General features: G+C 58.8%; 230 protein-coding genes, 4 tRNA genes, 1 other RNA gene and 1 riboswitch (2 of these 236 only partly in view). Of the genes, 105 read left to right on the top strand and 130 right to left on the bottom strand.

Going from position 1 to position 222,500, the window contains the following annotated elements:
• Together leuA and F8B91_RS03505 are read right to left on the bottom strand one after the other, a co-directional pair.
• Positions 1 to 774 carry the 5' end (the start) of a 2-isopropylmalate synthase gene (gene leuA / locus F8B91_RS03510; protein ID WP_196502324.1) on the bottom strand. It extends 894 nt beyond the left edge of the window, so the window shows 774 of its 1,668 coding nt (coding positions 1-774); the start codon lies at positions 772 to 774; its stop codon lies beyond the left edge, outside the window.
• A 215-nt stretch (positions 775 to 989) separates the two neighbouring features.
• Positions 990 to 1,433: an Rrf2 family transcriptional regulator gene (locus tag F8B91_RS03505; RefSeq protein WP_196502323.1), complete on the bottom strand. Its 444-nt coding sequence runs from the start codon at positions 1,431 to 1,433 to the stop codon at positions 990 to 992.
• Positions 1,434 to 1,588: 155 nt separating this feature from the next.
• Here F8B91_RS03505 and F8B91_RS03500 point away from each other — a divergent pair, with 155 nt between their 5' ends.
• The 6 genes from F8B91_RS03500 to mdoH all read left to right on the top strand — a co-directional run bounded on the left by F8B91_RS03500 (position 1,589) and on the right by mdoH (position 8,217).
• Positions 1,589 to 2,074 carry a sulfocyanin-like copper-binding protein gene (locus tag F8B91_RS03500; RefSeq protein ID WP_196502322.1) on the top strand — a complete coding sequence of 162 codons (486 nt, stop codon included), beginning with the start codon at positions 1,589 to 1,591 and terminating at the stop codon, positions 2,072 to 2,074.
• Between the two features lie 36 nt (positions 2,075 to 2,110).
• Positions 2,111 to 3,238: a copper-containing nitrite reductase gene (gene nirK, locus F8B91_RS03495; RefSeq protein ID WP_246714953.1), complete on the top strand. Its 1,128-nt coding sequence runs from the start codon at positions 2,111 to 2,113 to the stop codon at positions 3,236 to 3,238.
• 6 nt (positions 3,239 to 3,244) lie between these two features.
• The gene (locus F8B91_RS03490; RefSeq protein ID WP_196502321.1) at positions 3,245 to 3,925 is read left to right on the top strand and encodes a formylglycine-generating enzyme family protein; all 681 of its coding nucleotides are present in this window, start codon (positions 3,245 to 3,247) and stop codon (positions 3,923 to 3,925) included.
• A 107-nt stretch (positions 3,926 to 4,032) separates the two neighbouring features.
• Complete coding sequence (locus F8B91_RS03485; protein WP_196502320.1) at positions 4,033 to 4,407, top strand: c-type cytochrome; 375 nt, start codon at positions 4,033 to 4,035, stop codon at positions 4,405 to 4,407.
• A 346-nt stretch (positions 4,408 to 4,753) separates the two neighbouring features.
• Positions 4,754 to 6,325: a glucan biosynthesis protein G gene (locus F8B91_RS03480; protein WP_196502319.1), complete on the top strand. Its 1,572-nt coding sequence runs from the start codon at positions 4,754 to 4,756 to the stop codon at positions 6,323 to 6,325.
• The gene (mdoH, locus tag F8B91_RS03475; protein WP_196502318.1) at positions 6,322 to 8,217 is read left to right on the top strand and encodes a glucans biosynthesis glucosyltransferase MdoH; all 1,896 of its coding nucleotides are present in this window, start codon (positions 6,322 to 6,324) and stop codon (positions 8,215 to 8,217) included. The genes F8B91_RS03480 and mdoH overlap by 4 nt, the downstream gene beginning before the upstream one ends.
• On the opposite strand, the gene F8B91_RS03470 is transcribed toward mdoH, so the two are convergent.
• The gene (locus tag F8B91_RS03470) at positions 8,214 to 9,125 is read right to left on the bottom strand and encodes a PhzF family phenazine biosynthesis protein (RefSeq protein ID WP_196502317.1); all 912 of its coding nucleotides are present in this window, start codon (positions 9,123 to 9,125) and stop codon (positions 8,214 to 8,216) included. The genes mdoH and F8B91_RS03470 overlap by 4 nt on opposite strands.
• Before the next feature lie 152 nt (positions 9,126 to 9,277).
• Between F8B91_RS03470 and F8B91_RS03465 the strand changes: the two genes are divergently transcribed.
• The 3 genes from F8B91_RS03465 to F8B91_RS03455 are packed head-to-tail and all read left to right on the top strand — an operon-like array spanning position 9,278 to position 12,427.
• A complete protein-coding gene (locus F8B91_RS03465; RefSeq protein ID WP_196502316.1) occupies positions 9,278 to 9,718 on the top strand; it encodes a MarR family winged helix-turn-helix transcriptional regulator in 441 nt (146 codons plus the stop codon).
• Positions 9,719 to 9,735: 17 nt separating this feature from the next.
• Positions 9,736 to 10,830 carry an HlyD family secretion protein gene (locus F8B91_RS03460; protein ID WP_196502315.1) on the top strand — a complete coding sequence of 365 codons (1,095 nt, stop codon included), beginning with the start codon at positions 9,736 to 9,738 and terminating at the stop codon, positions 10,828 to 10,830.
• A 10-nt stretch (positions 10,831 to 10,840) separates the two neighbouring features.
• Positions 10,841 to 12,427 (top strand): DHA2 family efflux MFS transporter permease subunit, encoded by a 1,587-nt coding sequence (locus F8B91_RS03455; protein WP_196502314.1) that lies wholly within the window; start codon positions 10,841 to 10,843, stop codon positions 12,425 to 12,427.
• A 99-nt stretch (positions 12,428 to 12,526) separates the two neighbouring features.
• Here F8B91_RS03455 and F8B91_RS03450 read toward each other — a convergent pair whose 3' ends face one another.
• Entirely contained in the window at positions 12,527 to 13,282 is a 756-nt protein-coding gene (locus F8B91_RS03450; RefSeq protein ID WP_246714952.1) for a sulfite exporter TauE/SafE family protein, read from the bottom strand.
• A gap of 11 nt (positions 13,283 to 13,293) precedes the next feature.
• Entirely contained in the window at positions 13,294 to 13,800 is a 507-nt protein-coding gene (locus F8B91_RS03445) for a heme-degrading domain-containing protein (protein WP_196502312.1), read from the bottom strand.
• Positions 13,801 to 13,953: 153 nt separating this feature from the next.
• Between F8B91_RS03445 and F8B91_RS03440 the strand changes: the two genes are divergently transcribed.
• Entirely contained in the window at positions 13,954 to 14,787 is an 834-nt protein-coding gene (locus F8B91_RS03440) for a hypothetical protein (RefSeq protein WP_196502311.1), read from the top strand.
• 60 nt (positions 14,788 to 14,847) lie between these two features.
• On the opposite strand, the gene F8B91_RS03435 is transcribed toward F8B91_RS03440, so the two are convergent.
• Positions 14,848 to 15,252, bottom strand: a complete 405-nt coding sequence (locus F8B91_RS03435) for a winged helix-turn-helix transcriptional regulator (protein WP_196502310.1) — start codon at positions 15,250 to 15,252, stop codon at positions 14,848 to 14,850.
• Positions 15,253 to 15,369: 117 nt separating this feature from the next.
• Between F8B91_RS03435 and F8B91_RS03430 the strand changes: the two genes are divergently transcribed.
• Positions 15,370 to 16,254: an NmrA family NAD(P)-binding protein gene (locus F8B91_RS03430; protein ID WP_196502309.1), complete on the top strand. Its 885-nt coding sequence runs from the start codon at positions 15,370 to 15,372 to the stop codon at positions 16,252 to 16,254.
• Positions 16,255 to 16,301: 47 nt separating this feature from the next.
• On the opposite strand, the gene soxR is transcribed toward F8B91_RS03430, so the two are convergent.
• Positions 16,302 to 16,745, bottom strand: coding sequence for a redox-sensitive transcriptional activator SoxR (gene soxR / locus F8B91_RS03425; RefSeq protein ID WP_210324321.1), 444 nt, complete (start codon positions 16,743 to 16,745; stop codon positions 16,302 to 16,304).
• 72 nt (positions 16,746 to 16,817) lie between these two features.
• On the opposite strand from soxR, the gene F8B91_RS03420 reads away from it, so the two are divergent.
• Positions 16,818 to 17,219: a hypothetical protein gene (locus tag F8B91_RS03420; protein ID WP_196502308.1), complete on the top strand. Its 402-nt coding sequence runs from the start codon at positions 16,818 to 16,820 to the stop codon at positions 17,217 to 17,219.
• 50 nt (positions 17,220 to 17,269) lie between these two features.
• Here F8B91_RS03420 and ilvC read toward each other — a convergent pair whose 3' ends face one another.
• From ilvC to F8B91_RS03370, 10 genes are all read right to left on the bottom strand, one after another.
• Positions 17,270 to 18,289 (bottom strand): ketol-acid reductoisomerase, encoded by a 1,020-nt coding sequence (gene ilvC, locus F8B91_RS03415; protein ID WP_196502307.1) that lies wholly within the window; start codon positions 18,287 to 18,289, stop codon positions 17,270 to 17,272.
• Between the two features lie 79 nt (positions 18,290 to 18,368).
• Positions 18,369 to 19,232, bottom strand: coding sequence for a shikimate dehydrogenase (gene aroE, locus F8B91_RS03410; protein ID WP_196502306.1), 864 nt, complete (start codon positions 19,230 to 19,232; stop codon positions 18,369 to 18,371).
• 47 nt (positions 19,233 to 19,279) lie between these two features.
• Positions 19,280 to 20,464, bottom strand: a complete 1,185-nt coding sequence (locus F8B91_RS03405) for an FAD-dependent oxidoreductase (protein ID WP_196502305.1) — start codon at positions 20,462 to 20,464, stop codon at positions 19,280 to 19,282.
• Positions 20,464 to 21,087: a LysE family translocator gene (locus tag F8B91_RS03400; protein ID WP_246714951.1), complete on the bottom strand. Its 624-nt coding sequence runs from the start codon at positions 21,085 to 21,087 to the stop codon at positions 20,464 to 20,466. The genes F8B91_RS03405 and F8B91_RS03400 overlap by 1 nt, the downstream gene beginning before the upstream one ends.
• A complete protein-coding gene (locus F8B91_RS03395) occupies positions 21,077 to 21,814 on the bottom strand; it encodes a pyridoxine 5'-phosphate synthase (RefSeq protein ID WP_196502303.1) in 738 nt (245 codons plus the stop codon). The genes F8B91_RS03400 and F8B91_RS03395 overlap by 11 nt, the downstream gene beginning before the upstream one ends.
• Positions 21,815 to 21,892: 78 nt before the next feature.
• Positions 21,893 to 22,681, bottom strand: a complete 789-nt coding sequence (tatC, locus tag F8B91_RS03390; RefSeq protein ID WP_196502302.1) for a twin-arginine translocase subunit TatC — start codon at positions 22,679 to 22,681, stop codon at positions 21,893 to 21,895.
• Entirely contained in the window at positions 22,678 to 23,118 is a 441-nt protein-coding gene (locus F8B91_RS03385; RefSeq protein WP_196502301.1) for a Sec-independent protein translocase subunit TatA/TatB, read from the bottom strand. Before F8B91_RS03385 ends, tatC begins: the two co-directional genes overlap by 4 nt.
• A 38-nt stretch (positions 23,119 to 23,156) precedes the next feature.
• The gene (locus F8B91_RS03380) at positions 23,157 to 23,384 is read right to left on the bottom strand and encodes a twin-arginine translocase TatA/TatE family subunit (protein ID WP_196502300.1); all 228 of its coding nucleotides are present in this window, start codon (positions 23,382 to 23,384) and stop codon (positions 23,157 to 23,159) included.
• Between the two features lie 123 nt (positions 23,385 to 23,507).
• On the bottom strand, positions 23,508 to 24,878 hold the full coding sequence (locus F8B91_RS03375; RefSeq protein WP_196502299.1) for a PleD family two-component system response regulator: 1,371 nt from the start codon (positions 24,876 to 24,878) through the stop codon (positions 23,508 to 23,510).
• Positions 24,875 to 25,249, bottom strand: a complete 375-nt coding sequence (locus F8B91_RS03370) for a response regulator (RefSeq protein WP_196503874.1) — start codon at positions 25,247 to 25,249, stop codon at positions 24,875 to 24,877. The genes F8B91_RS03375 and F8B91_RS03370 overlap by 4 nt, the downstream gene beginning before the upstream one ends.
• 195 nt (positions 25,250 to 25,444) lie before the next feature.
• Here F8B91_RS03370 and F8B91_RS03365 point away from each other — a divergent pair, with 195 nt between their 5' ends.
• A complete protein-coding gene (locus F8B91_RS03365) occupies positions 25,445 to 25,732 on the top strand; it encodes a DUF3572 domain-containing protein (protein ID WP_196502298.1) in 288 nt (95 codons plus the stop codon).
• Entirely contained in the window at positions 25,729 to 27,003 is a 1,275-nt protein-coding gene (locus F8B91_RS03360) for a DNA polymerase IV (RefSeq protein WP_210324320.1), read from the top strand. The genes F8B91_RS03365 and F8B91_RS03360 overlap by 4 nt, the downstream gene beginning before the upstream one ends.
• A 7-nt stretch (positions 27,004 to 27,010) precedes the next feature.
• Here the strand turns inward: F8B91_RS03360 and F8B91_RS03355 are convergent, their stop codons facing one another.
• Positions 27,011 to 27,679, bottom strand: a complete 669-nt coding sequence (locus F8B91_RS03355; protein ID WP_210324319.1) for a hypothetical protein — start codon at positions 27,677 to 27,679, stop codon at positions 27,011 to 27,013.
• 203 nt (positions 27,680 to 27,882) lie between these two features.
• Positions 27,883 to 28,398, bottom strand: a complete 516-nt coding sequence (locus F8B91_RS03350; RefSeq protein WP_196502296.1) for an autoinducer binding domain-containing protein — start codon at positions 28,396 to 28,398, stop codon at positions 27,883 to 27,885.
• 102 nt (positions 28,399 to 28,500) lie between these two features.
• Here F8B91_RS03350 and panC point away from each other — a divergent pair, with 102 nt between their 5' ends.
• Positions 28,501 to 29,343 (top strand): pantoate--beta-alanine ligase, encoded by an 843-nt coding sequence (panC, locus tag F8B91_RS03345; protein WP_196502295.1) that lies wholly within the window; start codon positions 28,501 to 28,503, stop codon positions 29,341 to 29,343.
• Between the two features lie 10 nt (positions 29,344 to 29,353).
• Here the strand turns inward: panC and F8B91_RS03340 are convergent, their stop codons facing one another.
• Positions 29,354 to 29,773 carry a DUF1489 family protein gene (locus F8B91_RS03340; RefSeq protein WP_196502294.1) on the bottom strand — a complete coding sequence of 140 codons (420 nt, stop codon included), beginning with the start codon at positions 29,771 to 29,773 and terminating at the stop codon, positions 29,354 to 29,356.
• Positions 29,774 to 29,851: 78 nt separating this feature from the next.
• Between F8B91_RS03340 and F8B91_RS03335 the strand changes: the two genes are divergently transcribed.
• Positions 29,852 to 30,055, top strand: a complete 204-nt coding sequence (locus tag F8B91_RS03335; protein WP_196502293.1) for a dodecin family protein — start codon at positions 29,852 to 29,854, stop codon at positions 30,053 to 30,055.
• A 61-nt stretch (positions 30,056 to 30,116) separates the two neighbouring features.
• On the opposite strand, the gene F8B91_RS03330 is transcribed toward F8B91_RS03335, so the two are convergent.
• Positions 30,117 to 31,505, bottom strand: a complete 1,389-nt coding sequence (locus F8B91_RS03330) for an SPOR domain-containing protein (RefSeq protein ID WP_196502292.1) — start codon at positions 31,503 to 31,505, stop codon at positions 30,117 to 30,119.
• Between the two features lie 119 nt (positions 31,506 to 31,624).
• Positions 31,625 to 31,838: riboswitch (cobalamin riboswitch) on the top strand.
• 41 nt (positions 31,839 to 31,879) lie between these two features.
• Between F8B91_RS03330 and cobW the strand changes: the two genes are divergently transcribed.
• The 3 genes from cobW to cobO are packed head-to-tail and all read left to right on the top strand — an operon-like array spanning position 31,880 to position 37,204.
• Complete coding sequence (cobW, locus tag F8B91_RS03325; protein ID WP_196502291.1) at positions 31,880 to 32,926, top strand: cobalamin biosynthesis protein CobW; 1,047 nt, start codon at positions 31,880 to 31,882, stop codon at positions 32,924 to 32,926.
• A 10-nt stretch (positions 32,927 to 32,936) separates the two neighbouring features.
• The gene (cobN, locus tag F8B91_RS03320; protein ID WP_196502290.1) at positions 32,937 to 36,581 is read left to right on the top strand and encodes a cobaltochelatase subunit CobN; all 3,645 of its coding nucleotides are present in this window, start codon (positions 32,937 to 32,939) and stop codon (positions 36,579 to 36,581) included.
• The gene (cobO, locus tag F8B91_RS03315) at positions 36,578 to 37,204 is read left to right on the top strand and encodes a cob(I)yrinic acid a,c-diamide adenosyltransferase (protein WP_196502289.1); all 627 of its coding nucleotides are present in this window, start codon (positions 36,578 to 36,580) and stop codon (positions 37,202 to 37,204) included. Before cobN ends, cobO begins: the two co-directional genes overlap by 4 nt.
• Before the next feature lie 12 nt (positions 37,205 to 37,216).
• On the opposite strand, the gene F8B91_RS03310 is transcribed toward cobO, so the two are convergent.
• From F8B91_RS03310 to F8B91_RS03300, 3 genes are all read right to left on the bottom strand, one after another.
• The gene (locus F8B91_RS03310; protein ID WP_196502288.1) at positions 37,217 to 37,798 is read right to left on the bottom strand and encodes a hypothetical protein; all 582 of its coding nucleotides are present in this window, start codon (positions 37,796 to 37,798) and stop codon (positions 37,217 to 37,219) included.
• Positions 37,799 to 38,109: 311 nt separating this feature from the next.
• Entirely contained in the window at positions 38,110 to 38,592 is a 483-nt protein-coding gene (locus tag F8B91_RS03305) for a hypothetical protein (RefSeq protein WP_196502287.1), read from the bottom strand.
• A gap of 14 nt (positions 38,593 to 38,606) precedes the next feature.
• Positions 38,607 to 39,101, bottom strand: a complete 495-nt coding sequence (locus F8B91_RS03300; RefSeq protein WP_196502286.1) for a hypothetical protein — start codon at positions 39,099 to 39,101, stop codon at positions 38,607 to 38,609.
• A gap of 207 nt (positions 39,102 to 39,308) precedes the next feature.
• Here F8B91_RS03300 and F8B91_RS03295 point away from each other — a divergent pair, with 207 nt between their 5' ends.
• From F8B91_RS03295 to cobM, 6 genes are read left to right on the top strand one after another with little or no spacing between them, the layout of a single operon-like run.
• Complete coding sequence (locus F8B91_RS03295; protein ID WP_196502285.1) at positions 39,309 to 40,340, top strand: sirohydrochlorin chelatase; 1,032 nt, start codon at positions 39,309 to 39,311, stop codon at positions 40,338 to 40,340.
• Positions 40,337 to 40,963: a precorrin-8X methylmutase gene (locus F8B91_RS03290; RefSeq protein ID WP_196502284.1), complete on the top strand. Its 627-nt coding sequence runs from the start codon at positions 40,337 to 40,339 to the stop codon at positions 40,961 to 40,963. The genes F8B91_RS03295 and F8B91_RS03290 overlap by 4 nt, the downstream gene beginning before the upstream one ends.
• Positions 40,960 to 42,165, top strand: a complete 1,206-nt coding sequence (cbiE, locus tag F8B91_RS03285) for a precorrin-6y C5,15-methyltransferase (decarboxylating) subunit CbiE (RefSeq protein WP_196502283.1) — start codon at positions 40,960 to 40,962, stop codon at positions 42,163 to 42,165. The genes F8B91_RS03290 and cbiE overlap by 4 nt, the downstream gene beginning before the upstream one ends.
• Positions 42,162 to 42,851 carry a precorrin-2 C(20)-methyltransferase gene (gene cobI / locus F8B91_RS03280; protein WP_196502282.1) on the top strand — a complete coding sequence of 230 codons (690 nt, stop codon included), beginning with the start codon at positions 42,162 to 42,164 and terminating at the stop codon, positions 42,849 to 42,851. Before cbiE ends, cobI begins: the two co-directional genes overlap by 4 nt.
• Positions 42,848 to 44,545, top strand: a complete 1,698-nt coding sequence (gene cobJ, locus F8B91_RS03275) for a precorrin-3B C(17)-methyltransferase (protein WP_196502281.1) — start codon at positions 42,848 to 42,850, stop codon at positions 44,543 to 44,545. The genes cobI and cobJ overlap by 4 nt, the downstream gene beginning before the upstream one ends.
• A complete protein-coding gene (gene cobM, locus F8B91_RS03270) occupies positions 44,542 to 45,336 on the top strand; it encodes a precorrin-4 C(11)-methyltransferase (RefSeq protein WP_196502280.1) in 795 nt (264 codons plus the stop codon). Before cobJ ends, cobM begins: the two co-directional genes overlap by 4 nt.
• On the opposite strand, the gene F8B91_RS03265 is transcribed toward cobM, so the two are convergent.
• From F8B91_RS03265 to F8B91_RS03235, 7 genes are all read right to left on the bottom strand, one after another.
• The gene (locus F8B91_RS03265) at positions 45,296 to 46,186 is read right to left on the bottom strand and encodes a DMT family transporter (protein WP_196502279.1); all 891 of its coding nucleotides are present in this window, start codon (positions 46,184 to 46,186) and stop codon (positions 45,296 to 45,298) included. The genes cobM and F8B91_RS03265 overlap by 41 nt on opposite strands.
• Before the next feature lie 57 nt (positions 46,187 to 46,243).
• Positions 46,244 to 46,750, bottom strand: coding sequence for a methylated-DNA--[protein]-cysteine S-methyltransferase (locus F8B91_RS03260; RefSeq protein ID WP_196502278.1), 507 nt, complete (start codon positions 46,748 to 46,750; stop codon positions 46,244 to 46,246).
• Between the two features lie 16 nt (positions 46,751 to 46,766).
• The gene (locus F8B91_RS03255) at positions 46,767 to 47,246 is read right to left on the bottom strand and encodes a DUF1203 domain-containing protein (RefSeq protein ID WP_196502277.1); all 480 of its coding nucleotides are present in this window, start codon (positions 47,244 to 47,246) and stop codon (positions 46,767 to 46,769) included.
• A 66-nt stretch (positions 47,247 to 47,312) separates the two neighbouring features.
• Positions 47,313 to 47,795 (bottom strand): GNAT family N-acetyltransferase, encoded by a 483-nt coding sequence (locus tag F8B91_RS03250; protein WP_196502276.1) that lies wholly within the window; start codon positions 47,793 to 47,795, stop codon positions 47,313 to 47,315.
• Positions 47,792 to 50,443 carry a valine--tRNA ligase gene (locus F8B91_RS03245; protein ID WP_196502275.1) on the bottom strand — a complete coding sequence of 884 codons (2,652 nt, stop codon included), beginning with the start codon at positions 50,441 to 50,443 and terminating at the stop codon, positions 47,792 to 47,794. Before F8B91_RS03245 ends, F8B91_RS03250 begins: the two co-directional genes overlap by 4 nt.
• Positions 50,444 to 50,518: 75 nt before the next feature.
• Positions 50,519 to 51,229 carry a DUF2497 domain-containing protein gene (locus tag F8B91_RS03240; RefSeq protein ID WP_196502274.1) on the bottom strand — a complete coding sequence of 237 codons (711 nt, stop codon included), beginning with the start codon at positions 51,227 to 51,229 and terminating at the stop codon, positions 50,519 to 50,521.
• Positions 51,230 to 51,476: 247 nt separating this feature from the next.
• Positions 51,477 to 52,817 (bottom strand): TolC family outer membrane protein, encoded by a 1,341-nt coding sequence (locus F8B91_RS03235; RefSeq protein ID WP_196502273.1) that lies wholly within the window; start codon positions 52,815 to 52,817, stop codon positions 51,477 to 51,479.
• 324 nt (positions 52,818 to 53,141) lie between these two features.
• Here F8B91_RS03235 and F8B91_RS03230 point away from each other — a divergent pair.
• From F8B91_RS03230 to sseA, 6 genes are all read left to right on the top strand, one after another.
• Positions 53,142 to 53,215: transfer RNA gene (locus tag F8B91_RS03230), tRNA-Cys, on the top strand.
• A gap of 26 nt (positions 53,216 to 53,241) precedes the next feature.
• Complete coding sequence (locus F8B91_RS03225; RefSeq protein ID WP_196502272.1) at positions 53,242 to 54,147, top strand: DUF6492 family protein; 906 nt, start codon at positions 53,242 to 53,244, stop codon at positions 54,145 to 54,147.
• Between the two features lie 42 nt (positions 54,148 to 54,189).
• Positions 54,190 to 54,264, top strand: a tRNA-Asn gene (locus F8B91_RS03220).
• Between the two features lie 90 nt (positions 54,265 to 54,354).
• A complete protein-coding gene (locus tag F8B91_RS03215; protein ID WP_196502271.1) occupies positions 54,355 to 55,380 on the top strand; it encodes a cysteine synthase A in 1,026 nt (341 codons plus the stop codon).
• The gene (locus F8B91_RS03210) at positions 55,377 to 56,093 is read left to right on the top strand and encodes an alanine--tRNA ligase-related protein (protein ID WP_196502270.1); all 717 of its coding nucleotides are present in this window, start codon (positions 55,377 to 55,379) and stop codon (positions 56,091 to 56,093) included. Before F8B91_RS03215 ends, F8B91_RS03210 begins: the two co-directional genes overlap by 4 nt.
• Positions 56,090 to 56,917: a 3-mercaptopyruvate sulfurtransferase gene (gene sseA, locus F8B91_RS03205; protein WP_196502269.1), complete on the top strand. Its 828-nt coding sequence runs from the start codon at positions 56,090 to 56,092 to the stop codon at positions 56,915 to 56,917. The genes F8B91_RS03210 and sseA overlap by 4 nt, the downstream gene beginning before the upstream one ends.
• On the opposite strand, the gene F8B91_RS03200 is transcribed toward sseA, so the two are convergent.
• Together F8B91_RS03200 and F8B91_RS03195 are read right to left on the bottom strand one after the other, a co-directional pair.
• Complete coding sequence (locus F8B91_RS03200; RefSeq protein WP_196502268.1) at positions 56,904 to 57,620, bottom strand: cobalt-precorrin-6A reductase; 717 nt, start codon at positions 57,618 to 57,620, stop codon at positions 56,904 to 56,906. The two genes, sseA and F8B91_RS03200, sit on opposite strands and share 14 nt — an antisense overlap.
• On the bottom strand, positions 57,610 to 58,650 hold the full coding sequence (locus tag F8B91_RS03195; protein ID WP_196502267.1) for a cobalt-precorrin-5B (C(1))-methyltransferase: 1,041 nt from the start codon (positions 58,648 to 58,650) through the stop codon (positions 57,610 to 57,612). Before F8B91_RS03195 ends, F8B91_RS03200 begins: the two co-directional genes overlap by 11 nt.
• Before the next feature lie 22 nt (positions 58,651 to 58,672).
• Here F8B91_RS03195 and cobA point away from each other — a divergent pair, with 22 nt between their 5' ends.
• The 4 genes from cobA to cbiB are packed head-to-tail and all read left to right on the top strand — an operon-like array spanning position 58,673 to position 63,224.
• Positions 58,673 to 59,536: a uroporphyrinogen-III C-methyltransferase gene (cobA, locus tag F8B91_RS03190; protein WP_196502266.1), complete on the top strand. Its 864-nt coding sequence runs from the start codon at positions 58,673 to 58,675 to the stop codon at positions 59,534 to 59,536.
• On the top strand, positions 59,529 to 60,815 hold the full coding sequence (locus tag F8B91_RS03185) for a cobyrinate a,c-diamide synthase (RefSeq protein WP_196502265.1): 1,287 nt from the start codon (positions 59,529 to 59,531) through the stop codon (positions 60,813 to 60,815). The genes cobA and F8B91_RS03185 overlap by 8 nt, the downstream gene beginning before the upstream one ends.
• The gene (locus F8B91_RS03180; protein ID WP_246714950.1) at positions 60,808 to 62,271 is read left to right on the top strand and encodes a cobyric acid synthase; all 1,464 of its coding nucleotides are present in this window, start codon (positions 60,808 to 60,810) and stop codon (positions 62,269 to 62,271) included. The genes F8B91_RS03185 and F8B91_RS03180 overlap by 8 nt, the downstream gene beginning before the upstream one ends.
• Before the next feature lie 11 nt (positions 62,272 to 62,282).
• Positions 62,283 to 63,224: an adenosylcobinamide-phosphate synthase CbiB gene (gene cbiB, locus F8B91_RS03175; RefSeq protein ID WP_246714949.1), complete on the top strand. Its 942-nt coding sequence runs from the start codon at positions 62,283 to 62,285 to the stop codon at positions 63,222 to 63,224.
• Here cbiB and cobU read toward each other — a convergent pair.
• Together cobU and F8B91_RS03165 are read right to left on the bottom strand one after the other, a co-directional pair.
• Positions 63,187 to 63,714: a bifunctional adenosylcobinamide kinase/adenosylcobinamide-phosphate guanylyltransferase gene (cobU, locus tag F8B91_RS03170; RefSeq protein WP_196502263.1), complete on the bottom strand. Its 528-nt coding sequence runs from the start codon at positions 63,712 to 63,714 to the stop codon at positions 63,187 to 63,189. The two genes, cbiB and cobU, sit on opposite strands and share 38 nt — an antisense overlap.
• Positions 63,711 to 64,112, bottom strand: coding sequence for a DUF1636 family protein (locus F8B91_RS03165; RefSeq protein WP_196502262.1), 402 nt, complete (start codon positions 64,110 to 64,112; stop codon positions 63,711 to 63,713). Before F8B91_RS03165 ends, cobU begins: the two co-directional genes overlap by 4 nt.
• Positions 64,113 to 64,167: 55 nt before the next feature.
• Between F8B91_RS03165 and F8B91_RS03160 the strand changes: the two genes are divergently transcribed.
• Complete coding sequence (locus F8B91_RS03160; protein WP_196502261.1) at positions 64,168 to 64,935, top strand: NAD kinase; 768 nt, start codon at positions 64,168 to 64,170, stop codon at positions 64,933 to 64,935.
• A 20-nt stretch (positions 64,936 to 64,955) separates the two neighbouring features.
• On the opposite strand, the gene F8B91_RS03155 is transcribed toward F8B91_RS03160, so the two are convergent.
• From F8B91_RS03155 to thrS, 13 genes are all read right to left on the bottom strand, one after another.
• The gene (locus F8B91_RS03155) at positions 64,956 to 66,131 is read right to left on the bottom strand and encodes a DUF2336 domain-containing protein (protein WP_196502260.1); all 1,176 of its coding nucleotides are present in this window, start codon (positions 66,129 to 66,131) and stop codon (positions 64,956 to 64,958) included.
• A gap of 108 nt (positions 66,132 to 66,239) precedes the next feature.
• On the bottom strand, positions 66,240 to 66,617 hold the full coding sequence (locus F8B91_RS03150) for a response regulator (protein WP_196502259.1): 378 nt from the start codon (positions 66,615 to 66,617) through the stop codon (positions 66,240 to 66,242).
• Positions 66,618 to 66,870: 253 nt separating this feature from the next.
• On the bottom strand, positions 66,871 to 67,458 hold the full coding sequence (locus F8B91_RS03145; RefSeq protein ID WP_196502258.1) for a flavin reductase family protein: 588 nt from the start codon (positions 67,456 to 67,458) through the stop codon (positions 66,871 to 66,873).
• Positions 67,458 to 68,165: an HAD family hydrolase gene (locus tag F8B91_RS03140; RefSeq protein ID WP_196502257.1), complete on the bottom strand. Its 708-nt coding sequence runs from the start codon at positions 68,163 to 68,165 to the stop codon at positions 67,458 to 67,460. The genes F8B91_RS03145 and F8B91_RS03140 overlap by 1 nt, the downstream gene beginning before the upstream one ends.
• 2 nt (positions 68,166 to 68,167) lie before the next feature.
• Complete coding sequence (locus F8B91_RS03135; RefSeq protein ID WP_196502256.1) at positions 68,168 to 68,752, bottom strand: nitroreductase family protein; 585 nt, start codon at positions 68,750 to 68,752, stop codon at positions 68,168 to 68,170.
• Positions 68,753 to 68,991: 239 nt separating this feature from the next.
• Positions 68,992 to 69,909, bottom strand: coding sequence for a pirin family protein (locus F8B91_RS03130; protein WP_196502255.1), 918 nt, complete (start codon positions 69,907 to 69,909; stop codon positions 68,992 to 68,994).
• A 71-nt stretch (positions 69,910 to 69,980) separates the two neighbouring features.
• The gene (locus F8B91_RS03125) at positions 69,981 to 70,262 is read right to left on the bottom strand and encodes a hypothetical protein (protein WP_196502254.1); all 282 of its coding nucleotides are present in this window, start codon (positions 70,260 to 70,262) and stop codon (positions 69,981 to 69,983) included.
• A 119-nt stretch (positions 70,263 to 70,381) separates the two neighbouring features.
• Positions 70,382 to 71,155 carry a molybdopterin-dependent oxidoreductase gene (locus F8B91_RS03120; protein WP_196502253.1) on the bottom strand — a complete coding sequence of 258 codons (774 nt, stop codon included), beginning with the start codon at positions 71,153 to 71,155 and terminating at the stop codon, positions 70,382 to 70,384.
• A complete protein-coding gene (locus tag F8B91_RS03115) occupies positions 71,130 to 71,762 on the bottom strand; it encodes a cytochrome b/b6 domain-containing protein (RefSeq protein WP_196502252.1) in 633 nt (210 codons plus the stop codon). Before F8B91_RS03115 ends, F8B91_RS03120 begins: the two co-directional genes overlap by 26 nt.
• A 91-nt stretch (positions 71,763 to 71,853) precedes the next feature.
• Positions 71,854 to 72,873: an LLM class flavin-dependent oxidoreductase gene (locus F8B91_RS03110; protein WP_196502251.1), complete on the bottom strand. Its 1,020-nt coding sequence runs from the start codon at positions 72,871 to 72,873 to the stop codon at positions 71,854 to 71,856.
• 8 nt (positions 72,874 to 72,881) lie between these two features.
• Entirely contained in the window at positions 72,882 to 73,040 is a 159-nt protein-coding gene (locus tag F8B91_RS03105) for a DUF2256 domain-containing protein (protein ID WP_196502250.1), read from the bottom strand.
• Complete coding sequence (locus F8B91_RS03100; protein ID WP_196502249.1) at positions 73,040 to 73,765, bottom strand: SDR family NAD(P)-dependent oxidoreductase; 726 nt, start codon at positions 73,763 to 73,765, stop codon at positions 73,040 to 73,042. The genes F8B91_RS03105 and F8B91_RS03100 overlap by 1 nt, the downstream gene beginning before the upstream one ends.
• Positions 73,766 to 73,796: 31 nt before the next feature.
• The gene (gene thrS / locus F8B91_RS03095; RefSeq protein WP_196502248.1) at positions 73,797 to 75,752 is read right to left on the bottom strand and encodes a threonine--tRNA ligase; all 1,956 of its coding nucleotides are present in this window, start codon (positions 75,750 to 75,752) and stop codon (positions 73,797 to 73,799) included.
• A 202-nt stretch (positions 75,753 to 75,954) separates the two neighbouring features.
• Here thrS and F8B91_RS03090 point away from each other — a divergent pair, with 202 nt between their 5' ends.
• Positions 75,955 to 76,644 (top strand): outer membrane protein, encoded by a 690-nt coding sequence (locus tag F8B91_RS03090; protein ID WP_196502247.1) that lies wholly within the window; start codon positions 75,955 to 75,957, stop codon positions 76,642 to 76,644.
• 34 nt (positions 76,645 to 76,678) lie between these two features.
• Here F8B91_RS03090 and yidD read toward each other — a convergent pair whose 3' ends face one another.
• Entirely contained in the window at positions 76,679 to 76,924 is a 246-nt protein-coding gene (yidD, locus tag F8B91_RS03085; protein WP_196502246.1) for a membrane protein insertion efficiency factor YidD, read from the bottom strand.
• Between the two features lie 12 nt (positions 76,925 to 76,936).
• Between yidD and betC the strand changes: the two genes are divergently transcribed.
• On the top strand, positions 76,937 to 78,478 hold the full coding sequence (gene betC / locus F8B91_RS03080; protein ID WP_348641715.1) for a choline-sulfatase: 1,542 nt from the start codon (positions 76,937 to 76,939) through the stop codon (positions 78,476 to 78,478).
• A gap of 53 nt (positions 78,479 to 78,531) precedes the next feature.
• Here the strand turns inward: betC and F8B91_RS03075 are convergent, their stop codons facing one another.
• From F8B91_RS03075 to F8B91_RS03020, 12 genes are all read right to left on the bottom strand, one after another.
• Positions 78,532 to 78,768, bottom strand: a complete 237-nt coding sequence (locus F8B91_RS03075) for a DUF1467 family protein (RefSeq protein ID WP_196502245.1) — start codon at positions 78,766 to 78,768, stop codon at positions 78,532 to 78,534.
• Positions 78,765 to 79,169, bottom strand: coding sequence for a methylmalonyl-CoA epimerase (mce, locus tag F8B91_RS03070; RefSeq protein WP_196502244.1), 405 nt, complete (start codon positions 79,167 to 79,169; stop codon positions 78,765 to 78,767). Before mce ends, F8B91_RS03075 begins: the two co-directional genes overlap by 4 nt.
• Positions 79,166 to 79,891 carry a DNA repair protein RecO gene (gene recO, locus F8B91_RS03065; protein ID WP_196502243.1) on the bottom strand — a complete coding sequence of 242 codons (726 nt, stop codon included), beginning with the start codon at positions 79,889 to 79,891 and terminating at the stop codon, positions 79,166 to 79,168. The genes mce and recO overlap by 4 nt, the downstream gene beginning before the upstream one ends.
• 12 nt (positions 79,892 to 79,903) lie before the next feature.
• Complete coding sequence (era, locus tag F8B91_RS03060; protein WP_196502242.1) at positions 79,904 to 80,806, bottom strand: GTPase Era; 903 nt, start codon at positions 80,804 to 80,806, stop codon at positions 79,904 to 79,906.
• On the bottom strand, positions 80,803 to 81,474 hold the full coding sequence (gene rnc, locus F8B91_RS03055; protein WP_196502241.1) for a ribonuclease III: 672 nt from the start codon (positions 81,472 to 81,474) through the stop codon (positions 80,803 to 80,805). Before rnc ends, era begins: the two co-directional genes overlap by 4 nt.
• Before the next feature lie 16 nt (positions 81,475 to 81,490).
• Entirely contained in the window at positions 81,491 to 82,303 is an 813-nt protein-coding gene (gene lepB, locus F8B91_RS03050) for a signal peptidase I (protein ID WP_196502240.1), read from the bottom strand.
• 142 nt (positions 82,304 to 82,445) lie between these two features.
• Positions 82,446 to 82,838: a holo-ACP synthase gene (acpS, locus tag F8B91_RS03045; protein WP_196502239.1), complete on the bottom strand. Its 393-nt coding sequence runs from the start codon at positions 82,836 to 82,838 to the stop codon at positions 82,446 to 82,448.
• Positions 82,835 to 83,422, bottom strand: coding sequence for an orotate phosphoribosyltransferase (gene pyrE / locus F8B91_RS03040; RefSeq protein WP_196503870.1), 588 nt, complete (start codon positions 83,420 to 83,422; stop codon positions 82,835 to 82,837). The genes acpS and pyrE overlap by 4 nt, the downstream gene beginning before the upstream one ends.
• Positions 83,423 to 83,427: 5 nt before the next feature.
• On the bottom strand, positions 83,428 to 85,593 hold the full coding sequence (locus F8B91_RS03035) for a RelA/SpoT family protein (protein WP_196502238.1): 2,166 nt from the start codon (positions 85,591 to 85,593) through the stop codon (positions 83,428 to 83,430).
• 96 nt (positions 85,594 to 85,689) lie between these two features.
• Positions 85,690 to 86,094 carry a DNA-directed RNA polymerase subunit omega gene (gene rpoZ / locus F8B91_RS03030; protein ID WP_196502237.1) on the bottom strand — a complete coding sequence of 135 codons (405 nt, stop codon included), beginning with the start codon at positions 86,092 to 86,094 and terminating at the stop codon, positions 85,690 to 85,692.
• Between the two features lie 72 nt (positions 86,095 to 86,166).
• Positions 86,167 to 87,564 (bottom strand): magnesium transporter, encoded by a 1,398-nt coding sequence (gene mgtE / locus F8B91_RS03025; protein ID WP_196502236.1) that lies wholly within the window; start codon positions 87,562 to 87,564, stop codon positions 86,167 to 86,169.
• 62 nt (positions 87,565 to 87,626) lie between these two features.
• Positions 87,627 to 87,711 (bottom strand) — tRNA-Leu (locus F8B91_RS03020).
• A gap of 214 nt (positions 87,712 to 87,925) precedes the next feature.
• Here F8B91_RS03020 and F8B91_RS03015 point away from each other — a divergent pair.
• Positions 87,926 to 88,576 (top strand): transglutaminase-like cysteine peptidase, encoded by a 651-nt coding sequence (locus tag F8B91_RS03015; RefSeq protein ID WP_196502235.1) that lies wholly within the window; start codon positions 87,926 to 87,928, stop codon positions 88,574 to 88,576.
• Between the two features lie 116 nt (positions 88,577 to 88,692).
• Here the strand turns inward: F8B91_RS03015 and F8B91_RS03010 are convergent, their stop codons facing one another.
• The 7 genes from F8B91_RS03010 to F8B91_RS02980 all read right to left on the bottom strand — a co-directional run bounded on the left by F8B91_RS03010 (position 88,693) and on the right by F8B91_RS02980 (position 92,823).
• On the bottom strand, positions 88,693 to 89,214 hold the full coding sequence (locus F8B91_RS03010) for a gamma carbonic anhydrase family protein (protein ID WP_196502234.1): 522 nt from the start codon (positions 89,212 to 89,214) through the stop codon (positions 88,693 to 88,695).
• A 9-nt stretch (positions 89,215 to 89,223) separates the two neighbouring features.
• Positions 89,224 to 89,532 (bottom strand): DUF6949 family protein, encoded by a 309-nt coding sequence (locus F8B91_RS03005; RefSeq protein WP_196502233.1) that lies wholly within the window; start codon positions 89,530 to 89,532, stop codon positions 89,224 to 89,226.
• Positions 89,533 to 89,649: 117 nt separating this feature from the next.
• Positions 89,650 to 89,859: a DUF3126 family protein gene (locus F8B91_RS03000; protein WP_196502232.1), complete on the bottom strand. Its 210-nt coding sequence runs from the start codon at positions 89,857 to 89,859 to the stop codon at positions 89,650 to 89,652.
• Between the two features lie 129 nt (positions 89,860 to 89,988).
• The gene (locus tag F8B91_RS02995; protein WP_196502231.1) at positions 89,989 to 90,501 is read right to left on the bottom strand and encodes a hypothetical protein; all 513 of its coding nucleotides are present in this window, start codon (positions 90,499 to 90,501) and stop codon (positions 89,989 to 89,991) included.
• Between the two features lie 171 nt (positions 90,502 to 90,672).
• Complete coding sequence (locus F8B91_RS02990) at positions 90,673 to 91,104, bottom strand: hypothetical protein (protein WP_196502230.1); 432 nt, start codon at positions 91,102 to 91,104, stop codon at positions 90,673 to 90,675.
• An 85-nt stretch (positions 91,105 to 91,189) separates the two neighbouring features.
• The gene (gene cysE / locus F8B91_RS02985) at positions 91,190 to 92,032 is read right to left on the bottom strand and encodes a serine O-acetyltransferase (RefSeq protein WP_196502229.1); all 843 of its coding nucleotides are present in this window, start codon (positions 92,030 to 92,032) and stop codon (positions 91,190 to 91,192) included.
• 23 nt (positions 92,033 to 92,055) lie between these two features.
• Entirely contained in the window at positions 92,056 to 92,823 is a 768-nt protein-coding gene (locus tag F8B91_RS02980) for an alpha/beta fold hydrolase (protein ID WP_196502228.1), read from the bottom strand.
• Between the two features lie 76 nt (positions 92,824 to 92,899).
• Between F8B91_RS02980 and F8B91_RS02975 the strand changes: the two genes are divergently transcribed.
• Together F8B91_RS02975 and F8B91_RS02970 are read left to right on the top strand one after the other, a co-directional pair.
• Positions 92,900 to 93,145 carry a zinc-finger domain-containing protein gene (locus F8B91_RS02975; RefSeq protein ID WP_196502227.1) on the top strand — a complete coding sequence of 82 codons (246 nt, stop codon included), beginning with the start codon at positions 92,900 to 92,902 and terminating at the stop codon, positions 93,143 to 93,145.
• Positions 93,146 to 93,149: 4 nt separating this feature from the next.
• Positions 93,150 to 94,340: a winged helix-turn-helix domain-containing protein gene (locus tag F8B91_RS02970; RefSeq protein ID WP_196502226.1), complete on the top strand. Its 1,191-nt coding sequence runs from the start codon at positions 93,150 to 93,152 to the stop codon at positions 94,338 to 94,340.
• Here F8B91_RS02970 and F8B91_RS02965 read toward each other — a convergent pair.
• The 3 genes from F8B91_RS02965 to F8B91_RS02955 form a co-directional block, all read right to left on the bottom strand.
• The gene (locus tag F8B91_RS02965; protein ID WP_196502225.1) at positions 94,337 to 95,623 is read right to left on the bottom strand and encodes an aspartate aminotransferase family protein; all 1,287 of its coding nucleotides are present in this window, start codon (positions 95,621 to 95,623) and stop codon (positions 94,337 to 94,339) included. The genes F8B91_RS02970 and F8B91_RS02965 overlap by 4 nt on opposite strands.
• A 19-nt stretch (positions 95,624 to 95,642) precedes the next feature.
• Positions 95,643 to 96,116: a VOC family protein gene (locus F8B91_RS02960; protein ID WP_196502224.1), complete on the bottom strand. Its 474-nt coding sequence runs from the start codon at positions 96,114 to 96,116 to the stop codon at positions 95,643 to 95,645.
• Between the two features lie 26 nt (positions 96,117 to 96,142).
• Positions 96,143 to 96,228 (bottom strand) — tRNA-Leu (locus F8B91_RS02955).
• Between the two features lie 72 nt (positions 96,229 to 96,300).
• Between F8B91_RS02955 and F8B91_RS02950 the strand changes: the two genes are divergently transcribed.
• On the top strand, positions 96,301 to 96,990 hold the full coding sequence (locus F8B91_RS02950; protein WP_196502223.1) for a Crp/Fnr family transcriptional regulator: 690 nt from the start codon (positions 96,301 to 96,303) through the stop codon (positions 96,988 to 96,990).
• Here the strand turns inward: F8B91_RS02950 and F8B91_RS02945 are convergent.
• Positions 96,987 to 97,367 carry a DUF3307 domain-containing protein gene (locus F8B91_RS02945; RefSeq protein WP_196502222.1) on the bottom strand — a complete coding sequence of 127 codons (381 nt, stop codon included), beginning with the start codon at positions 97,365 to 97,367 and terminating at the stop codon, positions 96,987 to 96,989. The genes F8B91_RS02950 and F8B91_RS02945 overlap by 4 nt on opposite strands.
• Before the next feature lie 119 nt (positions 97,368 to 97,486).
• Between F8B91_RS02945 and F8B91_RS02940 the strand changes: the two genes are divergently transcribed.
• Complete coding sequence (locus F8B91_RS02940; protein WP_196502221.1) at positions 97,487 to 98,197, top strand: FecR family protein; 711 nt, start codon at positions 97,487 to 97,489, stop codon at positions 98,195 to 98,197.
• A gap of 46 nt (positions 98,198 to 98,243) precedes the next feature.
• Positions 98,244 to 100,334, top strand: coding sequence for a CHASE2 domain-containing protein (locus F8B91_RS02935; protein WP_196502220.1), 2,091 nt, complete (start codon positions 98,244 to 98,246; stop codon positions 100,332 to 100,334).
• Here the strand turns inward: F8B91_RS02935 and gpt are convergent.
• Positions 100,331 to 100,828 (bottom strand): xanthine phosphoribosyltransferase, encoded by a 498-nt coding sequence (gene gpt / locus F8B91_RS02930; protein ID WP_196502219.1) that lies wholly within the window; start codon positions 100,826 to 100,828, stop codon positions 100,331 to 100,333. The genes F8B91_RS02935 and gpt overlap by 4 nt on opposite strands.
• A gap of 116 nt (positions 100,829 to 100,944) precedes the next feature.
• On the opposite strand from gpt, the gene F8B91_RS02925 reads away from it, so the two are divergent.
• The 3 genes from F8B91_RS02925 to radC are packed head-to-tail and all read left to right on the top strand — an operon-like array spanning position 100,945 to position 104,859.
• The gene (locus tag F8B91_RS02925) at positions 100,945 to 103,263 is read left to right on the top strand and encodes a hybrid sensor histidine kinase/response regulator (RefSeq protein ID WP_196502218.1); all 2,319 of its coding nucleotides are present in this window, start codon (positions 100,945 to 100,947) and stop codon (positions 103,261 to 103,263) included.
• A 54-nt stretch (positions 103,264 to 103,317) separates the two neighbouring features.
• Complete coding sequence (gene map, locus F8B91_RS02920) at positions 103,318 to 104,121, top strand: type I methionyl aminopeptidase (RefSeq protein WP_196502217.1); 804 nt, start codon at positions 103,318 to 103,320, stop codon at positions 104,119 to 104,121.
• A gap of 3 nt (positions 104,122 to 104,124) precedes the next feature.
• On the top strand, positions 104,125 to 104,859 hold the full coding sequence (gene radC, locus F8B91_RS02915; RefSeq protein ID WP_196502216.1) for a RadC family protein: 735 nt from the start codon (positions 104,125 to 104,127) through the stop codon (positions 104,857 to 104,859).
• A gap of 20 nt (positions 104,860 to 104,879) precedes the next feature.
• Here the strand turns inward: radC and F8B91_RS02910 are convergent, their stop codons facing one another.
• From F8B91_RS02910 to F8B91_RS02895, 4 genes are all read right to left on the bottom strand, one after another.
• A complete protein-coding gene (locus F8B91_RS02910; RefSeq protein ID WP_196502215.1) occupies positions 104,880 to 106,121 on the bottom strand; it encodes an MFS transporter in 1,242 nt (413 codons plus the stop codon).
• 93 nt (positions 106,122 to 106,214) lie between these two features.
• A complete protein-coding gene (locus F8B91_RS02905; protein ID WP_196502214.1) occupies positions 106,215 to 106,814 on the bottom strand; it encodes a nucleotidyltransferase family protein in 600 nt (199 codons plus the stop codon).
• Between the two features lie 10 nt (positions 106,815 to 106,824).
• Entirely contained in the window at positions 106,825 to 107,487 is a 663-nt protein-coding gene (locus tag F8B91_RS02900) for an XdhC family protein (RefSeq protein WP_196502213.1), read from the bottom strand.
• Positions 107,484 to 107,792, bottom strand: a complete 309-nt coding sequence (locus F8B91_RS02895; RefSeq protein WP_196502212.1) for an XdhC family protein — start codon at positions 107,790 to 107,792, stop codon at positions 107,484 to 107,486. The genes F8B91_RS02900 and F8B91_RS02895 overlap by 4 nt, the downstream gene beginning before the upstream one ends.
• Before the next feature lie 103 nt (positions 107,793 to 107,895).
• On the opposite strand from F8B91_RS02895, the gene F8B91_RS02890 reads away from it, so the two are divergent.
• The 11 genes from F8B91_RS02890 (at position 107,896) to F8B91_RS02840 (ending at position 117,600) form a co-directional block, all read left to right on the top strand.
• Positions 107,896 to 108,306: a DUF4864 domain-containing protein gene (locus F8B91_RS02890; RefSeq protein WP_196502211.1), complete on the top strand. Its 411-nt coding sequence runs from the start codon at positions 107,896 to 107,898 to the stop codon at positions 108,304 to 108,306.
• Between the two features lie 43 nt (positions 108,307 to 108,349).
• Entirely contained in the window at positions 108,350 to 108,931 is a 582-nt protein-coding gene (locus F8B91_RS02885) for a DUF2585 domain-containing protein (protein ID WP_196502210.1), read from the top strand.
• A gap of 134 nt (positions 108,932 to 109,065) precedes the next feature.
• Positions 109,066 to 109,953 carry a 3-keto-5-aminohexanoate cleavage protein gene (locus F8B91_RS02880; protein ID WP_196502209.1) on the top strand — a complete coding sequence of 296 codons (888 nt, stop codon included), beginning with the start codon at positions 109,066 to 109,068 and terminating at the stop codon, positions 109,951 to 109,953.
• A gap of 5 nt (positions 109,954 to 109,958) precedes the next feature.
• On the top strand, positions 109,959 to 110,240 hold the full coding sequence (locus F8B91_RS02875) for a hypothetical protein (RefSeq protein WP_196502208.1): 282 nt from the start codon (positions 109,959 to 109,961) through the stop codon (positions 110,238 to 110,240).
• The gene (locus F8B91_RS02870) at positions 110,237 to 111,265 is read left to right on the top strand and encodes a 3-hydroxyacyl-CoA dehydrogenase NAD-binding domain-containing protein (protein ID WP_196502207.1); all 1,029 of its coding nucleotides are present in this window, start codon (positions 110,237 to 110,239) and stop codon (positions 111,263 to 111,265) included. The genes F8B91_RS02875 and F8B91_RS02870 overlap by 4 nt, the downstream gene beginning before the upstream one ends.
• A 5-nt stretch (positions 111,266 to 111,270) precedes the next feature.
• Complete coding sequence (locus F8B91_RS02865; protein WP_196502206.1) at positions 111,271 to 112,104, top strand: PhzF family phenazine biosynthesis isomerase; 834 nt, start codon at positions 111,271 to 111,273, stop codon at positions 112,102 to 112,104.
• A complete protein-coding gene (locus F8B91_RS02860; protein WP_246714948.1) occupies positions 112,105 to 112,872 on the top strand; it encodes an SDR family oxidoreductase in 768 nt (255 codons plus the stop codon). It abuts the gene before it with no gap.
• A 6-nt stretch (positions 112,873 to 112,878) separates the two neighbouring features.
• Positions 112,879 to 114,042 carry an acyl-CoA dehydrogenase family protein gene (locus F8B91_RS02855; RefSeq protein WP_196502205.1) on the top strand — a complete coding sequence of 388 codons (1,164 nt, stop codon included), beginning with the start codon at positions 112,879 to 112,881 and terminating at the stop codon, positions 114,040 to 114,042.
• Positions 114,042 to 116,075 carry an acetate--CoA ligase family protein gene (locus tag F8B91_RS02850; protein ID WP_196502204.1) on the top strand — a complete coding sequence of 678 codons (2,034 nt, stop codon included), beginning with the start codon at positions 114,042 to 114,044 and terminating at the stop codon, positions 116,073 to 116,075. Before F8B91_RS02855 ends, F8B91_RS02850 begins: the two co-directional genes overlap by 1 nt.
• Positions 116,076 to 116,077: 2 nt before the next feature.
• Complete coding sequence (locus F8B91_RS02845; RefSeq protein ID WP_196502203.1) at positions 116,078 to 116,860, top strand: carnitinyl-CoA dehydratase; 783 nt, start codon at positions 116,078 to 116,080, stop codon at positions 116,858 to 116,860.
• Entirely contained in the window at positions 116,860 to 117,600 is a 741-nt protein-coding gene (locus F8B91_RS02840; RefSeq protein ID WP_196502202.1) for a creatininase family protein, read from the top strand. The genes F8B91_RS02845 and F8B91_RS02840 overlap by 1 nt, the downstream gene beginning before the upstream one ends.
• 81 nt (positions 117,601 to 117,681) lie before the next feature.
• Here F8B91_RS02840 and F8B91_RS02835 read toward each other — a convergent pair whose 3' ends face one another.
• A complete protein-coding gene (locus F8B91_RS02835; RefSeq protein WP_196502201.1) occupies positions 117,682 to 117,834 on the bottom strand; it encodes a hypothetical protein in 153 nt (50 codons plus the stop codon).
• A gap of 103 nt (positions 117,835 to 117,937) precedes the next feature.
• Between F8B91_RS02835 and gcvA the strand changes: the two genes are divergently transcribed.
• Positions 117,938 to 118,897 carry a transcriptional regulator GcvA gene (gene gcvA / locus F8B91_RS02830; RefSeq protein WP_196502200.1) on the top strand — a complete coding sequence of 320 codons (960 nt, stop codon included), beginning with the start codon at positions 117,938 to 117,940 and terminating at the stop codon, positions 118,895 to 118,897.
• A 21-nt stretch (positions 118,898 to 118,918) separates the two neighbouring features.
• The gene (locus tag F8B91_RS02825; protein ID WP_196502199.1) at positions 118,919 to 119,806 is read left to right on the top strand and encodes a metallophosphoesterase; all 888 of its coding nucleotides are present in this window, start codon (positions 118,919 to 118,921) and stop codon (positions 119,804 to 119,806) included.
• On the opposite strand, the gene F8B91_RS02820 is transcribed toward F8B91_RS02825, so the two are convergent.
• The 7 genes from F8B91_RS02820 to F8B91_RS02790 form a co-directional block, all read right to left on the bottom strand.
• Positions 119,798 to 120,583 (bottom strand): oxidoreductase, encoded by a 786-nt coding sequence (locus tag F8B91_RS02820; RefSeq protein ID WP_196502198.1) that lies wholly within the window; start codon positions 120,581 to 120,583, stop codon positions 119,798 to 119,800. The genes F8B91_RS02825 and F8B91_RS02820 overlap by 9 nt on opposite strands.
• Complete coding sequence (locus tag F8B91_RS02815) at positions 120,583 to 121,056, bottom strand: L,D-transpeptidase (protein ID WP_246714946.1); 474 nt, start codon at positions 121,054 to 121,056, stop codon at positions 120,583 to 120,585. The genes F8B91_RS02820 and F8B91_RS02815 overlap by 1 nt, the downstream gene beginning before the upstream one ends.
• A gap of 133 nt (positions 121,057 to 121,189) precedes the next feature.
• Entirely contained in the window at positions 121,190 to 121,564 is a 375-nt protein-coding gene (locus F8B91_RS02810) for a L,D-transpeptidase (protein WP_196503867.1), read from the bottom strand.
• Between the two features lie 190 nt (positions 121,565 to 121,754).
• Positions 121,755 to 122,978: a hypothetical protein gene (locus F8B91_RS02805; RefSeq protein WP_196502197.1), complete on the bottom strand. Its 1,224-nt coding sequence runs from the start codon at positions 122,976 to 122,978 to the stop codon at positions 121,755 to 121,757.
• Between the two features lie 31 nt (positions 122,979 to 123,009).
• Entirely contained in the window at positions 123,010 to 123,210 is a 201-nt protein-coding gene (locus F8B91_RS02800) for a hypothetical protein (RefSeq protein WP_196502196.1), read from the bottom strand.
• A 176-nt stretch (positions 123,211 to 123,386) separates the two neighbouring features.
• A complete protein-coding gene (locus F8B91_RS02795; RefSeq protein WP_196502195.1) occupies positions 123,387 to 124,142 on the bottom strand; it encodes an HpcH/HpaI aldolase family protein in 756 nt (251 codons plus the stop codon).
• Entirely contained in the window at positions 124,142 to 124,465 is a 324-nt protein-coding gene (locus F8B91_RS02790) for a DUF1476 domain-containing protein (protein WP_196502194.1), read from the bottom strand. Before F8B91_RS02790 ends, F8B91_RS02795 begins: the two co-directional genes overlap by 1 nt.
• A gap of 234 nt (positions 124,466 to 124,699) precedes the next feature.
• On the opposite strand from F8B91_RS02790, the gene purC reads away from it, so the two are divergent.
• Genes purC through purL form a run of 6 tightly spaced genes read left to right on the top strand, consistent with a single transcriptional unit; the run spans position 124,700 to position 129,758 of the window.
• Complete coding sequence (gene purC / locus F8B91_RS02785) at positions 124,700 to 125,476, top strand: phosphoribosylaminoimidazolesuccinocarboxamide synthase (protein ID WP_196502193.1); 777 nt, start codon at positions 124,700 to 124,702, stop codon at positions 125,474 to 125,476.
• Positions 125,473 to 125,712, top strand: a complete 240-nt coding sequence (purS, locus tag F8B91_RS02780; RefSeq protein WP_196502192.1) for a phosphoribosylformylglycinamidine synthase subunit PurS — start codon at positions 125,473 to 125,475, stop codon at positions 125,710 to 125,712. Before purC ends, purS begins: the two co-directional genes overlap by 4 nt.
• A gap of 2 nt (positions 125,713 to 125,714) precedes the next feature.
• Complete coding sequence (locus tag F8B91_RS02775; protein ID WP_196502191.1) at positions 125,715 to 126,221, top strand: GIY-YIG nuclease family protein; 507 nt, start codon at positions 125,715 to 125,717, stop codon at positions 126,219 to 126,221.
• Positions 126,221 to 126,883 carry a phosphoribosylformylglycinamidine synthase subunit PurQ gene (gene purQ / locus F8B91_RS02770; RefSeq protein ID WP_196502190.1) on the top strand — a complete coding sequence of 221 codons (663 nt, stop codon included), beginning with the start codon at positions 126,221 to 126,223 and terminating at the stop codon, positions 126,881 to 126,883. The genes F8B91_RS02775 and purQ overlap by 1 nt, the downstream gene beginning before the upstream one ends.
• The gene (locus F8B91_RS02765) at positions 126,880 to 127,536 is read left to right on the top strand and encodes a Pr6Pr family membrane protein (RefSeq protein ID WP_196502189.1); all 657 of its coding nucleotides are present in this window, start codon (positions 126,880 to 126,882) and stop codon (positions 127,534 to 127,536) included. Before purQ ends, F8B91_RS02765 begins: the two co-directional genes overlap by 4 nt.
• A gap of 29 nt (positions 127,537 to 127,565) precedes the next feature.
• Positions 127,566 to 129,758, top strand: a complete 2,193-nt coding sequence (gene purL, locus F8B91_RS02760) for a phosphoribosylformylglycinamidine synthase subunit PurL (protein ID WP_196502188.1) — start codon at positions 127,566 to 127,568, stop codon at positions 129,756 to 129,758.
• Here the strand turns inward: purL and F8B91_RS02755 are convergent.
• Positions 129,755 to 130,471, bottom strand: a complete 717-nt coding sequence (locus F8B91_RS02755; RefSeq protein ID WP_196502187.1) for a L,D-transpeptidase — start codon at positions 130,469 to 130,471, stop codon at positions 129,755 to 129,757. The two genes, purL and F8B91_RS02755, sit on opposite strands and share 4 nt — an antisense overlap.
• 164 nt (positions 130,472 to 130,635) lie before the next feature.
• On the opposite strand from F8B91_RS02755, the gene F8B91_RS02750 reads away from it, so the two are divergent.
• From F8B91_RS02750 to F8B91_RS02705, 10 genes are all read left to right on the top strand, one after another.
• Entirely contained in the window at positions 130,636 to 130,872 is a 237-nt protein-coding gene (locus F8B91_RS02750) for a BolA family protein (protein WP_196502186.1), read from the top strand.
• Positions 130,873 to 130,876: 4 nt separating this feature from the next.
• Positions 130,877 to 131,197, top strand: coding sequence for a Grx4 family monothiol glutaredoxin (gene grxD, locus F8B91_RS02745; RefSeq protein WP_196502185.1), 321 nt, complete (start codon positions 130,877 to 130,879; stop codon positions 131,195 to 131,197).
• Entirely contained in the window at positions 131,194 to 131,817 is a 624-nt protein-coding gene (locus F8B91_RS02740) for a glutathione S-transferase family protein (RefSeq protein ID WP_246714945.1), read from the top strand. Before grxD ends, F8B91_RS02740 begins: the two co-directional genes overlap by 4 nt.
• Complete coding sequence (locus tag F8B91_RS02735; protein WP_196502184.1) at positions 131,814 to 132,920, top strand: branched-chain amino acid ABC transporter substrate-binding protein; 1,107 nt, start codon at positions 131,814 to 131,816, stop codon at positions 132,918 to 132,920. The genes F8B91_RS02740 and F8B91_RS02735 overlap by 4 nt, the downstream gene beginning before the upstream one ends.
• The gene (locus F8B91_RS02730; protein ID WP_196502183.1) at positions 132,921 to 133,157 is read left to right on the top strand and encodes an Lrp/AsnC ligand binding domain-containing protein; all 237 of its coding nucleotides are present in this window, start codon (positions 132,921 to 132,923) and stop codon (positions 133,155 to 133,157) included.
• Between the two features lie 72 nt (positions 133,158 to 133,229).
• Positions 133,230 to 134,537, top strand: a complete 1,308-nt coding sequence (gene purB, locus F8B91_RS02725) for an adenylosuccinate lyase (RefSeq protein ID WP_196502182.1) — start codon at positions 133,230 to 133,232, stop codon at positions 134,535 to 134,537.
• A 5-nt stretch (positions 134,538 to 134,542) separates the two neighbouring features.
• On the top strand, positions 134,543 to 135,727 hold the full coding sequence (gene rnd / locus F8B91_RS02720; RefSeq protein WP_196502181.1) for a ribonuclease D: 1,185 nt from the start codon (positions 134,543 to 134,545) through the stop codon (positions 135,725 to 135,727).
• 15 nt (positions 135,728 to 135,742) lie between these two features.
• Entirely contained in the window at positions 135,743 to 136,780 is a 1,038-nt protein-coding gene (locus F8B91_RS02715; protein ID WP_196502180.1) for an ATP-grasp fold amidoligase family protein, read from the top strand.
• The gene (locus tag F8B91_RS02710; RefSeq protein ID WP_196502179.1) at positions 136,777 to 137,040 is read left to right on the top strand and encodes a hypothetical protein; all 264 of its coding nucleotides are present in this window, start codon (positions 136,777 to 136,779) and stop codon (positions 137,038 to 137,040) included. The genes F8B91_RS02715 and F8B91_RS02710 overlap by 4 nt, the downstream gene beginning before the upstream one ends.
• Positions 137,033 to 137,983, top strand: a complete 951-nt coding sequence (locus F8B91_RS02705; RefSeq protein ID WP_196502178.1) for an ATP-grasp fold amidoligase family protein — start codon at positions 137,033 to 137,035, stop codon at positions 137,981 to 137,983. The genes F8B91_RS02710 and F8B91_RS02705 overlap by 8 nt, the downstream gene beginning before the upstream one ends.
• A 36-nt stretch (positions 137,984 to 138,019) precedes the next feature.
• Here F8B91_RS02705 and F8B91_RS02700 read toward each other — a convergent pair whose 3' ends face one another.
• The 6 genes from F8B91_RS02700 to F8B91_RS02675 all read right to left on the bottom strand — a co-directional run bounded on the left by F8B91_RS02700 (position 138,020) and on the right by F8B91_RS02675 (position 146,223).
• Entirely contained in the window at positions 138,020 to 139,543 is a 1,524-nt protein-coding gene (locus tag F8B91_RS02700) for an alkaline phosphatase (RefSeq protein ID WP_196502177.1), read from the bottom strand.
• 69 nt (positions 139,544 to 139,612) lie between these two features.
• A complete protein-coding gene (ppx, locus tag F8B91_RS02695) occupies positions 139,613 to 141,118 on the bottom strand; it encodes an exopolyphosphatase (RefSeq protein ID WP_196502176.1) in 1,506 nt (501 codons plus the stop codon).
• Positions 141,115 to 143,262 (bottom strand): RNA degradosome polyphosphate kinase, encoded by a 2,148-nt coding sequence (locus tag F8B91_RS02690; RefSeq protein ID WP_196502175.1) that lies wholly within the window; start codon positions 143,260 to 143,262, stop codon positions 141,115 to 141,117. Before F8B91_RS02690 ends, ppx begins: the two co-directional genes overlap by 4 nt.
• A 42-nt stretch (positions 143,263 to 143,304) precedes the next feature.
• Complete coding sequence (locus F8B91_RS02685) at positions 143,305 to 144,006, bottom strand: hypothetical protein (protein ID WP_246714944.1); 702 nt, start codon at positions 144,004 to 144,006, stop codon at positions 143,305 to 143,307.
• Positions 143,990 to 145,066: an AI-2E family transporter gene (locus tag F8B91_RS02680; protein WP_196502174.1), complete on the bottom strand. Its 1,077-nt coding sequence runs from the start codon at positions 145,064 to 145,066 to the stop codon at positions 143,990 to 143,992. Before F8B91_RS02680 ends, F8B91_RS02685 begins: the two co-directional genes overlap by 17 nt.
• 23 nt (positions 145,067 to 145,089) lie before the next feature.
• Positions 145,090 to 146,223 (bottom strand): DUF2066 domain-containing protein, encoded by a 1,134-nt coding sequence (locus F8B91_RS02675; RefSeq protein WP_196502173.1) that lies wholly within the window; start codon positions 146,221 to 146,223, stop codon positions 145,090 to 145,092.
• Between the two features lie 27 nt (positions 146,224 to 146,250).
• Here F8B91_RS02675 and purM point away from each other — a divergent pair, with 27 nt between their 5' ends.
• From purM to F8B91_RS02660, 3 genes are read left to right on the top strand one after another with little or no spacing between them, the layout of a single operon-like run.
• Positions 146,251 to 147,330: a phosphoribosylformylglycinamidine cyclo-ligase gene (purM, locus tag F8B91_RS02670; protein ID WP_196502172.1), complete on the top strand. Its 1,080-nt coding sequence runs from the start codon at positions 146,251 to 146,253 to the stop codon at positions 147,328 to 147,330.
• 8 nt (positions 147,331 to 147,338) lie between these two features.
• Complete coding sequence (gene purN, locus F8B91_RS02665) at positions 147,339 to 147,896, top strand: phosphoribosylglycinamide formyltransferase (protein WP_210324318.1); 558 nt, start codon at positions 147,339 to 147,341, stop codon at positions 147,894 to 147,896.
• A 38-nt stretch (positions 147,897 to 147,934) separates the two neighbouring features.
• Complete coding sequence (locus tag F8B91_RS02660; protein WP_196502170.1) at positions 147,935 to 148,567, top strand: CDGSH iron-sulfur domain-containing protein; 633 nt, start codon at positions 147,935 to 147,937, stop codon at positions 148,565 to 148,567.
• Here F8B91_RS02660 and F8B91_RS02655 read toward each other — a convergent pair.
• On the bottom strand, positions 148,564 to 148,731 hold the full coding sequence (locus F8B91_RS02655) for a hypothetical protein (protein ID WP_196502169.1): 168 nt from the start codon (positions 148,729 to 148,731) through the stop codon (positions 148,564 to 148,566). The two genes, F8B91_RS02660 and F8B91_RS02655, sit on opposite strands and share 4 nt — an antisense overlap.
• Before the next feature lie 15 nt (positions 148,732 to 148,746).
• On the opposite strand from F8B91_RS02655, the gene F8B91_RS02650 reads away from it, so the two are divergent.
• On the top strand, positions 148,747 to 148,959 hold the full coding sequence (locus F8B91_RS02650) for a helix-turn-helix domain-containing protein (RefSeq protein WP_196502168.1): 213 nt from the start codon (positions 148,747 to 148,749) through the stop codon (positions 148,957 to 148,959).
• Here the strand turns inward: F8B91_RS02650 and F8B91_RS02645 are convergent.
• A complete protein-coding gene (locus F8B91_RS02645; protein ID WP_196502167.1) occupies positions 148,950 to 149,645 on the bottom strand; it encodes a helix-turn-helix transcriptional regulator in 696 nt (231 codons plus the stop codon). The genes F8B91_RS02650 and F8B91_RS02645 overlap by 10 nt on opposite strands.
• A gap of 77 nt (positions 149,646 to 149,722) precedes the next feature.
• On the opposite strand from F8B91_RS02645, the gene F8B91_RS02640 reads away from it, so the two are divergent.
• The 3 genes from F8B91_RS02640 to F8B91_RS02630 are packed head-to-tail and all read left to right on the top strand — an operon-like array spanning position 149,723 to position 151,798.
• Positions 149,723 to 150,436: a glutathione S-transferase family protein gene (locus tag F8B91_RS02640; RefSeq protein WP_196502166.1), complete on the top strand. Its 714-nt coding sequence runs from the start codon at positions 149,723 to 149,725 to the stop codon at positions 150,434 to 150,436.
• A complete protein-coding gene (locus F8B91_RS02635; protein ID WP_196502165.1) occupies positions 150,433 to 150,888 on the top strand; it encodes a DUF1801 domain-containing protein in 456 nt (151 codons plus the stop codon). The genes F8B91_RS02640 and F8B91_RS02635 overlap by 4 nt, the downstream gene beginning before the upstream one ends.
• Complete coding sequence (locus F8B91_RS02630; RefSeq protein ID WP_196502164.1) at positions 150,857 to 151,798, top strand: nucleoside hydrolase; 942 nt, start codon at positions 150,857 to 150,859, stop codon at positions 151,796 to 151,798. The genes F8B91_RS02635 and F8B91_RS02630 overlap by 32 nt, the downstream gene beginning before the upstream one ends.
• On the opposite strand, the gene F8B91_RS02625 is transcribed toward F8B91_RS02630, so the two are convergent.
• The 3 genes from F8B91_RS02625 to mtgA form a co-directional block, all read right to left on the bottom strand.
• Complete coding sequence (locus tag F8B91_RS02625) at positions 151,795 to 152,892, bottom strand: GNAT family N-acetyltransferase (protein WP_196502163.1); 1,098 nt, start codon at positions 152,890 to 152,892, stop codon at positions 151,795 to 151,797. The two genes, F8B91_RS02630 and F8B91_RS02625, sit on opposite strands and share 4 nt — an antisense overlap.
• A 96-nt stretch (positions 152,893 to 152,988) precedes the next feature.
• Positions 152,989 to 153,174: a 50S ribosomal protein L32 gene (gene rpmF / locus F8B91_RS02620; protein ID WP_196502162.1), complete on the bottom strand. Its 186-nt coding sequence runs from the start codon at positions 153,172 to 153,174 to the stop codon at positions 152,989 to 152,991.
• A 67-nt stretch (positions 153,175 to 153,241) separates the two neighbouring features.
• Positions 153,242 to 153,970, bottom strand: coding sequence for a monofunctional biosynthetic peptidoglycan transglycosylase (mtgA, locus tag F8B91_RS02615; RefSeq protein ID WP_246714943.1), 729 nt, complete (start codon positions 153,968 to 153,970; stop codon positions 153,242 to 153,244).
• Between the two features lie 44 nt (positions 153,971 to 154,014).
• Here mtgA and F8B91_RS02610 point away from each other — a divergent pair, with 44 nt between their 5' ends.
• The gene (locus F8B91_RS02610) at positions 154,015 to 154,887 is read left to right on the top strand and encodes a polyprenyl synthetase family protein (protein WP_196502161.1); all 873 of its coding nucleotides are present in this window, start codon (positions 154,015 to 154,017) and stop codon (positions 154,885 to 154,887) included.
• Here F8B91_RS02610 and F8B91_RS02605 read toward each other — a convergent pair.
• From F8B91_RS02605 to F8B91_RS02595, 3 genes are read right to left on the bottom strand one after another with little or no spacing between them, the layout of a single operon-like run.
• Positions 154,865 to 155,575 (bottom strand): YiiX/YebB-like N1pC/P60 family cysteine hydrolase, encoded by a 711-nt coding sequence (locus tag F8B91_RS02605; RefSeq protein WP_196502160.1) that lies wholly within the window; start codon positions 155,573 to 155,575, stop codon positions 154,865 to 154,867. The genes F8B91_RS02610 and F8B91_RS02605 overlap by 23 nt on opposite strands.
• A gap of 13 nt (positions 155,576 to 155,588) precedes the next feature.
• On the bottom strand, positions 155,589 to 156,812 hold the full coding sequence (gene ispG / locus F8B91_RS02600) for a flavodoxin-dependent (E)-4-hydroxy-3-methylbut-2-enyl-diphosphate synthase (protein WP_196502159.1): 1,224 nt from the start codon (positions 156,810 to 156,812) through the stop codon (positions 155,589 to 155,591).
• Positions 156,813 to 156,844: 32 nt separating this feature from the next.
• Entirely contained in the window at positions 156,845 to 157,747 is a 903-nt protein-coding gene (locus F8B91_RS02595; RefSeq protein WP_196502158.1) for a phosphate acyltransferase, read from the bottom strand.
• A gap of 18 nt (positions 157,748 to 157,765) precedes the next feature.
• Here F8B91_RS02595 and F8B91_RS02590 point away from each other — a divergent pair, with 18 nt between their 5' ends.
• The 4 genes from F8B91_RS02590 (at position 157,766) to F8B91_RS02575 (ending at position 162,615) form a co-directional block, all read left to right on the top strand.
• Positions 157,766 to 158,905, top strand: a complete 1,140-nt coding sequence (locus tag F8B91_RS02590) for a citrate/2-methylcitrate synthase (protein WP_196502157.1) — start codon at positions 157,766 to 157,768, stop codon at positions 158,903 to 158,905.
• A 119-nt stretch (positions 158,906 to 159,024) separates the two neighbouring features.
• Complete coding sequence (locus tag F8B91_RS02585) at positions 159,025 to 159,951, top strand: TAXI family TRAP transporter solute-binding subunit (RefSeq protein ID WP_196502156.1); 927 nt, start codon at positions 159,025 to 159,027, stop codon at positions 159,949 to 159,951.
• Positions 159,948 to 160,895 (top strand): hypothetical protein, encoded by a 948-nt coding sequence (locus F8B91_RS02580; protein ID WP_196502155.1) that lies wholly within the window; start codon positions 159,948 to 159,950, stop codon positions 160,893 to 160,895. The genes F8B91_RS02585 and F8B91_RS02580 overlap by 4 nt, the downstream gene beginning before the upstream one ends.
• An 85-nt stretch (positions 160,896 to 160,980) precedes the next feature.
• Positions 160,981 to 162,615 carry a thiamine pyrophosphate-binding protein gene (locus F8B91_RS02575; protein ID WP_196502154.1) on the top strand — a complete coding sequence of 545 codons (1,635 nt, stop codon included), beginning with the start codon at positions 160,981 to 160,983 and terminating at the stop codon, positions 162,613 to 162,615.
• Here F8B91_RS02575 and F8B91_RS02570 read toward each other — a convergent pair.
• Genes F8B91_RS02570 through recN form a run of 4 tightly spaced genes read right to left on the bottom strand, consistent with a single transcriptional unit; the run spans position 162,604 to position 167,377 of the window.
• A complete protein-coding gene (locus F8B91_RS02570) occupies positions 162,604 to 162,918 on the bottom strand; it encodes an AzlD family protein (RefSeq protein WP_246714942.1) in 315 nt (104 codons plus the stop codon). The genes F8B91_RS02575 and F8B91_RS02570 overlap by 12 nt on opposite strands.
• Positions 162,915 to 163,640 (bottom strand): AzlC family ABC transporter permease, encoded by a 726-nt coding sequence (locus F8B91_RS02565; protein ID WP_196502153.1) that lies wholly within the window; start codon positions 163,638 to 163,640, stop codon positions 162,915 to 162,917. The genes F8B91_RS02570 and F8B91_RS02565 overlap by 4 nt, the downstream gene beginning before the upstream one ends.
• On the bottom strand, positions 163,641 to 165,710 hold the full coding sequence (ligA, locus tag F8B91_RS02560; protein WP_196502152.1) for an NAD-dependent DNA ligase LigA: 2,070 nt from the start codon (positions 165,708 to 165,710) through the stop codon (positions 163,641 to 163,643).
• Positions 165,707 to 167,377 carry a DNA repair protein RecN gene (gene recN / locus F8B91_RS02555; RefSeq protein WP_196502151.1) on the bottom strand — a complete coding sequence of 557 codons (1,671 nt, stop codon included), beginning with the start codon at positions 167,375 to 167,377 and terminating at the stop codon, positions 165,707 to 165,709. Before recN ends, ligA begins: the two co-directional genes overlap by 4 nt.
• 90 nt (positions 167,378 to 167,467) lie before the next feature.
• Here recN and F8B91_RS02550 point away from each other — a divergent pair, with 90 nt between their 5' ends.
• Positions 167,468 to 168,409: an EamA family transporter gene (locus tag F8B91_RS02550; RefSeq protein ID WP_196502150.1), complete on the top strand. Its 942-nt coding sequence runs from the start codon at positions 167,468 to 167,470 to the stop codon at positions 168,407 to 168,409.
• A gap of 4 nt (positions 168,410 to 168,413) precedes the next feature.
• Here the strand turns inward: F8B91_RS02550 and F8B91_RS02545 are convergent, their stop codons facing one another.
• Complete coding sequence (locus F8B91_RS02545) at positions 168,414 to 168,614, bottom strand: SlyX family protein (RefSeq protein WP_196502149.1); 201 nt, start codon at positions 168,612 to 168,614, stop codon at positions 168,414 to 168,416.
• 142 nt (positions 168,615 to 168,756) lie between these two features.
• On the opposite strand from F8B91_RS02545, the gene F8B91_RS02540 reads away from it, so the two are divergent.
• A complete protein-coding gene (locus F8B91_RS02540) occupies positions 168,757 to 169,548 on the top strand; it encodes a helix-turn-helix domain-containing protein (protein WP_196502148.1) in 792 nt (263 codons plus the stop codon).
• Here F8B91_RS02540 and F8B91_RS02535 read toward each other — a convergent pair.
• The 9 genes from F8B91_RS02535 to F8B91_RS02495 form a co-directional block, all read right to left on the bottom strand.
• Entirely contained in the window at positions 169,523 to 169,855 is a 333-nt protein-coding gene (locus tag F8B91_RS02535; protein ID WP_196502147.1) for a hypothetical protein, read from the bottom strand. The genes F8B91_RS02540 and F8B91_RS02535 overlap by 26 nt on opposite strands.
• A gap of 281 nt (positions 169,856 to 170,136) precedes the next feature.
• Positions 170,137 to 170,751: a 30S ribosomal protein S4 gene (gene rpsD / locus F8B91_RS02530; protein ID WP_196502146.1), complete on the bottom strand. Its 615-nt coding sequence runs from the start codon at positions 170,749 to 170,751 to the stop codon at positions 170,137 to 170,139.
• Positions 170,752 to 171,116: 365 nt separating this feature from the next.
• The gene (locus tag F8B91_RS02525) at positions 171,117 to 172,079 is read right to left on the bottom strand and encodes an NAD(P)H-dependent flavin oxidoreductase (protein WP_196502145.1); all 963 of its coding nucleotides are present in this window, start codon (positions 172,077 to 172,079) and stop codon (positions 171,117 to 171,119) included.
• Positions 172,080 to 172,221: 142 nt separating this feature from the next.
• The gene (locus F8B91_RS02520; protein WP_196502144.1) at positions 172,222 to 173,616 is read right to left on the bottom strand and encodes a coniferyl aldehyde dehydrogenase; all 1,395 of its coding nucleotides are present in this window, start codon (positions 173,614 to 173,616) and stop codon (positions 172,222 to 172,224) included.
• On the bottom strand, positions 173,613 to 175,211 hold the full coding sequence (locus F8B91_RS02515; RefSeq protein WP_246714941.1) for a GMC family oxidoreductase: 1,599 nt from the start codon (positions 175,209 to 175,211) through the stop codon (positions 173,613 to 173,615). Before F8B91_RS02515 ends, F8B91_RS02520 begins: the two co-directional genes overlap by 4 nt.
• Before the next feature lie 38 nt (positions 175,212 to 175,249).
• On the bottom strand, positions 175,250 to 176,068 hold the full coding sequence (murI, locus tag F8B91_RS02510) for a glutamate racemase (protein ID WP_196502143.1): 819 nt from the start codon (positions 176,066 to 176,068) through the stop codon (positions 175,250 to 175,252).
• Positions 176,065 to 176,898 (bottom strand): RNA methyltransferase, encoded by an 834-nt coding sequence (locus F8B91_RS02505; protein ID WP_196502142.1) that lies wholly within the window; start codon positions 176,896 to 176,898, stop codon positions 176,065 to 176,067. The genes murI and F8B91_RS02505 overlap by 4 nt, the downstream gene beginning before the upstream one ends.
• Positions 176,898 to 178,145 carry an MFS transporter gene (locus tag F8B91_RS02500; protein WP_196502141.1) on the bottom strand — a complete coding sequence of 416 codons (1,248 nt, stop codon included), beginning with the start codon at positions 178,143 to 178,145 and terminating at the stop codon, positions 176,898 to 176,900. The genes F8B91_RS02505 and F8B91_RS02500 overlap by 1 nt, the downstream gene beginning before the upstream one ends.
• Before the next feature lie 65 nt (positions 178,146 to 178,210).
• Positions 178,211 to 179,494 (bottom strand): NRAMP family divalent metal transporter, encoded by a 1,284-nt coding sequence (locus F8B91_RS02495; protein ID WP_196502140.1) that lies wholly within the window; start codon positions 179,492 to 179,494, stop codon positions 178,211 to 178,213.
• 187 nt (positions 179,495 to 179,681) lie between these two features.
• On the opposite strand from F8B91_RS02495, the gene F8B91_RS02490 reads away from it, so the two are divergent.
• The gene (locus tag F8B91_RS02490; RefSeq protein ID WP_196502139.1) at positions 179,682 to 180,893 is read left to right on the top strand and encodes an NADP-dependent isocitrate dehydrogenase; all 1,212 of its coding nucleotides are present in this window, start codon (positions 179,682 to 179,684) and stop codon (positions 180,891 to 180,893) included.
• Positions 180,894 to 180,932: 39 nt separating this feature from the next.
• On the opposite strand, the gene F8B91_RS02485 is transcribed toward F8B91_RS02490, so the two are convergent.
• Positions 180,933 to 182,717, bottom strand: a complete 1,785-nt coding sequence (locus F8B91_RS02485; protein WP_196502138.1) for a sensor histidine kinase — start codon at positions 182,715 to 182,717, stop codon at positions 180,933 to 180,935.
• 88 nt (positions 182,718 to 182,805) lie between these two features.
• Here F8B91_RS02485 and F8B91_RS02480 point away from each other — a divergent pair, with 88 nt between their 5' ends.
• Complete coding sequence (locus tag F8B91_RS02480) at positions 182,806 to 183,264, top strand: GFA family protein (RefSeq protein ID WP_196502137.1); 459 nt, start codon at positions 182,806 to 182,808, stop codon at positions 183,262 to 183,264.
• Here the strand turns inward: F8B91_RS02480 and alaS are convergent.
• Positions 183,261 to 185,918, bottom strand: coding sequence for an alanine--tRNA ligase (gene alaS, locus F8B91_RS02475; RefSeq protein ID WP_196502136.1), 2,658 nt, complete (start codon positions 185,916 to 185,918; stop codon positions 183,261 to 183,263). The two genes, F8B91_RS02480 and alaS, sit on opposite strands and share 4 nt — an antisense overlap.
• A 219-nt stretch (positions 185,919 to 186,137) precedes the next feature.
• Positions 186,138 to 187,211, bottom strand: coding sequence for a recombinase RecA (recA, locus tag F8B91_RS02470; RefSeq protein ID WP_196502135.1), 1,074 nt, complete (start codon positions 187,209 to 187,211; stop codon positions 186,138 to 186,140).
• Positions 187,212 to 187,492: 281 nt separating this feature from the next.
• On the opposite strand from recA, the gene F8B91_RS02465 reads away from it, so the two are divergent.
• Positions 187,493 to 188,434, top strand: a complete 942-nt coding sequence (locus tag F8B91_RS02465; protein ID WP_196502134.1) for a glycosyltransferase family 2 protein — start codon at positions 187,493 to 187,495, stop codon at positions 188,432 to 188,434.
• On the opposite strand, the gene F8B91_RS02460 is transcribed toward F8B91_RS02465, so the two are convergent.
• From F8B91_RS02460 to F8B91_RS02450, 3 genes are all read right to left on the bottom strand, one after another.
• The gene (locus tag F8B91_RS02460; protein WP_196502133.1) at positions 188,435 to 189,727 is read right to left on the bottom strand and encodes a PQQ-dependent sugar dehydrogenase; all 1,293 of its coding nucleotides are present in this window, start codon (positions 189,725 to 189,727) and stop codon (positions 188,435 to 188,437) included.
• Positions 189,724 to 190,230, bottom strand: coding sequence for a DUF2231 domain-containing protein (locus F8B91_RS02455; RefSeq protein ID WP_196502132.1), 507 nt, complete (start codon positions 190,228 to 190,230; stop codon positions 189,724 to 189,726). The genes F8B91_RS02460 and F8B91_RS02455 overlap by 4 nt, the downstream gene beginning before the upstream one ends.
• A gap of 77 nt (positions 190,231 to 190,307) precedes the next feature.
• The gene (locus F8B91_RS02450) at positions 190,308 to 192,797 is read right to left on the bottom strand and encodes a hybrid sensor histidine kinase/response regulator (protein ID WP_196502131.1); all 2,490 of its coding nucleotides are present in this window, start codon (positions 192,795 to 192,797) and stop codon (positions 190,308 to 190,310) included.
• A 145-nt stretch (positions 192,798 to 192,942) separates the two neighbouring features.
• Between F8B91_RS02450 and F8B91_RS02445 the strand changes: the two genes are divergently transcribed.
• Positions 192,943 to 193,350 carry a flagellar biosynthetic protein FliO gene (locus tag F8B91_RS02445; protein WP_196502130.1) on the top strand — a complete coding sequence of 136 codons (408 nt, stop codon included), beginning with the start codon at positions 192,943 to 192,945 and terminating at the stop codon, positions 193,348 to 193,350.
• Positions 193,351 to 193,393: 43 nt separating this feature from the next.
• On the opposite strand, the gene F8B91_RS02440 is transcribed toward F8B91_RS02445, so the two are convergent.
• The 6 genes from F8B91_RS02440 to F8B91_RS02415 form a co-directional block, all read right to left on the bottom strand.
• On the bottom strand, positions 193,394 to 194,980 hold the full coding sequence (locus F8B91_RS02440; protein ID WP_246714940.1) for a Do family serine endopeptidase: 1,587 nt from the start codon (positions 194,978 to 194,980) through the stop codon (positions 193,394 to 193,396).
• 89 nt (positions 194,981 to 195,069) lie between these two features.
• Positions 195,070 to 195,567, bottom strand: coding sequence for a dihydrofolate reductase (locus tag F8B91_RS02435; RefSeq protein WP_196502128.1), 498 nt, complete (start codon positions 195,565 to 195,567; stop codon positions 195,070 to 195,072).
• Positions 195,564 to 196,028 (bottom strand): GNAT family N-acetyltransferase, encoded by a 465-nt coding sequence (locus F8B91_RS02430; protein WP_196502127.1) that lies wholly within the window; start codon positions 196,026 to 196,028, stop codon positions 195,564 to 195,566. The genes F8B91_RS02435 and F8B91_RS02430 overlap by 4 nt, the downstream gene beginning before the upstream one ends.
• 11 nt (positions 196,029 to 196,039) lie before the next feature.
• On the bottom strand, positions 196,040 to 196,906 hold the full coding sequence (locus F8B91_RS02425; RefSeq protein WP_196502126.1) for a CPBP family intramembrane glutamic endopeptidase: 867 nt from the start codon (positions 196,904 to 196,906) through the stop codon (positions 196,040 to 196,042).
• 2 nt (positions 196,907 to 196,908) lie between these two features.
• The gene (locus F8B91_RS02420; RefSeq protein ID WP_196502125.1) at positions 196,909 to 197,703 is read right to left on the bottom strand and encodes a thymidylate synthase; all 795 of its coding nucleotides are present in this window, start codon (positions 197,701 to 197,703) and stop codon (positions 196,909 to 196,911) included.
• 82 nt (positions 197,704 to 197,785) lie between these two features.
• Positions 197,786 to 198,097, bottom strand: a complete 312-nt coding sequence (locus F8B91_RS02415) for a DUF2853 family protein (protein ID WP_196502124.1) — start codon at positions 198,095 to 198,097, stop codon at positions 197,786 to 197,788.
• A 121-nt stretch (positions 198,098 to 198,218) separates the two neighbouring features.
• Here F8B91_RS02415 and ssrA point away from each other — a divergent pair.
• The 7 genes from ssrA (at position 198,219) to F8B91_RS02380 (ending at position 213,645) form a co-directional block, all read left to right on the top strand.
• Positions 198,219 to 198,671, top strand: a transfer-messenger RNA (tmRNA) gene (gene ssrA, locus F8B91_RS02410).
• Between the two features lie 152 nt (positions 198,672 to 198,823).
• Positions 198,824 to 199,357: an SspB family protein gene (locus F8B91_RS02405; RefSeq protein WP_196502123.1), complete on the top strand. Its 534-nt coding sequence runs from the start codon at positions 198,824 to 198,826 to the stop codon at positions 199,355 to 199,357.
• A complete protein-coding gene (gene mepA / locus F8B91_RS02400) occupies positions 199,338 to 200,420 on the top strand; it encodes a penicillin-insensitive murein endopeptidase (RefSeq protein WP_196502122.1) in 1,083 nt (360 codons plus the stop codon). Before F8B91_RS02405 ends, mepA begins: the two co-directional genes overlap by 20 nt.
• Before the next feature lie 67 nt (positions 200,421 to 200,487).
• On the top strand, positions 200,488 to 202,371 hold the full coding sequence (locus tag F8B91_RS02395; RefSeq protein WP_196502121.1) for a potassium transporter Kup: 1,884 nt from the start codon (positions 200,488 to 200,490) through the stop codon (positions 202,369 to 202,371).
• Positions 202,372 to 202,464: 93 nt separating this feature from the next.
• A complete protein-coding gene (locus F8B91_RS02390; RefSeq protein ID WP_196502120.1) occupies positions 202,465 to 204,351 on the top strand; it encodes a potassium transporter Kup in 1,887 nt (628 codons plus the stop codon).
• Positions 204,351 to 205,286, top strand: a complete 936-nt coding sequence (locus F8B91_RS02385; RefSeq protein ID WP_196502119.1) for a CehA/McbA family metallohydrolase — start codon at positions 204,351 to 204,353, stop codon at positions 205,284 to 205,286. Before F8B91_RS02390 ends, F8B91_RS02385 begins: the two co-directional genes overlap by 1 nt.
• Positions 205,287 to 205,434: 148 nt before the next feature.
• Entirely contained in the window at positions 205,435 to 213,645 is an 8,211-nt protein-coding gene (locus F8B91_RS02380; RefSeq protein WP_196502118.1) for a beta strand repeat-containing protein, read from the top strand.
• 7 nt (positions 213,646 to 213,652) lie between these two features.
• Here the strand turns inward: F8B91_RS02380 and F8B91_RS02375 are convergent, their stop codons facing one another.
• Positions 213,653 to 215,443, bottom strand: coding sequence for an NAD(P)/FAD-dependent oxidoreductase (locus tag F8B91_RS02375; protein ID WP_196502117.1), 1,791 nt, complete (start codon positions 215,441 to 215,443; stop codon positions 213,653 to 213,655).
• A gap of 103 nt (positions 215,444 to 215,546) precedes the next feature.
• Between F8B91_RS02375 and F8B91_RS02370 the strand changes: the two genes are divergently transcribed.
• Entirely contained in the window at positions 215,547 to 216,281 is a 735-nt protein-coding gene (locus tag F8B91_RS02370) for a TrmH family RNA methyltransferase (RefSeq protein ID WP_196502116.1), read from the top strand.
• A gap of 45 nt (positions 216,282 to 216,326) precedes the next feature.
• Here the strand turns inward: F8B91_RS02370 and F8B91_RS02365 are convergent, their stop codons facing one another.
• Positions 216,327 to 217,175 (bottom strand): hypothetical protein, encoded by an 849-nt coding sequence (locus tag F8B91_RS02365; RefSeq protein WP_196502115.1) that lies wholly within the window; start codon positions 217,173 to 217,175, stop codon positions 216,327 to 216,329.
• Between the two features lie 209 nt (positions 217,176 to 217,384).
• Here F8B91_RS02365 and F8B91_RS02360 point away from each other — a divergent pair, with 209 nt between their 5' ends.
• The 3 genes from F8B91_RS02360 (at position 217,385) to F8B91_RS02350 (ending at position 221,691) form a co-directional block, all read left to right on the top strand.
• Positions 217,385 to 219,808 (top strand): FAD-dependent oxidoreductase, encoded by a 2,424-nt coding sequence (locus F8B91_RS02360; RefSeq protein WP_196502114.1) that lies wholly within the window; start codon positions 217,385 to 217,387, stop codon positions 219,806 to 219,808.
• 63 nt (positions 219,809 to 219,871) lie between these two features.
• A complete protein-coding gene (locus F8B91_RS02355; protein ID WP_196502113.1) occupies positions 219,872 to 220,795 on the top strand; it encodes a DMT family transporter in 924 nt (307 codons plus the stop codon).
• Complete coding sequence (locus F8B91_RS02350) at positions 220,792 to 221,691, top strand: DMT family transporter (protein WP_196502112.1); 900 nt, start codon at positions 220,792 to 220,794, stop codon at positions 221,689 to 221,691. Before F8B91_RS02355 ends, F8B91_RS02350 begins: the two co-directional genes overlap by 4 nt.
• Here the strand turns inward: F8B91_RS02350 and F8B91_RS02345 are convergent.
• Positions 221,688 to 222,269, bottom strand: a complete 582-nt coding sequence (locus F8B91_RS02345) for a TMEM175 family protein (RefSeq protein ID WP_196502111.1) — start codon at positions 222,267 to 222,269, stop codon at positions 221,688 to 221,690. The two genes, F8B91_RS02350 and F8B91_RS02345, sit on opposite strands and share 4 nt — an antisense overlap.
• Before the next feature lie 59 nt (positions 222,270 to 222,328).
• On the bottom strand, positions 222,329 to 222,500 hold the 3' end of the coding sequence (locus F8B91_RS02340) for a phytanoyl-CoA dioxygenase family protein (protein ID WP_196503863.1). Its footprint extends 761 nt past the window's final position; only the last 172 of its 933 coding nucleotides appear in the window; its start codon lies off the right edge, out of view; it ends in the stop codon at positions 222,329 to 222,331.

The following is a 222,500-nucleotide window of genomic DNA, read 5'->3' as shown; positions in this document are numbered from 1 at the left end:
TTCGGTGGCGGCCACGGCCGAGCCGCGGTCATTATGCGCGTGGATCGAATAGATGATGCAGTCACGGTTCTTGATGTTGCGGATCGACCATTCAATCTGGTCGGCATGCACATTGGGCGTGGCCGCTTCCACCGTGAACGGCAGATTGAGGATCAGGCGCTTGTCCGGCGTGGGCTTGATCACATCCATCACCGCCTCGCAGATTTCCTTCGAGTAATCCAGCTCGGTGCCCATGAAGCTTTCCGGCGAATACTGGAAGCGGATCGCCTCGGCCATGCCGCTCTCATCCGTCATCTGGCGCACGAGCTTCGCCGCGTTGACGGCGATGTCCTTGATCCCTGCCCGGTCCTTCTGGAACACGACCCGGCGCTGCAATTCGGAAGTCGAATTGTAGAAATGCACGATCGCGTGCTTGGCACCGCGAATGCCTTCGAAGGTGCGGCGGATCAAGTCCTCGCGGCATTGCACGAGCACCTGGATGGTCACATCATCGGGGATCAGCTTGTTGTCGATCAAATGCCGGCAGAAATCGAAATCGGTTTGGCTGGCTGACGGAAAGCCAATCTCGATTTCCTTGAAACCGATCTTGAGCAGGCTGTTCCACATCCGCATCTTGCGGTCATGGCCCATCGGCTCGATGAGCGACTGATTGCCGTCACGCAGATCCACCGAACACCAGATCGGCGGGTGGTCAATGACGGCATTGGGCCAAGTGCGGTCAGGCAAGCTGACAGGCGTGAAGGCACGGTATTTGTCTTTTGGATTGATCATCATGATTGGAAATCTGCTTTAAGGGGTTTCTTTTGCCGTTCAAGGGTCCCTCAAGGGCCAAGGCAAACGCCCGGGCGGCCCTTAAGGGCGGCTAAGAAGCAGAAGGCCAAGCAGCAGCGCCGGCGCAGGATGCGCGAAGGTGGCGAATGGGGCTGCGGCGAAAACCATACCAGACTGCATAGGCGCAGTTTCCGGGCTTGGCAAGTCTTTGACAAGTCTCAGGACGCCATCTGCTTTTCAAACAGCAGGTCAAGCGCACCGGGATTGCGGGTAATGTCGGCCAGCGTCACCTTGTCCAGCCGCGCGTAGAAAGCCTCCAGCGCATCAAACAACGCGTGTTTCAACGCGCAGGCCGGCGCAATCACGCAGGTATTGGTGGCACGGTTGGCACATTCCACCAATTCGCTCCGCTCTTCGGTGGCGCGCAGCACGGAACCGATATTGATTTTTGCTGCCGCCCGCGCCAGACGCAGGCCGCCCCCACTGCCCCGCACCGTTTCCAGATAACCACCGGTGGCCAGCCTATGGGTTACCTTCATCAAATGGTTGCGGGAAATGCCATAGGCAGCAGAAACCTGTGCAATCGTCACCAGCTCGTTCGGCCGTGTGGCGGCAAAAATAAGAACCCGCAAGGCATAGTCACTAAATCGCGTCAGTCGCACGTCTTCATCCTTGGCTGCACGGCACAAAACCCTGCAGCTCCTAACATGCACATAAAATATATCAATGAGAGGCCCGCCATTTGATCTCAATCAAACCGGAGGCCGATTCCATCCTCTAATGATGCTTACCAGATACATCTTTGAGGAGAACGATAATGAAACTACTGAAATCCCTCGCTGCGGCGGCATTGGTGACCGGCCTTCTGACCTCGGCGGCCCTTGCCGAAACAGTGGTGAAAGTCACGCTCATCGACAAGATGACGGACAGTGACCTGTCCAAGCCACTCGGTCTTGGCGTCGGCATGAAAGCCGATATGTCAAAGGCGCCCATGGGTGTGGCAGTCAACCCCAAGCTCGCCACCCCGGGTGCCGTTCGGCTGGACGTGACCAACCTTGCCTCCAGCCTTGTGCATGAAGTTCAGGTCGCTCGCATCACTGACGAAAGCCAGGTGCTGACCTACGACCAAAGCCGCAACAAGGTGGATACCGAAGGGCTCGAAATTCTCGGCAGCGTCGCCGAAATCATGCCCAGCAAATCCGCTTCCCTGATCATCGACCTTTCGCCCGGCAAATACCTGCTCTTCTGCAACGTCGCGGGCCACTACATGGCCGGCATGTGGGCCATCATCGAAGTCAAATAACGACGTCCCGGATCATCTTTCAAGAAAGCCCCTATCATGACCAACAATAATGGATTTCAATTTTCACGCCGCAGCCTGCTCGGCGTGGGCGCGATGACCGCTGCCGCAGCCACACTCGCCAGCACTCCGGCGCGTGCTGATGATGCAGCCGTTGATGTGTCCAAACTGCCGCGCATCAAACAAACCCTGGTCGCTCCGCCCAACCTCCCGCAACACGACCTGGTCGCGAAGACGGGCCCGGTTATCGTGGAAGTGGCCATGACAATCGAGGAGAAGAAGATCGTCATCGACAAGGAGGGCACCGAAATTTGGGCCTTCGCGTTCAATGGCACCGTCCCCGGCCCCATGATTGTGTGTCACGAAGGCGACTATGTGGAACTGACGCTTCGCAGCCTCGCAACCAACATGATGGAGCACAATATCGATTTTCACGCGTCCACCGGCGCGTTGGGCGGCGGCGCGCTTACCAAAATATTGCCGGGCCAGGAAGTCGTATTGCGCTGGAAGGCCATCAAGGCGGGCGTGTTTGTCTATCACTGCGCCCCGGGCGACGTGATGATCCCCTACCATGTGGTGCACGGGATGAATGGGGCCGTGATGGTCCTGCCCCGCGATGGTCTGAAGGACGGCAAGGGCAACGCCTTGAAATATGACATGGCCTATTATGTCGGCGAGCAGGACTTCTACATTCCACGTGACGAGAAGGGCGCGTTCAAGAAATACGAAACGGCGGGTGAAGATCTGCCAGAATCGCTGGACGTGATGCGCACGCTGATCCCCAGCCATGTTGTGTTCAATGGGGCTGTCGGTTCACTCACCGGCGACAATGCGATGAAAGCCAAGGTCGGCGAAACGTTGTTGATCATCCACGCTCAGGCCAACCGCGATACCCGCCCGCATCTGATCGGCGGCCATGCTGATTATGTGTGGGAGCACGGCAAGTTCGCCAACGCACCAGACACTGACTACGAAACCTGGTTCATCCGGGGTGGATCAGCAGGTGCCGCACTCTACAAATTCAGGCAGCCCGGCATCTATGCCTATGTGAACCACAATCTGATCGAGGCTGTGATGCTGGGGGCAACGGCGCATTTCAAGGTGGACGGGCAGTGGAGCGATGACCTGATGATGCAGGTGGCCAAGCCCCGGCCCATTACGGGATAGACGAGTTTGCGCAGCGTATTCGCCATCGCCGTCGGTGCCCTCATACTCTCCTGGGCCGGGCTGCCGCATGACAATACGCTGCGCGAATCCATGATCCGGGTGAAAATGCCGGATGGTCATGTCCTGCTGGTTTCTCCGGTCGAGGTGACGACGGCAGACTGGCGGCGCTGCGTGCAAGACAAGGCCTGCACCCACGGCCCGAAGGCGAATGACATCGCAGTCCGACAGCCGATGACGGGAGTCAACTGGTTCGACGTGAACGAATTTCTCGCATGGGCCAACACGCGCGCGGGCGGAAACCTGCGCCTGCCGATGCGTCAAGAATGGCGCTGGCTTAACCGCTCGCTCGAAAAGCCCCGGCCTGCGCCCCTGTTCACTGATCCCCGCCTCTCATGGGCCGCTGCCTATGGCCAGGAAGAAAGTCCAGGCGGGCCTGTGCGTCCCTCAGGGGCCTTTGGCGCTACCCCGGACGGGGTCGCCGACCTGAGCGGCAATGTATGGGAATGGACAGCATCATGCGCTGTCAGTGGATTTGACGGTCAGGCCGCGAATGATTGCCCTGCCTATGTGGTGGAAGGCGCACACGAAGCGGAGATTCCGATCTTCCTTCGCAATCCAGCAGCAGGTGGTTGCGCCACGGGCACACCGCCCACTTACCTGGGCGTGAGACTGGTTTCGGATGAATGATCAGTCGAGCGTGTTGGAATTTGATGGAAACTATTCGGGGCCGCGTCGAAACGCATAATTGCCCCCACGGCAAACTTTGATATTAATTTCAACAAGAGGAAACCAACATGAAAAATATAATATATCTTGGATTTGCGCTCATTTTCAGCGCCACTGCCGCCCACGCTGACGGCGACGCAGTCAAGGGCGAGCAAGTCGCAAAAATGTGCGAAGCCTGCCACTCCTTCACCGATAAAACCAACAAGGTTGGCCCTTCACTGGTGGGCGTGTTCGGTCGCAAGCCCGCTTCATTCGAGGGCTTTGCCTATTCCGACGGCTTCAAAAAATTTGGTGAATCCACGGCGGCCTGGGACGATGCCACACTTGATGCCTATCTGAAGGCTCCGATGGTCGTGGTGCCAGGAACCAAAATGGCCTTTGGTGGGGTCAAGAACGATGCCCAGCGCGCCGACCTGATCGCCTTTATCAAGACCAAGCAGTAACCCGTTTCACCACCCGGCAAAATTGCGGCCGCCCTTGGCTTTCAAGGGCGGCTTTTTTGCTTCAATCAACGGAACCTAAGCGAAACTTCCGCGTTTGAAGCCTCGGCAGAGGCGCTCGGCTTGCAATCTCATGCTGCACTGCACGGTTGCACAAGCGAGGAATATCCCAAGCGTGGTTGAATATCGCTCAGATTGCAAATTTGTCATGGAACCTCAAACAATTGGCCGATGTATCTGGCGTCCGGGAATCCTGACGCCCGCCGCTGTTTTGCCTAAGTTTACGGCTTTACAAATCGATGACTGTCAGCCAGTTTCGCACCGCACCATAATTTGAGTAACGTTCTGCATGTCTTCTACGCGCCGTCAATTCCTGAGCCTTTCCGCCCAGCTTGCCGCTACTGTGGCCTTGCTCCGCGAAAGCGCCCTGCCTGCCTTTGCCGATGCGCCGGTGCTCTATGAAAAACCCAGCGCCTTTGCGGAAGACCATGTGAAATCCCTGGCCAAGGCTTTGGCTGCCAAGCCCTTCGTCGATGAAAAGATCGAAATGCCCAAAGGCTTCGATTCGATCACTTACGACCAGTACCGCGACATCCGCTTCAACCCTGACAGGCAAATCTGGAAGGGCGAAGCGCATGGCTTCTCCTTCGACATGTTCCATTCGGGCTTCCTGTTCACCCGCCCCGTCGATGTTTATGTGATTCAGGACGACCAGCAGTCACGCCTGAAATACGATCCATCGCTTTTCATCTTCGGCCCCAAGATCACCCCACCCGATGCCAAGGTGGATTTGCACTATGCGGGCATCCGCCTGCGCTATCCGATCAACAATGCCAACACCGCTGATGAGATCGCGGTGTTCCAGGGCGCATCCTATTTCCGCGCGGTGGCCAAGGGCCTGAATTACGGCCTCTCCGCACGCGGCCTTGCGATTGATACCGGCCAGCCTTCGGGCGAGGAATTCCCCTTCTTCAAGGCCTTCTGGATCAAGCGGCCGGAAGCCGGCACCGGCACGATTGTGGTGCATGCGTTGCTCGACAGCCCCTCGGTGGCGGGTGCGTATCGCTTCGCCATCAAGCCCGGCGAAGACACCCAGATGGATGTGGAAGTGACGCTCTATCCGCGCCGTGATCTTGAACATGCGGGCATCGCACCACTCACTTCGATGTATCTGTTCGGCCCCATGGCGCGCCCGGTGGAAGATTTCCGCGAGGCGGTGCATGACTCAAACGGCGTGATGATGCTGACCGGGCGCGGCGAATGGATCTGGCGCCCACTGAACAACCCGAAGACTTTGCAAGTGTCTTACTTCGAGGACCAGACGCCGCGCGGCTTCGGCCTGATGCAGCGCACCCGTTCATTTGAAGATTTCCGCGACATAGAGGCGCGCTATGAGCGCCGCCCCAGCGCCTGGATTGAACCGATCGGTGATTGGGGCGCAGGCTTTGTGACCCTGTTCGAAATCCCCAGCAATGTCGAAACCAATGACAACATGGTGGCCTATTGGCAGCCGAAGGACCCGCTGAAGCAAGGCAGTGAATATTCTTATGTGTACCGCCTGCACTGGTGCCCGGAATGGCCGCTGGACCCGACTGCCGCAGCGGTGAAGCTGGTGACGTTCTCTGGCTCCGGCGTGGCGGTGGATTTCACCACTACCCCTCCGACTTATGATCCGGGCAAGCGCATCTATGTGATTGAATATTCCGGCCCCGGCGAAGCCGATGAATTCACCGCCACGGCCACCGCCAGCGCAGGCACAGTCGATCAGATCAATGTGATCAAGAATGATGTGACCGGCGCCATCCGCGTGACCTTCCGTCATGATGCGAGCGGTTTGGATTCAGCTGAACTGCGTGCCAACCTGAAGCGCGGCGATACGGTCGCTGGTGAAACCTGGCTTTACAGGTGGGTGAAGGCGTGAAGATAGAACAGCCCAGCACCCTGCCCCTTGAATCTCCGCTGGCCATGCCGGCACAGGAGCTGGGAATCTGGGCTGGTGGTGCAAGGCCGCTGAAGCGCCCCGGCAAGCGCAACTTCGCGCGGCTGTTCGTCTTCGCTGTGACGCTGGTGCTGGTCGCCATCGGCACCACGCTTATTTATGAAGTGATCAGCCCGGTGGATATCACGTCACTGCAGATCATCTTCGCCGCGATCTTCGCGCTCACTTTCTCATGGATTTCCTTTGCCTGCGCCAGCGCGCTGCTTGGCTTCTTCGTGATCCTGGCGCGCAAGGAAAAGCGCCCGCGCCTGGCGCCAATGAGTGCGATGGGCCGCACGGCTTTGCTGATGCCGCTCTACAATGAAGACCCGAGCATGGTCTTCGCCACGCTGACGCGCATTGGCCAAGGCCTGGTGGCCAAGCAGGCGGGCGCGGCCTTCGACATTTTCGTTCTGAGCGACACGCGCAAGGATCACGCCGCCGCGCAGGAAGTTGAAGCCTTCGAAAAACTCCGCGCCGCGCTCGGCCGCCAGATGGGCGTGTTCTACCGCAGGCGTGCCGACAACCACCACCGCAAGGCCGGCAACATCGCCGACTTCGTGACGCGCTGGGGCGGTGCTTATGACCACATGATCGTGCTGGATGCCGACAGTGACATGTGGCCCGACACGTTGATCACGCTGGCCCGCGCGATGGCCCTCGACAGTGAGGCCGGCATCATTCAGACACTGCCGATCCTGCGCAACCGCTGGACCGCCTTTGCCCGCATGACGCAATTTGCCGGTGCCATCTATGGACCGCTGGTGGCCGCTGGCATTTCAGCCTGGCATGGCCGCGATGGCAATTACTGGGGCCACAATGCCATCATCCGCACCAAGGCCTTTGCCGCCGCTGCCGGCCTGCCCGAACTGAAGGGCCGCAAGCCTTTTGGCGGCCACGTTATGAGCCATGATTTCATCGAAGCTGCCTTGATCCGCCGCGCGGGTTGGGCCGTCTATATGCTGCCTGATGTGAAGGGCTCCTATGAAGAGCCGCCGCCGTCGCTGATCGACGTCGCCGTGCGTGACCGGCGCTGGGCGCAAGGCAATCTGCAGCATGCCAAGATCGTCTCCGCGCGCGGCCTGCATTGGATCAGCCGCATGCATCTGATCCAGGGCATCATGTCTTACCTTGCTTCGCCATTGTGGCTGCTGCTGCTGGTAGTGGGCTTGGGACTGGCCGCCGTGGCGCGTTTCACCACGCCCAATTATTTCCCTGGAATCGCGCTGTTTCCGGCCTGGCCGGTGTTCAATCCGGAACTCGCTCTGCGCCTGCTCTGGATCACCGCCATCGTGCTTTACATGCCGAAAATTCTGGGACTCATTCTGGCGCTTTCAGATAAGGAACAACGCCGCAGTTTTGGTGGTGCTGTCGGGCTGATCAACAGTTTCGTGGCGGAGATTTTGCTCTCGATGCTGCTGTCGCCGATCATGATGCTGGTACAGACGCGCTGCGTGATCGACATTTTCTCCGGCCGGGATTCCGGCTGGAATACCCAGAACCGCAATGAAGAGGTGATGCCTTTCAGTTCTGCGTTACAGCAACATGCGCAACATGTGCTGGCCGGCGTGATCTTTGCGTTTGTGGCCTATTCAATTTCAGTTTCGGCCTTCCTGTGGATGCTGCCGGTGGTGATCGGTTTGCTGCTGGCCCCCGTGGTGTCCTGGGCCACCAGCCGCGCTGATCTGGGCCGCTGGCTGTGGAAGGTGAATGTGTTCCGCACCGCCAGCGAGCCGCGCCCGGCCACGCCCAGCGGAAGGCTGGTCCACGCCATTCCGCGCATGGCCATTGCCTATTCAAGGGCGCGGGCCATCAAATCCCGCCGCCAGAACTAAAGCTCAATCTCGCCGCTCATCATGCGGATGGCAGAGCCGCCGACGCGCACCGCCGTCAGCGCGCCATCCTTCACATCTGCTTCAAGCCGCAGGTCAGACGGGCGGCCCATCTCATAGCCCTGCTCCAGGTTCCAGCTATGCTTGCCATCGGCCAGCTTTTCAGCCGTCAGCAATTGCGCCGCCAGGAGCGCCGTGGCTGAGCCAGTCGCCGGATCTTCGGGAATGCCGCCGGTGGGCGCATACATGCGGGCGCGGTAAGACGCCTGTGGGCCATCGCCACCCGGCGTGTAGATGTACGCCGCAACCACGCCCTGCATCGGCTTGATGAGCGCCGACCAATAGGGTTCCAGCACCTTGCTCTTTTCCAATGCGGCACGGGTTTTGACCGGCACGTAGAAGAATCGTGGGCCGCCCTCAAGCGAGGCAATCTGATGGCTGCCAAAGCCGATGTCGGCCGCATCAAGGTTCAACGCGCGCGCCGTGTCTTCCACCGATGGAAGGGCGATGTCGACGTGGAATGGGATGACCGGCGCAGTGAAAATCCCCGACATGCGATCCGCAATCCGCGAGACTTTGACCGGGGTTAGGCCAGCGGGCAGTTCCAGCCGGATTTCAGTCTGCAGGCTGCAGCCAGGCTTGTTCTTCAGTTCCGCCAGCAGGATCGCCGTGCCCAGCGTGGGATGCCCGGCAAACGGCATTTCGCCACCAGGGAAAAAGATGCGCACTTTCGCGGTGTTGGCCGGATTTTCCGGCTTCATCACAAAGGTGGTTTCGGAGAGATTGAACTCCTTGGTGATAGTCTGCATCTGCGCGGTGGTCAGCCCATCGGCATCCAGCACCACGGCCAGCGGGTTGCCGGAAAACCTTTGGGCGGTGAAAACGTCCAGCGTGTAAAATTCGAGTTTCATGAGGTTTTTCTGCCACTGGCCAAAACTTGCCTCAACCAAAACATTGTCCCTGTTGTTACTGCACTCCAGACATGCGCATTTGGCACGCCGCATCTGGCGCAGAAGATGATATACAAATCATATTATATCGCCCTGCATATGAATTGCCTCCCTTGAACACCAAACAAGAAACCCTCGGATTTCTCGTCTCCGACATCTCCCGCCTCATGCGCCGCGCCTTCCAGGAACGCCTGGAGGGCTGTTCGCTGTCGGTCACCGAGGCGCGGGCGCTCTATCACGTCTCCCGCCATGAGGGCCTGCGGCAGGTTGATCTCGCCAACTTGCTGGAAGTGCAGCCCATCGCCATGGCACGCCTGATCGACCGGCTGGAAAGCCTGAAATTTGTCGAGCGCCGCGCCACGCCGCATGACCGCCGCGCCTATCAGATTTACCTGCTGCCCGCCTCGCAGAAGGTTCTCGCCTTCCTCGAGGTCGAAGGCGCGGACCTGCGCCAGGCGGCCACCAAGGGCCTCAGCCGCGCCGAGGTCACAGCGCTTCACGATGCGCTCGGCCATATGCGCAACAATCTGCAATTTCTCATTCACAAGAAGTAACGATTATGAGCACCACCATGACTGCCAAAGCTGACAAGCAATCCGCCGCTGAACCTGTGGCCAAGCCGAAATCCCGTTCTGGGCGCCGCTTCCTGCTGCTGGTCGTTGTGCCGCTGCTGGTGATCGCGGGCGTGGGCCTCTGGTATCTGCATGGCGGCCGCTTTGCCGAAACCGAAAATGCCTATGTGCAATCCTCGATGACGCTGGTCAGCCCGGAAGTCTCCGGCATCGTGAAGCAAGTGACCGTTTCTGAAAACCAGCCAGTGAAGGCCGGCGATGTGATCCTGCGCCTCGATGATGCGGCGCTGAAAGTGGCGCTGGACCGCGCCCAGGCCAAGCTTGATCAAGTGAAGATAGATTTCGCTGGCTTGAAGGCCAGCTACGACGAAAAGCTCTCCGAGATTGAAAGTGCCAGGACCCGTAGCGAATTCGCTGAGAAGTCCCTCACCCGGCAGACTTCACTCACCGCCAAGAATTTCGCCGCCGAATCCACCCTTGATGATGCGACGCAAGCCGCAACCTTGGCCAAGCAGCAGATTGCCTTGCTGCAGCTGAACCTGCAGCAGATCGTGCAATCCCTCGGCGGCGATCCCAATGCCGCGCTGGAAAAATTCCCCGCCTATCTCTCGGCCCAAACCGATGTGGCCCAGGCCGAGCTTGACCTCACCCACACCGAGATCAAGGCCCCGGCTGATGGCTATGTTTCGAAACTGCCTTCCATCGGTGCCTATGTGATCGGCGGACCCGCTGCCGTGGCGGCCACGCCCTCCTTCGCGCTGATCGCCTCCAACAATCTGCGCGTTGATGCCAATTTCACAGAAACCGAAATCACCTATGTGAAGCCCGGCCAAGATGTTGACATTACGGTTGATACCTATCCCGGCATCACCTGGAAGGGTGTGGTCGATAGTTTGAGCCCTGCCACCGGTGCGGCCTATGCGGTGATCCCCGCTGAAAATGCCACCGGCAACTGGGTGAAGATCGCCCAGCGTGTTCCGGTGCGCATCAAGCTGGTGCCGCAGGACGGCCAGCCGCAGCTGCGCCTCGGCATGAGTGCTTACGTCTCCATCGATACGCATCACCAGCGTTCCTTCATGGGTTTCCACTTTTAAGGCCTGACCAATGACTGCTGCAGCCATACCCGTCCCCGCCAAACTGCCGGATGAAAGCCAGCGCCTGCTGGTGACGGCGGCGGTGATGTTGGCCACCATCATGCAGGCGTTGGATACCACCATCGCCAATGTGGCCTTGCCGCATATGCAGGGCAATATGGGCGCCACCCAGGACCAGATCTCCTGGGTGCTGACGTCTTACATCGTGGCCGCCGCCATCTGCACGCCGCTCACTGGTTTTCTTTCCGCGCGCTGGGGCCGCAAGCGCCTGTTCATCATGGCGGTGATCGGCTTCACGATTGCCTCCATGCTGTGTGGTGCCGCCCAGAACCTGCCGCAGATCGTATTGTTCCGCCTGTTGCAAGGCGTGTTTGGCGCGTCGCTCGTGCCGCTGTCGCAAGCTGTGCTGTTGGACTCTTACCCTAAAGAAAAACACGGGAGCGCCATGGCCCTCTGGGGCATCGGCGTGATGGTGGGGCCAATCCTGGGCCCATCACTCGGCGGCTGGCTGACGGAGTATTACAACTGGCGCTGGGTGTTCTATATCAACCTGCCCTTCGGCATTCTGGCCTGGCTGGGCATCCAGACTTTCGTGAAAGAAACTCCACTCGATCCTGACCGCAAATTCGATCTCTTCGGCTTCACGCTTTTGAGTGTAGGCATTGGCGCATTGCAGATGATGCTGGACCGCGGCGAAAGCAAGGACTGGTTTGCCAGCCCGGAAGTGGCGATTGAAGCGCTGCTGGCGGGCCTGTGCATCTACGCCTTCATCGCGCATATCTTTACCGCCAAGAATGCCTTCATCGACCCGGCCATTTTCAAGGACAAGAATTTCTCGATCGGCCTTCTGTTCATCTTCATCATCGGCATCATCCTGCTGGCAACGATGGCGCTGCTGCCGCCTTACTTGCAAAGCCTTATGGGCTATCCGGTGATTGATGTGGGCATCCTCCTGGCACCGCGCGGCTTCGGCACGTTGTTTGCGATGTTCGCGGTCGGGCGTCTCTCCGGCAAGCTTGATGCACGCATCATGATTTCCTTCGGCCTCAGCATGACCATCATCTCGTTGTGGATGATGACCAATTTCACTACCGATATGTCGGGCACCCGCATTGTGATTTCCGGCATCATCCAGGGTTTTGGCTTGGGCTTCATCTGGGTGCCGCTCTCCACGCTGACCTTTGCCACCCTGCCCGCGCATTTCCGCACCGAAGGCACGGCCCTGTTCAGCCTGATCCGCAATATCGGATCATCCATCGGCATCTCAGCCGTGATCACCTATCTGTCGGAGCGCACGCAAATCAACCACGCGGCCTATGCCAGCCTCATTACCCCGTTCCGCCCCGCCATCGAATTGGCGGTCAACAGCCACGCGATGGATTTGACCACGCGCTTTGGCCTTTCCATGGCCAATGCCCGCGTGAGTTTCGCTGCTGCCGATCTGGCTTACCTGCAGGATTTCCGCCTGATGATGTGGATCACCATGTGCGCCTTCCCACTGTTGCTGCTGCTCAGCCCGCCCAAAAAGGCCAAGGCCGTGAGCAAGAAAGAACAGCAGGAAAAGGAAGATGCCATCATGGAGTCGGTGATGGAATAACAAATCCGGACTTAATCTGTACACTGCCCCCAGTTGCAGATTGAGTTCCGTATAGCGGCCCCATCATTGGCCTCAATGGTGGGGCTGCACCCCAAAAGCTCAACCAATCCACTGATGCCACAGCGGCGGCACAGCTTCCTTGAACAGCAGGATGGCCACCACGATCAACGCCAGTTCCACTGTGCGGAAGAAAATCTTCTCGGGCAGAATGCCGGTCAGCTTGTAGCCGGCCCATGCGCCGAACAGCGACATCGGCGCGAGATACACACAAATCCACAAGCTCGACACGTTGACCTGATCCAGCACCCAGTACGGCGGCAGCTTCAGCAGATTGATGATCGCGAAGATGATGGTGGTGGTGCCCGCATAAGTCATCTTGCTCAGGCGCTGCGGCAGCACGAACATATTGTAGGGCGGGCCACCGGCATGGCTGACAAAGCTGGTGAAGCCCGCAATCGTGCCCCAGAACAGGCCGCGCGGGACATCGGCAGGCTTGGCCGGAATTTGGCGCCAGGCCTTGAAGATGGCATCGAGGCAATAGGCCACGCCGATTAACGCCACCAGAAGCTTGACCATGTTTTCATCGGTCAGATGCGCGGTGAGAAACCCGATGATCACGCCGATCAATCCGGCAGGAACAAGGATAGCGATATTACGGGCGGAATATTCATGCCGGTACAGCCACAGCCCATACCAGTCACTGAGAATGTAGATAGGCAGGATCAGGCCCGCCGCTTGGCCTGCGGGCATATGCAAGGCCAGCAGCGGCACCGCCAGAAGCCCAACCAATTGCAAGCCACCCTTGGAGGCACCGACAAAGAAAGCTGCCAGCAGCGCCAGCAACCAGAAAGTCATTCCGCTTTCCATCAATCCGCCGCGCCGGGGCCGAGGACCAGGGAGGCATGGTCTTTCTTCAGATAGAGACAAAGCTGTTCAACAACGAAACCATGGTCATTGCGCTGCGGAACACCGGACACGGTGATGGCGCCGATCACCCCAGCCCCTTCGACATGAATCGGAAAGCCGCCGCCATGATACGCATAGTCCAGGATGTCGAGCGCGCGCGCTTGCGCAAATGGCCTGCCATCTTTCTCCACTTCGCGGTTGATGCGGTAAGAGCTTTTTTGGAAGCGCTGCACACTGTTCACCTTGCGGCGCACCCATTCGGAATTGTCGGCTGTTGTGCCAGGCAGCGCTGCGAAGAAAAGCTGGCGGTCAGCAATACGAATGTCGATCACCAGAGGCAGCTTCTGCTTGGCTGCAGCCTCGCGCATTTGCTGCCCCAGCGCCCAAGCATCGGCCTCGTTGAATGAAGCAAAGCGCAGGGCTTTTTCCTGTTCCTCGATCTTCACAATATCGTCGGTGAGTGACATACGTGGTTCCAATATGTACAAGTGTTAATTCCGTCGCCGCCTTTTAAACATCTTTTCCAAAGATTAGAATGGCCGCAATGGGGCGCGAATCCTTCGCAACCACATAACCATAGTCCGCATCATGCAGGGCTTGTTACATAGAGGGAACTGAAAATGTCCAACAATCTGCGCGTTCTGGGGATCGCAGCTTTCATGGCAATCTCGGCCAGCGCCTTCCTTCCGGGTCAGGCTTCTGCCCTGTCGATGGCCGAATGCAGCGTGAAGTTCAAAGCTGCCAAGGCGGCTGATCCAAATACGCCGGCCTGGAATGATTTCCGCAAAGCCCAGTGCGGCACAGATGCAGCGGCCACCGCAGCCCCGGCAACAACACCGGTTGTCGCCAAGACCAAAGCCAAGCCGGCCACCGCAGCCGTCGCCACGCCGACACCTTCGGGCAGCTTCATGGCCGATTGCTCTGCCAACTGGAAAGCCATGGGTGCTGCTGGCACGCGCCCGGCCGGTATGAAGTGGAAGGACTACATTTCCGCCAAGTGCCCTGCTCCTGCTGCAGCTGCCGCTTCGACCGCAACTGATGCGCCGAAAATGTCGATGGCCCAGTGCTCGGCTGCCTGGAAAGCCGCCAAGGCTGCCAATACGGTTCCTGCGGGCATGACCTGGAACAACTTCCGCAGCGCAGGCTGCACGGTCACCGCGGCTGCCACTGCGCCAGCTGCTACCACTGCCAAGCCGTCGAAGACCGTCTCTCTGTCTCCGCCGGAACCAACCGCCGTTGACAATTCTCCGATCCCGACCGTGGACAAGAATGGCAAGGCGCTGAGCCCCGGCCAGATTGCTGCCATCAAGCGCATCAAGCAGTGCGGCGCGATGTGGCAACAGGCCAAAGCTTCCAACAAGCTTCCCGCCACCATCCTGGCGCTGGATACCAAGAGCCGCTGGCCGCAATATTGGTCGATGTGCAACAAGCAGCTCAAGGCCAAAGGCATGTAAATAAGGGCATGTAAGCCCTGCAACCATTCAACAGAAAGGCCCTCGTTTGAGGGCCTTTTTTTATGGCGTGGCGTGATCGTAGGTAAGGCGCGCCGAACGGATGGCGTCATGGTTCTGGGCCGACCATTGCGCCAGTGCGGAAAGTGCGCCCTGCAAGGATTGCCCCATCGGCGTGAGCGCATATTCCACTTGCGGTGGCGTGGCCGGGATGACCTTGCGTGAGATGAAACCATCGCGCTGCAGATTGCGCAAAGTCTCGGTCAGCATGCGTTGCGAAATGTCTTCAATCGCACGGCGCAACACGCCGAAGCGGCGCGGGCCGTGATCGAGCTCACGCACGATGAGCGCACTCCACTTGTCGCCCACCCGGTCCAGCACATCGCGCACCGGGCATGACGCCGTCACTTCAGCCGACTGCCGGTTGGCCCTGCGGGCGGGAATGAGATTGGTTTCTGCCAATTCCATAGGGTGGTTCCTTCCATGTTACCTGGAGCGGAAAAACTGCCGTCTTGCGCATTCCAGAGTGAAGTCTAAATGAATGTTACTCTCAAATAGAGACTATAAACAGAACGGAGACCATCCATGTCAACCTATTTCATTTCAGGCGCCGGCGGCCAGCTGGGCCGTGCCGTGATCAACCACCTTCTCACCACCTTCAAGGTACAGCCCAAGGACATCATCGCCGGCACCCGTGACATCGCCAAGCTGGATGACTTGAAGGCCAAGGGCGTGCAGGTTCGCGCCGCGGATTTTGAAGATGAAGCCGGCCTCGCCAAGGCTCTCGCAGGCGCGAGCCATTTCCTGATCATCAGCACCAATGCGCTCGGCACCGGCCAGCGCGAGAAGCAGCATCTGGTGGCTGTTGCTGCCGCTGAAAAGGCAGGCGTGGGCCATGTGATCTATACGTCGATGCCGAAGCCCGAAACCTCGGCCGTGACGTTTGCACCTGATCATCTGCACACCGAACAGGCCATCGCGGCCTCGAAGATCCCAGCCTGGACCATCCTGCGCAACAACTGGTATTTCGAAAACCTGTTCATGGGCTTGCCGATGGCATTGAAGTCCGGCACGCAATATACCTCTGCGGGCAACGGCAAAATCGGCCAGATCGGGCGCGATGATCTCGCACTCGCCGCCGCCAATGCCTTGGTCAACGCAAAACCGGCCAAGACCACCTACACGCTGTCCGGCACCAAGGCCTACACCACTGAAGAAATCGCCGCCCTCGTCTCAAAGGCCACCGGCAAGCCGCTCGCTGTCGTGCAGGTTCCGGTTGAAGGCCTGATTCAGGGCATGACCAGCCACGGCGTTCCCGAAGGTATGGCCAAGATGATCGCATCGTTTGATGTGAATACCGCCCAAGGTGGCCTGGAAGGTGATGCCAAGGATTTCACCGCACTGACCGGCAAACAGCCCGGCAGTTTCGAAGACTGGCTGAAGAACAACGCAGCCGCCTTCACCGCCTGATCCACGCACAATGTTTTGGGAGCCCCGGAAACGGGGCTCTTTTTGTTTTATGATTTGAGCAACAGCCGTGGCCCGCTGCCCTTTTGCGCCAGCCGGTCTTCGCGGTTTCGCAGCGGGCATTTTTCCATCGAGAGACAGCCGCAGCCGATGCAATCCTCCAGCCGGTCTTTCATCCGCGTCAAATCGGCAATGCGCGCCGCAAGTTTGACGTTCCAGCTGCTGGCCACCAGATGCCATTCTTCCGGCGTGGGGTTGCGATCACGCGGCAAAGTGGACAAGGCCTCGCCGATCTCCGCCAGCGAAATGCCAAGCCCCTGCGCGAAATGGATGAGCGCGATGCGCCGCAATATGCCCTGCCCATAGCGCCGCTGGTTACCGGAGGTGCGGATACCACCGATCAAATCCTTGGTTTCGTAAAAGCGCAGAGCCGAAACGCTGACGCCGCTGCGGGCCGAAACTTCACCGATTGTCAGAAATTTGAAGATCGCCAAAATAACCTCTTGACCTCAAGTTAACTTGAGGTTCTAGACCCGCCCCACTGAAACCTCAATGGGAGATACAAAATGGACTTAACCTTTAAAATTATGCTCTTTCTGCATCTCGTGGCTTTGGCTGTCGGCACCACCGCCACCGTAGCCATGCCGCTGATCGGCCGCCAGATGGCTGGGCAACCCGCGGCCCGGCCGGCGCTGGGTGCGATTGCCGGACAGATCCAGATTTTCTCGCGCGGTGCGTTCGCCGTGCTGGTGCTCAGCGGCATCGCCATGCTGTGGTTGCGCTTTGGCGGCGATCCTTCAGCACTCGGCATGTGGTTCAGCCTCAAGATGGCTCTGGTCGCACTGATCTTCGCCATCATGGTTCTGATGGCCGTGGCCCCCGGCCGCATCAGCCCGCAGATTTTGGGATTGGTGATGAAGCTCGCACTGCTCGGCACCGTGGCCTGCGCGGTCCAGACTTTCTCATAAACAAAAAGGGCCGCATAAAGCGGCCCTTTCATTTGGCTCGTGAGCCGGAACTAGTTACGGGCGCGGTCGACCAGCTTGCCCTTGGCAATCCACGGCATCATTTCGCGCAGCTTGGCGCCGACGGCTTCGATCTGATGCTCGTCATTGCCGCGGCGGATGGCCTTGAAGCGGGCAGCACCCGACTTCCATTCCTGCATCCACTCGGAAGTGAACTTGCCGGTCTGAATGTCCTTCAGCACGCGCTTCATTTCCTGCTTGGTTTCAGAGGTGATGATGCGCGGGCCGGAAACATATTCGCCCCATTCGGCAGTGTTGGAGATCGAGTAGTTCATGTTGGCGATGCCGCCTTCATAAATGAGATCGACGATCAGCTTCACTTCATGCAGGCATTCGAAATATGCCATCTCAGGCGCATAGCCGGCTTCCACCAGCGTTTCAAAGCCAGCGCGGATCAGCTCAACGAGGCCGCCGCAGAGAACGACTTGCTCGCCGAACAAATCGGTTTCGCATTCTTCACGGAAATTGGTTTCGATGACGCCAGAACGGCCGCCGCCCACGCCGCAGGCGTAAGACAGCGCGAGATCATGGGCATTGCCCGAGGCATCGTTATGAACGGCGATCAGGCACGGCACGCCGCCACCCTTCTGGTATTCGCCGCGCACCGTGTGGCCAGGGCCCTTCGGCGCGATCATCACAACGTCGATGGTCTTCTTCGGCTCGATCAAGCCGAAATGCACGTTGAGGCCGTGGGCAAAAGCAATGGCAGCACCATCACGGATGTTCGGGGCGATTTCGTTGCGGTAGATGTCAGCCTGGAGTTCGTCCGGCGTGGCCATCATGAGGAGGTCGCCCCACTTGGCGGCTTCAGCAACCGACATGACCTTCAGGCCGTCAGCTTCCACTTTCTTGGCGGTGGGCGAGCCGGGCTTCAAAGCCACGGCCAATTCCTTGGCACCTGAATCCTTCAGGTTCAGCGCATGGGCGCGCCCCTGGCTGCCGTAACCGACGATGACGACCTTCTTGCCCTTGATCAGATTGACGTCTGCATCCCGGTCATAAAAAACGCGCATGGAAAATCCCTCTTGTTCTGGTTGGCCGGGGGATTAGCGGCTGGTGGAAATTAAGGCAAGCGGCTTGAAAGCAGAGGGCTTATGCCTTGGGCGTGAGCCCGAAAATCTCCTCCAGCGCACCCCGCATGACCCGGGCATCCACTTCCACGCCGGTCCAGTACTGCACACCCAGCACCCCTTGGTTGACCAGCATGCCCAATCCATCCAGCGTGCGGCAGCCCTGCGCCCGCGCACCGCGGATGAACAGCGTCTCCGGCGGGTTATGGATGCCGTCAGCCACAACCATATCGGGCTGGATGCTCCGCATGTCCACATCCAGCCGCCCATCCACATCGGGGAACAGGCCAATCGAAGTCGCGTTGATCAGGATATCAGTGCCGGGCGGCACATTGAACGTTGAATCCCAGGAGTGATATTCGGCGGCTGTGCCAGTCTTGCTGTTCAGCGTGCTGACCAGAGGTGCCGCGCGTTCCTTGCTGCGGTTGACTACCAGAATTTGTGCGGCACCCGCCAACGCCATTTCCACCGCCACGGCGCGCGCTGCGCCACCGGCCCCAAACAGCACCACGCGCTTGCCGGATGGATCAATCGCCTCGCGCATCGCTTTGACAAAGCCACGCCCATCAGTGTTCTCGCCCATGAGCTTATCGCCCCGCCTCACAATGGTGTTGACCGCACCAATGATCTCAGCGGATGTGCCCAGCCCATCCAGATGATCAATCACCGCCACCTTATGCGGGATCGAGCAATTGAAGCCCACCCAATTCATCGCGCGTGCGCCCTTCACGGCGTCACCCAGCTTCTCCGGCGGCACTTCGCAATTGAGGTAGCGGAAATCCAGCTTGTGATGGCGGTAGGCCGCTTCGACCATCGCCACCGTCGGGTTCTCAGCGGCTGGAAAAGCGAAGGAACCGGTGATCTGACTGAGAAAATTCTGGGCCATGGCGCGTCCTGCAAAAATGTCAGAAATTTCTACGGTGGCGCGCGCCTTCACACAAGCGGTTTAAGCCCCAGCCGCCCCGACACCAAAGTGGCCAGGAAACGCTGGGCCGGCGGCAGGCGGCTGAGATGCGCCACCACTCTGTCCCGCACGAAAGGCAGCAGCAGCGAGTCCGATTGATAGAACGGCGTGAACATGAAGGACATCGCCTGGAAAAGCCGCACATGCCAGCGCCGCGCCGCCGCATAGGCTGCGACTGCTTCAGGGATGGTTTGGTGCGTGGCAAGCGCCTGCGTCAGAGCATGGCAATCCAGCAATGCCATATTCGCACCCTGCCCCAATTGCGGGCTGGTGGAATGCGCACTGTCGCCGACAAAAACCAATCCTGTCCCAAAGGGCAGCGGCAGCGTTCGGTGCTCATATCGCGCCAGTGTCATCTGGTTTTCGCTTTTGATGCTGGCCAGCAAGGGCACGGTTTCGGGCCAGAGCTGAAGTACATCTTCCTTCCACCGCTCTAATCCGCGCTCACGCCAGGCCTCGTAGTCCTGATGCTTGAGGCTCCAGAAAAATGCAGCTTGCGCCTCCTCGCCTTCACGCATGCGTCCAATAGGCAGCACGCCGCACATTTGCGAAGCGTTCCGGTAGCGCTGCTCCAAGGCATGCGGATCGAAGCCGTCAGCTTGCCAAGGCAGGCTGGCCCAGATCGCACCGTAAGCCAGTGCTCGCCGCGATTGCGGCGCCGAAGCCAGGGGCAGCAGCAGCGAGCGCGATCCCATCGCATCAATCACCAGATCAAACGGGCCTTGCCTGTCGCCGCTTTCAAAATGCAGTTGACCCTTTTCCAGCCCAACAATCTTCCGGTTGGTGACAGGTATGATGCCTGCGGCCAGCACCGCATCATGCAGCACGTTGAACAGCCCCGCGCGGTGCACGGCAAGCCCGCGCGCGTCGCCCAGAGCGGCATAGCGCACATCCAGCACCGTACGGCCGGCTGCCGTTCCATGCAGCCGGTCAATGCGGGCACCCAAAGCCCGCATCCGAACGCCAAGACCCAGCCAATCCAGTACCGCCAAGCCCGTGGGCTGCAGGATCAGGCCGGAACCTACGGGTTTGGCCTCATCGAATTGTTCGAAGATTGTGATCGTATGCCCGGCACGGCCCAACGCCAATGCACAAGCCAGCCCCGCCGGCCCTGCGCCGCAAATGGCGATAGAGAGTCTGGGGGAGCCTGGCATCAGCCCCTGATGGCGCCCCACAGCAATTTAATGCCGAGCACACCGAGGAACGCGCCGGTGAACCGGTCAATCCAGGCTTTGGCCTTGAGGTAGAAACTGCGCACCGGCCCTGCCCCGAAAAACAGGGCCACCAGCGAATACCACCAGACTTCATTGAGCGAGACCATGGCGATCAGCGCCACCGCCATCCAGGCCGGAACTTGCGCCGGCAGCATGGCCACAAAGATCGAGCCGAAAAACACCACCACCTTGGGATTGCTGATCTGCACCAGAAACCCCTTGAGGAACGGGCTGCCACCCGTGTCTTGGCCCTCACCCATGTCCAGCGGTTCGGCCGCGTGGATGAAAATCTTGTAGGCGATCCACAGCAGGAACAGCGCACCGAAAATCTTCATCGCCACCAGCAGTGGCGGAAAGGCATGGAACAGCACATTGAGTCCCAGCAATGCAGCGGAGGACCAGATCACCGTGCCCGCGCCCAAACCCAGCGCAATCTTCACACCATCCAGACGGCTTTTGGACACAGCGGTGCGCGCCGTAATCAAGAAGGATGGGCCAGGGCTGATGACGGCCAGCATCTGCACCAGACCAATGCTGATCAGCGTCCATAAGCTAGAGGTCATTGATGGCCCTCCGGAATTGTTTGACGGTTTCGCCAAGACCGAACTGCAGCGCATCCGCAATGATGGCGTGGCCGATGGACACTTCCTTGAGATTGGGCAACGCAGCGACCAGAGGCGGCAGGTTCTCCCGCGTCAAATCATGCCCGGCATTCACTTCAATGCCAGCCTTCGCAGCGGCCCGCCCGGTTGCAACCACCTTGTCAAACTCGCGTTTGACCTTGGGCCAAACAGCACCGCCATAAGGACCGGTATAAATCTCGATGCGATCGGCACCCACCGCTTTGGCCATGGCGGGTTGCGCAGGATCAGGATCAATGAAGATCGCCACCCGCATACCGCCCCTCTTGAGGCGGTTCACAACGCGGCGAAGGAGTTTCTCATTCTCGCCAATGTTCCAGCCGTGATCCGAAGTGCTCTGCCCCGGAATATCCGGCACCAGCGTCACCTGGTCAGGCTGGTTCGCTTCCACCAGTTTGAGGAAACGCTCATTGGGATAGCCTTCGATATTGTATTCGCGGCCCGGAAATTCCTTGCGCAGCAAATCACGCAGCGCTGGCACATCAGTCCGTCGCACATGCCGCTCATCGGGCCTGGGATGCACAGTGAGGCCCACTGCACCCGCCTTCAATGCAATGCGCCCCAGATCGACAAGATCCGGCCACGGCACATCGCGCCGGTTACGCAGATAGGCAATTGCGTTCACGTTGACGGAGAGTTTGCAGGCCATGGATTGTTTCTAGCGCGCGCGCCTGCACTTGTGAACAGCCAGAAGGCCGCGAAGACAAGTGGTACAAATGAGGCCAGATTATTCGGTGGTGGTGATGTCCGTGGATTTCGAGGCGCGGCGGCGTTCCATGAAGCCCACCGTGATCACCGCCACTTCATAAAGCGCAAACAGCGGCACGATCATCGAGATCATCGAAATCGGATCGGGCGGCGTGATCACACCAGCCAGAATGGCAACGCCCACCAGTGCAAAGCGCCTGCCTTTTTTCAGCTGGTCTTGCTTCACAATGCCGAGCTGGCCCAGCAGCGTGAGAATGACGGGCAGCTGGAAGGTGACACCAAATGCCAGGATCAGCGTCATCACGAAATCGAGATAGGATTCAATATCCGGCATCAGCTGGATGCCCGCACTGGTGCTGTCACCCGTTGACGCGGCCAGCGCAAAGAAGAAGCGGATGGCAACAGGCAGCAGCATGAAATAGACGAGGGCTGCGCCCATCACGAAGAAGATCGGGGTTGCAAACAGATAAGGGAAAAGCGCCTGGCGCTCATGCTTGTAGAGGCCGGGCGCCACGAATCTGTAAACCTGCGTGGCAATCCACGGGAAAGCCACAAACAGCCCACCGAAAATCGCGATCTTCAGTTTCACCAGGAACACACCCAGAAGCTTGATCGAGATCAGCGCCACATCCTGCCCCGTGCCCTTCTTGAATGGCAGGATCAGCAGATGCAGGATTTCACTGGAGAAATAAAAGGCCACAAAGAAGGCCACGAAAAACGCAACGACGCTGTAGATCAGCCGCTGCCGCAACTCCACCAGATGGTCGAGCAGCGGAGCTTCGGACGCATCGATATCAGCCTGGCTCATTCGCGCACGCCATCATCAAGCCCCCGGCCCTGAACGCGGGTTTCGCCCGTGCCATCTCCGAAATAGCGTGAGAAGTCATTGCCGCTATGGAATGCTGGCGTGGAAGAAGCGGCAGCCGCAATAGCAGTCGAAGAGGCCGAAGCGGATGGCGAAGACATGGCCGACGATGCTGCGCTGGAAGCCAAGGTCTGCATCGGTGCTACGGCAGCAGAAATGCCGGTACGCAGCGATTTGAGATCCTGCTGAACGCCGTCCATCCCGGCATCCTTCATGGCCACATCAACCTGGCCCTGGAAGTCGCGCGCCATGCCGCGCATCTTGTTCATGAACTGGCCGAAACGGCGCAGCACAGTCGGCAGATCCTTGGGCCCGATGGCAATGATTGCCAGGACCACGATCACCAGAATGTGCGATGTGCTAAGACCGAAATCAAACATGGGACATCAGGGAGGCAAAGCCTCCCCTCAAAACTGCATCAGCTCTTGGCTTTGGCTTTGGCGGCGGCCTTGGGAGCCACCTCTTCGACCGTGGCTTCCAGGGTCTTGTCGGACTCGGTGTCGTCGCCGTCAGCCATGCCCTTCTTGAAGCTCTTGATGCCCTTGGCCACATCACCCATCAGATCTGAAACCTTGCCCTTGCCGCCAAACAGCAGAAGAACCACGGCAATGATGATGACCCAATGCCAAAGTGAAAGTGAACCCATAATCTCAAACTCCCGAAAACGAATGTCAGAACTTACTATAGTGAGCGTTGCGGGCCTTTTAAAGGCCAAATCATGCGGACGTCAAAGGGGATAAACCGCCCTGAAAAATGGCACTGATTTGGCTTAGGCTGCCAGCGTCACGCGGTTGCGGCCGTCACGCTTGGCAGCATAGAGCGCCTCGTCGGCCCGTTTCAGGATATCAGCCGGCGTATCGTCAAAGCCCACCAGGGTAGACACCCCGATGGAAACAGTGACTGGGATCATCTTCCCGCCGCCAATATCAAACGGGCCATTGGCCACCGCAAGACGCAAGCGCTCGCCAATCTGGCGGGCCACCGGCAGATCGGTGCCCGGCAGAACCACCACGAATTCCTCGCCACCGACGCGGCAGCACAGGTCAGCCCCGCGCGTCATCCTTGTCATGCGTGAGGCAAGTTCGCGCAACACGGCATCGCCGGCATCATGGCCATAGGTGTCATTGACCGCTTTGAAGTGATCGGCATCGACCGCCAGCACGCTGAGAACCTTGCCGCGATTGGCATAATGATCCACCAGATTGCCCATATGGGTTTCGAGATAGCGGCGGTTGTAAAGCCCGGTCAGGCCATCAGTGATGGCCATTTCCATCGAAGCTTTCACACTGCCGCGCAATTGCTCGGTATAGCGCCAGCGTTTAATTTGCGTGGCGGCGCGGGCCAGCAATTCCTGCTTGTCCACCGGGCGCATCAGATAGTCATTCACGCCCATATCAAGCGCGCGCAAAAGGTTTTTCTGGTCGATCGGATCAACGATCACCAGAATAGGTGTTTGTCGCATGGCATCCTGCGAGCGGATTTGCGAGACCAGCCGCAGGCCATCAAAACCTTCAGCCCCCAGGCTGACGATGATCAGCTCAAACGGCGTGGCGGCATGCTCGATCGCCGCCATGGTGGAAGGAAGATCGATGGCCACTGCAAGCTTGTGTTCGCCGGACATGACCGCCTGCATGCGTTCCACCGCCTGGGCACGCGGCTCAACCAGCAACACATGGCCATTGCTGGCATTGGGCAGTGCCGCCGGCTTGGTGATTTGGCCAACTGTGCCGTTATTCACGTCAGCACGCTCACGCAATTCGTCGGTGAGCATTTTCAGCCGGACTAGCGATTTTACGCGGCTGAACAGCGAGATGTCATTGACCGGCTTGGTCAGGAAATCATCGGCCCCCGCCCGCAGGCCCTTCAGCCGGTCTTCCGGTTGGTCAAGGGCTGTCACCATCACCACCGGAATATGAGCGGTAGCGTTGTTGGCCTTCAGGCGTTTGCAAACTTCGATCCCGTCAATGCCGGGCATCATCACATCGAGCAAAACGATATCGGGCTTTGTGCGCTGAACGGCATCCAGTGCATCCACGCCATTCATGGCGGTGACCACTTCAAAATACTCAGCCGTCAGCTTGGCTTCCAGAAGCCGCACGTTGGCAGCAATGTCGTCGACGACGAGGACGCGTGCGGTCATGATGCCTTCTTCAGAAAACTATCAATGGTAGCCAGGAAACTCATCACCGAAATGGGTTTGGAAATATAGGCCTCGCAGCCGCCTTCGCGGATCTTCTGTTCATCGCCCTTCATGGCGAAAGCGGTGACGGCAATCACCGGAATTTTCCGCAGGTCATCATCTTCCTTCAGCCACTTGGTCACTTCGATGCCGGACACTTCCGGCAACTGGATATCCATCAGGATCAAATCAGGCATGTGCTTGCGGGCCAGATCAAGCGCTGAAAGCCCATCACGCGTCTGCAGCACGCCATAGCCGTGAGCTTCCAGAAGATCGTTGAAAAGCTTCATGTTCAACTCGTTGTCTTCGACAACCAGAACGGTTTTCTTCATCGCACCCGAGTTCCCGGCAGGAAATGGCTTGACCACACCAGCAATCAAATCATTTCCCATCGACTATAGCCCCTGCTTGAGCTGAAAATTGTTACAATAATTGCCACGGTCAGCTTGCCCCTGCATGGACACAATCGCCATTCCCCGTAACCAATTGTTTAACTAGAATGCCTGTGGGACAGCGGTGGTTAACACATGATGAAGATTGCAAATTCCGGAAAAAGCGAAGCACTTGAAAGCCTTGTGGCCAGCCTCATTGCCTTCATGACGCAGGATGAAGACCGCTTCGCCCGCTTTGTCGGTCTCACGGGCCTAACACTGGATGACCTGCGTTCGCGCCTGTCTGATCCTGCCTTTCAGGCCATGGTTCTCGACCAGACTTTGGAGGATGAAAGCTGGGTCGTTGAATTCGCCGCCGCCCAAGACATGCCGCCCGATACGCTGCTGAAAGCCCGGCGCAGATTGCCCGGCGCCGAGTTTTGACGGAAAGCGCCACCAACTCCGGTTTCTGCCGCGACTGCTTCACCAGTGTTGCCGCGCATGATGCGCGCTGCCCGGCCTGCAAGAGCCCCCGCCTGCTGCGCCACACAGAACTGTTTGACCTTTCGATTGCCCATATCGACTGCGACGCCTTCTATGCCGCCGTTGAAAAACGCGACAATCCAGAATTGCGCGACAAGCCTGTCATCGTAGGCGGCGGGACCCGCGGCGTGGTCTCCACCGCCTGCTATATTGCCCGCATCCATGGGGTGAAATCCGCCATGCCAATGTTCAAAGCACTGAAACTCTGCCCCGATGCCGTGGTGGTGAAACCGCGCATGGCCAAATATGTCGAGGTCGGCAAGCAAGTGCGCGAGTTGATGCTGGGCCTCACCCCTATGGTGCAACCGGTCTCGATCGATGAAGCTTTCCTCGATCTCACCGGCACCACCAGGCTGCATGGCGCGCCGCCGGCTTTGTCATTGGCGCGGCTGGCACGGCGCATCGAAGATGAAATCGGTGTGACAGTGTCAGTCGGACTGTCACACAACAAGTTTTTGGCTAAGATGGCATCTGATCTTCAAAAGCCGCGCGGCTTCTCGGTGGTGGGCGCTGCTGAGATGAAAGCATTCCTTGCCACAAAGCCAGTTGGCAATATCTGGGGCGTGGGGGCGGCCATGCAGGCCAGCCTGGCCAAACGTGGCATCACTTTGATCAGCCAGTTGCAAACCATGGAAAAGATCGACCTGATGCGCGACTTCGGCAGCATGGGGGCCAGGCTTTATCATCTCAGCCGCGGCGAGGATTTCCGCGAGGTGGATACGCACGAGGTCGAAAAATCCATCAGCGCCGAAACCACCTTCAATGAAGACATTGCCGACTATGAGGCACTGGAAGCCAAGCTGTGGGACCTGTGCCAGCGCGTGTCGCGCCGCGCCAAGAAATCAGGCCATGCTGGCAAGACCATCACCTTGAAGCTGAAGACCAAGGACTTTGTGAGCCGCACCCGCGCGCGCTCTGTGGCTGATGCCACCAACCTGGCGCATGTGTTGTTTGATGCGGGAAAGCAATTGCTACGCAAGGAAACCGGCCACGAGAAGTTTCGCCTGATCGGCATCGGCATATCGCGCCTTGAGGAAGTTGATGGCGCACCAGACAATGAACTGGACAGCCACCGCCAGCAATTGACCAAGGCCGAAAAAGCCATCGACAAGATCCGCGAGAAATTCGGCAATGCGGCCGTGGACCGCGGCATCCACTACAAAGACAAGTGAAAGTCCCTCAGCGCTGAGTGTAGTTTCCCCGCGCGATCAGTCCAAAATGCTTGGCCATCGCGTCGATCTGGCGATCATTGCCACCCTGCCGAACATTGTACTTTTTCAGGCTCGTCCGCGAAGCGCCGCGCCATTCAACCACTCTATTTGCCATTTCGAGTTTGACATATTCGCTCTTGGCAAAGTGCCCCATCCAGGCCAGCCACACATCATCAGCACTTGGCGCAAGCGATGTGAAAAGTTCTGCATCGATCACACGCGGATCAAGCGCATGCGGTGCATAAAGCACGCCCCCTACTCCAGTCGGGAAAAGCACATTGTTGCCGAAACTCTTCGCCTGATAATCCCAGCTTGCGTAGGGAGCGATATTGCCGCCCACAATTTTCATCCCATGCGCCCGGTAGCAAATGATCTGCCGCTTGGGTGGGCTGCAGGCTGTAACAAGCCCTTCCAGCCAGTTCGCCGGATAATAGGCATCATCATCTGCGGTGGCAATATAGGCTTGAGGAAAGGCCAGCAGAGCCGGAATGATTTTCTTGTACGAGCCCCAGTCCGGTGCAAGGCGCACTTCAAATCCGCGCGTGCCGATGAGGGCCCTCACCTTTTGCGGCAGGCGTTTTTCATCTTCCGCCGTGACCCACAGGATAATCCGGTCTGGTTGCACCGTCTGCGTCAAAAGGCATTTCAGAGTGTAAATCACGGTCGAAAGACGCGGCGCATACGAGGTCAGCGATACAACCAACTCGCTGCCTAAATCGCATGTCTTTCTGGCAGGCGGATTCCTCCAGCGCGCCTCCAACTCCCTGACAACGGCGTTCTGCAGAAGGAAATAAGAGATCTGGCCCCGGGCCTTCCAATAAATTTGGCTGCCGGGGATGTTCACGCCGAAAGCTTGAACACGCTGTCGCCCTTTTCCACCTGCGCCACCAGGGGCCGCATGCGCTCATCAAATTCGCGCGCGAAGGGTTGGAACCGTTTGACCAGTGCGCCGCGCATCTTGGCCCATTCGCTTTCGCTCGATGCCGTATTCACCGAGAAGATGATTTTGTCTTCACCTGGTGCTGGCAGCGGCATCGAAATACCGAATTTAGTGATGCCGTATCGGTTGGCAATATGGTCCACCGCTTGCGCCACATGATCGACCTTGAACCATTCAGCCCAATCCACCAGCTTGTTATCCATCACGCTGTTGATCACCGGATCGCTCAGCGGGGTAAAATTGCTCATATAGTGCTGCATGTAATGCGGATCATAAGTGGCCACCCAGATCACTTGATCCGGCGCACCCTCGCTGTATTGCAGATACCAGTAAGAGAGATGGCTCACGCCTTCTTCAGTGGCCGCGCGCGTCAGGAAACTAGTGGCTTCTTCAATGCTGCGGAATGGGCGGGACATCAGGCAAACTCGTTATGATCGTACTGATTCATCATAGCCGATGCAGGATCAAATAATAAGAGCTAAGCTTATGCGTAAACGGGGACAACGGATTAAGGTCGAATGCCAATCGTTACGGTGAGGGATGTGGATGGATTGCGCAGCACGGTTGCAGGCTGGCGCGCCAAAGGGTTGAAAACCGCAATTGTACCGACCATGGGCGCCCTGCATGAGGGCCACCTGAAACTGGTCCGTCGCGGCTTTGATCTGGCCGACAAGGTGGTGACCTCGATCTTCGTGAACCCCAAGCAATTCGCCGCCAATGAAGACCTGAGCCGCTATCCGCGCGACGAGGAAGGCGACTTGAAGAAGCTGAAATCCGAAGGCGTGGATCTGGTCTATGCGCCAGCGCCAGAGGAAGTTTATCCCGATGGCTTTGCCACCAACATCCATATGCAAGGCCCCGCCTCTGCCGGATTGGAAGACAAATTCCGCCCGCAATTTTTTGATGGTGTGGCAACCGTGGTGGCCAAGCTGTTCACGGCATCTACAGCCGACTATGCGATTTTCGGCGAGAAGGATTATCAGCAGCTGATGGTCGTCACCCGCATGGCGCGTGACCTCAATTTGCCCACCCAAGTGATCGGCGTTGAAACCGAGCGCGAGGAAGACGGCCTCGCCATGTCGTCACGCAATGCCTATTTGTCGAAACACGAACGCCAGCAGGCTGTTTCCTTGCATCGCAATCTGACGCAGGCTGCGGAGAAAATCCGCGGCGGCGCCAAGCCGCAAACCGCGACGCAAAGCGCCACGCGTTCGCTGGAAACTTTGGGCTTCAAAGTGGATTATTTTACCGCACGCAATGCCGAAACCTTGGCGCTGGTGCAAGGTGCGAATGAACCCATCCGCCTGCTCGTTGCCGCCTGGCTGGGCAAGACCAGATTGATCGATAACATCGCCGTGTGATGTGAGAACGCTACAGCAGCCCCAGCTCCGCCAGCTCGCGCCGCATCTTTTCGCTCAGATCCGCACCGCCGCCGGAACCCTTCTTCATGTCGGGCGGCGCATCGCTGGCTTCCAGATAGCGCCAGCCCTGAAAGGCGCGGCGCGGCACCGGATGCACCAACACGACCTTCTTGTTCATCAGGATGCGGCAGCGATCGATCCCGTCAGCGCCGGTGGTTTTCTCAAAACCCACAATCTGCTGGCGGCACAATATCATGCCGCGGATCACCCAATAGAGTGAACCGCCGGGCAATATGTCCGCCTCGCGGCGTGGCCACATGCGCGTCACATGCATGCTGGTCTCGCGGTCGGCATATTTCTGCTTGATCCAGTCCTTCAGGTCCTGAACTTCATCAACGCCGACACAGAGTTTCACCAGGTTCAAAGTCATGCCATAGTGAACTAGCGAAAATGCCCCGGCGGATAAAGCCGTGAGCGGCAGCTTTCCGCAACTGAATGAGGTTTCCACATGTCCACCGTCGCAAAAGTCATCGAAATCACCTCCGCCTCCACCAAAAGCATTGAAGATGCGGTGGAAACCGGCATTGCCAAGGCAGATTCCACCCTTGACCATGTGGAAGGCGCCTGGGTTCAGGACATCAAATGCGTGGTGAAGAACGGCAAGGTGGCGGAATGGCGCGTCAACATGAAGGTCACTTTCCTGCTGAAGTAACCCAATAAAAAAGCGCGCAAGCCAGAAGCTTGCGCGCCTTCAATAAGATAGTTCGAAATTGTTACGAGCTGGCCTTGGCCACGTAGCAGGCAACGCCGCCGGCCTTGATCTTCAGGCAGGCCTTCATCGCTGCGGTCTGATTGTCATAGCCACCCATGCGCACACGGTAGAACGTGCCGCGCGCACCCAGATCAGCCTTGATCACCGAAGCATTCTCGCCGGCCAGAACGGCATGCGAGCCTTGCATCTTTTTCCAGCTGCTCCAGGCGGCATCTTCGCTGTTGGCGGAAGAAATCTGCACCACCCAGCCTGACATGACTGACGTGCTGGCAACATCTGGAGCCTGGCCGGTGCTCGCGGTGGCAATCGGATCGCTATCGGTAATGGCATTCGCATCATCTGAGGCAGGTTGAATTACCGCAACCTGCGCTGCCTTCTGCGTTGCCTGCTTGATCACCGGCTTGGCTTCCGCCACTTGCGCCTGCGCCGCAGCCTTGGCAGCAACGGCAGGAATGTTCGGGACTTGCGCCACCTCCACCCGGCCGAACTTGGCGGGCTTTGGCTCAAGGCTGGAATAGGAACCTTCATCGGCAGCCATATCAGCAATCTGGTCAGCAGCCGTCGAGGCATCATCATTGTTCGCCTGGGTCGCTTCGGCCAGCATCTGCGTAGGCGGTTCCACCGCCTGCGGCATGGCCTTCATGGCCACATTGGTCTGGTTGACTGGGCTGGTCAGGCTGCCCGTCAAAATCGGATCAGCAGCGGCATCGTCAAGCTCGGCCACATCGGAATAGGCCTTCATCTTTTCCTGGGCGGGAGCAAATTTCGGATCGGCTTGCAGCGCGGCCTTCAGGAACTTCTTGGCTTCAATCGGACGCTTCAGGGCTTCATAGGCCTGGGCCTCGCCGAAATAGACCACGGCTGGCTGCGGATGGTTGTTCTTGATCGCGCGCTCATAGTCCGAGATCGAGAATAGATATTGCCCGCTGTCACGCAACGCATTGGCGCGCGCCAGATAGGATTGCGAGAAATTGGCATCGATCAGCAGCGAGCTGGTGTAGTCTTCAATCGCCAGAACCGGGCTCTTCACCCGTTCCTGCGCGAGACCGCGATTGTAAAGCGCGCGGGCCCTAATGTCAGTGGGCATGGCATCCAGATTGAGAGCTGCAGTGTAATCTTCCACTGCCTTGCTATCCTGCCCCAGCTTCTGGAACGCCAGAGCCCGGTTGAGATAGGCATTGGCCAGGGCTTCAGGCCCCAGCTGCTGCGATGAAATCGCCTGGCTGAACTGCTCCACCGATTGGGTGGCATTGCCTGCGGAAAGCGCCTGATAGGCCGAAGCCGTCAAAGCATCTGCAGAACCGGCAGCGAAAGAGGAACCGGCACTTGCGCCCACCGCTGCAAGAAAAACCGAACACACCAACGCCAGAGAAACGCGACTTACCTTCATGATCAACGGAGTGTGGACCCTTACGGTTAAGACTCCGTTGCCGAACCGTCAGATTATAGTGAAGAAAGCCTTAAAAACTGGGCTTGTTTTGGCACAGCTTGACTCAGCTGTCCCCGCTTGCCAAACCGCACCCATCCGGTGCCCCAAGGATGACCATTCACGGGGCTTCAAAGGGAATTTGGTGCGGCTGACCCAATCCGGGAGCCAAGGCCAGAACTGCCCCCGCAACTGTGAGCGGCGAGGACCAGGCATCAACACCACTGGGAAACCGGGAAGGTTGTCTGGATCCAGCGACCCGCGAGTCAGGAGACCTGCCGGATCAGCGTGGAAACGCTGCCGATCAACCAATGGCTTCACGGAGGGTGAACACTGCCATGACTGATACGACTTCGACCGAGAAGATTCCCGCTACCGTCATCACCGGTTTTCTGGGCGCCGGCAAAACCACTTTGATCCGCAACCTGTTGCAGAATGCCGGCGGCCGCAAGATCGCCCTCATCGTCAACGAGTTCGGCGATGTGGGTGTGGATGGCGACATCCTGAAAGCCTGCGGCAGCGATGCCTGCGCGGAAGATGACATTATCGAACTGGCCAATGGCTGCATCTGCTGCACCGTGGCTGATGAATTCATCCCGACGATGGAAAAGCTGCTGGCCCGCACAAGGCCAGATCACATCATCATCGAAACCTCGGGTCTCGCTCTGCCACAGCCGCTGGTGCGCGCTTTCAATTGGCCCGAAATCAAATCACGCGTCACGGTGGATGGCGTGGTCACCATGGTGGACGGCAAGGCACTCTCCGAAGGCCGCTTCGCTGATGACGAAGAAGCCATCGCCAAGGCCCGCGCTGAAGACCCGAACCTGGAACACGAAAACCCCATCTGGGAATTGTTCGAAGACCAGCTGAACTGCGCTGATCTGGTGATCCTCAACAAGACAGATCTTCTCGACGCACAGGCGCTGGGCGCAGTGTCGGACGAGCTGAAGGGCCAGATCCGCAAGGGCACAAAGCTCGTCAACACCACGCAAGGCGTGATTGATGCTGCCGTGCTGCTGGGCGTGAAAGCTGACGCCGCGGTTGATCTGCACAACCGCCTGTCTCACCACGAGATGGAAGGCGAGGAACAGCACGACCATGATGATTTCGTAACCTTCATCGTGGATATGCCGCAGGGCCTCGACCAGAAGGCGCTCACCGCGCGCATCGCCAGCACCATCGCAGCGCATGACATTCTGCGCCTCAAAGGCTTCGCTGCCGTTCCGGGCTCGGATGCGCGCCTGCTCATCCAGGCCGTCGGACCCCGCCTCAATTCCTATTTTGACCGCCCCTGGGCGAATGGCGAAACCCGCCAGACCCGCCTGGTGGTGATCGGCGAAAAAACCATGGACCAAAAGGCGATCGAGCAGAGCCTGCGCGGATAGGCCGTCAGGCATGCACCTCCTAGCCACCACATCCGGCGTGATCGACGGCGCAGCCGAGGCGGTGGACCTGCGGCAAACGCCCGGCGATGTGGTGGTGCTATCCGCCGCTGACTCAGAACTCGCCTGCCTCGCCGCCGCGCATGATCAACTGGGCGATGCCGCCCCTACCCTGCGCCTCGCCAATCTGCTGCAGCTACAGCACAATTTCTCTGTCGATCTTTACGCCGGGAACACGCTGGCCAAGGCCCGCCTGATCATCATCCGCCTGTTGGGCGGCAAGAGCTACTGGCCGTACGGCGTGGACGTGATCGAAGCCCTGGCGCGGGAGAACAACATCAAACTGGCGCTAATCCCCGGCGGGCAGGAAGCAGACGCTGAACTTTCCGCCCGCTCCACTTTGGGCGCCGCCGATGTGGAACGCCTGCGCCAGTATTTCGCTTATGGCGGCCAGCAGAACGCCAAGGCTCTTTTGCAATTCTGCGGGCGGCTGTTAGGGCGTGATCTTGATCCGCCTGCCCCCGAAGCTTTGCCCAAAGCCAGATTTCACCAGCAGGTAGAAAGCGCAAAGGCCGCCATCATCTTTTACCGCTCCGTCATCGAAGGCGGCCAGACCCAGCCCATCGACGCACTTGCGACCGCCCTCACTGCGCGCGGCCTGCCTACTTGCGCCATCTACGTCTCCAGCCTGAAGGATGAAGCCAGCGCCGCCTTCCTCGACCAGCATTTCAAGGCCCATCCCCCCAGTGTGATCCTCAACGCCACTGGCTTTGCCGTGGGCGACGAAGCGCGCGATCCCTTGGCGAGACCCGGCTGCGTGGTGCTGCAAGTGGCCTTGGCCGGAAGCGCCGAGGAAGAATGGCAGGCTTCCGCGCAAGGCCTGCGCGCCACTGACCTGGCGATGAATGTAGTGCTGCCGGAACTCGATGGCCGCGTCTTCACCCGCGCCATTTCCTTCAAAGCCGACCAGCAATTGCACGCCGCCACCCAGTGCCGCATCGTCACCTACAAGCCAGTCGAAGACCGCATCACCTATGTGGCGGAGCTGGCCACCAATTGGGCCAGCTTGCGCACCACACCCAACCCGCAAAAGCGCGCCGCCATCATCCTCGCAAATTATCCGGACAAGGATGGCCGCGTGGCCAATGGCGTGGGCTATGACACGCCCGCCAGCACGATTGAAATTCTGAAAGCTTTCGCTGCGGACGGCTACGAGACAGGTGACATTCCTACGGGTGGCAATGACCTCATTCAGCTTCTGCTGGCATCACGGCAAAGCGGCATCCACCTCAGCCTTGCCGATTATCAACGCCATTTTTCCGCCCTCCCAGAAATCATCCGTATACAGATGATTGAGCGATGGGGACGACCCGACACCGATCCACATTTCAAGAATGGCGCATTCAATCTCGCTGTCATTACTTGTGGCCATATCGCCCTCGCCATCCAACCGGCGCGCGGCTACGGCATTGATCCCAAAGCCACTTATCACGACCCGGCATTGGTGCCGCCACATTTCTATCTCGCCACTTACTTCTGGCTGCGCCACCATTTCGGCACGCAAGCCATCATCCACAATGGCAAGCACGGCAATCTGGAATGGCTGCCCGGCAAGGCCGTGGGCCTGTCCGCCACTTGCTGGCCCGAAGTGGCGCTGGGGCCGCTGCCACAGCTTTATCCCTTCATCGTCAATGACCCCGGCGAAGGCACGCAAGCCAAGCGCCGCACATCGGCTGTCATCATCGACCATTTGACTCCGCCGCTCACGCGGGCGGAAAGCTATGGCCCGCTGAAGGACCTCGAAGCGCTGGTGGATGAATATTACCTCGCCTCCGGCCTCGACAAGCGCCGTCTGGCTGATCTGCGCAAGCGCATCTTCGATCTCACATCTTCTTCGAAGCTCGATCAGGATGCTGGGCTTGAAGGCCAGGGCGACGATGATCTGCAAAAGCTCGACGCTTTTCTCTGTGACCTCAAGGAAGCCCAGATCAGGGACGGCTTGCATATTCTGGGGCAATCGCCCACGGGGCAGCAGGAAACCGATTTGCTCGCCGCCCTCACCCGCGTGCCGCGCGGCCTAGGCGAAAGTGGCGATGCCTCATTGATCCGTACACTGAGCAATGCTTTCAGCTTTGAAGGTTTCGACCCGCTGTCATGCCAGATGGCAGAAGCCTGGACGCAAGAAAAACCAACCGAACTTCAAGCACTGACCAACGATCCCTGGCGCACCAATGGTGACACGGTGGAGAGGTTAGAATTGTTTGCCTCGTCCCTTCTCCGGGATGAAGGCGCACTGGACGATCGCGGACATGATCAACTGGCGGCAGTGCTGGACAAAATCAAGTCCACCATCCGCCCGGCTCTGACCTCCTGCGGCCCTGCCGAAATGGCTGCCCTGTTGCGCGGCCTGAATGGCAAATCCGTCCGCCCGGGGCCCTCGGGCGCGCCCACACGCGGCCGCCTCGACGTGCTGCCGACTGGCAAAAACTTCTTCTCCCTGGATAACCGCGCGCTGCCCACGCCCACCGCCTGGACACTGGGTGAGAAATCCGCAAGCGAACTCCTTAAGCGGCACTTTCAGGATACCGGGCAACATCTTAAAGTAATTGGTCTTTCCGCTTGGGGCACGGCCAATATGCGAACCGGTGGTGATGACATTGCCCAGGCCCTCGCGCTGCTCGGCGTCAAACCTCTGTGGGATTCCACCAGCTGGCGCGTGACCGGCTTTGAAGTGCAGCCCCTCGCCAAAGTGGGCCGCCCCCGCGTCGATGTGACTTTGCGGATCTCCGGCTTTTTCCGCGACGCCTTCCCCGCCCAGATCGAGCTGCTGGACAAGGCCATCCGCGCCGTGGCCGCCCTCGATGAGCCGGAAGCCGACAACCCCCTCGCCGCCCGCACACGTGCGGAAACAGCCACACTCTCCGCATCAGGCCTTGCGCCCGACGAAGCCGCCCGCCTGGCAGGCGCGCGCATCTTCGGCGCCAAACCCGGCGCTTATGGCGCAGGCCTGCAGGCGCTGGTCGACGAGCGCATCTGGGACACCAAGGCCGACCTCGCCGCCGCCTATGTGACCTGGGGCGCCTATGCCTACGGCGCGCGCGAGAAGGGCGAGAACAACGAATCAATCTTCAAGCAGCGCCTCGCCCGCATCGAGGCTGTGTTGCACAACCAGGACAACCGCGAGCATGATTTGCTCGACAGCGATGATTACTACCAGTTCGAAGGCGGCATGACGGCGGCGGCGGAAACCCAATCCGGCACAAAGCCGCGCGTCTATCACAATGATCATTCACGTCCGGAGCGCCCGGTGATCCGCACGCTGGAAGAAGAAATCTCGCGCGTCATGCGCAGCCGCGTGGTCAATCCAAAATGGATCAATGGTGTGAAACGCCACGGCTACAAGGGCGCTTTCGAAATCGCGGCTACGGTGGATTATATGTTCGCCTTCGCCGCCACCACCGGTGCGGTGAAATCGCACCATTTCGACCTGGCACATGAAGCCTACATTCTCGATGCCGAAACCCGCCACTTCATCGCCGACAACAATCCCGATGCGCTGAAGGAAATCGCCGCACGCTTCGAGGAAGCCATCGCGCGCGGCCTGTGGCAGCCGAAACTGAATTCAACCTACGACCATCTCAAGGAGCTGCAATCATGAGCGAAGACACGCCGAACGAAATGGAACACGACAGCGCGCGCCATAATGAAAAAATGGCCAAGAAGAAAGCCGCACGCGACAAGATCATGGCCACCAAGACGCAAGAACGCGGCCTGCTGATCGTCCACACCGGCAAGGGCAAGGGCAAATCCACTGCCGCCTTCGGCATGATTTTCCGCCATGTGGGCCACGGCATGAAATCCGGCGTGATCCAGTTCGTCAAAGGCGCCTGGGGCACCGGCGAGCGCACCGTGCTGGAGAAATTCCCCGAGCTCGTCACCATCAAGGCGGTGGGCGAAGGCTTCACCTGGGAAACCCAAAACCGCGACCGTGACGTGGCCCACGCGAGAGCCGGCTGGGAGGAAGCCAAGCTTCTGATCGCCGACCCGACGATCCGCTGCGTGCTGCTGGATGAGCTCAACATCGTACTGCGCTACGATTATCTGCCACTGGACGAAGTGCTGGACTTTCTGGCCAAGCGCCCGCTCGACAAGCACATCATCATCACCGGCCGCAACGCCAATGAGCGGCTGATCGAAATGGCCGACCTGGCCACCGAGATGGAACAGCTGAAACATCCGTTCCGATCCGGTGTGAAAGCACAGGCCGGCGTCGAGTTCTGACCCGCTGACACCTCACTGATGCGTTTCGCCGGTCTGCAAGATCATCAAGCGCCGGCCAACATCCATCATCGAGGCCGCGAGATTTTCCATGTCGCTGCGGCGCGTGTCATCCAGCTCGGCGCGCCACTGCGCAATGCGCTGTTCCAGTGTGGCAAGCGAATGCGTGCGTTCTTTATCCCAGCGCTCCTCATTCTGTTCAACAACGCGAACGAATGTGCCGGAAAGTTCCAGCATCTCGCTGCGCAAATCGATTTCCGTGCCCTGCATGCGCTTGTTCAGGCTTTCGCGGATCTCGTCGATGCTTTTGCCGAAATCATCGCGCAGCTCCTGAACAAGTTGTCTTTGCTCGTCGCGCAATGTTTGCATCTGGCCGTCGAATTTCTGTTTGAGAAAGGATAGCTCCTCGTCCTGCCCTTCGAGGACGCTGGTAATGCGTGTGACATGCTGGGTGGAATCGGCCAGATGTTGCTCCACAAAATCAAGGCGGCGCTCGTTGCCCAGTTTCTGCTCTTCAAGAATATCGAGCATCTCTTCAAACCTGGCTTCGTTGAGGCGCACTTGCGGGCCCAGAATGATATCCCGTAACTGCCCCATCAGGCTCTCGTTGGGCACAGTTTCTTTCAAAGCTTCGCGCAGGCGCTTGTTCTGCGGTACTGACAGCGTTGTGGTATAGTCAGAATGAGAAGCTCCCGCTAATGCGACATCCCTGCCTGCATTCCCGGATAGAAAAGACATAACTTTCGACATGGCCATGATGGTTCCCTCATATGGCCGTCCCAGAACTGATCAGGATTCCTATTGCCCGGAACCCCCGCCGTCGTGGTTACAAGGTAACGTAAACCGGCGGAGGCCAAACAAATTCCTTAACACAAGGTTAACGCCGCCTCACCGCAGACGAGAACATTCTAATCGCAGCTACCCGTGCCCGCCTTCAGCGAGGCGTTCAGCGATTTGATCGTGGCGTCGTATTTCGCATTCTCAACCGCTGGATATTCCAGGCGGTAACCTGCCCGCGCCTTGCCTTTGCAACTGGCGATCATGCGCTGATAGAAAATGCGGTCACCCTTCTTGCCGGACCAACTGGCGGCGGCTGTGCCCACCTTGCTCTCATAAGCCAGCGTCCAGCCGTCCTGCGTGTCGTAACCTTTGGATTCGGAAACATCGGCGGCAAAATTGTCGCCCATGATCCAGCCGCCTGAGGCCGTGAGGTCAGCCGATTTGTCCGCCGTGTGGAAAGCGCGGCCATCGCCGTTTTCCGGCTCGGGATCGGCAATCGAAAACTGCGCGGGAACATCGACAAAAAAACCAAACCGCGCATTGCCATAGATCTTGGCGGATGCCGGCATCGCGGAGGCCAGCAGCAAAACAGCAACCAGAGCGAATTTCATCTCGCGCTTTCCTCTCAATCCAGCTTGCAGGAGCCGGGCACGGATTTCAGCGAAGCATCAAGCTCCTTCACCGCGCCCTCAAACTCGGCCTTGCGTGCCACCGGGAATTCCAGCCGGTAATGCACCGCCGCCGCACCATCGCAGGACGGTATCATACGTTCATAATAAATTTGCTCGGCCATGGTGCCGTAGAAGGCAGAATACGTGTCCTGGTTGTCGATGATCTTCACATCCCAGCCATCGACATGCTCGCCATCTTGCGCCGCCTTCACTTCTTCCACGAAGCTGGGCTGGATGAGCTTGCCGCCCCACACCGCCAGCAGCGCCTTGCCATCCTTCGACATCGATGTGACAGCCTCGCCGGTTTCGGCCACATGCTTGCCGGTGCTCACTTCCAGCGGAATACTGACCTCGTAAGCAAACCGCGCATTCGCATAGCTGATGCCTTCAGCCAAAGCGGGCGTTGCAGCAATCATGGCCACGAAAGCAAAGGCAAAAACCTGTTTCATTCACGTCTCCGGGGAGTTTTCAGAACCCTATACGCCGCATTTGGCCTTGTCGATGCAGTGACGGAAGTTTAATCAGGGCCCTGCAGTGCCTTCCTTCAAAAGAGGCTGAAAGTCATTCCGGTGCGGCTGACCCTGAGTGGAGCCAAGACGGACCTGCCTTCCAACCGGTAACCCACCGGGCCTGCGAACATGTGGAAGGCGTTTGCGATGCAAGAAAAACTCGGTGTGATGCTCTGCGGCCATGGCAGCCGCGATGAAGCGGCGGTGAAGGAATTTGCTGTTCTGTCGCAGCATCTGAAAACCCGCCTGCCGCAATATCCGGTAGAGTTTGGTTATCTGGAATTTGCCACCCCGATCATCCGCACCGGCCTCGACAGTTTGAAGGCGCAAGGGGTGACGCGGGTGCTCGCCGTGCCTGGAATGCTGTTCGCCGCAGGCCATGCCAAGAATGATATCCCCTCGGTGCTGAACACCTACGCCGCCGCCAACGGCCTGCCGATCACTTACGGCAAGGAACTGGGCATCGATCCCAAAATGCTGCGCGCGGCGGGTGACAGGGTGCAGGAAGCGCTCGACAAGGCCGGTCCCGGCGTATCGAAGCATGAGACATTGCTGGTGGTCGTGGGGCGCGGCGCTTCTGATCCTGACGCCAATTCAAACGTTTCCAAAATCACCCGCATGCTGTGGGAAGGCTTCGGCTTCGGCTGGGCCGAAACGGCCTATTCCGGCGTGACCTTTCCGCTGGTGGAGCCAGCGCTGGAGCATGCCACGCGGCTGGGCTTCAAGCGCATCATCGTGTTCCCCTATTTCCTGTTCACCGGAATTCTGGTCGACCGGATTTATCAGTCCACGGATGAAGTGGCGGCCCGCCATCCCGAGATTGAATTCATCAAGGCGCCCTATCTCAACGATCACCCTTCAGTCATCGATACCTTCATTGAACGCGTCGAACAGATCCTCACTGGCGAAGTGGCGATGAATTGCCAGATGTGCAAATTCCGCACCCAGGTATTGGGCTTCGAGGCCGATGTGGGCGCGGTGCAGGAAAGCCACCATCACCATGTTGAGGGCTTGAGTTCCAAGCAGGATGGCCCGTTCAAGCTGGAAAGCAAACCACACAGCCACGACCACCATCATGATCACGGCCATAGTCACGATCATGACCACGGCCATGATCACACCCACGCCCCCTACCCTCATGCCGACCATCCTCTGGGCCCGGTAACGCTGAAGAAATGAACGACTATCTGCGCGATCCGTCTGCCATTTATGCCCGGTCCTTCGCGATCATCCGGGCCGAGGCGGACCTGCGCGCGATCCCCGCATCGGCGCATCAGATTGCCATCCGTGTAATCCATTCCTGCGGCATGGTCGAAGTGGCAAACGATCTTGTCATCACCGAAGACTTTGCCGCCGCAGCGCAGGCCGCGCTCGACAACGGCAAGCCGATCCTTGTGGACGCAGAAATGGTCCGCCATGGCATCATCGCGCGCCAGCTTCCACCTGGTGTCGAAATCATCTGCACGTTGAATGATCCGCGTGCCAAGGAACTGGGCATCGCCACCTCTACCACCCGCACCGCTGCCGCCGTCGAACTGTGGCAGGAGAAGCTCGCAGGCGCCATCGTGGTGATCGGCAATGCGCCCACCGCCTTGTTCCGCCTGCTGGAACTCGTCGACGCAGGCGCGCCCAAACCCGCCTGCATCGTGGGCATGCCCGTGGGCTTTGTCGGCGCGGCCGAAAGCAAGGACGCATTGATCGCCAATCCGCGCGGGATTCCTTACGCCACCATCAAGGGCCGCAAGGGAGGTTCTGCCATGGCCTCCTCGGTGATCAACGCACTGACGAGCGACCAACCATGACCCAGTGGCTCTCGATCATCGGCATGGGCGAGGATGGCTATGAGGCACTCTCCGCCGCCGCGCAATCTTCGCTGCAAAAGGCTGAGATCATCATAGCATCCGAGCGCATGTTCGAAATGCTGCCTGCGCTGAAGGCTGAACGCCATCTCTGGCCGCAACCTTTCTCCGCCGTCTATGAGCAGGTGAAGGCGTTCGCTGGCCGCCGTACCGTGTTGCTGGCCACGGGTGATCCGATGAATTTCGGCGTGGCCCGCAAGATTTTTGAAATCGCCCCGCGTGACGATATCGCGGTGATACCGCATCTTTCGGCCTTCTCGCTGGCTGCCGCCCGTATGGGCTGGAGCATCCCCGATTGCGACTGCTTCACCATACATGGCCGCCCCGCTGCCAATCTCGAAACCTTCATCCAGCCCGACGCACGGCTGTTGGTGCTGACGCAAGATGAAACCTCGGTGGCCGAAGCCTGCCGCCGCCTGATCGCGCGCGGATTTGAAGCGTCCCGCATCGCGGTTCTTGAAAACATGGGCGGCCCGCAGGAACGTGTCACCCATTTCACTGCCGCACAGAACCCGGCGCTGGATTGGTCACCGCTGAACACTCTGGCCATCCATTGCATCGCCTCGCCAAATGCAAAAATCTGGAGCCGCGTGGCAGGCTTGCCCGATGAGGCCTTTGTGCATGACGGGCAATTGACCAAGCGCGAGGTGCGCGCGGCAACGCTTTCAGCATTGGCCCCCGCACCCGATCAAATGCTGTGGGATGTGGGTGCCGGTTGCGGTTCCATTGCCATTGAATGGATGCGCTCGACGCGCGGTTGCGAAGCTATCGCCATCGAGCATGACGAAGCACGTTGCGCCATGATCGCCCAGAACATCGATCAGTTCGGCACGCCGCGCCTCAAGCTGGTGGAGGGCGAAGCGCCCGCTGCATTGGCTGGCCTCGCGCGGCCGCATGCCGTGTTCATCGGCGGCGGCATCGGCGTGCCCGGCGTATTCGAAGCCGCCTGGGACGCATTGCTGCCCGGCGGGCGCATGGTCGCCAATGTGGTGACCATCGAAGGCGAAATGCATCTCTATGACCTGCAGGGAAAACACGGTGGCGAATTGACCCGTATCGAAGTTTCACGGCTGGAGCCGGTCGGAAAATTCCGCGCCCTCAAACCGAAAATGGCCGTCACCCAATGGCGGACGGTAAAACCATGACAGCAACTCTTTACGGCGTGGGCGTGGGCCCCGGTGATCCTGAATTGATGACGGTGAAGGCCTGGCGGCTGGTCTCCATGGCCACTTGCATCGCCTATCTCTGCGCCAATGGAAAAGACTCGGCCGCACTCGAAATCGCGCGCCCTTTTTTGCCTGACGCTTACGAGCCCATCGCCATCGACATGCCGATGCGCGTCGAGCGCGAGCCGGCCCAGGCCGCCTATGATGAAGGCTGCAAGCGCATCGCCGCCCAGCTTACTGAAGGCCATGACGTGGTGTTTCTGTGTGAAGGCGATCCCTTCTTCTATGGCAGCTTCATGTATGTGTTCGAGCGCTTGGCTAATCAGCACAATGTCGTCGTCGTTCCCGGCGTCACCTCTGTCACTGCCGCCGCCGCTGAAATGGCCCAGCCGCTGGTTGAGCGCGATGAAGTGCTGAAAGTCCTGCCCGCCACATTGGACGAAGCAGCTTTGCACCGCGAGCTCTCCACCGCCAGCGCTGCCGCTTTGATCAAGGTGGGCCGGCATTTCGGCAAGGTGAAAGCCGTGCTCTCGGATCTCAACTTGCTTGAAAGCGCGACCGCTATCGAACATGCCACCCGCGCCAACCAGATCATCCGACCTCTGACGAAAATCGAAGGTGACATCCTGCCCTATTTCACCACCATCATCGTGAGGCGCAAATGACGCCAGCGATTGTCATCCTCGACGAGGCGGCACTGCCGCTGGCCAGGCAGATCGCCACCTTTGTGCAAGGCAAAGTCTGCGGCCCCGAAGAAGTGACGGGCTGCGACCGGCACTATGAAGATGTGAAGGAAGAACTGGCCGACTGGTTCAATTACGGCGCACCCGTCATCGGCATCATGGCCGCAGGGATCATGATCCGCGTTCTGGGCCCGCAATTGCACGACAAGCGCCGCGAGCCCCCGGTCATCGCCGTCAGCCACGATGGCAAGAGCGTTGTGCCTTTGCTCGGCGGCCATCACGGCGCCAATGACATGGCCCGCCAGATCGCGGCCCTCACCCAAGGCCATGCAGCACTCACCACTGCCAGCGATGTGCTGCTCAGCGGCTCCTTCGATGCGCCCGGCCCCGGCCTCGTGCTTTCAAATCTGTCTGACATGAAGGCCGCAACGCAAGCGCGCCTGCGCGGTGAAGACGTGACCACCGAAGTGACGCTCGCTCACATTCCCGGCAATCCGCATCATGTGGTCTATCACCCTACCAATGTCGCCGTGGGCCTCGGCTGCGAACGCGGCTGTGATCCGGCCGAGTTGAAACAACTGCTCGACGACACATTGCGCCAGCACGACATCGCGTCGCAAAGCGTGAGCGTTTACGCCACTATCGACCTCAAGGAAGATGAAGCGGCGATGGCGCAGTTTGAAAACCTGCGCCTGTTCACGCCTGGAGAATTGGCCGCCTATGACGGCAAGGTGCCGAACCCCTCCGCCACCGTGAAGGCGGAGACGGGCACCGCCAGCGTATCGGAAGCGGCGGCGCTCGCCGTCTTCGGCGGCAAGGCAAAATTGCTGGTGCCGAAAACCAAATCAGCGCGTGCCACAGTCGCCATCGCACAAGGCGATAGCGCAACCTTCACCGCACAAGGCCGCAAGCCCGGCACAGTGAAACTGGTCGGCATTGGCCCCGGTTCGCGCGGCATGATGAGCGGCGATGTGATCTCCGTGTTGCAAACCACCACCGACTGGGTGGGCTATTCGCTTTATCTCGATCTGGCCGAAAGCCTGCGCCGCGGCCAGACCCGGCATGACTTCCCGCTTGGTGATGAAGAGGCCCGCTGCCGCGCCGCCATCGAACTTGCCAAGCAAGGCAAGTCCGTCGCCCTCGTCTGCTCCGGCGATGCCGGTATCTACGCGATGGCCGCGCTGGTTTACGAATTGATCGACCGCGAGCCGGCCCGTGTGGCGGTGGAAGTCCATCCCGGCATCTCGGCCTTCCAGGCCGCATCCGCCCGCGCGGGCGCGATGATCGGGCATGATTTCTGCTGCATTTCGCTGTCCGATTTGCTCACCCCTTGGGAAGTGATCGAGAAACGCTTGAAGGCTGCGGCAGAAGGCGATTTCGTCATCTCCTTCTATAATCCGCGCTCACTCAAGCGCCGTGACCAGTTGCAGCGCGCCTTTGAAATTTTGAAGCCGCATCGCAATCCCGATACACCTGTCGTCATCGCCTCCAATCTGGGGCGGCCGGAAGAAAACATCCGTATACGGAAGTTCTGGGAATTTAACCCGGAAGAAGTCGACATGCTCACGCTGGTGATGGTCGGCTCTTCGCAATCAAAGGCCTTCCAGCGCGGCGATGGCAGAACCTATGCCTATACCCCGCGCGGCTATGCCAAGAAAATGGATCAACCGAAATGACCGTCCACTTCATCGGCGCAGGTCCCGGCGCGCCTGATTTGATCACCCTGCGCGGCTTGAAACTCATCCAGTCCTGCCCCGTCTGCCTTTATGCTGGTTCGTTGGTGCCGGAGGAAATCGTGAAAGCTGCACCGGAAGGTGCGCGCGTCATTGACACGGCCCCGCTGCATCTCGAGCAGATCATCGACGAGATCAAGGCCGCGCATGCACAAGGCCAGGACGTGGCGCGCGTGCATTCCGGCGATCCATCGATCTATGGCGCCATCGCCGAGCAGATGCGCAAGCTCGATGCGCTGGGCATTGATTACGATGTCTGCCCCGGCGTGCCCGCCTTTGCTGCCGCTGCTGCCGCGCTGAAAACCGAATTTACCCTTCCGGAAATCGCCCAGACCGTCATCATCACCCGCACCACGATGAAGGCATCCGCCATGCCGCCGAACGAGGAGCTGGAAAAGCTAGGCGCGTCACAAGCCACGCTGGCCATTCATCTGTCGATCCGCAATCTGGGCCATGTGGAACGCGCGCTCACCCCGCATTACGGGCCCGACTGCCCCGTCATTGTGGGTTACCGCGTGAGCTGGCCGGATGAGCAATTCATCCATGGCACGCTGTCCACCATCGCCAAGAAGGTCCGTGCCGCGAAGCTCACGCGCACGGCGCTCGTGTTGGTGGGCCATGTCTTCGGCCACACCACGTTCAAAGATTCAGCGCTCTATGATGCGGCGCATGAGCATGTGCTGCGCGTGAAGCCTAAAGTGAAGAAGCCACGCCCCGCCGCCCCAGCGGTATGAGGCCCAGCACCAGCGTGCAGCCGAAAATCACCGTGGCCGCGCCAATCCACTGAATGGCGGAAAGCCGTTCGCCCAGAAACACGCCGCCCACGATCACCGCAATCACCGTCACGGCGAATTCCACGCTCACGGCGCGCGTTGGGCCGATGGATGACACCAGCCCAAAATACAGCACATAGCCCGCACCGCTGATCAGCACGCCCAGCAGCACCAGCCACAGATAATCCATCGGCACGGGCACCTGCGTCATCGGCGCGACCCACAGGAATGGCAGCACCATCAGCCCGCCGAGAAAGAAGGCGCCGGAGGTGACGGCCCACGGGTCGCTGCGCGTCAAATGATGGCTGGCATAAACGCTTCCCACCGCGGCCGACACGCAGCTCGCAAGGCACATCGCCACGCCGAGCAGAAAATCCGGCGTGATGGCGAAAGTGGGAAACCCGACCAGCAACGCAATCCCGAAAATGCCCAGCAGCAGCCCGGCGATCCGCGCGGGTGCAAGATGTTCCATCCCCGCCAGGCGGCTGATCACCATCGCAAACAGCGGTACTGTGGAAATGAAAATGGCAGACATGGCCGTGCCGATCTTCGGCGCAGCCAGTGCAATGCCGACATACTGGCCGGCCACCGTGGTAGCCGCCACGATCAGCAGCGGCTTCCACTGCCCGCCGAAATTGAGCTTGCGCCGCTGCAAAATGGCAAACGCCGCAACCGTCACGCCCGCGATGATCGAGCGAAATGCCGATGTGCCCGCCCAGCCGAAAACGGCCACGCTCTTGACCAGAAACAGAAAGGAGAAGCCCCAGATCAGGGCCAATAGGCAATAAAGGGCAAGGTCGCGCGGTTTCATGTTTGCCTGATCGGCAAAATCGGCCGGAAAGGCAAGGGCCAGAAATGCGCAATCTGTTCAGAGCAGCAGAGCGCCCTCATGGCGCAGCAGCCATTCCTTGTTTTTGATCCCACCGCCATAACCGGTCATCGAACCATCCGCCCCGATCACCCGGTGGCACGGCACGATGATGGCAATCGGGTTCTTGCCATTGGCCGTGCCCACCGCGCGCGAATGCTGGATGTCGCCCAGCTTGCGCGCGATATGGCCATAGGAAACCGTGGTGCCCGCCGGGATCTGCCGCAGCTCCGCCCATACCTGCCGCTCAAATTCCGTGCCGCCGCCATCGGTGAGCAGAGTGTCGAGTGCGCGAATATCGCCCGCAAAATAATCGCGGATCTGATCGCTGATGCCGAATGGATTTGTCGCCGCCTGCAATTCCACATCGCCAAACCGCGCCCGCATCTGCCGTTCGACGCGCCCCGGCGTGCCCTCAAATTCAAACAGCAACACCACGCCGTCCTTGGCCACAAGAACCATGGGGCCGACGGGGGTTTCAAGGCGTTCGGTGAGGAAGCAGTGCATGGCGCGATTTTGCTCCTCAAGCCTCTGCGCGGTCAATGCGGCAGGTGTAGCAATTGTTCACCGACGACCGTACATGCACATAAGCCACATCCGGACGTTCCAGCACGCGCGCAGCTTCCTCCTCCAAAGAAGCGGGCGGCACGATCTGCCCGGTACCATAGACGATACGGTCATCAGCACTGTAGCCCTTGATCAGATGCGCCTTGCGCTTCTGCAACATGGGTGGGGTTGAGGCCGCATCATCCGCCCGGTGGCATGGCGTGGCATGCAGAAAGATCGGTCCAGTCTCGGCATAGGGCTGAAGCGCAGGAAACGGCCGGTAAGCGAGAATGAGATAGGCCTCGCCAGCGGCTACATCCTTCAGGCAATGACGGCAGGGCGTGCCCTGCCCGTCTGAAATCCGGTGTTCGGGCGCAAGGCCGTAGGCATCAGTGCCGCCGCTCCAGATGTGGGCGGCGTCTTCGGCAGGCATGGCAGAAAATTGAATGTGGGTCATGGCTAGTCCTCCTGCAGCATGACTAGGCCGGAGTGCAGCGTGTGCGCCACCCGCTTTACGCGCGTGCTACTTCAGCTTCCATTGCAGAAGGATATCCTCATCCACCGGCTTGCCGCCTTGCTTGAGGTAGAAGCCCAGCGCCTTGGCGTTGAGATTCCAGACGGCAAGCTCAAGCACGCCGCAGCGTTGCTCCCTGGCGACCTGCATCAGAGCATCCATCAGCGCCTTCCCGCCTCCGCTGGCGCGCGCTTCCTCGCGCACGAACAGGTCCTGCACATAGAGGCCTCGGCAATTATGGGCGGTGGCGTAATAGTAATTGAAAGTGGCATGGCCAATGGCCTTGCCCTTCTGCTCCAGCAGGATCGTATGGGCATAAGGCGCAGAGCCCGACAGCGCATGCTTCACCTGCCGCTCGTACGATTTCTGCGACGGGGGCTTCTTCTTGGTGCCCGCCATGGTGAGGAAGAACTTCTCAAACTCAACACACAGCTCCGCAATGATTCCCGCATCTTCGGGGCCAGCGGTTCTGATGTTGAACTTCGTCCTCACCCCAGCCTCTTCAACGCCTCTTGCAGCTTCGCCTTCTTCGCCTCCAGCGCGACCTTCAGGTCGCGGCTTTCTTCCAGCGCTTCCGGTGGGGCCTTGGCGACGAAATTGGCGTTGTTCAGGCGGCCGTCGATAATGCTGATGTCTTTGGCGTTTTTCTCCAACTCCTTGGTCAGGCGGGCGCGCTCAGCGGCGAAATCGATCATGCCTTCCAGCGGCAATGCCACCGTGGCTTCATCGAGCGCGATCTGGGCCGAAGCCGCAGGCACAGCGTCCTCGAAAGTCAGCGATGACAGGCGTGCGAGACGCATGATCTCGGCTTCCCAGGCATTGGCCCGGCGGCGCGCTTCCTGGCCTGCGCCGACGATGACGCAGGGGATTTTTGCGCCGGCATTGACGTTCATTTCCGAACGCACCGAGCGCACTTCCGAAACCAGGCGGATCACCCAGTTCATCTCGGCATCGGCCTTGGCATCGCCGAGGCCCTTGTAGCACGGCCACTCTGCGGCGATCAGCATATGGTCGCGCGCGGCAGTTTTCTGCCACAGCTCTTCGGTGATGAAAGGCATGAAGGGATGCAGCAGATGCAAAATCTGCTCAAACGCCCAGGCGGCGCAGGCACGCGTTTCGGCCTTTGCCACTTCGTCATTGCCGCTGAGGATCGGCTTGATCAATTCCACATACCAGTCGCAATAAACATTCCAGGCGAACTGATAGAGCGAGGCCGCAGCCTCGTTATATTTGTGCTCTTCAATCGCCTTGGTCACCGTGTCACGCGTGCGCGCGGCTTCACCCGCGATCCAGCGGTTGACGGTGACGCGTGCGGCCACGGGATCAAAATTTTCATCCCGCGCCACGCCGTTCATTTCGGCAAAGCGCGCCGCGTTCCACAGCTTGGTTGCGAAATTGCGGTAGCCTTCCACGCGTTGCTTGGCCAGCTTGATGTCGCGGCCCTGCGCGGCCATCGCGGCCAGCGTGAAGCGCAACGCGTCAGCGCCGAATTCATCCATCAGATCCAGCGGGTCAATCACATTGCCCTTGGATTTGGACATTTTCTGCCCCTTCTCGTCGCGCACGAGGGCGTGGATGTAAACCGTGTCAAACGGCACATCCTTCATGAAATGCAGGCCCATCATCATCATGCGGGCCACCCAGAAGAAGATGATGTCGAAGCCGGTGACCAGCGTGTTGGTCGGATAATGCCGCTTCAGTTCCGGAGTCTTGTCGGGCCAGCCCAAAGTCGAGAACGGCCACAGTGCGGATGAGAACCAGGTGTCGAGCACATCTTCGTCGCGCGTGAGGGTCACACCCGGCCCAGCGGCCTCGATCGCCTCAGCCTCGGTTTCCTCGACATAAATCTTGCCGTCCGAACCATACCAGGCCGGAATCTGATGGCCCCACCACAGCTGGCGCGAAATGCACCAGGGCTGGATGTTGCGCATCCATTCGTAATAGGTCTTATCCCAGTTGGGCGGCACGAATTTGGTCTTGCCGGATTCAACAGCGGCGATAGCCGGCTTGGCCAACTCACCGGCATTCACATACCATTGCTCGGTCAGCATCGGCTCGATGACCACGCCAGAGCGGTCACCGAACGGCTGCGCAATAACCTTGTCTTCTTTGCCACGATAGAAGCCCAGCGCCTCGATTTCTTCGAGCACCATCTTGCGGGCTTCATAACGGTCCTTGCCGTCATAATGCGCAGGCACATGGTTTTCCGGCGTGGAGATCATCCGCGCCTTCTTGTCCATCAGCACGATCAGCGGAATGTTGTTGCGCTTGGCCACATGGAAATCGTTCTCGTCATGCGCGCCAGTGATCTTCACTGCACCCGTGCCGAATTCCGGATCGGGGTATTCATCAGCGATGATCGGGATGTGACGTTCGGCGATCGGCAGGCGCACCAGCTTGCCGATCAGGTTTTTGTAGCGCTCATCGGATGGATGCACGGCGACAGCACCATCGCCCAGCATGGTTTCAGGCCGGGTGGTGGAAATCACGATTTCTGAAATGCCGTCGACAGGCCCGTCCACCAGCGGATAAGCAAAGGACCACATCGATCCCTTGGTTTCGCGCGTCTCCACTTCCAGATCGGAGATCGCGGTTTCAAACACTGGGTCCCAGTTCACCAGGCGCTGGTCCTTGTAGATCAGGCCTTCCTTGTAGAGCTGCACGAACACCTTGGCGACGGCGCGCGACAGGCCCTCATCCATGGTGAAGCGCTCGCGGCTCCAGTCGCAGGATGCACCCAGGCGGCGCAGCTGCTTGGTGATGATGCCGCCAGATTCGTCCTTCCATTCCCACACGCGTTTGAGGAAGGCCTCACGGCCCATCGTGCGGCGGTCGGTATTGTTTTCCTTGGCAAGCAAGCGCTCGACAACCATCTGCGTGGCGATGCCGGCGTGATCAGTGCCCGGCTGCCACAACACATCGCGCCCGCGCATGCGTTCAAAGCGCGAGAGAATGTCTTGGATCGTGTTGTTGAGCGCGTGGCCCATATGAAGAGAGCCCGTCACATTGGGTGGCGGAATCACAATTGTGAAAGGTTTGCCGCCCTTGTTCTTGCCGGGCTTGAAATAGCCGCCCTCTTCCCAGGCGTCGTACAGCCGGGTTTCCATTTCCTTTGGGTCAAATGTCTTGTCGAGCGCCATGGCAGATTCTTCAATCAATTGGGATTTTGGGCGCTTAAAGCAGGGCTTGGGCCCAAGGGCAACCCTGCGCGGGAATTACCTGCCGCCGCGCGCCACGCGGGCGATTTCTTCGCGCACCAGTTGTTCGACCAGAGGCGGCAGATTGCGGTCCAGCCATTCGCGCAAAAGCTGGTGCAGGATGTCGCGCGTCATGGCCTGCAGGCCGGCATCGCCGCCAACACGTGCCATGGCCAATTCCGCCAAAGCCTGAAAAGAACCTTGGGCCGCATAGGCACTGTCGGGTGACATCAAACCGTTTTGCGGATCGATGTAGCCGGAAACCGCGGGCGGATAATAACCCTGCTGTTCGGCTGCGGCCTGCTGCTCCTGCCACACGCCCTGGTCATACGAATCGTAGGCATCATAAGACTCAGGCGGCAACTCTTCCACGACCGGCGGCGGCGCTGCGGGCGCGGGCCGGAATTTCGGTTCCGCCCGCTGCGGGGTGGAGAGAATGGTGCTGAAAGCCGACGAACGATCTGGCTGCAGATTGGGCTTCTGCGGCGGGGCCGGAGGCGTCTCCTCCAGCCGGTTGTGCTTCACCCGGCGGCGCAGCTTGGCGATATCGGCATCCGCATCGGGCATCACCGAGCTTGCATATTTATTCTGAAATTCATTGAGCGTGCCGCGCAAGGGTGCGGGCGGTTCGGCCTTGGCACGGGCCGCAGCAGGGCTGCCGCTGCCTTCTTGGGCCCGGCGATCAAGCTCGCTGATGTCATGGTCGATGGCGCGGCGTATCGACGCCAACAACTCTTCCACGCGTGGTTCCGACGTCACTTGTCTTTCCGCCAATGCTGCAATCTAGATCAATCTGACTTTGACGGCATCGTCAAAAGTCAGACAAATTGATCGACAATAATAAATTAGGGCGATTTTGATGTTTCAATGAAACATCAAAACGCTCTAGGGGCAAAGTTTAAGTGAAGTGCCGCGATTTGTCGATTGGGCAGCACCCCTCACCCGCCGCTATGGTTTATGCCAGTGCCGCCGCCGCTTATTGCAGCGTATCAGCTTTGGTGCCAGCCCACTTGTTGCGCACTTCTTCGTAGTTCTGCTTGGCATCATAGACCGGGAACAGGCGCAGATGATCGCCGGTCAGGTGGCCGATCGCCGCCTGCAGCTGGTAGGAAGCGAGGATCTGGTCATGCTGGGCAGAAACTTGCGCAATTTGCGCCGTCAGCAAGGTCAGCTCGGCATTCAGCACGTCGATCGTTGAACGCGAGCCCACCTGATATTCCTGCCGCACGCCGCTGTAAGCCAACTGCGAGGCGGAAACGCTCTGCGCATTTGAAGCTGAAGCCTGACGGGCCGCTGCATAGCTGGCCCAGGAGGCCGCAACTGCCTGGCGCACTTGACGGGTGGCATCAATCACCGCGATGCGGCTCTGGCTGGCGCGCTGCTTGGCGGCGCGCACCTGTGAATAAACCAGACCCTGTTCATAGATCGGAACAGTGACCACGCCCGAAATCGTGCCAGTGCTGGCGCTGCCATCATTGCCGAGGCCGTTGGTGGTGAACTGGTTGCTGGTGATGCTGTAGCTGCCGACGAGATCAGCCTGCGGCAGGAGGCTCGATCCCACCACGCCTACATTGTGATCGGCGGCCACAGCGCTTTGCGCGGCAGCCAGGATCTGCGGATTGGTTTCATGCGCCACACTATAAGCCTCATCGAGGCTACGTGGCGGCTTGGCCGCTGGTGCGGGCGAAAGTTGCGTGGGGTGATGGCCCACATATTGTGCAAAGCTCGCTTCGCTGGTTTGCATGTTGGCGATGGCCAGTTGCAATTGGGCCTGCGCACTGGCCACACCGGCTTGCGCCTGGGCCGTATCCGTGCGGGTCAGTTCACCCGCCTTGAAACGTTCACTGGTGGCGCGGGACTGGCCCTGCAGAACACCAAGATTCTGTCGGCGCAGTGCCACGATCTGCCGGTCGCGGATCACATCGACATAGGCCTTCACGGCCAGAAGCAGCACATTCTGCTCGGTCGAAAGAAGCTGCTGGCGCCCGGCCTTCACAGTGGCTTCGGCCGCTGCCGTGCTTTCCGTGGTGCGGAAGCCACGGAACAATGGCTGGTCCAGCTTGATGGACAGATTTTCGGATGTGCCCTTGGTGCTGGTGTAGCCACCGAGTTGCGAACCCGCATAACTATCTTCAGCGCTTACGCTCCCGGTGGCCGTCACCGTTGGACGCCAGCCCGAAAGGGCCTGCGGCACGGCTTCGTCAACCGCGCGCTGGCCGGCGCGGGCGCTATTGAGGGTGGGATTCTTGCGATATGCTTCCAGCAGTGCGCCTGCCAACGACTCGGCATGCACCAAAGAAACAAACGACGTGGACATCACCGCAACCAAAGCCACAGCGGAAATTTTCGCAACAAGACGCAAAACAACACCCCTCGGTCAACACAAGTTTCTCAAGGCCAGCGGGGGTTGTATTTACGCCACCCGCCGCCACCGACCTATGACAATCCGATATATGGTCATCCGTACCGCAATGCAAACACGGATCACCAATCTTAACCACTAATTTACACATGGCAGCCATTTTGGTCGTGTACAATCGAATACTGGTCGTTATCCGGTACCAAAATGCGGCTGTCTCCAAAAGTCCGCTGCCTTATTGTGCTACCCGAAACATTCCCTTATAGACCCGGCCAATCTTTGGGTTCCGTGGCGGAATGGCTACGCAGAGGACTGCAAATCCTTGCATGGGGGTTCGATTCCCTCCGGAACCTCCATTTTATTGTTGGGAAACATCCACAAAGTGGCGCAGACGAAAAAACGCGGCCCCGAAGCGCAGATGCGCTGGGCTGTGGTGACCCCCAGCTACAGTCTTGATCTCGAACGCTGCCAACTCCTCTGCCGCAGCATGGATGCATTCCTGGCGGGGCCTTGGCACCATTACATCATTGTTGATCCAGTGGATTTGCCGTTGTTTTTGCCGCTGGCCGGGCCGCGCCGTACCATCATCAACAAGAAAGACGTTCTGCCCAAGGGCTTCCACTTCGGCGGCAAAATACCCTTGATACGCTTGGGCCGCTGGTGGTGGTCGCTGCGCCACGGGCCGGTCTTTGGCTGGCAGATGCAGCAATATGTAAAAATGCTGATGGCGGGCCTTCTTGAGGAAGAGGCCATGGCCTTCTTCGATTCGGATGTCTTCTTCCTGCGCCCGTTCGACATTGGCACTTTTGCAAAAGGCCACAAGGTGCGCTTCAACCCTTCTGTGCACGTTTTCCTGTGGGAAAATGCTGACGTGGCCAGCAGCATGCGGATTGTCGGCGTGGAACCAACGCCCGACAAAACTGCCTTCTGGGGCCAAGAGCAGATCGTGACTTGGCATCGCCAGACGGTGCTCGACATGCTTGACTATATAACCAAGCTGCAGGGCAAGCCCTGGCACGAAGCCATCGGCCGGAAATTGAACTTCGCGGAATACCATCTCTACGGCACCTATGTGCTCTATGTGCAGAAGAACAACCCACACCTCTTTGATGACGAATTGCTCTACTGCAAATCCCTGTGGACCAGGGACCAGGCGGTCGGCGTCGATGTACGCGAGTTCTGCCTTACGTTGGCACCGCATCAGTCCGCCGTCTGCATCCAATCATCTTTGGGGGCTGACATCGCCACAATCACGTCGATTGTGGACGAAGCCATTGCCGCAAAATAAGGGTTTGCAGTCGCGAAGGCTTTTGCTATAGCGCGCCCACGTTCCTCGATAGCTCAGCGGTAGAGCATTCGACTGTTAATCGAATGGTCCCTGGTTCGATCCCAGGTCGAGGAGCCATCTTTCCAAAAATCTCATGTGTCGCTGCGTGCTTGCCGTTTGACGGATGCGCCCCATTTGCTGCAATACAAGTGCAGCAAGGACAGGGACATGAACATTCGCCAGAACGTTATCGAAGCCATTGGCAATACGCCCCTCATCAAGCTTAAGAAGGCTTCCGTGGTCACCGGCTGCACCATTCTGGGCAAAGCCGAATTCATGAATCCCGGCCAGTCGGTGAAAGACCGCGCCGCCCTGTTCATCATCCGCGCTGCAGAAAAAGCCGGTGCGTTGAAGCCAGGCGGCACCATTGTGGAGGGAACAGCCGGCAATACCGGCATCGGGCTTTCCGTGGTGGCCAATGCGCTGGGCTATAAAACCGTGATCGTCATTCCTGAAACGCAGAGTCAGGAAAAGAAAGATGCTCTGCGTCAACTCGGTGCAGAACTGGTTGAAGTGCCGGCAGCGCCTTACAAGAACCCCAACAACTATGTGCGCTACTCCGGCCGCCTCGCTCAAAAGATGGGTGCGTTCTGGGCCAACCAGTTCGACAATGTGGCCAACCGCGAGGCTCATATCGAGGGCACCGCCCCCGAAATCTGGGCCCAGACCGATGGCAAGGTGGATGGCTTTGTCAGCGCCGTGGGTTCTGGCGGTACGCTGGCTGGCGTATCCATGGGCCTCAAGGCCAAAAACAAAAACATCAGAATCGCGCTGGCTGACCCGATGGGTGCTGCGCTTTACAGCTATTACAAAACCGGTGAACTGAAATCCGAAGGCTCGTCGATCACCGAAGGTATCGGCCAGGGCCGCATCACCGCCAATCTGGAGGGTGCCGTCGTCGACGACGCATTCCAGATCCACGATGATGAAGCCGTGCAAATCTGTTTTGATCTGCTGCGCCATGAAGGCCTTTGCATGGGCGGCTCCACCGGCGTCAATGTTGCCGGCGCCATCCGCCTGGCGAAGCAGATGGGCCCGGGCCACACCATCGTGACCGTGCTCTGCGACTATGGCACGCGCTATGCGTCCAAGCTGTTCAATCCGGATTTCCTGCGCTCCAAGAATCTTCCCGTGCCCACCTGGCTTGAAGCCAAGTCGGATGTGCCCAAAGTGTTTGAAGACGTGCCGAAGTGACAAAACTTCTGTTCCGTGACGATTCCTATTTGCAGGAAGCAGAAGCTGTCGTCGTGGGCCTCAACGAACGCGGCGGCATCATCCTCGATCAAACCAATTTCTACGCAACGGCGGGTGGCCAACCCGGCGATGCCGGCACGCTGATCACGGCACAGGGGGCCGTCACCATCGCCACCACCATTTACGATGAAACCAAAACGCCCATGCATGTGCCGGCCGAAGGCCAGACGCTTCCCGCTGTGGGCGAGAGAGTCAAACTCAAACTCGATTGGGCCGCGCGTTACCGCAACATGCGCGCCCACACGCTGATGCATCTTCTGTGCCGCTCGGTGCCCTTCGGCGTCACCGGCAGCGCAATCAGCACCGATGGCGGCCGCATTGATTTCGACATTCCCGAAGATCAGATTCCGAAAAAAGAAGAACTTACGGCACGTATCAACCAGCTGATTGCCGATGACCACGTCATCTCCATTTCATCGATGACCGAAGCCGAACTCGACGCGCGGCCCGAACTGGTGCGCACGCTGCTGGTCAAACCGCCACGCGGTGCAGGCATCATTCGCCTGGTGCTGATCGGCGAAGGCGGCAAGATCGACTTGCAGCCCTGCGGCGGCACGCATGTAAACCGCACCAGTGAAATCGGCCCCATCGCCGTGACCAAGATTGAAAACAAAGGCAAGATCAACCGCCGCATCAGGGTGGCTTTCGCATGAGCAATCTCGTTTCCACACAGTGGCTGGCCGATCACTTGGGCGATGCCAATCTCGTCATCCTCGATGCCAGCTGGCACCTGCCCACCGCCAAGCGCGATGCCAAAGCCGAATTCGCCACCGGGCACATTCCCGGTGCGCGTTTCTTTGATCTCGACAAAACCTCTGACCGCAACACCACCCTGCCCCACATGCTACCCAAGGCGGAAGATTTCGCCGCCGCCATGAGCGCCCTCGGCATCGGCAATGACATGCATGTCGTGGCCTATGATTCCTACGGCCTGTTCTCGGCTGCCCGCTGCTGGTGGATGTTCAAGGTCTTCGGCCATACGAAAGTCTCGGTGCTGGATGGTGGCCTGAAAAAATGGAATGCCGAAAACCGCAGCCTTGAAATCGGCGAAACCGCATCCGTCACCCCGGCCACTTTCACCGCCACTTTGAACGCAGGCATGGTGCGAAACCTGAAACAAGTCGCTGCAACCGGCGACCAGATCGCCGACGCTCGCTCCGGCACCCGCTTCCGCGGTGAGGAGCAAGAGCCCCGCCCCGGCGTGAAACCCGGCCACATGCCCGGCGCCCACAATGTGCATTATTCTGGAATGATCACCGAGCAAGGCACGCTCAAGCAGCCGAGCGCCCTGCGCGAAAAATTCACTGCCAATGGCGTCGACCTCGCCAAGCCCATCATCACCTCCTGTGGCTCTGGGGTCACAGCCGCGATCCTCACTCTCGCGCTGGAAGAACTCGGCGTGAAAGACCACGCGCTCTATGACGGCTCCTGGGCCGAATGGGGTGCCAGTAGCGAGAAGATTGTTACGGGCCCATAAGCGCTTCCACGCTGGCGACTGTCTGCACCTTCGGTTTCTCCGGCCTCTGCACCATGATCACCGGGAGCCCTAATTGTGCGGCAGCATCCAGCTTCGCCACGCGCACACCACCGGCATTCTTGCTCACTACCACATTGATTTGGTTATCGCCCAGCAGCGCCAGTTCGTGTTCCAGTGTGAAAGGCGGGCGAGCGAGTTCCAACATCCAGTAGGACGGCACAGCCACGGCGGGCGGCTCGATCATCCGCGCCACGCCGGAAATATCGTAGCGCCCAAAGAAGGCGCCGATTTCCTTACGCCCGACGGTGACGGCCACGCGCACATTTTCATCGAGCGCTGCCACGGCATTTGCCACCGACCCCACTTCCATCCAGCGGTCCGATTTTTGCGGCTTCCACACTGGGGGCTCAAGCCGGATCAGCCGCGTGTGCGTGGCCCCACAGGCCTCTGCAGCGTGGCGTGAAATCTGTGCCGCGAAAGGATGCGTGGCATCTACCACCAGATCAAACTGCGCCTCTTTGAGAAACGCCACCATGCCGTCAACGCCGCCGAACCCGCCCTTGCGGATCTCTCCCTTTGGCAGGATCGGATATTGCGTCACACCCGCCAGCGAGGTGAGCACGGCGCAGCCTGCGTCATGCAGCGCATTGGCCGCATCGCGCGCCAGGCCGGTGCCACCGAGGATGAGAATTTTACGCGGCATGGCCGATGATCTTTCCCACCCGGTCCACCACGATCACATCAAGCGTAGTCGCACTGCCCAGCACCACTGCTGCCTGCACCTGCGCTTCTTGCGCAATCTTTTGCGCGAGACCCTGCCCGCACAATTCGAGAACTTCCAAGGCCGAATTAGCAGCCAGCACTTGCGCTTTGAGGGCGTCAGGCGCGCGCGCCGCCAGCCACTCAAAATCCACCTGAGACCGGCCAGAATGCAAATCCATATGCCCCTGCGCCAGCTTCACCATTTTGCCGAAGCCACCGCCAATCGTGAGGCGCGGCACCGGATGCGCCCGCACATATTTCAGCACACCACCGGCGAAATCCCCCATGTCGAGCATCGCCTCCAGTGGCAGGCCGTAATGCGCGCGAACTGAATCCTCAGAGGTAGAGCCCGTGCATCCCGCCACATGAGCCAAGCCCAGCGCGCGAGCCACATCAATGCCGCGGTGGATCGAGGCGATCCAGGCCGCACAGGAAAACGGGTGTACAATGCCGGTCGTGCCCAGCACCGAAAGCCCGCCCACAATGCCAAGCCTCGGGTTCCATGTTTTCGCGGCCAGCGCGGCACCGCCGGGAATGGAAATTTCGATCTCCACATCGCCGCCGCCCAGCGCTGCAATCTCGGCCATCATCATCGCGCGCGGCCCCGGGTTGATCGCAGGCTCACCCACCGCGATTGGCAGGCCCGGCTTGGTCACCATGCCCACACCCTCGCCCGCCTTGAAACTCACATCCTTGCCGCCGCGCCATACCTTGGCCACTACCGTGCAGCCATGCGTCACATCCGGGTCATCCCCGGCATCCTTCACGATGCCCACGCGGGCAAAGCCATCCTTCAGCTCGGTGATCGCCAGCGCAAAAGCCGGCTGCTCACCCTTGGGCAAGGTGATGGTGACCGGGTCAGGGAAAGCCCCCGTCAGCAATGCCGTATAAGCCGCCTTCACTGCCGCAGTCGCGCATGCCCCGGTGGTCCAGCCACGCTTTAAACTCCCCTCGGGCTTCTCTTGTCGCATGAGGCCAGTGTATAAGGGCAACATGGCTTCTGAAACCACCAAAACCGTCGCAAGCTGGCAAAGCGGAAACCCGCAGGGTTTCGCGCGTCTCGACGCAGAGGCTTTCCCGGTTTTTGAAAAGGGCTGGGTCTGGCTCGTGGGCGCTGGCCCAGGCGCGCCCGGCCTGATGTCATTGCTCTGCTATCACGCCATGCAGAACTGCGACGTGGTGGTCTATGACGCTCTGGTGAACCCCGACATCCTGCGCTGGGTGCGCACTGGTGCTGAACTTGAATATGCAGGCAAGCGCGGCGGCAAGCCCTCACCCACCCAGCGCGATATTTCGCTGCGCCTCATCGAACTCGCTCAAGCCGGAAAGCGCGTGCTGCGTTTGAAAGGCGGAGACCCCTTCATGTTCGGCCGTGGCGGCGAAGAAAGCCAGATGCTGGCCAAGGCCGCCGTGCCCTTCCGCATCGTGCCGGGCATCACGGCTGGTGTGGGCGGGCTGGCTTATGCCGGCATTCCCGCCACCCACCGCGACACCAATCATTCGGTGATCTTCCTCACCGGCCACGATGCCACGGGCAAGATGCCGGTCAATGTGAACTGGAAGGCCGTGGCTTTGGCGTCTCCTGTGATCGTCATGTATATGGCAGTGAAAAATCTCGGCGAGATCGCCGCTGCCTTGCTGGAAGGCGGCCGCAAGGGTGATGACCCGGTCACCATCATTTCCAATGCCTCCCTGCCGCAGCAACAGGTGATGAGCAGCACGCTGGCCACCTGCGCGGCAGAGGTGGCCAAGAACGAACCACCCACCCCCGCTATCGTAGTCGTAGGCCATGCCAGCGACTGGCGCGATATACTGGATTGGTATTCGCCAGCCCTGAAGGCCAACCCGATTGGCTAAGGGACTGGTCATCGCCGCGCCGCATTCCGGCAGCGGCAAAACCCTGGTGACGCTTGGCCTGTTGCGGGCCCTCAGAAATCGCGGGTTGAAGGTCTCCTCCGCCAAGGCCGGGCCGGACTATATCGATCCCGGCTTCCATGCCGCCGCTACCGGCAGGCCGTGCATCAACCTTGACCATTGGGCCATGGGCGAAGCCGTTACGCGCAGCCTCGCCACCGCTCAGGCGAGGGATGCCGACCTGCTGATCGTCGAAGGCGTCATGGGCCTTTTCGATGGCCCGCAAGGTGCACCCGGCTCCACCGCCGACCTTGCCGCAGCTTTGGGCTTGCCCGTGCTGCTGGTCGTGGACGCCGCCCGCCAGAGCGGCTCAGTGGCTGCTCTTGTGCAAGGCTTCCAGAATTTTCGAGCCGATGTGCATGTGACCGGCGTGATCTTGAACCGCGTCTCGAGCGACCGGCACGAAGGCATGCTGCGCGAGGCGCTATCGGCCATCGGTGCAAAAGTCATCGGCGCACTGCGTCAGATTGACTCTCTCAATATCCCCTCGCGCCATCTCGGCCTAGTGCAAGCTCAAGAGAATCAAGAGCTTGAAAGCTTTATCGAAAGTGCTGCTTCAGGAGTCGCACGTGAAACATTTCTTGACAACATTCTCGAATCAACAGTTTCGCTGAATTTCACTGATTCGAACCCGCAAATCCTGCCGCCTTTGGCCCAATCGGTCACCGTCGCCAAAGACGTCGCCTTCAGCTTCATCTACGCCCATCTGCTGGAGGCTTGGCGCAAAGCCGGTGCGGAATTGAAGTTCTTCTCGCCTTTAGCCGATGAAGCCCCACCGCAGGCCGATGCCCTTTTCCTCCCAGGCGGCTACCCTGAACTCCACGCGGGCAAACTTGCCGCCAACAATCGCTTCCTCGATGGCCTGCGCGCGTTCAAGGGCGTGATCTATGGCGAATGCGGTGGCTATATGGTGTTGGGCGATGGCTTGATCGACAAGGACGGCCAGCGCCACGCCATGGCGGGTCTGCTGCCGGTCACCACCAGCTTTGCCAAGCGCAAATTGCATCTTGGCTACCGCCAACTCAAATCATGGAATGGGCCTTGGTCCATGCCCGTGCGCGGGCACGAATTCCACTATTCTACGCTTGTCTCCGAAGGCCAGGCCCCAGCTCTGTTCGAAGCAAAGGACGCGGCGGGCAATGATCTCGGCGTGATGGGCCACAAGCTTGGCAATGTCATGGGCTCCTATGCCCATGTGATCAGCGTGGCACCCAATGGCTAAGGCCATCATGTTCATGGGCACAGGGTCGGACGTGGGCAAAAGCCTGATCGTGGCTGGCCTCGCCCGCGCCTTCCTAAAGCGCGGCCTGAAAGTAGCGCCCTTCAAACCGCAGAACATGTCCAACAACGCGGCGGTGACCATTGATGGTGGCGAAATCGGCCGCGCCCAGCATCTGCAGGCCCGCGCCTCGCGGATTGCGCCATCTGTGCATATGAACCCCATCCTGCTGAAGCCCGAAAGCGAGACGGGCGCGCAGGTGATCGTGCAAGGCAAGCGCCGCACCACGCTGAAGGCGCGCGATTTCTTTCGCGAGCGGCAAAGCTATATGCCCGCCATTCTGGAAAGTTTTGCCATTCTGGCTCAAGACCATGATCTGATCCTGGTGGAAGGTGCAGGCAGCCCAGCGGAGGCCAATCTGCGCCAAGGCGATTTGGCCAATATGGGATTTGCAGCAGCGGCGGATATTCCGGCCGTTCTCATTGGTGATATCCATCGCGGCGGGGTGATCGCTTCGCTGGTCGGAACCCAGGCGGTACTGGATGAGGCCGATCAGAAACATATAAAAGGATTCCTGATCAACAAGTTCCACGGTGATCCTGAACTCTTTCATGAGGGGCGGGATCTCATCGCAAAGCGCACCGACTGGCCCTGCCTGGGGGTGGTGCCGCATTTTGCCGGCGCTTCAAAACTCCCGGCGGAAGATGCAGTAGCTTTGGAAGAAGCGGCAGCAAGCGATTCAAAAGGCATAAAAATCTGCGTTCTGCAATTGCCCCGCATTGCCAATTTTGATGATTTGGACCCCCTGCGGCTTGAACCCGGCGTAGCGCTCAGCTTCCTGAAACCTGGAATGCCCATTCCCGGCGATGCTACTCTGGTCATCCTGCCCGGCAGCAAATCCACCATCAGCGATCTCGCGGCCTTGCGCGCCACCGGCTGGGACATTGATCTCGCTGCCCATGCCCGGCGCGGCGGCGCAGTTCTGGGCCTCTGCGGCGGTTATCAGATGCTGGGCAAAACCATTGCTGACCCGGACGGCATCGAAGGCAAGCCGCAAACCGTCGAAGGCCTCGGCCTGCTGGAAGTGGCCACCGTGATGACGCCGGAAAAAACCACCACCCTCACCAGTGCCACCCACGCCGCCAGCGGCGAAAAAATCAGCGCCTATGAAATCCATATCGGCGCCACCACCGGTCCCGACACCGCCCGCCCCTTTGCGCAAACGGCGAACGGCCCGGAAGGTGCGATCAACACGTCAGGCCACGTGATGGGCACCTATCTCCACGGCTGCTTTTCCAATGACGGTTTCCGCGCTGCCTTTCTCAAAAGCCTCGGCGCCACCTCTTCATCGCTGGCCTATGAGCAGGTGATTGAGGAAACCCTTGATGCGCTGGCCGCACATCTGGAACAGCATCTTGATCTTGACGCCATCCTGGAATTTGCCAAACCAGTCGCATGAACCAATTGTGGATGGCTACCCTCGCCCTGCTCATCGAAAGCCTCGCCGGCTATCCCCGCCTGCTGCAATCATCGATCGGCCACCCGGTGCAATGGATGGGCAAGCTAATCACCTTCCTGGATGAAGGCCTGAATGATCCCGATGCCAGCCCCGCCAGCAACCGCCTCAACGGCGTCATCGCCCTCGTGGTACTGATCCTATGCTGCGCGCTACCAGGGATGATCGCGGCATGGATTTTGGCCTCCATTCCCTATGGCTGGGTGATCAATGTTCTCATCGCCACCACGCTCATTGCGCAGAAATCCCTGTCAGATCATGTCGGCGAAGTGGAACGCGCGCTGGGCAACTCGCTTCCCGCCGCCCGCCTCGCTGTCGGCAAGATCGTCGGCCGCGATCCCGAAACGCTGGATGAAAAAGGCATCGCCAAAGGCGCGCTTGAAAGCCTCGCGGAGAATGCCTCAGACGGTGTCGTGGCACCTGCCCTCTGGTACGCGATTCTCGGCCTGCCCGGCCTCCTCGCCTACAAGGCGATCAACACCGCGGACTCAATGATCGGCCACAAGTCGGATCAATATCTGAATTTCGGCTGGGCTTCGGCGCGGCTGGATGATCTGGTGAACCTACCCGCTTCACGCCTCACCGGCTTGCTCTTTGCAGGCGCTGCGCGTCTCAAAGGTGCAGCCCCGATGAAGGCCGCATGGGCTGCGATGTGGCGCGATGCTGGAAAGCACCAGTCACCCAATGCTGGCTGGCCGGAGGCTTCGATGGCGGGCGCACTTGGCCTCAGCTTCGGCGGCCCGCGCACTTACCATGGTGAGTTGGTAGATCTGCCCACTATGGGCCAAGGGCGCGCGCCTGAGGGGCCGAAGGACATTGCGGAGGGCTTAAGCTTGTTCCGCAACGCCATGACCTTGCTCATGCTGCTGGGGGCGGCTCTGGCCTTTGCCCTTTAAGCACTTGCGGCATCCCGGCCACGGTGAACACCACCACATCCGCCGCTTCCGCCACACGCTGATTCATCACGCCATGAAGGTCACGAAAGCGCCGGCCCAATCCATGTTCGGGAACAATGCCGAGGCCCAGTTCATTCGAAACCAGAACGACTTTACCCTTCATGCCGCGCAATTGCGCCAGCAGCTTTGAAACCTCGGCAGCGCAATCCTTCTCCGCCATCACGAGATTGGTAAGCCACAGCGTCAGGCAATCGACCAGAATGGTCGGCGCCTCGGCCTCCGCCGCCTGCAGCGCACCCACCAGATCAATCGGTTGTTCCACCGTGATCCATTCCCGGCCCCTTTGCGTACGGTGCTTGGCGATTTTGGCGCGCATCTCATCATCAAAGGCCTGCGCCGTGGCCACATAAGCACGGGGCTTGGCGCACAGGCTTTCGGCATACTTGCTTTTGCCGGAAGCCGCACCGCCCAGAACGAGGATGATGCTCACGCCTTGTCTTCCCCCTTCATCGGCGGCATCCGCGCGATGAAATGCCCGCGCATCAATTGCGGCCACAGGCGAAACGGCACGATCCCGTCGTCGGTTGCGCCATGCGCATCAAACCAGGCGATGATCGCTTCGGCCTGTTCTTCTGTCGGCTTGTTATGCCCCGTCACATAGGAGAAGCGCTGGTCATCCTGCGCCACCACGCTGCACGGCCGATCGCAATTCCACATGCAGGATTGCGTTGTCACATCAACATCGCTGCGGTCCTGTTTGGTCAGCACCGCCTGCACCGCATCATGCATCATCTGCCCGCCGGTGCGGCCATCCGGCCCGGTCTTGGACTCGGGCGAAAATTTGCAAGTGGAACAGATGATCAGGCGGCGCATGGGAGTTGTGGACAAAAATCCGTCTATCAATGATAGTCGGTTCCATACTCCAACTGCGCCGCATAAACACATGAAATTCGAACGCATCCATTTCCTGGCTTCTGACGCGCCCCAAGCGCAGCGCGCTTTGCGCCGCCTGGCCAAACGCTATGGGAATGCCAAAGCCGATGATGCCGATGTAACGGTGGCCCTGGGCGGTGACGGGCTGATGCTGCAGGCCTTGCATGAATGCCTGAAATCGGGCCTGCCGGTTTACGGCATGAATTGCGGCTCGGTGGGCTTCCTGATGCATGATCTGGTGGAACCTGATCTGCAGGACAGGCTGGCGTCTGCCCATGAAACCTTGATCCGGCCGCTGGCCATGATCGCCAAGACGCCAGATGGCAAAAAGCACGAGCGACTGGCCTTCAACGAAGTCTCGCTGCTGCGGCAAAGGTCACAAGCCGCCAAATTGAAATTGGTGATCGACGGGCAAGTGCGCCTCGATGAGATGAGTGCCGACGGCATCATCCTCTCAACGCCCGTCGGTTCCACTGCTTACAATCTGTCGGCCCACGGTCCCATTCTGCCGATCGGAACTCCACTTCTCGCCTTGACGCCGCTCAGCGTCTTCCGGCCAAGGCGCTGGCGCGGAGCCATCCTGCCGGATGATTCAAAGGTCCGCATCGAAGTTCTGGAAGCCGACAAGCGCCCGGTGGCTGCCGTGGCCGACCACGATGAAGTGCGCAACATTGCGAGTGTGGACATCGCGGTCGACACCAAACGCGGCGTGCGTATGCTGTTTGAAAACGGCCATGGGCTAGCAGAGCGGGTGTTGAACGAGCAGTTCAAATACTAAAGCGGCAGCTTTAGCGAAAATCAGGCCGCCCGCAGGAAATCGACCTTCACTCGCTTGGCCACTTTGCGAATCTTGTCTTCACCGAAGCGGCCCAGATATTCGATCTGCCTTGCCCGATCAGCCGGTGACATCGCTTCATAGCGCGTCATCAGCGCTTCCAGCACCCGTCCGCCAAATTCGGTGGAGCTGATATCCAGCCCCTCTTCCTGAATTTCAATCACCACATCGCAAGCGGCACGCAGAAAGCCGAAGCAACCCTGCGGCAGGCCGGAACGGCGGAACAGCGATTTGAACGCATTGCCGTTCAGCGCATACATTTGTGCAGCGGCTTCCTGGCCACGCAGGCCCGAAAGGTGAGCCAGTGCGGCCTCAACAATGGTCATCTGGCCAGTGGCTGCCGCGCGCACGATAAACGCCGGCGTGAGCAAGTTTTTCGCCGCGAGGAAGGCCATGGCATGGGCCCGGTCATCGGCATGAATTTCAAACAGCACCTGCATCACCGCATTATCTTCAGCTTCAGCGCAGATTTCCCGCGCGTCATTGGCAGGCACCCAGCCCTTGGCCGCCATCATCTGGCGCAGGCGGCTGGCGGCACGCCTGGCCTGAAGGATGCGAATATCAAAGGGCAGATCAGCACGGCCCAGCATGCGCTCGGCCATTTCAGCCGAACCGCCAAAGCGCGTGTAAAGCGCGTGGTAGTGGCGAGCGGACAATTCTGCTGACTCATTGTCCAGCAATGCCGAGGCCGCAAGTAGGCTGCCCTCGTCCACAATGATGTCGATAGTTTCAGGCGTGAGGCCGGCACGCGTGGCCAACGTCTTCTGTCGCAGTTCCTCGCCCACTTTCAGGATCACTGCGCATTCATTGCTGCTGATGGAAAGGGCGTTCAGCAGAAACGGCAGCGCAATCTCATCTTCATCAGCGACAATTGCAAAAATAAGATCGCTGGGTAGTTCTGCGGCGAGTGCCAGTTCTTCGGCCATCACAGCGCGCACTTCAGTCTCGCCGTCTTCGGCCAACTTGAAAAAGATCGGCGCAATCTGCTCGCGCTCGAAAGCGGCGGTGGCAGGATTGGCATAGAGTTGAGAAAGCTGCTGCGCCAATTCCTGGCGCGCCTTGACGTCGGGGCCTTCAAGCACAGACTTGAAGATGGAAACATCCAGACCCGGAATTACTTTTGACTGACTTGCAAACATACTATCTCAACCCACACAAACAACAGAGACAGGGCCAAGCTACAGCTTAAGCCTTAATAAGCCGTTCACCCTAAACGGTGATGTTCCGTTAACTTTTGAAGGAGCTGCTTAAGCCGCAGGCCGGTGCAGAAGGCCAGCCTGCTCCAGCTTGAACTGCAGCAATTCGGCATCAAAGGGCTTCACCAAAAAGTCAGACGCGCCGGAGACAATCGAAAGGCCCACATCGTCAAGGCTAGGCGCCTCGGCATAGAGGATCACCACGGGGCCACGTCCGGCTTCGGCATGATATTGCACCAGGCGGAGAATTTCACGCACCGCAGGCTCGTCACGGGCTTCCATCAGCACGAGGTCCGGAACACTGTCCATGAGCATCGGATGCGCCGCCTGCGCGGTGGAGGCTTCGCAAGAAAAGCCAAATCCTTCGAGCATGGCGGAGAGCCTCTGCCCTTCATTTGTATTGTTTTCGATCAGCAAACACCGAACCATGATTTACCTGCACCATTTGCGAAAACTGGCAACCTGTGCGAGTCCTGACTCCGAATGGTTAACGAGATATAAACAGAGTTATCCACAGGGCGCGCTTCGCTATAAGCTATTGAATCAAAACGCGGGTCAAGGGTTGTCCGCAGACTTATCCACAGCGGATCAAACGTGGATCAGGCGAAAATCTGACTCTTCTGGGCCCTTCTCGCCCGACTCGGTAGGCGCCAAAAATAGCAATTCCCAGTTGCAGTAAAAACTAGTCCGGGCGCCGCATCCGCCAAATATCGTCAATCGTCGCATATTCGGCGTAACCAAGACGGGCCAGAGGTTGCATGGCGGCAATATCGACCCGGCCAGCCTTGATGAACTGGTCATCGATGTGAACCGCGACCACCCGGCCAATCACCAGCCAGTCATCCACCTGCCCGTTATCCTGCGGCAAAGGAACAGTATGAAAATGCCGGCACTCCAAAGCGGCAGGGCTTGCCGCCACGCGCGGCGGCTTGACCAGATGGCAAGGTGCCTTCTCCAACCCAGCCAATTCGAACTCGTCGCCCTGTTGGTGCGTCGAGGTAGCGTTCATCGCCTCACGCAGTGGATAAGTCGCAAGATTGACCACGAACTCGCCCGTGGCTTCGATGTTCGCCAATGTGTGCTTCATGCCACCGGAGCCGAAGGCCACATATTCCGGCGGCCCGGCAAAAGCATTAAAGAAACTATAGGGCGCCAGATTGGCATGACCGCTGGCCGACAAGGTTGAAATCCAGCCGATGGGGCGCGGCACCACAATGGCCTTGAACGGATCAAGCGCCAGCCCAGAGCCCGCCTTCGTCTCGTAGAACATCAGCCGTGGGCTTTCAGCAGTGCTGGAAGCTCTGCCACGCTGACGATCACATGATCCGCAAGGTGGCCGATGTCTTCATGCCTGGCATTGCCAGAGAGAACGCCGATCGCCATGCCAGCACCTCCGGCCTTGGCTTCGTCCATGTCATGCGTGTTGTCACCCACCATCGCAATTTCAGAGGGCTTCAAGCCGGTCTTCTCGGCAAAGCGTGCAATCATTTGACCTGATGGTTTCGGCACGTCCACACTGTCCGCACCGATCACCAGATCGAAATAGTGATGCACCTTGAGGTGTTTCATATGTGCAGTGCCGGAGGCTTCCGAGTCATTGGTGCCAACGCCCAGAACCAGCCCCATGGCGTGCAGCTCATCAAAAATAGGCTGCAAATCCATTAGCGGCTTCACATAGGACAGAGCCTTGGGGGCAAGATCATTGTCGATCAGATGTGCGCGCTGGCGCTGCTGGTCGGCATTCAGCTCCGGCCACCACAGGGCAACCAGTTCGCGCGTCGTGCCATGCGCCATCACAGAGCCAGCCTGGATATGGCCCGACGCCCTGTCATAGCCGGCGAGCTCCAGGAACTCGACGATCTCGCCCATCGAATGCCCGAACACATCAGCCAGCATGGCCTGATAAACCGGGATCCAGGTGCCATTCACCTCGATCAGCGTGCCGTCCTTGTCAAAGAGGATTCCCTTGATCGCCATGTTCAGCTCCAGTTGGTGACAAGTTTGGAAATGTCAGGCCGCGGCCGGTCTTCCAGCGGCACTGTGGTTTTGCCAATGTATATCAGCCCCGCCACCTGCTCGTCAGACGTCATGCCCATGGCGGCCTTGGCACCGTCATCATAGGACACCCAATCGGTCTGCCATTGCACGTCAAAGCCCAAAGCCTGCGCCGCCAGTTCCAGATTGAAACATACCGCAGCAGCCGACATCTGCTGTTCCCATGGCGGGATTTTCGGATGCGTCTGTGTCGCCGACACAACCACAATTACCATCGGTGCGCGGGTGAACAGCGCCGCCTGAAAATTCAGGATGTCTGGCCCATGCGCCGGGTTCATCTCAGCCCAACGCGAACGGAATTTTTCTCCGACCGCAGCGCGCGCTCCGTCTTGGAAAATGATGAAGCGCCAAGGCGCCAGCTTGCCGTGATCCGGAACGCGGACGGCCAATTGCAGAATCTGGTCGAGCTGCGAGGCGTTGGGGCCTTCCCCCCCCATCGCCTTGGCGGAAGCTGATTTGCGAGTCTTGAGGAAGCTCAGTAGCGAACTGGTATCGTTGAGTTGGGTCATGCCGCCAGTTTGGCTTTTTTGACCTTTGAATTCAACATGCGCTGCGCGGTTAACCACCCCTTAAGCATAAGCTTGAGACTGGTGGAGCGATCATGCGAGAACAGCATCACGCCAGCCGAAGAGTTGGGGGGAGTTTCTAACAGACCACGCGTCGGGCGATTTGCACCCTGCCCCCTCGCGTCCACGCCACCGGGTTTCGCTGCAACGGCGGCAGGACTGGGTGGCGTTTCTGTTCGGGCCTATACTGGCAGCGGGATGAATTCCTTGTCGTCCCCCGGCACGATCTTGAATTTGCCGGTGCGCCATTCTTCCTTGGCGGCATCGATCTTCTCTTTCGAGGATGACACGAAATTCCACCAGATGTGACGCGGCCCATCCATCGGCTCGCCGCCCAGCAGCATGAAATGTGAGTGCTCAAGCGCCTTCACCAGAATCTCTGCCTTGGGCTTGAACGAGACGAGCTTGCCCGCCTCGATCTCACGCCCGGCAATCTCAATGCGGCCATTGATCAGATAAAGTCCGCGTTCTTCATGCTCGGGCGGCAAAGGCAGGATCGCGCCCGGCTCCAGTCGCACATCGCCATAGAACAAATCGGAATGAGTTTTGACGGGTGAGCGTTCACCGAACATCTCACCGGCGATCACTTTCACCCAGCGCCCATTGTCTTCCATAATTGGCATCTGCGCTTCCGCAACATGCTCAAAGCCTGGCGAAGTCTCTTCAAATTGTTTCGGCAGTGCCACCCAGCTTTGCAGCCCGAACATGCTCTGGCCTGAGGTGCGCTCCAGCGCCGGCGTGCGTTCGGAATGCACGATGCCTTTGCCCGCCGTCATCCAATTCAGTTCGCCGGGCGAGATCGGCTGCTCGGAACCCAAACTGTCACGGTGATAGATCACGCCATCGAACAGCCATGTCACCGTGGAAAGCCCAATATGCGGATGCGGGCGCACATCCATGCCCTTGCCCGCCTTCATCATAACCGGGCCAAAACGGTCAAAGAAAATAAACGGCCCAATCATCTGCCGCTCTGCGGCAGGCAGCGCCCGGTGCACTTCGAAATCGCCAATGTCGCGCACCCGCGGCACAATAACATGTTCAATGGCATCAACCGAAGCGGCATCGCCGGGAATGGGGTCTGGAATGTGAGGAAGGGTCATGTTGCCTATATAGCAACAAAAAGGGCGGCACCAAACGGGCCGCCCTTTCAGATTGTGCAGGTCTGCCCTGCTTACTTCATCATCATGTTGGTCTTGGCCATGCCCATCTGCTTGGAGCATTCGTCCATATTGCCGGCCTTCATCGCTTCGCCGGCCTTCATCATGTTGTCCTTGGCCATTTCCATGCCCTTTTTCATGGCATCGGTCTGCTTGGCCATCGAGCCACCCATCTTGTCCATTTCATCATGCATCATCTTCATGGATGCGTCGTCGCACTTCATCATGTCTTCGGCGAAAGCCGGAGCAGAGAATGCAGCAACAAGAACGGCGGCAGCAAAAATTGACTTGATCATGGGGTTTCTCCTGGGAGTTAGAATTTGCGGAACTTCATTGTTCCATCTTGTCAACTTGGCTGAGCTCAGTTCAGGACTCAAATAAACTCACAACACGAAGCTGTGATGGTTCGCGAGGTTCACGAACCGCCATACCAATTGTAACCCTGGTCTTCCCAATAGCCACCGGGATAATCATTGGTCACATACATGGCCGTGATGTATTTAGGATTCTTGTAACCGAGCTTGGTGGGGATACGCACCTTCATCGGGAAACCATATTTGCGCGGCAGCACCTGATCACGCCAGGTGAGTGCAATGATGGTTTGCGGATGCAGTGCCGAGGCCATGTCGATCGACTGGTAATAATCATCCGCGCATTTGAAGCCGACATATTTGGCGGTGAGATCAGCCCCCACCATGCGCAGGAAATTGCCGAGCGGCACGCCGCCCCATTTGCCAATGGCACTCCAGCCTTCCACGCAGATATGCCTTGTGATCTGGCTTTCCTGCGGCAGGGCACGAAGCTTGTCGAGCGTCCAAGGGTCTTTCTTGTCGATCAGGCCGGAAAGTTCGAGCTTGTAGCCCTCCTCCTTCACCTCAGGTGCCTGGTCTTCGGAATAATAGGCGTTAAAGGGAAATGGCTCGGTGATCTCTGCTTCCGAGTAAGTCAGCGCCATGCGGTTCGGGTTGAACAGAGCGGCCTGCGCCTTGTCATTCCATTTCGACATGACATCGAGGATCTTCTGTGCCTGACCATCGTCGGCCACATTGCAACCGGTGAGCATGGTGAGCGCACCGAGCGACAGCGCCTTGCCCATGAACAAGCGGCGCTCAAGACTGATAACCTCCGTTGTGCGGGGCAGCAACAGCTTCGGCTCTTTGCGCTTAAGCAACATGATTTTTCTCCACATCCTTGGGGAACGCTTTGCCCTTACCCGTGATCATGGGAAGGAGCGTCGAAGGCACGAGCAGCACCAGCGCCAGATGCACCACGACGAAAGCGCAGATCAGGCTCATGCCGGCAAAATGCACCAGCCGCGCGCCCTCATAGCCTCCGAATAGATGGCCGATCAGTTGGAACTGCACCGACTTCCAAACTGCCAGGCCAGAAATGAAGGTGAGTATCATCACCAGTGTAATGCCGATATAGAACAGCTTTTGCACGGCGTTATAGTCGTGGCTATCATGGGCCAGTTTGAGATGCAGCGCGTCATTCACGTCATGCACCAATGCGCGCGGGCTGAGCGGCAGGAACTTCCGGCGGAAATGCCCTGTGGCCAGTCCGAGCACGATGTAAACGCCGAGATTGATAACAAACAGCCACATGGCCGCGAAGTGCCATTGCAGCGCGCCACCCAGCCAGTCGCCTAACGTGATCGCATCGGGAAATGAAAAGTCGAAAAGCGGCGAGGCATTGTAGATGCGCCAGCCGCTGGTGATCATCATGAACATCGCAATGGCGTTCAGCCAATGGAATATCCGGACATAGAGCCGGTGAACCAAAACCTTTTGCGCCATGAATCTCTCCTTGCCCCAATATCAAGCTTTTACGCGCGGGGAGCAAATCAAGATCAATCACGAAGTCGTTAGGCGTTGTATCGGCTGGAAACTAACCGATCGCCTTGCGCACAATCGGCGCCACCTTGTGGCCCAAAATCTCGATGGCCTTCATCTGTTCAGCATGCGGCACGGTGCCCAAAGCCATCTGGATCAGGATGCGGGTATTGCCGAAAATCTCGTGCAGCTCGATCAACCGTGCGGCAACGCGCTCGGCGTCACCTACGATCAGGTTCCCATTGGGACCTGCAGCCGCTTCGAAATGGCTCCAACCCTGCTTGGGCCAGCCGCGCTCACCGCCAATGCGGTTCATCACCTCGATCTCGGCAGCACCATAGATTTTCTTGGCATTGTCGAGGGTATCCGACACAAAGCCATGCATGTTCAGCGACAGCTGAATGTCCTTCGGGTCATGCCCGGCCTTGGCATGCGTCTCGCGGTACAGATCAAAGAACGGCTTGAAGCGGCGCGGGTCGCCACCAATGATAGCCAGTGCCATCGGCAGGTTGAGCGTGGCCGCCCGCACCACCGATTGCGGCGTGCCCCCCACAGCGATCCAGATCGGCAGCTTCTTCTGCTCAGGGCGAGGATAAATCCCTGCATCGTTCAGCGAAGGCCGCAATTTGCCATTCCATGTAATGCGCTCGCCCTCATTCAGCTTCATCAACAGATCAAGCTTCTCGGCAAACAGCGCATCATAATCATCGAGATCATAGCCAAAAAGTGGATAACTCTCGATAAACGAGCCCCGCCCCGCCATGATCTCAGCGCGCCCATTGGAGATGCCATCAACGGTGGCGAACTGCTGGTACACACGCACCGGATCATCGGAAGACAGCACGGTCACCGCGGAAGACAGCTTGATCTTCTTCGTCCGAGCTGCGCCAGCAGCGAGAATAACCGGCGGCGACGAGACGGCATAGTCAGCCCGGTGGTGCTCACCCACGGCAATGACATCGAGCCCGACTTGATCGGCCAGCTCCATCTCTTCAACCAAATTGCGCAACCGCTGCCCGCCAAATTCAGGCTTGCCCGCGGGAACGTCTGCAAATGTGTAAATGCCAATTTCCATGATGCGGGCTATATGGAACTTATTTTGTTACGCTTCAAGGCCCGGCAGCGATCCGAACAATATTTTACTTCCAGCCACACCTTTTCCCATTTTTTACGCCAAGTGAATGGACGTCCGCAACATGCACAAATCTTTGTGGGGAGTTCGGACTTCGGGTGCTTGCGCATCACCCTTTGGTGCGCAGGGTGCCGCGCCCGCCGTCGACGCCTATGATTTGTCCGGTTATCCAGCTGGCTTCCGGCCCCAGCAGGAAAGCGCCAAGAGAAGCCATATCCTCTGAGGTTCCAAGCCGTTGCAGTGGATGAAGAGCAGCCAACGCTTGCGCGGTAGCTGCATTGCGCGTGAGCGACTCGGCCAACGGAGTCTGGGTCAGCGAAGGTGCAATCGCATTTACCCTGATCTTGGGCGCCAGTTCCGCAGCCAAAGCGCGGGTCATACCCTCGACCGCACCCTTAGCCATCGCTACGCTCACATGTGATGCAAACCCCTGCCCCACGGCCACGGTGGAGAACAAAAGAATGGACGCAGTATCTTGAGTCGAAGCCTTGAGGGCAGGCAGCGCCGACTGAACCGCACGGAAGGCTCCCAACGCATTCACTTCAAAATCACGGCTTACATCCGCCTCCGTAAACCGTGTTACCGGTTTCAAGTTGATGGTGCCAACGCAATAGGCCAGCCCATCCAGAATTGTTCCTGCCGAATGCACGGCCACCATCAGCGCATCCATATCGGTCACATCCGCCACCGCATGCTCGCAGGTGAGTTCAGACCCAAGTTCAGACAATTGCCCTGCGTTGCGGCCGATCAGGAAAGGCTCATGCCCCTGCGCCTTCAGCTTGCGCGCCAGCGCGCCACCGATGCCTGCCGTTCCGATGATGATGAATCTCCCCATGCCGCCATTACGGGCTGCGTGGGGCGTTGGATCACCTTAGATCAGGTGGCACAGCTTCTGTCTTCAACGACGCGATGGCGTCCGCCAGCGTCATCGGCTGCTGCGCCTGTGAACCCAGCCGGCGCATATTCACCGCCTGCTCTTCCATCTCGCGCTTGCCGACGACCAGGATTACCGGAACCTTCGTCACCGAATGTTCGCGGACCTTGTAGTTGATCTTCTCATTGCGCAGATCGACATTGGCGCGGATGCCGGCGGCCTTGAGCTGCTCTGTTACCTGAACGGCATATTCATCCGCATCGCTGGTAATGGTGCACACCATCACCTGCTGCGGCGCCAGCCAGAGCGGGAAATGCCCGGCGAAATGCTCGATCAGAATGCCGAGATAGCGCTCCATCGAGCCGCAGATGGCGCGGTGGATCATCACCGGCACATGCTTGTTGCCATCCTCACCGATGTAAAACGCGCCGAAGCGTTCCGGCAGGTTGAAATCGACCTGCGTGGTGCCGCACTGCCAGTCACGGCCGATCGCATCGCGCAACACATATTCGAACTTGGGGCCATAGAACGCGCCCTCGCCCGGATTGATCGACGTCTTGATCGCACCGTTACTCTCGGAGGCAATCTGCTCCAGCACTTCGCCCATGATCTTTTCGGCGCGGTCCCAGGCCTCGTCACTGCCCACGCGCTTTTCAGGGCGCGTCGAAAGCTTCACTACGATCTGCTCGAAGCCGAAATCGCGGTAGGTCGAGAGGATAAGATCATTGATCTTCAAGCACTCGTCGCGCATCTGCGCATCCGTGCAGAAAATATGCGCATCGTCCTGCGTAAACCCACGCACACGCATCAGGCCATGCAGCGCGCCCGAAGGTTCATAGCGATGCACTGCGCCAAATTCCGCCAGCCGCATCGGCAACTCGCGGTAGGAGCGCAGGCCGTGCTTGAAAATCTGCACATGGCCCGGGCAGTTCATCGGCTTGATCGCATAAATACGGTCGCCGTCCTCGGCTTCTTCTCCCGCCGGCGTAGCACCGAACATGGCTTCCTTGTACCAGCCCCAATGGCCAGACGTTTCCCACAAGCTCTTGTCAAGCAACTGCGGCGCGTTCACTTCGTCATAGCCCAAACGATTCAAGCGGCGGCGCATGTAGGCGATGAGCTGCTGGAACATGGTCCAGCCCTTCGGATGCCAGAACACCACGCCGGGGCCTTCCTCTTGGAAATGGAACAGGTCCATCTCGCGGCCCAGCTTGCGGTGGTCGCGCTTTTCAGCTTCTTCCAGCGCCGTGACATAGGTGGCCATATCCTTGTCATTGGCCCAGGCGGTCGCATAGATGCGCGTCAGCATCGGGTTCTTTGAATCACCGCGCCAGTAAGCGCCGGCCACCTTCATCAGCTTGAAGGAGCCACCGATCTTGCCCGTGCTCGTCATATGCGGGCCACGGCACAGATCGATCCAGCCACCCTGATCATAGAACTTGATGTCTTCATTGCCGGGGATCGCATCCACCAGCTCAACCTTGAACATCTCGCCCTTGTCGCGGAAGAATTGCTTCGCCTCTTCGCGCGTCTTCGTCGATTTGGTGAACGGCTTGTCGCGCGCAATGATCTCGCGCATCTTTTTCTCGATGGCCGGGAAATCGGCGGGCGTGAAAGGCTCGTTGCGGAAGAAGTCGTAATAGAAGCCATTCTCGATCACCGGGCCAATGGTCACCTGCGTGCCGGGGAAAAGCTCCTGCACCGCTTCGGCCAGCACGTGAGCCGCGTCATGGCGGATGAGTTCCAGCGCCTCATCATCATCGCGCGTCACGATCTTCAGCGTGCTGTCAGCAGTGATCGGATCAGCCAGATCAACCAGCTTGCCATTGACCAAGGCGGCCACGGCTTTTTTCTCAAGGGATTTGGCGATTGAGGCTGCGACTTGTGCGGCCGAGGCCCCGCTTTCAACTTCGCGCTTGGTGCCATCGGGGAACGTGAGCGTAATCATGATCTTCCTTCCAGCCCACTCCCGGCTACGGCCCGGGTAGGCAAATCGTTAAGTGAACAGCACAGCAATTGCCGTGGCATTTCTGCCACGTCAAGCCCGGCAAATCGCACAGATTAACCCGCTGTTCAGTTTTCGCTAACCGGGGATTAACCTTAACACACCATGATGCCCCCCAACTGTAAGTTCAAGTTCAGGGGTACCTATGAAAAAGTATTTGATCCTTCTTTCTGTCGCGTTGTCTATGTTGCTTCCCGCCGCTACTTCGCTTGCTGCCGATCTCGACACGCTTCCTCCTCCGCCTCCTCCGCCAGTCGATCACTTGCGTCCCGCGACCTATGACTGGTCCGGCGCTTATGTGGGTGCCTATGTGGGCATGGCCTGTATGGATGGTTCAATCACCGACTCCACTACGAGCCTTAGCTATCTGAATGCCGGCTGCGGCGTGAAGGGTGGCGGCCTCGTGGGCTACAACGTCCAGATGGATCAGTTTGTGTTTGGCATCGAAGGCAATCTCGAAACCACCGGCAACCTTGTTTACAACATGCAAACCGGCGCAGATTTCAAGTTCGGCTACGACTATATCGGCCGCGTCAATGGCCGCTTCGGCTATGCGATGGATTCAACCTTGTTCTTCCTGCAGGCTGGCGGCGCCTACGGCATGGGCCACCTTGTGGACAATGTTTCGCTTGGCGGTTCCGATGAAAGAGCCGGCCAGTGGGGCTGGAGTGTGGGCGCTGGTGTTGAAAGCGCCGTTACCGACAGCCTGCGTCTGCGCTTCGACTATCTCTACACCCAATTCCAGGATACCCACTTCACCGGTTGCGGTGGTTGCGATGTCCATGGTGGCGGCAACGAGCATGAAGTCCGCGCGGCAGCGATCTGGGCCTTCTGATTTTATTTGCAAAACAGCACTAACTGGGCCGGCTCTATGCCGGCCCTTTTTTATGTCCGCAGCCGCAGCTTTCGGGCACCGGGTCAAAGCCTGATCCACCCAGCGGGTTACAGCTTGCGATGCGCTTCAGCGCCAGCCCGCCGCCGCACCAAACCCCATGACGTTCAATCGCCTCTGTCGCATATTCAGAACAAGTCGGCAAAAACCGGCAAGTCCGCCCCATCAGGGATGATAGGGTGAGCTGGTAAAGCCTGATCAGCAGCAGGACAGCGAATTTCATGAGGGCAATATAGTGGCGCAGACCAGCAAACCCAACATTCTCTTTGTGATGGCCGACCAGATGGCCGCCCGCGCTCTGTCAGTCTATGGCCACAAATTGGTCCAGACGCCCAATCTGGCCCGCCTGGCACGTGAGGGTGTGGTATTCGAAAACTGCTATTCCACTTCCCCACTCTGCGCCCCTGCCCGCGCCACGGTGATGAACGGCCTGCTGCCCTCGCGCACCGGTTGCTATGACAATGCGGCGGAATTCCCCTCTGCCATTCCCACTTGGGCACATCATCTGCGTTTGGCGGGCTACCACACTTGCTTATCCGGCAAGATGCATTTCGTCGGCCCCGACCAGCTGCACGGCCTGGAAGAACGCCTGACCACCGATATCTATCCGGCCGATTTCGGCTGGACGCCGGATTGGCGCCTGAAGCAAGAGCGCATCGACTGGTGGTACCACAACATGACGTCGGTGCTGCAGCCCGGCATCGCTGAAATCACCAACCAGCTGGAATATGATGACGACGTGGCCTTCCAAGCCAAGCGCAGACTTTATGATTACGCGCGCTTCTCGCCCGAAAAACCTTTCGCCATGATGGTCTCCTTCACCCATCCGCATGATCCCTATGCGGCGCGCAAGCAGTTCTGGGATCTCTACAAGGATGAGGACATTGACCTGCCCTCCGTGCCGCATATGACACGCGATCAGCTCGATGCGCATTCGCAGCGCCTCTATGATGTGAGCGCCATGGATGACTACAAAGTCACCGAGGCCGACATCCGCGCCGCCCGCCACGGCTATTATGCCAACATCTCTTATGTGGATGATCTTATCGGCCAACTGGTGAATACGCTCGAAGCCCTGGGCAAGCTGGACGACACGGTGATCGTGTTCACCTCGGATCATGGCGATTTCCTCGGCGAGCGCGGGCTCTGGTACAAGATGAGTTATCTCGAGCCATCAGCCCACGTTCCGCTGATCGTCTGGCACCCGAAAAGCGTGAAGCCCCGCCGCGTGAAAGAACCAGTTTCACTGGCCGACATCATGCCCACACTCTGCGCTATCGGTGGGCAGGACAAGCTGGCCCGCCCTGTCGATGGCCGTTCACTGCTGCCCTTGCTGCAGGGTGGCACAGAAGACCCGAAGGCCGAAACCTGGGGCGAATATCTCGCCGAAGGTACAGTCTCGCCCATGTACATGCTGCGCCGGGGCCCCTGGAAATTCATTCACGCCCCCACCGATCCCGATCAGCTGTTCAATCTGGTGGATGATCCCAATGAGTTGAACAACCTTGCCGCCACGCATCCGCTGGGCAAGAGCATGCGCGCCGAGGTCGAGGCGAAATTCAACATCCCCGCCATCCACCAGCAGGTTCTAGAAAGCCAGCAGGCGCGCCTGATGATGTTTGAAGCAATGAAAAGCGGCAGCCATTTCCCGTGGGACTTCCAGCCCCTGCGCGACGCCTCGGAACAATATACGAGGAACCACATGAGCGTGACCGAGCGCGACTTGAAATCAAGATTCCCGCAGGCGCAGGATATCGAGGATAAGCGGGTGAAGTAGAGCACACGCCGCAAAAGTTGCAGACTTTTGCGATTAGCGTTTGCGCAAATATGTCAGCCGAACCAGCCGTGCGTGTACATGTAATAGACCAGCGCAAAGGCAAAGGCGGCCACTACGGTGTTGATGCTCACCACGCGCCAGACACGCGTGACTGCGGGCGCGCCGGGATCATGGCCCTCTTCCACTTGCGTGCCAGTTTCATGCGCGCTCTTCACGCCCAATGGTAGCACGGCGAACAGCGTGATCCACCAGATCACGAAATAGACCGCGATCATGCTTTGAATTTTCATGCCTGCTCCAACTCGATCAGCGTGCCAAAAAAATCCTTGGGATGCAGAAACAGCACCGGCTTGCCATGGGCACCCGTTTTCGGAGCGCCATCACCGAGCACCCGCGCGCCCGCCGCCTTGAGCTGGTCACGCGCCGCCAGAATATCATCCACTTCATAGCAAAGGTGATGCATGCCGCCACTCGGATTCTTGTCGAGAAACGCCTTGATCGGTGACGCCTCGCCCAGAACTTCCAGAAGCTCGATCTTGGTGTTGGGCAATTCCACGAACACCACCTTCACACCATGGTCCGGCAATTCCTGCACGGGAGATATGGTCGCACCCAGGCTCTGACGATAGCTCTGTGCCGCCTGTTCCAGATCAGGCACCACCAGCGCCACATGGTTCAGCCTGCCGATCACGCGGCCAGCCTTTGGCGCAAACCATCAAACAGCCAGGCACGCGATGGCGGCATCGCCACTTGCCTTGGCGCAAAAATATGGCGCTCGAGGAAAAATCCGGTGAGCTTGAAACCTTCCAGCACATCCTCCGCCGATGAGCCCTGCCCGCCGCACAGGAAAGCCGGCAATTGAAACAGCCGCTCATGATAGGGCTTGCCCGCCTCGCGGCTCACGGCACGCCCGGTGCGCGGTGAAATGTAAGCGAGGTCATCGGTCTGACCGGTGGACGCACAGCGCGACAGATCAAGGCCGAAGCCCAATTCATCCAGCAGGCCCATTTCCCAGCGCACGAGAAGTGCGGGCCACACGGCATCATCGTCCATGGCAGAAAGCACCACATGCGCGGCCTCGTAAAGCCTGGGATGCGGCTCACGCTCCGGCAGCAATTGCGCCAGCGCGGTCAATGTGTTCATGCCCGCCAGCCGCAACGGATGCGCCAGAATAAATCCGGCGCGCAAATTCAAACCTTCGATCTGAAACGTGCCGAGATGCTCATCCAGCCGCGCGCGCCAGGTGGCCATGACCAAATTGCCGGTTTGCAAAACCGGGCGCAGAAGGCGCGACCGCCCGCCCCGCACCATGCCCATGCAGCGGCCATGTTCAGCGGTGAGGATTTCGGCAATGGCGGAGGTTTCGCCATGCGGGCGCAGCCCGATCACAACCCCCTCGTCCCGCCATTCCATCGGCTTTGTTCCCTAAAGTTCGAGGCCCATCATGCGCAGGCGCTCCGGATCTTCGGCCCAATTTTCACGGACCTTCACGAACAGGAACAAGTGTACCTTGCGCCCGAACGATTCTTCCATTTCAGCACGCGCCAACTGGCCCAGCAACTTGATTTGGGCGCCGCCTTTGCCCAGCACAATGGCCTTCTGGCTGTCACGCGCCACGAAAACCACCTGCTGGATTTTCACCGAGCCATCCTTGCGCTCTTCCCACGTCTCGGTCTCGACGGTGGAGGCGTAAGGCAATTCCTCATGCAGGCGCTCATAGATTTTCTCGCGGGTGATTTCCGAAGCGAGGAAACGCAGATTGAGATCAGCCGTCTGGTCCTCGGGGTAAAGCCATTCGCCTTCCGGCATCAAGGCGGCCAAGCGCGAACCGAGCTTTTCAACGCCTGAACCCGTCTGCGCACTCACCATGAAAGTCTCGGTAAAAGGATAAAGCGCATTCAGCTCTTCCGAGATTGGCAGCAGCTTTTCAGCGGGGACCAGATCAATCTTGTTGAGGATCAGCATCGCCTTCAAATTCTGCGCCTTGATCGTTTCGATGATCTCTTTCACTTCATCGGTAATGTGGCGTGCATCGACCATCAAAGCCACAGCGTCGGCTTCCGTCGCCCCGCCCCAGGCATTGCCCACCATCGCCTCGTCCAGCTTGCGGCGCGGCTTGAAAATGCCGGGCGTATCAACCAGCACCACTTGGGACTGGCCGTTCATATAAATCGCGCGGATGCGCGCCCGCGTCGTCTGCACTTTATGTGAGACGATGGAGATCTTGGTGCCGATCAGCTTGTTCACCAACGTGGATTTGCCCGCATTGGGCGCACCCAGAATGGCGGCAAAACCGCAGCGCTTTGTAGTGGCTTCAACAGCCGTCATCTCAATCCTTCTCTGGCAATGAAGGCGCTTGCTGCGTCCATTTCCGCCAATTGTTTCGACAGACCCTGGCCGTGCACGCTGGCCAGATCACCCACTTGCAGGCTGATCGTGAAGCGCGGCGCATGGTCCGGCCCTTCGCGATTTTGCACGACGTAAGCCGGAAGCGGAAGCCCGCGGCCTAAAGCCCATTCCTGCACGAATGTCTTGGCGTCTTTGAGCGTCTCCGGCGCTTGCGTCAACATCGCTTGCCACTGCTTCAGGATGAAGCCTCGCGCCACATCCATACCGCCATCGAGGTAAAGTGCGCCAATCAGCGCTTCCACCACATCGGAAAGCACAGATGCCATGCGCTGCACACCCTGTTTGCGCTCCATCGCACCCACGGCGATAAACGCTTGCAGGCCCAACGCCTCGCCCACCCGCGTGCACGCCTCGGCCCGCACCAGCAGGCTCAAGCGCGCTGCCAAGGGGCCTTCCTTCTCATCTGGGAAACGCGCGTAGAGTTCGTCCGCGATCACGAGGTTCAAAACCCGGTCACCCAGAAATTCCAGCCGCTGATAGTCGCGTTCGGCCTTCTGCTGGCTGCCATGGGTCAGCGCCGCCGAAATTAGGATCTGGCTTTTGAACTGGTATTCAAGCCGTTCCTCAACTTTGGAAAGGCTCCTCATCGCCTTCGGGAGCCCTTCAGCCAACCCAGTTGAAGAACCGCGACCAGCGGATCTCAAACGGCCATTCCCACGGGCGGAACAGCGAGGCATCAGGCTTGAACGAGAAGAAGATCACATCGGCCTTGCCGACAAAGTTCTCGATCGGCACATAGCCCACCTTGTTGAGGAAGCGAGAATCCTGGCTGTTGTCGCGGTTATCGCCCATCATGAAATAATGGCCTTCCGGCACAACATATTCCTGGGTGTCATCGACTTCCGGAATGTCGCCGAAATCCAGCACGTTATACGAAACGCCATTGGGCAGCGTTTCCTTGAACTGCTTGACCAGAGGCCCGCTGCCGCTCTCGCCCTGCGGGTCTTCAAAAGCCTCAACCGGCTCTTTCTTCACTTCCTGATTGTTGATGTAAAGCACGCCGTGCTTCATCTGGATGTGGTCGCCCGGCTGGCCGATCACCCGCTTGATATAGTCGATCGAGGTGTCACCTGGATATTTGAAAACGGCCACATCTCCGGTCTTCGGCAGATCGACCCAAACGCGGCGGCCGGGGAAATCAATGAAGGAGCAGCATTGCACCAGCGGCTGGCTCGAAAGCCCGCTGAACTGGAAGTTAAACGAATACTTGCCATAACCGTAAGAAAGCTTTGAAACAAAAAGATAATCGCCAATCCGCAAAGTCGGATACATTGACGCGGACGGAATGTTGAACGGCTGAAACAGGAACAGGCGCACGAAAAACGCAATCGCCAGCGCCTCGATGATCACCTTGGCAGTATCCCAGATCTCACCGGCGGCCGAACGTTCTACTGTGACGCTATGCTTGTTGCTCATGCACTTCAGGCCCAAAAATTAAGGCCCCCTTTTCACGCATTCTATCTTGAGGCTGCTGTGCAGCGCAATAAAGCCGCTTTCATGGCAGGCAACTGTGGCAGTCATGACACAGTGCGAACAAGTGCGGAATATGACAGGCTTTTCACAAAGCTTCGATCATTACCACCGCCTGCGCCCAGGGGTGATCGTCGGTAATCGTCAACCAGACTTTGGCAGTCATACCCGCAGGCGTCATTTGGTCGAGGCGATCCTTGGCGCCACCGGTCAGAACCATAGTGGGCCGGCCCGAAGGCTCATTCACCACGCCCATATCCTTCCAATACACACCCATGTTGAAACCCGTGCCTAGGGCCTTGGAACACGCTTCCTTGGCGGCGAAGCGCTTGGCATAGGAGGCAGCGCGTTGCGCACGGCGGTCGGATTTCTTGCGTTCGATTTCGGTGAAAATGCGGTTGGTAAAGCGGTCGCCGAAACGGTCCAGTGTTTCCTGCACACGTTCAATGCTCACAATGTCATTGCCCAGCCCGATGATCATTTTTTCATGCCCCGGCTGCCAGGCTTGTAGGCGGGAATGGCGGCCAGTTCTGGTGGCAACTTGTCGGCCTCATAGGTGGGTACATCGAGCGATGTCAGCGCATGCAGCGGCACGCCCACATCGGCCTTGCCGCCAGAGCGGTTGATCAGGCAGGCAGCCGCCACCGTCACGCCGCCCTCTTCCGTGATGCCTTCGATGCATTCGCGCGATGAAAGGCCTGTGGTCACAATATCTTCGACCATCAGCACGCGGGCACCCTTCTCGATATTGAAACCGCGGCGCAACGCCAGCTTGCCATCCACGCGTTCAAAGAAGATGGACGGCACACCCAGTTGCCGCGCCATTTCATAGCCTACAACCACGCCACCCATCGCAGGCGAAACCACGAGATCAATCTGGCCATGACCACCCGCCTTCACGCGGGCAGCCAGATCAGCACACAGCCGCGCCGCGCGCGCCGGGTCCATCAGCACGCGGGCGCATTGCAGATAGCGCGCCGAATGCAGGCCCGATGACAAAACGAAATGCCCTTCGAGCAAGGCGCCCGCCGCGCGGAATTCATCGAGAACCTGCTCATGCGTCAAAGCCATTATTCCGTCACCCTGTTCACATCCGAAACCAGCGGCTTCGCCTTTAGCTCATTCATGATTTCATTCAAATGGCGGATGTCGAAAACTTCCAGCAATATCACCAAATCGAAGAAATCTCGCACCCCGTGGCGCGCATGCAAATTGAGCTCGTCAATATTGCCGCCATGATCGCCGATCACTTGCGTCACTTGCGCCAGCGCACCCACTTCATTGGCCAGGGTGATGGAAATGCGCGCCGGAAAACGCCGCCCCTCCTCGGCCACGCCCCAGGCCAAATCGACCCAGCGTTCAGGCTCCTGGTCAAACTGCTCAAGCGCCGCCGCGAAGATCGGATAAATGGTGATGCCTTCGCCCGGGGTGACGATGCCCACAATCCGCTCGCCCGGCACAGCACCCGTCACGTTGAAAATCTTCAGCGCCATATTGGCGGCGGCACCGCGCACCGGCACCGAGAAGGCGCTGTCTTCCTTGGCTGTGGCGCGGCGGCGCACCGCACGCAAATCCTTGTCGTCCACCTCAAGGCCCAGCGCCTTCAACAGATCACCCGCCGAAAGATCACCCCGCCCGATCGCAGCCAGTGCATCATCAAGATTACGGTGGCCAAGCCGGGGGACAGCAGCAGCGGCCTCTTTTTCGTTGAAGGTTTTCTTTTGTCGCGCAAGCAGCTTTTCGACCAACTCGCGTCCAATGCCAGCATATTGCTTGCGGATGTCGGCCCGTGTGGCACGCCTGATCGCGGCCTTGGCCTTGCCCGTCACCACGATGGCTTCCCAGGCGGGCGGAGGTGTGGCCGCATCCGAACGGATGATCACCACTTCATCACCATTCTGCAATTTGGTGACCAGCGCCACTGTGCGCCCATTCACCTTGCAGCCCACGCAACTGTCGCCAATAGACGTATGCAGCGCATAGGCAAAATCAATCGGCGTTGCGCCGCGCGGCAGAGCAATCAATTTGCCCTTGGGCGTGAAGCAGAAAATCTGATCATAGAAAAGTTCGAGCCGCGTGTGCTCAAGGAATTCCTTCGGGCTGTCGCCCTCCTGCAGGGTTTCCATCAAACGCCGCAGCCAGCGATAGGCGGAGGATTCCGACGCCGGAATGCGCACGCCTTCCTTGGCCAACTTGGCCTCGCGTACATCCTTGTAGAGCGCATGCGCGGCAACACCACGTTCGGCAATTTCATGCATGGCATGGGTGCGGATCTGCACCTCCACGCGCTGCGAATGCGGGCCGATCACGATGGTATGGATCGAGCGGTAGTCATTCTGTTTCGGGCTGGAAATGTAGTCCTTGAAACGGCCCGGCACGATCAGCCATTTCTGATGCACCACGCCCAATGCGCGGTAACAATCATCAATCGTATCCACCAGCACCCGAAAACCGAACACATCCGAAAGCTGATCAAGCGAAAGATTGCTGCGCTCCATCTTGGCGAAGATTGAATAAGCGCGCTTCTCGCGGCCCTTCACTTCGGCCTTGATGCCATGATCGCCCAACGCCTTGCTCAGGGTGTTTTCAATTTCCTGGAGCAGTCCGCCACTTTCAGAATGCAGGCGCGCCAAACGTTCAACGATCAGCTTGCTGGCTTCCGGGTTCAGCACCGCAAAAGCCAGATCTTCCATCTCTTCGCGCACCAGCTGCATGCCCATGCGGCCCGCGAGAGGCGCATAGATTTCCATCGTTTCCTGCGCGATGCGCCGGCGCTTTTCCGGCTTCACGAATTGCAGCGTGCGCATATTGTGCAGGCGGTCCGCCAGCTTCACCAGCAGCACCCGTACATCGCGCGACATGGCGAGCAGAAGCTTGCGCAGATTCTCCGCCTGGGTGGCCTCCTTGGTCACCATGTCCAGCTTGGCAATCTTGGTCAGGCCATCCACCAGTGAGGCAATTTCAAAGCCGAACTTGTCGGCAATTTCCTGCGCGGTGGCTTCAGTGTCTTCCACCGTGTCATGCAAAAGTGCAGCGGCAATCGTGGCGCTGTCCAGCTTCATGTCAGTCAGAATCGCCGCCACTTCCAGCGGGTGGTTGAAATAGGCCTCGCCAGAAGCACGCTTCTGGTTGCCATGAGCCTTCATGGCATAGACATAGGCTCGGTTCAGAAGGTCTTCATCCGCCTGCGGGTCGTAGCGGATGACCCGCTCAACCAGTTCATATTGGCGCATCATGATGCAGCTAAGATAAGCAAAATTCCGCCGAGCGCCAGTCCTGAAACAACAACGCCCGCATGAAGCGGGCGCTGGGTAACCAAATTGTTAGATCGCTTAGAAGCCGTTGCGTTGGCTGCCGGGGCTTTCGGCCGGCGGCAGGCCTTCAAGGCCGCGCAGCAACTCTTCTTCGGTCATCTGTTCCATCGTGCCGAGTTCGGCCGAATCATCAACCAGCGACATGTCGCCGGACTGGGCAATCAGCGGCACTTCGGTTTCTTCGGCTTCATCAACTTCAACCTGCTTCTGCATGGCGTGGATGAATTCCTCACGCAGGTCATCGGAATTGATGTGCTCGGCAGCGATTTCGCGCAGCGAAACCACGGGGTCCTTGTCATTGTCGCGTTCGACCATGATCTGCGAACCCTGCGCAATATTGCGGGCGCGGTGGGCCGAGAGCAGAACGAGCTCAAAACGGTTGGGCAACTTGTCAATGCAGTCTTCAATGGTCACACGTGCCAATGCAAGATACTCCTGAAATCGGGGATTTGCGGCCTTCTAACCGCCCTGCCCGCCCATTGCAAGCCCCTTGGGCTAGTGGAACCCGCCGCCCATTTTGAGCCACAGCGTGGCCAGGCCCAGGAACGAGAAGAACCCGGTCACATCGGTCACCGTGGTCAGGAACACGGCAGCCGAAACCGCTGGGTCCTGGTCCAGCTTGTCCAGCGCCAACGGCAACAGTATGCCAGCCAGGGCCGCCGCCAGAAGATTGATGATCATGGCCAAAGCGATGATCAAGCCCAGCGCCTGGAAGCCAAACCACCACCAGGTGAACAGGCCCATGATGAGTGCGAACAGAAAGCCGTTGATTAGGCCCACGCTGCATTCGCGGAACACCACGCGGATGGCATTGAAGGGCCCGAGCTGGCGGGTAGCGAGTGCGCGCACCGCAACCGTCATGGTCTGGGTGCCGGCATTGCCGCCCATCGACGCCACGATGGGCATCAGGATGGCGATCTGCACCATCTGCTGGATGGTAGCGTCAAACCAAGAGATCACCCAGGAGGCGAGAATGGCAGTCAGCAAGTTGACGAACAGCCAGGAGAAGCGCGACCTTGTGATCGAAACCACCGAAGACAGAAGCTCCTCCGAAGCCGCAACACCACCGAGGCGCAACATGTCGTCCTCAGCGCGCTCCTGGATGATGTCCACCACGTCATCGACCGTGAGGACGCCCACAAGGCGGCCATTGGCGTCAATTACCGGGGCTGACACAAGGTTATACTGCTCGAATTGATAGGCCACCTCTTCCTTGGTGTCAGTCACCTTCAGGGGCACTTGGTCATCATCCATCAGATCCTTGACGGGCTTGAACCGGTTGGCGCGCAGGATGCGCGACAGCGGCAGCCAGCCGATCAGATGGAAGCTTGCATTGGTGACGTAGATTTCGCTGAAATCATCGGGAAGCCCGCGGGTGGCGCGGGTGTGATCCAGCACCTTTTCCACATTCCAGAATTCCGGCACAGCGACGTAATCCGTCTGCATCAGGCGGCCGGCGGTGTCTTCCGGGTAATCCAGCGCGCGGTTCAGCGCGACCCGGTCTTCCTTGGGAATCTTGGCGAGGATTTCGCTGCGCTGTTGCCGGTCAAGATCCTCGATCAGGTAAACAGCGTCGTCGGTATCCAGCCGCTTGATGGCGTTGACCATCACTTCCGGCGGCAATTCCTCCACCACGGCGTCACGTGTGCCGGAATCCAGTTCGGCCAGCGCCTCAACGTCGAAATTCTTGCCGAGCAGATTGATGAGGACGATGGAGTCGGAAGACCCGATGGCCTCCATCACGTCAGCCAAGTCGGCGGCGTGCAGCTCCCGCGTCAGGGTGCGGGCCTGCTTGCCATCCTGCCCGCCGATCGCACCCTTCAGATCAGAGAGAAATTCAGGCCGGAGAGCGCCCCATTGGTCGCGCAGCACTGCTTCGTGGACTACATCCATCTTGTGCCATTCCAAACCTTGCTTAACGCGCTGTATCGCGCTTCCATCAAATTGTTTGGAAATGGTGCGGCCGAGAGGACTCGAACCTCCACGAGTTTCCCCGTTACCACCTCAAGGTAGTGCGTCTACCAATTCCGCCACGACCGCTCGCCACACCGAAACAGCTGGCAAATATCAGGCGTTTTCAATTTCCGCAACCCCTGAACTGTGGTCGCTACGGAATCTTCACCACAATCGTCATGGTTAAAAATGACTCTAGAAAATGCCTAATGTTTGCAGAGACTTAGATCGTTTTTTCTGAGAAGCCGGAAATTTCTGACTGTTACTTTTGCCTCACAACAAAAAAACAGTCGGGGCTAACATGAAGATCAACACCGTTCTGGGGACTATCCTTACAAGTCTGGTTCTAGGCTTTGCGCCCGCTCATTCCGCCGCGCTCAAGGGCAATTTCGAGAAGCCGACTGCGGCTCCTGCCGCCACCGTCTATGGCTCAACCTTGCCGCCTGCCGGCTACGTGGCTTTCTGTGGCCGCGGCGAAGACGAATGCAAATTCACCGGCGGCACCAATGAGCGTGTGGCTTTGACCAACGCCAACTGGGCCGAGATCAACAAGGTCAACCACTACGTCAACACCAAGATCCGTCCGGCCACCGATCAGGAACTCTATGGCATGGCTGATTACTGGACCTATCCCGTCGACGCTGGCGATTGCGAAGATTTCGTGCTGCTGAAGAAGCGCTATTTTGAACAGCTCGGCTACAATCCGGATCAGTTGCTGATCACCGTTGTGCTCGACGAGAATGGTGACGGCCACGCCGTAATGACGATCCCCACCGACAAGGGCGATCTGGTGCTCGACAATCGCCGCCAGGACATACTGCGCTGGAATGAAACTGGATACATTTTCCTGAAGCGTCAATCACAGGCCGCTTCCAACATCTGGGTCAGCCTGCAGAAGGGCCCAAGCCAGACCGTCTCGTCCAACCTCTTCGTCTCGACCAAAGGAAACTAAAACCCCGGATCCCTGCAAAGGATACCTCTGCCCGGCTGGCGTCCCCCCATCCCCCAATCAGCCGGGTTCACTAGGAGCCGGTACCGCCCCCACTCGGTACCGGCTCCATTTTCTTTTTAGAGGGGCTTAAGCCCTGCCCGAAACCTGAGCGCATTCCGCTGATAGCCCTGCGCCGAGAGCAGCAGCTTTCCCTGCTCCTCCTCATTCAGCACACGCGCCACCTTGCCGGGCGCACCGATCACCAGTGATCCATCCGGAATAATCTTGCCTTCCGGGATTAACGCGTGCGCACCGATAAGACAGCGCGCGCCGATCTGCGCGTGATTCAGGATCACCGCCCCCATGCCGATCAGGCTCTGTTCGCCAATCTTGCATCCGTGCAGAATGGCGCGGTGGCCAATGGTGCAGTTGCGGCCGATGTCCATCGGTGCACCCATGTCGGTATGCAGCACGCACAGGTCTTGCACGTTGGAGCCTTCACCAATGGATATCCATTCATTGTCGCCGCGCAGCACGGCACCAAACCAGATGCTGCCGCCTTTGGCGAGGCGCACCTTGCCCGCCACATCGGCGGTAGGCGCTACCCAGCCTTGCGGATCGATCTCAGGCGAAACACCATCCAGCGCATAAAGGGTCATGGCTCATCCTCATGTCACACCAAACACCTGGTTGAGGATAAAGATTCCCTGCACAAAGCTCCAGCATAACCCAAGGGCCACGCACAGAAGGCCCAAAGGCGGCTTGGCGATCAGATAGAAAATGCCGGAAATCATCAAAGTCGTCGGCGCGCTGAACACCAATACGATGGCGCGGATGGGAGTCAGAAGATCAGGTTCACTCAGACCGGAAAACACCGGTGCTTCGTCGGTGGCAATCGCCCACAGGCTGCCAATGGCACCCGAAGAGGCTATCCCGGCGGCCATCGCAAACAGATATGCGACATAATGATAGTCCATGGCTTTCCCCAAAACCCGAAGCCTGTTCCGATGTGGAACAGTCTTTCCTGTAGGGGATCACGATGCAAAGCGCAGGCCGTTTGGTAAGGTTTGGTTAACCAAACGGCGCGGGGTTGCCTATTCCAGATCGATATCCAGAATAGCCATTGAGAAATTATACGACAAGTCGCCGTCTTCATCGTCGCGCGAGATCACGCCGAGGAATTCCTCACCCACATAAAGCTCACAGGAATCTTTCTTCTGCGGCCGTGCCTTGGCAACAATCGAAGGATTGTTGAAAGTCTTGCGGAAATAAGCCGTGAGCTTGGCAAGTTCGTCGGGTTTCAATGAAGTCTCCTGCGCGGGTGTGTGTTGGGTTTAGACCGGATCGCCGCACCTATCAACCGGATCGGCCATGAAAAAGGGGCGGGTCATATAGACCCGCCCTGCCCCCGGTTGTTTATGCATGAACCTGGATCAATAGGCCCGGTCTATGTTGACGATACGGCCGCGGCGCGACACATCGATCTCGAACAGCCGGCCCTTCTTCATTCCCAGAAAGGTGTGAACCGGGCCGCCACAGCTTTGCGTCTGCACGCCGCGGAAACCATTATAGCGCACGATGGACTTTGCCTGCATGCAACTCACAAACGGCCCACCGTAGCCACCGCCAAAGCCGTGACGCGGCTTGTGCCAGCCACCATTGCCGCCATAACCATTGTCGTCATAGCCACCGCCATCGCCGATGGTGATGTCGAGATTGAAATTCGGGTTACCGTTGTTATTGCCGTGCGTCCTCGGCGGATTGCCGGGAGGCGGCATGTTGGGCGGCGGCGGATTGCCCTGATTCATATTACCCTGATCCACGCAAGGCTGCTGGCCCGGATTGCCGCACCATTGCTTGGCGGAAGCCGCGTTCGATGAAAGGATGGAGGTTCCGGCCAGCATGCCTGCAATGGCCGTGACAGCGAGAATCGATTTGATGAACATGGTTTTCTCCGTGCGTTGAACCAGAAAGGCCAATCGCTGAAGACCATAATTGTTCCAGCCCGCGTTAACGCGCCCTGAAGGTGCCGTTCATCTGCCGTTCATATTGGAAGGCGGAGGCGGACCCTCCAGTCCACCTCCGCCGAGACCTTAGGTCAGGGAAAACCCCAGGTCTTAGTCAACCGAAACGATGCGGCCGCGGCGCGACACATCGATGTCAAACAGCTGGCCGTGCTTCAACCCGGTGAAACTGTAAACCGGACCGCCGCAGCTCTGCGTCTTCACGGCGTGGAAGCCGCTGGAACGCACGATGCTCTTGGCCGTCTTGCAGCTCACGCCATAGTCTTGGTTCTCAAGATTGACATAGATGCCGAAGCCACCGTGGCCGTGGCCATGACCACCATGCGGCGGATGGATCGGGTCCACGATCGGGCCGATCGGGTGAACAGTATGGGGAGGGCCCATGCCACCACCCATGGGAAAGCCACCGCAAGGAAAGCCCATGCCGCAATGTGGCTTGGCTGAAGCAGCCGTGGCCGAAAGCATCGAAGCGCCAGTCAAGGTGCCGGCAACAGCAAGCGAAGCAATAATGGTCTTGGTGATCATGTGAACCTCCAATGCTGAGCCCGAACTACCGGCCTGATGGAGGGAACTTGCAGGGCTTGGCTTGAATTCAACCTGAAGAGACTATTCAGCCGCCGTTCAGGTCGAAATCAGCGTCATCAGATTCCACATTGTGATCCATGGCGCGCGCCGGTTCGGCACAGCCGGCCTTGCCGACGATCTTGGCCGGAACACCGGCCACCGTGGTGTTCGGCGGCACATCATGCAGCACCACCGAGCAGGCAGCCACGCGGCTGCAGCGGCCAATCTCGATATTGCCAAGGATCTTCGCCCCCGCCCCGATCAGCACGCCCTGGCGGATCTTGGGATGGCGGTCGCCCGATTCCTTGCCCGTGCCACCCAGCGTCACGCCCTGCAGGATCGACACATTGTCTTCGATCACACTGGTCTCACCGATCACGATGTCATGGCCGTGATCAATCATGATGCCCTTGCCGATGCGGGCATTGGGATTGATGTCGATCGAAGAAATAATCGATGAGCGGCTCTGCAGGTAAAGCGCGAAATCCTTGCGGCCCATTTCCCACAGGCGGTGCGCCATGCGGTGCGCCTGCAGCGCCTGCCAGCCTTTGAAATAAAGCAGCGGGTCGATATAGCGGTGGCAGGCCGGATCACGGTCAAAAGTGGCGATGATATCGGCACGGGCCGCGTGGCCAATATCCGGCTCGCGCATCAACGCATCACCAAAAGCCGACACAATGGCGTCAGCACCCAGATCAGCGCTGCCCAAGCGTTGGGCCAACCGGTGCATCAAGGCATTTTCGAATGACGAATGGGCCAAAACTGACGAATAGACAAAGCCGCCAAGCCCAGGCTCGGCGCGCGCAATTTCTTCAGCCTCATGGCGCAAGCGGTCCCAGACGGGATCCAGTCTTTCCACCGTTTTGCTCTGCGAATTGTGTTGCGCCATGTGAAACTCCTGGGCTTCCTATATCACATTTCCGCTGGCTTGTGCAGGCCCTTGAGGAAATCGATAACGGCCGCTTTATACCCGCTATCCCCTACTGCATTCATATGGTTACGATTGGCCAGAACCACACCCCTGGCACCGGGGATCACGCTGGTCAGGCCCGTCACGTCACCTGCTACCTCGTCCTTCTCGCCCGCCACCACTAGAACCGGGCAAGTGATGGCCGCCAGCCCTTCCGGCTTGATCTTCACCCGCGAGAAGCGGATGCAGGCGGCCAGGGCTTTGCGGTCTGATTTCGTGCTGTCGGCAAAAATCCGAAAGCCGCGCGCATCCCGGTCTGTCACTTCGGCCAGATTGTCAGCCTCCAGCGCTTGGGCGATCTCTTCAGAACCGCCCACGCCAGTAATCATCCGAGAAGCCAGCCCAGCAAAAATCGCGGCAGACACGCGCTCCGGATATTGCATGGTCAGAAACGCCGAAATCCGCGCGCCCATCGAATAGCCCATCACCACGGCCTTTTCGATCTGCAGATGGTCCATCAGCCGCCTTGCATCATCCGCCATGGCGGGAGCCGAATATTGCTCGCTGTCATAAAGCTTGGCACTTTCGCCATGCCCGCGATTGTCAATGGCGACGACGCGGTAACCGCCGTGGGTCAGCGTTTTCACCCAGCTTGTGTCGCGCCAGTTCACATAGATGTTGGAGGCAAAGCCATGGATCAGCAGAATGGGTGGGCCGGCACCCCATTCCTCATAAGCAATGTCCACGCCCGCCGAATTGAATTTGTGCATCGCCTGCCCTTATATTGTATTCGCTTGCTCAAATATGCTAATCGCTTTGTCATTGCAAAATTGATCTGAGGTTTCCATGGCACAGGGCGCAACACCGCATTTCCAGAATTCGATGGGTCTTGCCGTGATCGAAATCAGCGCGAAGGAATTCATGTGCGTGGGTGCCAAGCCGCCCTTCGATCATCCCCATGTGTTCATCGATATGGGCAAGGCTGAAGACACAGTTTGCCCGTATTGCTCAACGCTCTACAAGTTTAACGGTTCCCTGCCCGCAGGCACCGCCAAGCCTGCCGAAGCCCTCTGGCACGACGAAGCGGCATAGTTCCATGACCCCGCAGGAGGCCCGCCGCATCGCTCTGGCGGCGCAAGGCTTCACCCATCAGGACCGTGACAAGCCGTTGAACTGGGGCCACATCGCCCGCACCATTGATGATCTGCATCTGCTGCAGATCGACAGTGTGAACGTTGTCATCCGCTCGCATTATCTGCCGCTGTTTTCGCGCCTCGGCAATTATCCTCGCGACACGCTGGACAAGCGCACGCTGGCGCGCACCAAGCGCCATGTCTTCGAATGCTGGGCGCATGAAGCATCGCTGGTGCCGCTCACGCTGCATCCGCTGATGCGCTGGCGCATGAACCGCGCCCGCAATGGCGATGGCAATTACAAAGCCTATGACCATTTCAGCCGCACCGAAAAAAACTTCCTGAAATCCACGCTTGCCCATATCGAGAAATTCGGCCCCGTCACCGCCAGCAGCATTCCGGGTGCGGGCAAAAGCTCCGTCGGCTGGTGGAACTGGAGCAAGGGCAAGCTGGCTCTTGAAACCCTGTTCGATCATGGCCTCGTCACCACCTCGCACCGCGACGGGTTCGAGCGCATCTATGATCTGTCTGAGCGCGTGATTCCGGCCGAGATCCAGGCCCTGCCCACTCCGCCCGAGGAAGAGTCCTTCGAGATGCTGATGGAAATGTCGGCGCAGGCTTTGGGCATTGCTACCGAAATTGACCTGCGCGACTATTTCCGCTTGCCGGTGAAAGATGCGCGCGCTGCTCTCCTGCGCCTCATTGAACAAAAGCGCCTGATCGAAGTGCAGGTCAAAGGCTGGCCCAAGCTTGCTTATGTGACACCAAACGTGAAGAAGGCCCGCAAAGCCGGAGGCACGGCGCTGCTCTCACCCTTCGATCCTCTAGTCTGGAACCGTGACCGCGCTAGCCGGATTTTCAATTTCGACTACCGCATCGAAATCTACACGCCCGGCCCCAAGCGCAAATATGGCTATTACGTTCTGCCATTTTTGTTCGAAGACAAGCTCGTGGGCCGCGTCTGCCTGAAGGCCGATCGCGAAGCCGGCGTGCTACGCGCCAACCAGATTCACATCGAAGACGGCGCTGATCCATCAGCCACCGCGCAGGCGCTGGCCACCGAACTCAAGCGCATGCAGCACTGGCTGGGCCTTGAAGGCCTGGATGCCGCCAGCAAGGGTAACTTGGCAAAAGAGCTGCAGAAATATCTCTAGGCGGTCATCCCACGCGTTCGGATCAGGAACTGCTCCACCGCCGCCCGCAGCTTTTCGCAATCAGCATCAGTAATAGCTAAAGACAGCGCCATATAGCCACGCTCAGCGATGTAAACACCCTGTTCCAGCAAATGCAGGAACAGCAATCGCCGCAACCGCAAGTCTCCCGCCTGCGCATCCTCGGCCCGTGCAATCACGCCCGCCACCGGATGCAGATTGAGCAGTGAGCCAATGCCTGTTACCTGCCAGTTGGCTTGGTAATCCTGAAACAGCTTGTTGAGCGAAGCTTTCAGCCTTTCGCCCCGCGTATTCAAATCCGCCGCCTTTTCCGGCGTGAAGATCTTGGTGATTCCCGCCAGCCCCGCATTCATGGTCAGCGTATTGTTGTTGAACGTGCCGGCATGCGGCAGGAAGCCGGGTTTCATCGGATCAAACTGATCCATGATGTCGGCCCGCCCACCGAAACAGCCAAAGCTCATGCCGCCACCGATATATTTGCCCAGCGTGGTCATGTCGGGCTTGAGCCCCAGCTCCTTGGCATAACCGTTAGGGCCCAGCCGCGAGGTCATAACCGCGTCAAACACCAGCACGATGCCCTTCGCCGCCGTTTCCACACGCAGCATCGCCAAGAAATCATGCGAGGCTGGAATGCAACCGCCGCTGCCCAGCATCGGCTCCACCAGCAAGGCCGCAAGGTCTTTGCCATGCTCATGGATCAGCGCACGCGTGGCTTCAATATCGTTGAACCGTGCCAGCACCACCTCAAACGGCGCATTCACCGGTGATTGCCCGCCCACAAAATACAGCGTGCCGCCATGATAGCCGCCACGCATCGCCATCACCTTGCTGCGCCCGGTGAAATGCCGCGCCGCTGCCAGCGCCATCATATTGGCCTCGGTGCCGGAATTGGTGAAGCGCAAGCGCTCCAGCCCGAACCTCTCGGCCACCGCCTCGGCAAACTCCACTTCGACCTTGTGATGCGCACCGAAATTGATGCCGCCAGCCACCGCCTTCGCCACTGCGTCAGCGATCACTGGATTGGAATGGCCATAGACACCGGCGGAATATTCACCCACAAAATCAGTGTAGCTGTGCCCATCCACATCATGCACCATCTGGTTCTCGGCCCGCTCCACGCGCACCGGAAACGGTTGGGTGAACAACACTGTGCGGGTGTTTCCGCCCGGCATCACGGCTTTTGCCCGCTCATGCAGCGCCAGCGTTTTTGGTCGCGCCGCAACGAAGCGCTCGACCGCCGCCTTCAATGCGTCATCAATATTCATGCCAGAATCCAAAGTTGATTTATCCGCGCACCGCAGCTTCGATCTTGGCCACGTCGATTTTCTGCATCGTCATCATGGCATCAAAGGCCCGCTTCGCGACGTCGCCACCCTTGGCCATGGCCTCGGTCAGCACACGTGGCGTGATCTGCCACGACAAGCCCCACTTGTCCTTGCACCAGCCACATTCGCTCTCTTTGCCGCCATTGCCGACAATCGCATTCCAGTAGCGATCCGTCTCGGCCTGGTCGTCAGTAGCGATCTGGAACGAGAACGCTTCTGTCTGCTTGAAATAGTCTCCACCATTGAGCCCGATGCAGGCCACGCCGCACACGGTGAATTCCACCGTCAGCACATCGCCCTTCTTGCCGCTGGGAAAATCCGAAGGCGCGCGATGAACTGCGCCCACCTTGCTGTCTGGAAAAGTCTGAGCATAAAACTTTGCGGCACTTTCCGCATCATTGTTGTACCAGAGGCAGATCAGGTTCTTGGTCATGGAACTTCTCCTTGCAAATGCAACACTGGTACGGGCGGCCGGACTCGAACCGGCACGGGATTACTCCCAACGGATTTTAAGTCCGTTGCGGCTACCATTACGCCACGCCCGCATGTTGGTAACCCACTTACGGAACGCGCTGCGCCTTGACAAGCCATGCTTGATCGCGTGAATTCCGGAACACATGAACACGCTTTTCCAACCCATCGATCTCGTCGAGCATCTGTCTTTCCTGGTGCTGGCAGTATCCTATTTCACCACCAAAATGATGTGGCTGCGCGTAGCAGCCTGCGTGGGCCTCACACTGGAAATCATCTATTTCAGCCTTACCCGCCAGGCTCTCACCACGGGTCTGCCATGGGACATCATTTTCGTTCTGATCAATCTCTACGAAATCATCCTGCTCATCCAGCAGCGTGCCCAGACCAAGCTTCCGGCACAGGATGCCGTGATGCTGCGCCGGGCCTTCGATGGCCTAGACGATCCGCAAATTGCCAAGCTCCTGAAAGCGGCCGATTGGCGCGTGGTGGAGGTGGGCGATGTAATCACCAGGCAGGATGCACCCGTCGATGCGTTGTATTTCGTGCTGCACGGCCGGGCCAAGGTCGAAGTGGATGGAAATACCGTGGCGCATTTGAATGACGGTGCCTTTATCGGTGAAATCGCCTATCTCACCGGCAACGCCGCCACCGCCAAAGTCACTATAGAGGAAAAGGGCCGCCTGCTCGCCTTTTCGCGCGTGCGCATCGCCAAGGTTACGGCGGGCGACAAGCAGATCAGCGGCATTCTCTTTCAGGTTCTGGGCCGCGACCTTGCGCAAAAAATGCGTGCTGCCAACACCCGCAAGATTCTGGAAAACGAAGAACTGCTCTAGGCCGCCGCAGCCAGGGCCGCGAGGCCGATATAGGTCAAATGATGCATCATCTGGTCTGCACTCAGCGCCCACCAGAAAGGTCCATCGGCTGGCGTGAAGCCCCAATATTTCACCAGCCGCTCCTTCACATAATCGACATGATAGTGAATGGCGAAATCAATCAGGCCGAGCACCACTGCCCACACCCATCCATGCAGCACCAGCATCACCACCACGATGGTCAAAATCCCGTGGATCCCTGCATGCACGATGCCGAGCGTGGCGCCGTAGCGGCTTTTCTCATCCACCATGGCTTTTGTCTGCAATGGGCCATCAGCCACAAAGTGCTTGAATTGAAAAAGGATCAGAAGAAGAAAAAGCTGGTTCAACGCGGTCATCTGCTCGTCCTGTGACACATCCTCTATGCTGTTACATGCCCGATGTGGCCTGATGTTGCAAATATGGGAAAGCGGCTCTAAGGTTCAAGCTTCGGGGGTTCAATCAGGTTGGCGTCAACATGCAATTCCGCTCCTTCGTCGTTTCCATCGCTCTATTTTTTGCCTCGGCCGGTTTTGCCGAAGCGGCTGCCATTGCCAAGGTCGCGGGGCTTTATGGCTCACCCACAGCCAATGGTCGCGTGCTTTCTGTGGGCGCGCAGGTTCAGGAACATGACAAGATCGCGGTCAGCAGCGGCAATGTGCAATTGCTGTTCACCGATGGCACCAAGCTGGTGGTGGGCGCCAATTCAACGCTGGTGATCGAAAAATACCTGATGAAGGGCAATAACAGCGTCAGCAGTTTCACGGTTGACGCCTTGCGCGGCACCTTCCGCTTCATCACCGGTTCCTCGGCGAAAGCGGCCTATGATATCCAGACGGCTAATGCGACCATCGGCATTCGCGGCACCGGCTTTGATTTCTGGGTGGACAAAAATACCGGCGTTGTCGTGCTGGAAGGCAAAGTGCGATTGTGCCGCAAGGGATCTAATGCCTGCGTGGATATCAACCCCAATTGCCAGGCCGGCATTGCAGAGCCAGGCAAGGCGCGAAAACTTTCCAATTCGGAACTTGCGACACGTGCCAGTATCCACCTGCCCTATCTGCAGAGCCAGGCATTCCTGCGGCAAGCTTTCAAGCTGAACACCTCTTCGTGCCGCGACAAGCTCACGGTGATTGAAGGTGGTGGTCTGCAGCAAAATCCAACCAGCCCCCGCCAGCAGGATCGGTGAGCCAAACCTGTTGCTCTTGTCTGAATTCGGGTGATGGGTCCTATCAATGAAACTGCGGCACATGGGTGGGTTGTTGCTGGGACCACTGATCGCCTTGGCTCTCATTTCGCTGCGCCTGGCTGATCCTGCACCTGTTGCAGCGTTACGCCTGTCAGGCTTTGACATGCTACAGCAACTCTGGCCGCGCGTGTCACCTGTTCAACCCGTGCGCATTGCGGACATTGACGAGGAATCGCTGCGCCAGCTTGGCCAATGGCCCTGGCCACGCGACAGGCTGGCAAAGCTGGTCACTGCCCTCAAGGACGACGGCGCGGCAGCCATCGTTTTCGATATTGTATTTCCAGAGCCCGACAGGCTCTCTCCCACAGCACTCCTGGCTGATCCAAATTTTGCCGCGTCGCTGCAATTGGTGCCCGGTGCCAATTTGCCTGACAATGACAAGCTTTTCGCTGATGCCATAAAATCGGCTCCCGTGGTTCTCGCCCAGTCTGCCACGCCTGATGTAACGACCCCGTCGGCGCGCGTTGCAAAGGCAAGCTTCGCCCAAACGGGGCTTGATGCCAACGCGTTGCCACATGCGGGGAACTTGCTCACCAACCTGCCCGCACTGGATGAAGCGGCCACCGGCCTTGGCCTGATCAATATCGATCTCGCTGCGAATGGCGGTGTTGCCCGCGAGATTCCGTTGCTGTGGAGTGATGGCAAAGACCTCTACCCCAGCCTCGTGCTTGAAGCCTTGCGTGTTGCCCAAGGTGAGCAGACCTATGTTGTGAACAATTCGATCCGTCTCGCCAACGCAATGGATTCGGTGCGCATCGGTGCCGTTGAAATTCCAACATCTGAAACGGGGTTTCTGACGGTCTATTACACCAAGCACGATGCAGCACTCTCAGTCCCGGTCGCCCAGATACTTTCACCTTCCGCCGGCGACGATGTGCGCAGCAAGATTGCCGGCCACATCGTGCTCATCGGCACGTCTGCCACGGGGCTTTTGGATACCCGCGTGTCAGCACTCGGCGAGGGTGTGCCCGGCGTTGCGGTCCATGCGCAGGCGTTGCAACAAATCCTCTCCGGGCAATTCTTGAAGCGTCCACAATGGGCAACGCAGCTGGAAATTCTCAGTATCATGGCGGCTGCCTTGCTCTTCGCAACAATGAGCGCCAGGTATCGCCCCGCAACACTTTTGGGCGCGCTCATTCTTGTGACGGGCGGGATGCTGATCAGCGTGGTTGCGGCCTTCCGTCTGTCTGGCTTTCTGCTGGATGCCACCTTGCCGCTGCTTGCAGTTTTCCTGAGCTTTGCCGGAACGCTGGCCTTCAAACTTCTGGTCACCGAGCGTCACGGCCGCGATTTGCGCCGCGCCTTCAGCCATTACATATCGCCACCCCTGCTGGCCGAGATCGAGCGCCACCCAGATTCCCTCAAGCTCGGCGGCGAGGAACGTGATGTGACAGTATTGTTTGCCGACATCAAGAACTTCACCCCCCTAACCCAGAAGCTGGATGCCGGCGAGCTGGTGGCATTGGTCAATGCCGTTCTTTCGGCTTGCACCGAGACCGTGCTGTCGGAAGACGGAACGCTGGACAAATATATCGGCGATGCCGTGATGGCCTTCTGGAACGCCCCGGTGGCCGTACCCGAACACCAGCACCGTGCCGCATTAGCTGCACTCAAAATCCAGGCGGCGTTGGATCAGCTCAATGCCAATGAAGCATTCTCTGCCCCCCTCAAGCCCAAGGGCCTGTGGCCCATCGGCATGCGCATCGGCTTGGCCAGCGGGCCGGCGGCGGTGGGCAATATGGGCTCCTCCACCCGCTTTGATTACTCGGTGCTGGGCGAAACCGTAAACATGGCCGCCCGCGCCGAAGCTGCCTGCAAGCATGTGGATGCAGATATTATTCTGGCCGGCCCAGTCAGCGAGGCCACGAAACTCTTGGCGATCCTGCATGCAGGCTCTCTTGACCTGAAAGGCCTCGAAGGTGCGGTGCCCTGCCACGCCATATTTGGAACCGCAAGAGACAACGCTTACCTGGAAGCCGAAAAAGCCTTTAGTTCCAAAGTAAAGGCTTCCGGACTTAATTCGGCGTATGAGCGTTTCCTCACCCGACGCACCGCACGGGCGGGCGATTACCGCTAGGCCGTGGCCTTGTCGCCGATCGGCGCCTTGAATTGCAGCTCCATGTCCCACGGCAAGTAGATCCAGGTGTCCTGGCTCACTTCGGTCACGAATGTATCAACCAGCGGGCGCCCCTGCGGTTTGGCATAGACGGTTGCAAAATGCGCCTTCGGCATCATCTCGCGCACCACTTTGGCGGTGTTTCCGGTGTCCACCAGGTCGTCCACGATCAACACACCAGCCCCCTGGTTCTTGCCCACGATATCCGGTGAAATGGTTTTCAACACCGTGATTTCGCCTTGCTTTTCATAGTCATAGGAAGCCACACCCACGGTCTCGACCACCCGGATGCCAAGCTCACGCGCCACAACGGCAGCAGGCACCAGCCCACCCCTTGTGATTGCCACCACTGCGTGAAACGGGCCTGCTGCGGAAAGCCGCCAGGCCAGTGCGCGAGCATCCCGGTGAAACTGGTCCCAGGAGACCGGAAAGCTCTTTTGCCATTTCTCGTCCATGATTTCCTCCCCAAAATCCCCAACCGGTTCTTGGTGAAGCGCAAGAAACCCAAAAGATCAACACTTGTTTCACCTTTTCCCTAGATGATCGGGGTTTCGGTTTTGACGGTTACAGAATGATAAATACCCTTCTCAAGGCCTTTGAACTGGCCAATCTCGAAGTCATGGTTGTGAAGCTGCCGGAAGTCTCCGTCAGTGAGGTTTCCTCAGCGCTGCTCGTGCGCTGGAACTGCTTGCGTACCGACCTGATCGGCAAACCCTTGCTCAAATCCGGAAATGGCATCCTGACGGCGCGTCATTTGCCGCCTGATCCGCGCCAGCCCGATGTGCGCACCATCGAAGTGATTTTTACGCCGCCTCTGGGCAGCGCCATCAAATCCGTCTTCCGCGCGCAGTCTGTGGCGGGTGACGACCAATGCATGTTGATGATCGGTCAGCAGCAGACCCATAACCAGTTGGAAGCCACGATCGCTAACGAACGGCGCCTCAATCTCGCTTTGCGTTCGGGCGGCTATGCACTGTGGGATCATGACTATGAAACCGGCGAGACTTACAACGCGCCCGAAATGATCGAAATTTTCGGCGGTAAAGTGGGCGACCGGGCCCTGGATTATCGCAGCTTCAATTCGCTCATCCATCCCGAAGACCTCGACAAGTCCATTGACGAGAAAATCGCCCACGCGCCCTTCGGTACCGATGTGTTCCACACCCGCTACCGCGTGAAAACCCGCAGCGGCAAATATGCCTGGATCGAATGCCTCGCCGCCGTGGTACGCGATCCAGCTTCAGGCCGGCCAAAGAAATGCGTAGGCCTGTGCCGCAACATCGACAACGAGATGCTCACACTTGATCGTCTCAAGAATTCCGAGTTGATGCTCAAGCGCTCGCAATCCGTGTCGCATATCGGTTCATTCAAGCTGCGCCTGGAGAGCGGCGTGTCGCGCCTTACCGCGGAACTTGCCGCCATGATCGGCCTGGCCGATGCCATGATCCATCCCAATCTTGATACCTTCATCAAGATGATCGAACCGGGCGACCGGCAGAAATTCATGGATGGTCTCGAGCTGACCAAGATCGGCAACATCGTCAAGAATCTTGAGATCGCGGTGAAAACGCCCGATGGCAGAATTGAATGGTTCAATGTTTCGATGGAACCGGAAACCAACGACAATGGCGAAATCGAAAACATATTCGGTGCCTGCCAGCAGGTGACTGAGCGCAAGATGCTGGAAGACAAGTTCCACCAGGCCCAGAAGATGGAAGCCGTGGGCCAGTTGACCGGTGGCATCGCGCATGACTTCAACAATCTGCTGATGGTGGTGATGGGTAATCTGCAGCTCGTCGAAAATCTGGTGAAGTCAGACGAGAAGGCAACCAAGCGCATCCGCGCCGCACTGGAAGCCGCCGACAAGGGCTCTGATCTCACCCGCCGCATGCTGGCCTTCTCGCGCCAGCAGACGCTGCAGAACCGTGAAGTGCGGGTGAATGAACTGGTCAACGCGATGCAGGACATGCTGAAGCAAGCCCTCACCGCGTCGATTGAGCTTGAAGTTATTCCTGCTTCGCATCTCTGGCCCATCCAGGCTGACAGCACGATGCTGGAAACCACCCTGCTCAACCTCACCATCAATGCCCGCGATGCCATGGCCAGCAAAGGCGGCAGGCTTATCATCGAGATGCGCAACCGCACACTGGATGAAGCCTATGCCGAAAAGCACACGGACATGGTCGCAGGCGACTATGTGGAAATTTCGGTCACCGATACGGGCACGGGCATCGAACCCGAAAACCTGGAAAAGGTGTTCCAGCCCTTCTTCACCACCAAGCCACCGGAAGCAGGCTCGGGCCTGGGCCTTTCGATGATCTATGGTTTCGTCAAGCAATCCGGCGGCCATGTGCAGATTTATTCCGAGGTGGGCGTAGGCACGTCCGTGAAGCTCTATCTGCCGCGCCTCAAGACGGTGGCGGAAACCGCGACAAGGGCGGCATCCAAAGTATCGCGCTTCGGGGATATGGAGCACGATCCACTTTCGGCCAATCGCGGACGCAGTGATCGCAAGATGAAGATTCTGGTGGTCGAAGACAACAATTCAGTGCGCGAAGTGGCAGCCGCCATGATTGAGGACATGGGCTTTGAACCGGTCACCGCCACCAGTGGTGCTGATGGCCTGAGCAAGGTTGAAACCATGCCTGACATTGACCTCATGCTTTCGGATGTGATCATGGCAGGCGGCATGACCGGCCCTGAGCTGGCCCAGCACGCGATGAAAGTGCGCCCAGATCTGAAGATTCTTTTCATGTCAGGCTATGCGCCCGGCAGCGTGCGCCAGATGCAGGATTTGCCTGATCAGGTAGAGCTGGTGAACAAGCCCTTCACCCGCAACGACCTGACGGCCAAGGTGATGCGCGCTTTAGCCATCGAAAAGGCCGCCTGATCAACGCCCTGCCCCGGCATTGACCTTACGTCACCGCACTGCCACATTAGGCCCATGACCAGAGTTGAAACACAGCCACACATCCGCCTGCATGGGCCCGAAGGTTTTGCCGCTATGCGCAAGGCCGGCCAGCTTGTGGCCCAGGCTCTGGATGATGTGACGCCGCTGGTGCGCGAAGGCGTCTCCACCCAGGAAATCGATGACTTTTTCTGGGCCTTTGCTGAAAAGCACAATGCCCTGCCCGCCACTTTGGGCTACCGCGGTTACCGCAAGGCCAGCTGCATCTCGCTCAATCATGTGGTCTGCCACGGCATCCCCAATGCAAAGCCAATGAGCAGCGGCGATATCGTCAATGTCGATCTCACTTTGATTGTTGATGGCTGGCATGGCGATAGCAGCCGCATGTATGTGATCGGTGAGACCTCGCGCGCCGCCGAACGCCTGATCGATGTGACCTATGAAAGCATGATGCGCGGCATCGCCGCCGTAAAGCCCGGTGCCCATCTGGGCGATATCGGCTATGCCATTCAGTCATACGCTGAAGCTGAGCGTTGCTCGGTGGTGCGCGATTTCTGCGGGCATGGTTTGGGCGAGCTTTTCCACGACCATCCCAATATCTTGCACTATGGCCGCAAGGGCGATGGCGCGATGCTGAAACCTGGCATGATCTTCACCATCGAGCCGATGATCAATCTCGGCAAGCCGCAAGTGAAGTTCCTCAGCGATGGCTGGACGGCGGTAACGCGCGACAAATCGCTCTCCGCCCAGTTTGAGCACAGTGTGGGCGTGACGGAATCTGGCGTGGAGATTTTCACCACCTCACCGGCCGGAATGCACAAGCCGCCTTACAAGGCTTAGATCATGTCAAAGGCGGCAGACGAAAAGCCGGATCTGCGCGCCAAAGGCCTTGAAGATTTCTCTGCCGAACTCACCCATAACGGCCACCGTGAACGGTTGCGCGAACGGTTTGAGACAGGTGGCCCTTCTGCGCTTCCCGATTATGAATTGTTGGAGATGCTGCTGTTCCGGGCCATCCGGCGTGGAGACACCAAGCCACTGGCCAAGGCCTTGTTGGCCCGCTTCGGCTCCTTCGCCGAAGTGATCAGCGCCGCTCCTGAACGCCTGCAGGAAGTAAAGGGCGTCGGCCCCAAAGTGGTCAGCGAACTGAAACTCATCCAGGCCGCCGCCCAGCGCCTCACGCGCGCCAGCGTGATCAACAAGCCGGTGCTGTCATCCTGGAATGCCATCCTCGATTATTGTCGTGCCGCCATGGCCTATGATGAGACTGAAAGTTTCCGCCTGCTGTTTCTCGACAAGAAGAACAACCTGATCGCCGACGAATTGCAGCAGCGCGGCACGGTGGACCACACCCCGGTCTATACCCGCGAGGTGATCAAGCGCGCACTCGAGCTTTCCGCCACTGCCCTCATCATGGTGCACAACCATCCATCCGGCGATCCCACGCCATCAATGGCCGATATCGACATGACCAAGAAGATCATTGCGGCCGCCGAAAAGCTGAACATCCTGGTGCATGACCACATCATCATCGCGCGCCGCGGACATGTGAGCTTCAGGAACCTGCAGCTGATCTGAGGATCACTGTTCCAATCTGATCAGGCGGCCAACAATTGGCCGCGCCGCTTCTGCTTCGGCCAGAACAACAGCCAGGACACCAGACCAAGGTTCACTAGGTTCCACAGCAGCCCATGCAGGAAGGCGAGCCGGTAGGAATGCGCGGCGTCATAGATGAAGCCCGATGCCAACCCGCCGCAGGCCATGCCCAGCACAGTGGCCGTCAACACCATGCTGATGCGGGCGCCCGCTTCACGCGGCGGCAGGAACTGCCGGATAATCACCGCATACATCGGCACAATGCCGCCTTGAAACAGACCGAACAGGCCGGAGATCACCCAGAGTGAAGAGAGGCTGTTGAAGAAAAGATAGAGCAGCAAGGCAGCAGCCTGCATGGCAGAGCCAAGCAGCAGCATCGGCCCGGCCCCGATCCGGTCGGCAACCACGCCAGAGATAAGCCGGCTGACCACGCCCAGGCCCAGCATCAGCGAGATGATCTGGGTACCCACAGCGATCCCGTATCCCAGATCGCCGCAATAGGCGACGATATGAACTTGCGGCATCGACATGGCCATGCAGCAGGAAAAGCCAGCCAGCACCAGAATGGCTTGCAGCGCGCGCGCTGAAATGCCTAATTCCCCGCGTGCCGCAACGGTGGCGGCTTCGGCCTCCGCATAGGTCGTGGCTGCGGGCTTGCGGTTCAGCATCAGGCCTAGTGGAATCATGGTGGCCAGCGCGAACAGACCGATCCCTTGATAGGCGGCGCGCCATCCGTAAAGCGTTTGGAAATGCTCCACCACCAGCGGCCACACAGTGCCCGCGAGATAACTGCCCGACGCGGCAAAGGCGATGGCAAGCGCGCGCCGCTTCCGGAACCAGTGCGACAGATCGGAAACCAGCGGCGCAAAGCCCGCCGCAGAGCCGAAGCCGATGACGCCAGAAATAAGCGCAAACTGCCAGATGCTGGTGGTGAAGGCCGCCAGAACATAGCCGCCACACAGTAAAAAGGCCCCGATAAAAACCGGAACCATCAGACCCAGCTTGTCAGCCAAACGGCCCATAACAAGACCGCCGCTGGCAAAGCCGATCATCGTGAGCGTGTAAGGCAAGGAGGCGCCACCGCGCAGCGTGTCGAATTCCACTTGCAGCGTGGGCAGCACGACCACCACCGTCCAGTTGCCCACACAGGCAATGGTGCCGAGCAAGACGGTCAGTACCAGACGCAACCATGAATAGGCCGAATCAATGTCGCCCTTTGGCGCCGCGCCAACAGATGAAGTCAAAATGGTTTCCTCGGTTTTGGTTTTCTGTGCAGCATAGTTTCCGCGGCCGAAATGACCACCGCCATGGGATCGACCCTGCCCGCCGCTGGGCGCTTAGCTGAGTGTCTGTCGGATTTTCGCGAGCGCGTCCGGCGTATCGGCATCCAGCAAAACGCTTTCACCTACCACCGGAATTTCCACCACTTCGGCGCGTTCAGCTTCAAGGATGCCGCGCGCGCCCTTGTCACCGCGCAGGCTCATCAATTCCGCCAGGCGGTTGCGCCCCCACAAAACCGGATTGCCGAGCTCCCCATTCACCACAGGCGCCACGATGCTGCGGCCTTGTTTCGCCTCAAACGCCGCGATCATCCGCTTGATCAGCCCGGCTTCGATCAGCGGCATGTCGCCCAGGCAGACAATGGCGCCATCGAATGCCTTTGCCACCAGCAGCCCGGCGCGCAGCGAGGTGGAAAGCCCTTGGGCATAATCATAATTGTGCACGAACTGCACTTCCGCATCTTTCAGCGCGGCCTTGATCTCGTCAGCCTGATGGCCGGTCACCACGATGATCCGCACGACGCCGGACGCCGCCACCTGCTCCACCACGCGCACGATCAGCGGCTTGCCATTCAGCTCCGCCAGCAGTTTGTTGAAACCCATGCGCGACGACTGGCCAGCGGCCAGCACCACGGCAGCGATCCGGTAGTTGCTCATGCAAGGCCCATCACGTCAAACCAAGGCGCAGCGCCTTGGTCATCTCCGCCATGATCGAAATCGCAATCTCTGGCGCACCCACGGCGCCAATGGCGAGGCCGATTGGGCCACGTATGCGCGCCAGCGTTGCTTCATCAAAGCCGCGCGCCTTCAGCCGCGCCAGCCGAGCGGCATGCGATTTCCGCGAACCCAATGCGCCGATGTAAAACGCGTCTGACTTCAGCGCCAGATCCAACCCCTCATCGTCGATCTTCGGGTCATGCGTCAGCGCGATAAAAGCAGTGCGGCGGTCCAACCCGAAGCCAGGCAGGATGTCCTGAGGCCACTCGGCATGCAGCGCAATATCCGGAAAGCGCGCACCCGTGGCGAAGGCCCCGCGCGGATCAACCACCGTCACATCATAGCCGGTGGCGCGCGCAATGGGGATCACGCTTTGCGCAATCAGCACCGCACCAATCAGCACGAGCCGTAGAGGCGGATTGTGAATCTGGAAAAACTCATCACCCACCAAAGCAGACTTGTCGAAGCGGAACGCCTGCGCCAGATCGGAATCCGGTGCAGCTTCATCGGCCGCGACCAGCCTTTGCGCGCCAGTTTTCACATCGCTCACCAGCGCCACGGCACGCCGCGCGCGCCGCGCCGCTACAAGCTGATCCAGCAGTTCTTTTTTCAAACCACAGCCTCGACATAGATTTTGATGCGCCCACCGCAGGCCAGCCCGGCACGCCATGCGGTTTCATCGGCCACGCCGAATTCCAGCAATTGCGGGGCACCCGATGCGATCACATCCTGAGCCGTGGTGATCACGTCGCCTTCCACGCAGCCGCCGGAAACCGCGCCCTCAAAATGCCCGTTGGCATCGATGACCAGCTGCGCGCCCACCGGCTGTGGTGCCGAGCCCCAAGTTTCAACCACGGTGGCAAGCGCGATCTTGCGCCCCTCGCTCACCCAAAAACTAGCAATTTCAGTGACTTGCATAAATATCTCCCCGCGTGAGCGGAATATGCGTGAAAATTATCTCGCCCTCAAGAGAACTATCGGGCGCTCCGGCCCGTATAATCTTTTAAAGCTGGAGGCGACCATGAAATATGCTGCGCTGATCTTTTTCTCTCTTTTCACTTTCGGCATGGCCCATGCTGAAGATGGGCCTTCCGAAATTTTCAAGCCGATCATCACCCATCAGATGCAGGCGATTGCCGCTGGCGATGCCAACGCAGCCTATAGTGATGCCTCACCCATGCTTCAGCAGATTTTTCCGAATGCCGAGATTTTCATGAGCATGGTGCGTGGCGGCTACCCGATGGTGTACCGCAACAAACGCTATGTGTTCGCGGATTCAGGTGTTGATCCGTCTGGCCGCCCCTATCAGTTGGTGAAGATCCAGGATGAGAATGGGGTGTTCTATGACGCGCTGTATTTCATGCAGCAGCAGAAAGATGGGTCTTGGAAGATTTCCGGCTGCGTGATCGTCAAGGCCAAGGGCGAAGCCTGATCTGAACCTGTCACAATACTGCCCGCCGTGCTAAGCAAGCCGCATGGCAACACTGGCAACCTCTCCCCGCAGCAATGCGCCAGCCCTCGTGCTAGGCGCTTTGATCATCGCCGCAACAGCCATCACCGAATGGTTCAACGGCCGCATCGTCATATGCAAATGCGGCTATGTGAAACTCTGGCACGGGGTGGTGAACAGCTCGGAAAACTCGCAGCACATCGCTGACTGGTATTCCTTCTCGCATGTCATCCACGGCTTCCTGTTCTATGGCGCAACCTGGCTGGTAGCGCGCCGCCTTTCATTCTTCTGGCGTCTGAACATCGCGCTGTTGATCGAATGCGCCTGGGAAGTGTTCGAGAACTCCAGTTTCATCATTGAGCGCTATCGCGCTGCCACCATTTCACTCGATTATTTCGGCGACTCGATTGTGAATTCGATGAGCGACATTGCCTGCATGGCTCTGGGTTTTTTCATCGCGTCACGTGCGCCCACCAAATGGGTCGTGCTGGCCGCCATCGCGATGGAGCTGCTGTGCCTCTATGTGATCCGCGACAACCTCACCCTCAATGTGCTGATGCTGCTGCACCCTATGGAGGCCATCAAGAACTGGCAGGCGGGCGCCTGACCACGTGAGGTGAATTTGCCCATCGCTCAAATTTCCCACCCCACATTTGTCGAAAACCGGAAATTGAAAGGCGCATTCAGCTAGTCAGGTGAATTCAGATCACCTAGTCTCCTGCTGAGGGAGACATCAAACACATGCAGCCAAAAGTTATCATCACCTGCGCCGTGACTGGCTCGGGCGACTCGGTCGGGAAACATCCAGCCATTCCAGTGACTGCCGAACAGATCGCCAATGCCGCTCTCGAAGCAGCATCAGCCGGCGCCACGGTGGTGCATTGCCACGTGCGCGAACCGAAAACCGGCAAGGGATCGCGCAAGGTTGAATATTACCGTGACGTGATGGAGCGCATCCGCGCCAAGAACAAGGACATCATCATCAACCTCACCGCCGGCATGGGTGGTGACCTTTATATTGGCGACGGCGAAACCCCGATGAAGTTCGGAGAAGGCACCGACGTGGTGGGCCCGCTGGAACGCCTCATCCACATCAAGGAACTGCGCCCGGAAATCTGCACACTGGATTGCGGCTCGCTGAATTTCGGCGATGGCCAGTCCATCGTGGTGCAGACCCCCACCCAGCTGCGCGAACAGGCCAGGCTGATCAAATCCTACGGCGTGAAGCCGGAAATGGAAATCTTTGACTCAGGCAATTTGTGGTTCGCCAATCAGATGGTCAAGGAAGGCCTGATTGATCCGAAGCCGATGTACCAGCTGTGCCTTGGCATTCCGTGGGGTGCGCCCTTCTCTCCCGAAACCATGGCCTATCAGAAGGCCCTGCTTCCGCCGGATGCCATCTGGGCTGCCTTCTCCATCGGCCGTCTGCAATTCAATGCGGTGGCGCAGGCCGTGCTTTTGGGCGGCCATGTGCGCGTCGGCCTGGAAGACAACCTCTATCTGGAAAAGGGAGTGTTCGCCTCCAACGGCAGCCTCACCGAAAAGGCCGTGAAGCTGATTGAGCTGCTCGGCACCAAGGTGGCAACGCCGGCGGAAGGCCGCGAAATCCTGGGGCTCAAAAAAGGATAGGTCAAATGGCACTCACTCTGGTCATGGTTGCAACCATTCCTGCTGGCGGTGTTGCCAGCTTTGGTGAGTACGAAGGCCAGGTGATCCCCTTGATCAAGGACTATGGCGGCACCTTGGAGCGCCGCCTGAGGACGAAGGATGGCCTGCGCGAAATGCAGATCGTTACTTTTTCCTCGATGGAAGATTTTGAAGCCTACCGCGGCGACGCAAGGCGCCTGCAGCATGTACATTTGCTCGCAGCTTCGGGCGCCAAGAACGAACTTTTTGAAATGGAAAATGTGGAATGACAATCAAGACCATCGGCATTGCCGGCACCGGCCTCATCGGCGCAGGCTGGGCAGCTCGCGCCATGCACCGCGGCATCGACGTCATCGCCTATGACGTATCCCCCGCCGCCGAAGCCAAGCTTAAGGCCGCCATCAAGACGGCGTGGCCCTCACTCGACGCACTGCGCGGCAAGTCCAAGAACAAGGGTAAGCTGACCTTCACGACTGATCTGGCAAAGATGGCATCGAAGGCCGAGTTCATCCATGAGGCTGCCCCCGAACGCGAAGAGCTGAAGATCAAGCTGTTCCGCGATCTCGATGCGATTGCCGCACCCAACGTGGTGCTGTCGTCATCCTCCTCAGGCTTCCTGCCCAGCAATCTGCAATCGCAATGCATCAAGCATCCTGAGCGCGTGGTGATCGGCCATCCGTTCAACCCGGTCTATCTTTTGCCGCTTGTTGAACTGGTGCCCGGCAACAAGACCGACGCAGCTTCGCTTGACCGCGCCGACGCTTACTTCCAGCAAGTGGGCATGCAGGTGCTGCGCCTGAAAAAGGAAATCGACGGCTATATCTGTGACCGCCTGCAGGAAGCCCTGTGGCGCGAAGCACTGCACATCCTTGATAAGGACATCGGGACCACCGGTGACATCGATGACTCCATCGTTTATTCCGCCGGCATGCGGTGGGCCTTCATGGGTTCCTTCATGACATATCATGTCGGCGGCGGCCCCGGCGGCATGCGCGATTTCATGAAGCAGTTTGATCCCACGCTGGAACTGCCCTGGACCGATCTCAAATTCCCCAAATGGAATGACGCTCTCGAGAAGCGCCTGATCGACGGCACTGATGCCCAGGCCGCTGGCCGCAGCGTGGCCCAGATCGAAGCCAAGCGGAACGCCATCCTGGTGGACATGATGAAGCTCTTCAAGAAGCACAAGATCGGCTCAGGCCTGTCGCTGGAGCGTGAAGAGAAAGCCACCAAGAAAAAGAAGCCAGCCAAAAAATCTGACAAGAAATCAAACAAGAAGAAGAAGAAGAAGTAACGAGCGTGAATGTCCTGCGCATAGCGGCCTTTTCAGATGGCACCCGCGGCGGCAACCCCGCGGGCGTTGTGCTGGAAGATGCCATGCCGCCGGATGCAGACATGCGCAACGTCGCAGCTGATCTCGGCTATTCCGAAACCGTCTTCGCCGTGCCCACGCCGGAAGGTTTCCGCGTGCGCTATTTCTCGCCGGAATCCGAAGTGCCCTTCTGCGGCCATGCCACGATCGCGCTGGGTGCGGCACTAGCCCGCAAGCATGGCGGCGGCGTCTATAAGCTCGCACTCAACAAGGCCAACATCACGGTGGAAGGCCACGTCGAAGACGGCGCCATGCACGCCGCCCTGCAATCGCCGCCCACCCGCTCCGCCAAAGCGCCCGCATCTCTGGTGTCTCAGGTGCGAGACCTGTTCGGTTACACAACGGCCGATCTCGATCCAGCCATTCCCCCTGCTCTGATCCACGGCGGGGCTCATCATTTCGTGCTCGCACTCAAATCGCGCGCCGCACTTTCCGCGATGAAATACGATCTCGCCCAGGGCCGCAAACTGATGAACCAATATGGCCTGGTCACCGTGCTGCTGGTCTTTTCTGAAACGCCGCAACTGTTCCACACCCGCAACCCTTTCGCATCAGGCGGTGTCTATGAAGACCCCGCCACCGGCGCTTCCACTGCGGCCTTTGCGGGCTATCTGCGCGATTTGAAATGGCCGCATGGTGGCAAGATCAGCATCCATCAGGGCGATGACATGGGTTCACCCTCGCGCCTCACAGCTGAATTTTCCGATGTGTCTGGAAGCTCGATCCGCGTGTCCGGCGCAGCCCGCATCATGGAGGAATAGATGGCGCAACGCGTAATGATCACTGCGGCCGCCTCCGGCATTGGCCGCGCCATGGCTAAGGCGTTCCACGACACTGGTGCCAAGGTCCACATCTGCGACGTGAATGACGAGGCGCTGCAAATCTTCCGCAAGGATTTCCCCGACATTGCCGCCACCAAGGTCAATGTGCGCTCAGAATCAGAAATCGATGCCTGGTTCGATGATGCGTTGGAAGATTTGGGCGGGCTCGATGTGATGATCAACAATGCCGGCATCAAGGGCCCCACTGCACCCGTCGATGACATCGACCTGGCCGAGTGGAAAGAATGCATCGAGATCTGCCTCGATGCGCAGTTCCTCTGCGCCCGCCGCGCCGCCCCGGTGATGAAGGCGCAGAAATCCGGCCTCATCCTCAACATGTCGTCCAATGCCGGGCAATATGGCTTCGGCAACCGCACGCCCTATGCCGCCGCCAAATGGGCAGTGATCGGCCTCACCAAATCATTGGCGATTGAGCTTGGGCCCTACAATGTGCGCTGTAATGCCATCTGCCCCGGCGGCGTAGCGGGCGACCGCATCAACCGCGTGATCCAGGGCGAGGCGAGCCTGCGCAACATGCCTTTTGACCGTGTGGCCCGCGAGCTTGTCGCGGGCCAGTCGCTGGAACGTTTTGTTGAAGCGCATGAAATTGCGGCCCTCGCAGTCTTTCTGGCCAGCCCCGCCGCCTTCATGATCAATGGCCAGGACGTTGCGATGGACGGCCATATCGAAGCATTCCACATTAAGTAGGACCTCATGGATTTCAATCTCACCGAAGAACAGAAGCTCATCGTCAAGACCACCCGAGATTTCGTGGAGGCCGAGCTTTTCCCGCATGAAGCCGAGATCGAGGCCACCGGCATCCTGCGCCCCGAACTGCGCGACGAGATCAAGGCCAAGGCCATGCAGGCCGGTCTTTATGCCGCCAACATGCCAGCCGAAGTGGGCGGTGCGGGTCTCGATACGCTGACCTGGTGCCTCTACGAACGCGAGCTCGGCCGCGCCTCTTACGCGCTGCATTGGAACTGCGTGTTCCGCCCGTCCAACATCCTGCTCGCCTGCAATGAAGAGCAGCGCAAGAAATACCTGTTCCCCGCCATTGAAGGCAAAGCCTCAGACTGCCTCGCCCTCACAGAACCCGGCATCGGCTCTGACTTGCGCGGCATGAAAACCTTCGCGAAGGCTGACGGCGATGATTTCGTCATCAACGGCACCAAGCATTTCATCAGCCATGCCGACGAAGCCACGTTTGTGATCCTGTTCGCTGCCACCGGCGAGGAGGACACCCCGCGCGGCAAGAAGAAGCTGATCACAGCCTTCCTGATCGACAAGGGCACGCCCGGTTTCACCGTTCGCGACGGCTACAAGAACGTCTCCCATCGCGGCTATCAGAACTGCATTCTGGAATTCAACGATTGCCGCGTGAACAAGGCGCAAGTGTTGGGCGAAGTGCATAAGGGCTTCGAAGTGGCCGGTGCCTGGCTCGGGGCCACACGCTTGCAAGTGGCCTCCACCTGCCTCGGCCGCGCCGAACGCGCACTCGATCTCGCCAAGCAATGGGCGGTGGACCGCGTGCAATTCGGCCAGCAGATCGGCAAGTTCCAGGGCGTATCCTTCAAGCTCGCCGACATGGCGATGGAGCTGAAGGCCGCTGAACTCCTCACTTTCGAAGCCGCCTGGAAATATGACCAGGGCACTGTTCAGGAAATGGACATGGCCATGGCCAAGCTCAAGGCCACCGAAGTGCTGGCCATGGTGGCCGATGAAGCCATCCAGATTCACGGCGGCATGGGCCTGATGAGTGACCTGCCCTTGGAACGCATCTGGCGTGACGCGCGCGTCGAACGCATCTGGGAAGGCACATCCGAAATCCAGCGCCACATCATCAGCCGCGCTTTGCTCCGTCCGCTGGGTGGCTGATGTCTCTCTCCCGTTTCCTCAATCCTAAATCCATCGTCTTCGTCGGCGGCAATGAATGCGCGATTGCCATCAAGCGCACCCGCGAATTTGAATTCCCCGGCAATATCTACGCCGTTCACCCGAAGCGCGAAGAACTCGGCGGTATCAAGACCGTAAAATCGGTTGATGAGATCGAAGGCCCCATCGATGCGGCCTTCATCGCGGTGAAGCGTGAACCCGCAGTGGAAATCGTGCGCCAGCTGCGGGCCAAGGGCTGCGGCGGCGCTGTGATCTATGCCGCGGGCTTTGCCGAAGCTGGCGCCACGGATTTGCAGGCTGAATTGCTGAAAGCCGCAGACGGCATGCCGCTGATGGGGCCGAACTGCTATGGCTTCGTCAACGGGCTTTCCCGTGCCGCACTCTGGCCCGATGAACATGGCATTCAGGTGCGCGACAAGGGTGTCGCCATCATCACGCAATCAGGCAACATCGCCGTCAACCTCACCACTACTCAGCGCGAATTGCCGCTGGCCGCGATCTTCACCATGGGCAACCAGGCGGATGTGGATATTACCCGCATGGTGGATACGCTGGTGGATGACCCGCGCGTCACCGCCATCGGCCTGCACATTGAAGGCATCAAGAATGTCTCGGCTTTTGCAGCGGTCGCGGCCAAGGCGCGCAGCAAGAAGAAACCCATCGTCGCGATCAAGACCGGCAAGTCCGAACAGGGCGCCAAGGTCACCATGAGCCACACCTCGTCGCTGTCCGGTGCAGACCAGCTCTATGACGCGATGTTCGAACGCTATGGCATCGCGCGCGTCACCAGCGTCACGGCACTGGCGGAAGCCCTGAAGCTTCTGCATCACGGCGGCCCCCTGCCCGGCGGCCGCCTCGTGTCGCATTCCTGCTCCGGCGGCGAAGCCGCGCTGATCGCCGACATGGCGGTGGGGCGCAAAGTGTCCTTCCCGCCCTTCAAGGAAGAAACCAAGCCGAAGATCAAGCAATCGCTCAATGAATTCGTCTCGGTTGACAATCCGTTCGACTATCACACCTTCATCTGGAACGATGAGGAGAAGCTCACTGCTACATTCACCGCAACACTTTCGGGCGGCTTTGATTGCGGCGTGCTGATCCTCGACACCCCGGCGCTGCCGCAAACCGACCCTGCTGCTTGGTTGAAAACCGCCCGCGCCTTCAGTGCCGCCGCCAAGGCCAACAAATCGCGCGCCGTGGTGCTGGCCACCTTCCCGGAAAACATGACGCGCGCCATGATGGTGCAGCTCACCGCCGATGGCATCGCGCCGATGATGGGCTTTGACGACACGCTCACCGCTCTCGAAGCCGCAGCCTTCATCGGCGAGAACTGGGCACGCAACGAACCACCCCCCACCCTTCGTCATCCGGACAAAAGCGGGTACGAGGAAGCGAAATTGTTGACTGAAGCGGCTGGGAAGCAGCTGCTGAAATCACATGGTCTTACCGTCCCCGAAGGCGCAGTGGTGAAGATCGCCGAAGCCGGCAAAGCCTCAGCAAAGCTAGGCTTTCCTGTCGTGGTAAAAACCTCTTCAGAATCCATCGCCCACAAAACCGAAGCCGGTGGCGTGGCTTTGAACCTCAAGACCGAAGCCGAAGCCCAGTTCGCCGCCAACAAGATGGCCGAGCTCGGGCCCGAAGTTCTGGTTGAGAAGATGGTGCAAGGTGCGGTCACCGAATTGATCGTGGGCGTGAAGCGCGATCCACAATTCGGCCTGGCCCTTGTGGTCGGCGCTGGCGGCATTCTCACAGAACTACTGAAGGACAGCGCCACGCTTCTGCTGCCTACCAGCCGCGCCGAAATCACCCGCGCGCTGCAATCCTTGCGCATCTGGAAATTGGTCGAAGGCTTTCGTGGCAAAAAGGGCGACACCGAAAGCGTCATCACGGCCATCGAAGCCGTAGCCGCTTTTGCTGCCGCGCACGAAGCCACCTTGGAAGAACTCGATATCAACCCGCTCTTTGTGCTGTCCAATGGTACCGTGGCCGCCGATGCTTTGATCAGAAAGAGGTCGTAAAAATGTCATCCCCCCTCCGCGTTGAGAAAAAAGGCGCTGTCCTCGAAGTCACTCTGGACCGGCCCAAGGCCAATGCCATTGATGCCGCCACCTCGCGCATCATGGGCGAAACCTTTGCCAAATTCCGTGATGATCCGGAATTGCGCGTGGCGATCCTCACAGGTGCTGGCGAAAAGTTCTTCTGCCCCGGCTGGGATTTGAAGGCCGCCGCCGCCGGTGAAGCACCGGACTCGGATTACGGCGTGGGTGGCTTCGGCGGCCTGCAGGAATTGCCCGGCCTCAACAAGCCGGTGATCTGCGCAGTGAATGGCCTGGCCTTCGGCGGCGGCTTTGAAATCATGATCTCATGCGACATCATTTTGGTGGCTGAGCACGCGACCTTCGCGCTGCCCGAAATCCGCTCCGGCACAGTAGCCGATGCCGCTACCATCAAGCTGCCCCGCCGCATTCCCTATCATGTGGCGATGGAAATGCTGTTCACCGGCCGCACGGTGGATGCCAAGGAGGCCAAGCATTGGGGCCTGATTAACGAAATCCTGCCCGCTGATAAATTGATGGAACGCGCCCGTGAAGTGGCGGCCCAACTGGCCAGCGGCCCGCCGCTGGTTTTCGCGGCGATCAAGGAAGTGGACCGCGAAACGGGCCACCTGCCCGTGCAGCAGGCCTTTGATATGGTCACCAAGCGCAAGCTGAAAACCGTCGACAAGCTCTATTCATCCGAAGACCAGTTGGAGGGTGCAAAAGCCTTCGCTGAGAAGCGCCCGCCGGTCTGGAAAGGCAAGTAATGCGCTACGAGCTGATGTTGCCGCATCAGCTGCGGCAAGCCATCGCGAACAATACGCCTGTCGTGCTGCCATTGGGCGTGCTCGAATATCACGGCGAACATCTGGGCCTCGGCATGGATACGCTGGTGGTGATCCGCATGCTGGAGCTTGTCGAGAAGCAGCGCGACATCGTGATCCTGCCGCCCTTCTATTACGGCGCGGCCAGCTATGCGGTGGAGAAGCCGGAAGGCAATGGCTCAGTGCAGGTTAACGGCAAGGCACTCGCACCCTTCGCGGAGGAACTGTTTTACGGCCTGCTGAAAATCGGCTTCCGAAACATTCACGGCATCATCCATCACCAGTCGGAAAACTTCGCCAATGGCATGCCGACCGATCTGTCCTTCCGGTTGGGCGCGCGCCAAGCCTGCTTCCGCTTTGTAGAGGAACAGCGCGGCGAAGGCTGGTGGGGCAAAAAGGATATGGCGGCTTATTACGCCAAGGATCGCGGCGGCGATGACCCGTTCAACCTTGTGAAAATCCATCCGCTGATGTCGCGCGAGGTGATGGAGGGTTTCCCCTTCGATCACGCTGGAATTGGCGAGACGTCATTGATGATGGCTTTGTGTCCGGAAGCCGTGGACATGGCGAGGCATCGGGAGAACAAAGGCTGGTACACAGAGACGGCGGCACAGGCCTCAACCGAACTGGGCACAAAGGGCCGAGACCTCATTCTCAAGCGCCTGCTCGAAATCCTTGTGTAGGCGCAAAAAGACCGGTGGATGGCGCCACCGGTCCTTTGGGGAAACAGCCGAGGGGATCGGCCGTTCGAGGAGAGATTAAACTCAGACCATCCAGATGCGGTTGTTCAGCTGAACAGCCACATAGGTGTTGTCGAGCATGCGGCTAATGGCCGGATCAACCGTGAACAATTCACGGGCGAAGTTGCGCACCTTGGAGGAAACCGACTTGGCGGAGTTTGTAGCAATCTTGGTCATGGCGTTAACTTTCTTTAAATTCGCTTGATGATCATTATATACACCATTGAATAACGGCGGAATAACGACTAATTCTCATTTTATCTGTTAGGATAATTTGAAGATGGTGATTTCACTCCTAGAACGTTTCCCCGGTTTGCGCTCAATGCGGGCGTTCACCGCAGCCGGTCGCCACATGAGTTTTTCCAAAGCCGCACAAGAACTTGGCGTCACCCCGGCGGCCATTAGCCACCAGATCAAAGAGATCGAAGATCAGCTTGGTGTAACGGTGTTTAACCGCACCAGCCGGTCCATGGCATTGACCCGCGAAGGTGAGATTCTGTTAACCGCGTGCAGCGAAAGCCTCGAAATGCTGGGCCGCGCCATCAAACGCATCAAGCGGCTGGAGAATCGCAACCAGCTCAAAGTGTCCGCCTCGCCCTCGTTGGCCGCAAAATGGCTGGTGCCGCGCCTGGACCGCTTTCTCGAAATAGCACCCGGTGCTGATGTGCGCATCGACGTGACCCATGTGCCGGTGGATTTTGACCGCGATGATGTCGACGTCGCCATCCGCTTTGGCGACGGCAATTATCCGGGCCTCGATTCCGTGTTGCTGTTTCAGGACAAGGTGTTCCCCGTCTGCAGCCCCTCTATCATCACCAAGGAACGCCCGCTTAAATCCCCGCGTGATCTGTTGAAGTTCAAACTCATCCATCTGGATTGGGAGGGCCATGGCGCCGCCTGGCCGAACTGGAAAATGTGGATGGCCGCCGCCGGCATTGCTGACTTTGATGACAAGTCGGGACTGCATTTCCAGCAGACATCATTTGCCGTGCAAGCCGCCATTGACGGTATGGGCGTGGCGCTTGGTGATTCAAACTTGGTGGCTGACGATCTGGCGCGCGGCCGTCTGGTGAAGCCGTTTGAGCTGGCACTGCGCGCGCCACCGCAATTTGCCTATCACATCCTGTCGGCGCCCAATCAGGCCGCTAATCCTCTGGTAACCCTGTTCCGCGATTGGTGCCTGAAAGAGGCCCTCACCAGCAATAGCAAGCGGGATAGTAACACGGAAAAGCCACTTTAGCTGGGTTAGGCTCCGCGCATTATGATTACCCGACGCACCTTCATCAAAAGTTTTGGCGCCATGACTGCGGCTGGCCTCGGAATGGCCACCTATGGCGTGGTGATTGAGCCGGGTTTTCTGCTCAACACCACGGCCTATGCTTTCACGCCACCAAACTGGACACCGGGCCTGAAACTGCGCGCCGCCGTGATCGCCGATCCGCATGTGGTGGAGCCATGGTTTCCGCTCACCCGCTGGCGCAGTGTCATCAACGCGGTGAATGCGCTGGAGCCTGATATCATTTTCATGCTGGGCGATTATGTGTCCGGCCTCAAATTCCGCTCCGGCACGGTGCCGATTGGTGAGACCGCCAAGATCGCCGGACTGCTCCGCGCCAAGCTTGGCGTCTATTCAATCAATGGCAATCATGATTGGTGGGGCGACAAAAATGCCCAGCGCACCCGTCAGGGCCCGCCAGAGGCCCAGCGCGCCTTCGAGGATAACGGCATCCCAGTTCTGTCCAACAGGGCGTTACGCCTCAACAAGGATGGCATCCCATTCTGGGTGACAGGCACCGACAGCCTGGTCGCTTTCCGTGGCCGCAACATGCTGGTCGGCATGGCCGATCTTGATGGCACGCTGGCGCAGGTGACGGATGCTGCACCGATCATTCATCTGGCTCATGAGCCGGATATGTTCGCCAACATGCCCTCGCATGTCTCGCTCACATTGTCAGGCCACACTCATGGCGGGCAGATCCGCATCGCGGGTTACGCGCCTTACATTCCGTCCGCCTATGGTCGCAAATACACCTATGGTCACATCATCGAGGACGGCTGCCATCTCATCGTGTCAGGCGGACTTGGCGTTTCGGACCTGCCGATCCGCTTCGGTGCGCCGCCGGAAATCAATCTGCTTGAACTAGGTTGAGCTCTTCATCGCCGGGTGCGCGCGGTACATGCCCACCGGCATCTGCTCGAAATCAATGATCGCGCCATTCATGATCTGCGCGGCGGGTGAAACCAGATAGGCCATCAGCTCCGCCACATCCTCCGGCACAATGTGCCGTCCGGCCGGCAATTCAGAACCGAATTTTTCAGCCCAATCCGCAGGGGCTCCTTCACGCGCCTGCACTGCGCGTTCACCCTCAGTGAGAGCCCAGCCGAGTGCGATGGCGAAAGTGCGAATGCCGTCCCAGGCGAATTCCTGCGCGGCATGCTTGGTCAGCGCATTGAGCGCAGCCTTGCTGGCGGAATAGACGCCGAGCTGCGGCAGGCCGCCATAGGCAATCATCGAAGACACATTGACGATGGTGCCGCCGCCCTGCGCCTTCATCACTTTTGCAGTTTCCTGCATCATGAACAGAGCAGCTTTGACATTAACATCGAACAGGCCGTGGAAGGTTTCCAACGTGGCGTTGGCAATGCTGCCCCGCGCCGTGTTTCCGGCGGCGTTGAACAGCACATCGATCCGCCCGAATTTCTCAACGCAAGCAGCAACAGCACGCTTGGGCGTGACATCATCGGCGAGATCAAGCGCCAGGGTTTCCACCCGGCCCAGCGGAGCCAGAACCTTGGCCTCCTGCGCCAGCCTGTCGGCATTGCGGTCCAGCAGCAGGACGCCGGAAAAACCACCGCGCAGAAGTTTCTGAGCGGTGGCGGCTCCCAGGCCCTGTGCGCCGCCCGTTATAAGGGCAACGCGGCTCATCAATCGGTCAGGATGATGCGGGTGTGCCGGGCGCCATACTTCTGCACCAGGCTGAATAGCATTGCAGCATTCTGCGGGGCGAGACGAACGCAGCCATGGCTGGCCGGGCGGCCGAGATTGGCAATGTGGCCGGTGCCATGGATGGCATAGCCGCCATAGAAGAACACCGAATTCGGCATCGGCGCATTGTCGTACTTCTTGGAATAGTAAACCTTGGCCAGGCGGGTCACGCCATAGCGGCCACGCGGCGTGTGATAACCGGCACGCGCGGTGGATACGGCATAGCTGCCATAAGGAATGCCATTTACGGTCAGATCAAGGCGTTGGCTCGAGATATCAATATGGGCCACCACATTGCCGGGCGAACCAAAATTCGGACGCGGTCTGAAAAGGTCGCCGAATGCGGCCTGCGCCGAAGCGCTCATGATAATAAATGAAAGGGGCAAGATGAGCCCCAGAAGAAGCCTGCGCATGTTGTCTCCAAAAATGTAAGTTGCCCCGTTCCTTATTTACGCAGAGCTTGCGAGGCCCCGCAAGGGGCCCGTTAACTTCTATTAACATTTTTTGAAGATGAAGAGACGGCGGGTTTAGCCACCTATCTTGTGATTAATCTGTAATCACAATCCGCGTATTACCCATTCCGTAGCGCGCCACCAGCGAGTAAAGCTGGGCCGCATTGACGGGTGCCAGGCGCACGCAACCATGGCTGGCGGGGCGGCCAAGGCCGCTCACATGATAGGTGCCATGGATGGCATAGCCGCCATAGAAGAACACTGAGTTCGGCATCGGCGACATGTCATATTTCTTGGAATAATAAACCCGCGCCATCCGGATCGCACCATAGGTGCCGCGCGGCGTGTGATAGCCGGCACGCGCTGTGGAAACCGGCCAGCTGCCATAGTTCTGGCCATTCACGCTGACCGTCAGACGCTGTGAGCTGATGTCAATACGGGCCACCACGGCTGCCGATGCATAATGCATCGCCTTGTGATGGCTCTTGTGTTTGTGATGCACCTTGGCGCTGGCGTCAGCGGCCTGGAATCCAAAGGCAGTCGCAGTGACGAGCAACGCGATAGAAAATTTGTTCATAACAGTCTCCCAGTGAAGTGGCCTCCTCAATGAGAACTGCAGCTTTGCGCTTATGCTCGTTCAACGCAAAACATTGGCCTTATTATAGTAAAAACTCCCGGCCTATCTTCACTCGGGTGGTGTCGCCATATTTGATGATATCGGCAGTTGCGTAGGTTTCAGTCAGCGTGGCAGGCAGGAAAGAGCCGGTACCCACCGTGTTGATAGGTGCACGAGCTGCACCCATGATCTGGCATTTTTGCGGATCAAATCCGGACGAGCCAACGATCTGTGCCGCCGTATACCCCGCCTTGTCCAAGGCACGGCGCGCATGGATGATGGCCGCAACCGACACACCTTTGCCGAACAGAATGCGGCGCACCTTGTCGATCAGGATGTTGGTCGGGTCAAGTTGCACAGTGCGCCCGCCCAGCACGGTTTCCACGATCGAATATTCGCCGCGCACCTTCAGCCAGTCGCCCACCACATCGACGGACTTTTCATAGTCCAGCCCTTCGGCAAACCGGCCACCATGCGTATCAAGCCGGATGCCGAATGCTTTGCCGGCCTGATCAAGCTTCGCCTCATCAAAGAACCATTTGGCGCAACGCAGGCTGTCGGCAATTTCCTCACCTGTGTAGTCCACCAGCGCGATGAGCGATTTCGCCTCGGGAAGCGTTTCATGAAACAGCTTCATCGCCTTCAGCACATCGCCATCTGCATAGCCGACCAGCGCGTGGGGCATGGTTCCCATGCCGCCTCCTGCTCCGAAAAACGGAGCAGTAAGATCCTGCGATGAACCGATGAAACCTTTGACCTTGGGATTGGCGGCACGCGCCGCCTCGCTGCCCACCTTGGCGCCGTAAGCGGCCAGAATGTTCATCTCAGCACCCGAACCATGGCGCGCATGCATATCCATGAAACCAGCGTCCGGAATAGCCATGCACATTTCATAGGCGTTGTTGGCGGCGACACAGGGAAAGCCCGTCTTCTGCAGCAGCAGCGTTTCAATCTCCGACAGCTTTTTCATTGAGCCGGTGATTTCGAGAAGCTTGTGCTCGGAGGGCACCACTTCGCCTTCGGCGACAAAGCGTTTGATCTTGGCATCCGGCACGAAATGCGTGACCAGCCGGATCACCGGCTCAAGGGCAGCCACCACGCGGCGGCGCATGAACACGGCAAAGGTCACTTCCACATCGCCATGATCGGCCACGATGCGCGAGGTGTTGGTGAAATACTTGTCGGTCTGCGCTGGCAATGGGCCTGCGCCTTCAACTAGGGCAATCAAACGATCAAGAATCTGGGCCTGGGCAGAAGGAAGCGTCATGCCCAGAGCAATAGCCGATTGGGAATAAAGGTCAAATCGCCTGCAGCAAGGAAGCCTTCACCCGCGCCAGGAATTCCGGCAATCCATAGGGCAGCCAATGCGCAAAGCCAATCATGTAGTAACGCAGATAGGCCTCAACCGTGGTGTGCCCGAAAATCTGCACTGCCAGCAACATGCAAAGGCAGAGAGAACCGCCTATCCAGGCGGATTTGAACACGTACTGACCGATCAAAGCAGCACCCTGCCCAATCACACATATCATGTGCGGAAGGGATGGCGCGTGGCTCCAGCCTTCCGATGCGGGAACTCATTTCGCCGCATCGTTAATTTACGCCGATCACCAACGGCCGCCAGTTAACTAAGGCGGCGTGGAGAATGAAGAATGAAGAACAGGCCCGTAATTTGTCGTTATTTCACGCCGGCTGCAATCGCACCAATGCCCATCTTCAAGGCATCATTGTCAGTCACCGCCGCCATGAAGGTGAAGCCCATCGCATAATACTGATTGATGATTTCAGAGGTGCCGGCGAAAGCTCCTGAGACCAAGCCATTCTTCTTGGCCACCTCATGCACCCGTTTCATTGCCACCAGGTTGGCGGCAGAAACGCGGTTCAATTCCTGGCCCTTGGAAAGTGCGATCGACAAATCGCTGGGGCCGACAAACAGCCCGTCCAAACCAGGCACCGCGGCAATTTCTTCCACCAGGTCCAGCGCTTCCACAGTTTCCACCATGGCGAATACAAACGTGTCGCGGTTGGCATCTTTGAGGTAGCCAGCCATGGTTTTGCCGGAAGCCTGCACCATCGCATAGCCGCCCCAGGACCGCTGGCCCAGCGGCGGATATTTCGCCGCTTTCACCAGTGCTTTGGCTTGCTCCACCGAATTCACCATCGGTGCTATGATGACGGAAGACCCGTAATCCAGCGCCTGGCCCACCAAGCCCGGATCATTCCACAACACACGGGTGATCACGGGCTTGCCCGCGGCAACAACTGCGGCCGCCATGGCCTGCGCTTGGTCCATGCCGATCTGGCCGTGCTGCAGATCAAGCGCTACCGCATCAAGGCCGGCGCGGGCCACCTGCCCGGCCAGATTGGCACCGGCAATACCCATCCATGAAAACAGAAACGGCGTGCCATCATGCAGCCGGGCGCGCAGATCCATTATGCGCCAGCCTGCAATTGCTTTTCGGCTTCGATCAGCTTTTCAGCCAGTGTGCGCTCAATCTGGTGGTCAGACACGTCGATCTTCTTGGCGGCGAAATCCGCCTTCAGCTTGCGCACAACGTCCGCATCACCATCTTCTTCCAGGTCAGCCAAGATCAGGGATTTGGCATAGGCATCAGCCTCATCGCCGGCATAGCCCAGCTTCCCGGCAGCCCATTGGCCTACCAGCTTGGCGCGGCGCGCGCGGATCTTGAAAAGCTTTTCAGCATCATGGGCAAACTTGCCTTCTTCGGCCATTTCGCGCTTGTCAAAAGTGGTCATGTTTTGGTCCCCGTAAAATGTTATCAAGCCTGATATTGCGACAGCGACAAGCTGAAGGGCAAGCTCTTGTTTTCATGTGGTGATAAAACCCTTTCGGTTCAAGGCGAAAAATCGATTGTGCGCCGCACCAAGAGGTCCTAGAAGGCCGCTTTCCACAGGGGGCGCGAGATTCCACCGCAGCCTACCCCCTTATGTTAGTGTGATTCCCGAGGTTTAGTTTTGAGGATTTTGTCAATGAACGGCAAGCGCACCCGCATTTATGAAGGCAAGGCTAAGATTCTGTATGAAGGCCCGGAGCCGAATACAGTGATCGTCCACTTCAAGGATGATGCGACCGCGTTCAACGCCGAAAAGAAGGCCGTGATCGAAGGCAAGGGCGTACTCAATCAGCGCATCTCGGAGCACATCTTCCTGAAGCTCAATGAGATGGGTCTGCCCACGCATTTCCTGCGCTCGCTCAACATGCGCGAACAACTGGTGCGTTCAGTTGAAATCATTCCGCTGGAAATCGTCGTGCGCAATGTCGCCGCCGGCTCGCTGGCCAAGCGCCTCGGGCTGGAAGAAGGCACGCCGCTGCCCCGCTCGATCATCGAATGCTATTACAAGAACGACAAGCTCGGCGATCCGATGGTGAATGAAGAACATATCACCGCTTTTGGCTGGGCCACGCCGATGGAAATGGACGACATCATGCACATGTCGATCCGCATCAATGATTTCCTCTCGGGCCTCTTCCTCGGCATCGGCATCAAGCTGGTCGATTTCAAGATGGAATATGGCCGCTACATCGAGAACGACATGATGCGCGTGGTTCTGGCCGATGAAATCTCGCCGGACAATTGCAGGCTCTGGGATATTAAGACCCAGCAGAAGCTCGACAAGGACGTGTTCCGCCGTGATCTGGGCAGCCTCACGGACGCCTATCAGGAAGTGGCGCGCCGCCTCGGTATCATTCAGCCCGGTGAAGCGCCCGAACGCGCCAAGCCCAAACTGGTGAAGACTGATTCATGAAAGCCAAAGTCAAAGTGACGCTCAAGAACGGCGTCCTCGATCCGCAGGGCAAGGCCATTGAAGGCGCCCTCGGCTCAATGGGTTTTGGCGGCGTGAACAGCGTGCGCCAGGGCAAATATTTCGAAGTCGAACTGGCTGAGACGGACAAGGCCAAGGCCGAAGCCCAACTCAAATCCATGTGCGAAAAACTGATCGCCAATACGGTTATCGAGAATTACGAGATAGAACTGAGCTAATTATGATGAGTTCGAGCGTCATCGATTTCGGAGACTCTGTAGAACTTGGTACAAAGTTCTCTGGGATTTTGAAGGACGCGCGCCAACATCTTGCGGCGTTGAAAAAAGGTGCTGCTGTCTCTTTTGAAAGAGCAAGAAATGAACTCCCTAATTCTCCTGGAGTTTATGTTTTTTTTCAAGGTGATCGACCAATTTATGTAGGCCGGGCGCGAGACCTAAGGAAGCGGATCCGGCAACATGTAAACGGAACTGCATCCGGCTCAACGTTTGCTTTCTTGCTTGCTCGAAATACGACTGGACGCAAGGTAACTTATACCACCGTCGGGTCAAGGACTGATCTTTTGCGAAATGACCTCGAGTTCAAAAAGGCATTTGATGAGAGTATCCAAAAAATTCTGCAAATGACGATAAAATTTCATGTGATCGAAGATGACAATCTTCAATATTTTTTTGAATTTCTTTGTTCACTAGAGCTTGAAACAGAGCATAACAAATTTAGGACTACCTAATGAAATCCGCCGTCCTTCTCTTCCCTGGCATCAACCGCGACAGCGACATGGTGATGGCGCTGGAAAAGACCACGGGGTTCAAGCCCCATGTCGTCTGGCACACGGACACGACGCTGCCTGACGTTGATCTGGTGGTGGTGCCTGGCGGCTTCTCTTACGGCGACTATCTGCGCTGCGGCGCCATTGCCGCCCGCTCACCCATCATGACAGATGTCAAAGCCAAAGCCTTGAAAGGCTTGAAGGTTTTGGCTGTCTGCAACGGCTTCCAGATTGTCGCCGAAGCAGGCCTGCTACCCGGCGCGCTGCTGCGCAATGCGCAACTCAAGTTCGTCTGCAAGGAAGTGCGCCTTCGCATTGAAAACAATGAAACTTATTTCACCAGGACGATGCCAAAAAACAGCGTCGTCTCCTGCCCCGTGGCGCACGGAGAAGGCAATTACATCGCCGATGCCGAAACCGTGAAGCGACTGGAAGGTGAAGGCCGCGTGGTGTTCCGCTATGCCGAAGGCACCAACCCCAATGGTTCAACCAATGACATTGCCGGCATCTGCAATGAAGCCGGCAACGTGATCGGCATGATGCCCCATCCCGAAAACATGATCGAAAAGCTGCATGGCAAGCAGGATTGCCTGCCGTTGTTTGAGGGTCTCCTCGCGGCATGAGTGGCGCAGGCCGCCCCCTTCAACGCTTTTATGAAATGCTGGGGGCTGCCTTTGTGGCGCTTGCCGTCATCACCCAATTTATCGTCAGCGTGCCTGCCTTTGAAGAAAAGGGCATGAGCTTTGCGGGCAGCATGGTGAATGTGCTTAGCTTTTTCACCATTCTCACCAACATCGCCGTGGTGCTGTTCTATCTGGCGTCACTGTTGAACTGGAAGAGCAGCATTCTGCGTTCCCCCAAATGGCAGGCCGCCATGGCGCTCTACATTGCCATCGTGGCCTGCGTTTATATCGCGGTGTTGCAGGATATCTGGGAGCCGCAGGGCATTTTCAAACTCCTCGACATTTCGCTGCATTACATTTCGCCAGCCTTATTCATTCTCTACTGGCTGATTTTTGTACCCAAGGGCGCGACGGCTTACCTTGACAGTTTCACTTGGTTGGCACCCGGCCTCGCCTATGTGGTTTACGCGGTGTCGCGCGGAGCACTGACGGGGCTCTATCCCTACCCCTTTTTGGACGCCGGAACGCTGGGCTACCTGATCGTGCTGCGCAATGTTGTGTTCCTGCTCGCCTTCTTCTTCGCGCTCGGTCTGGTCGTGGTCACGGTGGACCATCTGCTGGCGCGTCTCAAAACCCGCACAAGAGAATTGTGAATCCAAAACCTGTTGTCTAAACGAGCCCCATGAGCAAAGCCGAACCCGCCATCACCCCCGAACTCGTTGCCCAGCACGGGCTGAAGCCCGATGAATATGAGCGTTTCCTCGGCCTTCTCGGTCGCGCGCCTACCTTCACCGAATTGGGCATCTGCTCGGCGATGTGGAACGAGCATTGCTCCTACAAATCGTCCAAGAAATGGCTCAAGACATTGCCGACCACCGGCAAGCGCGTAATCTGCGGGCCTGGTGAAAATGCCGGGGTGATCGACATTGATGACGGCCAGGCGATCATCTTCAAGATGGAAAGCCACAACCACCCGTCTTTCATCGAACCTTATCAAGGCTCGGCCACCGGCGTTGGCGGCATTTTGCGCGACGTGTTCACCATGGGTGCCCGCCCCATCGCCGCGCTGAACGCGCTTCGCTTTGGCGAGCCTTCGCATCCCAGAACCAAGCATCTCGTCTCCGGTGTGGTGGCGGGCGTGGGTGGCTATGGCAATTCCTTCGGCGTGCCGACGCTGGGCGGCGAGGTGAATTTCCACGCGCGCTACAATGGCAACAACCTCGTCAACGCGATGGCCGTGGGTCTCGCCGATGCCGACAAGATTTTCTATTCCAAGGCCAAGGGCGTGGGACTGCCGGTTGTCTATCTCGGTGCCAAGACGGGCCGTGACGGCATCCATGGTGCGACGATGGCCTCGGCCGAATTCGACGAGAAGGCGGCTGAAAAACGCCCCACCGTACAGGTCGGCGACCCCTTTACTGAGAAGTGCTTGCTGGAAGCCTGCCTTGAACTCATGGCCTCCGGTGCCGTCATCGCCATTCAGGATATGGGGGCTGCGGGCCTCACATGTTCAGCGGTTGAAATGGGTGCCAAGGGCGATCTCGGCATCGAGCTTGATCTCGACAAAGTGCCCTGCCGCGAACCCGGCATGACCGCCTATGAAATGATGCTCTCAGAAAGCCAAGAGCGCATGCTCATGGTGCTGAAGCCCGAGAAGGAAAAAGAAGCCGAAGCCATCTTCGTGAAATGGGGCCTGGCTTTTGCTGTCATCGGCACCACCACCGATACGCTGCGCTTCATCATCAAGCATGGCGGCGAAGTGAAAGCCGATCTGCCAATCAAGGAAATGGGCGACAACGCGCCCGAATATGATCGCCCTTGGGTGGAGCCCAAGAAGCGCGCGCGCCTTGCGCCAGAATCTGTGCCTGCGCCGAATGATCTGGGTGCCGCACTGGTGAAGCTGATGGGTTCGCCCGATATGTGCTCGCGCCGCTGGGTGTGGGAACAATATGACACGCTGGTGCAATCCAACTCGGCGCAGATCCCCGGCGGTGATGCCGGCGTGGTGCGCATCAATGACAAGAAGGGCATCGCCGTCACGTCCGACGTGACGCCGCGCTATGTCGAGGCTGATCCGTTTGAAGGCGGCAAGCAGGCCGTGGCCGAAAGCTGGCGCAACCTCACTTGCGTGGGCGCCGAGCCCATCGCCATCACCGACAATCTGAACTTCGGCAATCCCGAACGCCCGGAAATCATGGGCCAGTTGGTGTTCGCGCTAAAAGGCATCGGCGAAGCCTGCAAGGCTTTCGACTATCCCATCGTCTCCGGCAACGTCTCGCTCTACAACGAAACCATGGGACAAGGCATTCTGCCCACGCCCACCATCGGTGGTGTGGGCCTGCTGCCTGATCTCTCCAAGATGATGACCAGCCGCTTCAAGCAGGCGGGCGATGTGATCATTCTCATCGGTGGCCATGGCCAGGAACTGGGCCAGTCAGCCTATCTGCGCGATGTGCTGGGCCGCGAAGAAGGCGCCCCGCCGCCGGTTGATTTGGCACGTGAGAAAAAACACGGCGATTTCGTGCGTGCCGCCATCCATGCCGGCAATGTCACCGCTGTGCATGATCTGTCCGACGGTGGGCTTGCTGCCGCGGTGATCGAGATGGCCTTGCCCACCAGCTTCGGTGTGAAGCTCGAAGCGCTCGACCATGTGGCCCTCTTCGCCGAGGATCAGGCGCGCTATATGATCAGCGCCAAGCCGGACAAGGCGATGACTCTTTTGTCAGCCGCACAAGAGCAAGGGGTTCCCGCCGAAATCATAGGCGAGGTTACAGCCGAAGCCACGCTCAAGATCGGCAGCGCGGTAGCGCTTTCCATCTCGGAAATCCGCCGCGCCCATGAAGGCTGGTTCCCGGAGTTTATGGCCAGCGCTTAGCCGAAAATGCCCTTGCCGGCCACCATCACAACCTTGGTGCCCAGCCGGACGCGGTTATAGAGATCGATCACATCGCAGTTCAGCATGCCGATGCAGCCAGCGGTTTTCTTGCTCCCGATCATGTCGATCGCCGCCCCGCCATGGATGCGGTTCACTGTGTCCACCTTGCCCTGATAGAGATACATGGCGCGCGCGCCCAGCGGATTATCCGGCCCGCCAGGCATGCCGTGGATCCATTTCACCAGGGATGGGATCTGCTGCAGATGATAGGGTGCGGGCACCCAGACAGGCCACACAGCCAGTTTCTGGATCACCACCTGCCCCGTCCAGGCATGGGCGGCTTTGCCCAGTGAAACGCCATAGCGTATCGCCTGCCCGCCGCCGAGAATGTAATACAAAAAGCAGCCCCCCGCATCGACCACAATGGTGCCCGGCGCTTGGTCGGATGCATATGCCATCTTCTGGCGCTGGTATTTAAAATCCAGATTGCGCCATTCATCCATTTTCACATGGAACGGCTCGGAGGCAGGTGCGGGCTGGGCCGAGGGCACGAAAGGCTGCGGGGCGGCGGCAGTCGCCGGGGCGGCGGGCGCTGCAGGTGCAGATGCAGCGGCATTCTTGGTCGGGGCCACCAGAAGTTTGGACGCCTGCGCCACCGAACAGCCGCCCAGCAAAGAAGCACCCAACACAAAACCGCGGCGTGAAACTGTCATGAGGACTCCCTCGTGAGCGCAGCGGGCTTGGGCCCAGCAGCGCAAATCATAAATTGCAGCCACGGTCTATCTCCGCGCGCCCTGCAAATCAAGGATGTGGCTATGCCACTGGTAATCCCTTGCGTGAGGGCTTATTTAGGAGACCGAACAAGGATTTTCCGCCCATGGCCATGAGCGCCCAGGATATTGAACGCTTCATCAAGGAAGGCATCCCCGATGCCAGCGTTGAGATTCGCGATCTGGCTGGCGATGGCAACCACTATGCCGCCAATGTCATCTCGCCCACTTTCAAGGGCATGAACCGCGTGCAGCAGCACCAATTGGTCTATGCCGCCCTCAAGGGCCGCATGGGTGGCGAGCTTCATGCCCTTGCCCTTCAAACATCAACCCCACAGGAATAATCAAATGGCCACGACCCACGAACAGATCGACAATGAAGTGAAGACCAACGACATCGTTCTCTTCATGAAGGGCACCGCTGATATGCCGATGTGCGGCTTCTCGGGCCGCACTGTGCAAATCCTTCAGCATCTCGGCGTGCCGTTCAAGGATGTAAACGTGCTGGCTGATGAAGCCTTGCGCAACGGCATCAAGGAATACACCAACTGGCCCACCATTCCGCAGCTCTACATCAAGGGCGAATTTGTCGGTGGCAGCGATATCGTGATGGAAATGTTCCAGTCCGGCGAATTGAAGAAGCTGCTCGATGAAAAGGGTGTTGCTTGAGCGCCAAGCTAACCCTTTACGCTGCACCCGGCACCTGTTCTCTCGCCACGGCCATTGCCCTGGAAGAAGCAGGCGCTGACTATGAAATGTACCGGGTGGATTTCCCCGGCGGGGAACAGCGCTCGGCTTCATATCTGGCCAAGAACCCAAAGGGCCGCGTGCCCGCACTTGGAACGCCAGAAGGTGTGTTGAGCGAGAACGTGGCTTTGCTGGCCTATGTGGCACAGACGCATCCGCAAGCCAAACTCGCACCCGCCGATCCGTTTCACTTTGCCGAAATGCAGGCGGTGAACTCCTATCTGTCCTCCACCGTGCATGTGAACCACGCCCATAACCGGCGCGGCTATCGCTGGAGCGATGATCCGGCGGTGATTGAGAACCTCAAAATCAAAGTGCCGCAGAACATGAATGAATGCATGTCGATCTTTGAGAACCATTTGCTCAAGGGCCCGTGGGTCATGGGCGAGCAATTCACCACGGCGGATGGCTATCTCTACAATATCTGCACCTGGCTGCCGAATGACGGCGTGGACATCACGCAATATCCACGCCTCAACGATCATTTCAAGCGCATGGGCGAGCGCCCCGCCGTCAAGCGCGCCAGAGAGAAGAATGGATGATCAGATCTGCCGTTGCAGGGCTGTTCCTTGTAATGGCATGGGCCGGGATCAACACGGCCAAGGCTGACATCGTCATCGGCGTGGAGGCGCCGCTCTCCGGCCAATACCAGCCTTTTGGACAACAGCTCTTGGGCGGCGCCAAGGCTGCTGTCGATGCGATTAACGCCAGGGGCGGCATCAAGGGCGAAACACTCACCCTGATTTCGGCTGATGATATTTGCGACAGTGCCAAGGCCGAAGATGCCGCCCAAAAGCTGATCGAAGCCAAAGCCGATGTGGTGATCGGGTCTTTCTGTTCGAATCCTTCTCTCGCTGCCGCTCGCGTATTGGACAAGGCCGGCGTGATGATGATCTCGCCCGCCGCCATGCTGCCGTCCCTCACCGAATCGGGTCTGTCCAATGTATTGCGCCTCGCCGCGCGCATGGATGCGCAGGGAGCTTTTGCCGCCAAGCGCGTGCTGGCCAAACGGCCACAAGCCAAGCTGGCTTTGCTGGACGATGGCACACCGGCAATGAAATCCATCACCCAGAGTTTTGCCGCCGCCTATGCAAAGGGCGCCACATTGATCGCCTCCTTCACCCCCGATCAGAAAGACTATGCCGACCTGATCGGCAGGATGAAGGAAGCGGGCATCGACACGCTCTACATTGCTGCCTCCGCCACCGATGCCGGGCATCTGGCTGCCCAAGCCGAAGCAGCGGGCCTGAGCCTGCGGCGCTATGGTCCTGACAGTCTGCTGGCCGATCTCTTCTGGCAAGCCTCCGGTGCGGCTGGAGAGGCCACCCTGGTCAGTTTCCCCGCCGACCCGATGGGCACGCGCGAAGGCCGCGATCTGGCGGCAGAGCTGAAATCTTTGAACGTCGCCACCGATGGCCCCACCCTGCCCGCCTATGCTGCCGTCGAGGTTTATGCGGCCGCCGCACAGGCCAAGGGCCCCCATGCCGGAGCCGCTTTGGCGGCCTGGGCGAGGTCCGGCCAGCCCATCACTACCCGCCTTGGCCCCTTGAGCTTTGATCCCAAAGGCGATCTTGCGGACTTGCACTTCTCGTGGTTTTCGTGGAACAACGGTCAGTATCAGACCATTGCACCAGAGACCCAGTGAATGCGCGCCTTCTTCGTCCAGATCAAATGTGAGCTCGGCAAATCCTATCAAGTGGCCAATGCCATTGCCGATGCCGAAATCGCTTCGGAGATTTTCTCCACCGCCGGCGAGTTTGATTTGATGGTGAAATTCTATCTGAGTGAGGATGAAGACATCGGCCATTTCATCGCCCAGAAGGTTCAGACCGTGCCCGGCATCCGGGATACGTTCACCGTGGTCACCTTCAAGGCATTCTAGAATACGGACTCGCACCCGGGGGCAAGATACGTTACAGGGACGACACAAATCGTACCCCCCGAAAGTTATTAGATGATTCCGCGCTACACCCGCAAAGACATGGCCCAAATCTGGGCGCCCGAAACCCGGTTCCGGATCTGGTTTGAAATCGAAGCTCACGCAGCTGACCGCATGGCCGTGCTTGGCATTGTGCCAAAAGCCGCTGCGAAGAAAATCTGGGAAAAGGGCAAGAACGCGAAATTCGACGTGGCCCGCATCGACGCCATCGAAGCGGAAGTGAAGCATGACGTTATCGCCTTCCTCACGCACCTCTCGGAAATCGTAGGGCCCGAAGCACGCTTCGTGCACCAGGGCATGACTTCGTCGGACGTGCTGGACACCACCTTCAACATCCAGCTCACCCGCGCCGCAGATTTGTTGATGGCTGATTTGGATGAAGTCCTCGCCGCCCTGAAGAAGCGTGCCTTTGAACATAAGATGACGCCGACCATCGGCCGCAGCCACGGTATCCATGCCGAGCCTGTCACTTTCGGCCTCAAGCTGGCCTTCGCCTACGCCGAATTTTCCCGTGCCAAAGAGCGCCTGAAGGCGGCACGTGAAGACGTGGGCACCTGCGCCATTTCAGGTGCTGTCGGCACCTTCGCCAATATTGATCCATCAGTCGAGGCCTATGTGGCCAAGAAGCTGGGTTTGAAAGTGGAGCCCGTCTCCACCCAAGTCATCCCGCGTGACCGGCATGCGATGTTCTTTGCCACTTTGGGCGTGATCGCCTCCTCGGTCGAGCGGGTGGCCACCGAAATCCGCCATTTGCAGCGCACTGAAGTTCTGGAAGTGGAGGAATATTTCTCTCCCGGCCAGAAGGGCTCCAGCGCCATGCCGCACAAGCGCAACCCGATCCTCACCGAGAACCTCACCGGCCTTGCGCGCCTCGTGCGCTCCGCCACCATTCCGGCGATGGAAAACGTGGCGCTGTGGCACGAGCGTGACATTTCGCATTCGTCGGTTGAACGCGGCATCGGCCCCGACGCCACCGTGCATCTCGATTTCGCGTTGAAGCGTTTGGCAGGTGTGATCGACAAGCTGCTCGTCTATCCAGAAAATATGAAGCGCAACATGGACAAGCTGGGCGGCCTCATCCATTCGCAGCGGGTGATGCTGGCGCTGACCCAGAAGGGCATGAGCCGCGAAGCCTCCTATGCCGCCGTGCAGCGCAATGCCATGCCGGTCTGGCGCGGCGAAGGCCAGTTCCTCGACCTGCTGAAGGCCGACAAGGATGTGGCAGCACACCTGCCGCCCAAGGAACTCGAAAAGCTGTTTGACCTCGGCTACCACACCAAACATGTGAACACGATCTTCAAACGTGTTTTTGGAAAGGCATAGACACAATGCCCCATCGCAATCTCGGCACCCAAAATCCCGTCCACACCATCGTCACCACCGATGATCTCACCGCCTATTGCAACAAGTGGGCGCAGGATGAGTTCATTACCGTCGATACCGAATTCCTGCGTGAAACCACCTATTACCCCAAGCTCTGCCTGATCCAGGTGTCAGGCACCGTCGATGCTGCGCTGATCGACCCGATGGCGCCCGGCATCGACCTCAGCCCCTTCTTTGACCTGATGGCCAATGAAAAAGTCGTCAAGGTTTTCCATGCCGCCAAGCAGGATTTTGAAATCCTCTATCTGCTGGCCGGCGCATTGCCCAAACCGGTGATGGACACCCAGATCGCCGCAATGGTCTGCGGCTTCGGCGACCAGGTGGGCTATGAAGCCATCGTGCGCAAGCTCGCTGGTGGCTCCATCGACAAGTCTTCGCAATTCACCGACTGGTCGCGCCGTCCCCTCACCCAGAAGCAATTGGCTTACGCCATCGCTGACGTGACTTATCTGCGCATCGTCTATCAAAAGCTGAAAGAGCTGCTCGACAAGAACGGCCGCGAAGCCTGGCTGATAGCCGAGCTGAAGAACCTCACCGAACCCTCAACTTACCGGGCTGATCCAGAGCAAAGCTGGCGCCGCATCAAGGCCCGCATCCAGAACCGCAAGCAACAAGCAGTGCTAATGTCGGTGGCGGCCTGGCGCGAGCGTGAGGCGCAAAACCGTGATGTACCGCGTGGCCGCGTCCTCAAGGATGAGGCGGTGGCTGAAATCGCAATCCAGATTCCGCAATCGGCACAGGATGTGAACGAGCTGCGCTTGGTTTCGCGTGGCACCGGCAATTCAAACACAGGTGCCGCCATCCTCAAGGCGGTGGCCGATGGCCTGGCCCGCGATCCAGACACAGTGCCCTTCAACAAGGGCCGCCCCGATGAAATGTCGGCCAGTGCGCAATCAGCCGCCGAAATCCTGAAGCTCGCTTTGAAAATCATCTGCGAAGCGCAAGGCATTGCGCCCAAGCTCGTTGCCTCAGCCAGTGATATCGAGGCTCTGGCGATGGACGACAACGCCGATGTGCCCGCCACCAAGGGTTGGCAGCGCGAAGTGTTCGGCAATCTCGCGCTCGACCTGAAACATGGCCGCGCCTGTATCACCATGGACAAGGGCAAGGCCGTCATCCGGCATATGTGACGCTTCGGGACGCACATGACAGCGAAACCAAAAGACTGGCTGCCCGTTCCCGAAACCATGCCACCGCCATTGCCATTTCCTGCCGTTTGGCTTGGACGATTTGTGCGCTACGTCATTCGTGCGTTGCGTATTCCACCTTCCCGTTGGCGCGATTTTGCCATGTGCTATGCGCTATTTATCATCGTTCTTCGCCGCTTTCCCAAGAGGCGGCTCCTGCACAATGACGTGTTGTTCTGGGTGAAGGTCAGCCCTTTTCTGGACGAAGCATTGCCGCATCTGGTTTCGGACAAGGAATTGGTGAAGCAACATATCGCGAAAGTGGTGGGCGATTCCTACAACATCCCAACCCATGCGGTTCTGAGACATCCAGATGAGGTCGATGCATTTCCATTTCCGGCGCGTTGCGTGATCAAGTCAACTCACGGCTGGGCCCAAGTGATCCTGCGCAGAAATGGCGAGAAGCTGGACCTTGAACGCATCAAAAGTTGGTTCGAGTTCGATTACTACCGTGAGAGTTACGAAATCAATTACCAAGGACTCGTCCCCAAAGTGATTGTTGAATGCTTCGCGCTAGGCGCAGAAAATCCTCACGAAATTAAAATCCATTGCATAGCCGGCAAGGCACGCATGGTCGCTATGATCGCCGATCGCTCAACGGCTCGCTCTTGCACTAATTTCGATACGCAGTGGAATGAATTGGTGTTCATCGACCAACTGGACAATGTCTACCGGAAATTCAAAAGGCCGGGCAATCTGGCCGAAATTCTGGAGGTGGCCGAGAAATTGGCCGCGGATTTCTATGCCGTCAGGATTGACGGCTACACCGATGGAAAAGCCTTTCAAATCGGCGAAATCACCAATTGTTCGGGCGGAGCATTAAACAGGTTCTTTCCGCCCGAAGGCGAAATCATTGCCTCGAAGGTGATTTTCGAAGGCCGAACACCAGAGCAATGGTCGAAATTCCTGCACGGCCTCGAAACGGGAGCACCTCCCCCACCAGTGCCGCAAAATCCCAAGACCCAGAAATTACAAACGCAGGTCACCCTGTCTTGATCCTCGCATCATCAGCACATTGGTCCCTGCCGCCAAGCCTGCCCGCTCTCATTGCTGCCGCCGAACGCCTGGCAGCGGATTTTTTCGTCGTGGGGATTGATCGCCATACTGACGGCAAGGAGACCAGGATCGGTGAAATCACCCATTGCTCGAATTCCGCCGCGACACCTGTCACCCCGTCGGAGGCGGAAATCTTGGCGTCACAGCTAATGTTCACCGGCATTACACAAGAACAATGGGAAGCATTCTTTGATGTCTGAAGCGGAACTGCAAACCCCGGATAAATTGCCCAAGCTCCTGCCACGCTCTTTGGTGCGGCTTGTCATTGCAATCCACTATGTCATCCAGGCCTTGCACCTTCCCACTTCGCGGCAGCTTGAATACGTCATGTGTTACCTGCTGCACATAAAGGCGAACCGCCGCCTTCCGGTGAAACGGCTGCTGTTCAACGATGTTTATTTCAGAGTGAAGACTGATGGCAGCCTGGCGCGCCCGCTCGCCGTGAAGGTTTCTGACAAGGAGCTGGTGAAGCAACATGTCGGCGAAGTGCTAGGCCCGCAGCATGCTGTTCCCACGCTGGCCATATTGACCAGTGCGGCGCAGGTCAGGGCTTACGATTTTCCAGCCCGCTGCTGCATCAAACCAACCCATTCCTGCGGGCAATATATCGTGCGCCAGAATGGCGAAGCTTTGAACATCAAGCAGATCGCCGGATGGTTGAAGTTCAATTTCTATGGCGCCACTTTTGAAGCGAATTATCGCCCACTTGCCCGCAAGGTCATCGTGGAACGGCTGGCCTTTGACATGATCGATCCACCGGATTTCAAAATCCATTGTGTGAATGGCAAGGCCCGGATGATCGAAGTAGTGATCAGGCGCACCGTTGATCGCACCTGCCTGACATATGATACGAATTGGAACAGGCTGCCTTTCACCGTAGCCTGCAAGACCATGGAGGAGGATGTAGAAAGACCGGCTAATCTGGACGCAATGATTGCCGCTTCCGAAAAACTGGCGGCAGGTTTCTTTTTGGTCAGGATCGATCTCTACAGCGACGGAAAGACTTTCATGGTGGGCGAAATCACCAATTGCCCCAGCGGCGGGTTGGAGCCGTTCTGGCCGGCGGAAGGCGAATTGCACGCCTCGCACGTGATGTTTTCAGGCGTCCCACCAGAGCGATGGAAAGAATTCTTCGGAACATGAAGCGGGCGCGGCCTGCGACAGACCGCACCACGCAATTTACTGTCCGAGGCCGGAAGCCTTGGCCATAACGTGATAGATGTAGTTCTCGTCCACCGTGCCGCCAAACAGATAGGCTTGCGGACCTGACGCATAGATCGCCACATCTTCGCCGCCATGGGTTTCAGATGCCATCGGAACCCCGGCCTGCTGGATAAAATCAACCTTTTCGGTATCAACATCTGAAAGGTCCGGCCTCGGGCCTGCCGGTTGTGCGGCATCCTTGGCCTCGCCCTTTTTCAGTACGGGGAAAAGACCGCCGGGACCGTTGGCGAAATTGATCGTGGTGTAAGGTTTGCCATCGTCTGCCAAAGTCACCTTACCATCAACGCCAACAACCTTGCCGAGGATAGGGTTGTCGCGCTTGGGATAGCCGGCAATTGTCATCGTGTGGCTGTGATCGGCGGTCACCACCACCAGAGTGTCTTTCGGGTCGGTATTGGCCAGAACCACCTTCACCGCTTCATCGAACATCGCGGTTTCAGACAGGGCTCGCGCGGCATTGCCTTCATGCTCTGCATGGTCAATGCGCCCGCCTTCGATCATAAGCACATAGCCGCTGTCATGCTGCTTCAGCACATCGAGCGTGAGCTTGGTCATTTCAGCCAATGACGGTTCACCCAGCTTGTCCTTGGCGCGGTCGGCCTCATAGGTCATGTGTGAGCGCTGAAACAGGCCAAGGATTTTCGGAGTGGATTTCACATCCAGCGCATCGAAACCCCTCTTGTCATAGATCACGACGTGGTTGTTGCCTTTGGCAACCCATTCCTTGGTCAGGTCACGGCCATCCTTGCGTTCGCCAGTCTTGCCTTCGTCCTCCGGGTCCTTCTCGGTATCCGGCAGGAAATTCGTGCGGCCACCGCCCATGGCAATGTCGAGCCCGTCACCAAAAGGCCAGCTCACCAGCTGGTCGGCAATATCCTTGCAGCCTTTGCCGGCTTCCTTGAGTTGAGCATCATTCTCCCAGTCGCGGTTCGGCGTGTGGGCATAGGCGGCAGCCGGCGTGGCATGGGTGATGCGCGTGGTGGTAATCGCACCCGTCGCTTTGCCGGCCAACTCAGCCATTTCAAAAATCGTGCGCACTTCCTTGCCCTTGGAGCCCGCGCAATCGCCCCAAGCCGCGTCGGCATTGAGGCCCAGTACGTCATTGCGCAGCTTGACGCCGCTGGTCATGGCGGTGGCAGAAGGAGCTGAATCTGTTACCTGCGCATCAGCGCTGTAGGTACGCGAAAGCGCTGCATAAGGCAGTTGTTCAAAGGCCAGCTTGTTGGTCACGCCATCCTTGCCTGCGGCCTGGCCCTGATAGATGCGCGTGGCCGTAACCATGGGAATGCCCATGCCGTCACCGATCATGAGGATGATGTTCTTCGCCTTGCCCGTGTTGGGCACCAATGCTTCGCGTTGCGCCAGCTGTTCGGCGGCCTTCTTGAAATAGGGATCATTAGCCTGTGGCAGCTTTTCATCCGCGATGGCGCATACGCTGAAAAGCAGAACGGCGGCAAGGGCGAGGATTGGGCTTTTCATTTCACGACTCCTGTTTTCATTAACTGGCAGTAATCCACGGCCAGATGACGGAAGCATGAAAGCTGGCTGCTACTTGATCGCCACTTTCGGCGTCAGCCCCATTTCAAAAGCAAGCTCACTGAGGCGCTTTTCAACCCGCTCGCCCATCAAGTCTTTCAACTTTTCCGGCAGGGTCAATACCAGCGCTTTCGCCTCGATCTTGATGCCGATGCGTGGCAGCAGCCCCGGCATGGCAGCCGAAAGGATGTAGGCCAGGCGGAACAGCGAGCTCAAAAGATGCGCCCGCTCAACATGCTTGTCGTCCAGAAGGCGCGTCATGTCTTCGCTCATCGCCTCGCCGTCGTAGCGGAAGAAAATGGTAAGGGCGAGAAATACGCGCCCCGGATGGTCGATGCCTACAAAGGCGGCTTGTGAGATCATGCCCAGCGAACGCTCGGCCCGGTAATCCGGATGCGCGCGCCAACCGATATCGGCCAAGAGACACGCCGCATAGCGAAGGCGCTTTTGTTCTTCTGTCTCGGCAAGACCCTTCTTGGAGAAAATCTGGTCGGTCCAGTCGCAGAGCTCCAGCTCATGCGCAGGCGAGCGTGCATAGCGACGGGCAAAATCCCAGCACGAGGACAACAGCGCGTCCGATGACATTTTCTTGCGCGGCAATTTTGAATAAAGCAGCCCCTCGCGCACGCCATAAACCGAGATCACCACATTCTTGGCTTCACCAAAATGCATCAACCGGTCGAGGATCATGGCACCGTAAGGCAGCGTATCAACACGCGCCTTGGACATGTCCTTCACGTCTTTCAGCGAAGCAGCCGTGAGATGCGACATCAGCTCGGAAATGCTGCGCGCCTGTTTGCGGTCCATCTGGTAGTGATGCAACACATGCAGCGGGTAATCCATCTGCGCCATGTGAACACGCGCCAGGTTACGCCACGCACCACCCACGGCATAGAAAGTGCGGCCCTTCAGCTTCTTCAGCACCGGCGTCTTGGACAAATATTCATCCACAATGGTCTGCGCGCGGTCGATATTGGCGCCGGAAAGATCAATAAGGCGCAACGGCCCGATCGGCAATGTTACACCATCGAGAAGCTTGCCGTCCTTGATGTCGATCAGCTCCAGCGAACCGCCACCCAGATCGCCTGCCACACCATCAGCCTCTGGCGTGCCGGCCAGAACACCCAAAGCTGCAAAGCGTGCTTCTTCCTTGCCGGTCAGAACCCGGATGCCCGCACCCAGCGCCTTCTCGGCCTTGTCGATAAACTCTTCGCCATTCTCGGCTTCGCGCGCCGCAGCAGTGGCCACGGCGAAAACCTGCTTTACCCCGATCTGCTGCACCAAAGTGCGAAAGCGGCGCAGCGATTGCAGCGCGCGGGTGATCGCTGTTTCATTCAAGCGGCCGGTAATGGCCACGCCCTTGCCGAGGCCACAGAGCACTTTTTCGTTGAAGATCGGAGACGGCGAACGGCGCAAGCCGTCATAGACAACAAGACGCACGGAGTTGGACCCAATATCCACCACCGCGACCGGCCGGTATTTCGGCGGCTCGGTCCTGAAGCCTGAATGCCAACTCACTTGCCCCGGTTACCCTTCTTCTTTTCCTTGCCCGCTATCTTGCCAGCAAGGGCACTGCCGCGTCCAGAGAGAGAAGGGTTTTCCATAAAGAATTGGTGGGCGCTGAAAGCCGGATTTTTATCGTCGGGCTCCACACGGCTGAAGCTGCCATCCGGCTCCAAATTCCAGGAGAACTGGTTGTCGCGGAAATTGGCCACCATGATCTGGTCCAGGATCTGCTCATGCACCGTGGGGTTCTCGATGGGGATCAGCGTCTCCACACGACGGTGCAGGTTGCGCGGCATCCAGTCAGCCGAGCCAATATAGACCTTGGCATTGGGATGCGGCAGGTCATGCCCTGCCCCGAAGGCCACGATGCGGGAATGCTCGAGGAAGCGCCCCACGATGCTCTTCACACGGATATTTTCCGAAAGCCCCGGTATACCCGGACGCAGGCAGGAGATGCCCCGAATGACGAGATCAATCTGCACGCCCGCATTGGACGCCGCATAGAGTGCATCAATCACGCCAGGATCAACCAGTGAATTGAGCTTGGCCCAAATCTGCGCCGGACGCCCGGCTTTCGCGTGGGCAATCTCTTCCTCGATATGCTGCAGCAGACGCGGCTTGAGGCTGATCGGCGAGAGCGAGATCTTTTCGAGTTCCTCCGGCTGGGCATAGCCAGTGATGAAGTTGAACACCCGTGCCGCGTCGCGCGTCAGCGCTGGGTCACAGGTGAAGAAGGACAAGTCCGTATAAATCTTCGCGGTGATCGGATGGTAGTTGCCGGTGCCATAATGCACATAGGACCGCATGGTGCCCGCCTCGCGCCGCACCACCATCGAAACCTTGGCATGAGTCTTCAGCTCAATGAAGCCGAACACCACCTGCACGCCAGCCCGTTCAAGATCGCGCGCCCATTGGATATTGGCTTCTTCGTCAAAGCGCGCCTTGAGCTCAACCAGAGCCACGACCGACTTGCCGGCTTCCGCCGCCTTGGCGAGTGCAGCCACGATGGGTGAGTTACGCGAGGTGCGGTACAGCGTCTGCTTGATCGAAACCACGTCGGGATCATTCGCCGCCTGGCGGATGAATTGCACCACCACGTCGAAACTTTCATACGGATGATGGACGACGAAATCCTTCTGGCGGATGGCGGCAAAAATATCGCCACCATGATCACGCACACGCTCAGGGTAACGCGGCACATAAGGCTGGAAACGCAAATCCGGGCGCTCGTCCAGAATCAGTTGCTGGGTATCGGAAAAACCGACAAGCCCTTCGGTCATGGTGGTCACGTCACCGCCCACGCCCAGTTCCTCGGCGATGAAGGTGCGCAAATCCGGCGAGCAATTGGCATCCACTTCCATGCGGATGACGAGGCCTCGGCGGCGGCGCTTCAACGCGCCTTCGAACATGCGCACCAAATCTTCGGCTTCTTCCTCGATTTCGATGTCACTGTCGCGGATAATGCGGAACAAGCCCTTGGACACCAGATCATAGCCGGGAAAAAGTCGTGGCAGGAACAAACTCAAAATATCTTCCTGCATGATGAAGCGGATCTGCTCGCCCGGCAGGCGCACGAAACGTTCGAGCTGCTGTGGAATGGGAAGCAGTGCACGCAACAGGCTCTTGTCGCTGCGGCGCCTCAATTCCACCGCCATCACGAAACCACGATTCAGGATGAACGGGAATGGATGCGCCGGATCAATGGCGATCGGCGTGACGATCGGGAGAATCTGTTCGAGGAAACGCTGATCAAGCCAGGCACGTTCCAGCGGCAGGATTTCAGAAACATTGATGATCGAGATGCCGTTTTCCTTCAGCTCATCCTTGAGCTGGATCCAGCGCCTGTCTTGCTCCGCCATCAATTCCTGGGCGCGCTTGAGAATCAGTTCCAGCTGTTCGGCTGGCCCGCGACCGTCCTGGCTGATTTCCGAAATCTGTTCGCGCACCTGGCCCACCAGCCCTGCCACGCGCACCATGAAAAATTCATCGAGATTGTTGCCGGAGATCGAGAGAAAGCGCAGCCGTTCAAGCAGCGGATGGGCCCGGTTGCGGGCCTCTTCCAGCACGCGCATGTTGAATTCCAGCCAGGAAAGTTCGCGGTTGAAGAAGCGCTCTGGGCTGGCGGTGATGTCGGTCTTGGGGCTCATGTCATTCATGACGTGGTCATCCTAACCCAGTTTGACAGTTTGATGAACGTCTTATGATGGTGTCGTAAACAGGCCAGGGCTGTCGTAATGCGCCATGACCTTGGCGACGAAGGGCCGTGTCACCTCGGCGCGCGCCACCATCGCCTCGCGGTCAATCTGCGCCACCAGATCACGCGCCGCCGCCAGCGAGCGCGGCATGCGCAGCATCATATAGCTGATCAAAGCTTCATCCACGCCGATCTGCCGATCGGAAAACAGCTTCACCAGAACCCCGCGCAGCAAGCCATCATCAGGTGGCAGGATACGCACAACGGGCAATGCCTTGAGGCGCGAGGCCAGATCAGGCAGCTGCACCTTCCAGCCGGAAGGCTCTTCCTCGCTGGTCAGCAGCACATGGCCACCATCGGCACGCGCCAGATTAAGCAAATGGAAAAGCGCTTTTTCATCAAACTGCCCCGGCTTCGCATCCTCGACGCACACGGCCTTTCGCGCCAGCAATTGCGGCACGTCATCTTTGGCTAATGCCTGTGCCGGAACAATTTCCGCCAATGAGGTCGCTTGCCACACCCGCGCCAGATGACTTTTGCCGGCGCCCGCAGGCCCGATCAACACCGCGCCATGCGCCGGCCATTGCGGCCATTCATCCACCAGCCGCACCGCAGCCTCGTTGGATGGTGTGACCAGAAAATCATCACGGCCCACGGCCTCGCGCTGTGGCAGCGCGAAAGGCAGCTGCTCAGGCTCTCTTGGCATTCTTCTTCGGCCCGCCCAGATAGATTTCACTGGCGAGGTAGCGCGCCAGGCCGTGCCGCACAAAAACACCCGTGGTGGCAGCCAGCGGCACCGCCAGCAGCAATCCCAGAATGCCGAATACATAAGAGAAGGCGAGCAGCGCCAGCATCATCCAGACAGGGTGAAGCCCAATCGATTCCCCGACCAGCTTGGGAGACAGGAAATAGGACTCAACCAACTGCCCGATCGCCAGAATGGCAACAATACTCAGCACGCTGATCTCATTGGGCCAGAATTGCACCAGCCCCACAATGATGGCGATGGCCCCGCCAATCAGCGGCCCAAAGAACGGAATGAAAGCCAGAAGCCCGGTCATAATGCCGATGGCCAGGCCCGACTTCAGTCCCATCAGCATGAAGCCTGCGGCATAAAACACCGCCAGGATTAGGCACACCGTGCCCTGCCCGCGAATGTATCCGGCAAGAGCCGTATCCACATCATGCGCAATGCTGCGCAAATCCTTGATATGCTCGCGCGGCAGCCAGCCATCCACCTTGGCTACCAGCCTGTCCCAATCATTCAGCATATAGAACGCAACGACCGGCGTGATTACACTGAGCGAGGCCAGATTGAGCAACGCCTTGCTGCCGTTCCACAGCGTTGTCAGGAAGCCAACGAACCACAGCGCCGCCTTGCCGGCGTAATCCGTCAAGGTGGATTGCAGGTCGCTTCCATTATTGGCGAAGAAGTCCTTCAGCCATTGCGGAGCCGACTGGTCGGCGATCTGCATGAACTGGCGCGAAAGATTGGGCGCATCAGCCACCAGCTTTCCAATCTGGGTACCGAACACTGGCAGGACCAGAAGCACGCCCACAATCACCGCCACTACGGCTGATACAATGATCACTGCTGTGGCCAGCGCGCGCGGCAGGCCCAGCCGCACCAGCCTGTCGGCGATGGGATCGAGAAAATAGGCGGCCACAAAACCCGCGATAAAGGGCAGCAGAATGTCCTGCAGATACCAGAAAAACAGCAGCGCGATGCACAGCGCCACCAGCCAGAAGACGAGTTGCTTTTGCATCTATATTCCCCCCTGGCTTTTCATCACAGTGGCACCACGGTCCAGGTGCCGCCATTGTTCACAAGTTGCAGGCCCGCAGTCTGCAGCGAGGCACCCAAATCTTCCACCGCGCCATTATAGAACAGCTTGGCAGAAGCGCCGCCCGCTTCCAGCGAGGTCACATCCAGCCCCACCACGCCGGGCGTGGACAGTATGCGTGAACGCAACCCATTCCATTGCGAAGGCCCGGCAAAAGGCACAGTGACGGGCAAGGATTGCGCGGGCGCAGGATTTGCCATGGCAGACTTCGCCTGCTCCGAGCGGAACTTGTCGGTGATCAATTGCTGAAAGCGCTGCGCACCCACAGAAGCTGAATCGGGCACCTGGCCGGTATCAGCCGTGTAAATCTTGTCGATGGTGATTTTGCCAAGCGGCGATTTCCCGACGACATGCGCATGCACGCCACCACCTTCGGCAGGTTGCGCCATGGCGATCAGCATGGTCTTCACATCGTAGCGGCGGCGGATGGCTTCCAGCTTCACCGCATTGTTGGCGGTGATGTCCTGCGCCGTGAGGTTCTGGTCATCCTCCTGGTCGCCCAGCGGAATCAGGATGGGGATTTGCGCCTGGCTGGCATGAAGATCGAGCCATGCCTTGCGCCAGGGATTGTCCTCCCACAATTGCACCCGGCCATTCTCATCGGTCCATACCGGGATCACCAGCATGGCCGGCCCCTGCTCCTGCGGCAGATGCACGCCCGCCTGCTGCAGTAGCGGCTTCACCCGCTCCGGCAGGAAGCGAACGGTGAACGTGCCTTGATAGCGCCCTGGGCTGATCACTTCCTTTTCAATCGAAAGCGACTTGAGTAGCGGCATCACCTTTTCCGCATCAAAACGGCTGAAAGCTTCTCCAACCCCTGCATCACCCAGCTGCGCGCCGAGCATCGCAATGGCCTTCATCTGCACATCAACCAGCGCCTTGTCCTTGGCCAGTTTGGCCGATGCATCGGTCTCGTCCACCTCCACGCCTTGCACGGCATAGGGGCTGGTTTCGATGGGCCCAGACGCAAAGGCCAGAGCCGGAGCCAGAAGGGCGCAGAGCAGGAAGATGAGTTTGAATTTTATCACGGCGCTTTTGGCTTTATTCCAGTTCAGAATCTGGCTAGGGGTTTGCCACATCTCACCCCTTTGAGGCAAACCCGTGGCATGAGCAAATCTGGCCCCTCCCACAACGCACTGTCCTATGCCGATGCGGGCGTGGATATCACCGCCGGCAATGACCTGGTGGATGTGATTAAGCCGCTGGCCAAATCCACGCGGCGCAAGGGCGCTGACGCAGCTTTGGGCGGCTTCGGTGGGTTGTTTGACCTCAAGGCCTGCGGCTTCAAGGACCCCGTTCTGGTGGCCGCCAATGACGGCGTGGGCACCAAATTGAAACTAGCCATCGACAGCGGCATCCACCGCGGCGTGGGCATCGACCTTGTCGCCATGTGCGTGAATGATCTCGTCGTGCAAGGCGCTGAACCTCTGTTCTTCCTCGACTACTACGCCACCGGCAAGCTGGATGTGAAGGCCGCCGCCGATGTGATCGCCGGCATCGCCGACGGCTGCAAACAGGCCGGCTGCGCGCTGATCGGCGGCGAAACGGCCGAAATGCCCGGCATGTATAAAGCTGGCGATTATGACCTCGCAGGCTTCGCCGTGGGCGCTGTCGAACGCAAGAAAATCCTGCCCGCCAAGAACGTAAAGGCGGGTGACGTGATTCTCGGCCTCGCCTCCACTGGCCCGCATTCCAACGGCTATTCGCTGATCCGCAAGATCGTCGATGTGAGCGGTGTGAATCTCACTGAGCCAGCGCCCTTCGACAAGGGCAAAACCCTCGCTCAGGCCCTGCTCACACCCACACGTATCTATGTGAAGACCATTCTCAAACTGCTGAAGAAGCATTCCGCCATCAAGGCCTTCGCGCATATCACTGGCGGCGGCTTCACCGAAAACATCCCGCGCGTGCTACCCAAAAACACCGTGGCGGCGATTGATCTTTCCGCTGTGCCGTTCACGCCCGTGTTCCGGTGGCTGCAGAAAACCGGCGGTGTGGCCGAGTCTGAAATGCTGCGCACCTTCAACTGCGGCATTGGCATGATCGTGGTGGTCAAGGCCAAGGAAGCCAAGGCCGTGGCGCAAGCTTTCACCCGCGCGGGCGAAAAGGTTGTCACCCTCGGCACCATCCGCGCCCGCAAAGGCAACGAAGCCCAAGTCGCTTATTCCGGTTCACTGCCTGAATGAAAAAGCGGGTGGGCGTTCTCATCTCGGGAACCGGCTCCAACATGAAGGCGCTGGTCGCGGCATCACGCGCAGCAGATTCGATTTTTGAAATTGCCTGCGTCGTCTCCAATAAGGCCGATGCCGCAGGCATTACCTGGGCGAAAGAGCTAGGCGTCGCCACTCAAATCATCAGCCACCGCGATTATCCCTCGCGCGAGGCTTTCGACGCCGCACTCAATGACTACATGCAAGCGCAACATCTAGACGCCATTGCTTGCGCCGGTTTCATGCGCGTAATGACGCCCGTTCTGGTAGCGCCATGGGCAGGAAAAATACTCAATATCCACCCTTCGCTTCTGCCACTCTACAAGGGCCTGCACACGCATGAACGCGCCATCGCAGCGGGTGAGAAGGAAGCCGGCTGCACCGTACATCTGGTCACAGCTGAACTCGACGATGGCCCCATCCTCGCGCAGGCCCGCGTGCCAGTTCTCGCTGGCGACACGCCCGAATCTCTTGCCGCCCGTGTGCTGTTGGAAGAGCACAAGCTCTATCCCAAGGCGCTCAGCGATTTCCTTTCCCGATGATTTGATCTAACTTCAGGACAGCCAGGGAGAACCCAGCCATGTCCATCGAAGAAACCGTAAACGGCCCAAACGCCACCATTCATTTCAACGCGCGCCGTTGCATTCATTCGCGCAATTGCGTGCTGAACCGCCCGGATGTTTTCGTGCCCAATGTCGAAGGCGAATGGATCCACCCGGAAAATGCCAGCGCGACCGAGCTCGTAGAGATCGCCCACAACTGCCCCTCAGGCGCAATCCGCGTCACTCTGCCCGATGGCGCAGCACTGGAACAACCGCCCATCGTCAACACCGTCCGCCTGCGCGAAAACGGCCCGCTGGCCCTCAATGCCGAAGCGGATGTTGCTGGTGAAAAAGGCCTGCGCTTCACCCTGTGCCGCTGCGGTGCCTCGCGCCACAAACCGTTCTGCGATGGCAGCCACACGGAAGAGGGCTTCACCGCATCAGGCGAACCCGCACCGAAGAATTTCAAGGCGCTGGAAATGCGCAACGGCCCGATCATCGTTGATCCGACGCTGGATGGGCCACTGCATATCACCGGCAATCTCGAAGTGGTGACCGGCACCGGTAAGACCATCAACAAGGTAAAAGACACCTGGCTTTGCCGTTGCGGCCATTCCGCCAACAAGCCCTACTGCGACGGCAGCCACAAGGCCGCGGGCTTCAAGAGCTAAGACGCGAGGGCAAGCCGCTGGAAGCCGCTCGCCAAGCGCCACAGGCGGCGCAGATCATGGTTGTGCACAGGCTGCGTGTAGCGACCACGCTCGCCCGTCAGCACATGGAGATCAATCGGCAGCGGCCCCTGCGGCTCATCAGCCGAGATCAATGCCGAAAACAAGCAGTTCGTATGATCATGTCGATCGTCGTCAATCTTGATGTGATGCTGGCCCGGCGCAAGATGCGTTCCAAGACGCTGTTTGAACTTGTTGGCATCACTGAGCAGAACATTTCACTGCTCAAATCCGGCAAGGTGAAAGGCATCCGCTTTGAAACGCTGGAGGCGATCTGCAAGGCACTGGAATGCCAGACGAGCGATATTCTCGAATTCAAACCAGATCAGGATTGATGCTGCTCCCGAGCCCGCTCTTCCTTCCAGCGTGACATCAGGCGCAGGCGCGGCTCGCGGTATTTCTCCTCAAGCTGCGTCATGGCGGAAATGCGGTCGGTGCGGAAATGCCGGAAGCCTCGGCGCAACTCGCACCAGCCCACCAGCAGGCGCTGAGGATCGAAATAGGTGATGGCGATGGGCCAGATCACGCGGTTCGTCGCCTCGCCGCGCTCATCCTGATAAACGATTGAAAGCTTGCGCTGGGTGCGAATGGCGCTGCGCACCTCACTCAGGTCAATGCGGTCAACCAGTTCATTGTAGCGTGGCGCGGTCAGCAACGGTGCGTCATAGAAGAACGGCCGCAGCGCTTCCGGCAATACCGTGCCAATCTTCGCCACCACGTCAGCTGATGCCAGCTGCAACACCTTGTCGCCGCGCCGCTCCACCCAGGAAAGCCCCAGCATGATCGCTTCCAACTCATCCGCTTTGAACATCAGCGGCGGCAAATCATAGCCCTCGCCGAGTACATAGCCCACGCCCGCCTCCCCGCGGATAGGCACGCCATCGGTGATCAGGTCGGCAATGTCGCGGTACAGCGTGCGCAGCGAAACTTCCAACTCCTCCGCCATGCGCTGCCCGGTGACGGGCCGGCGGTGGCGGCGCAGCAGTTGGATAATACGAAGCAGGCGGTCGGCGCGTCTCATGCTAGTTTCCTACTGCAAACCTGCTGACACCATGTTGTCAGCAGTGTGTCAGTATAGGGCCGTGACAGGAGAAAATCATGCTTGAGCTTTATGTTTTCGGTCCCTATTTCGGTTTGCCCGATGGCAGCCCCTTTTGCCTGAAGGCGCTCACCCTGATGAAGATGTCCGGCCTGCCCTTCGAACCTCGTAAAATGAAATTCGGCGAAGCCCCCAAGGGCAAGGCGCCCTATTTGAAGGATGACAGCAAGATCATTGCCGACAGCCATTTCATCCAGCGCCATCTCGAGGACCAGCACGGCGTGGATTTCTCCGGCGGCTACAAACCGGCCGATCTCGCCAAGGGCTGGGCCGTGGCGCGCATGCTGGAAGAGCATTTCTATTTTCTGTCCATGCATATCCGCTGGCTGCGTGACCACAATTTCTACAAAGGGCCCTACCAGTTCTTCGCGGGCGCGCCCGCACCGCTGCGCCCGCTGATCGGCCGTCTGGTGAAACGCAGCGTCGCCAAGCGCAACCAGGGCCAGGGCCTGGGCCGCCACACCGATGCCCAGCGCTTCGAACTCGGGAAAGGCGATCTCGATGCGGTGGAAGCCATGCTCTCTAAAAACCGATACATTCTGGGCGACAAGGTCTGCGGCATCGATGCCACAGTGTTCGGTTTTCTCTGGGCAGCAGAAGCGCCATTCTTCGAAAGCGAAATTGGCGATTATATCCGCTCGCGGCCCGTGCTGATGAATTACATTACCAACATGGCCGAGCGCTACTTCCCTGAAACCAAGGTCGCCGCATGAGCGCCAGCCTCCTCACCCAAACTGTGAAACCCTATTCGAAGGGCGTTCAAGCGCGGCTGAAGGAAGTGCGCGCGCTCATTGTTGAAACGGCGCGCCAAACTGATGGCGTGGGCAAACTGCTCGAAGCGCTGCGCTGGGGCCAGTTCAGCTTCCTCACGCCAGAAACCGGCAGCGGCAGCACCATCCGCATCGATGGCCGCCGTGATGACGAAGGCAAACTGGCCATCTATTTTCACTGCCAGAGCGGCCTGGTGAATGAGTTCAAACAGCACTATCCCAAGACCTTCACCTTCGAAGGTGATCGCGCCCTTGTGTTTGATGCATCGCTGCCTCTGCCGCGCGCAGAACTTTCCCACTGCATCGCCCTTGCCTTGACTCACCATCTGCGCAAAAAGCAAAAAAACACCAAGGAAACGCGCAATGGCCCAACATCACATCATCATCGACACTGATCCCGGCCAGGACGACGCACTGGCCATTTTTCTTGCCCTGGCCTCGCCCGAGATTGAAGTGCTTGGCATTTGTGCGGTTGCAGGCAATGTGCCCTTGCCGCTTACCGAAGTGAACACCCGCAAAATCTGCGAACTGGCAGGCAAGCCCGATGTGAAAGTCTATGCCGGCGCCGAGCGCCCGCTGCTGCGCCCACTGGTTACGGCGGAACATGTGCACGGCAAAACTGGCCTCGATGGTCCGGTTCTGCCTGATCCAAAAATGCAGCTGCAGAAACAATACGCGGTGGACTTCATTATCGACACACTGATGAACAGGCCCGCAGGCACTGTCACACTCTGCGTGCTGGGCCCAATGACCAACATTGCGCTGGCACTGATCAAGGAGCCGCGCATCGCCTCGCGCATCAAGCGCATCATCGCCATGGGCGGTGGCTTCTCGGAAGGCGGCAACATCACGCCGGCTGCCGAGTTCAATATCTATGTCGATCCGCATGCCGCGCGCGTGGTGTTTGAAAGCGGCACGCCCATCACGCTGGTGCCGCTGGATTGCACCCATCAGGCCTTGAGCAAGAAGACGCATATTGAAAGATTCCGCACGATGAAAAACAAGACCGGCCCCGCAGTGGCCGAGATGCTGGATTTCTTCGAGCGCTTCGACGTTGATAAGTATGGCTCAGAAGGCGCCCCGCTGCATGATCCCTGCGTCATTGCCTGGCTGCTGCATCCGGAATTTTTCACCGGCAAGGATTGCAATGTCGCGATTGAATGCGAAAGCGAACTCACCATGGGCATGACGGTGGTGGATTGGTGGCGCGTCACCAAACGCCCGCACAATGCCCATGTGGTGCGCGGCATCAACGCGGACTCGTTCTTCAATCTGCTGATCGAACGGCTGGCCAAGCTGGCCTAGGACAGCTTGCGACCCTTGAGCTTGAGGTAGAGCGGCTTAGCGGCGTGACGCAGACGACTGACTGATTTCAGCGCCGATGCCATCACCGCAAACCGCGCCGCAGAAACGCGCTGCGGCGCCACCAGCACATCGGCAAATGCCAGCCGGTCCGGCCACAACCTGTCAATCATCGGATGGCCGGGAATGGCGCAAGAATCCACCAGCCTGATATTGCCATCCGCGAAGAAATCTTTGGTGGCCTCAAGCACCACCAGCACGCCCGGAGAAAATTTCGCAAAGTCCTCGTCATAGGCAATCTTGAAAATCCACGCCTGCGGGCCTTCCACCAATCCCACAAGCGAAGCGATGGCTTTGCCGTTCAGCTTGAATGTCCAGAAGCGCAACTTGCCCACCGCCGCCAGCTGCGTGCAGATCTGCCGGAACTGTGCCGCAGTATCGGCATGAAGCTGCAGCGCCGTGCCGGCGCGGCCTTTCCAGCCCTTGGCTTCCAGCGCCAGATAATCATCCACAAGACCCTGCAAATTGTCTGGCCGATCCAGCCGCGCCACTTCAAAAGCGCCCTGCTCGGTCAACCGTTTGTACAGCCGCCGCCATTCCTTGCGGCGCTTCGTATCGAAATTCTTCTCCGCCCATGCTTCATATGTGCCACTGATTTTCAGCGCCGCGCGATGCCAGCGCCGGATGAAAGCAAAGTGCTGCGCCTGCGCCTGGACGCTGACGAAAAACGCACTGTCCTCGGGCAAGTTCACAAATCGAAAGGGCTGCTTCTGCGCATTGAGAAACGCCAATACGGCTTCCTGCCCGCCATGCTGGGTGACCAGCGGCAAAGTACTCGGCGTCACATCAGTCGCTAAAACAGAATCATGGCCGCGCTTCGCCTGCACCGGCATGGCCAGCAGCAAGGATGCACCATCAGAAATCGTGAGCAGCTCGGCGCTCGGATGATGCGTCAAAAGCGCAGAGGCAAATTCAGGTCCATAAATACCGACAGGCTCCAGCGCAGCTGTGGCCAGCTCGCGCCAAGCGCCCGCCACCTGCGCCCAAGCTTCGCCCGATCGCTCCACTTTCAGCTTCTGCCACACACCCGCCAACATGGGCCGAATCTAGCGGCGCAAAAGTTAAGGCCGCCCGCCAAAACAAAAAACCGGCCCAGAAGGCCGGTTCTTAATAGTCAGTAGCGTTAATGAAGCTTAAGCGTCAGCCTTCACGTCCAGAACCTGGCGGCCACGATAGGTGCCAGACTTCAGATCGATGTGGTGCGGACGGCGCAGTTCACCCGACTTTTTGTCTTCAGTCCAAGTCACAGTCTGCATTTTCTGGCCGGAACGGCGCATGCCAATGCGGCTCTTGGTCATCTTTTTGCGTGGAACGGCCATATCTAAACCTCTGAAATCTCTAAAACAAAACAAAAAGGGCGCTAGAAACGCCCGAACGTTGAGGGCTCTATAGCTTGGGATTCTGGCTTATGCAAGTAAGATAGGAGCCAATCCCCGCCATCCTGAGCTGGATGCGCGAGGCCACCACCCGCACCTTGGCCGAAGGCTTGCCCGCATCCCGCTTGATCGGATTGGGCAGCACTGCCGCCAGCAAAGCCGCCTCGCGCCGCGAAAGCTGGGCGGCTGACTTGTGAAAATGATGCTGCGCCGCTGCTTCCGCGCCATAAACGCCGGGCGCCCATTCCACAATGTTGAGATAGATCTCCAGCATGCGCCGCTTGGTCCAGATCGTATCCATGTACAACGCAAGCGGCATTTCCAAACCCTTGCGAATGAAGCTGCGCCCATCCCACAGGAACAGGTTTTTCGCCACTTGCATCGAAATGGTAGAGGCACCCCGGCGCGGTGCTTCATCGCTGCCATCAAAGGCGTCCTCGAATTCGATCCAGTCAATGCCGTGATGGCTGCAGAAACGCTGGTCTTCCGAGGCCACCACCGCGCGCGGCAGCTCGGGCGACATCTCGCTCAGCGAAACCCAATCCTTGTGCAGGCCATTGCCGGTGAACAGCCGCAGGATCATTACATTGGAAATGGGCACCGGCACGAAGCCATATACAAACGTCATCACCAGCGGCCATGCGATCAGCACGGTCGCAATGCGCTTGAGCCACACGCGCCAGCGCGGCCCGTCATTCCAAAAGCCTTTGAACTTGTCCCCAAATAACATTAGGTCCATTTATGACATTCCCCCGAACAGGGGAATGCCGCTTCAAGAGTTTGATGAATTTGGCTTCCAGCACTCCTTTCGAGATCAATCTGTCGGCGCGCGCCAGCTTGCTGGAGGCGAAGCTCGACCGCTTGTTGCCGGCGCAACCCGGCAACCGCCTGCGCGCTGCCATGCGCTATGCCGCCCTGGGCCAGGGCAAGCGCCTGCGTCCCTTCTTCGTCACTGAGAGTGCCGCCCTGCACGGCGTGGATAAGGAGCGCGCACTGAACGTGGCCGCTGCCCTTGAAATGATACATTGCTACTCTCTGGTGCATGATGATCTGCCTGCCATGGACAATGATGACCTGCGCCGCGGCCAGCCCACCACCCACCGCAAATTCGACGAGGCCACGGCCATCCTCGCCGGTGACGGCCTGCTCACCTTAGCCTTTGAAGTGCTGGGCAATGCAGGCGAACCCGCCACGCTGATTGCAGCCCTTGCCAAGGCCGCTGGCCCTTCCGGCATGGTCGGCGGCCAGATGCTGGATATGGAAGCCGAGACGCGGGGATTTGCCTCGCTGGAAGCGATTTCCCAGATGCAAGGCATGAAGACGGGGGCGCTGTTTGAATTCGCCTGCACCGCTGGCCCGCTGATGGCGAAGGCTGACACCAGCGCGCTCAAAACCTACGCCGAAAAAATCGGCCTCGCCTTCCAGATCGCCGATGATATTCTAGACGTGGAATCCAGCAGCGAAGCCCTCGGCAAAGCCACCCAGAAAGACAAGGCCAAGGGCAAGGCCACTTTCGTGGATTTCCTCGGCCTCGATGCTGCCAAAAAAGAGGCGACCAATCTGGTAGAAGACGCCAAGGCCGCTCTCAAATCCTATGGCTCGAAAGCCGATCTCTTGCGCGGTGCGGCAGATTTCATGATCGCCCGCCGGAAATAAGCCGCTTGGCCTCTTCGTAATTGTCCACTTCATAGACCCAGCCGCGCCGGATCACATATTTCCACTTGAGCTTGTTCGATGTGGCCAGATCTTCTGGCGTGATGCCCAGCAGTTCATCCTTGCTTGGGTCAGTGAGCCCATTTTTGAGGACCACGCGGGCCACCGGGATGTTTTCCATTTCAGCCGCCGCAAACAATCCGTATTGGATGAAGCCGGAACAGATGAATTGCCGTGGCATCCAGCGCCGGTAAACACTGGGCCTGCGCCCCACGCGGCGCGTCACCTGATGGATTCCGAACAGCACAGACAGCGCGATGCGGAACAGCCGGTGGAAATCATAAGGCTTGTTCACCTCATTGAGCAGGAAGCCATTCGCCCGCTTGAAGAAGGGTTGATAGAACCCCTCGCTTTCCAGCCGCAGGATGCCCACTTCTTCAATCGGTGCGCGCCCCTGCACATAGCCCTCCAGATCAGCCACCCCAACGCCCATGAACAGGCTCTGGATGACGAAGGTTTTGGAAAACCCGTCCTTTTCCTTGGGCAGCAGGAACACCATGGCTGCATGGCTGAAGAACGAGCCAGACAGAATGCGGATGAGAACGGACACCGGGCTCGGGCTGCGGGAAACCAGAATATCGCCCCGATTGAGGAAGCGATCTGAATCGGTGAAGAATTCCTTCACCCGCATGGGGAATCGCGGCTCAGCCCCAGCGCTTGGCGACATAATCTTCAACAATGCCCTGGAACTGCGTGGCGATGTTTTCACCACGCAGGGTCTTCACCTTCTGGCCATCGATATAGACTGGTGCGGCAGGTACTTCACCCGTGCCAGGCAGCGAAATACCGATGTCGGCATGCTTGCTTTCACCGGGCCCATTGACGATGCAGCCCATCACCGCGAGGGAAAGATTTTCAAAACCCGGATATTGATTACGCCACTCCGGCATCCGCCCGCGCACGTAAGACTGGATATCCTGCGCCAGTTCCTGGAACACGGTGGAGGTTGTGCGCCCGCAGCCTGGGCAGGCGATCACCATCGGAGCAAAGGCGCGCAAGCCCATCGTCTGCAGGATCTCCTGCGCCACAATAACTTCACGCGTACGGTCGCCGCCGGGCTCCGGCGTGAGCGAAATGCGGATCGTATCTCCAATGCCCTGCTGCAACAGAACAGACAGCGCGGCAGTCGAAGCCACAATGCCTTTCGATCCCATGCCGGCTTCAGTGAGGCCGAGATGCAGCGCATGGTCCGTGCGTTGCGCCATCATCCGGTACACAGCGATCAAATCCTGCACCTCCGAGCACTTGGCGGAGATGATGATGCGGTTGCGCGCCAGACCCAATTCCTCGGCATAGAGGGCCGACGAGATACCGGAGCGAACAATCGCTTCATGCATCACCGCGCGGGCGGGCAAGGGCGTAGCCGATTTGGCATTTTCATCCATCAGCGCAGCCAGCATGGCTTGATCAAGCGAGCCCCAATTCACCCCGATGCGCACCGCCTTGTCATGCTTGGCCGCCACTTCAATCATGGTGGCGAAGTTGCGGTCCTTCTTTTCCTTGAAGCCCACATTGCCGGGATTGATACGGTATTTGGCCAGCGCTGCCGCGCAATCGGGATACTGCGTCAGCAGCATATGCCCATTGTAATGAAAGTCACCGACCAGCGGCACATTCACTTTCATCTTCGCCAGCTTCTCGGCGATGTAGGGAACGGCGGCAGCACTCTCTTCACGATCTACCGTGATGCGCACCAGCTCCGAACCGGCGCGCGCCAATTGCGCCACCTGAAGGGCCGTTGCCTCGGCATCTGCCGTATCGGTATTTGTCATGGATTGCACGACAACAGGCGCGGAGCCGCCCACCGTGACCTGGCCTACCTTCACGCCCACTGTTTTGTGGCGGGCCTCAATTGCCGAATAGCTCATGCGCCCTCATCTGGCCTTTGCATGTTGCAAGGTCAAGACGTGAGTGAAAGCAGCAGAGATGCAGTATCCACAATGTCGGACACCGATGCCCCGCGTGATAGATCGGAAACCGGCTTGGCAAAGCCCTGCAGCACGGGCCCGATGGCCGTGGCCCCGCCCAGATATTGCGACAGCTTGTAGGCAATGTTTCCGGCATCCAGATCGGGAAAAACCAGCACATTGGCCCGGCCCGCCACCTTGCTGCCCGGCGGAACCTTGCGCGCCGCCACGCTCTGCGAAAGTGCGGCATCCCCCTGCAACTCGCCGTCAATATGAAGATGCGGCGCCTTGGCCCGCGCGATGCGCAGCGCCTCCACCACCTTGTCAGAATCCGCATGCTTGCCGGAGCCGCTGGTGGAGAAGGAAAGAAGTGCCACATAGGCTTCCTCGCCCAGCAGGCGCGCGGCACTATGGGCGGAAGCAATGGCAATGTCGGCCAGTTCAGCAGCGCTCGGCTGGATGTTCACGGCGCAATCGGCAAAGACGAGACGCCGCTCCGGCCATTCCATCAAGAAGAAGCTGGAAGGCGTGGCAATGCCTTCCTCCAGCCCCACCACCATCAACGCCGCCTCGATCACTCGCGCAGTCGGGTGCGCCACGCCAGCCAGCATGGCATGCGCCGTGCCATCCGCCACCAAGGCGGCCCCAGCATAAAGCGGCTTGGACAGTAGCTTTGCGGCCATGGCCGGTGTGAGCTTCGGGCGCTGCGCCTGCAGCCGTGCCACCGCCGCCTCGGAAGGCTTCGGCGCATCAGCTCCGAACACGATAGGATCGGCCAGTCCCTTCCGGCGCAGAATGGCGGCCGCCTCCGCAATGCGCGCGTCATCCCCTTCTGGCATGACGAGCCGCAAGTTTTGGCCCTTGATCCTGGCCTTGGCCTGTTCGATGACATTCATAAGCGAAGGGTTTGCCACATGGCCGAAGAAGAAAAAATTGAAATCCGCCGGGGTCTGAAGGGCGTCTATTTCGAACGCTCGGCCACCAGCGATATTGACGGCAAGGCCGGCACACTCACTTACCGTGGCTATTCTATCCATGACTTGGCGGAAAAATCCACCTTCGAGGAAGTGGCCTATCTGCTGATCCATGGCGAACTTCCCAAGGCCGCGGAACTCGCCGCCTTCGACAAGGCGCTGAAAGCCGCGCGTGATCTGCCGGAACAAATTTCGGGTCTCATCTCCACGCTCAAATCCGCCCACCCGATGGATGTGTTGCGTACTGCCGTTTCGGCACTTGCGGCCTTCGATCCCCAGCGCGATGATTTCTCAGTCGTGGCCATGCGCGCCAAGGGCACTCGGCTCACCGCGCAAATCCCCGTCATCATCGCGGCCCATCATGCGGCACGCTCGGCCAAGTCTTTGCCCAAGCCGGATCATGCGCTCTCGCAAGCCGCCAATTTCCTGTGGATGATCACCGGCCACAAACCGTCGGCAGAAACCGCTGCGCTGATGGACCGTGACATGATCCTCCACGCCGAGCATGGCGCCAATGCTTCCACCTTCGCAGCCCGCGTGGTGATCGGCACCGAGGCTGATCTGCACGCCGCGATGACGGCGGCCATCGCCGCCCTCTCCGGCGCTGCCCACGGCGGTGCCGCTGAAGATGTGATGAAAATGGCGCAGGAAATCGGCACGCCCGAAAATGCCGCCGCCTATGTGAAGGCCAAGCGCGCCGCAGGCGAAGCCGTCACCGGCTTTGGCCACCGCGTCTATCGCACCGAAGACCCGCGCGCGCGCCACCTGCGCGACGGCGTGGAGAAACTATCCGCCGCGATGGGTCAGCCCAAATGGTATGAAATTCTGCAGGCCGTCACCGAAGCGATGAAGCCCTATGCCCGCTTTGGGGTGAATGTGAATGTCGATTTCTATGCTGGCGTCATTTATTACCTTCACGGCATCCCGCAGGAAATGTTCGTGCCGATTTTTGCGGCAGGCCGCGCCCCCGGCTGGGTGGCCCAATGCATCGAGCAGGCCCAAAACAATATCCTGATCAGACCGTTGACGCTGTATGACGGCCCGGCCCCGCGCGATTATCAACCAATTGTCAGCCGCTAAGTGTATTAACCTGTCTTAACATCACCCCGCTTCTGCCCGCTGATTGCCACATTCAGCTTCGAAAAAGCCCCCCGGGCCGGCGCCACATCTGGTGGCCTGAGTGAGTTGAGGGGAATGGCATGAAGACGATTTTCATGTGCTGCACCATGTTGGTGTTAGGCACATCTGCCCTGCAAGCAGAACCCAAAGAGACCCCGTTCAACATCATGGTGGGTGAAGCCTCCTGGCTCCCCGAAGCCTCAACCATTGCCAAGGCGCTGGATCACGAAAGCGGCCTGCGCATCATGCCCGTCCTGGGCCGTGGCAGCGTGCAGGCGGTGCAGGACCTTGAGAATTTCCCTACGCTGGATGCAGCCTTGGTCACCGCCGACAGCCTGACCTATGTGAAGGCCCAAAGCCTCATGGACCCGGCCGATGTAAAGCTCACCTATATCAGCGCCGTGAAACCGCTGCCGATCGTGCTGGTGGCCGCACGCGGCATTCCCAATATTACTGCATTGGCCGGCAAGCGCATTGCCACCGGCACCGCCGACAGCGCATCTTTCGCCAGCGGCGAATTGCTGATGGGCGCCATGGAAGTGCCCTTCCTGCGCGTTCCCGCCTCACAGGAAGGCGCAGTTGATGCACTTCTCGCTGGCCAGGCCGATGCCGCCTTCTTTGTCGGTGTGCCCACCAACCTGGCCAGACTGGGCCGGAATTTCCGAGTGCTATCTCTGGTCTTGCCCACCGAACTCACCGGCACCTATCAGGCCGCCAAACTGACCAGCGCCGACCTGCCGGGCTTGATCCCATCCAACGCGCAGCTCGACACCGTCAGCACCGAACTCATTCTCGCTGCCAATAGTGCTGACACGTCGAAGGATCACGCCAAGGCGATGAAGGCGTTCACCTTCGAACTGTTCCGCCAGAGCACAGACTCGACCAACATGCTGCGCGCCGAAGTGCCGGGCTGGACGCGTGAGGCCAATGCCGCAGCTCTGGTCAAAACCATGATGGCCAACGCGGCCGATAATCCAACCATCACCCCCACAGGAGCAACGCCATGAGCTATTCGCCTTCGCGCCTTGATGGCAAACTTGAGTCTGAAATGCCTGACAACGAAACCCCAACGCCCAGCTGGTTCCCGCCGCAGAACGAAGCCGAAAAGGCCGAAAGCCTGGTGGCCAAATACCGTGAGCGCGCCGCCAAACATGCCGAAGCCCGCGCCGCTGAAGATGAAGCACTGGCCGCCTATCACGAAAAGCTGGAAGCCAAGATCAAGCAGGCCAAGCGCGCCTATGATCCGGTGCTGGAAGAAGTCAAAGCCGCGGCCTCGATGCGCCAGCCGCGCCAGGCCATTTCACTGGATGATGATTTGGATGCTGCCCCCGCCATGCCGCTCGCCAAACGCCGCCGCAAGGCCAAGCCGTCCTGGCCGCGCTACCTCGTCTTTGGTCTTTGCGCCATGGGACTGGGCTTGAGCCTTGGATACGGCCTTGCGCGCAAGGATACGATTGTTGCCTTCTTCGGCACCACGGTTGATGCCGCGAAGCAAAAGGTCGCCACCCTGGCGCAGCCGCTGCCGCAAGCGGCAACTCCCGTAGCATCTGCTTCAGGAAGCTCCACCGTCGCGGCTCAAGCCGTCACGGCACAACCCGCTGTGATGACGCTGCCTGCCGATCCGGTTCCGGACCAAGCCCCAGCCCTCAAGCTGGCAGACGCCTCGCAGAACCAGCGCGTGGCCACCGCGCTGCCCGATCCAGTCGCCCCCGGCGATGATCTCGTGGCCAAGGCTGATGCCTTGATGTCGCAAGGTGACGTGGCCTCCGCCCGCCAGCTCTATATGCAGGCGGATGCACAGGGCAATGTGAAGGGCACATTGGGCGTGGCGCGCACGTATGATCCGCGCGTGTTCACCCAGCTCAAGATCACCGGCCTGCAGCCAGACGCCACCAAGGCCAATGACTGGTACGCCAAGGCGGCAGCAGCCGGCATCGGCACCGCCAATTAACACCTGTTCAGCATAGCCATTCAGCGGCCTCGACAAATCACGCTGCGCGCGGCAAAAACGGGCCCAAACAAGGGCTAGTCTTAAAATGCGCGCAGCAGATTTCATGGTGGAAAGCTTCAAGGCCCACGGGCTCAAGCGGGTTTATTGCGTGCCCGGCGAAAGCTATCTGGCCTTGCTCGACGCGCTGCATGGCAGCGGCATCGAAGTGATCATCTGCCGCCATGAAGGCGGCGCTGGCTTCATGGCCGTGGCCGAAGCGAAGATGACGGGCCGCCCGGCGGTGGCGATGGTCAGCCGCGGGCCCGGTGCCACCAATGCGTCGATCGCTGTCCATCAGGCCGAACAGGACGGCGTGCCGTTGATCCTGATCGTGGGCCAGGTCTCGCGCGAGGAAAAATACCGTCACGTCTTCCAGGAAATGGATTACGGCGCTTTCTTCGGTTCCACCTCAAAAGGCGTGTTCGAACTTTCCGACGCGACACGTTTGCCGGAGATGATGCCGCGTGCCTTCCGCCTCGCCGCCGAAGGCGTGCGCGGGCCTGTGGTGCTCTCGCTGCCGGAAGACATGCTGCACGATACCGTGCCGAATCCGCAGGTTCTCACTTATCCATTGCCGAACGTTGATGCAGCGCCCTCGCAGGTCGATGAAGTTCTCGCCATGCTGAAGCAGGCCGAGCGCCCGCTGCTGATGGCGGGCTCCACCTTGCGCGGCAAGGCCGGTTCTGATGCGCTGGCGCGCTGCGCCGATGCCTTGCGCGTGCCCGTCGCCACCACCTGGAAATCGCAGGACGTGTTCGACAATAATTCCGAACTCTATGCCGGGCACACCGGCTTCGGCACCACCAAGGGCCAGCGCGAAGCATTGGCCGAAGCCGATCTGATCATCGCCGTGGGCACTCGCCTTGGTGACCCGGCCTCAATGGGCTTCACCCTGCCGCAAGTACCTCAACCGAAGCAGAAGCTCATCCATATCTATCCAGACTCTCGCCCCATCGGCCGCGTGATCCGCGCTGATCTCGGCATCGTGGCGGACCCTGCGAAGTTCCTCGCGGCCTTGGCCAGCAATGCCGTCGTGGCCCCGGCCACCCGCGAACGCTGGATCTCCACCGTGCACGGCGCCACCGTGAAGGCGCAGGAATTCAAATCCCCCAACCCAACCGACGGCGTGGACTTCGGCGCCGTCACCGTGGCTTTGGGGAAGCTCGCGCCGCCCAATGCCGTCATCACCATGGATGCTGGCAACATGACCACCTGGCCGCACCGCCATTGGAAAATGACACCGGACAATCTGCTGCTCGGCGCTGTCGTCGGTGCCATGGGCTTTGGCGTGCCATCAGCCGTCGCGGCGTCACTCAATGATCCTTCCCGCACCGCCATCTGCTTTGTGGGTGACGGCGGCATCCTGATGACGGGTAATGAACTCGCCACCGCCATCGCCTTCGGCGCCACGCCCAAGGTGGTGCTGTCGAACAACGGCATTTACGGCACCATCCGCACCCATCAGGAGCGTGAATATCCCGGCCGCGTGTCCGGCACCAAACTGGTCAATCCGGATTTCACCGCCTGGGCCGAAACCTTCGGCGTGAAAGCCTTCCCGCTCAATATGGGTGATGATGTGGAAGCCGTGGTGCACGCCTTCCTCGATCACAAGGGCGCGGCACTTCTGCATGTGCAATCGTCGGCCTTCGCTTTGTCGGCAAACGGAACGTTACCCCAGTAAAATCTTCAGCAGCCACACACTGCCAATGCCGATCACCATCGTGGCCAGCAGCGGCAAGCGCATGATCGCAGCAATCGCGGTGATGATGGCAGCAAGGCTTTCCGCCCTGCCCGTCATCAGCACGGTGGGTGTGATCACCGCCATGAGCACTGAGGGCGGCAGCGCATCCAGCGCCGCCTTCATCCGGCCTTTGACTTCGATGCCGCGCATCAGCAGCAGGCCGGAAAGGCGCGTGGCATAGGTGGCAAGCCCCATGCCAAGGATCGCCAGCAGCCATTCCCAATGCACCGAGAGCATGCTCATGGCGTGCCCTTCTCGATTGTATCCCGCACGCCCACTTCATCATCCGTATGAAGCAAGGCCGCGACCGCCACGCCGGCAAAACCGCCCATCAGAATGAACCACTGCCCCGGCACATAGGTTTTCGCCAAGGCCGCAACCAGCGCACTCGCACCAATCACTGCCGCCGTGCGCGGGCCCTTCCAGAATCCGGCAATGATGGTGATGAACATCGCGGCCAGACCGAAGTCACCCAGCGCCGCCACGTCACCCAGCGACTGCCCGATCACCGCACCCACAGCTGAAAACAGGAACCAGGTCGGCCACAGTGGCAGTGCTACGCCGAGATAATAACCAAGGCTCAAAGGCCCATCCAGCGCGCGGCGCTCGGCAATGGCCCAGGCCTCATCCGTCAGGATGTAGATCATGAATGGATGCATCCAGCGCGGCACCGATTGAATGTGGCGTGAGATCGAAGCCGCCATCAGGAAATGCCGCAAGTTCACAATCAGCGCCGTCACGATCAGCAGCAGCACCGGCAGCGGCTCAGACCACATATTGACGGCGATGAATTGCGACGCGCCAGCATAAACAAAGAAGCTCATCAGCAACGCATCAATCGGCGTGAAGCCCTTGGCCGCCGCCAGCGTGCCCCACAGCATGGCCAGCGGCACATAGGCCAGCACCATCGCCCAGGAGATTTTGAGTCCCGCGCGGAAATCGTCCCAGAAAGAAGTTCTATTCACTCAGTCCCGCCCGATCAGTTCAAACCAGCCATTCTCATCGATGACTTTTACGCCGTGCTTTTCGGCGTCTTTTAGTTTGGAACCGGCTCCGGGACCAGCGACCAGAAGATCAGTTTTCTTGGACACACTGCCCGCCACCTTGGCGCCCAAACGCTCGGCCATCGCCTTGGCCTCTTCGCGCGTCATCTTTTCCAAAGCACCGGTAAACACCACCGTCTGCCCCGCCACCGGCGATGAAGTCGCCACCGCTTCCAGCGCCTGCGGCTTCACTTCCTTCAGCAGCGCGTCATAGATTTCCAGATTGTGGGGCTCGCCAAAGAACTCAATCACCGCTTCGGCCACAATGCTGCCGATGCCATCAATCGCATTCAACTCATGCCGCGCATCATTCTCTTCTGATAAAGCCGCCGCCTTCATCTGCTCTTCCAGATGTTCGGCGGAATGATAATGCCGCGCCAGAACGCGCGCTGTCGTCTCGCCGATATGGCGGATGCCGAGCGCGAAAATGAAACGGTCGAGCGCAATGGTGCGGCGATCTTCGATGGCGGCAAACAGATTGGCCACGCTGGAAGCACCCCAGCCTTCGCGTTGGTCCAACTTCTTCACAGACCGCGCATCGCGCGCAGCCAGCGTGAAAATATCCTGTGGCGCGGCGATCAATCCGTCTTCATAAAATTCATGCACGATCTTGTCGCCCAGGCCTTCAATGTCATAGGCATTGCGCGAGGCAAAATGCTTCAGCCGTTCCACGCGCTGTGCTGGGCAGATCAACCCGCCGGTACAGCGCCGCACCGCATCGGCCTTGCCGGAGCCACGATCCTCACGCTCGGCATGGCTGCCGCAGGCCGGGCAGACTTTGGGAAACTCATAAGGCACCGTGCCCTGCCCGCGCTCGGCCACGCCCACAATCTGCGGGATCACATCGCCGGCGCGCTGGATGATCACAATGTCACCCACCCGCACATCCTTGCGCGCAATCTCGTCTTCATTATGCAGCGTGGCGTTAGAGACAACCACGCCGCCCACCGTGACCGGCTTCAGCCGCGCCACCGGTGTAAGCGCACCCGTGCGCCCCACCTGAATGTCGATGGCCTCAAGCACAGTGGTCGCCTGCACGGCGGAAAATTTATGCGCAATCGCCCAGCGTGGGCTGCGCGACACAAAGCCCAGCCGCTGTTGCAAGCCGAGATCGTTCAGCTTGTACACCACGCCATCAATGTCATAGGGCAGCTGAGACCGCATCGCTTCGATCTTGTGGTAATGCGCCAGAAGTTCAGCACCAGACTTGCACAGAACCATCAGCGGATTGACCGGCAGGCCCCAGCTCTTGAAAGCTTGTACCATGCCCCATTGCGTATCGGCGGGAAGCTGTGGGGCTTCACCCCACGCATAGGCAAAAAACTTGAGAGGGCGTGATGCAGTGATTGAAACATCCTGTTGGCGCAGCGAACCCGCCGCCCCATTGCGCGGATTGGCCAGCGGCTTTTCACCCTCGGCAATCAGCTTCTCATTCAGCGCCTGAAAGTCCGCGTTCTGCATGTAGATTTCGCCGCGGATTTCGATCAGGTCGGGCGCGGATTTTGGCAACTCATGCGGCACATCCTTGATGGTCTTGATATTGGCGGTGACATTCTCACCCTCCGCCCCATCGCCGCGCGTGGCGGCCTGCACCAGTTTGCGGTTCTCATAGCGCAGCGACATCGAAAGCCCATCGATCTTCGGCTCCGCCGTGACCGCCAGTTCGGTGTCTTCGGGCAGGCCGAGAAAACGCTTCATGCGCGCGAGGAATTCTTCCACCTCTTCATCGGCAAACGAATTGCCGAGAGACAACATCGGCACCGCATGTTTCACCTTGGCAAATTTGCCCGAAGGTGCTGCGCCCACTTTCTGTGAAACCGAATTTTTGGCTAGCGTTGGATATTGCGATTCCAGCTCCACCAGCCGCCGGCGCAATGCATCATAGTCGCCGTCCGAAATGGTCGGCGCATCATCCTGATGATAGGCCAGGTCGTGTGCGGCCACTTCGGCAGCAAGGCGCGCATGTTCTTCCGCAGCGTCCTTCCGGCTCATCCCCGGCCTGCCAGCAATTCTTCAGCCTGCGCGCGCGCCGCATCGGTGACGGAAGCACCCGACAACATGCGCGCCAATTCCTCGCGCCGGCTGGAGGACGACAGCGGCTGCACCCGCGTCACCATGCGCTTGCCACCCACGTCTTCCATCTTGGAAATCAGCAGATGCTGCGCGGCATTGGCCGCCACCTGCGGGCTATGTGTGACAGCGAGAACCTGCAAGCCGCCCGCCAACCGCGACAGGCGCTGCCCGATGGCATCCGCCACTGCACCACCCACGCCAGTATCAATTTCATCGAAGATCAGCACAGGCGCTGAACCCTTCGCCGCCAGGATCACTTTCAGCGCCAGCATGAAGCGCGCCAACTCGCCCCCCGATGCCACCTTCATCAGCGGCTGCAGCGGCGTGCCCGGATTGGCGGCCACCACAAATTCCACCCGGTCAATGCCATCAGCACCAGGCTTCGAGGCATCGCTCAGCACTTGCGTTTCAAACCGCGCCTTGTCGAGCTTCAGCGCCGGAAGCTCGGCCAGCACAGCCTTGTCCAATCCCTTCGCCGCCTTGCGCCGCGCGGCAGAAAGTGCATCGGCGGCCTTCTCATAAACCGCCTTGGCCTCGGCATAGGCGGCTTCCAGTTTTTTCAGCGTGGCCCCGCCATCGGTGATCGAGGTCAGCTCCGCTTCAAACCCGGCGCGCTTTTCGGCCAGCTGATCCACGGTGCATTTGTATTTGCGTGCCGCGGCCCGAAGCGCGAACAGGCGCTCTTCGGATTGTTCGAGTTCCTTCGGGTCAAATTCAAACCGCCGCCGCGCTTCGTCGAGTGCGCGGTGCGCCTCATTCTGTTCGAGCAGCACACGTTCTAGGGCCGTACAAACCGCATCCAAACGCCCGCCTGCGCCTTCCTTGCGCCGCTCCAGCTTGCGCAAAGCGGCATTCAGCCGGGCATCAGCATTCATCTCGCCAGACAGAGCCGTTTCGGCATCATCAAGTGCGGAGGCATATTGCTCCGACTGCATCATCACCTGGCGCTTTTCAGCCAGCAAAGCTTCCTCATTGGCTTCGGGCGACAAGGCCGAAAGCTCGGCAGCGGCATGTTCCAGATATTCACGTTCCGCCTCAGCTTTCGCCATCAATCCCTTGTGATGATTCAGGCTTTCCGAGGCAGCACTCAACGTTTTCCAAACCGCACCCAGCTTTTCAGCCTGCTCATCCAGCCCGCCAAATGCATCTAGCAAGCGCCGGTGCTCGGCCACATCGACCAGTGCCCGGTCGGCATGCTGGCCATGGAGCTCCACCAGCAGCGCCGCCACCTGCCGCAACAGGTTCAAACTCACCGGCTGGTCATTGATCGTGGCGCGGCTTGGCCCATCAGCATTCTGTATGCGGCGGATGACAATTTCGCCTTCCGCATCAACCTCATGCGCCGCCAGCAATTGCAAAGCCGCATGGGCTTTCGGCAGCGAGAACGACGCCGCCACGCTGCCCTTGGCTTGGCCCGCCCGTACCAGCGAACTATCGCCCCGGGCACCCAGCGCCAGCCCCAGCGAATCCAGCAGGATGGATTTGCCTGCCCCGGTCTCGCCGGTGAGGATGGTCAGGCCATTTTCCAAAGCCAGATCAAGCTTTTCGATAAGCACGATGTCGCGGATCGAGAGGGCATTCAGCATGCCGCCTTATACCAGAATCTGCTCCGGCTGGCGAGTGTTCTTGTTATGTTTCTCTCACCTGTCCGTTGATTTTTTCACAGGGTCTCCAAGGTGGCGCCAGTTGCCGCTTTGCGGCCCAAGGCCTATGGCAAGGCCATGTCCACACATTTCAAGGCGATCCTCGGCCTCTGCGCCGCCGTGCTCATCTGGAGCATCAGCCCCTCCATTGTCAGGGCCTTTGCGCTGGAAACCGGCGCCGGCGATGCGATGGTGATCCGCATGGTCACCAATTGCATCTTTTGCATCCCGCTTCTGCTTTGGGTCGGGCCTAAATTCGACTGGGAGGATCTGCCGCGCTACCTGCTGGTCGGGATCGTGGGTAATTTCGGATACTATGTCGGCTCCAATTTCGGCTTCGCTAATCTGAGTGCCGGTGCAGGCGGCATGATCTACGCTACCAATCCCCTGATGATTGCAGCCTTGGCAGCAGCACTTGGGGTAGAACGCCTGTCGCTTCCGGTGATCCTGGGCCTGCTCATTTCGTTCGCGGGCACGTGCTATCTGTTTGCTGACGGCCTGTCAGGCACCGGCCAATCTCCCATCTTTGGCGGCTTCATGATGCTGTTCGGCTGTGCCTGCTGGGCGGTGTATGTCGTCTTCGCCAGGCCGCTCATCAGGAAGTATGGCCCGGTCAAAGTCACCTTGTGGACCACGGCCATGTGCATTCTGCCAGCCTTGGGCTTCCTGAGCGGCACCACCCTCAACACGGCGATGCATCTCAGCCATCAGGCGATTTTCAGCCTGCTCTTCATGACACTGATCGCCACCCTGTTGAGTGTGAATTTCTGGAACTATGCTGCAGCGGTCTTGCCACCCTCGTCGGTGGGCGCATCACTCTATGTCATCCCGCCCTGCATTGCCCTGATCGGCTGGCTGTTTTTCAATGAAGCCACTGGCGCCAAGACACTGCTGGCCGGCTTGATCATCCTCGCTGGAGTCGCGGTGGCAGAATTCGGAAAAACGTTCTTGTCAAAACCACAACCTGCGACTTGAAGGTTCAATAATGCGGCGGAGGCGCTTCTTCGCCTTCCGGCCGCAGATTGATATTCTGCAGCTCTTCGCGCGTGCGCTTCAGCAGAAATTCCAGCTGCTCGATTTTCTTCCATTGCGCGGCGATCACATCGTTGAGCTCGCCCAGCATCTGGTCCTGATGTGCCGAGCGGATTTCCAACTCATCGATGCGTTTGGTGTCAGTCATCAAGAAAGCTCCAATCAAAGGTCATGCATTTGCATCTAACCAGCGGTTGTATTATGCCATGTGTACGGGGTACGGGAAACAGAGATGGCAAACGCCGCTGAAAGCAGCCGTTCAGCCTACCAATTGTTCGTGGAGAGACTTTTTGTCTCTTTGCGCCCAGAAGGGAACAATAGCCGATGCCTGCCGTGGCACCGGCATCAATCGGCAGCAATTCAATAAATACCTGAGCGGCAGATACCTCCCCAGCCCGGAAAACCTCGAAAAGATATCAACCTATCTGAACGTCGATTCAGCGCAACTTTTTGCACCTGCCACACATGGGAACAGCGCGTCCAACGCGAGCAATCAATTACAGAAATTGCAAAACCTGCTGGATGTTGAATCCCGCTCGGCTTCGCTTAGCCCTGGCCTCTATTGGATGTTCGTGCCGAGCCTTCTGAACAAGGGCATGGTGCTGATTACCGGCATAGCCATTTATTACGAAGGCGGCCACCTCTGCATGCGAGGCCTGCGCCGCCGCGGAACCCCCGGCCAGGTGAATGCCCATGACCGGCCGCCCATGCTGGAAGGCGTTGTCATCCAGACCGGACGCAGGACCAGCATTCTCTATAATGAATCCGAGGGCATCAGCGGCTGGAGGATGTTCGACTTCGACGCCGGCGACTTGAATAACCGGGTCTATTATTCCGGTGTCCTGGGCGCATTTCTGCCCAGTGGCAGCCCCGCTTCGTTTACTGGCATCCTGCAACTGGTTGACCGCGATATCACCCGGTGGCGCACTTATTATCGATGTACCGGCTACGTGACCTATGACCACGGGCGCGTGGATCGAAGAACCGCGCAAGCGCTCAAGTTCCTGCAGGACAGTTCACAGCATTCGCTGTTCCCGCCGCACCTGCCGGAAAACATTATTCAGAAATTGGGTATCCACTAAAATCAACGCCCCCGGCATGTGCAAGCAGGGGTGAAGATTTCCGCAGAACCGAGAGCTGGAAAATGGCGCGGATCACGCTGCGCACTTCCGGATTGCTTTCAATGTCTCCATCGCGGCTTTCCAAGGCATCCGCCATCAGCCGGTGCAGATGTTGCTGGCAGGCAATTTGCGCATTGTGGAAGGCCTGCTCTGGAACATCGGCAAAAAAATGTGACAGCCGGTCCGAGATCTCGTCAGCGGCAGGTGTCATCTGAGTGATGCCGCCATAAGTTTCCAAAACTTTCTGAACCGAAATGGAGAGCTGCACTGTAGTTTTGTTGCGGGCACTTGCCCCGGAAATCCATTTCAACGGTCGGCTAGAAAGCATTGTACTTAAGAACGTCACAGTCGGGTCCTTTTGTTATGTCGCCTTGATTCGAGCGCGTGCCTCAAGACTAGGCACATTCTGCGCCGCCTGAAATTTCGCATGGACTGCGGACGCACTGCGCACACGACTCTCGCGCAAGCTTCGGAGGCGCCTCCCCGGCCGGGCCAATGAAGAAGGGCCCGCATTTCTGCGGGCCCTTTGAAATTTTGATTTGATTAAGATTAGCGCGAATAATATTCGACGACGAGGGCCGGCTGCATCTGAACCGGATACGGAACGTCACCCAGCGACGGCACGCGCGTCAGCTTGGCATTGTCCTTGCCGTTGGTTTCAACGTAGTCCGGCGTATCACGCTCGGAGGAAGCCAGCGCTTCCATGACAACCGGGAATTCCTTAGCCTTGGGCGAAAGTTCGAGCGTGTCGCCCACTTTCAGCTTGATCGAGGCAATGGTCACGCGCTTGCCGTTGACCTTCACATGGCCATGGCTGACGAGCTGGCGGGCAGCGAACATGGTGATGGCGAACTTGGCACGGTAAACCACCGTGTCGATGCGGCGCTCCAAGAGGCCGATCAGGTTTTCCGAGCTGTCGCCCGTCATGCGCAGAGCTTCTTTATAGTAGCTCGAGAATTGGCGTTCCGAAATGTTGGCGTAATAGCCCTTCAGCTTCTGCTTGGCACGCAGCTGGATGCCGAAATCGGAAGGCTTGCTCTTGCGGCGCTGGCCGTGCTGGCCGGGGCCGTATTCGCGCTTGTTGACCGGAGACTTCGGACGGCCCCAGATGTTTTCACCCAGGCGGCGGTCCAGCTTATATTTGGCGTTTGAACGCTTTGTCATTTTACAGCTCTCAAATGGCAATGAAGGCGCAAAGGCGCGAGCGTGGCTCGTATCTTTACAGCTCCATTCCGGTTAGGGTTGGAGCCCACCCTCCTCTGCCTCTCTCGAGGCCGACAGAAATCCGGTTTCGGACCTCACGGGCAAGCAAAAAGCGGGGAAAACCGCTTAGGTGGGCGGGATGTAGCCAAGATGGCCGGGAATGTCAAATCGGTGTCCGGGCTCAGTACATATGAGACGGGGGGCGGGTTGGCAACGACATATAAATGCACTGGCACCGTAGTCATGAGGCGGAGCTAACGACGCTGGAGGAATGTGGGGCGGGAACGCAGGTATTGCTCAACGCCGTTCTGGCGCATGATGCAACACTATAACAGTTTCTGCGCTTCGGCCCAGAGCGACTGAACAATCTCTCCTGCAGGGCGCACGTCGCTGATGCCGGCGACACTTGTTCCGGCATAGAGGCAGGCCGCGAGAATGTCTCCCTCAGCATCGGCGGCGGGCGGCGAGTCGCAATAGCGGACGATCGCCCTGCCACCCCGGCGGATGACAATATCACCTTCACCAGGACGATGGGGCGCCATCGGGTGGCCTGCTGCTTCCCAGGCCTTGAAAGTGGAATTGCGAAGTACGCCGTGCATGGCGTAGGGCCAGTCAATATCAAAACAATGGGTGTAGGCTTGGTCTTCACGCTTCGCTGCAACCAGCGCCTGCTTGTAGAGATCATGGGCGCCGGACTCTGCGGTGGCGACAAAACGCGTGCCCATCATCACGGCTTGTGCCCCTGCCTTCATCACCCTGACGATATCTTCTGCAGTTGCGATGCCGCCCGTTGCCACAACAGGCACCTGACCGGCAGCAGCGATCACGGTCTTCAATAGCAAGTCCAGCGGCGTTGTGGACTGCACATGACCGCCCGCCTCCATGCCCTGCGCGATGATGAAGTCGGCCCCCGCAGCAATAGCAAGGCGTGCGCCTTCTGATGATCCCACCTGAACGCCGACGCGGGTGCCATGTTTCTTAAAAGCGGCGATGAGTGGGGCATCAAGGCCCCAAGAGAAAGTGACGGCTGGCAAGCCAGAGCCGATGTACCAGGGTGGTGCTTCCGCTCCAAAGCGCAGAACAAAATTGAAGAAGAAGGATTGGGTTTGCGCCTTGAGCGATGCAAGCTGCTGCAGGCCCGTTTCCTTGTCCGTCCATGCCATGGACATGGAGCCCATGCCGCCTGCACGCCCAACTGCCACTGCAAGAGCGGGGGTCGCGCAACTGCCAATGGGCGCTTGCAGAATGGGTGCCGACAAGCCCAACATTTCCATGAACGCAGTGCGCATAGCGCGAGCCTAGCGGAGTTCCAGAAAACCGGCAAGCATGTGGCCGGGCTCTTTCGGCCCAGGCTGCGGCGGAGGCCGTGGGGGTGCCCCTGGCCACGATTACGCAACAGTCTCATTTGTATTTGAACTCAGACAATCGGGCTTACCGCGACAGGAAACGGCCCACCAACCGGCTCAGGCGCCCCCAAGGCGGGCCCAGGCGTTCGAAGACATTGATCGCCCCGATCTTGTGCACGCCGCGCGCATGGCTGAAGCGGCGGAAGCCGTCTTTCCCGTGATAGGCACCCATCCCAGATGGTCCGATACCGCCGAAGGGCAGCCCATCCTGAGCGATATGCATTAGCGTGCCATTGAGCGTGACGCCGCCCGAGGTGACGCCATTCAGCACCTGGTTCTGCGTGGTGCGGTCGTTGCTGAAGCAATAGAGCGCCAGTGGCCGCGCACGGGCGGCGGCGAAGGCGATGCCTTCGCTCAGCGCGCGGTAGCCGATGACCGGGAGTACAGGCCCGAAGATTTCCTCGCGCATCAGCAGCCCATCGGGCGACGGGTTCAACACAACAGTGGGTGAAATCTTGGCCGGGTCATTGCCCGCCTCGCCATAGGTCAGCACCTTGGCCCCTGCCCCGCGCGCCTCTTCAATTGCGGCGCGCAGACGCTCGCGGTGGCGCGGCGTGATGATCGCGCTGTAATCATCATTGCCCGCAATGCTGGGATAGGCTTTGCGTGCGGCATTCATTACCGCCACCGCAAAGCCTTCGACTTGCTCTTGCGGGACGAGAGCATAATCCGGCGCGATGCAAGTCTGCCCCGCATTCACGAACTTGCCGAAAGAGATCGAAGCAGCCGCCTTCTCAATCGGATAATCCGGCGTCACGATGGCAGGCGACTTGCCGCCCAGTTCCAGCGTCACCGGCGTCAAATTCTCCGCCGCCGCGCGCATGACCTTTCGACCCACAGCGGTTGAACCCGTAAAGACAAGGTGATCGAAGGGCAAACTCGCAAATGCTTCGGCCACATCTACGCCGCCTGTCGCCACGGTTACTTGCTCCGTCGGGAAATGTGCAGCAATGACACGCGCCAGCAATTCCGAAAAGCGCGGCGTCAATTCCGAGGGCTTCAGCATCGCGCGGTTGCCTGCCGCCAAAGCATCCACCAGTGGCGAAAGCGAAAGCAGCAGCGGATAATTCCACGGCGAGATAATGCCAATCACGCCCAGTGGTTCATATCGCACCCATGAATGTGCCGGCTGGAACACAAGCGAGACCCCACGCCGCTCATCGCGCATCCACCGCCCCACATGGCGCCTGGCATGGCGAATGCTATTCATCACCGGCACAAGCTCCAGCATCTGCGTTTCATCAGGCGAGCGCCCGCCGAAATCCGCGCTGATTGCTTGCGCGAAAGCATCTGCATTGGCTTTCACCAAAGTGGCCAACCGCCCCAGTGACTCACGGCGAGCTTCGACATCAGGTGCGGGCTGCGCGCGGGAAGCCTGATGCAGCACGTCAAAAACCGGATGGAGATTTTCTATCGTCAAACCGCTAGCCCTTCCAGAATCATGTCAGCCGCCTTTTCACCAATCATCGCACTGGGCGCTTGCGTATTACCACTCACCAGATGCGGCATGATCGAGGCATCGGCAACGCGCAGGCCCTCCACACCTTGCACCTTCAATTGCGGCGTCACCACGGCGCGGGCATCGCTGCCCATCCGGCAGGTACCCACCGGATGATAGATCGTATCGGAATGATCGCGGATCAGCGTCAGCAATTCTTCGTCCGAAGGATCAGAACTGCCATAAATAAATTTTCCACCAAATCGCGCCAATGGCACCGACCGCAAGATGCGGTGAACCGCGCGTGCGCCTTTGAGCAACACGTCAAGATCAGCAGGTGCTGACAGGAACTTCGGATCAATCAGTGGCGCAGCGGCAGGATCAGCCGAGGCCAGCGTAATCTCACCCCTGCTCTGCGGCCGCAGCGCACAAACATGCAAGGTCACACCCGTAGACAGATGCGGCCGCCGTGCATGCTGGTCCACAATCGCGGTACAAAAGTGAAACTGCAGATCAGGCCGCGAAAGCGCGGCATCACTTTTCACAAAGCCCCCCGCCTCGGCCACATTGCTCGTCAACATGCCCTGCCCGCGAAGGTAAGCCGGAAAGGCCGCCGCCGCCCGCAACACGGCAGAAGGCCCATAGCCCAGCAGGCCCGGGGCCTTCATCCGCAGATGAGCGGTGTAATCCAGATGGTCCTGAAGATTCTGCCCTACTTCGGCGGCATCCACCAACACCGGCAAGCCGTGCAGTGCCAGATGCGCCGACGGCCCGATGCCCGACAGCATCAGAAGCTGCGGCGACCCAATGGCCCCCGCCGATAGGATGACCTCACGCCGCGCCTTGATGATCTGCCGCCCGCCCGATCCCACGACCTCGACACCAATTGCGCGTTTGCCCTCGAACACCACACGCATCGCGCGGCGCCGGCTCACAATCGTCAGGTTCGGCCATTGACCCGCATCGGCCAGATAGGCGGAGCCCGCATCCAGCCTCGCTCCGTCGCGCTGGAATACCTGATAGAGCCCCACACCTTCCTGTTGCGCTCCATTGAAATCGGGATTGAACGCATAGCCCGCCTCTTGTGCCGCCTTCACGAAGGCCAGCGATACCGGACTTGGTGAAACCAGATCTGCCACTTCCAACGGCCCCGTGTCGCCGTGCCAATCATCAGCACCACGGGCATTACGTTCCGCGCGTTTGAACAGTGGCAGCACATCGCGCCAACTCCACCCAGCGCAACCCGCCGCCGCCCAATCATCGTAATCTTGAGGCTGGCCGCGCATATAGATCATCGCGTTGATGAGACTGGAACCGCCCACGCCACGCCCGCGCGGAACATAGCCCCGCCTTCCGCCCAGCCCCGGTTGCGCCACGGCCTTGAAGGCGTAGTTGTATGTGGTCTTAAGCGGCACAAGTGCCGCCACGCCAACAGGCAATGTCGAAAGGAAAGAAGGCTTGGCCCTGCCCGCCTCGATCAGCGCGATGCTGGGTTTGCCCGGACTTAATGCCAGCCGTGCCGCCAGCGCACAGCCTGCGGGCCCTGCCCCCACGATCACATAATCCGCATCCAGCATTGCTGCGCTTTCACCTTTCGGCCCCAAGCGTGCTGCCGTCACACCGGAAGGTCAATGATCTCGTGTTTGGGAAATCCCATGCTGGCATAGGCGGCCAGCGTTTCGGAAGACTCGCTGCGCGCCGCCGTCAATAGCACCGTGCCATGCGCCGGGGCGTTGGCATCCGGCCCTTTAAGCACGGTCTCTTCGGCCACATCGGCCACCCGCCTTGCAATGGCGGGCGACGGGTCAATGAATGTCACGTCCCAAGGCGCCACCTTGGAAATCTCTTCGGTCAGCAACGGGTAATGCGTGCAGCCCAGCACCACGACATCGGTGCGCCCGCCGTCACGTTTGCGGAACACCGGCGCCACTTCATCGGCCAGCTCCGCCATGTTCACCGGATGCCCGCGCAATTTCTGCTCGGCAATTTCCGCCAGCCTCGGCGCTCCATGCAGGAACACCTTGCAGTGATAGGCGTAAGTATGGATCAGCGAATGGGTATATTCGCGGTTCACCGTGCCGGGCGTAGCGAGAACACCGATAATGCCGCTCTTGGTCTGCGCTGCCGCCGGCTTGATCGCCGGCACCGTGCCGACAAACGGCACCTCGAATGACGCCCGCAGATCGGCGATTGCAATGGTCGATGCCGTGTTGCACGCCACCACCACCACATCGGGCTTGGCCCGGTTGACCAGTGCGCCCACCACGCGGCGGATGCGCTCGACCAGCGGCTTTTCCTTCCACGCGCCATAGGGAAAGCCGGCATTGTCGGCTGAGTAAATCAGATGCGCGTCAGGAATTTGCTTCGCCACCGCGCGCGCCACCGTCAGGCCGCCCATGCCGCTATCAAACAGCAGAATGCGCGGCTTGGTCATTTGCCCTGCTTCTCTTTCTCTAACTTCTCTTTCCGCAATTCATGCACGCGGGTGAGCGACGACACGATGCCACGCAGCGAGCGCACTTCCTGCTCGGAAGGCTGCGCGCGCGCAAACAGGTTGCGCATGTTGCGGACCATGCCGGGGCGCTTGTCGTCCGTCTTGAAGAAACCCGCCGTGGCAAGCTCGCCTTCCAGATGATCAAGAAAACCGTAAAGCTCTTCCTTGGTGGCAGGCTGGGTACCGGGCATATGCAGCCCCGGCCCTTCAAGTGCCGGCAGCTCCTGCGTCTCCATGCCCAGCGTGGTGGCAATCGGCTTGAACCATTCATAACCAACCAGCAGCACCGCCTGCGCAATATTGAGCGAGGCATAGGCCGGGTTCACGGGGGCGGTGATGATCATGTCCGCCAAGGATACTTCGTCATTGGTTAAGCCATACCTTTCGCGCCCGAAAAGAATGCCCAGCTTTTCGCCATTGGCGATGCGTTTATGCATGTCGACCGCTGCCTGTTCCGGCGTCATCACATCCTTGGTCATGCCGCGCGGCCGCGCTGTGGTGGCATAGACATAATGATAGGGTTTCAGCGCATCGGCCAACACAGGTTCAACGCGGGCTCGGGCTACCGTATCGGCAGCACCTGAAGCCGTAGCCAACGCCTTTTCCTTGTCCCAGTCGGTGCGCGGATCAACCAGCATCAAATCCGTCAACCCGAAATTCGCCATGGCCCGCGCCGCCATGCCGATATTCTCACCGAGCTGCGGGTTGACCAGCACTACGGATGGTGCCGGGCCTAGATCCTTCTTCTGCCGGTGGTCGGTGCCCGCCATCACACCCCGCCGGAAAGTTCGCGTGCTTCGCGCAGCTTGGGGAACATATAGGCCCAGAACCCGGCCACGATAATCGTGCCAACGCCACCAATCACCACGGCATGAACGGCACCCAATGCGGCCGCAACAAAACCGGCGCGCGCCTCGCCCAATTGGTTAGACGCGCCAATGAACACGTTGTTCACGGCATTCACGCGGCCACGCACATGATCGGGAATCCAGAGCTGCATCAAAATCTCGCGCACATAAACGCTAATCATGTCGAAGCCGCCATAGCAGCCCAGCGCCAGGATCGAGAGCCAGGGCAACAGCGAATAACCGAACACCACGATGGAAAGGCCAGACAGCGCAATGGCCACAAACAATACATAGCCGGCATAATCCTTGATGCCGAATTTGGAGAGCCATAGCGCCACGAGGACGGCGCCAATGCCAGGCGCTGAGCGCAACAGCCCAAGCCCGAGCGCATCCACATGCAGGATGTCACTGGCATAGACCGGCAGTAGCGCCACGGCCCCGCCCAGCAGCACGGCAAAGAGATCGAGCGAGATCGCACCCAAAACAATAGGCTCGCTCCAGATGAAGCGGAAGCCAGCCAGCAAGGTCATCAACCCGCCCTCGCTCTGCTCGTTCTGATGCTGGTTCACATGCCCCATAAGGAAAACCATCACGATGCCCAGCAGAACAAAGGCAAATGAAACGCCGTAAGCCACCACCGGCCCAAAGCCATAGAGCAAACCACCCACCACTGGCCCCAGAATGGCGGCCGATTGCCACGACAAGGCGTTGAGCGAAATGCCGTGCGGCAGCGCTTCCTTGGTCAGAATATTGGGCACCATGGCGCTGGCCGCCGGGTTGCCGAAAGCGGAAGCCACACCCAGCAAGGCCAGATAAACATAAACCGGCCATACCACCTGCTGGTCGCCCAGCGAGAAGATGACCAGCCCACCTGCACAAACGGCCTCCAGCACGAAGCAGATGATGGAGGTCACCCGGCGGTTATAGTGATCCGCCGCATAGCCCGAAGGCAGCACCAGAAGCAGCACCGGCAGGAAGACAACTAGGCCGATATAGGCCAGATAAATTGGATTATGCGTCAGCGCATAAACCTGCCAGCCCACGGCGGTCGCCACGATCTGCAGCGCAAAGCCGTTGAACACCCGGCTGATGAAATAGAACAGATAAGCGGGGTAGTGAAAGGCATTGGCCGAAGGTGACGGCGAAGCGGGGCTCAAAGGGTTTTGCATGGGACCGCCATGTGCCATGCATGCGGCTGCAAGTCAAAGCCCTGCCCCAAGGCCCGCGAATGAGGTCAGGTCAGGAACATCGCCACCGCAGCGCCGAACATCAGGATGATCGTAATGCCGACAACCACCTGCGACACGATTGAACTCGGCTGGCCCAGCATGATCTTCTGGTCGCGCGCCACCATCAGGATGCCCACCAGCAGGAACGGTGCCAGCACGCCATTGATCACCGCCGTCCAGTAAAGCGCTGCCACCGGATTTATGCTGAGCCAATCCATCGCAATGCCGATCAGCGTCGAGAAAATGATGATGCCGTAAAAGGCCCGCGCGCGGCGCCACTTTTCATCCAGCCCGCCGCGCCAGTGAAAGGTTTCGGAAAAAGCATAGGCTGCCGATCCGGTCAGCGTCGGGATGGCCAGCAATCCCACGCCCACAATGCCCACCGTATAAAGCAGCATTGCGCCATTGCCTGCGAGTGGCCTCAGGGCTTCGGCCACTTCCTTGGAACTGGTAATCGTCGTCATGCCATTGGCATTCAAGGTCAACGCCGTGCACAGGATCACAAAGAACATCACCACATTGGAACTCAGCGTGCCGAAGGCCACATCAAACACCCGGTCTTTGATCTCTTTGGTGGTGGCATGCTGCCGGCTTTTCAGCATGCGCCGGCCCATCGCCTTCTGCTCTTCCACTTCCTGCGCCGCCTGCCAGAAGAAGAGATAAGGGCTGATTGTGGTGCCCAGGATCGCCACAACCATGCCAAACCCGCCATTGGCGGGGATGCTGATATGCGCAAAGGCGCTGAACACGGCGCCCCATTGAGGCTTCACCAGAAAGCCCGTTACAATATAGGCCACCAGCGTCAACGCCAGCCACTTCAACACATTGGCCACATGATGATAGCGGAAGCGGATGACGGCATAACTGATCAACCCGCCCAGCAGCACCACATAGACATGCGAGCTGATGCCCGTGAGAAGCTCCGCCGCATCGGCCATGCCCGAAAGATCGGCCCCCACATTGATGCTGTTGGCCGCGAGAAGCGCAAAGCAGGCCACAATAAGCACTGGCCTGGGGAAGCGCTGCCGCAAGGCACCGGCCAGCCCGACCCCCGTCACCATGCCGATCCGTGCGCACATCATCTGCACAAAAGCCATCAGCGGCCAGGAGAACCAGGACAGCCACAAAAGGCCAAGGCCGAACTGCGCCCCGGCCACCGAATAGGTGGCTATGCCCGATGGATCATCATCGGCAGCCCCGGCGATAAGGCCAGGCCCAAGCTTGTTCAATTGACTGCGCAGGAAGCCGATTTTTGCTGGTTTCTCTGTCATGGCGTTCTGCTGCGTCATGGCGGCCTCCTGTGGCGTGTGTTTGTTACATGAGACTGCCGTAGGCTTCAGTGCCAACGCTGGCAAGTGGCAAATCTTTCATGCATGTGGCTCATGTGCCGCATTCGCCGGGGGCCACGAAGGTCAATTGCGGCCTACAATTTCAACTGCTAGAACCCGGCCCAATCAATTTCCTGAAGGGCCCCAAATGGACAAGATCAAGGTTGCCAACCCCGTTGTTGAACTCGACGGCGATGAGATGACGCGCATCATCTGGGACCTGATCAAGAAAAAGCTTGTTCTGCCCTATCTCGATATTGACTTGCACTACTACGATCTCTCGGTTGAAAACCGCGACAAGACGGATGACCAAGTGACGATCGACAGCGCCAATGCCATCAAGAAATATGGTGTGGGCGTGAAATGCGCCACCATCACGCCGGATGAAGGCCGCGTGAAGGAATTCAACCTGAAGCAGATGTGGAAATCACCGAACGGCACGATCCGCAACATTCTGGGTGGCGTGATTTTCCGTGAACCGATCATCTGCTCCAACGTGCCACGCCTGGTTCCCGGCTGGACCAAGCCAATCATCATCGGCCGTCACGCCTTTGGCGATCAATACCGCGCCACCGATTTCACCTTCCCCGGCGAAGGCACGCTGACCATCAAATTTACCGGCAAAGACGGCAAGGTGATCGAAAAGGAAGTGTTCAAGGCGCCCGGCTCCGGTGTGGCCATGGCAATGTATAATCTTGATGAGAGCATCAAGGAATTTGCCCGCGCTTCGCTGAATTACGGCCTCAACCGCAATGTGCCGGTTTATCTTTCCACCAAGAACACCATCCTCAAGGCCTATGACGGCCGCTTCAAGGATATTTTCCAGCAGATTTTCGATGCGGAATTCAAGCCGCAATTCGAAAAGGCCGGCATCACCTATGAACACCGCCTGATCGACGACATGGTGGCCAGCGCGATGAAATGGACCGGCGGTTATGTCTGGGCCTGCAAGAACTATGATGGCGACGTGCAGTCAGATCTGGTGGCGCAGGGCTACGGCTCGCTCGGCCTGATGACTTCTGTGTTGATGACGCCCGATGGCAAGACGGTGGAAGCCGAGGCTGCGCACGGCACAGTGACGCGCCATTACCGCCTGCATCAGGAAGGCAAGGCCACCTCGACCAATTCCGCCGCATCGATCTTCGCCTGGACCGGTGGCCTCAAGCACCGCGCCAAGCTCGATGGCAATGACCGTCTGAAGCATTTCGCCGAGCAGATGGAAAAGGTCACCGTCGCCACCATCGAAGAAGGCAAGATGACCAAGGACCTCGCTGTTCTGGTCGGCCCCGATCAAAAGTGGCTCACCACCGAAGGCTTCATCGACGCGGTGGACAAGAACCTGGCGAAGGCGCTGGGTTAATCCCTTTAGGTCGTCGCCCCGGCGAATGCCGGGGCCAGATTAGGCCGCTTCCTCGTGCACCACCGTCAGCGGCAGACGCATGCAGAAGCTTGCAAACTTCCCAAGCTCTGAATCAACCTGCAGACTGCCGTGATGCTGCGCCAAGATCTGCTCCACCGCCGGCAGCCCCAATCCCGTGCCGAAGCTCTTGGTGGTGAACAGCGGTTCGCGGATGCGTGCCATCACATCGCCCTTGATGCCTGGGCCATTGTCGCGCACTTCGATGCATATCTGGTCGCCCTCGCGCCGCGTTGAAATCACGATCTGCGGATTCTGAACAGCAAAGCGGCTGGCATCTTCGCCATTGCCCACCATCGCTTCCGATGCATTAGAGAGAAGGTTGCCGATGGCGCGGTGCATGCGTTTCGGATCGAACGGCACCTTCAGGCCTTCAAGCCCCAGCACGCAGGAGATCGACACGGCGGCAGGCAGGCGTTGCGCCTCTTCAGAGACAGCGCCTTCCAGCCATTGATCAAGATCCTCTGAAGACGCCACGATCTGCTTGTTGCGCGAGAAATCCAGAAGCTGCGTAATGATTTCATCGCAGCGCGTAATGCCATTGTTGATGCGCTGCAGCTGACCCTCGATGCCAAGCCCCAGCCCCTTGGTCTTGCGCTCCAGCAGGAAGGCCGACGTACGCACCGTGCCCAATGGGTTGCGCAACTCATGCGCGATGATTGCAATCAGCTGGCCCAGCTGCTCCATGCGGCCCTTCTTCACCAGAAGATCCTGCGCCGCTTTCAAAGCCTTCAAATTCTGGCTCATATGAATATTAAGCTCAGCCAATTCATCCGCACTCGATTCAGCTTCCGAACGTGCCATGATGGCTTCGCGCCGCGCCAGTTCAACTTCATCAAGCTTGCGCAACGTGCGGCGGAACATCGATATGGCAACGCCGAGGCCCAGCAACACAGCACCGGCTGAGATCGCCATGCTGCGCGAGGCCCAGGCGAGGAATTCAGCATGCCGTGTGCGGCCGATGGTTTGCAGGCGCTCATGCAGTCCTGCCCAGATCTGGCGCAAACTATCATTCCATTTGGGCGCGGTTTCGGAAGTCGCCACTTGCAGCTTGGTCAGCAGCGCATGCGGCTCAGTGGTGCGGTCACTGAGAATGGTGCGGAAATTCGCCGTATCAAACAGTACCCACCATGAAGGCTGAAGAAGCGGACTGAAGGCGCCCCTGTCATCACTGGCCAGGCGCGCACGATGCACGCCGTTTGATGTATCGCGCGCTTCGAATTCCAGATCGGCGATTTCCCACTGCATGGTGTAAAGCTGTGCGTCGGAAACCACACCGTCACTCACCCGCTGGTCCACATGCTCGATCAGGGCCGCGTAATCATCGATCAGCTTGGGCAATTTTTCCGATGCCAGGTTGGCCAGGATATGTGCTTCATGATCACCCGATTGCGCCGCACTCACGGATGCGCCGATCGATGACATGAGCGCACTCGCTGCATCAAGTTTGGCGGCGCGGTCCTTGTTGGTGTCGTTCAGGATTTTCAGAAATTGATCAAGCTCAGGCGTCACACCACTGCTGGCCGCCAGATTGGGCCCGCTCTTTTCGAGATCGGGTTGCTGGCCAGAAGGGTTCTCGCCGCGTGAAAGATCAAGCATCACCTGCAAGGTGATGTCCATCAACGCCACGCCGTCGAGATGCGCGCGGGTGGCCTTGGCCATGGCCCAGCGGTCGAATGTGAGCTGGCTGCCAAGATAGGATACTGGCACGAGCAGCAGCACGATGATCCACAAAAGTCTGAAACCCGCCATCCGGGAGGCATGCATCGCGCGATATTCCTGTGATTTAAGGGGCCGATTTGATCGCGACGACTATCTGAAAAAGTGGTAAATTTCGCCCTAACGGAGAACCCTGATGCCTGACCCGAAAACAACCGGCGGCTGCCAGTGCGGTGCCCTGCGCTATGCCTTTGAAGGTAAACCGGGAAGTGCCGAAATCTGCCATTGCCGCATGTGCCAGAAGGCGTTCGGCAACTTTGGTGCGGCCTTGTTTGGCGTGGATGTGGCACGGTTTGAATGGACTATGGGCCAGCCTTCGGTCTTCCGGTCTTCACCGCCCGTGCAGCGCGGTTTTTGCAGAAAATGCGGCACGCCGATGTTCATGTGGGAAGACGGCGATCCCCAGATCGAACTGGCCGCCGGCACGCTGGACGATCCATCGGTGCTGGTCTTCACCGCTCAAGTCGGCGTGGAAAGCCGCCTGCCCTGGTTCGCGCACCTGCATGAGCTGCCGGAACACCGCACCGACGAAAGCCGGCCAGCGGAAGAATTGGCACGCCTCGTATCGCGCCAGCATCCCGATCACAAAACTTAGATCAGCGCCTTCACAGCCGCCAGTGCGTCATCCGCCTTGGCGCCATCGGGCCCGCCGGCTTGCGCCATGTCTGGCCTGCCGCCACCGCCCTTGCCGCCCATCGCCGCCGCCCCGGCTTTCACCAGGTCAACCGCGTTGAATTTCGTCGTCAGGTCTGCCGTCACGCCAGCAACGACGGCACCCTTGCCGTCTTCGCTGGTGGCGATCAGCACCACGATGCCGGAACCCAGCGTCTTCTTGCCTTCATCGGCCAGCGGCTTGAGGTCATTAGCAGCCACGCCCTTAAGCACGCGCGCCAGAACTTTCACGCCGTTGATTTCGCTGATGTCGCCGCCTGCCCCGCCCGATGCGCCACCACCCATCGCCAATTGGCGCTTGGCTTCAGCCAGTTCGCGCTCCAGCTTGCGGCGCTCGTCCATTAGCGTTTCAACACGCTGCACCATTTCGGCCGGCGCCACTTTCAAAACCGATGCAGCAGCCAGAACGCGCTGATCCTGCCTGTTCAAGTAAGCCCGTGCAGCGTCGCCAGCCAGCGCTTCCATGCGGCGCACGCCAGCGGAAGATGCACTCTCGCCCACGATCTTGATCAGGCCAATATCGCCTGTGCGCGCCACATGCGTGCCGCCGCACAGTTCCAGCGAATAGATGCGGCGGTTCGAGCCGGGCTCATTGCGGCCCATCGAAACCACGCGCACTTCATCGCCGTATTTTTCGCCAAACAGCGCCATGGCACCTTCAGCCCGCGCCGCATCGACCGACATCAGCCGTGTATTCACAGCATCGTTTTGGCTGACAACAGAATTGGCAATTTTTTCGACGGTGGCGAGGTCTTCAGCACTGATGCCTTTGCTATGCGAGAAATCGAAACGCAGATGGTCAGGCTCCACCAATGAGCCCTTTTGCGCCACATGCTCACCCAGCACCATGCGCAGCGCTTCGTGCAGCAGATGCGTGGCCGAGTGATGCGCGCGGTTGCCGAAGCGGCGCGCGTGATCAACCTCAAGCTCAACCGCCTGACCGGGGCGGAACGAGCCCTTTTCAACCACGCCATAATGCACGAACACATCGCCCAAGCGCTTTTGCGTATCAGTCACTTTGAACACCGCGCCATCGGCACGGCGGATCACGCCATGATCACCCGTCTGGCCGCCACTCTCGCCATAGAACGGCGTCTGGTTCACCAGGATGGCGCCGCTCTGGCCCTCATTGAGCGTCGTCACATCCTTGCCCTCATGGGTCAGCGCCATGACTTCGCCTTCGGCCTTCTCAGTGTCATAGCCGAGGAATTCCGTGGCCCCCACGCGTTCGCGAATATCGAACCAAATGGAATCGGCCTTCTCTTCGCCCGAACCTTTCCAGGCGGCGCGCGCTTCAGCTTTCTGGCGGGCCATGGATTTGGCAAAAGCATCGCCATCCACGCTGATGCCGCGCGACTTGAGCGCGTCCTGCGTCAAGTCCAGCGGGAAGCCATAAGTGTCATGGAGCTTGAAGGCCGTTTCGCCGGAAAACACTTCACCCTTGTGCAGGCCTGCGGATTCATCAGCCAGCAGCTTGAGGCCGCGCACCAGTGTGGCACGGAAGCGGGTTTCTTCCAGCTTCAGCGTTTCAGTAATCATCGGCTGCGCCTGGTTCAGCTCCGGATAGGCCGAGCCCATTTCGCGCACGAGCGCGGGCACCAGCTTCCACATCAATGGCTCTTTCACGCCCAGCAATTCGGCATGGCGCATGGCGCGGCGCATGATGCGGCGCAGCACATAACCGCGGCCTTCATTCGATGGCATCACGCCATCGGCGATCAGGAAGGATGACGCGCGCAAGTGATCGGCAATCACCCGGTTGGAGGCCTTGGCATCACCTTCAGCGGCAACGCCGGTATTCTCCACAATGTTGCTGATCAACGCGCGGAACAAATCAGTTTCGTAATTGTCATGCGTGCCCTGCAGCACGGCGGCGATGCGCTCAAGACCCATGCCGGTGTCGATCGATGGGCGCGGCAGGCTGACGCGTTCATCCTTCGAGAGCTGCTCGAACTGCATGAAGACCAGGTTCCAGATTTCGATAAACCGGTCACCATCCTGCTCAGGTGAACCGGGAGGCCCGCCCCAGATCTTGTCGCCATGGTCGAAGAAGATTTCCGAGCATGGTCCGCAAGGGCCGGTATCACCCATGGCCCAAAAATTGTCAGCCGTGGGAATGCGGATGATGCGTGAATCCGGCAGGCCGCCGATTTTCTTCCACAGGTCAAAGGCCTGATCGTCATCGTGATAGACGGTGACAGTCAGCTTGTCCTTGGGCAGACCGAATTCCTTGGTGACCAAGGTCCATGCCCATTCAATGGCGTCGGGCTTGAAATAGTCACCGAAGGAGAAGTTGCCCAGCATTTCGAAGAAGGTGTGATGGCGCGCAGTGTAACCCACATTGTCGAGGTCATTGTGCTTGCCGCCGGCGCGCACGCATTTCTGTGCCGTGGTGGCGCGTGAATAAGGCCGCTTTTCCGCCCCGGTAAATACGTTCTTGAATTGCACCATGCCCGAATTGGCGAACATCAAAGTCGGGTCATTGCGCGGCACCAACGGCGATGAGGGTACAATTTCGTGACCCTGCTTTTTGTAGAAATCGAGGAAGGTGGAACGGATTTGCGCAAGACCAGTCATGGGAACTCTAAGCAGGCTGAATGTGAGGTTGCGTCCTCTTAAAGCCTGAAATCCCAAACGTCCAGATTCTATGTGACGGGAGTGCCAGCCAAAAATAAGCCGTCATGCCAACTGGGCATGACGGCTTCACAGTCAGGCAGGGATGGGTTGTGGGGCAATCCTGCCAGGGACCCGGCCCAACAGGGGCCGGAAAGGGTATGTTATGTGGAGGGCTAAACCTTACTCGGCTTCGCCATCATCTTCCTTGATCGAGCCATCGGTGATCTTGGCGGCGATCAAGCCTGCATTGGCGCGGATGGCAGCTTCAATCTTGTTGGCCATGTCGGGATGCTGCTTCAGGAAAACCTTGGCATTGTCCCTGCCCTGACCGATGCGTTCACCATCATAGGAATACCAGGAGCCGGACTTCTCAACCACACCGGCGGTGACGCCAAGGTCAACGAGTTCGCCCACTTTCGAAATGCCCTCGCCATACATGATGTCGAATTCCACCATCTTGAAGGGCGGCGCCACCTTGTTCTTGACCACCTTCACGCGGGTCTGGTTGCCCACCACTTCTTCACGGTCCTTGATGGCACCGATGCGGCGGATATCAAGGCGCACCGAGGCATAGAACTTCAGCGCATTGCCGCCGGTGGTGGTTTCGGGCGAGCCGAACATCACACCGATCTTCATGCGGATCTGGTTGATGAAGATCACCATGCAATTGGATTTGGAGATCGACGCTGTGAGCTTGCGCAGCGCCTGGCTCATCAGGCGGGCCTGCAGACCGGGCAAGCTGTCGCCCATTTCGCCTTCCAGTTCGGCCTTGGGCGTCAGGGCGGCAACCGAGTCGATCACCAGGATTTCAATGGCACCGGAGCGCACCAGCGTGTCGGCGATTTCCAGCGCCTGCTCGCCCGTGTCGGGCTGCGAGATCAGCAGGTCGTCGATATTCACGCCCAGCTTCTTGGCATAGACCGGATCCATGGCATGCTCGGCATCGACAAAGGCGCAGATGCCGCCACGCTTTTGGGATTCAGCAATGGTCTGCAGAGCCAGCGTGGTCTTGCCGGAAGATTCCGGCCCATAAATTTCAATAACGCGGCCGCGCGGCAGGCCACCAATGCCAAGGGCAATATCAAGGCTCAACGAACCGGTTGAAATAGCTTCAATTTCGAGCGCCTGATTGGCCCCCAGCTTCATGATGGAGCCTTTGCCGAAGGCACGCTCGATCTGGCTGAGTGCAGCCTCCAAAGCCTTGCTCTTGTCAGAACCCATATTTTCAACAACCTTCAGATTCGTTTGCGCCATTTCGCTTCTCCTCTTATCCCACAAATGTCCGGACTGTGAACCGGAAGAACGGATTGTTGAAAGTTCCGTTCTGTTGCTTGTATGTTCTAGTTTAGTTCTGAAGTCAACAACGTCTTCAAAAATTATATTTCGCCTATAACATCAGCATGTTGAATTCATAAGTTGAACTACTGCATGCGGCTCTCCGTTTCTGCCCGGCATAACCTGCATCAATTTTTGGCGGGCCAAACGGAGCAATGCGGGCTAAACCGCCTAAGTCACGCCCGGGGCTGGGGAAATCTTTGATAAAGAAAATCGCAAACAAGGCACACGCTCGTGTCCTGCTGGTCATGCCGGTGTTCAACCGGTCTCAGCTTGTCATTGAGACGCTTGAATCTGTCCGCAACCAGAGCCGCCAGCCGGATGAAATCATCATCATCGATGATGGATCGACTGATTCCACCCCTGCTGCCATTGCTGAATGGCTCAAGGGCCACGCGGCCCTGCCCGCCCGCCTGATCAGCGTTCCCAACAAAGGTGCCGCCGCCGCGCGCAATTTCGGCTTCGCACAACAGAAGACCAAGGCTGATTTCGTCACCTTTCTCGATTCAGATGATCTCTGGCCCACCGATTTCCTGGCCCGCGCCATAGCCGGCCTTCAGGCCCATCCCGGCGCAGTCGTCGCCACCGCCGACCGGAAATTTGAACTCATGGACAGCGGCAAGACCCAGCTCAATTCCACCGCCGATCTGGAGCAAGATCCGCTTTGGTATTTCCTGCGCAATGGTGCGGGCATTGCGTCTTCCAGCGTGATCCGCGCGCCGGCCTTCGCGGCCTCAGGTGGTTTTCCGGAACACATTGCCACCGGCCATGATGTGGGCCTGTTCGCAGCGCTCTCCTATGGCGGGGCCTGGCTTCACCTCAAGGGCGATCCCGTCACTTTCCGCGTCCAGTTCATGAAGACGCTGCCCAGCCAGGAGCCGCATTTGCACCGGCGCCACCGTGACTGGGAAATCCTCTGGGCCGAAGTGTTCAGCGAGACCTTGGCCAACCGCCCCGCTGGCGTGAAAACCAGTGGCGAGCGCGAGCTGCGCATCTGCAATCTGGTCTTCCGGAAATATGTCATGGCGCTCACCCTCGAGCTGGGCCAGGGCCATTTCTCATCCGTGCCGCGCTGCGTGAAGGGGATATGGAATTCCTGGCGGGAATTGCGCCGTCAAAAGGCGCTCACCTCCAACAGCTAATCACTTCCCAGCACTCACCCGCCACACCTTGTTGCCCAGATCATCGGCAATAATTAGTGCGCCACTCTTGTCGAAGGCTACGCCCACCGGTCTGCCACGTGCCTCCTGGGCATCATTCAAGAAACCGGTGACGAAGGGTTCCACCTTGCCTGTGGGCTTGCCGCTCTCAAATGCAATGAAGCCCACTTGATAGCCATTGAACTCATCACGGTCCCAGCTGCCGTGTTCTCCGACAAAGGCACCGCCTTTATATCTGTCGGGGAAGTTGCCGCCCGGATCAAAGGCCAAGCCCAGCGGCGCCACATGTGAGCTCAGCGCATAGTCGGGTGGAATGGCGGAAGCGACAAGCTCCGGCTTCTGGGGCATTACGCGTGGATCAACATGCTGACCGTAATAGCTGTAGGGCCAGCCGTAGAACGCCCCCTCCTTCACCGAGGTCATATAGTCCGGCACCAGATCCGGCCCCAGCTCGTCGCGCTCATTGATCACCGCCCAAAGCGTTTGCGAGCCGGGATAGAAGGTGAGGCCGTTGGGATTGCGCAGGCCGGAGGCGAAGGTGCGGTGCGCACCAGTGGCGCGATCCACTTCCCAGATCTGTGCACGGTCAAGCTCAGCGCCGGCACCATTCTCCATCACATTGCTGTTGGAGCCGATGCCGACATAGAGCTTGCTGCCATCAGGACTGGCGGTGAGGCTTTTGGTCCAGTGATGGTCGATGGGGCCGCCCGGCAAATCGGTCAGCTTTTGGCCCTGCTCGGTAATGCGCAGGTCACCATCGCGATAGGCATAGCGCATGATGGCATCAGTGTTGGCCACATAGAGATCATTGCCCACCAGCACCACGCCGAAGGGTGAGTACAGCCCATTGAGGAAAACCGAAGCCTTGCCGTCATGAATGATGCTGATGCGGTTTTCGGTTTTCTCTTTGGCACCGGCCGATCCCATGACCAGCCCCATTACAACCGTCTTGGGACGCTTTATTTTTTCGAGGCCAGGCCCATTGGATTCCACCACCAGGATATCGCCATTGGGCAGCACATAGGGTTGGCGCGGATGCACGAGGCCGGAACCCAGCGCCTCAATCTTAAATCCATCGGGCACCGAAGGCGTCTCGCCATTTTGCCAGCCAATGGGCTTGGCCACTTTCATCGGTGGTATGAGATAGGAGTTCGGCTCTGGCAGAAATGGATTAGGCCCCATTTGTGATGAACGGTCGAACGTCTCAGCGTGAAGCGGCGAAAGCACCAACAGCGCCGCAGAGAAAGTCGCAATCTTGAGCGTGGGGAAATTCATGACGCAACTCCCACGGAATTTCTGAACAGAGACGCAAGCTTGAACATGAGCGCCAGCACCAGCAGTGCTACGGTGGCCGCTGAAAGAGCGATCCCCGTAGGCCACACCGAAGTCCAGCCATCATGTGTGTGAATGAAATTGTCGAACAGGCCGACCGCAGCTGCCGCAAGAATGGCAATCGCGTAGAGCCAGCGCGACATGCGCTTGCGCCGCCGCAGGCTGATCAGAAACCGTACAACGCCTGCTAGGAGCAATACAGCCAGAAACACCATGCCGAAAGCCAGAGGCCAGGCCGCGAAATTCGACCACTCAATATCGAATGTTTTGACATAGGCGATATCCGCCAGCAACGCGCCGGTGAAACATACCAACGGTGCGGCAAGCAGCAGACCCGAAAGATAAACCGCAATCGCGCTGCGTTGCGGAACGGGCAAATAGGACGCGCGTACAGCTTCCATGCTCTCGCGAGGATGCCGCCTCGCTTCAAAAATCGTATCTGTCATGATGCTCCTGCAAGCGATGCTTCTTGGCTTGCAGAACAACGTTGTGGCCTAGCTTTGGTTCCGGAAAACGGCGGGCCTCAGCCCATCTCGCCTTTCACTTTTTCCACCAGCTGTTTCAGCGTGAAAGGCTTCTGGATAAAGCCGAAATCATTGGCTCCATCCAGGTTCTTTTCGAAAGCGTCTTCAGCATAGCCGGACATGAAGATGAACTTCGCGCCATATTCACGCTTGCGCAATTCCTTCAGCATGGTGGGCCCATCCATTTCCGGCATCACCACGTCCGACAGAATCAGCTCAAAGCCATCCTTGTCGGCATCGATGATTTCCAGCCCCATCTCGCCGCTCGAAGCTTCGATCACCGTATAGCCGCGTGACGTGAGTGCACGGGCCGCAAAGGCGCGCACCGAATCTTCGTCTTCCACGATCAGGATGCGGCCACGGCCCGAGAAGTCCTCACGCTTGGCTTCGACTTCGACTGGCTTTTGCGCTTCGGCCTGTGCCGCCACCTGCGGCTCGACGCGCGGCAGGAAAATGCGGAACGTTGTGCCCTTGCCGACTTCACTGTCGCAGTAAATGAAACCGCCGGATTGCTTGACGAAGCCATAGACCATCGAAAGGCCAAGGCCCGTGCCCTTGCCTACATCCTTGGTGGTGAAGAACGGGTCAAAGATCTTGTTCAACACGTCGCTGGGAATGCCCTGGCCCGTGTCGGTCGATTGCACCACCACGTAATCCGCCACCGGCAGAACATGGCCGATCGTCTGCGACTGGTCGGCAGGCAGATTGTAGGTAGACAATGTCATCTTGCCGCCTTGCGGCATGGCATCGCGCGCATTGCTCGCCAGGTTCACCACCACCTGTTCCATCTGGTGGATATCAACATAGACCGGCCACAGGTCGCGGCCATGGTTGAGCGAAAGGTCCACCTTGTCGCCCACTACGCGTCTCAGCAGCACGTGCAGATCTGCCATGGAATCCGAAAGATCATAGACCTTGGGCTGCATGGTTTGCTTGCGCGAGAAAGCCAGCAACTGGCGCACCAGGCCAGCGGCACGGATGGCATTCTGCTTGATGCTCATCACATCCTGGAAGGACGGATCGGTCGGTCGCAGCTTGGTCAAGAGTATATCGGCAAACCCGATGATCGGGGTCAGCATGTTGTTGAAGTCATGCGCCAGTCCGGATGACAACTGCCCGATGGCCTGCATCTTCTGGCTCTGCGCCAGTTGCGCTTCCAACAATTTGCTTTCGGTCTTGTCGATGGCGAAAACCGAATAGCCTTCCACTGTGCGGCTCAGGGTCAGATGCGCGCTGCGCTGGCCGTCGCCCTTGAAATTGCAATCCAGTTGGAAGTTCTCGGCTGCCTTTCCACCGGATTCCTGCATGAACTTGCCGATGCGCGTGGCACTTTCATTATCCACCAAGTCAGTCAGCACCACGCCGCGCGCTAGGGACGTCGAGAAATTCAGGAACTGCCCATTGGCATTCTGCAGGCGGCCCTTGTTGTCGATCTCGGCCATGCCGATCGGCACAGTGGCCATCAGCTGCGCCTTGCTGGCCGCAAGGTCGGCGGCTTCCATGCTGCCCGGCTCCTTGCGCATCACCATGCAGCGCGTCGGCAAGGGCTTGCCCTCGGCGTCGAAATCGGCACGGTTGATGAAATTGAAAATCTCCACCTGCCCGTTGCGCTTCTTGATCGGCAGCGTGAACTTGTCGATGCGGTGGTCGCCCTGCACCGGTGTCACGGCGCCCAGCACCTTGGTGGCCTCATCGCCCAGCAATTCCTGCATCGGCATGGCATTGGATTGCGTATCCGCCAGGTCCAGCCCCAGCCACGAAGCCAGCGTGGCATTCACGTAGTCCACTGACCCACTGGGCAGCGTGGAGAAGAACCCGACGGGCGCCTGGTCCAGATAGGAAATGATGAATTGCAACCGCGCAAAAGCCTGCTCCTGCCGCGCCCGGTCTTCGGTAATGTCGATGAGCCGCCACAGCGTCGTCCCGCCCTTGGCATTGCGCGGCAAAGGTGAAACCGTCAGGCGCAGCCACTTCGCCTTGTCAGCCTCGGCAAAGGGGGCTGACGATCCGGGCTGCAGGCGCAGATCGCGCGCGGCAATCTTGCCATCATGCGCGGCTTGTCCCAGTTGATAGATCGGCTCAACGAAATCCGGATAACCTGCATAGAGAACATCAAAACCGGTGAGCCGCGAGACCCCGGCACGCGATGCCAGCTTCAGGAACGGCCCATTGGCATAAACCGCCCTGCCCTTGTCATCGACGACAACCGAAGGGTCCTGGACTGCATCAGCCAGCGCATCGCAGAACTGCTTTTCGGCATCAGGTGCGGCACGGAAAAACGGTGCCAGCAAAACCGAGAACAACCAAACGAGGCCAAGGGAACCTGCAGCCCACAACCCGTACTTCCATTGCTCATCCGTGAGCTTGATGAGGTCCTGCTCAAAACCTACAACGAGGCCTGTAACCACCAGCCCGGCAAGCACGAAAGGCAGAATATATTTGAGCGGCGAAACCCCGCCGCTTCTCTCTGTACTATTTGCCTCAGCCATCGCGCTCCCCGAATCGCAGTGAATATAGGCCAGACAAGGCTTCCCCCGGTAAAGTTTCGAGAGCGCAACCTGCTGGTTGTTCACACAGATATTTATGCTAGATTCACAACCCTTACATGTGCAACCGGTGGCCGAGGAGTATCAGATGCCAGACCTGCAGCCCTATTATAACTTTATCATTGCGGCCGCAGCCGTTGTTGCAGCTTTGCTGATCCTCGTCTTCCTGCTGAAGCAAATCAATACCCGTGGCCGCGGCCGCAAGGGCCACCGCCTGGGCATTGTCGAATATCATGAGGTGGACCAGACGCGCCGCCTGGTGCTTGTGCGCCGTGACGGTGTGGAGCATCTCATCCTGATCGGCGGCGCCCATGACATCGTCGTTGAAAGCGGCATTACGGATCATGTGCGGCGCGACCTGCCCGCCCATATGGTGCCGCACGGCAAGGATGACGTGGTGCCCCTGCGTGCGCCGCGCGCGCCAGTATTCGGTGCCAAGAAACCGCCGCTGCAAGCCGTTCCCCCGCAGATGGACGACGAGCCCACCCCGGCTTGAACTTTCTTTCAACGGCACCAGTGATGGTGCCGCTGAACTAGAGCTACTTCTTCAGCTTCAAGGCCACGTAGCGCGCATCGCTGTCTTGCCCGGCATGTGACACCAGCATCATCACGATGTTCTTGCCCGCCTTGCTGGCGGCATCAACCGCATCGGCCACGTCCTGTGCAGTGGTGACCGGCTGACCTGCGATCTCCTTGATCACATCACCGGCGGCAACACCCTTCTCCGATGCGGCGCCATCGGCCGTCACCTCGGTGACCAGGGCACCCTTCACCTTGTCATCAATCTTGAACTTGCTGCGCAGGTCTGCCGAGAGATCAGAGACTGACATACCCAGCAATTGCTGGGGTGCTGCAGCGGGGCCAGCCGGAGGAGTCTTCTCCTGGGCGGCGGCCATCTTCTCGCCCTCCTCCAAACGGCCCAGCGTCACCTTGAGCTGCTCCTGCTTGCCTTGCCGCAGCACGGTTACATCAACCTCTTTGCCCACAGCGGTTTGCCCCACCATGCGCTGCAGGCTGCGATTGTCCTTCACATCGTGCCCATCAAAGCTCTCGATCAGATCACCGGCCTTCAGGCCTGACTTTTCCGCAGGTCCCCCCACGGTGATATCCGCCACCAGAGCGCCCTTGGCCTTGGCATCGCCCAGGCCCTCGGCCACGTCCGGCGTCAGCGTCTGCAACTTCACGCCCAGCCAGCCGCGGCGGGTTTCACCAAACTTGATCAGCTGGTCGGCAACATTCTTGACCTCATTGGCAGGCACCGAAAAACCGATGCCGACCGAGCCACCCGAAGGCGAGAAGATTGCGGTGTTCACGCCCACCACATTGCCTTGCATGTCGAACAATGGTCCGCCGGAATTGCCCTTGTTGATGGCCGCATCCGTCTGGAAATAATCGTCATAGGGGCCCTGGTTGATATTACGCCCGCGCGCCGAAATGATGCCGAGCGAAACCGAGCCGCCCAGCCCGAATGGATTGCCGATCGCCATCACCCATTGTCCGATGCGGGCCTTCTCACTGTCAGCAAAGGTGACTGCGGGCAGCTCGTGATCGGGCTTCACCCGGATCACAGCAATATCCGTCTTCGCGTCATGGCCAACGAGCTCGGCCTTCAACAGCGTGCCGTCCTGCAGGTGAACGCGGATATTCACGGCATCGGCAATCACGTGGTTGTTGGTCACGATGAGTCCCTGCGGATCGATGATGAACCCAGAGCCCATCGAGCTGACAAGGCTGTCCGGCAGAATGCTATCCTTGTCGCTGTCTTTTTTGTCGTCAGGCTTCGCGTCGCCCTGCTTGTCGTCTTCCTTTTTCTCACTGCCATCCGGCGCTTTGCCCTGGTCATCGGGCTTGGCATCCTTGTCACTCTGGCCCTGATCAGGTGCACCCTTCTTGCGCTTCAGGAATTCATCGAAGAAATCCTTGAATGGGTTATTGTCAGGTGCCGCTTCGCCGCCCGCCTTGTCCGGGTCTTTCGACTGCACAGAAATTTCAACAACGCTGGGCAGCAGCTTGTCTACCAGATCGGCAACATCAGGCAGCATCTGCACGGTTGTCGCACTCTGGGCGCGCGCGGGTGTGAAGCTCATGGGAACTGCCGCCAGCATCAGCGCTGCAAGCGATACCATTGCCATTGTTCTCATCCGCATTGCTGATCTCCAAACCAAAAAGTACATCCAACTTCTATCACGAGAACCAAACCAGCCGACTGCAAATTTCAAGTGCGCCGCTCATAGGTTACGGTTTCAAATGCGGCCGAGTCATTCGGGCCTTTTTCAAAACGCCTGGTTTCCAGCTCCACCCAATGCTTGCCGTCAATTTCAGGCATGAATGTGTCACCCGCCACATCATCAAATACGCGCGTGAGGTAGATCCGGTTTGCCAGAGGCAGGAAAACTTTGAAAATCTCAGCGCCGCCGATCACGCAGATCTCGGGCGCATCGCCCGCGAGCGCCACGGCCTGATCCGCGTCATGCGCCACCAAAGCGCCCTCGGCCTGCCAGCCGCGCGCCCTGGTGATCACGATATTCGCCCGCCCCGGCAACGGCTTTTTCGGCAAACTGTCCCAGGTCTTGCGGCCCATGATCACCGGCTTTCCCAAGGTGACGGCTTTGAAATGCTTGAGGTCAGACGGCAGGCGCCACGGCAGGCCGCCATCAAGCCCGATCACCCCATTGCGCGAAACCGCGTAAACAAGTGCGATGATGCCACTCATGCCTCACCGCCCAGCTTCTGTAGCTCGTCGCCCTTGAGGCTCCAGACCACCACATTGCCATGGCCCTCAGCGCCCAGCCCTTCATAGAATTTCAGGGCATTCTCGTTCCAGCCTTCGGCCTGCCACCAGATGGCAGGAATGCCGCGCTCGCTTACCGCCCGCGCAACAGCTTGCATTAGCGCTTTGCCCACACCGCGCTTGCGAAAATCCGGCAGCACCGTCAGGTCTTCCAGATAGGCAATCTCGGCACCGCGATTGGTGGAAAAGCTGCGGTGCCAGATCGCAGCCCCCGCTGGCTGGCCATCAACCATTGCGATGAGCGCATTGATAATCGGGTTGTCGCCAAACAAATGCCGCTCGAAATCTTCAGCGGTGGCGGTCACCCGTTCTGGCCAGCCATGATGCAGCGCCAGCACCCGCGTCATGTCCAGGATGATCTGGCCATCGCCTTTCTGTGCCAACCGCACACTGATCACGTATGCGAGCCCAGCGAAAACATCGGCAGAGTGACCAGAACATTCCACGCCGTGTGACAGGCAATGGTGACCCAGAGCGAACCAAAGCGCAGCATCAGCAGGCCCAGAATGAGCCCCATGCCGAAAATCACGCCGACGAAAATCCAGGGCGCACCGAAGGCATGTGCCACAGCCCAGGTTCCCGCCGAGATGAGCACAGCGCCCGGCCAGCCCGCCCGCGTCTTGGCAATGCCCGCGAACAGCAGGCCGCGAAACAGGAATTCCTCGGCGAGTGGTGCGCCGATAATGGCACTCAGCGCGCCGAACCCCAGTAGCAGCGGGTCGTTCGCCATGTCCGCCAGCGTCTTCTCGATGATGCCTGCTTTGCTGGCGGTGTCGGAGAGGCCTTTGCTGCTGACTTCATAAGCGCTGGGATCAAGCCCCAATGCTTGAAACACGCCCGAGGCAGCAAACAGCATGACCAGGATGAAGCCGACCACGATTAGCGCCCAGCCGAGGAAATTGATCTTCGGCCATTCCACCGGAAGCTTGCCCATCCGCCCAGGCAACCCGAATTGCGAAAGATAAAGCACCAGTGCCGCAACAATCACGCCGCTCGGGAAAATGCTGAGAAGCCCGGACTTGTACATCAACGCCTGCGTCGGTGATGTGGTGGTGGAATTGCCAGATCCCACCATGCCCGAAAGCTCACCCAAGCCGCCGTGAAAAGCCACCAGATAGATCGCCAGTGCCAACACACCTTGCAGGAGTTGGTAGGCCACAAACACGCCAACGCCGATCAGCAAGGCCCGCCAGAAATTCTGCTGCGGTTCGCGCGGATAAAGCCAGCTTGAACGGGCCTTGGTAAAATCCTCACCCAGCATGCTCAAACTGCAACCTCGGCGGCAATGGCGGCATGCGGCGTATAATCCAGGAAGGCGAAATCATCGAACTGGAAATCTTCGATCCGCTCCACCTGGCGCTTGATCACCAGCTTGGGCAAGGGCCGCGGATCACGCGACAACTGCAATTCAGCCTGCTCCATATGGTTGGAGTAAATATGCGCGTCTCCCAATGTGTGCACGAAATCTCCAGCCTTCAGCCCGGTCACATGCGCCACCATATGGGTCAGCAGTGCATAGGACGCAATGTTGAAGGGAACACCGAGGAAGATATCAGCCGAGCGCTGGTACAGCTGGCACGACAATTTGCCATCCGCCACATAGAACTGGAACAGGCAGTGGCACGGCGGCAGCGCCATCTTGTCTACGTCAGACGGGTTCCATGCGGTGACCATCAACCGGCGTGAATCCGGCTTGGTCTTGATCATCTGGATCACATTGGCGAGTTGATCAATCGTCGAACCATCGCGCGCCGGCCATGAGCGCCACTGTGCGCCATAGACAGGGCCGAGATCGCCGTTCTTGTCGGCCCACTCATCCCAGATGGTCACTTTGTTGTCGTGCAGATATTTGATGTTGGTCTCGCCACGGATGAACCACAGCAGCTCATAGATGATCGAGCGCAGATGGAGCTTCTTGGTGGTGACCAGCGGAAAACCCTGCGCCAGGTCAAAGCGCATTTGATGGCCGAAGACAGAAAGCGTGCCGGTTCCCGTGCGGTCGGTTTTCACCGCGCCGTGCGCGCGCACATGGCGCATCAGATCAAGATATTGCTGCATGGCGGTGGCTTTTAAACGATTCCGGCCCAATAAAAAGGGCAGGCTTTCGGCCTGCCCTCTTAAAAATTCTTGGATACAGAGATTACACCAGCTTCCCCAAAGTCTTGGTGCTTTCAGCCATGAGATAATAGACGGTGACACGGCTCTTGGTCTTGTCTTGGCCCATCTTTTCGCCAGCAGCCTTGACGGCCGCTTCGGCAGCCTTGGCATCAAGGCCCAGCTTCTTGGCGGCAAAGCCATCGACCACGCGCTTCACTTCTGCCGGGTCTTTGGTGGCCACATATTGCGAGTCCTTGCCCTTGAGCGCGATGCCGCAATATTTCACGATGGCATCAACGGCGGCTTGGTTTACATTGGACGTATATTTCTTGATATCGGCTGCGTAGTCGGACATTTAAACGGTCCCCCCAAAAGGATTAATCCGCCACCGGCCTCGGTAACGGTTAATGAACACTAGCATTGCCATTGCTGCGTGCAAGGGCCGTTTTTGCAATCATTTTCCCGCTTTAGTCCGTGGGCTTTCTTTTGCCACAGCTTGCACCTATATTGGTCCTGCTCGTCGCTGCAAGGCGGCAGACTATGGTGATAAACGGCTCGCGCAATAAGCCATTCGGACCCGGGGGCAGTACCCGGCGCCTCCACCAAAGACGATTGCGATAGCAATCGGCCAAGCCCGAAAGCGGATTTGCTTAAATCCGCGATAGGGCCACCACAAGCTCCAGCTCGTGGTGCCGATTGCTGGTAGTGCAATCGTCTTTGATGGGGGCGAAACAGGATCGACGAGGGTGTAAAGGTGGGTTTTTTGCCCGTGATGATACCGACGTTATCGGGTCATTCTTATAGTTGCCAATGACAACTATGCTCCGGTTGCTCTCGCTGCGTAAGCAGTGCGAAATACCGAAATCAAGCCCTCAAGCTTAGCCGTTTGAGGCGGGGTCCGCCGGCACCTGGCAACAGAAGCCGGCACTTCCATTTTCAAGTGCTGGCCTGCCCCGATCTTGCGCCTTGCTGGGTTTTATCGCCGCAACGAAACATGGCCCATGGATTTCATTTCATTCCGCAGCTATTTTGCGCCCTTGATTCCGGCGCAGCACGCGCCAGCTAAGTTTATGGAGCCGCAATGCCTGAAGACCTGATGCGTTACGACCAGCTGGCGCAGAATGCCTTGCGCGGTGTCGTGCGTGACGCTTTGCGCAAGGTTGAAAGATCGGGCCTTCCGGGCGAGCATCACTTCTTCATCCAGTTCAACACGCGCTTTGCCGGCGTGTCGATCGGCGAGCGCCTGCATGCCAAATATCCGCGTGAGATGACGGTTGTCCTTCAACATCAATATTACAATCTCGCAGTCTATGATGACCGTTTCGAAGTCGAGCTTTCCTTCGACAACATTCCCGAAAAGCTGATCATTCCCTTCGCCTCGGTGAAGGGCTTCCTCGATCCTGCGGTGCAGTTCGGCCTGCAATTTGAAGTGGTCGAAGAAGCCGAAAAACCCGCGGCCGAAGAAAAAGCCACCACCAAGCGCGCCGCCAAATCCGAGGCAGCCAAAGACAAAGATGCAACCGCCAGCGAGGCCAAGCCCGAGGGTGAAACTGAAACCGAGCCTGCTTCCGAAGAACAGAAAGTGGTTTCTCTCGATGCCTTCCGTAAAAAATAAACTGATCGCAAGCTTGCTGGTTGTCGCCGTCACTCTGCCGGTCATAGCCATCGCGAAAAACACTAAGCCGAATCCCATTCTGGATCTCTATGGCACAGCGGGCACCGTTCTCGTGCCTCCTGCGCCGCAAGCTGCAGCAGCACCACCTCAGCCTATGGCACCTGCCCCCGATACAGCCGATGATCCGGATCCTGATGCACAGGCTACGGTCGCGCCGGTTTCCACAGCACCAGTCGGCATTCTCAAGATGCCCGCAAAACAATTGTTCGGCATGCAGAAGCTGCCCGCCCAATTGCCACCCGCCGCCATTGGCGGCTACGCTTTGGGCTGCATGGCCGGCGCGCAAGCTTTGCCCCGCACCGGGCCGACTTGGCAGATCATGCGACCTTCACGCAACCGCAACTGGGGCACGCCGCAACTCATCGCCGAAATCGAGAGGCTTTCTGCTGAAGCTAAAGTGAAAGCCGGCTGGAACGGATTGCTGGTCGGTGACATGGCCCAGCCGCGCGGCGGCCCGATGAAGACCGGCCATGCCAGCCACCAGATCGGCCTTGATGCCGATGTGTGGTTCACGCCGATGCCAGACAAAGAGCTGAGCAACAAAGAGCGCGAGACCATGGCGCCGCTTGAAATGGTGATCGACCACAAGACGCTGAACCGCGCCAACTGGTCCGAGAGCCGCGCCAAGTTGCTACAAACAGTCGCGCAGGACCCGAAGGTGGAGCGCATCTTTATGCATCCGCCCATCAAGGCCGAGATGTGCCGCTGGGCCCAAACCCAGCCCGGTGATCATAGTTGGCTCTCCAAGATGCGCCCGCTCTATGGCCACACATTCCATTTCCACATCCGCATGAAATGCCCCGAGGGCATGACCACTTGCAAGTCGCAGGGCACGCCAAAGCCCGATGACGGCACCGGCTGCGGCAAGGAACTGGCCTATTGGATGTCGGACCAGCCATGGAAGAAACATCCGGCCCCTCCCGGCCCGCCCAAGCCACCGCCGCCCCCCTTGACTCTCGCCTCCCTACCTGCTGAATGCCGCGCCGTGATCGCGGCTCCCTGAAGCATCAAGAAGTGCTTGAGGTTCTTGGCCAAAAAGTTGTGCAGGGCATTCGTTGCCCCGGAGCAGAATGAGCCACGCTCAGACATCCAATTCGGCATTTTCAGGCAGTTCGGCGAAGCTGGCCTTTGCCTCGCTTGGCGTTGTCTTCGGCGACATCGGCACCAGCCCTCTCTATGCGATGCGCGAAGCGCTGCATCACGTGATCGCCGCGGGTGGTGATTTGCGCAGCTCTGTGCTGGGCGTCGTCTCGCTGCTGCTCTGGGCCTTGTTCATCGTCGTCACCCTCAAATATGTGGTGATGCTGATGCGCGCCGATAATCGCGGCGAAGGCGGCATCCTCTCGCTCGTCGTGCTGGTGCAGACCACGCTGAAGAAAAAAAGCGGGCTTATCCTGGCGCTCGGCATTGTGGGTGCGGCCTTCTTCTTTGGTGATGCGATGATCACTCCCGCCATGTCGGTGCTTTCGGCCATCGAGGGCCTGCGCATCATCAACCCGGCCTTTGATCCTTTCGTGGTGCCGATCACGCTGGGCGTGTTGTTCACGCTGTTCCTGTTTCAATACAAAGGTACCAGCGGTGTGGCCGCCATCTTCGCGCCCGTGACGATGATCTGGTTCATCCTGCTGGCGGTGATCGGCCTCAGCCATATCGCTGATGATTTCGAAATCTTCTCGGCCCTCAATCCGCTGCATGGCGTGGCCATGCTGATTGCCCATCCGGGCCTCGCGCTGCTGGTCTTCGGTGGCGTTTTCCTCGCGGTGACCGGTGGCGAAGCACTTTATGCCGATATGGGCCATTTCGGCCGCAAGCCCATCCGCATGGCTTGGACTTGTGTCGTGCTGCCATCACTGATCTGCAACTATCTGGGCCAGGGCGCGTTCGTGATTTCCCATCCCGAAGCGGCGCATAACCCCTTCTTCCTGATGATCCCGCAATGGGGCCTGGTGCCCCTGGTGATCCTCGCCACTATGGTGACCGTGATCGCCAGCCAGGCCGTCATCACTGGTGCCTTCTCGATTGCCCAGCAGGCGATTGCGCTTGGTATTTTCCCGCGCATGTACATCACCCACACTTCCGAAAGCGAAAGCGGCCAGATCTATATCGGCCAGATCAATTGGATGATCATGGTGGGCGTGATCTTCCTGGTGCTGGTGTTCAAGACCTCCGACAATCTGGCGTCCGCCTATGGCCTCGCCGTCAACACATCCATGCTGGTGGATACCGCACTCGGCATCGTGTTCTTCTGGCAGACGCGCTCCTGGCCGCGTTCCGTCGCCATTCCGGCGCTTGTATTCATCTTCGTGGTTGAGGCCACCTTCTATGCCGCCAACCTCCTGAAAATTCCCCATGGTGGTTACATGCCCGTGCTGATCGGCGGCGTGGCGGTGGTATTGATGATGACCTGGTTGCGCGGCGTCAGCCTGCTCTCCAACAAGCTGCGCAAGGAATCGATTGAGCTGGACAGCCTGCTCGAAAGCCTGGAGCGCCGCCCGCCTGCTCGCGTGGCCGGTGCCGCCGTGTTCCTGCAGACCGATAACAAATACGCCCCCTCGGCGCTGATGCATAATCTGAAGCACAACCGCGTGCTGCACGACAAACTGATCTTCATCGCCGTGAAGACGGCCAGCCAGCCGCGCTGGTACGAAGACCGTGTGAGCGTGCGCAACGGCCCGATGGGCGCATGGATCGTGGAAGCCACCTTCGGCTATATGGAACAGCCTGATGTGCCCGCCGCCCTGCGTGCCTGTGCAGCGCATGGGCTTGAGGTTGATCCGCGCCAGGCCTCTTACTTCCTGGGCCGCCGCGTCATCCGCCCCTCGGCGCGCTCCGCCATGCCCTTTTGGCAGCAAAGATTGTTCATCATGCTCGCCAACCAATCGGCGCGCGCGATTGAGTTTTTCCGCCTGCCTCCGGACAGGGTGGTGGAGTTGGGCATGCAGCTCAGCGTCTGACGCAAAAACTTTACGGAAACTTTACTGGCCCCTCTACGTCTAAGAGTTTAAATCGCGCCCTTCATGCGCCATTCTCCACGCAAAGCCTAAGCCATGTCTTCCACCTCCGCGCAGCAGTCATTGCTTTCAAAACCGCAGCTCAAACTCGCCTTCGCATCGATTGGCGTGGTCTTCGGTGATATCGGAACGAGTCCGATCTACACCATGCGCGAGGCGCTGAAGCCAGTCACCGGTGCTGGCGTCGATGTGGCGTCTGCCACTTACGGCGTGGTCTCGCTTTTGATCTGGGCGCTAATCCTGATCGTCACCTTGAAATATGTGATCATCATCATGCGCGCCGATAATCACGGTGAAGGCGGCATCCTCTCGGAAGTGGTGCTCGTCGAAAATCTCGTCGGCAAAAAGAGCGGCTACATCCTGGCCCTCGGAATGATCGGTGCCGCCTTCTTCTTCGGTGATGCGATGATCACACCGGCGATCTCGGTGCTCTCCGCCGTCGAAGGCTTGCAAGTCATTAATGCCGATCTCTTCACACCCTTCATCTTGCCGCTCACGCTGGCCATTCTGGTCGGGCTGTTTCTCATCCAGTTCAAGGGCACTGACCTGGTGGCCAAATATTTTGCACCCATCACCTTCATCTGGTTTCTGGTTCTCGCCGCTCTCGGCCTCTGGCACCTGAGCGATAACCTCTCGGTGTTTCAGGCGCTGAACCCGCTCTACGGCATCAACATGCTGTGGCGCCAGCCGGGCCTTGCTCTGCTGGTCACTGGCGGCGTATTCCTCGCGGTGACCGGCGGTGAAGCGCTCTATGCCGACATGGGCCATCTGGGCAAAAACCCGATCCGTCTGGCTTGGCTTGCCGTGGTGTTTCCCGGCCTTGCGCTGAACTATCTGGGCCAGGGTGCTTTCGTGATGGCGCATCCCGAAGCCGTCTCCAATCCGTTCTTCCTGATGACGCCGTCCTGGGCCTTGGTGCCGCTGGTGCTCCTCACCACTGTTGTCACCGTGATTGCCAGTCAGGCCGTCATTACCGGTGCCTTTTCCATCGGCCAGCAGGCCATTGCGCTGGGCCTGATCCCGCGCATGAATGTGACCCACACATCGGAAACCGAGAGCGGCCAGATCTATGTCTCGCAGATCAACTGGATGGTGATGTTCGGCGTCATCATGCTCGTGCTGGTGTTCCGGAGCTCGGATGGCCTGGCCTCGGCTTACGGCATCGCCGTCAACGTGGCCATGCTGGTCAACACCCTGCTCGGCATCATCTATTTCTGGAAGGCCGAACACAACAAGCGCTGGATTCTTGTCTCCGCCCTCATCTTCATTTCCCTGTTGGAATTCACCTTCCTGGCCGCCAATGGGTTGAAGATCGCCAATGGCGGCTACCTGCCCATCTTGATTGGCCTGGCCATCATCATGACCATGCTGATCTGGCGCAAAGGCATCAGGCTGCTTCTCGCCAAGCTACAGCGTGAAACGCTGGAGCTGAAGGGTGTGCTCGAAAGCCTGGAGCGCCACCCACCTGCCCGTGTGGCTGGTGCTGCCGTCTTCATGCAGACAGATAACAAATTTGCCCCCTCGGCCCTCATGCACAATCTGAAGCATAACCGCGTGCTGCATGACCGGCTGATCTTCATCGCGGTGAAGACCATGCCGCAGCCGCGCTGGGAGGATGATCGCGTGGTCGTCACCCAGGGCCCGCTCGGCTCATGGATCGTCGAAGCCCGCTTCGGCTATATGGAGCAGCCGGACGTGCGGGCCGCCTTGCGCGCCTGCGCAGCGCATGGGCTGGAGGTTGATCCGCGCCAGGCCTCGTATTTCCTGGGCCGCCGCGTCATCAAGACATCTGCCCATGCGAAAATGCCGCTCTGGCAGCAGCGCATCTTCATCATGCTGGCCAACCAATCGGCGCGTGCTATAGACTTCTTCCGGATTCCACCCGACCGCGTGGTGGAACTTGGCATGCAAATGAGTGTCTGATGCCCCTCCTCAAGCCCTTCTCCACCCCCGGCCGTTTCTGGCGCGGCAACCTCCACACCCATTCCAATCTGTCAGACGGCAAGTTGCCGCTGGCAGAGGTTGTCGCCGCCTACAAGAATGTCGGCTACGACTTCCTGATGATGTCGGAACACTATCTCGATATCTATGGCTTCCCGATTGCCGACACGCGTTCATTCCGCGGCAATGATTTCACCACCATCCTGGGCGTGGAGCTGCACGCCCCCGTCACCAGCGTGGGCGAGATGTGGCACATCGTCTGCGCCGGCTTGCCGCTGGATTTCAAACCGCCGACCAAAGACGAAACAGGGCCGCAACTCGCGCGCCGCGCGCGTGATGCCGGGGCCTTCATTGCCATCGCGCATCCGTCCTGGTCGCGCTACACGATCGAAGATGGCCGTGCACTTGATATGGCCCATGCCGTGGAAATCTATAACCACGGCTGCGAGACTGAGAATGATCTGGGCTATGGCTGGTATCTCTACGACCAGCTCACCAATGAAGGCCGCCACCTCAGTGCCATCGCCACCGATGACGCGCATTTCAAAACGCCGGATCATTTCGGCGGCTGGGTGCATGTGAAGTCCGAGAGCCTCGATCCTGATGCGCTGCTCACCGCCCTCAAAGCTGGGCATTTCTATGCCTCGCAAGGCCCTGAGATTCACGGCGTCGAGGTCAATGGCAAGGAGATCATTGTTTCCTGCACGCCGGTGGATTCCATCACCGTGATCTGCGGCAATTCCCGCACCGTGGTGAAAACCGGTCGCGCCATCACCGGCGCCACTTTGGACCTGCGCAAGCTGGAACCCAAGGAAGGCTGGCTCCTCACCAAGGCCTCGCCCTGGTTCCGGGTGGCGGTCATCGACAATGCCGGCAAAAAGGCCTGGACCGGTGCCTATTGGTACGATGAACTTTAGCCCGTAAGCTCAAGCCCCACACCAGTTTCTCTGCCCAAACAGGTTGCTAGAATGCTGCGGGACGAATCGTTCCGGCATGGGTGCGTTCCATCGAGACTTGGGGGTCTGAATTGATTGGAGTGAGGTTCTGACGGCGCGCGTAAGCGCAATGATCAGATGCGGAGGGCTCATCGCCTTCGCCTTCCTCCTCCTCTACTCAACAATACAACCTTCGACTGCAGGACAGGTCGCTTGCACCCCGACTGCAGGGTTCAACACCTGCTATCGTTTCACGTATTCGGGCGGCAATCAGTCTTTCACTGTCCCCAGTGGCGTCACCTCGGTTGAAACCCGTGTTTGGGGTGCAGCCGGCGGCGGCGCCAACAGCAGTTTTTACAGCAATCAGAGCGGCGGTGGCGCGGGCGGCTACGGCAAGGGAACCCTGACCGTTTCCGGCGGCCAGGTCATGGGCATCGTCGTGGGCCAAGGCGGTGTGGTCAATTCCACATCGCAAACCTATGGTTCGGGCGGCGCCGGCGGTGGTTCGCTGAGCTCCAATCATCGCGGGGCAAGCGGCGGTGGCTATTCTGGCGTTTTTTCTTCGACCTCATATACCCAGGCGAACGCTTTGGTGGTGGCAGGCGGCGGCGGCGGCGCCTCGCCCGGAGCTGATGCAGGCAACCCTGCCGCGGGCGGCGGCGGTGGCACCACAGGTGGTCAAGATGGAAACGCGGATCGTTCAGGCCGCGGGGGCACGCAATCTGCGGGCGGCGCGGCTTCAACCAACAAAAACTGCGGCACGTTCGCGCAGCCGGCCGACGGTGCCGTCGGCAATGGTGGCGATGGCGGCGGCGACGGCTTGAACTCCGGCATTGAAGGCGGCGGCGGCGGTGGCGGCGGGTATTTCGGCGGCGGCGGCGGCAACTGCCAATACAGCGGCAACAATCCCAATGGCCCTGGCGGCGGCGGTTCAGGCTTCTTGGCGGGTTCCGTCACCAGCGCTAGCCTGAGCAACGGCAGTAACTTCCCTTATGCCGGCGGTGCTTGTTCAGGCACAGCCAGCCCCGGTGGTTCGGCGGATTCACAGTATACGTCGGGCATCGGCCAGGGCTCATGCTTTAGCACCGGTGGCAACGGCGAAATTGTCGTCCAGTATCACATGCCAACAGTCACCATGTCGGTGGTGTCAAACGGTGCGACCGGCACTTTCACCTTCACCGGCACCAACGGCTACGCCGGTGACAGCATCACCACCGCCACTCCCGGTTTGGCTGTTGCGGGTACCCAGGACGTACTGACAGCCGCAGGAACAGCCACGACAATCAGCGTCTCAGTCCCCGTAGGCTACACGTTCACAGCTGCCTCCTGCACCGGCATGGGCGCCGGATCGATGACGCCGACCTACAAGCCGACGCCATCGGCGTCTGTGCAGACCGGCACTCTGGTGCTCAATACAACGGCCACGGCCGCCGCCAATGACATTGCCTGTACGGCAACGCTTAACAAGGCCCCAACCTTCAAGCTGCAGGTCACTTCAATTGGTGGTACGGCAAGCTTTACCCCCTCAGCAAGCAGCAACCTTGCCTCAACGCCAGGTGTCATCACCACCGTCACCGCCGGAACTGCCGCCCCCGTATCGCCCACCGCCATCTACGTAACGACCGCTGCCACGGATGCTACGGTCTCGATTCCGGTACCCACAGCGAACTGGGCCATGACAGCAGTGAGCTGCACAGACGCCAACAGTGCCATTACCGGCAACACGGGAACTTTCGGTACAGTTTCCGGGCAGGTGCTGACACTACCTGCCGCCTATTCCGACTACGGCGCGAACATCACATGCGTCGCGACAGAAACTAAAGCCTCTGTGCTGTTCCAGAAAATATCCCTGGGTGGCTTCACCAGCTTTTCCTTTGCCAGCAACAGCAATCTCGCCAGCACGCCGGGCTCGATCACCACCACGGCCGTCAATACTGCAACACCGGCAAGCCCCACTGCAATCAATGTGAGCAATGCGGGCACAGCCGTGACAGTGACAGAGTCGGCGACGACAAATTATGTACTGACCGGCTTTACCTGCACCGACGCGAATGGAGCTGTAACGGGCAACTCCGGCAGTTTCGGCAGCTTCGCCACGCTCACGGGCACAATCCCCGCAGGCAATGTGAAGGCGGGTTCCTATATCACTTGCGTTTTCACCAACAGCAGGCTGCCCACATTCAAGGTGCAGGTGACGACCATTGACGGAACGGGGGGCATCACATTCAGCAGTCCCGTCAATTTGGCATCGACGCCGTCTGCCATTTCCACAATTGCCACCAACACAGCAACACCAGCCTCTCCCACTGCTATCAATATGAACGCGGTGAGCACGGCGGCAACCCTAACCTTGGCTCCAACGATCGGCCTCGGCCCAACCTCCGTCTCCTGCACGGATTCCAATGCGGCGGTGAGCGGCAACAGCGGCAGCTTTGGTACAGTAACATCCACATTGCTTACAGTGCCTGCGCTCAACGCGCGTGCTGGTGCAGATATCACCTGCGTGATAACGGCCACGCAGGCAACGGTAAGAGTTCAGGCCACGACCGCCGGCGGCTTCGGTGGCCCCTTCACCTTCACAAAATCAAATTTGAACTCCACCCCAGCTAGCGCCACGACCACCGCGATCAACACGGCCGCACCGGTCAGCCCTACCGCAAACATCATCTCGGCCATGGCCACAGCAACGACAATCACGGGCAGCCCAGCGACCGGGTACTACACGACGGGAGGCAGTTGCACCGATGCTAATGCATCTCTCACCGGCAACACCGGCTCTTTCGGGAGCTTCTCCGCCGGCGTTCTCACCCTCGCATCGGGCAATGTCGTGGCAGGCTCCACCATTACCTGCGTCTTCACGTTCACCAAGGCACCCACCTTCGCTCTACAGGTCACATCACTTGCCAGCACATCAACCTTCACACCCTCGGCCAGTACCAATCTTGCCTCAACACCAGGTGCCGTCACAACCGTGACGTCGGGCACACCGGCTCCCGTGTCGCCGACAGTCGTCAATGTGACCACAATCGGCACAGCCGTTACCCTGACGACACCGGCACCCTCGGGCTATGCACTCACAGCGGTGACCTGCACGGATTCCAACAGCGGCGTGACGGGCAACACCGGCAGTTTCGGTAGCTTTGCCGGAACAGTGCTTACGGTGCCGTCTGCCAAAGTCGTAGCTGGGGCGGCATTCAATTGCATTCTGACAGAGACCGCAGCAAGCGTCGCTTTCCAGGTCAAGAGCCTGGGCGGCTACACCAGCTTCACTTTTTACACATCCAACATTGCCAGCACGCCGAGCATCACCACCACGGCGGTGAATACGGCAACCCCCGTCTCGCCCGCTGCCGTTGCCATCCCCACGGCTGGCACTGATGTGACGATTTCAAACAATAACCAGGGCGCAGGCGCCTGGTATTACACCTCATTGACATGCACTGACGCCAATGCGGCGATTACCGGCAACACCGGCAGCTTCGGAACTTTCATTGGCTACATGGTCACCGTTCCTGCTGCCAATGTCGTGGGTGGAGCAACAATCACCTGCGTCGCAACAGAAACGCGCGTTCCGGCTTTTACCTTCCAGATGCAAACGGTGGGTGGCTTTGGCGGCCCGTTTTATTATAGCCAGACCAATCTCACGATGGGCCTGGGCCCATACACGACGACAGCCGCCAACACGGCTGTACCCACCAGCCTGACAACCATTTTCTCCTATGGATTTGGCACCGCCATAACCGTCAACCAAACCGCAGCCACCGGCTTTGCCCTGACCGGCGTGACCTGCACCGACTCCAACAGCGCCGTCACCGGTAACACCGGCACGTTCATTTCTGTTTCCAGCACCCAGCTGACGATCCCCGGAGCCAATGTGGTGGCCGGGGCCGACTTCCAATGCATGTTCACCAACACGAAGCTGGCATCCCTCACCCTGACGGAAGTGAGCACAGGCAATGTGGGCGGGTTTACCTTCACCGGGACCAATGGGTGGTCAAGCCAGACGATCACGACGGTGACATCGGGCACCGGTGTGGCAGGAGCGACCCAGTATCTCAGCGCCGTTTCCACAGCCACGACGATCAGCCATGCCATTCCCTCAGGCTATACAATCACCTCGATTACCTGCACCGGCCAGGGCTCAGGAACCTACACGCCTAACACGGGTGCAGGCACGGTGGTTTTCGACAGCACGGCTGTCGCCTCGGGAGCTACTCTGGCCTGCACCTACCGCCATACCAAGACGCCTACATTCAAACTGCAAGTCACCACCACCGGTGGTTATGGTGGCGCCTTCAGCTTCACTCAAACCAATCTCGTCTCGGCACCCGCCAACATCACCACGACAGCCGCCGCGACGGCAACCCCCGCATCGCCCAGCGCCATCAATGTCTCCACAATCGGAACAGCCGTCACGATCACACAGACGCCGCCACCAAGCGCTTTGCTAATGACAGCCACATGTACCGACGCCAACAGCAGCGTCACCGGCAATACCGGAAGTTTCGGAACATTCACCGGCAACGTCTTGACCGTGCCGTCTGCCAACGTTGTCGCGGGCGCAGATTTCATCTGCCAACTGACAGATGCATTCGCCAACTTTGCCTTTCAGGTGAAAAGTCTCGGCGGTTATGGCGCGTTCAGCTACTCAAGCTCCAACTTGGCCTCGACACCTGCGCCGATCACCACGACCGCGGCAAACACCGCCACACCGGCCTCCCCCGCCAGCATCATGATTTCGGCCATGGGCACCAGCGTCGTGATCACGGGTTCTTCCGGACCGGCGGGCGTATGGCTCACAACCGGCTTCAGCTGTACGGACGCCAATGCGGCCGCGACCGGCAATACCGGCACCTTCGGCAGCTATACATCGGGCACAGTGACACTGCCTGCGGCCAATGTGGTTGCCGGTGCGGCCCTCACCTGCGTGGCAACAGCCAGCAAAATGCCAAACTATGTCATGCAGCTGCAGACTTTAGGCGGAATGGGCGGAGCCTTCACCTACAGCCAGACAAATCTGTCGGGGACACCCCCCAGCATCACCACAACGGCAGCCAGCACCCCTTCTCCCACATCGGGACTTACCACACTCAATTCCTACAACCCGGGAACAGCCATTACTGTCACTCAGGCGAACCCCTCAGGCTTCGCGCTCACGGCGGTAGTTTGCACCGATGCCAACAGCGGCATGACCGGCAACACCGGGACATTCATCTCGCTCGCTTCCAACACTTTGACAATCCCGGCGGCCAACAATGTGCCGGGTGCCGATTTCAATTGCCAGTTCACGGCAACCAAGCTGCCGACCCTGACATTGACCATGAAGTCGAACGGTGGCGTCACCGGCTTTACCTTCACCGGTACCAATGGCTGGACCAGCCAGACCATCACCACCGTCACACCGGGGACAGGCGTGGCAGGCGCCACACAGATCTTAAGCGCAGTTTCCACCGCAACCACCGTCACGCAGACGATTCCCGGCGCGTATCAATTCGCATCGGTTTCCTGCACTGGTCTGGGCTCTGGCACAGTCACGCCTACTTTGGCCAGCGGTGCCATGATCTTCAACGCCAGCGCCACGGCGGCAGGCAATGCCATCGCCTGCACGGTGACGGACGACAAGACGCCAACCTTCAAACTGCAGGTCTCCACCACCGGCGGCTATGGCGGTCCGTTCTCATTCGCTCAAACCAACTTGGCCTCGGCCCCGGGCAACATCACCACCACTGCGGCGGCCACCGCAACGCCTGCCTCGCCCACGGCCATAAATGTCAGTGCATTCACGACTGCTGTGACGGTCACCGCAACATCGCCCGCAGGCTTTGATCTCAATGCCGTAGCCTGCACTGACGCCAACAGCTCGGTCACTGGCAACACCGGCACATTCGGCAGCTTCGCCAGCAACGTGTTGACTGTCGCTTCAGCCAAAGTTGTTGCCGGTGCAGATTTCACCTGCGTGCTTTCATCCAACAAGCTGGCCACGCTGACGCTGACCATGAAGAGCAATGGCGGCGTCACCGGCTTCACCTTCACCGGCACCAATGGCTGGTCATCGCAAACCATCACTACCGTGACGCCAGGCACCGGCGTCGCCGGCGCAACGCAGACCTTGAGCGCGGTTTCCACTGCCACGACGGTCACCCAAACCATCCCCATCGCCTATCAGTTCTCGGTTCTGTCCTGCACTGGCATGGGTTCAGGCACTGCCACACCCACCTACGCTTCGGGTGCGATCGCGCTAGATGCCTTGGCAACAGCGCCCGGCAATGCAGTCGCCTGCACGGTGACCGATGACAAGACGCCCACCTTCAAGGTCCAAGTTTCCACCGCAGGTAATTTTGGCGGTCCCTTCACCTTCTCTGCCCCTGCCAATCTGGCCAGCACGCCAAGCTCGATCACCACCACGGCAGTGAATACCGCAACACCTGCCTCGCCCACTGGCATCAATGTGACGACCATCGGCACCCAAGTGCAGCTCACCCAAACACCGGCTTCAGGCTACACATTCGGCAGCGTCAGCTGCACCGATGCCAATAGCAGCGTCACCGGCAATACCGGGAGCTTCGGAACGGTCGCCAGCAATGTCCTGACAGTGGCCGCCTCGAAAGTCGTGGCGGGTGCTGATTTCACCTGCGCGCTCAGCGATATCAAAACGCCTACCTTCAAACTGCAAGTCACCACGATGGGCGGTTATAGCGGGCCGTTCACTTTCGCGCAGACCAATCTGGCATCTACGCCGGGCAACATCACCACCACGGCCGCCTCCACTGCCACGCCGTCTTCCCCCACTGCCATCAATGTCGCAACCATCGGCACTGCAATCACGGTGACCGGCACGGGACCAGCGGGCTTTGATCTGAACGCGGCAAGCTGCACTGATACCAACAGCAGCATCACCGGCAATACCGGCACCTTCGGGTCCATCGCTTCTGGCGTGATGACACTGGCGTCAGCCAACGTGGTGGCGGGTGCAGACTTTGCCTGCGTGCTCACCTCAAACAAATTGCCAACGGTCACGCTCACTATGAAGAGCAATGGCAGCGTAACCAGCTTCACTTTCACTGGCACCAACGGCTGGTCCAGCCAAACCATCACCACCGTCACGCCGGGCACCGGCCTTGCCGGAGCGACACAAACTTTGACTGCGGCTTCGACCGCCTCCACCATCACCCAAGGCATTCCGACGGGCTATCAATTCAGCACCGTCACCTGCACCGGCCTTGGCTCAGGCACCGTCACGCCCACTTACGCGACCGGTGCGATGCTTTTCGACGCCAGCGCCACGGCCCCGGGCAATGCCATCGCCTGCACCGTCACCGACAACAAGACGCCAACCTTCAAGCTGCAGCTTCTCACCATGGCCGGCTTCGATGGTCCCTTCAGCTTCTCCCAGTCCAACCTGGCCTTCACGCCGGCCAACATCACAACCACCAGCGCTGGAACGGCAACCCCTTCCTCGCCCACGCTCTCCAAGGTATTGGCCATCGGCACCGATGTCAGCCTGCAGCAGACCCCCGTTGCCGGCTACGCACTCACCGCCGCCAGTTGCACGGATGCCAACAGTGCGGTGACGGGCAATACCGGAACCTTCGGCACCTTTGCCGGCAATATCGTCACCGTGACAGCCGCCAAGATCGTCGCCGGCGCAGACATCACTTGCGTGCTGACGGACTTCCGCTCGCGCCTCACCTTGCAGAAGATCACGCTTGGTGGAGCAGGTGGCGCATTCACCTTCAGTCAAACCAATCTCGCATCTACACCGGCATCCATCACGACCACGGCAGCCTCAACCGCTACACCGGCCTCGCCCACGCCGATCAATGTGACCACAATTGGCAGCGCCGTCACCCTCAGCGAAGCAGCCCTCGGCGGCTGGTTCGTGTCAGCCGGCAGTTGCACCGACGCCAATGGCGCGGTCACCGGAAACACCGGCACGCTGGGCACGATGTCAGGCAACACGCTCACCCTTGCCAGTGCGAATGTGAAAGCGGGTTCCGATTTCACCTGCATCATCACCGATACCAAGGGTGCCCCTGGCCTCACAGTGTCCAAAACCGTTTCGCCGACAGGCCCGGTCGCTGTCGGCCAAACACTGACTTATACCTACAGCGTCACCAACACCGGCAATGTGACGATGACCAACATCACCATCAGCGACAATCATAACGGCACCGGCGTTTTCACCGGCCCGTACGGCGAGACGCTGACCACCAGCACCAGCGGCGTTTCCAATGATGCTACCACCAACGATGGCATCTGGTCAGCGCTGGGCCCCGGCGATGTGGTGCGCTTCACCGCCACTTACGTCGTCTCGCAACACGACGTGGATTACCTGCAGTAGAGCTACTTCACGCCTTGTGATGCACTTCCTGCAATCCGTAAACCGGCGTACCAATCCCTTCCATCCGCGCCTTGATCTGTAGTGACAGGAATTGCGACATGTGGCGCGACTGATGCAGATTGCCGCCATGGAACCACAGCGCTTCCTGCTGCGTCGGCTTCCACATATTGCGCGGCTCACCTTCCCACGGGCCCGGATCCTTGATGGTATTAGAGCCTATACCCCAGCAGCGGCCCACCTTGTCGGCAACATCCTGCGAGATCAGCTTTGCTGCCCAGTTGTTCATGTTGCCATAGCCGGTGGCATAGACGATCAGGTCGGCCTTCACCTCGCTGCCATCGGTGAACACCACCGATTTCGGCTTGACCTCGGCAATCGATACCTTGGTCTTTAATTTTATTTTGCCGTCCGCGATCAGTTCCGAGGCGCCGACGTCAATGTAATAGCCTGAGCCACGGCGGATATATTTCACATGCAGGCCCGAACCATCATCGCCAAAGTCCAGCATGAAGCCAGCTTTCTCCAGGCGCTTGTAGAATTCTGCATCACGCTCGCGGATTGCGTTGGTCACCGGGATCAAACCCTTGGCCTGTTCCTTGTAGGGATTGGCCGCATAGAGCAGATCAGCCTTGTGCACATCGATGCCGCGCGCCACCGCCTCTTCCGAAAACAGCGGCCCGGCCTCCAGCTCCATCAATGTATCGGAGCGCGCGATCATCGTGCTGGTCCGCTGCACCATCGTGACGTCACATCCATTTTCCCAGAGTGCCGCTGCAATATCATGCGCCGAATTGTTCGAGCCGATGATGACGGCCTTCTTGCCCTTGTAGGCATCAGGGCCCGGATGTTTCGACGAGTGGTGGATGTCGCCCTTGAAGCTGGCTTCACCTTTTGATTTCGGCATGTTGGGGAAACCCGAAAGGCCGGTGGCCAGCACCAATTGCTTGGGCTTCAAGGTAATGGCCTTGCCGGCCCGCTTCACCTTCACCACCCATTCCTTTTTCTTTTCGTCGTATCTGGCGCTTTCACAAGTGGTGGAGCCCCAGTAATTCAGCTCCATCACCTTGGTATACATTTCCAGCCAATCAGCGATCTTGTCCTTGGGCGAGAAGATCGGCCAGTCCGCCGGGAATGGCATATAGGGCAAATGATCGTACCAGATTGGATCATGCAGGCAGAGCGACTTGTAGCGCTTGCGCCAGCTGTCGCCGGGGTTCTTGTTCTTTTCGATGATAATCGTCGGCACGCCCAGCTTGCGCAACCGCGCGCCCAATATGATGCCGCCCTGCCCGCCGCCGATGATCAGGCAATAGGGCTGCACTTTGTGGCCCAGCTCACGCTCTTCCCGCTCACGCGATTCAAGCCAGGTCTCACGGTTCTTGTGCACGCCATGAACAGCGCCCTTGATGCGGCGCGTGCCATTCTTCTCTTCATGCCCTTTCAGCTCAACCAGTGTGGTCAGCAGAATCCAAGCCTTGCCGCCCTTGAGGCGCAGACGGCCCCTGCCCCGGCCCGATGCCGTCTCGAAAGTGATCCAGCTTTCGGTCAAGTCTCCGTCTGTGGTGGCATCGCCCTCGATTTTCCAGTGTGAAGGTTTTGCATCCTTGAGTGTTGCCGCCAGCATGTCGGCAATCGCTGCGCGGCCTTCCATCGTCTTGTGGTTCCAGGTGAAGCTGACCAGGTCGCGCCAGAAACAGTCTTCGCCGAATAATGTTGTCGCGGCGCTGATGTCTCGCGCCTTAAGCGCAGCATCAAATTGCACCAGCCAGGTTGAAACTGTTTCATTTGCCGATGTCATCACTCACTCCCAGAATCTTTTGTGAAAGCTTGGCATGGAATGCCAAACCTGAGAAGCGCTCACCCGGCATTGTGCGCATGCGGGACTGTGGGTATGAGGAATCATGCTGCCGATTTCATCTGCCCAAAATCCCACCATCAAGCTAATCCGCTCCCTTGCCGACAAGAAGGGCCGCCGTGACGCCGGCCTGTTCGTGGCCGAAGGCCTGCAGATGCTGGAGCGTGCCGAAGCCTTGGGCTGGCAGCCCGCCTATTTGATCTCCACCAAGCCCATCCACATGTTCGACGACATCAAGCCCTTCATTGTCACCGAAAAGCTGATGGCTGAACTTTCCGCGCAGAATAACCCGCATGATGTGCTGGCCGCCTTCCCGCAGCGCTGGCAGCCGCATCCTTCCAAGGAAGGCAACTGGCTGGCGCTGGAAGAAATCCGCGATCCCGGCAATCTCGGCACCATCATCCGTACGGCCGATGCGGCACAAATGGCGGGCATCATTCTGGTCGGCGATTGCTGCGATCCCTATGCGGGCGAATGCGTGCGCGCCTCAACGGGCTCGGTCTTCGCGCTGCCGCTCACCCGCATGCCGCAACAGAGTTTTGTGGATTTCCTCGGCGGCTGGCCGGGCGAAAGCGTGGCCACGCGCATGGATGCATCACAGGATTTCCGCCGAAGCTACAAGGCGCCCACATTGATGGTCCTGGGTTCCGAATCGCGTGGCCTTTCTGATTCCGTTTCAAAGGCTTGCAAGACAAAGGTCAGGATTCCGATGAAGGCCGGAGTTGAAAGCCTTAATGTGGGCGCAGCTGCCGCGCTGATGCTTTATCAGCTTGCCAAATAAAAAAGGCCGCTCCAAAGAGCGGCCCTTCACGCCATATGAGGCGATTTATTCCGGAATCTCGCAGAAAGAACCGTTCCAATGTGTCGCGGGCGGCACGCAGGAGTCAGGACCTGTCAAAGGTTTCCCGAACTGGCTTCCCACACTGTCAAACACATCGAGAATACGGTTCGGCGGATCGTCTTCGCGGTGGCGGTGCATCAGGCTCTTGGCTGTCGGACCAAAATAGAAGCGCAAGCCCAAGTCCGCTGCACGGTAGTTATCGTCGCCAATCTTGCCATTTAGCGTGATCGCCAAAGGCGTTTCTTCACTCAGCAGATATTCGGCGCCAATATGTGCCGTCTTGAAGTCGGCTACGTCACGCACGCCCACATTCAGGCGAAAATTCTCGGTCGCGTAATAGGAAATATCCCCGAAGCCAAAAAACTTGCCGCCGCTCACATTGTTGAAATTGGCATTCAGATAGCCACCCCATGCCTGGAATGAAAACCGACCAGAATAGAGTTCTACTTCCGGCCCGATCGCCTGCGCGTCGCCGTTGTCAGTCCAGAAGCCGCCACCTGTCACGCCCAAAAGATAGGCGCTGGGGTCGCGCGTATAAAAATGGAGAACCCCACCCCTGATGCTGCTGCCGGCAATTGTATTCGCTACCCCGAGGTCACCTTGCAGGCCAAAGCGCTCGCCCAATGGAATGGACAAGGAGGCACCACCCTTCCATTCAGTGCTGCCGTTGAACGCATCAATCGCATAGGGGCCACCCTCAAACTCAATCTTGCCATTGATCCCGGAAACCGCAGGCAATGGGCCGGAGGTGATATCCGCCGCCACTGAGGATGTCCCAACGCAACCGACTGCGAAAGCAAAAATCAAACCCGCAACATATGCCCCAAAATTCATGTTATTCCCCGTACGAACTTCACTATTTGTTAGCGAACCTTACTCCAGGAAAAAAGCAATCAGGAGTAGTGATTTATTTCAGATCTTGCAACAATCCATCACAGGTTGAGTTCGTACCGGCCCCATGAGCCGGATTCACCACCCTGCAAAATCTGGAGCTTGTTCAAGCCCGTGCCATCAGCGAAATTGCCCGCAACTGGAGTTGAATCATGAAATCTCATGCGCGAGTTGTTGTTGTTGGTGGCGGAGTCATGGGCGTGGGCCTGCTCTACCATCTGGCGCTCGAAGGCTGGACCGATATTGCCCTGATCGAAAAGGGCGAGCTCACCTCCGGCTCCACCTGGCACGCGGCTGGCCAATGCCCACATTTCAACGGCTCGCTGAACATGACCAAGGTGCATCTCTATGGCACCCAGCTTTATCCCAAGCTTGAAGAGCTCACCGGGCAAGCCGTCTCGTGGCATGGCTGCGGTGGTCTTCGCCTCGCCACCACCGACGAGGAAGTGAACTGGCTGAAATATGTCTATGGCATTTCAAAACTCGCAGGATACGAGGGCGAAATCATCGGCCCCTCTGAGATCAAGCAATATCACCCCTATCTCGAAACCTTCGGCATCAAAGCCGCCTTCCGCACGGTGACCGATGGCCATGTCGCCCCGGCTGACATCACCAATGCCATGGCCGCGGGCGCGCGCAAGCTGGGCGCTGAAATCTACCGCCGCAACCGGGTGATCGACATCAAGCTGCTACCCAATGGCGAATGGCGCGTCTTCACCGAGCAAGGCAATATCGATTGCGAGCATGTGGTGAATTCGGCCGGCTCATACTGCGACGTGGTGGGCTCTTGGACCGCGCACAATGTGCCGATCGCCAACATGCTGCACCAATATATCATCACTGAACCGCTGCAGGAGTTGATTGACCTGAAGCAGGAACTGCCCGTGGTGCGCGACCCTTACTCCCACGCCTATCTGCGCGAGGAAACCAACGGCGTGCTGATTGGCCCCTATGAAACCGCCACCGCCCATACTTGCTGGGATGGCCAGCCGCCGCGCTGGGACTATGAAAGCGAGCTGGAGCCTAACGAAGTGGACCGCATCATGCCCTGGCTGGAAAAAGCCACGGAGCGTTTCCCACTCTTCGGCAAGGCTGGTATCAAGTCCGTCATCTCTGGCGCCATCACTCACACACCGGATGGTGTTTATCTCTCAGGCCCCGCCCATGGCCCGAAGAATTACTGGATGCATTGCGGCGCGTCGATCGGCATCTGCCAAGGAGGCGGTGCCGGAAAATATCTGGCACAATGGATGGTCCATGGCCAAGCCGAAATCAACATGCGCGAATTCGATCCGCGCCGCTTCGGCAATTGGGCCTCCAAGGATTACACAGCGGAAGTTTCCGTCACCGACTATCACCACATGTATTATTGCTACAAGCCAGCCGAGCAGCACGAAGTGGGCCGCCGCCTGCGCAAATCCTCGCTCTATGACAAACTGAAGAATGAGGGCGCGCAATTCGCCCAGATCTTCGGCTGGGAGCGTGCCCGCTGGTTCGACAAATCCGGCAAGGGTGAAGCCTATTCCTTCCGCCGCAACAACGCCTTTGAAGCCGTGAAGGCCGAAGCCATGGCCGTGCGCGAGCGTGTGGGCTTGATGGACCTTTCCACCTTCGCCAAATTCGAAGTGAAGGGGCCAGATGCCTTCAGCTTCCTGAACCGCATTCATGCCAACAAGATCCCCGCCAAAAATGGCGGCCTCGCGCTGTCTCACTTGCTGAACGACAACGGCTTCATCGAAAGTGAAATGACCATCACACGCTTGGCTGATGATCATTTCTATGTGCTGAGCGCTGCCGCCGCACAGGACTATGATTTCGATCAATTGTCCTGGCGTCTGCGCGCTGGCGAGAAAGTCACCGTCACGGATGTGACGGATGATTATGCCGTCCTCGTCCTCGCCGGCCCGCGCGCCCGCGATGTTCTGAGCGCCTGCACCAAGACCGATCTCTCCAACGCCGCCTTCCCTTGGCTCACGGCGCAAGTGGGAGAAGTGGCCAGCATCAAAGGCGTGCGCCTCGTACGCGTGAACTATGTAGGCGAGCTCGGCTGGGAAATCCATGTGCCGATGGCCGATGCGCCGAAAGTCTATGACACGCTGATGGAGGCAGGAAAGCCGCTTGGCATCCAGCTGTTCGGCACTTATGCAATGAACTCCCTGCGCATGGAAAAATCCTATCGCGGCTGGGGCTCGGAACTCACCGCCGAAATCGACATGTTCGAAGCCTCGATGGCGCGCTTCATCCGCCTGGAGAAAGAAGGCTTCACCGGCAAGGCGGCTTCGCTCAATCTCAAACAGCGTGGGCCCCGCATCCAGCTAGTCTATATGGAAGTCGAAAACACTGACAGCGATTGCATGGGCAACGAGCCCGTCTATCACCAAGGCAACATCGTCGGCCTCACCACATCAGGCGGCTTCGGTCACGCGGTAGGAAAGTCGCTGGCCTTCGCCTATGTCGATCCGAAATTGACCGCCATCGGGACTGAGTTCGAAGTCATGATCTTCAGCGAAAAGCGCAAAGCCCGCATCATTGCCGAAAGTATCTGGGACCCGAAGAACGAACGCCTGAAAGCCTAGTAGGGCCAGAACCGGATTCTTTCTGGCCGGGGGTGGTTTGGCCTTGGGCGCACGGGTAAACGGATGGCCATGTCCGCCGCCGCTACGCCCGTTGCCCGCAACAAGACGCTTCTGAGCATCGTCTTGCTCCTGTCGGCCATGGCCATCCTGCCGATGATTGACGTCATCGCCAAACATCTCGGTCGGCAAGGCATTCCCGTGCCGGAGCTGGTCTGGGCCAGGTTTTTCTTTGGTGCCCTCCTCACTTTGCCTTTCGCATTGCGCAGCAAGGGGCGTGCGGCCCTGCATCCGGTCAACCCGCTGCTCAACAGCTTGCGCGCTTTATGCCTGATCATGGGCACAGCATTTTTCTTCGCGTCTTTGCATTACCTGCCGGTGGCCGATACGCTGTCGATCTATTTTGTGCAGCCCGTATTGATCGTGGCTCTCTCACCCTTCGTGTTGAAGGAGAAGGTGGACCTGACCCGCTGGGCAGTGGTCTTTGCCGGTTTCATCGGCGTGTTGATCATCATCCGGCCGGGCATTCAGGAATTCAGCGCCGGTCACTTCCTGGCCTTGCTCGCCGGCCTGTCATCCGCCTTCTACATCCTGATCACCCGCGCGTTGCAGGGCCGCGCCGATCCGATCATTACCACCTTCCAGACCAGCGCCATCGGGGCTGTGGCTCTCACCGCACTGGCACCCACCTACTGGCTGCCGCCACTGCCGCAGCAATGGCTGTTGCTCTTGGCTTTGGGCGGCATTGCCATCCTCGGCCACTATTTCATCACCAAAGCCTATGATTACGGCGAGGCTTCCCTGCTCTCGCCCCTGAACTATTCCGAGATGGTAACTTCGGTCATTCTGGGCTGGGTGTTTTTCAACGACTTTCCGGATCGCTACACCTTCCTCGGTGTCGCCATCCTGATTGCCTGCGCCATTTACATCTCACAGAACGAGCGCCGCAAAATGGCCGCTGAAGCCAGCGAAGCGGCGGCGCATCCATGAGCAAGCCCATCAACAAATCCCTGATCGGCATCGCGCATATGCTCACCGCGATGCTGATCTTTCCGTTCCTCGATGTGATGGCCAAGAAGCTGGGCGAGCAAGGCTTGCCCATCATGGAGATCGTGTGGGCCCGTCTCTTCCTGGGCGCCTTGATGACTATGCCGATCCTGATTGCGCTGGAAGGCCGGAGCGCGCTGGCACTGCGCGATGTTAAACTGAATGGCGGCCGTGCGATTTTCATCGTCGCCACCACCTTCCTGTTTTTCTCCGCGATGAAATTCCAGGGCGTGGCCGAAACACTATCGATCTATTTCATCCAGCCCATCATGCTCACGGCATTGGCGCCCTTCCTGTTGAAAGAAACGGTGGACCTGCGCCGCTGGATCGCCGTGGCCATCGGCTTTCTTGGTGTGCTGGTGATCATCCGCCCCGGCCTCGTCGCATTCAATCCCGGCACGCTGCTGGCCTTCGCCTCAGGCTGCGCTTCGGCTTTTGTGCTGATTATTTCGCGCAAGCTGGCTGGCAATTCGTCGGCCTTGGCCAACACTTTTTACACATCGTTCCTTGGAGGTGTGATTGCCAGTGTGATCATGCTCACGCAGTGGCAATGGCCCACAATTGAACAATGGCTCATGATGTTCAGTCTTTCCGCCATCGGCACTTTCGCAAACTATCTGGTCATCCGCGCCTTTGAATATTGCGAAGCTTCGCTGCTCGCACCCTTTGGCTATGCCGAAATGATCAACGCCGTTCTGGCCGGCTGGTATTTCTTTGGCAACTTCCCGGATGTCTTTACCTTCGTGGGCGTGGCAATCCTCATTGCCTGCGCGTTGTGGATTTCAAACCACGAGCGCAAGCGATCAGCGATGGAAATGATTGATCCCGGCCGCGTCTAAACGCCCGCGCCCATCACGCGTTCAATGCGGCGATCCGGAATGAACCAGATCAGCGCCACGGCAACGAAACAGGCGCAAGACAGCATCGGATTGATGAAGGCAAGCGGCAACGAGAGCAGATAGATCACCAGCGAAATCTTGCCCTTCTTGTCGCGGCCCACCGCCTTGGCCACGTCTGAACCAGCACCATGCACGCCGACAGCCACGAACGACATGATCGTGTAGGCGATGGCGCAGGCCAGCAGGTTCAACGCGTAAACGACAACCGGCCACATGGCGAAATGGTTCTCTCCCATCCAGCCCGTCGTGAAGGGAATGAGCGAAAGCCAGAACAGCAAATGCAGGTTGGCCCACAGCATGCCACCAGAGATCTTGTGAACCAGGTAATAGAAATGGTGGTGGTTGACCCAATAGATGCCGATATAGATGAAGCTCAGGATGTAGCTGAGGAAAATGGGCAACGCGCCCAGCAACTCAGCGGGTTCCGCGCCATGTGGCGGCTTCAGTTCCAAAACCATGATAGTGATGGCAACAGCAACCACCGCATCAAAAAAGGCCTCAAGCCTGCCCTTGCCCATGTTCGATTTCCCCCGTTACAGAAAAGCAACATAGACAAGAGAAGGCGATTTGCAAACGCCTACCAGTCCGTCAGGCCGAGCAGTTTTTCACCCAATGGATTGAGCTTGGCCGTAGTCGCATTCTTCGCTTCCCAGCCGCGCGGATCGCCAGGGAAGGCATCACGCTTGGGGTGATCCAGTTCGCGCCACAGGCGGACGCGCTCAGCACGTGTTTCCGCATCTTCAGGATCA

Origin of the sequence: Aestuariivirga litoralis, from assembly GCF_015714715.1 — a bacterium.
Lineage (GTDB): Bacteria > Pseudomonadota > Alphaproteobacteria > Rhizobiales > Aestuariivirgaceae > Aestuariivirga > Aestuariivirga litoralis_A.
This window is presented reverse-complemented; position numbering and strand designations above follow the sequence as displayed.

What these genes read in the sequence shown, in the direction of transcription:
- F8B91_RS03500 (WP_196502322.1), top strand. Translation starts at nt 1,589, where the DNA reads ATGAAACTACTGAAATCCCTCGCTGCGGCGGCATTGGTGACCGGCCTT.
- nirK (WP_246714953.1), top strand. Translation starts at nt 2,111, where the DNA reads ATGACCAACAATAATGGATTTCAATTTTCACGCCGCAGCCTGCTCGGC.
- F8B91_RS03485 (WP_196502320.1), top strand. Translation starts at nt 4,033, where the DNA reads ATGAAAAATATAATATATCTTGGATTTGCGCTCATTTTCAGCGCCACT.
- F8B91_RS03480 (WP_196502319.1), top strand. Translation starts at nt 4,754, where the DNA reads ATGTCTTCTACGCGCCGTCAATTCCTGAGCCTTTCCGCCCAGCTTGCC.
- F8B91_RS03470 (WP_196502317.1), bottom strand. Translation starts at nt 9,125, where the DNA reads ATGAAACTCGAATTTTACACGCTGGACGTTTTCACCGCCCAAAGGTTT.
- F8B91_RS03460 (WP_196502315.1), top strand. Translation starts at nt 9,736, where the DNA reads ATGACTGCCAAAGCTGACAAGCAATCCGCCGCTGAACCTGTGGCCAAG.
- F8B91_RS03455 (WP_196502314.1), top strand. Translation starts at nt 10,841, where the DNA reads ATGACTGCTGCAGCCATACCCGTCCCCGCCAAACTGCCGGATGAAAGC.
- F8B91_RS03450 (WP_246714952.1), bottom strand. Translation starts at nt 13,282, where the DNA reads ATGACTTTCTGGTTGCTGGCGCTGCTGGCAGCTTTCTTTGTCGGTGCC.
- F8B91_RS03445 (WP_196502312.1), bottom strand. Translation starts at nt 13,800, where the DNA reads ATGTCACTCACCGACGATATTGTGAAGATCGAGGAACAGGAAAAAGCC.
- F8B91_RS03440 (WP_196502311.1), top strand. Translation starts at nt 13,954, where the DNA reads ATGTCCAACAATCTGCGCGTTCTGGGGATCGCAGCTTTCATGGCAATC.
- F8B91_RS03435 (WP_196502310.1), bottom strand. Translation starts at nt 15,252, where the DNA reads ATGGAATTGGCAGAAACCAATCTCATTCCCGCCCGCAGGGCCAACCGG.
- F8B91_RS03430 (WP_196502309.1), top strand. Translation starts at nt 15,370, where the DNA reads ATGTCAACCTATTTCATTTCAGGCGCCGGCGGCCAGCTGGGCCGTGCC.
- F8B91_RS03420 (WP_196502308.1), top strand. Translation starts at nt 16,818, where the DNA reads ATGGACTTAACCTTTAAAATTATGCTCTTTCTGCATCTCGTGGCTTTG.
- ilvC (WP_196502307.1), bottom strand. Translation starts at nt 18,289, where the DNA reads ATGCGCGTTTTTTATGACCGGGATGCAGACGTCAATCTGATCAAGGGC.
- aroE (WP_196502306.1), bottom strand. Translation starts at nt 19,232, where the DNA reads ATGGCCCAGAATTTTCTCAGTCAGATCACCGGTTCCTTCGCTTTTCCA.
- F8B91_RS03405 (WP_196502305.1), bottom strand. Translation starts at nt 20,464, where the DNA reads ATGCCAGGCTCCCCCAGACTCTCTATCGCCATTTGCGGCGCAGGGCCG.
- F8B91_RS03400 (WP_246714951.1), bottom strand. Translation starts at nt 21,087, where the DNA reads ATGACCTCTAGCTTATGGACGCTGATCAGCATTGGTCTGGTGCAGATG.
- F8B91_RS03395 (WP_196502303.1), bottom strand. Translation starts at nt 21,814, where the DNA reads ATGGCCTGCAAACTCTCCGTCAACGTGAACGCAATTGCCTATCTGCGT.
- tatC (WP_196502302.1), bottom strand. Translation starts at nt 22,681, where the DNA reads ATGAGCCAGGCTGATATCGATGCGTCCGAAGCTCCGCTGCTCGACCAT.
- F8B91_RS03385 (WP_196502301.1), bottom strand. Translation starts at nt 23,118, where the DNA reads ATGTTTGATTTCGGTCTTAGCACATCGCACATTCTGGTGATCGTGGTC.
- F8B91_RS03380 (WP_196502300.1), bottom strand. Translation starts at nt 23,384, where the DNA reads ATGGGTTCACTTTCACTTTGGCATTGGGTCATCATCATTGCCGTGGTT.
- F8B91_RS03375 (WP_196502299.1), bottom strand. Translation starts at nt 24,878, where the DNA reads ATGACCGCACGCGTCCTCGTCGTCGACGACATTGCTGCCAACGTGCGG.
- F8B91_RS03370 (WP_196503874.1), bottom strand. Translation starts at nt 25,249, where the DNA reads ATGAAGAAAACCGTTCTGGTTGTCGAAGACAACGAGTTGAACATGAAG.
- F8B91_RS03365 (WP_196502298.1), top strand. Translation starts at nt 25,445, where the DNA reads ATGATGAAGATTGCAAATTCCGGAAAAAGCGAAGCACTTGAAAGCCTT.
- F8B91_RS03350 (WP_196502296.1), bottom strand. Translation starts at nt 28,398, where the DNA reads ATGTCCCGCCCATTCCGCAGCATTGAAGAAGCCACTAGTTTCCTGACG.
- panC (WP_196502295.1), top strand. Translation starts at nt 28,501, where the DNA reads ATGCCAATCGTTACGGTGAGGGATGTGGATGGATTGCGCAGCACGGTT.
- F8B91_RS03340 (WP_196502294.1), bottom strand. Translation starts at nt 29,773, where the DNA reads ATGACTTTGAACCTGGTGAAACTCTGTGTCGGCGTTGATGAAGTTCAG.
- F8B91_RS03335 (WP_196502293.1), top strand. Translation starts at nt 29,852, where the DNA reads ATGTCCACCGTCGCAAAAGTCATCGAAATCACCTCCGCCTCCACCAAA.
- F8B91_RS03330 (WP_196502292.1), bottom strand. Translation starts at nt 31,505, where the DNA reads ATGAAGGTAAGTCGCGTTTCTCTGGCGTTGGTGTGTTCGGTTTTTCTT.
- cobW (WP_196502291.1), top strand. Translation starts at nt 31,880, where the DNA reads ATGACTGATACGACTTCGACCGAGAAGATTCCCGCTACCGTCATCACC.
- cobN (WP_196502290.1), top strand. Translation starts at nt 32,937, where the DNA reads ATGCACCTCCTAGCCACCACATCCGGCGTGATCGACGGCGCAGCCGAG.
- cobO (WP_196502289.1), top strand. Translation starts at nt 36,578, where the DNA reads ATGAGCGAAGACACGCCGAACGAAATGGAACACGACAGCGCGCGCCAT.
- F8B91_RS03310 (WP_196502288.1), bottom strand. Translation starts at nt 37,798, where the DNA reads ATGGGGCAGTTACGGGATATCATTCTGGGCCCGCAAGTGCGCCTCAAC.
- F8B91_RS03305 (WP_196502287.1), bottom strand. Translation starts at nt 38,592, where the DNA reads ATGAAATTCGCTCTGGTTGCTGTTTTGCTGCTGGCCTCCGCGATGCCG.
- F8B91_RS03300 (WP_196502286.1), bottom strand. Translation starts at nt 39,101, where the DNA reads ATGAAACAGGTTTTTGCCTTTGCTTTCGTGGCCATGATTGCTGCAACG.
- F8B91_RS03295 (WP_196502285.1), top strand. Translation starts at nt 39,309, where the DNA reads ATGCAAGAAAAACTCGGTGTGATGCTCTGCGGCCATGGCAGCCGCGAT.
- F8B91_RS03290 (WP_196502284.1), top strand. Translation starts at nt 40,337, where the DNA reads ATGAACGACTATCTGCGCGATCCGTCTGCCATTTATGCCCGGTCCTTC.
- cbiE (WP_196502283.1), top strand. Translation starts at nt 40,960, where the DNA reads ATGACCCAGTGGCTCTCGATCATCGGCATGGGCGAGGATGGCTATGAG.
- cobI (WP_196502282.1), top strand. Translation starts at nt 42,162, where the DNA reads ATGACAGCAACTCTTTACGGCGTGGGCGTGGGCCCCGGTGATCCTGAA.
- cobJ (WP_196502281.1), top strand. Translation starts at nt 42,848, where the DNA reads ATGACGCCAGCGATTGTCATCCTCGACGAGGCGGCACTGCCGCTGGCC.
- cobM (WP_196502280.1), top strand. Translation starts at nt 44,542, where the DNA reads ATGACCGTCCACTTCATCGGCGCAGGTCCCGGCGCGCCTGATTTGATC.
- F8B91_RS03265 (WP_196502279.1), bottom strand. Translation starts at nt 46,186, where the DNA reads ATGAAACCGCGCGACCTTGCCCTTTATTGCCTATTGGCCCTGATCTGG.
- F8B91_RS03260 (WP_196502278.1), bottom strand. Translation starts at nt 46,750, where the DNA reads ATGCACTGCTTCCTCACCGAACGCCTTGAAACCCCCGTCGGCCCCATG.
- F8B91_RS03255 (WP_196502277.1), bottom strand. Translation starts at nt 47,246, where the DNA reads ATGACCCACATTCAATTTTCTGCCATGCCTGCCGAAGACGCCGCCCAC.
- F8B91_RS03245 (WP_196502275.1), bottom strand. Translation starts at nt 50,443, where the DNA reads ATGGCGCTCGACAAGACATTTGACCCAAAGGAAATGGAAACCCGGCTG.
- F8B91_RS03235 (WP_196502273.1), bottom strand. Translation starts at nt 52,817, where the DNA reads ATGTCCACGTCGTTTGTTTCTTTGGTGCATGCCGAGTCGTTGGCAGGC.
- F8B91_RS03215 (WP_196502271.1), top strand. Translation starts at nt 54,355, where the DNA reads ATGAACATTCGCCAGAACGTTATCGAAGCCATTGGCAATACGCCCCTC.
- sseA (WP_196502269.1), top strand. Translation starts at nt 56,090, where the DNA reads ATGAGCAATCTCGTTTCCACACAGTGGCTGGCCGATCACTTGGGCGAT.
- F8B91_RS03200 (WP_196502268.1), bottom strand. Translation starts at nt 57,620, where the DNA reads ATGCCGCGTAAAATTCTCATCCTCGGTGGCACCGGCCTGGCGCGCGAT.
- F8B91_RS03195 (WP_196502267.1), bottom strand. Translation starts at nt 58,650, where the DNA reads ATGCGACAAGAGAAGCCCGAGGGGAGTTTAAAGCGTGGCTGGACCACC.
- cobA (WP_196502266.1), top strand. Translation starts at nt 58,673, where the DNA reads ATGGCTTCTGAAACCACCAAAACCGTCGCAAGCTGGCAAAGCGGAAAC.
- F8B91_RS03180 (WP_246714950.1), top strand. Translation starts at nt 60,808, where the DNA reads ATGGCTAAGGCCATCATGTTCATGGGCACAGGGTCGGACGTGGGCAAA.
- cbiB (WP_246714949.1), top strand. Translation starts at nt 62,283, where the DNA reads ATGGCTACCCTCGCCCTGCTCATCGAAAGCCTCGCCGGCTATCCCCGC.
- F8B91_RS03160 (WP_196502261.1), top strand. Translation starts at nt 64,168, where the DNA reads ATGAAATTCGAACGCATCCATTTCCTGGCTTCTGACGCGCCCCAAGCG.
- F8B91_RS03155 (WP_196502260.1), bottom strand. Translation starts at nt 66,131, where the DNA reads ATGTTTGCAAGTCAGTCAAAAGTAATTCCGGGTCTGGATGTTTCCATC.
- F8B91_RS03150 (WP_196502259.1), bottom strand. Translation starts at nt 66,617, where the DNA reads ATGGTTCGGTGTTTGCTGATCGAAAACAATACAAATGAAGGGCAGAGG.
- F8B91_RS03145 (WP_196502258.1), bottom strand. Translation starts at nt 67,458, where the DNA reads ATGTTCTACGAGACGAAGGCGGGCTCTGGGCTGGCGCTTGATCCGTTC.
- F8B91_RS03140 (WP_196502257.1), bottom strand. Translation starts at nt 68,165, where the DNA reads ATGGCGATCAAGGGAATCCTCTTTGACAAGGACGGCACGCTGATCGAG.
- F8B91_RS03135 (WP_196502256.1), bottom strand. Translation starts at nt 68,752, where the DNA reads ATGACCCAACTCAACGATACCAGTTCGCTACTGAGCTTCCTCAAGACT.
- F8B91_RS03130 (WP_196502255.1), bottom strand. Translation starts at nt 69,909, where the DNA reads ATGACCCTTCCTCACATTCCAGACCCCATTCCCGGCGATGCCGCTTCG.
- F8B91_RS03125 (WP_196502254.1), bottom strand. Translation starts at nt 70,262, where the DNA reads ATGATCAAGTCAATTTTTGCTGCCGCCGTTCTTGTTGCTGCATTCTCT.
- F8B91_RS03120 (WP_196502253.1), bottom strand. Translation starts at nt 71,155, where the DNA reads ATGTGGAGAAAAATCATGTTGCTTAAGCGCAAAGAGCCGAAGCTGTTG.
- F8B91_RS03115 (WP_196502252.1), bottom strand. Translation starts at nt 71,762, where the DNA reads ATGGCGCAAAAGGTTTTGGTTCACCGGCTCTATGTCCGGATATTCCAT.
- F8B91_RS03110 (WP_196502251.1), bottom strand. Translation starts at nt 72,873, where the DNA reads ATGGAAATTGGCATTTACACATTTGCAGACGTTCCCGCGGGCAAGCCT.
- F8B91_RS03105 (WP_196502250.1), bottom strand. Translation starts at nt 73,040, where the DNA reads ATGCGCAAGCACCCGAAGTCCGAACTCCCCACAAAGATTTGTGCATGT.
- F8B91_RS03100 (WP_196502249.1), bottom strand. Translation starts at nt 73,765, where the DNA reads ATGGGGAGATTCATCATCATCGGAACGGCAGGCATCGGTGGCGCGCTG.
- thrS (WP_196502248.1), bottom strand. Translation starts at nt 75,752, where the DNA reads ATGATTACGCTCACGTTCCCCGATGGCACCAAGCGCGAAGTTGAAAGC.
- F8B91_RS03090 (WP_196502247.1), top strand. Translation starts at nt 75,955, where the DNA reads ATGAAAAAGTATTTGATCCTTCTTTCTGTCGCGTTGTCTATGTTGCTT.
- yidD (WP_196502246.1), bottom strand. Translation starts at nt 76,924, where the DNA reads ATGAAATTCGCTGTCCTGCTGCTGATCAGGCTTTACCAGCTCACCCTA.
- F8B91_RS03075 (WP_196502245.1), bottom strand. Translation starts at nt 78,768, where the DNA reads ATGAAAATTCAAAGCATGATCGCGGTCTATTTCGTGATCTGGTGGATC.
- recO (WP_196502243.1), bottom strand. Translation starts at nt 79,891, where the DNA reads ATGGAATGGCGGGACGAGGGGGTTGTGATCGGGCTGCGCCCGCATGGC.
- era (WP_196502242.1), bottom strand. Translation starts at nt 80,806, where the DNA reads ATGACGGCTGTTGAAGCCACTACAAAGCGCTGCGGTTTTGCCGCCATT.
- rnc (WP_196502241.1), bottom strand. Translation starts at nt 81,474, where the DNA reads ATGAGGAGCCTTTCCAAAGTTGAGGAACGGCTTGAATACCAGTTCAAA.
- lepB (WP_196502240.1), bottom strand. Translation starts at nt 82,303, where the DNA reads ATGAGCAACAAGCATAGCGTCACAGTAGAACGTTCGGCCGCCGGTGAG.
- acpS (WP_196502239.1), bottom strand. Translation starts at nt 82,838, where the DNA reads ATGATCATCGGGCTGGGCAATGACATTGTGAGCATTGAACGTGTGCAG.
- F8B91_RS03035 (WP_196502238.1), bottom strand. Translation starts at nt 85,593, where the DNA reads ATGATGCGCCAATATGAACTGGTTGAGCGGGTCATCCGCTACGACCCG.
- mgtE (WP_196502236.1), bottom strand. Translation starts at nt 87,564, where the DNA reads ATGGATGTAGTCCACGAAGCAGTGCTGCGCGACCAATGGGGCGCTCTC.
- F8B91_RS03015 (WP_196502235.1), top strand. Translation starts at nt 87,926, where the DNA reads ATGAAGATCAACACCGTTCTGGGGACTATCCTTACAAGTCTGGTTCTA.
- F8B91_RS03010 (WP_196502234.1), bottom strand. Translation starts at nt 89,214, where the DNA reads ATGACCCTTTATGCGCTGGATGGTGTTTCGCCTGAGATCGATCCGCAA.
- F8B91_RS03005 (WP_196502233.1), bottom strand. Translation starts at nt 89,532, where the DNA reads ATGGACTATCATTATGTCGCATATCTGTTTGCGATGGCCGCCGGGATA.
- F8B91_RS02995 (WP_196502231.1), bottom strand. Translation starts at nt 90,501, where the DNA reads ATGTTCATCAAATCGATTCTCGCTGTCACGGCCATTGCAGGCATGCTG.
- F8B91_RS02990 (WP_196502230.1), bottom strand. Translation starts at nt 91,104, where the DNA reads ATGATCACCAAGACCATTATTGCTTCGCTTGCTGTTGCCGGCACCTTG.
- cysE (WP_196502229.1), bottom strand. Translation starts at nt 92,032, where the DNA reads ATGGCGCAACACAATTCGCAGAGCAAAACGGTGGAAAGACTGGATCCC.
- F8B91_RS02980 (WP_196502228.1), bottom strand. Translation starts at nt 92,823, where the DNA reads ATGCACAAATTCAATTCGGCGGGCGTGGACATTGCTTATGAGGAATGG.
- F8B91_RS02975 (WP_196502227.1), top strand. Translation starts at nt 92,900, where the DNA reads ATGGCACAGGGCGCAACACCGCATTTCCAGAATTCGATGGGTCTTGCC.
- F8B91_RS02970 (WP_196502226.1), top strand. Translation starts at nt 93,150, where the DNA reads ATGACCCCGCAGGAGGCCCGCCGCATCGCTCTGGCGGCGCAAGGCTTC.
- F8B91_RS02965 (WP_196502225.1), bottom strand. Translation starts at nt 95,623, where the DNA reads ATGAATATTGATGACGCATTGAAGGCGGCGGTCGAGCGCTTCGTTGCG.
- F8B91_RS02960 (WP_196502224.1), bottom strand. Translation starts at nt 96,116, where the DNA reads ATGACCAAGAACCTGATCTGCCTCTGGTACAACAATGATGCGGAAAGT.
- F8B91_RS02950 (WP_196502223.1), top strand. Translation starts at nt 96,301, where the DNA reads ATGAACACGCTTTTCCAACCCATCGATCTCGTCGAGCATCTGTCTTTC.
- F8B91_RS02945 (WP_196502222.1), bottom strand. Translation starts at nt 97,367, where the DNA reads ATGACCGCGTTGAACCAGCTTTTTCTTCTTCTGATCCTTTTTCAATTC.
- F8B91_RS02940 (WP_196502221.1), top strand. Translation starts at nt 97,487, where the DNA reads ATGCAATTCCGCTCCTTCGTCGTTTCCATCGCTCTATTTTTTGCCTCG.
- F8B91_RS02935 (WP_196502220.1), top strand. Translation starts at nt 98,244, where the DNA reads ATGAAACTGCGGCACATGGGTGGGTTGTTGCTGGGACCACTGATCGCC.
- gpt (WP_196502219.1), bottom strand. Translation starts at nt 100,828, where the DNA reads ATGGACGAGAAATGGCAAAAGAGCTTTCCGGTCTCCTGGGACCAGTTT.
- F8B91_RS02925 (WP_196502218.1), top strand. Translation starts at nt 100,945, where the DNA reads ATGATAAATACCCTTCTCAAGGCCTTTGAACTGGCCAATCTCGAAGTC.
- map (WP_196502217.1), top strand. Translation starts at nt 103,318, where the DNA reads ATGACCAGAGTTGAAACACAGCCACACATCCGCCTGCATGGGCCCGAA.
- radC (WP_196502216.1), top strand. Translation starts at nt 104,125, where the DNA reads ATGTCAAAGGCGGCAGACGAAAAGCCGGATCTGCGCGCCAAAGGCCTT.
- F8B91_RS02905 (WP_196502214.1), bottom strand. Translation starts at nt 106,814, where the DNA reads ATGAGCAACTACCGGATCGCTGCCGTGGTGCTGGCCGCTGGCCAGTCG.
- F8B91_RS02895 (WP_196502212.1), bottom strand. Translation starts at nt 107,792, where the DNA reads ATGCAAGTCACTGAAATTGCTAGTTTTTGGGTGAGCGAGGGGCGCAAG.
- F8B91_RS02890 (WP_196502211.1), top strand. Translation starts at nt 107,896, where the DNA reads ATGAAATATGCTGCGCTGATCTTTTTCTCTCTTTTCACTTTCGGCATG.
- F8B91_RS02885 (WP_196502210.1), top strand. Translation starts at nt 108,350, where the DNA reads ATGGCAACACTGGCAACCTCTCCCCGCAGCAATGCGCCAGCCCTCGTG.
- F8B91_RS02880 (WP_196502209.1), top strand. Translation starts at nt 109,066, where the DNA reads ATGCAGCCAAAAGTTATCATCACCTGCGCCGTGACTGGCTCGGGCGAC.
- F8B91_RS02875 (WP_196502208.1), top strand. Translation starts at nt 109,959, where the DNA reads ATGGCACTCACTCTGGTCATGGTTGCAACCATTCCTGCTGGCGGTGTT.
- F8B91_RS02870 (WP_196502207.1), top strand. Translation starts at nt 110,237, where the DNA reads ATGACAATCAAGACCATCGGCATTGCCGGCACCGGCCTCATCGGCGCA.
- F8B91_RS02860 (WP_246714948.1), top strand. Translation starts at nt 112,105, where the DNA reads ATGGCGCAACGCGTAATGATCACTGCGGCCGCCTCCGGCATTGGCCGC.
- F8B91_RS02855 (WP_196502205.1), top strand. Translation starts at nt 112,879, where the DNA reads ATGGATTTCAATCTCACCGAAGAACAGAAGCTCATCGTCAAGACCACC.
- F8B91_RS02850 (WP_196502204.1), top strand. Translation starts at nt 114,042, where the DNA reads ATGTCTCTCTCCCGTTTCCTCAATCCTAAATCCATCGTCTTCGTCGGC.
- F8B91_RS02845 (WP_196502203.1), top strand. Translation starts at nt 116,078, where the DNA reads ATGTCATCCCCCCTCCGCGTTGAGAAAAAAGGCGCTGTCCTCGAAGTC.
- F8B91_RS02840 (WP_196502202.1), top strand. Translation starts at nt 116,860, where the DNA reads ATGCGCTACGAGCTGATGTTGCCGCATCAGCTGCGGCAAGCCATCGCG.
- F8B91_RS02835 (WP_196502201.1), bottom strand. Translation starts at nt 117,834, where the DNA reads ATGACCAAGATTGCTACAAACTCCGCCAAGTCGGTTTCCTCCAAGGTG.
- gcvA (WP_196502200.1), top strand. Translation starts at nt 117,938, where the DNA reads ATGGTGATTTCACTCCTAGAACGTTTCCCCGGTTTGCGCTCAATGCGG.
- F8B91_RS02825 (WP_196502199.1), top strand. Translation starts at nt 118,919, where the DNA reads ATGATTACCCGACGCACCTTCATCAAAAGTTTTGGCGCCATGACTGCG.
- F8B91_RS02820 (WP_196502198.1), bottom strand. Translation starts at nt 120,583, where the DNA reads ATGAGCCGCGTTGCCCTTATAACGGGCGGCGCACAGGGCCTGGGAGCC.
- F8B91_RS02815 (WP_246714946.1), bottom strand. Translation starts at nt 121,056, where the DNA reads ATGCGCAGGCTTCTTCTGGGGCTCATCTTGCCCCTTTCATTTATTATC.
- F8B91_RS02810 (WP_196503867.1), bottom strand. Translation starts at nt 121,564, where the DNA reads ATGCATTATGCATCGGCAGCCGTGGTGGCCCGTATTGACATCAGCTCA.
- F8B91_RS02805 (WP_196502197.1), bottom strand. Translation starts at nt 122,978, where the DNA reads ATGACGCTTCCTTCTGCCCAGGCCCAGATTCTTGATCGTTTGATTGCC.
- F8B91_RS02795 (WP_196502195.1), bottom strand. Translation starts at nt 124,142, where the DNA reads ATGGATCTGCGCGCCCGGCTGCATGATGGCACGCCGTTTCTGTTTTCA.
- F8B91_RS02790 (WP_196502194.1), bottom strand. Translation starts at nt 124,465, where the DNA reads ATGACCACTTTTGACAAGCGCGAAATGGCCGAAGAAGGCAAGTTTGCC.
- purC (WP_196502193.1), top strand. Translation starts at nt 124,700, where the DNA reads ATGAACGGCAAGCGCACCCGCATTTATGAAGGCAAGGCTAAGATTCTG.
- purS (WP_196502192.1), top strand. Translation starts at nt 125,473, where the DNA reads ATGAAAGCCAAAGTCAAAGTGACGCTCAAGAACGGCGTCCTCGATCCG.
- F8B91_RS02775 (WP_196502191.1), top strand. Translation starts at nt 125,715, where the DNA reads ATGATGAGTTCGAGCGTCATCGATTTCGGAGACTCTGTAGAACTTGGT.
- purQ (WP_196502190.1), top strand. Translation starts at nt 126,221, where the DNA reads ATGAAATCCGCCGTCCTTCTCTTCCCTGGCATCAACCGCGACAGCGAC.
- F8B91_RS02765 (WP_196502189.1), top strand. Translation starts at nt 126,880, where the DNA reads ATGAGTGGCGCAGGCCGCCCCCTTCAACGCTTTTATGAAATGCTGGGG.
- purL (WP_196502188.1), top strand. Translation starts at nt 127,566, where the DNA reads ATGAGCAAAGCCGAACCCGCCATCACCCCCGAACTCGTTGCCCAGCAC.
- F8B91_RS02755 (WP_196502187.1), bottom strand. Translation starts at nt 130,471, where the DNA reads ATGACAGTTTCACGCCGCGGTTTTGTGTTGGGTGCTTCTTTGCTGGGC.
- F8B91_RS02750 (WP_196502186.1), top strand. Translation starts at nt 130,636, where the DNA reads ATGGCCATGAGCGCCCAGGATATTGAACGCTTCATCAAGGAAGGCATC.
- grxD (WP_196502185.1), top strand. Translation starts at nt 130,877, where the DNA reads ATGGCCACGACCCACGAACAGATCGACAATGAAGTGAAGACCAACGAC.
- F8B91_RS02735 (WP_196502184.1), top strand. Translation starts at nt 131,814, where the DNA reads ATGATCAGATCTGCCGTTGCAGGGCTGTTCCTTGTAATGGCATGGGCC.
- F8B91_RS02730 (WP_196502183.1), top strand. Translation starts at nt 132,921, where the DNA reads ATGCGCGCCTTCTTCGTCCAGATCAAATGTGAGCTCGGCAAATCCTAT.
- purB (WP_196502182.1), top strand. Translation starts at nt 133,230, where the DNA reads ATGATTCCGCGCTACACCCGCAAAGACATGGCCCAAATCTGGGCGCCC.
- rnd (WP_196502181.1), top strand. Translation starts at nt 134,543, where the DNA reads ATGCCCCATCGCAATCTCGGCACCCAAAATCCCGTCCACACCATCGTC.
- F8B91_RS02715 (WP_196502180.1), top strand. Translation starts at nt 135,743, where the DNA reads ATGACAGCGAAACCAAAAGACTGGCTGCCCGTTCCCGAAACCATGCCA.
- F8B91_RS02705 (WP_196502178.1), top strand. Translation starts at nt 137,033, where the DNA reads ATGTCTGAAGCGGAACTGCAAACCCCGGATAAATTGCCCAAGCTCCTG.
- F8B91_RS02700 (WP_196502177.1), bottom strand. Translation starts at nt 139,543, where the DNA reads ATGAAAAGCCCAATCCTCGCCCTTGCCGCCGTTCTGCTTTTCAGCGTA.
- F8B91_RS02690 (WP_196502175.1), bottom strand. Translation starts at nt 143,262, where the DNA reads ATGAATGACATGAGCCCCAAGACCGACATCACCGCCAGCCCAGAGCGC.
- F8B91_RS02685 (WP_246714944.1), bottom strand. Translation starts at nt 144,006, where the DNA reads ATGCCAAGAGAGCCTGAGCAGCTGCCTTTCGCGCTGCCACAGCGCGAG.
- F8B91_RS02680 (WP_196502174.1), bottom strand. Translation starts at nt 145,066, where the DNA reads ATGCAAAAGCAACTCGTCTTCTGGCTGGTGGCGCTGTGCATCGCGCTG.
- F8B91_RS02675 (WP_196502173.1), bottom strand. Translation starts at nt 146,223, where the DNA reads ATGTGGCAAACCCCTAGCCAGATTCTGAACTGGAATAAAGCCAAAAGC.
- purM (WP_196502172.1), top strand. Translation starts at nt 146,251, where the DNA reads ATGAGCAAATCTGGCCCCTCCCACAACGCACTGTCCTATGCCGATGCG.
- F8B91_RS02660 (WP_196502170.1), top strand. Translation starts at nt 147,935, where the DNA reads ATGTCCATCGAAGAAACCGTAAACGGCCCAAACGCCACCATTCATTTC.
- F8B91_RS02650 (WP_196502168.1), top strand. Translation starts at nt 148,747, where the DNA reads ATGTCGATCGTCGTCAATCTTGATGTGATGCTGGCCCGGCGCAAGATG.
- F8B91_RS02645 (WP_196502167.1), bottom strand. Translation starts at nt 149,645, where the DNA reads ATGAGACGCGCCGACCGCCTGCTTCGTATTATCCAACTGCTGCGCCGC.
- F8B91_RS02640 (WP_196502166.1), top strand. Translation starts at nt 149,723, where the DNA reads ATGCTTGAGCTTTATGTTTTCGGTCCCTATTTCGGTTTGCCCGATGGC.
- F8B91_RS02635 (WP_196502165.1), top strand. Translation starts at nt 150,433, where the DNA reads ATGAGCGCCAGCCTCCTCACCCAAACTGTGAAACCCTATTCGAAGGGC.
- F8B91_RS02630 (WP_196502164.1), top strand. Translation starts at nt 150,857, where the DNA reads ATGGCCCAACATCACATCATCATCGACACTGATCCCGGCCAGGACGAC.
- F8B91_RS02625 (WP_196502163.1), bottom strand. Translation starts at nt 152,892, where the DNA reads ATGTTGGCGGGTGTGTGGCAGAAGCTGAAAGTGGAGCGATCGGGCGAA.
- rpmF (WP_196502162.1), bottom strand. Translation starts at nt 153,174, where the DNA reads ATGGCCGTTCCACGCAAAAAGATGACCAAGAGCCGCATTGGCATGCGC.
- mtgA (WP_246714943.1), bottom strand. Translation starts at nt 153,970, where the DNA reads ATGGACCTAATGTTATTTGGGGACAAGTTCAAAGGCTTTTGGAATGAC.
- F8B91_RS02610 (WP_196502161.1), top strand. Translation starts at nt 154,015, where the DNA reads ATGAATTTGGCTTCCAGCACTCCTTTCGAGATCAATCTGTCGGCGCGC.
- F8B91_RS02605 (WP_196502160.1), bottom strand. Translation starts at nt 155,575, where the DNA reads ATGCGGGTGAAGGAATTCTTCACCGATTCAGATCGCTTCCTCAATCGG.
- ispG (WP_196502159.1), bottom strand. Translation starts at nt 156,812, where the DNA reads ATGAGCTATTCGGCAATTGAGGCCCGCCACAAAACAGTGGGCGTGAAG.
- F8B91_RS02595 (WP_196502158.1), bottom strand. Translation starts at nt 157,747, where the DNA reads ATGAATGTCATCGAACAGGCCAAGGCCAGGATCAAGGGCCAAAACTTG.
- F8B91_RS02590 (WP_196502157.1), top strand. Translation starts at nt 157,766, where the DNA reads ATGGCCGAAGAAGAAAAAATTGAAATCCGCCGGGGTCTGAAGGGCGTC.
- F8B91_RS02585 (WP_196502156.1), top strand. Translation starts at nt 159,025, where the DNA reads ATGAAGACGATTTTCATGTGCTGCACCATGTTGGTGTTAGGCACATCT.
- F8B91_RS02580 (WP_196502155.1), top strand. Translation starts at nt 159,948, where the DNA reads ATGAGCTATTCGCCTTCGCGCCTTGATGGCAAACTTGAGTCTGAAATG.
- F8B91_RS02575 (WP_196502154.1), top strand. Translation starts at nt 160,981, where the DNA reads ATGCGCGCAGCAGATTTCATGGTGGAAAGCTTCAAGGCCCACGGGCTC.
- F8B91_RS02570 (WP_246714942.1), bottom strand. Translation starts at nt 162,918, where the DNA reads ATGAGCATGCTCTCGGTGCATTGGGAATGGCTGCTGGCGATCCTTGGC.
- ligA (WP_196502152.1), bottom strand. Translation starts at nt 165,710, where the DNA reads ATGAGCCGGAAGGACGCTGCGGAAGAACATGCGCGCCTTGCTGCCGAA.
- recN (WP_196502151.1), bottom strand. Translation starts at nt 167,377, where the DNA reads ATGCTGAATGCCCTCTCGATCCGCGACATCGTGCTTATCGAAAAGCTT.
- F8B91_RS02545 (WP_196502149.1), bottom strand. Translation starts at nt 168,614, where the DNA reads ATGACTGACACCAAACGCATCGATGAGTTGGAAATCCGCTCGGCACAT.
- rpsD (WP_196502146.1), bottom strand. Translation starts at nt 170,751, where the DNA reads ATGACAAAGCGTTCAAACGCCAAATATAAGCTGGACCGCCGCCTGGGT.
- F8B91_RS02525 (WP_196502145.1), bottom strand. Translation starts at nt 172,079, where the DNA reads ATGCGCACTGCGTTCATGGAAATGTTGGGCTTGTCGGCACCCATTCTG.
- F8B91_RS02515 (WP_246714941.1), bottom strand. Translation starts at nt 175,211, where the DNA reads ATGCTGGATGCGGATTATGTGATCGTGGGGGCAGGGCCCGCAGGCTGT.
- murI (WP_196502143.1), bottom strand. Translation starts at nt 176,068, where the DNA reads ATGACCAAGCCGCGCATTCTGCTGTTTGATAGCGGCATGGGCGGCCTG.
- F8B91_RS02505 (WP_196502142.1), bottom strand. Translation starts at nt 176,898, where the DNA reads ATGGCGGGCACCGACCACCGGCAGAAGAAGGATCTAGGCCCGGCACCA.
- F8B91_RS02500 (WP_196502141.1), bottom strand. Translation starts at nt 178,145, where the DNA reads ATGCAAAACCCTTTGAGCCCCGCTTCGCCGTCACCTTCGGCCAATGCC.
- F8B91_RS02495 (WP_196502140.1), bottom strand. Translation starts at nt 179,494, where the DNA reads ATGACGCAGCAGAACGCCATGACAGAGAAACCAGCAAAAATCGGCTTC.
- F8B91_RS02490 (WP_196502139.1), top strand. Translation starts at nt 179,682, where the DNA reads ATGGACAAGATCAAGGTTGCCAACCCCGTTGTTGAACTCGACGGCGAT.
- F8B91_RS02485 (WP_196502138.1), bottom strand. Translation starts at nt 182,717, where the DNA reads ATGCATGCCTCCCGGATGGCGGGTTTCAGACTTTTGTGGATCATCGTG.
- F8B91_RS02480 (WP_196502137.1), top strand. Translation starts at nt 182,806, where the DNA reads ATGCCTGACCCGAAAACAACCGGCGGCTGCCAGTGCGGTGCCCTGCGC.
- alaS (WP_196502136.1), bottom strand. Translation starts at nt 185,918, where the DNA reads ATGACTGGTCTTGCGCAAATCCGTTCCACCTTCCTCGATTTCTACAAA.
- recA (WP_196502135.1), bottom strand. Translation starts at nt 187,211, where the DNA reads ATGGCGCAAACGAATCTGAAGGTTGTTGAAAATATGGGTTCTGACAAG.
- F8B91_RS02460 (WP_196502133.1), bottom strand. Translation starts at nt 189,727, where the DNA reads ATGAATTTCCCCACGCTCAAGATTGCGACTTTCTCTGCGGCGCTGTTG.
- F8B91_RS02455 (WP_196502132.1), bottom strand. Translation starts at nt 190,230, where the DNA reads ATGACAGATACGATTTTTGAAGCGAGGCGGCATCCTCGCGAGAGCATG.
- F8B91_RS02450 (WP_196502131.1), bottom strand. Translation starts at nt 192,797, where the DNA reads ATGGCTGAGGCAAATAGTACAGAGAGAAGCGGCGGGGTTTCGCCGCTC.
- F8B91_RS02445 (WP_196502130.1), top strand. Translation starts at nt 192,943, where the DNA reads ATGCCAGACCTGCAGCCCTATTATAACTTTATCATTGCGGCCGCAGCC.
- F8B91_RS02440 (WP_246714940.1), bottom strand. Translation starts at nt 194,980, where the DNA reads ATGGTATCGCTTGCAGCGCTGATGCTGGCGGCAGTTCCCATGAGCTTC.
- F8B91_RS02435 (WP_196502128.1), bottom strand. Translation starts at nt 195,567, where the DNA reads ATGAGTGGCATCATCGCACTTGTTTACGCGGTTTCGCGCAATGGGGTG.
- F8B91_RS02425 (WP_196502126.1), bottom strand. Translation starts at nt 196,906, where the DNA reads ATGCTGGGTGAGGATTTTACCAAGGCCCGTTCAAGCTGGCTTTATCCG.
- F8B91_RS02420 (WP_196502125.1), bottom strand. Translation starts at nt 197,703, where the DNA reads ATGCAGCAATATCTTGATCTGATGCGCCATGTGCGCGCGCACGGCGCG.
- F8B91_RS02415 (WP_196502124.1), bottom strand. Translation starts at nt 198,097, where the DNA reads ATGTCCGACTACGCAGCCGATATCAAGAAATATACGTCCAATGTAAAC.
- F8B91_RS02405 (WP_196502123.1), top strand. Translation starts at nt 198,824, where the DNA reads ATGCCTGAAGACCTGATGCGTTACGACCAGCTGGCGCAGAATGCCTTG.
- mepA (WP_196502122.1), top strand. Translation starts at nt 199,338, where the DNA reads ATGCCTTCCGTAAAAAATAAACTGATCGCAAGCTTGCTGGTTGTCGCC.
- F8B91_RS02395 (WP_196502121.1), top strand. Translation starts at nt 200,488, where the DNA reads ATGAGCCACGCTCAGACATCCAATTCGGCATTTTCAGGCAGTTCGGCG.
- F8B91_RS02390 (WP_196502120.1), top strand. Translation starts at nt 202,465, where the DNA reads ATGTCTTCCACCTCCGCGCAGCAGTCATTGCTTTCAAAACCGCAGCTC.
- F8B91_RS02385 (WP_196502119.1), top strand. Translation starts at nt 204,351, where the DNA reads ATGCCCCTCCTCAAGCCCTTCTCCACCCCCGGCCGTTTCTGGCGCGGC.
- F8B91_RS02380 (WP_196502118.1), top strand. Translation starts at nt 205,435, where the DNA reads ATGATCAGATGCGGAGGGCTCATCGCCTTCGCCTTCCTCCTCCTCTAC.
- F8B91_RS02375 (WP_196502117.1), bottom strand. Translation starts at nt 215,443, where the DNA reads ATGACATCGGCAAATGAAACAGTTTCAACCTGGCTGGTGCAATTTGAT.
- F8B91_RS02370 (WP_196502116.1), top strand. Translation starts at nt 215,547, where the DNA reads ATGCTGCCGATTTCATCTGCCCAAAATCCCACCATCAAGCTAATCCGC.
- F8B91_RS02365 (WP_196502115.1), bottom strand. Translation starts at nt 217,175, where the DNA reads ATGAATTTTGGGGCATATGTTGCGGGTTTGATTTTTGCTTTCGCAGTC.
- F8B91_RS02360 (WP_196502114.1), top strand. Translation starts at nt 217,385, where the DNA reads ATGAAATCTCATGCGCGAGTTGTTGTTGTTGGTGGCGGAGTCATGGGC.
- F8B91_RS02355 (WP_196502113.1), top strand. Translation starts at nt 219,872, where the DNA reads ATGGCCATGTCCGCCGCCGCTACGCCCGTTGCCCGCAACAAGACGCTT.
- F8B91_RS02350 (WP_196502112.1), top strand. Translation starts at nt 220,792, where the DNA reads ATGAGCAAGCCCATCAACAAATCCCTGATCGGCATCGCGCATATGCTC.
- F8B91_RS02345 (WP_196502111.1), bottom strand. Translation starts at nt 222,269, where the DNA reads ATGGGCAAGGGCAGGCTTGAGGCCTTTTTTGATGCGGTGGTTGCTGTT.